This window comes from Paraconexibacter sp. AEG42_29 (assembly GCF_040581415.1).
GTDB lineage: Bacteria > Actinomycetota > Thermoleophilia > Solirubrobacterales > Solirubrobacteraceae > Paraconexibacter.
In genome coordinates, this window is sequence record NZ_CP114014.1 from 168530 (window position 1) to 392551 (window position 224022).

General features: G+C 72.0%; 217 protein-coding genes, 5 tRNA genes and 1 pseudogene (2 of these 223 only partly in view). 129 read left to right on the forward strand and 94 right to left on the reverse strand.

All coding sequences use genetic code 11. The features are described from left to right. Positions 1 to 553, forward strand: partial view of a hypothetical protein gene (locus DSM112329_RS00790; RefSeq protein WP_354699900.1) — the 3' portion only. Its footprint begins 275 nt before the window's first position; the window shows 553 of its 828 coding nt (coding positions 276-828); its start codon lies beyond the left edge, outside the window; it ends in the stop codon at positions 551 to 553. 69 nt (positions 554 to 622) lie between these two features. Here the strand turns inward: DSM112329_RS00790 and DSM112329_RS00795 are convergent, their stop codons facing one another. Beyond that, positions 623 to 1486 carry an NAD(P)H-binding protein gene (locus tag DSM112329_RS00795; protein ID WP_354699901.1) on the reverse strand — a complete coding sequence of 288 codons (864 nt, stop codon included), beginning with the start codon at positions 1484 to 1486 and terminating at the stop codon, positions 623 to 625. A gap of 110 nt (positions 1487 to 1596) precedes the next feature. Here DSM112329_RS00795 and DSM112329_RS00800 point away from each other — a divergent pair, with 110 nt between their 5' ends. Continuing rightward, on the forward strand, positions 1597 to 2019 hold the full coding sequence (locus DSM112329_RS00800) for an Rrf2 family transcriptional regulator (protein ID WP_354699902.1): 423 nt from the start codon (positions 1597 to 1599) through the stop codon (positions 2017 to 2019). Between the two features lie 189 nt (positions 2020 to 2208). Here the strand turns inward: DSM112329_RS00800 and DSM112329_RS00805 are convergent, their stop codons facing one another. Further along, positions 2209 to 3510, reverse strand: coding sequence for a Glu/Leu/Phe/Val dehydrogenase dimerization domain-containing protein (locus DSM112329_RS00805; protein ID WP_354699903.1), 1302 nt, complete (start codon positions 3508 to 3510; stop codon positions 2209 to 2211). Between the two features lie 107 nt (positions 3511 to 3617). Here DSM112329_RS00805 and DSM112329_RS00810 point away from each other — a divergent pair, with 107 nt between their 5' ends. Continuing rightward, positions 3618 to 4958, forward strand: coding sequence for a patatin-like phospholipase family protein (locus DSM112329_RS00810; protein WP_354699904.1), 1341 nt, complete (start codon positions 3618 to 3620; stop codon positions 4956 to 4958). A 4-nt stretch (positions 4959 to 4962) separates the two neighbouring features. On the opposite strand, the gene DSM112329_RS00815 is transcribed toward DSM112329_RS00810, so the two are convergent. From DSM112329_RS00815 to DSM112329_RS00825, 3 genes are all read right to left on the reverse strand, one after another. Continuing rightward, a complete protein-coding gene (locus tag DSM112329_RS00815) occupies positions 4963 to 5802 on the reverse strand; it encodes an adenylate/guanylate cyclase domain-containing protein (protein WP_354699905.1) in 840 nt (279 codons plus the stop codon). Positions 5803 to 5897: 95 nt separating this feature from the next. After that, a complete protein-coding gene (locus tag DSM112329_RS00820) occupies positions 5898 to 6899 on the reverse strand; it encodes an NADP-dependent oxidoreductase (RefSeq protein WP_354699906.1) in 1002 nt (333 codons plus the stop codon). A gap of 39 nt (positions 6900 to 6938) precedes the next feature. Next, complete coding sequence (locus tag DSM112329_RS00825) at positions 6939 to 8099, reverse strand: L,D-transpeptidase family protein (RefSeq protein WP_354699907.1); 1161 nt, start codon at positions 8097 to 8099, stop codon at positions 6939 to 6941. 67 nt (positions 8100 to 8166) lie between these two features. On the opposite strand from DSM112329_RS00825, the gene DSM112329_RS00830 reads away from it, so the two are divergent. The 9 genes from DSM112329_RS00830 to DSM112329_RS00870 all read left to right on the forward strand — a co-directional run bounded on the left by DSM112329_RS00830 (position 8167) and on the right by DSM112329_RS00870 (position 15392). After that, positions 8167 to 9135: a hypothetical protein gene (locus tag DSM112329_RS00830; protein ID WP_354699908.1), complete on the forward strand. Its 969-nt coding sequence runs from the start codon at positions 8167 to 8169 to the stop codon at positions 9133 to 9135. Between the two features lie 238 nt (positions 9136 to 9373). Further along, positions 9374 to 9808 carry a hypothetical protein gene (locus DSM112329_RS00835; RefSeq protein WP_354699909.1) on the forward strand — a complete coding sequence of 145 codons (435 nt, stop codon included), beginning with the start codon at positions 9374 to 9376 and terminating at the stop codon, positions 9806 to 9808. Then, complete coding sequence (locus DSM112329_RS00840; protein ID WP_354699910.1) at positions 9805 to 10911, forward strand: type IV secretory system conjugative DNA transfer family protein; 1107 nt, start codon at positions 9805 to 9807, stop codon at positions 10909 to 10911. Before DSM112329_RS00835 ends, DSM112329_RS00840 begins: the two co-directional genes overlap by 4 nt. A gap of 32 nt (positions 10912 to 10943) precedes the next feature. Then, positions 10944 to 11402 (forward strand): TraM recognition domain-containing protein, encoded by a 459-nt coding sequence (locus tag DSM112329_RS00845; protein ID WP_354702535.1) that lies wholly within the window; start codon positions 10944 to 10946, stop codon positions 11400 to 11402. A 414-nt stretch (positions 11403 to 11816) separates the two neighbouring features. Continuing rightward, positions 11817 to 11990, forward strand: a complete 174-nt coding sequence (locus DSM112329_RS00850) for a hypothetical protein (RefSeq protein WP_354699911.1) — start codon at positions 11817 to 11819, stop codon at positions 11988 to 11990. 110 nt (positions 11991 to 12100) lie between these two features. Further along, a complete protein-coding gene (locus tag DSM112329_RS00855; RefSeq protein ID WP_354699912.1) occupies positions 12101 to 13726 on the forward strand; it encodes a hypothetical protein in 1626 nt (541 codons plus the stop codon). A gap of 33 nt (positions 13727 to 13759) precedes the next feature. Then, positions 13760 to 14548: a hypothetical protein gene (locus tag DSM112329_RS00860; RefSeq protein WP_354699913.1), complete on the forward strand. Its 789-nt coding sequence runs from the start codon at positions 13760 to 13762 to the stop codon at positions 14546 to 14548. Then, positions 14545 to 15150 (forward strand): hypothetical protein, encoded by a 606-nt coding sequence (locus tag DSM112329_RS00865; RefSeq protein WP_354699914.1) that lies wholly within the window; start codon positions 14545 to 14547, stop codon positions 15148 to 15150. The genes DSM112329_RS00860 and DSM112329_RS00865 overlap by 4 nt, the downstream gene beginning before the upstream one ends. A gap of 74 nt (positions 15151 to 15224) precedes the next feature. Beyond that, positions 15225 to 15392 carry a hypothetical protein gene (locus DSM112329_RS00870; protein ID WP_354699915.1) on the forward strand — a complete coding sequence of 56 codons (168 nt, stop codon included), beginning with the start codon at positions 15225 to 15227 and terminating at the stop codon, positions 15390 to 15392. 95 nt (positions 15393 to 15487) lie between these two features. Here DSM112329_RS00870 and DSM112329_RS00875 read toward each other — a convergent pair whose 3' ends face one another. The 3 genes from DSM112329_RS00875 to mobF all read right to left on the reverse strand — a co-directional run bounded on the left by DSM112329_RS00875 (position 15488) and on the right by mobF (position 19311). Continuing rightward, positions 15488 to 16030, reverse strand: coding sequence for a hypothetical protein (locus tag DSM112329_RS00875; protein WP_354699916.1), 543 nt, complete (start codon positions 16028 to 16030; stop codon positions 15488 to 15490). A gap of 99 nt (positions 16031 to 16129) precedes the next feature. Beyond that, entirely contained in the window at positions 16130 to 16675 is a 546-nt protein-coding gene (locus DSM112329_RS00880; RefSeq protein WP_354699917.1) for a hypothetical protein, read from the reverse strand. Then, positions 16672 to 19311: a MobF family relaxase gene (mobF, locus tag DSM112329_RS00885; RefSeq protein WP_354699918.1), complete on the reverse strand. Its 2640-nt coding sequence runs from the start codon at positions 19309 to 19311 to the stop codon at positions 16672 to 16674. Before mobF ends, DSM112329_RS00880 begins: the two co-directional genes overlap by 4 nt. A gap of 431 nt (positions 19312 to 19742) precedes the next feature. Between mobF and DSM112329_RS00890 the strand changes: the two genes are divergently transcribed. From DSM112329_RS00890 to DSM112329_RS00900, 3 genes are all read left to right on the forward strand, one after another. Beyond that, positions 19743 to 21134: a hypothetical protein gene (locus tag DSM112329_RS00890; RefSeq protein ID WP_354699919.1), complete on the forward strand. Its 1392-nt coding sequence runs from the start codon at positions 19743 to 19745 to the stop codon at positions 21132 to 21134. Between the two features lie 85 nt (positions 21135 to 21219). Further along, positions 21220 to 21954 carry a transposase gene (locus DSM112329_RS00895; protein ID WP_354699920.1) on the forward strand — a complete coding sequence of 245 codons (735 nt, stop codon included), beginning with the start codon at positions 21220 to 21222 and terminating at the stop codon, positions 21952 to 21954. 9 nt (positions 21955 to 21963) lie between these two features. Next, positions 21964 to 23403 carry a hypothetical protein gene (locus DSM112329_RS00900; protein WP_354699921.1) on the forward strand — a complete coding sequence of 480 codons (1440 nt, stop codon included), beginning with the start codon at positions 21964 to 21966 and terminating at the stop codon, positions 23401 to 23403. 186 nt (positions 23404 to 23589) lie between these two features. On the opposite strand, the gene DSM112329_RS00905 is transcribed toward DSM112329_RS00900, so the two are convergent. Next, entirely contained in the window at positions 23590 to 24363 is a 774-nt protein-coding gene (locus DSM112329_RS00905; protein WP_354699922.1) for a hypothetical protein, read from the reverse strand. 206 nt (positions 24364 to 24569) lie between these two features. Here DSM112329_RS00905 and DSM112329_RS00910 point away from each other — a divergent pair, with 206 nt between their 5' ends. Together DSM112329_RS00910 and DSM112329_RS00915 are read left to right on the forward strand one after the other, a co-directional pair. Next, entirely contained in the window at positions 24570 to 25586 is a 1017-nt protein-coding gene (locus DSM112329_RS00910; protein WP_354699923.1) for a hypothetical protein, read from the forward strand. Then, positions 25586 to 27046: a hypothetical protein gene (locus tag DSM112329_RS00915; protein WP_354699924.1), complete on the forward strand. Its 1461-nt coding sequence runs from the start codon at positions 25586 to 25588 to the stop codon at positions 27044 to 27046. The genes DSM112329_RS00910 and DSM112329_RS00915 overlap by 1 nt, the downstream gene beginning before the upstream one ends. Before the next feature lie 518 nt (positions 27047 to 27564). On the opposite strand, the gene DSM112329_RS00920 is transcribed toward DSM112329_RS00915, so the two are convergent. The 3 genes from DSM112329_RS00920 to DSM112329_RS00930 all read right to left on the reverse strand — a co-directional run bounded on the left by DSM112329_RS00920 (position 27565) and on the right by DSM112329_RS00930 (position 29218). Next, positions 27565 to 27831 carry a hypothetical protein gene (locus DSM112329_RS00920; RefSeq protein ID WP_354699925.1) on the reverse strand — a complete coding sequence of 89 codons (267 nt, stop codon included), beginning with the start codon at positions 27829 to 27831 and terminating at the stop codon, positions 27565 to 27567. 92 nt (positions 27832 to 27923) lie between these two features. Then, on the reverse strand, positions 27924 to 28364 hold the full coding sequence (locus DSM112329_RS00925) for a hypothetical protein (protein WP_354699926.1): 441 nt from the start codon (positions 28362 to 28364) through the stop codon (positions 27924 to 27926). 194 nt (positions 28365 to 28558) lie between these two features. Continuing rightward, positions 28559 to 29218 (reverse strand): alpha-ketoglutarate-dependent dioxygenase AlkB, encoded by a 660-nt coding sequence (locus DSM112329_RS00930; RefSeq protein WP_354699927.1) that lies wholly within the window; start codon positions 29216 to 29218, stop codon positions 28559 to 28561. A gap of 93 nt (positions 29219 to 29311) precedes the next feature. On the opposite strand from DSM112329_RS00930, the gene DSM112329_RS00935 reads away from it, so the two are divergent. Next, positions 29312 to 29539 carry a hypothetical protein gene (locus DSM112329_RS00935; protein WP_354699928.1) on the forward strand — a complete coding sequence of 76 codons (228 nt, stop codon included), beginning with the start codon at positions 29312 to 29314 and terminating at the stop codon, positions 29537 to 29539. Positions 29540 to 29595: 56 nt separating this feature from the next. Here the strand turns inward: DSM112329_RS00935 and DSM112329_RS00940 are convergent, their stop codons facing one another. The 10 genes from DSM112329_RS00940 to DSM112329_RS00985 form a co-directional block, all read right to left on the reverse strand. Next, positions 29596 to 30234, reverse strand: a complete 639-nt coding sequence (locus DSM112329_RS00940) for a hypothetical protein (protein WP_354699929.1) — start codon at positions 30232 to 30234, stop codon at positions 29596 to 29598. Positions 30235 to 30291: 57 nt separating this feature from the next. Then, positions 30292 to 31518 (reverse strand): ThiF family adenylyltransferase, encoded by a 1227-nt coding sequence (locus DSM112329_RS00945; protein ID WP_354699930.1) that lies wholly within the window; start codon positions 31516 to 31518, stop codon positions 30292 to 30294. 349 nt (positions 31519 to 31867) lie between these two features. Next, complete coding sequence (locus DSM112329_RS00950; RefSeq protein ID WP_354699931.1) at positions 31868 to 33007, reverse strand: Mov34/MPN/PAD-1 family protein; 1140 nt, start codon at positions 33005 to 33007, stop codon at positions 31868 to 31870. Continuing rightward, positions 33004 to 33729 (reverse strand): hypothetical protein, encoded by a 726-nt coding sequence (locus tag DSM112329_RS00955; RefSeq protein ID WP_354699932.1) that lies wholly within the window; start codon positions 33727 to 33729, stop codon positions 33004 to 33006. The genes DSM112329_RS00950 and DSM112329_RS00955 overlap by 4 nt, the downstream gene beginning before the upstream one ends. 3 nt (positions 33730 to 33732) lie before the next feature. Continuing rightward, entirely contained in the window at positions 33733 to 34035 is a 303-nt protein-coding gene (locus DSM112329_RS00960) for a hypothetical protein (protein WP_354699933.1), read from the reverse strand. Between the two features lie 473 nt (positions 34036 to 34508). Then, positions 34509 to 35117 carry a hypothetical protein gene (locus DSM112329_RS00965; RefSeq protein ID WP_354699934.1) on the reverse strand — a complete coding sequence of 203 codons (609 nt, stop codon included), beginning with the start codon at positions 35115 to 35117 and terminating at the stop codon, positions 34509 to 34511. A 70-nt stretch (positions 35118 to 35187) separates the two neighbouring features. Next, the gene (locus DSM112329_RS00970; RefSeq protein ID WP_354699935.1) at positions 35188 to 35943 is read right to left on the reverse strand and encodes a hypothetical protein; all 756 of its coding nucleotides are present in this window, start codon (positions 35941 to 35943) and stop codon (positions 35188 to 35190) included. A 144-nt stretch (positions 35944 to 36087) separates the two neighbouring features. Then, positions 36088 to 37023, reverse strand: a complete 936-nt coding sequence (locus tag DSM112329_RS00975; RefSeq protein ID WP_354699936.1) for a hypothetical protein — start codon at positions 37021 to 37023, stop codon at positions 36088 to 36090. Then, positions 37024 to 37707: a hypothetical protein gene (locus tag DSM112329_RS00980; protein WP_354699937.1), complete on the reverse strand. Its 684-nt coding sequence runs from the start codon at positions 37705 to 37707 to the stop codon at positions 37024 to 37026. Continuing rightward, positions 37707 to 38270 carry a hypothetical protein gene (locus DSM112329_RS00985; RefSeq protein WP_354699938.1) on the reverse strand — a complete coding sequence of 188 codons (564 nt, stop codon included), beginning with the start codon at positions 38268 to 38270 and terminating at the stop codon, positions 37707 to 37709. Before DSM112329_RS00985 ends, DSM112329_RS00980 begins: the two co-directional genes overlap by 1 nt. A gap of 32 nt (positions 38271 to 38302) precedes the next feature. Between DSM112329_RS00985 and DSM112329_RS00990 the strand changes: the two genes are divergently transcribed. Both DSM112329_RS00990 and DSM112329_RS00995 read left to right on the forward strand, forming a co-directional pair. After that, the gene (locus DSM112329_RS00990) at positions 38303 to 38890 is read left to right on the forward strand and encodes a hypothetical protein (protein ID WP_354699939.1); all 588 of its coding nucleotides are present in this window, start codon (positions 38303 to 38305) and stop codon (positions 38888 to 38890) included. Further along, positions 38887 to 39531 carry a class I SAM-dependent methyltransferase gene (locus tag DSM112329_RS00995; RefSeq protein ID WP_354699940.1) on the forward strand — a complete coding sequence of 215 codons (645 nt, stop codon included), beginning with the start codon at positions 38887 to 38889 and terminating at the stop codon, positions 39529 to 39531. Before DSM112329_RS00990 ends, DSM112329_RS00995 begins: the two co-directional genes overlap by 4 nt. 277 nt (positions 39532 to 39808) lie before the next feature. Here the strand turns inward: DSM112329_RS00995 and DSM112329_RS01000 are convergent, their stop codons facing one another. Beyond that, positions 39809 to 40369 (reverse strand): hypothetical protein, encoded by a 561-nt coding sequence (locus DSM112329_RS01000; protein WP_354699941.1) that lies wholly within the window; start codon positions 40367 to 40369, stop codon positions 39809 to 39811. A 764-nt stretch (positions 40370 to 41133) separates the two neighbouring features. Between DSM112329_RS01000 and DSM112329_RS01005 the strand changes: the two genes are divergently transcribed. Further along, positions 41134 to 41487, forward strand: a complete 354-nt coding sequence (locus DSM112329_RS01005) for a hypothetical protein (protein WP_354699942.1) — start codon at positions 41134 to 41136, stop codon at positions 41485 to 41487. Between the two features lie 120 nt (positions 41488 to 41607). Beyond that, positions 41608 to 42006 carry a hypothetical protein gene (locus tag DSM112329_RS01010; protein ID WP_354699943.1) on the forward strand — a complete coding sequence of 133 codons (399 nt, stop codon included), beginning with the start codon at positions 41608 to 41610 and terminating at the stop codon, positions 42004 to 42006. Between the two features lie 286 nt (positions 42007 to 42292). Here the strand turns inward: DSM112329_RS01010 and DSM112329_RS01015 are convergent, their stop codons facing one another. Beyond that, positions 42293 to 43273: a transcriptional regulator gene (locus tag DSM112329_RS01015; RefSeq protein WP_354699944.1), complete on the reverse strand. Its 981-nt coding sequence runs from the start codon at positions 43271 to 43273 to the stop codon at positions 42293 to 42295. 62 nt (positions 43274 to 43335) lie between these two features. Here DSM112329_RS01015 and DSM112329_RS01020 point away from each other — a divergent pair, with 62 nt between their 5' ends. Continuing rightward, positions 43336 to 44451 (forward strand): NIPSNAP family protein, encoded by a 1116-nt coding sequence (locus tag DSM112329_RS01020; protein ID WP_354699945.1) that lies wholly within the window; start codon positions 43336 to 43338, stop codon positions 44449 to 44451. A gap of 48 nt (positions 44452 to 44499) precedes the next feature. Here the strand turns inward: DSM112329_RS01020 and DSM112329_RS01025 are convergent. Continuing rightward, a tRNA-Ala gene (locus DSM112329_RS01025) sits at positions 44500 to 44572 on the reverse strand. Continuing rightward, entirely contained in the window at positions 44563 to 45027 is a 465-nt protein-coding gene (locus DSM112329_RS01030) for a group I intron-associated PD-(D/E)XK endonuclease (RefSeq protein WP_354699946.1), read from the reverse strand. Before DSM112329_RS01030 ends, DSM112329_RS01025 begins: the two co-directional genes overlap by 10 nt. A 54-nt stretch (positions 45028 to 45081) precedes the next feature. On the opposite strand from DSM112329_RS01030, the gene DSM112329_RS01035 reads away from it, so the two are divergent. From DSM112329_RS01035 to DSM112329_RS01045, 3 genes are all read left to right on the forward strand, one after another. Beyond that, positions 45082 to 45912 (forward strand): crotonase/enoyl-CoA hydratase family protein, encoded by an 831-nt coding sequence (locus DSM112329_RS01035; RefSeq protein ID WP_354699947.1) that lies wholly within the window; start codon positions 45082 to 45084, stop codon positions 45910 to 45912. Between the two features lie 61 nt (positions 45913 to 45973). Further along, positions 45974 to 47017, forward strand: coding sequence for an LLM class flavin-dependent oxidoreductase (locus tag DSM112329_RS01040; protein WP_354699948.1), 1044 nt, complete (start codon positions 45974 to 45976; stop codon positions 47015 to 47017). A gap of 5 nt (positions 47018 to 47022) precedes the next feature. Continuing rightward, positions 47023 to 47430 carry a PPOX class F420-dependent oxidoreductase gene (locus DSM112329_RS01045; protein ID WP_354699949.1) on the forward strand — a complete coding sequence of 136 codons (408 nt, stop codon included), beginning with the start codon at positions 47023 to 47025 and terminating at the stop codon, positions 47428 to 47430. Positions 47431 to 47504: 74 nt separating this feature from the next. On the opposite strand, the gene DSM112329_RS01050 is transcribed toward DSM112329_RS01045, so the two are convergent. From DSM112329_RS01050 to lipA, 7 genes are all read right to left on the reverse strand, one after another. Then, entirely contained in the window at positions 47505 to 48623 is a 1119-nt protein-coding gene (locus tag DSM112329_RS01050; RefSeq protein WP_354699950.1) for an acyl-CoA dehydrogenase family protein, read from the reverse strand. Beyond that, the gene (locus DSM112329_RS01055; RefSeq protein WP_354699951.1) at positions 48620 to 49831 is read right to left on the reverse strand and encodes an acyl-CoA dehydrogenase family protein; all 1212 of its coding nucleotides are present in this window, start codon (positions 49829 to 49831) and stop codon (positions 48620 to 48622) included. The genes DSM112329_RS01050 and DSM112329_RS01055 overlap by 4 nt, the downstream gene beginning before the upstream one ends. Positions 49832 to 50035: 204 nt before the next feature. Further along, complete coding sequence (locus tag DSM112329_RS01060) at positions 50036 to 51430, reverse strand: CoA transferase (RefSeq protein WP_354702536.1); 1395 nt, start codon at positions 51428 to 51430, stop codon at positions 50036 to 50038. A 5-nt stretch (positions 51431 to 51435) separates the two neighbouring features. Continuing rightward, on the reverse strand, positions 51436 to 52431 hold the full coding sequence (locus DSM112329_RS01065; protein ID WP_354699952.1) for a serine hydrolase: 996 nt from the start codon (positions 52429 to 52431) through the stop codon (positions 51436 to 51438). A gap of 95 nt (positions 52432 to 52526) precedes the next feature. After that, a complete protein-coding gene (locus DSM112329_RS01070; protein ID WP_354699953.1) occupies positions 52527 to 52709 on the reverse strand; it encodes a hypothetical protein in 183 nt (60 codons plus the stop codon). 11 nt (positions 52710 to 52720) lie between these two features. Next, on the reverse strand, positions 52721 to 53485 hold the full coding sequence (locus DSM112329_RS01075) for a rhomboid family intramembrane serine protease (RefSeq protein WP_354699954.1): 765 nt from the start codon (positions 53483 to 53485) through the stop codon (positions 52721 to 52723). 46 nt (positions 53486 to 53531) lie between these two features. Next, entirely contained in the window at positions 53532 to 54509 is a 978-nt protein-coding gene (gene lipA / locus DSM112329_RS01080) for a lipoyl synthase (RefSeq protein WP_354699955.1), read from the reverse strand. A gap of 36 nt (positions 54510 to 54545) precedes the next feature. On the opposite strand from lipA, the gene DSM112329_RS01085 reads away from it, so the two are divergent. From DSM112329_RS01085 to DSM112329_RS01100, 4 genes are all read left to right on the forward strand, one after another. Further along, positions 54546 to 54914 (forward strand): hypothetical protein, encoded by a 369-nt coding sequence (locus DSM112329_RS01085; protein ID WP_354699956.1) that lies wholly within the window; start codon positions 54546 to 54548, stop codon positions 54912 to 54914. A gap of 140 nt (positions 54915 to 55054) precedes the next feature. Beyond that, positions 55055 to 58387, forward strand: a complete 3333-nt coding sequence (locus DSM112329_RS01090) for a transglutaminase family protein (protein WP_354699957.1) — start codon at positions 55055 to 55057, stop codon at positions 58385 to 58387. Between the two features lie 28 nt (positions 58388 to 58415). Beyond that, on the forward strand, positions 58416 to 60932 hold the full coding sequence (locus DSM112329_RS01095) for a circularly permuted type 2 ATP-grasp protein (protein WP_354699958.1): 2517 nt from the start codon (positions 58416 to 58418) through the stop codon (positions 60930 to 60932). Beyond that, entirely contained in the window at positions 60932 to 61831 is a 900-nt protein-coding gene (locus DSM112329_RS01100) for a transglutaminase family protein (protein WP_354699959.1), read from the forward strand. The genes DSM112329_RS01095 and DSM112329_RS01100 overlap by 1 nt, the downstream gene beginning before the upstream one ends. A gap of 3 nt (positions 61832 to 61834) precedes the next feature. Here the strand turns inward: DSM112329_RS01100 and lipB are convergent, their stop codons facing one another. Next, positions 61835 to 62533, reverse strand: coding sequence for a lipoyl(octanoyl) transferase LipB (gene lipB, locus DSM112329_RS01105; RefSeq protein ID WP_354699960.1), 699 nt, complete (start codon positions 62531 to 62533; stop codon positions 61835 to 61837). Positions 62534 to 62584: 51 nt separating this feature from the next. Here lipB and DSM112329_RS01110 point away from each other — a divergent pair, with 51 nt between their 5' ends. Together DSM112329_RS01110 and DSM112329_RS01115 are read left to right on the forward strand one after the other, a co-directional pair. Beyond that, entirely contained in the window at positions 62585 to 63241 is a 657-nt protein-coding gene (locus DSM112329_RS01110; RefSeq protein ID WP_354699961.1) for a hypothetical protein, read from the forward strand. Positions 63242 to 63322: 81 nt separating this feature from the next. Then, on the forward strand, positions 63323 to 64078 hold the full coding sequence (locus tag DSM112329_RS01115; protein ID WP_354699962.1) for a hypothetical protein: 756 nt from the start codon (positions 63323 to 63325) through the stop codon (positions 64076 to 64078). Positions 64079 to 64117: 39 nt separating this feature from the next. On the opposite strand, the gene DSM112329_RS01120 is transcribed toward DSM112329_RS01115, so the two are convergent. Together DSM112329_RS01120 and DSM112329_RS01125 are read right to left on the reverse strand one after the other, a co-directional pair. Beyond that, complete coding sequence (locus tag DSM112329_RS01120; RefSeq protein WP_354699963.1) at positions 64118 to 64804, reverse strand: 2-oxo acid dehydrogenase subunit E2; 687 nt, start codon at positions 64802 to 64804, stop codon at positions 64118 to 64120. Between the two features lie 32 nt (positions 64805 to 64836). Next, on the reverse strand, positions 64837 to 65094 hold the full coding sequence (locus DSM112329_RS01125) for a hypothetical protein (RefSeq protein ID WP_354699964.1): 258 nt from the start codon (positions 65092 to 65094) through the stop codon (positions 64837 to 64839). 89 nt (positions 65095 to 65183) lie between these two features. On the opposite strand from DSM112329_RS01125, the gene DSM112329_RS01130 reads away from it, so the two are divergent. Further along, a complete protein-coding gene (locus tag DSM112329_RS01130) occupies positions 65184 to 65585 on the forward strand; it encodes an SRPBCC family protein (RefSeq protein WP_354699965.1) in 402 nt (133 codons plus the stop codon). A gap of 24 nt (positions 65586 to 65609) precedes the next feature. Here the strand turns inward: DSM112329_RS01130 and DSM112329_RS01135 are convergent, their stop codons facing one another. The 4 genes from DSM112329_RS01135 to thiE form a co-directional block, all read right to left on the reverse strand. Beyond that, on the reverse strand, positions 65610 to 66179 hold the full coding sequence (locus DSM112329_RS01135) for a DsbA family protein (RefSeq protein WP_354699966.1): 570 nt from the start codon (positions 66177 to 66179) through the stop codon (positions 65610 to 65612). A 75-nt stretch (positions 66180 to 66254) separates the two neighbouring features. After that, complete coding sequence (gene lpdA, locus DSM112329_RS01140; protein WP_354699967.1) at positions 66255 to 67628, reverse strand: dihydrolipoyl dehydrogenase; 1374 nt, start codon at positions 67626 to 67628, stop codon at positions 66255 to 66257. A gap of 36 nt (positions 67629 to 67664) precedes the next feature. Then, positions 67665 to 68375 carry a hypothetical protein gene (locus DSM112329_RS01145; protein WP_354699968.1) on the reverse strand — a complete coding sequence of 237 codons (711 nt, stop codon included), beginning with the start codon at positions 68373 to 68375 and terminating at the stop codon, positions 67665 to 67667. Beyond that, positions 68362 to 69009 carry a thiamine phosphate synthase gene (thiE, locus tag DSM112329_RS01150; protein ID WP_354699969.1) on the reverse strand — a complete coding sequence of 216 codons (648 nt, stop codon included), beginning with the start codon at positions 69007 to 69009 and terminating at the stop codon, positions 68362 to 68364. The genes DSM112329_RS01145 and thiE overlap by 14 nt, the downstream gene beginning before the upstream one ends. Positions 69010 to 69109: 100 nt before the next feature. On the opposite strand from thiE, the gene thiO reads away from it, so the two are divergent. The 3 genes from thiO to DSM112329_RS01165 are packed head-to-tail and all read left to right on the forward strand — an operon-like array spanning position 69110 to position 71261. After that, complete coding sequence (thiO, locus tag DSM112329_RS01155; RefSeq protein ID WP_354699970.1) at positions 69110 to 70198, forward strand: glycine oxidase ThiO; 1089 nt, start codon at positions 69110 to 69112, stop codon at positions 70196 to 70198. Between the two features lie 33 nt (positions 70199 to 70231). After that, on the forward strand, positions 70232 to 70450 hold the full coding sequence (thiS, locus tag DSM112329_RS01160) for a sulfur carrier protein ThiS (RefSeq protein ID WP_354699971.1): 219 nt from the start codon (positions 70232 to 70234) through the stop codon (positions 70448 to 70450). A 10-nt stretch (positions 70451 to 70460) separates the two neighbouring features. Next, positions 70461 to 71261: a thiazole synthase gene (locus DSM112329_RS01165; protein ID WP_354699972.1), complete on the forward strand. Its 801-nt coding sequence runs from the start codon at positions 70461 to 70463 to the stop codon at positions 71259 to 71261. A 15-nt stretch (positions 71262 to 71276) separates the two neighbouring features. Here the strand turns inward: DSM112329_RS01165 and DSM112329_RS01170 are convergent, their stop codons facing one another. Continuing rightward, entirely contained in the window at positions 71277 to 71684 is a 408-nt protein-coding gene (locus tag DSM112329_RS01170) for a plastocyanin/azurin family copper-binding protein (RefSeq protein WP_354699973.1), read from the reverse strand. Between the two features lie 19 nt (positions 71685 to 71703). After that, positions 71704 to 72372: an endonuclease/exonuclease/phosphatase family protein gene (locus DSM112329_RS01175; RefSeq protein ID WP_354699974.1), complete on the reverse strand. Its 669-nt coding sequence runs from the start codon at positions 72370 to 72372 to the stop codon at positions 71704 to 71706. A gap of 65 nt (positions 72373 to 72437) precedes the next feature. Here DSM112329_RS01175 and argF point away from each other — a divergent pair, with 65 nt between their 5' ends. Further along, entirely contained in the window at positions 72438 to 73310 is an 873-nt protein-coding gene (gene argF / locus DSM112329_RS01180; protein WP_354699975.1) for an ornithine carbamoyltransferase, read from the forward strand. An 84-nt stretch (positions 73311 to 73394) separates the two neighbouring features. Here argF and DSM112329_RS01185 read toward each other — a convergent pair whose 3' ends face one another. Next, on the reverse strand, positions 73395 to 73673 hold the full coding sequence (locus tag DSM112329_RS01185) for an HU family DNA-binding protein (RefSeq protein ID WP_354699976.1): 279 nt from the start codon (positions 73671 to 73673) through the stop codon (positions 73395 to 73397). Positions 73674 to 73921: 248 nt separating this feature from the next. Between DSM112329_RS01185 and DSM112329_RS01190 the strand changes: the two genes are divergently transcribed. The 4 genes from DSM112329_RS01190 to DSM112329_RS01205 all read left to right on the forward strand — a co-directional run bounded on the left by DSM112329_RS01190 (position 73922) and on the right by DSM112329_RS01205 (position 78224). Then, positions 73922 to 74575 (forward strand): hypothetical protein, encoded by a 654-nt coding sequence (locus DSM112329_RS01190; RefSeq protein WP_354699977.1) that lies wholly within the window; start codon positions 73922 to 73924, stop codon positions 74573 to 74575. Between the two features lie 49 nt (positions 74576 to 74624). Beyond that, positions 74625 to 76100: a 23S rRNA (uracil(1939)-C(5))-methyltransferase RlmD gene (rlmD, locus tag DSM112329_RS01195; protein ID WP_354699978.1), complete on the forward strand. Its 1476-nt coding sequence runs from the start codon at positions 74625 to 74627 to the stop codon at positions 76098 to 76100. A gap of 68 nt (positions 76101 to 76168) precedes the next feature. Beyond that, positions 76169 to 77920: a hypothetical protein gene (locus DSM112329_RS01200; RefSeq protein ID WP_354699979.1), complete on the forward strand. Its 1752-nt coding sequence runs from the start codon at positions 76169 to 76171 to the stop codon at positions 77918 to 77920. A gap of 49 nt (positions 77921 to 77969) precedes the next feature. Then, positions 77970 to 78224, forward strand: coding sequence for a hypothetical protein (locus DSM112329_RS01205; RefSeq protein ID WP_354699980.1), 255 nt, complete (start codon positions 77970 to 77972; stop codon positions 78222 to 78224). A 96-nt stretch (positions 78225 to 78320) separates the two neighbouring features. On the opposite strand, the gene DSM112329_RS01210 is transcribed toward DSM112329_RS01205, so the two are convergent. Both DSM112329_RS01210 and msrA read right to left on the reverse strand, forming a co-directional pair. Beyond that, a complete protein-coding gene (locus DSM112329_RS01210; protein ID WP_354699981.1) occupies positions 78321 to 79352 on the reverse strand; it encodes a M48 family metallopeptidase in 1032 nt (343 codons plus the stop codon). A gap of 52 nt (positions 79353 to 79404) precedes the next feature. Further along, a complete protein-coding gene (gene msrA, locus DSM112329_RS01215; protein ID WP_354699982.1) occupies positions 79405 to 80067 on the reverse strand; it encodes a peptide-methionine (S)-S-oxide reductase MsrA in 663 nt (220 codons plus the stop codon). 79 nt (positions 80068 to 80146) lie between these two features. On the opposite strand from msrA, the gene DSM112329_RS01220 reads away from it, so the two are divergent. Beyond that, a complete protein-coding gene (locus DSM112329_RS01220) occupies positions 80147 to 81091 on the forward strand; it encodes an NAD(P)H-quinone oxidoreductase (RefSeq protein ID WP_354699983.1) in 945 nt (314 codons plus the stop codon). A gap of 9 nt (positions 81092 to 81100) precedes the next feature. Here the strand turns inward: DSM112329_RS01220 and DSM112329_RS01225 are convergent, their stop codons facing one another. The 3 genes from DSM112329_RS01225 to DSM112329_RS01235 form a co-directional block, all read right to left on the reverse strand. Then, positions 81101 to 81793, reverse strand: a complete 693-nt coding sequence (locus DSM112329_RS01225; RefSeq protein WP_354699984.1) for a hypothetical protein — start codon at positions 81791 to 81793, stop codon at positions 81101 to 81103. Further along, positions 81766 to 82371, reverse strand: coding sequence for a uracil-DNA glycosylase family protein (locus tag DSM112329_RS01230; protein ID WP_354699985.1), 606 nt, complete (start codon positions 82369 to 82371; stop codon positions 81766 to 81768). Before DSM112329_RS01230 ends, DSM112329_RS01225 begins: the two co-directional genes overlap by 28 nt. Before the next feature lie 128 nt (positions 82372 to 82499). Then, the gene (locus DSM112329_RS01235; RefSeq protein WP_354699986.1) at positions 82500 to 84422 is read right to left on the reverse strand and encodes a PHP domain-containing protein; all 1923 of its coding nucleotides are present in this window, start codon (positions 84420 to 84422) and stop codon (positions 82500 to 82502) included. Between the two features lie 238 nt (positions 84423 to 84660). Between DSM112329_RS01235 and DSM112329_RS01240 the strand changes: the two genes are divergently transcribed. Beyond that, the gene (locus DSM112329_RS01240; RefSeq protein WP_354699987.1) at positions 84661 to 86634 is read left to right on the forward strand and encodes an ATP-binding protein; all 1974 of its coding nucleotides are present in this window, start codon (positions 84661 to 84663) and stop codon (positions 86632 to 86634) included. 87 nt (positions 86635 to 86721) lie between these two features. Here the strand turns inward: DSM112329_RS01240 and DSM112329_RS01245 are convergent, their stop codons facing one another. From DSM112329_RS01245 to DSM112329_RS01270, 6 genes are all read right to left on the reverse strand, one after another. Continuing rightward, positions 86722 to 88068, reverse strand: a complete 1347-nt coding sequence (locus tag DSM112329_RS01245) for an inositol-3-phosphate synthase (RefSeq protein ID WP_354699988.1) — start codon at positions 88066 to 88068, stop codon at positions 86722 to 86724. A 90-nt stretch (positions 88069 to 88158) separates the two neighbouring features. Further along, positions 88159 to 88839: a CDP-alcohol phosphatidyltransferase family protein gene (locus tag DSM112329_RS01250; protein ID WP_354699989.1), complete on the reverse strand. Its 681-nt coding sequence runs from the start codon at positions 88837 to 88839 to the stop codon at positions 88159 to 88161. A gap of 94 nt (positions 88840 to 88933) precedes the next feature. Continuing rightward, a complete protein-coding gene (locus DSM112329_RS01255; RefSeq protein ID WP_354699990.1) occupies positions 88934 to 89725 on the reverse strand; it encodes a phosphatase PAP2 family protein in 792 nt (263 codons plus the stop codon). A gap of 64 nt (positions 89726 to 89789) precedes the next feature. Continuing rightward, positions 89790 to 91385 (reverse strand): hypothetical protein, encoded by a 1596-nt coding sequence (locus DSM112329_RS01260; RefSeq protein ID WP_354699991.1) that lies wholly within the window; start codon positions 91383 to 91385, stop codon positions 89790 to 89792. A gap of 222 nt (positions 91386 to 91607) precedes the next feature. Further along, entirely contained in the window at positions 91608 to 92909 is a 1302-nt protein-coding gene (locus DSM112329_RS01265; RefSeq protein WP_354699992.1) for a serine hydrolase domain-containing protein, read from the reverse strand. Positions 92910 to 92917: 8 nt separating this feature from the next. Beyond that, positions 92918 to 93730, reverse strand: coding sequence for an alpha/beta hydrolase (locus DSM112329_RS01270; protein WP_354699993.1), 813 nt, complete (start codon positions 93728 to 93730; stop codon positions 92918 to 92920). Positions 93731 to 93753: 23 nt separating this feature from the next. Here DSM112329_RS01270 and DSM112329_RS01275 point away from each other — a divergent pair, with 23 nt between their 5' ends. After that, positions 93754 to 94653 (forward strand): PfkB family carbohydrate kinase, encoded by a 900-nt coding sequence (locus DSM112329_RS01275; RefSeq protein WP_354699994.1) that lies wholly within the window; start codon positions 93754 to 93756, stop codon positions 94651 to 94653. A 93-nt stretch (positions 94654 to 94746) separates the two neighbouring features. After that, positions 94747 to 95226: a GNAT family N-acetyltransferase gene (locus tag DSM112329_RS01280; RefSeq protein WP_354699995.1), complete on the forward strand. Its 480-nt coding sequence runs from the start codon at positions 94747 to 94749 to the stop codon at positions 95224 to 95226. A gap of 10 nt (positions 95227 to 95236) precedes the next feature. Here the strand turns inward: DSM112329_RS01280 and DSM112329_RS01285 are convergent, their stop codons facing one another. Then, positions 95237 to 96790 (reverse strand): nitrate/nitrite transporter, encoded by a 1554-nt coding sequence (locus DSM112329_RS01285; protein WP_354699996.1) that lies wholly within the window; start codon positions 96788 to 96790, stop codon positions 95237 to 95239. A 287-nt stretch (positions 96791 to 97077) separates the two neighbouring features. Between DSM112329_RS01285 and dnaK the strand changes: the two genes are divergently transcribed. The 5 genes from dnaK (at position 97078) to DSM112329_RS01310 (ending at position 102233) form a co-directional block, all read left to right on the forward strand. Next, entirely contained in the window at positions 97078 to 98994 is a 1917-nt protein-coding gene (gene dnaK / locus DSM112329_RS01290; protein WP_354699997.1) for a molecular chaperone DnaK, read from the forward strand. A 4-nt stretch (positions 98995 to 98998) separates the two neighbouring features. After that, positions 98999 to 99682, forward strand: coding sequence for a nucleotide exchange factor GrpE (locus DSM112329_RS01295; protein ID WP_354699998.1), 684 nt, complete (start codon positions 98999 to 99001; stop codon positions 99680 to 99682). A 20-nt stretch (positions 99683 to 99702) separates the two neighbouring features. After that, complete coding sequence (gene dnaJ / locus DSM112329_RS01300) at positions 99703 to 100890, forward strand: molecular chaperone DnaJ (protein ID WP_354699999.1); 1188 nt, start codon at positions 99703 to 99705, stop codon at positions 100888 to 100890. After that, the gene (locus DSM112329_RS01305) at positions 100890 to 101381 is read left to right on the forward strand and encodes a helix-turn-helix transcriptional regulator (RefSeq protein WP_354700000.1); all 492 of its coding nucleotides are present in this window, start codon (positions 100890 to 100892) and stop codon (positions 101379 to 101381) included. Before dnaJ ends, DSM112329_RS01305 begins: the two co-directional genes overlap by 1 nt. 144 nt (positions 101382 to 101525) lie before the next feature. Continuing rightward, on the forward strand, positions 101526 to 102233 hold the full coding sequence (locus DSM112329_RS01310; protein ID WP_354700001.1) for a hypothetical protein: 708 nt from the start codon (positions 101526 to 101528) through the stop codon (positions 102231 to 102233). 16 nt (positions 102234 to 102249) lie between these two features. Here DSM112329_RS01310 and DSM112329_RS01315 read toward each other — a convergent pair whose 3' ends face one another. Continuing rightward, positions 102250 to 102459, reverse strand: a complete 210-nt coding sequence (locus DSM112329_RS01315) for a hypothetical protein (protein ID WP_354700002.1) — start codon at positions 102457 to 102459, stop codon at positions 102250 to 102252. A 92-nt stretch (positions 102460 to 102551) separates the two neighbouring features. Here DSM112329_RS01315 and clpB point away from each other — a divergent pair, with 92 nt between their 5' ends. Both clpB and DSM112329_RS01325 read left to right on the forward strand, forming a co-directional pair. Next, entirely contained in the window at positions 102552 to 105128 is a 2577-nt protein-coding gene (clpB, locus tag DSM112329_RS01320; RefSeq protein WP_354700003.1) for an ATP-dependent chaperone ClpB, read from the forward strand. A 75-nt stretch (positions 105129 to 105203) separates the two neighbouring features. After that, complete coding sequence (locus DSM112329_RS01325) at positions 105204 to 105920, forward strand: hypothetical protein (protein ID WP_354700004.1); 717 nt, start codon at positions 105204 to 105206, stop codon at positions 105918 to 105920. An 83-nt stretch (positions 105921 to 106003) separates the two neighbouring features. On the opposite strand, the gene DSM112329_RS01330 is transcribed toward DSM112329_RS01325, so the two are convergent. Continuing rightward, positions 106004 to 106693, reverse strand: coding sequence for a hypothetical protein (locus DSM112329_RS01330; protein WP_354700005.1), 690 nt, complete (start codon positions 106691 to 106693; stop codon positions 106004 to 106006). 55 nt (positions 106694 to 106748) lie between these two features. On the opposite strand from DSM112329_RS01330, the gene DSM112329_RS01335 reads away from it, so the two are divergent. From DSM112329_RS01335 to purB, 4 genes are all read left to right on the forward strand, one after another. After that, positions 106749 to 107030, forward strand: coding sequence for a GYD domain-containing protein (locus DSM112329_RS01335; protein ID WP_354700006.1), 282 nt, complete (start codon positions 106749 to 106751; stop codon positions 107028 to 107030). Positions 107031 to 107049: 19 nt separating this feature from the next. Next, positions 107050 to 108330 (forward strand): phosphoribosylamine--glycine ligase, encoded by a 1281-nt coding sequence (gene purD, locus DSM112329_RS01340; RefSeq protein WP_354700007.1) that lies wholly within the window; start codon positions 107050 to 107052, stop codon positions 108328 to 108330. An 80-nt stretch (positions 108331 to 108410) separates the two neighbouring features. Further along, complete coding sequence (gene purE, locus DSM112329_RS01345) at positions 108411 to 108794, forward strand: 5-(carboxyamino)imidazole ribonucleotide mutase (protein WP_354702537.1); 384 nt, start codon at positions 108411 to 108413, stop codon at positions 108792 to 108794. A gap of 43 nt (positions 108795 to 108837) precedes the next feature. Continuing rightward, positions 108838 to 110127 carry an adenylosuccinate lyase gene (purB, locus tag DSM112329_RS01350; protein ID WP_354700008.1) on the forward strand — a complete coding sequence of 430 codons (1290 nt, stop codon included), beginning with the start codon at positions 108838 to 108840 and terminating at the stop codon, positions 110125 to 110127. Between the two features lie 15 nt (positions 110128 to 110142). Here purB and DSM112329_RS01355 read toward each other — a convergent pair whose 3' ends face one another. After that, the gene (locus tag DSM112329_RS01355; protein WP_354700009.1) at positions 110143 to 110325 is read right to left on the reverse strand and encodes a hypothetical protein; all 183 of its coding nucleotides are present in this window, start codon (positions 110323 to 110325) and stop codon (positions 110143 to 110145) included. A 173-nt stretch (positions 110326 to 110498) separates the two neighbouring features. On the opposite strand from DSM112329_RS01355, the gene DSM112329_RS01360 reads away from it, so the two are divergent. The 12 genes from DSM112329_RS01360 (at position 110499) to DSM112329_RS01415 (ending at position 124558) form a co-directional block, all read left to right on the forward strand. Then, complete coding sequence (locus DSM112329_RS01360; RefSeq protein ID WP_354700010.1) at positions 110499 to 112016, forward strand: DHA2 family efflux MFS transporter permease subunit; 1518 nt, start codon at positions 110499 to 110501, stop codon at positions 112014 to 112016. Further along, the gene (locus DSM112329_RS01365; protein ID WP_354700011.1) at positions 112016 to 112495 is read left to right on the forward strand and encodes a MarR family transcriptional regulator; all 480 of its coding nucleotides are present in this window, start codon (positions 112016 to 112018) and stop codon (positions 112493 to 112495) included. The genes DSM112329_RS01360 and DSM112329_RS01365 overlap by 1 nt, the downstream gene beginning before the upstream one ends. A 56-nt stretch (positions 112496 to 112551) precedes the next feature. Then, positions 112552 to 113442: a phosphoribosylaminoimidazolesuccinocarboxamide synthase gene (locus DSM112329_RS01370; protein ID WP_354700012.1), complete on the forward strand. Its 891-nt coding sequence runs from the start codon at positions 112552 to 112554 to the stop codon at positions 113440 to 113442. Further along, positions 113439 to 113672 carry a phosphoribosylformylglycinamidine synthase subunit PurS gene (purS, locus tag DSM112329_RS01375; RefSeq protein ID WP_354700013.1) on the forward strand — a complete coding sequence of 78 codons (234 nt, stop codon included), beginning with the start codon at positions 113439 to 113441 and terminating at the stop codon, positions 113670 to 113672. Before DSM112329_RS01370 ends, purS begins: the two co-directional genes overlap by 4 nt. Next, on the forward strand, positions 113669 to 114343 hold the full coding sequence (gene purQ, locus DSM112329_RS01380) for a phosphoribosylformylglycinamidine synthase subunit PurQ (protein WP_354700014.1): 675 nt from the start codon (positions 113669 to 113671) through the stop codon (positions 114341 to 114343). The genes purS and purQ overlap by 4 nt, the downstream gene beginning before the upstream one ends. After that, the gene (gene purL / locus DSM112329_RS01385; protein ID WP_354700015.1) at positions 114336 to 116534 is read left to right on the forward strand and encodes a phosphoribosylformylglycinamidine synthase subunit PurL; all 2199 of its coding nucleotides are present in this window, start codon (positions 114336 to 114338) and stop codon (positions 116532 to 116534) included. The genes purQ and purL overlap by 8 nt, the downstream gene beginning before the upstream one ends. Positions 116535 to 116650: 116 nt before the next feature. Continuing rightward, positions 116651 to 118123: an amidophosphoribosyltransferase gene (gene purF, locus DSM112329_RS01390; RefSeq protein ID WP_354700016.1), complete on the forward strand. Its 1473-nt coding sequence runs from the start codon at positions 116651 to 116653 to the stop codon at positions 118121 to 118123. A gap of 92 nt (positions 118124 to 118215) precedes the next feature. Continuing rightward, positions 118216 to 120126 (forward strand): RecQ family ATP-dependent DNA helicase, encoded by a 1911-nt coding sequence (locus tag DSM112329_RS01395; RefSeq protein WP_354700017.1) that lies wholly within the window; start codon positions 118216 to 118218, stop codon positions 120124 to 120126. After that, complete coding sequence (gene purN / locus DSM112329_RS01400; RefSeq protein WP_354700018.1) at positions 120123 to 120764, forward strand: phosphoribosylglycinamide formyltransferase; 642 nt, start codon at positions 120123 to 120125, stop codon at positions 120762 to 120764. Before DSM112329_RS01395 ends, purN begins: the two co-directional genes overlap by 4 nt. A gap of 84 nt (positions 120765 to 120848) precedes the next feature. Next, positions 120849 to 122435: a bifunctional phosphoribosylaminoimidazolecarboxamide formyltransferase/IMP cyclohydrolase gene (gene purH, locus DSM112329_RS01405; RefSeq protein WP_354700019.1), complete on the forward strand. Its 1587-nt coding sequence runs from the start codon at positions 120849 to 120851 to the stop codon at positions 122433 to 122435. Between the two features lie 7 nt (positions 122436 to 122442). Next, complete coding sequence (locus tag DSM112329_RS01410) at positions 122443 to 122847, forward strand: Rid family hydrolase (protein WP_354700020.1); 405 nt, start codon at positions 122443 to 122445, stop codon at positions 122845 to 122847. A gap of 61 nt (positions 122848 to 122908) precedes the next feature. Next, a complete protein-coding gene (locus DSM112329_RS01415) occupies positions 122909 to 124558 on the forward strand; it encodes a DEAD/DEAH box helicase family protein (protein WP_354700021.1) in 1650 nt (549 codons plus the stop codon). A 3-nt stretch (positions 124559 to 124561) separates the two neighbouring features. Here DSM112329_RS01415 and DSM112329_RS01420 read toward each other — a convergent pair. Beyond that, a tRNA-Lys gene (locus tag DSM112329_RS01420) sits at positions 124562 to 124634 on the reverse strand. Between the two features lie 7 nt (positions 124635 to 124641). Then, entirely contained in the window at positions 124642 to 125583 is a 942-nt protein-coding gene (locus DSM112329_RS01425; RefSeq protein ID WP_354700022.1) for a hypothetical protein, read from the reverse strand. A gap of 57 nt (positions 125584 to 125640) precedes the next feature. On the opposite strand from DSM112329_RS01425, the gene DSM112329_RS01430 reads away from it, so the two are divergent. From DSM112329_RS01430 to DSM112329_RS01445, 4 genes are all read left to right on the forward strand, one after another. Then, entirely contained in the window at positions 125641 to 126309 is a 669-nt protein-coding gene (locus tag DSM112329_RS01430) for a Bax inhibitor-1 family protein (RefSeq protein WP_354700023.1), read from the forward strand. Between the two features lie 73 nt (positions 126310 to 126382). Then, a tRNA-Glu gene (locus tag DSM112329_RS01435) sits at positions 126383 to 126454 on the forward strand. A 262-nt stretch (positions 126455 to 126716) separates the two neighbouring features. Next, a complete protein-coding gene (locus DSM112329_RS01440; protein ID WP_354700024.1) occupies positions 126717 to 127892 on the forward strand; it encodes a GGDEF domain-containing protein in 1176 nt (391 codons plus the stop codon). Positions 127893 to 127936: 44 nt separating this feature from the next. Continuing rightward, positions 127937 to 128010, forward strand: a tRNA-Val gene (locus tag DSM112329_RS01445). Positions 128011 to 128069: 59 nt separating this feature from the next. Here the strand turns inward: DSM112329_RS01445 and DSM112329_RS01450 are convergent. From DSM112329_RS01450 to DSM112329_RS01500, 11 genes are all read right to left on the reverse strand, one after another. Next, positions 128070 to 128684 carry a site-specific integrase gene (locus tag DSM112329_RS01450; protein ID WP_354700025.1) on the reverse strand — a complete coding sequence of 205 codons (615 nt, stop codon included), beginning with the start codon at positions 128682 to 128684 and terminating at the stop codon, positions 128070 to 128072. Then, positions 128644 to 128790, reverse strand: coding sequence for a hypothetical protein (locus tag DSM112329_RS01455; RefSeq protein ID WP_354702544.1), 147 nt, complete (start codon positions 128788 to 128790; stop codon positions 128644 to 128646). Before DSM112329_RS01455 ends, DSM112329_RS01450 begins: the two co-directional genes overlap by 41 nt. Beyond that, on the reverse strand, positions 128787 to 129242 hold the full coding sequence (locus tag DSM112329_RS01460) for a hypothetical protein (protein WP_354700026.1): 456 nt from the start codon (positions 129240 to 129242) through the stop codon (positions 128787 to 128789). The genes DSM112329_RS01455 and DSM112329_RS01460 overlap by 4 nt, the downstream gene beginning before the upstream one ends. Positions 129243 to 129300: 58 nt before the next feature. Next, positions 129301 to 129669, reverse strand: a complete 369-nt coding sequence (locus tag DSM112329_RS01465) for a helix-turn-helix domain-containing protein (protein WP_354700027.1) — start codon at positions 129667 to 129669, stop codon at positions 129301 to 129303. Positions 129670 to 129989: 320 nt separating this feature from the next. Then, positions 129990 to 130388, reverse strand: a complete 399-nt coding sequence (locus DSM112329_RS01470) for a PIN domain-containing protein (RefSeq protein ID WP_354700028.1) — start codon at positions 130386 to 130388, stop codon at positions 129990 to 129992. Further along, positions 130388 to 130657, reverse strand: coding sequence for a hypothetical protein (locus DSM112329_RS01475; RefSeq protein ID WP_354700029.1), 270 nt, complete (start codon positions 130655 to 130657; stop codon positions 130388 to 130390). The genes DSM112329_RS01470 and DSM112329_RS01475 overlap by 1 nt, the downstream gene beginning before the upstream one ends. Before the next feature lie 62 nt (positions 130658 to 130719). After that, positions 130720 to 131553, reverse strand: coding sequence for an SDR family NAD(P)-dependent oxidoreductase (locus tag DSM112329_RS01480; RefSeq protein ID WP_354700030.1), 834 nt, complete (start codon positions 131551 to 131553; stop codon positions 130720 to 130722). After that, the gene (locus DSM112329_RS01485) at positions 131550 to 132626 is read right to left on the reverse strand and encodes a TIGR03857 family LLM class F420-dependent oxidoreductase (protein WP_354700031.1); all 1077 of its coding nucleotides are present in this window, start codon (positions 132624 to 132626) and stop codon (positions 131550 to 131552) included. Before DSM112329_RS01485 ends, DSM112329_RS01480 begins: the two co-directional genes overlap by 4 nt. A gap of 27 nt (positions 132627 to 132653) precedes the next feature. Further along, positions 132654 to 133103 carry a hypothetical protein gene (locus DSM112329_RS01490; protein WP_354700032.1) on the reverse strand — a complete coding sequence of 150 codons (450 nt, stop codon included), beginning with the start codon at positions 133101 to 133103 and terminating at the stop codon, positions 132654 to 132656. Continuing rightward, entirely contained in the window at positions 133100 to 134125 is a 1026-nt protein-coding gene (locus tag DSM112329_RS01495) for a phosphotransferase family protein (protein WP_354700033.1), read from the reverse strand. The genes DSM112329_RS01490 and DSM112329_RS01495 overlap by 4 nt, the downstream gene beginning before the upstream one ends. Next, positions 134122 to 135264: a TIGR03857 family LLM class F420-dependent oxidoreductase gene (locus DSM112329_RS01500; protein WP_354700034.1), complete on the reverse strand. Its 1143-nt coding sequence runs from the start codon at positions 135262 to 135264 to the stop codon at positions 134122 to 134124. The genes DSM112329_RS01495 and DSM112329_RS01500 overlap by 4 nt, the downstream gene beginning before the upstream one ends. A 49-nt stretch (positions 135265 to 135313) precedes the next feature. On the opposite strand from DSM112329_RS01500, the gene DSM112329_RS01505 reads away from it, so the two are divergent. Beyond that, on the forward strand, positions 135314 to 135961 hold the full coding sequence (locus DSM112329_RS01505; RefSeq protein ID WP_354700035.1) for a helix-turn-helix domain-containing protein: 648 nt from the start codon (positions 135314 to 135316) through the stop codon (positions 135959 to 135961). A 2-nt stretch (positions 135962 to 135963) separates the two neighbouring features. Next, entirely contained in the window at positions 135964 to 136176 is a 213-nt protein-coding gene (locus DSM112329_RS01510; protein ID WP_354700036.1) for a hypothetical protein, read from the forward strand. A gap of 317 nt (positions 136177 to 136493) precedes the next feature. Here DSM112329_RS01510 and DSM112329_RS01515 read toward each other — a convergent pair whose 3' ends face one another. The 4 genes and pseudogenes from DSM112329_RS01515 to DSM112329_RS01530 form a co-directional block, all read right to left on the reverse strand. After that, positions 136494 to 137579 carry a hypothetical protein gene (locus DSM112329_RS01515; RefSeq protein ID WP_354700037.1) on the reverse strand — a complete coding sequence of 362 codons (1086 nt, stop codon included), beginning with the start codon at positions 137577 to 137579 and terminating at the stop codon, positions 136494 to 136496. Between the two features lie 259 nt (positions 137580 to 137838). After that, on the reverse strand, positions 137839 to 138015 hold the full coding sequence (locus DSM112329_RS01520) for a hypothetical protein (protein WP_354700038.1): 177 nt from the start codon (positions 138013 to 138015) through the stop codon (positions 137839 to 137841). 311 nt (positions 138016 to 138326) lie between these two features. Further along, a pseudogene (locus DSM112329_RS01525) lies at positions 138327 to 138508 on the reverse strand (aminopeptidase); the annotation flags it as partial. 163 nt (positions 138509 to 138671) lie between these two features. Then, entirely contained in the window at positions 138672 to 140165 is a 1494-nt protein-coding gene (locus DSM112329_RS01530) for an NAD(P)/FAD-dependent oxidoreductase (RefSeq protein ID WP_354700039.1), read from the reverse strand. 117 nt (positions 140166 to 140282) lie between these two features. On the opposite strand from DSM112329_RS01530, the gene DSM112329_RS01535 reads away from it, so the two are divergent. After that, complete coding sequence (locus DSM112329_RS01535; RefSeq protein ID WP_354700040.1) at positions 140283 to 141542, forward strand: helix-turn-helix domain-containing protein; 1260 nt, start codon at positions 140283 to 140285, stop codon at positions 141540 to 141542. A gap of 187 nt (positions 141543 to 141729) precedes the next feature. Here the strand turns inward: DSM112329_RS01535 and DSM112329_RS01540 are convergent, their stop codons facing one another. Together DSM112329_RS01540 and DSM112329_RS01545 are read right to left on the reverse strand one after the other, a co-directional pair. Continuing rightward, positions 141730 to 143352, reverse strand: coding sequence for a GDSL-type esterase/lipase family protein (locus DSM112329_RS01540; protein WP_354700041.1), 1623 nt, complete (start codon positions 143350 to 143352; stop codon positions 141730 to 141732). After that, complete coding sequence (locus tag DSM112329_RS01545) at positions 143349 to 144971, reverse strand: long-chain fatty acid--CoA ligase (RefSeq protein WP_354700042.1); 1623 nt, start codon at positions 144969 to 144971, stop codon at positions 143349 to 143351. Before DSM112329_RS01545 ends, DSM112329_RS01540 begins: the two co-directional genes overlap by 4 nt. Positions 144972 to 145089: 118 nt before the next feature. On the opposite strand from DSM112329_RS01545, the gene DSM112329_RS01550 reads away from it, so the two are divergent. The 7 genes from DSM112329_RS01550 to DSM112329_RS01580 all read left to right on the forward strand — a co-directional run bounded on the left by DSM112329_RS01550 (position 145090) and on the right by DSM112329_RS01580 (position 153470). Next, a complete protein-coding gene (locus DSM112329_RS01550; RefSeq protein ID WP_354700043.1) occupies positions 145090 to 146328 on the forward strand; it encodes a helix-turn-helix domain-containing protein in 1239 nt (412 codons plus the stop codon). An 84-nt stretch (positions 146329 to 146412) separates the two neighbouring features. Next, positions 146413 to 146988: an AMP-binding protein gene (locus DSM112329_RS01555; protein ID WP_354700044.1), complete on the forward strand. Its 576-nt coding sequence runs from the start codon at positions 146413 to 146415 to the stop codon at positions 146986 to 146988. Then, positions 146982 to 148559: an ATP-binding cassette domain-containing protein gene (locus DSM112329_RS01560; RefSeq protein ID WP_354700045.1), complete on the forward strand. Its 1578-nt coding sequence runs from the start codon at positions 146982 to 146984 to the stop codon at positions 148557 to 148559. Before DSM112329_RS01555 ends, DSM112329_RS01560 begins: the two co-directional genes overlap by 7 nt. Continuing rightward, positions 148556 to 149452 carry a branched-chain amino acid ABC transporter permease gene (locus DSM112329_RS01565; protein ID WP_354700046.1) on the forward strand — a complete coding sequence of 299 codons (897 nt, stop codon included), beginning with the start codon at positions 148556 to 148558 and terminating at the stop codon, positions 149450 to 149452. The genes DSM112329_RS01560 and DSM112329_RS01565 overlap by 4 nt, the downstream gene beginning before the upstream one ends. Then, positions 149445 to 150515, forward strand: coding sequence for a branched-chain amino acid ABC transporter permease (locus tag DSM112329_RS01570; RefSeq protein ID WP_354700047.1), 1071 nt, complete (start codon positions 149445 to 149447; stop codon positions 150513 to 150515). Before DSM112329_RS01565 ends, DSM112329_RS01570 begins: the two co-directional genes overlap by 8 nt. Beyond that, the gene (locus DSM112329_RS01575; protein WP_354700048.1) at positions 150512 to 151804 is read left to right on the forward strand and encodes an ABC transporter substrate-binding protein; all 1293 of its coding nucleotides are present in this window, start codon (positions 150512 to 150514) and stop codon (positions 151802 to 151804) included. Before DSM112329_RS01570 ends, DSM112329_RS01575 begins: the two co-directional genes overlap by 4 nt. Positions 151805 to 151928: 124 nt before the next feature. After that, positions 151929 to 153470, forward strand: coding sequence for a lipase family protein (locus tag DSM112329_RS01580; RefSeq protein WP_354700049.1), 1542 nt, complete (start codon positions 151929 to 151931; stop codon positions 153468 to 153470). Positions 153471 to 153757: 287 nt separating this feature from the next. On the opposite strand, the gene DSM112329_RS01585 is transcribed toward DSM112329_RS01580, so the two are convergent. The 5 genes from DSM112329_RS01585 to DSM112329_RS01605 are packed head-to-tail and all read right to left on the reverse strand — an operon-like array spanning position 153758 to position 156006. Continuing rightward, positions 153758 to 153991 carry a hypothetical protein gene (locus tag DSM112329_RS01585; protein ID WP_354700050.1) on the reverse strand — a complete coding sequence of 78 codons (234 nt, stop codon included), beginning with the start codon at positions 153989 to 153991 and terminating at the stop codon, positions 153758 to 153760. After that, positions 153988 to 154593 (reverse strand): hypothetical protein, encoded by a 606-nt coding sequence (locus DSM112329_RS01590; RefSeq protein WP_354700051.1) that lies wholly within the window; start codon positions 154591 to 154593, stop codon positions 153988 to 153990. The genes DSM112329_RS01585 and DSM112329_RS01590 overlap by 4 nt, the downstream gene beginning before the upstream one ends. Continuing rightward, the gene (locus DSM112329_RS01595; protein ID WP_354700052.1) at positions 154593 to 155180 is read right to left on the reverse strand and encodes a hypothetical protein; all 588 of its coding nucleotides are present in this window, start codon (positions 155178 to 155180) and stop codon (positions 154593 to 154595) included. The genes DSM112329_RS01590 and DSM112329_RS01595 overlap by 1 nt, the downstream gene beginning before the upstream one ends. Continuing rightward, the gene (locus DSM112329_RS01600; protein ID WP_354700053.1) at positions 155177 to 155500 is read right to left on the reverse strand and encodes a hypothetical protein; all 324 of its coding nucleotides are present in this window, start codon (positions 155498 to 155500) and stop codon (positions 155177 to 155179) included. The genes DSM112329_RS01595 and DSM112329_RS01600 overlap by 4 nt, the downstream gene beginning before the upstream one ends. 47 nt (positions 155501 to 155547) lie before the next feature. After that, the gene (locus DSM112329_RS01605; protein ID WP_354700054.1) at positions 155548 to 156006 is read right to left on the reverse strand and encodes an Asp23/Gls24 family envelope stress response protein; all 459 of its coding nucleotides are present in this window, start codon (positions 156004 to 156006) and stop codon (positions 155548 to 155550) included. Between the two features lie 165 nt (positions 156007 to 156171). On the opposite strand from DSM112329_RS01605, the gene DSM112329_RS01610 reads away from it, so the two are divergent. From DSM112329_RS01610 to DSM112329_RS01635, 6 genes are all read left to right on the forward strand, one after another. After that, positions 156172 to 156729, forward strand: a complete 558-nt coding sequence (locus DSM112329_RS01610; protein WP_354700055.1) for a sigma-70 family RNA polymerase sigma factor — start codon at positions 156172 to 156174, stop codon at positions 156727 to 156729. After that, a complete protein-coding gene (locus DSM112329_RS01615; protein ID WP_354700056.1) occupies positions 156726 to 156968 on the forward strand; it encodes a hypothetical protein in 243 nt (80 codons plus the stop codon). The genes DSM112329_RS01610 and DSM112329_RS01615 overlap by 4 nt, the downstream gene beginning before the upstream one ends. Next, on the forward strand, positions 156965 to 157774 hold the full coding sequence (locus DSM112329_RS01620; RefSeq protein WP_354700057.1) for a mechanosensitive ion channel domain-containing protein: 810 nt from the start codon (positions 156965 to 156967) through the stop codon (positions 157772 to 157774). Before DSM112329_RS01615 ends, DSM112329_RS01620 begins: the two co-directional genes overlap by 4 nt. Positions 157775 to 157840: 66 nt before the next feature. Beyond that, the gene (locus DSM112329_RS01625) at positions 157841 to 158185 is read left to right on the forward strand and encodes an MmcQ/YjbR family DNA-binding protein (RefSeq protein ID WP_354700058.1); all 345 of its coding nucleotides are present in this window, start codon (positions 157841 to 157843) and stop codon (positions 158183 to 158185) included. A 36-nt stretch (positions 158186 to 158221) separates the two neighbouring features. Continuing rightward, the gene (locus DSM112329_RS01630; RefSeq protein WP_354700059.1) at positions 158222 to 159085 is read left to right on the forward strand and encodes a crotonase/enoyl-CoA hydratase family protein; all 864 of its coding nucleotides are present in this window, start codon (positions 158222 to 158224) and stop codon (positions 159083 to 159085) included. 111 nt (positions 159086 to 159196) lie between these two features. Beyond that, complete coding sequence (locus DSM112329_RS01635; protein ID WP_354700060.1) at positions 159197 to 161419, forward strand: hypothetical protein; 2223 nt, start codon at positions 159197 to 159199, stop codon at positions 161417 to 161419. Between the two features lie 191 nt (positions 161420 to 161610). On the opposite strand, the gene DSM112329_RS01640 is transcribed toward DSM112329_RS01635, so the two are convergent. Continuing rightward, entirely contained in the window at positions 161611 to 163473 is a 1863-nt protein-coding gene (locus DSM112329_RS01640) for a hypothetical protein (RefSeq protein ID WP_354700061.1), read from the reverse strand. A 58-nt stretch (positions 163474 to 163531) separates the two neighbouring features. On the opposite strand from DSM112329_RS01640, the gene DSM112329_RS01645 reads away from it, so the two are divergent. The 3 genes from DSM112329_RS01645 (at position 163532) to DSM112329_RS01655 (ending at position 167073) form a co-directional block, all read left to right on the forward strand. Beyond that, on the forward strand, positions 163532 to 164632 hold the full coding sequence (locus DSM112329_RS01645; protein ID WP_354700062.1) for a hypothetical protein: 1101 nt from the start codon (positions 163532 to 163534) through the stop codon (positions 164630 to 164632). Positions 164633 to 164716: 84 nt separating this feature from the next. After that, on the forward strand, positions 164717 to 165937 hold the full coding sequence (locus DSM112329_RS01650) for an acyltransferase (protein WP_354700063.1): 1221 nt from the start codon (positions 164717 to 164719) through the stop codon (positions 165935 to 165937). A gap of 218 nt (positions 165938 to 166155) precedes the next feature. Beyond that, positions 166156 to 167073 (forward strand): glycosyltransferase, encoded by a 918-nt coding sequence (locus tag DSM112329_RS01655; RefSeq protein WP_354700064.1) that lies wholly within the window; start codon positions 166156 to 166158, stop codon positions 167071 to 167073. A gap of 211 nt (positions 167074 to 167284) precedes the next feature. Here the strand turns inward: DSM112329_RS01655 and DSM112329_RS01660 are convergent, their stop codons facing one another. After that, on the reverse strand, positions 167285 to 168160 hold the full coding sequence (locus tag DSM112329_RS01660) for a glycosyltransferase family 2 protein (protein WP_354700065.1): 876 nt from the start codon (positions 168158 to 168160) through the stop codon (positions 167285 to 167287). Positions 168161 to 168185: 25 nt separating this feature from the next. On the opposite strand from DSM112329_RS01660, the gene DSM112329_RS01665 reads away from it, so the two are divergent. After that, positions 168186 to 168809: an RDD family protein gene (locus tag DSM112329_RS01665; RefSeq protein WP_354700066.1), complete on the forward strand. Its 624-nt coding sequence runs from the start codon at positions 168186 to 168188 to the stop codon at positions 168807 to 168809. A 1-nt stretch (position 168810) separates the two neighbouring features. Here DSM112329_RS01665 and DSM112329_RS01670 read toward each other — a convergent pair whose 3' ends face one another. Next, entirely contained in the window at positions 168811 to 170142 is a 1332-nt protein-coding gene (locus DSM112329_RS01670) for a cytochrome P450 (protein ID WP_354700067.1), read from the reverse strand. Between the two features lie 151 nt (positions 170143 to 170293). On the opposite strand from DSM112329_RS01670, the gene DSM112329_RS01675 reads away from it, so the two are divergent. Next, a tRNA-Asp gene (locus tag DSM112329_RS01675) sits at positions 170294 to 170367 on the forward strand. Between the two features lie 242 nt (positions 170368 to 170609). Here DSM112329_RS01675 and DSM112329_RS01680 read toward each other — a convergent pair. Together DSM112329_RS01680 and DSM112329_RS01685 are read right to left on the reverse strand one after the other, a co-directional pair. Then, the gene (locus DSM112329_RS01680; protein WP_354700068.1) at positions 170610 to 170894 is read right to left on the reverse strand and encodes a helix-turn-helix domain-containing protein; all 285 of its coding nucleotides are present in this window, start codon (positions 170892 to 170894) and stop codon (positions 170610 to 170612) included. 126 nt (positions 170895 to 171020) lie between these two features. Then, a complete protein-coding gene (locus DSM112329_RS01685) occupies positions 171021 to 171899 on the reverse strand; it encodes a ParB/RepB/Spo0J family partition protein (RefSeq protein WP_354700069.1) in 879 nt (292 codons plus the stop codon). Positions 171900 to 172441: 542 nt separating this feature from the next. On the opposite strand from DSM112329_RS01685, the gene DSM112329_RS01690 reads away from it, so the two are divergent. The 5 genes from DSM112329_RS01690 (at position 172442) to DSM112329_RS01710 (ending at position 177185) form a co-directional block, all read left to right on the forward strand. Further along, complete coding sequence (locus DSM112329_RS01690) at positions 172442 to 172804, forward strand: DUF1778 domain-containing protein (protein ID WP_354700070.1); 363 nt, start codon at positions 172442 to 172444, stop codon at positions 172802 to 172804. Further along, on the forward strand, positions 172801 to 173301 hold the full coding sequence (locus DSM112329_RS01695; protein WP_354700071.1) for a GNAT family N-acetyltransferase: 501 nt from the start codon (positions 172801 to 172803) through the stop codon (positions 173299 to 173301). The genes DSM112329_RS01690 and DSM112329_RS01695 overlap by 4 nt, the downstream gene beginning before the upstream one ends. 510 nt (positions 173302 to 173811) lie before the next feature. Next, positions 173812 to 174435 (forward strand): TetR/AcrR family transcriptional regulator, encoded by a 624-nt coding sequence (locus tag DSM112329_RS01700; RefSeq protein ID WP_354700072.1) that lies wholly within the window; start codon positions 173812 to 173814, stop codon positions 174433 to 174435. Positions 174436 to 174604: 169 nt separating this feature from the next. Beyond that, positions 174605 to 175975, forward strand: a complete 1371-nt coding sequence (locus DSM112329_RS01705) for an NAD(P)/FAD-dependent oxidoreductase (RefSeq protein WP_354700073.1) — start codon at positions 174605 to 174607, stop codon at positions 175973 to 175975. Between the two features lie 7 nt (positions 175976 to 175982). Then, positions 175983 to 177185, forward strand: coding sequence for an ATP-binding cassette domain-containing protein (locus DSM112329_RS01710; protein WP_354700074.1), 1203 nt, complete (start codon positions 175983 to 175985; stop codon positions 177183 to 177185). A gap of 2 nt (positions 177186 to 177187) precedes the next feature. Here DSM112329_RS01710 and DSM112329_RS01715 read toward each other — a convergent pair whose 3' ends face one another. Continuing rightward, complete coding sequence (locus DSM112329_RS01715) at positions 177188 to 177874, reverse strand: helix-turn-helix domain-containing protein (protein ID WP_354700075.1); 687 nt, start codon at positions 177872 to 177874, stop codon at positions 177188 to 177190. 136 nt (positions 177875 to 178010) lie between these two features. Between DSM112329_RS01715 and DSM112329_RS01720 the strand changes: the two genes are divergently transcribed. The 10 genes from DSM112329_RS01720 to DSM112329_RS01765 are packed head-to-tail and all read left to right on the forward strand — an operon-like array spanning position 178011 to position 188691. Continuing rightward, positions 178011 to 178814: an ABC transporter permease gene (locus tag DSM112329_RS01720; protein ID WP_354700076.1), complete on the forward strand. Its 804-nt coding sequence runs from the start codon at positions 178011 to 178013 to the stop codon at positions 178812 to 178814. Between the two features lie 2 nt (positions 178815 to 178816). Then, a complete protein-coding gene (locus tag DSM112329_RS01725; RefSeq protein WP_354700077.1) occupies positions 178817 to 179671 on the forward strand; it encodes an ABC transporter permease in 855 nt (284 codons plus the stop codon). A 9-nt stretch (positions 179672 to 179680) separates the two neighbouring features. Continuing rightward, entirely contained in the window at positions 179681 to 181003 is a 1323-nt protein-coding gene (locus tag DSM112329_RS01730) for an MlaD family protein (protein ID WP_354700078.1), read from the forward strand. Beyond that, the gene (locus tag DSM112329_RS01735; protein ID WP_354700079.1) at positions 181003 to 182433 is read left to right on the forward strand and encodes an MlaD family protein; all 1431 of its coding nucleotides are present in this window, start codon (positions 181003 to 181005) and stop codon (positions 182431 to 182433) included. The genes DSM112329_RS01730 and DSM112329_RS01735 overlap by 1 nt, the downstream gene beginning before the upstream one ends. After that, positions 182430 to 183767: an MlaD family protein gene (locus tag DSM112329_RS01740; RefSeq protein ID WP_354700080.1), complete on the forward strand. Its 1338-nt coding sequence runs from the start codon at positions 182430 to 182432 to the stop codon at positions 183765 to 183767. Before DSM112329_RS01735 ends, DSM112329_RS01740 begins: the two co-directional genes overlap by 4 nt. Positions 183768 to 183775: 8 nt before the next feature. Next, the gene (locus DSM112329_RS01745) at positions 183776 to 185119 is read left to right on the forward strand and encodes an MlaD family protein (protein ID WP_354700081.1); all 1344 of its coding nucleotides are present in this window, start codon (positions 183776 to 183778) and stop codon (positions 185117 to 185119) included. Then, entirely contained in the window at positions 185116 to 186435 is a 1320-nt protein-coding gene (locus DSM112329_RS01750) for an MlaD family protein (protein WP_354700082.1), read from the forward strand. The genes DSM112329_RS01745 and DSM112329_RS01750 overlap by 4 nt, the downstream gene beginning before the upstream one ends. Continuing rightward, on the forward strand, positions 186432 to 187811 hold the full coding sequence (locus DSM112329_RS01755; protein ID WP_354700083.1) for an MlaD family protein: 1380 nt from the start codon (positions 186432 to 186434) through the stop codon (positions 187809 to 187811). The genes DSM112329_RS01750 and DSM112329_RS01755 overlap by 4 nt, the downstream gene beginning before the upstream one ends. Then, on the forward strand, positions 187805 to 188416 hold the full coding sequence (locus tag DSM112329_RS01760; protein ID WP_354700084.1) for a cytochrome c oxidase subunit 3: 612 nt from the start codon (positions 187805 to 187807) through the stop codon (positions 188414 to 188416). The genes DSM112329_RS01755 and DSM112329_RS01760 overlap by 7 nt, the downstream gene beginning before the upstream one ends. Next, positions 188413 to 188691, forward strand: coding sequence for a cytochrome C oxidase subunit IV family protein (locus tag DSM112329_RS01765; RefSeq protein ID WP_354700085.1), 279 nt, complete (start codon positions 188413 to 188415; stop codon positions 188689 to 188691). Before DSM112329_RS01760 ends, DSM112329_RS01765 begins: the two co-directional genes overlap by 4 nt. Here DSM112329_RS01765 and DSM112329_RS01770 read toward each other — a convergent pair whose 3' ends face one another. Then, the gene (locus tag DSM112329_RS01770) at positions 188692 to 189435 is read right to left on the reverse strand and encodes a hypothetical protein (protein WP_354700086.1); all 744 of its coding nucleotides are present in this window, start codon (positions 189433 to 189435) and stop codon (positions 188692 to 188694) included. It lies immediately after the preceding gene. A gap of 136 nt (positions 189436 to 189571) precedes the next feature. Here DSM112329_RS01770 and DSM112329_RS01775 point away from each other — a divergent pair, with 136 nt between their 5' ends. Further along, the gene (locus DSM112329_RS01775) at positions 189572 to 190186 is read left to right on the forward strand and encodes a TetR/AcrR family transcriptional regulator (RefSeq protein WP_354700087.1); all 615 of its coding nucleotides are present in this window, start codon (positions 189572 to 189574) and stop codon (positions 190184 to 190186) included. Between the two features lie 160 nt (positions 190187 to 190346). Beyond that, positions 190347 to 190910 carry a TetR/AcrR family transcriptional regulator gene (locus DSM112329_RS01780; protein WP_354700088.1) on the forward strand — a complete coding sequence of 188 codons (564 nt, stop codon included), beginning with the start codon at positions 190347 to 190349 and terminating at the stop codon, positions 190908 to 190910. 194 nt (positions 190911 to 191104) lie between these two features. Here the strand turns inward: DSM112329_RS01780 and DSM112329_RS01785 are convergent, their stop codons facing one another. Next, on the reverse strand, positions 191105 to 191266 hold the full coding sequence (locus DSM112329_RS01785) for a hypothetical protein (RefSeq protein WP_354700089.1): 162 nt from the start codon (positions 191264 to 191266) through the stop codon (positions 191105 to 191107). 149 nt (positions 191267 to 191415) lie between these two features. On the opposite strand from DSM112329_RS01785, the gene DSM112329_RS01790 reads away from it, so the two are divergent. From DSM112329_RS01790 to DSM112329_RS01810, 5 genes are all read left to right on the forward strand, one after another. Beyond that, on the forward strand, positions 191416 to 193023 hold the full coding sequence (locus DSM112329_RS01790; protein ID WP_354700090.1) for a family 1 glycosylhydrolase: 1608 nt from the start codon (positions 191416 to 191418) through the stop codon (positions 193021 to 193023). Positions 193024 to 193127: 104 nt separating this feature from the next. Continuing rightward, a complete protein-coding gene (locus DSM112329_RS01795) occupies positions 193128 to 196241 on the forward strand; it encodes a DUF4132 domain-containing protein (RefSeq protein WP_354700091.1) in 3114 nt (1037 codons plus the stop codon). Between the two features lie 41 nt (positions 196242 to 196282). Next, positions 196283 to 196933 carry a class I SAM-dependent methyltransferase gene (locus DSM112329_RS01800; RefSeq protein ID WP_354700092.1) on the forward strand — a complete coding sequence of 217 codons (651 nt, stop codon included), beginning with the start codon at positions 196283 to 196285 and terminating at the stop codon, positions 196931 to 196933. A gap of 100 nt (positions 196934 to 197033) precedes the next feature. Next, positions 197034 to 198551 (forward strand): AMP-binding protein, encoded by a 1518-nt coding sequence (locus tag DSM112329_RS01805; RefSeq protein ID WP_354700093.1) that lies wholly within the window; start codon positions 197034 to 197036, stop codon positions 198549 to 198551. An 85-nt stretch (positions 198552 to 198636) separates the two neighbouring features. Continuing rightward, positions 198637 to 199662: an MBL fold metallo-hydrolase gene (locus DSM112329_RS01810; protein WP_354700094.1), complete on the forward strand. Its 1026-nt coding sequence runs from the start codon at positions 198637 to 198639 to the stop codon at positions 199660 to 199662. 99 nt (positions 199663 to 199761) lie between these two features. Here DSM112329_RS01810 and DSM112329_RS01815 read toward each other — a convergent pair whose 3' ends face one another. Beyond that, positions 199762 to 200964 carry a cytochrome P450 gene (locus tag DSM112329_RS01815; RefSeq protein ID WP_354700095.1) on the reverse strand — a complete coding sequence of 401 codons (1203 nt, stop codon included), beginning with the start codon at positions 200962 to 200964 and terminating at the stop codon, positions 199762 to 199764. 189 nt (positions 200965 to 201153) lie between these two features. Between DSM112329_RS01815 and DSM112329_RS01820 the strand changes: the two genes are divergently transcribed. Both DSM112329_RS01820 and DSM112329_RS01825 read left to right on the forward strand, forming a co-directional pair. After that, on the forward strand, positions 201154 to 202356 hold the full coding sequence (locus tag DSM112329_RS01820) for an ATP-binding cassette domain-containing protein (RefSeq protein ID WP_354700096.1): 1203 nt from the start codon (positions 201154 to 201156) through the stop codon (positions 202354 to 202356). Positions 202357 to 202378: 22 nt separating this feature from the next. Beyond that, complete coding sequence (locus tag DSM112329_RS01825; RefSeq protein WP_354700097.1) at positions 202379 to 203260, forward strand: helix-turn-helix transcriptional regulator; 882 nt, start codon at positions 202379 to 202381, stop codon at positions 203258 to 203260. Positions 203261 to 203285: 25 nt separating this feature from the next. Here the strand turns inward: DSM112329_RS01825 and DSM112329_RS01830 are convergent, their stop codons facing one another. After that, complete coding sequence (locus DSM112329_RS01830) at positions 203286 to 206327, reverse strand: BTAD domain-containing putative transcriptional regulator (RefSeq protein WP_354700098.1); 3042 nt, start codon at positions 206325 to 206327, stop codon at positions 203286 to 203288. A gap of 72 nt (positions 206328 to 206399) precedes the next feature. Between DSM112329_RS01830 and DSM112329_RS01835 the strand changes: the two genes are divergently transcribed. From DSM112329_RS01835 to DSM112329_RS01875, 9 genes are all read left to right on the forward strand, one after another. Further along, complete coding sequence (locus tag DSM112329_RS01835; RefSeq protein ID WP_354700099.1) at positions 206400 to 207671, forward strand: cytochrome P450; 1272 nt, start codon at positions 206400 to 206402, stop codon at positions 207669 to 207671. Between the two features lie 114 nt (positions 207672 to 207785). Further along, on the forward strand, positions 207786 to 208646 hold the full coding sequence (locus DSM112329_RS01840) for an ABC transporter permease (protein ID WP_354700100.1): 861 nt from the start codon (positions 207786 to 207788) through the stop codon (positions 208644 to 208646). 6 nt (positions 208647 to 208652) lie between these two features. Then, positions 208653 to 209498 carry an ABC transporter permease gene (locus DSM112329_RS01845; protein WP_354700101.1) on the forward strand — a complete coding sequence of 282 codons (846 nt, stop codon included), beginning with the start codon at positions 208653 to 208655 and terminating at the stop codon, positions 209496 to 209498. A 4-nt stretch (positions 209499 to 209502) separates the two neighbouring features. Beyond that, positions 209503 to 210924 carry a hypothetical protein gene (locus DSM112329_RS01850; protein ID WP_354700102.1) on the forward strand — a complete coding sequence of 474 codons (1422 nt, stop codon included), beginning with the start codon at positions 209503 to 209505 and terminating at the stop codon, positions 210922 to 210924. Continuing rightward, entirely contained in the window at positions 210921 to 212402 is a 1482-nt protein-coding gene (locus tag DSM112329_RS01855) for an MlaD family protein (RefSeq protein WP_354700103.1), read from the forward strand. The genes DSM112329_RS01850 and DSM112329_RS01855 overlap by 4 nt, the downstream gene beginning before the upstream one ends. Beyond that, positions 212399 to 213736: an MlaD family protein gene (locus DSM112329_RS01860; protein WP_354700104.1), complete on the forward strand. Its 1338-nt coding sequence runs from the start codon at positions 212399 to 212401 to the stop codon at positions 213734 to 213736. Before DSM112329_RS01855 ends, DSM112329_RS01860 begins: the two co-directional genes overlap by 4 nt. Continuing rightward, complete coding sequence (locus tag DSM112329_RS01865) at positions 213737 to 215110, forward strand: MlaD family protein (RefSeq protein WP_354700105.1); 1374 nt, start codon at positions 213737 to 213739, stop codon at positions 215108 to 215110. It begins immediately after the preceding gene. Beyond that, positions 215107 to 216417, forward strand: a complete 1311-nt coding sequence (locus DSM112329_RS01870; RefSeq protein ID WP_354700106.1) for an MlaD family protein — start codon at positions 215107 to 215109, stop codon at positions 216415 to 216417. The genes DSM112329_RS01865 and DSM112329_RS01870 overlap by 4 nt, the downstream gene beginning before the upstream one ends. Before the next feature lie 15 nt (positions 216418 to 216432). Continuing rightward, positions 216433 to 217800, forward strand: coding sequence for an MlaD family protein (locus DSM112329_RS01875; RefSeq protein WP_354700107.1), 1368 nt, complete (start codon positions 216433 to 216435; stop codon positions 217798 to 217800). A gap of 508 nt (positions 217801 to 218308) precedes the next feature. On the opposite strand, the gene DSM112329_RS01880 is transcribed toward DSM112329_RS01875, so the two are convergent. Further along, positions 218309 to 218881 carry a helix-turn-helix domain-containing protein gene (locus DSM112329_RS01880; RefSeq protein WP_354700108.1) on the reverse strand — a complete coding sequence of 191 codons (573 nt, stop codon included), beginning with the start codon at positions 218879 to 218881 and terminating at the stop codon, positions 218309 to 218311. 60 nt (positions 218882 to 218941) lie between these two features. Further along, the gene (locus DSM112329_RS01885; protein WP_354700109.1) at positions 218942 to 220174 is read right to left on the reverse strand and encodes an FAD/NAD(P)-binding oxidoreductase; all 1233 of its coding nucleotides are present in this window, start codon (positions 220172 to 220174) and stop codon (positions 218942 to 218944) included. Positions 220175 to 220362: 188 nt separating this feature from the next. On the opposite strand from DSM112329_RS01885, the gene DSM112329_RS01890 reads away from it, so the two are divergent. The 3 genes from DSM112329_RS01890 to DSM112329_RS01900 form a co-directional block, all read left to right on the forward strand. Continuing rightward, positions 220363 to 221886, forward strand: coding sequence for an AMP-binding protein (locus DSM112329_RS01890; RefSeq protein WP_354700110.1), 1524 nt, complete (start codon positions 220363 to 220365; stop codon positions 221884 to 221886). A 172-nt stretch (positions 221887 to 222058) separates the two neighbouring features. Further along, positions 222059 to 223312, forward strand: coding sequence for a cytochrome P450 (locus DSM112329_RS01895; protein ID WP_354700111.1), 1254 nt, complete (start codon positions 222059 to 222061; stop codon positions 223310 to 223312). 7 nt (positions 223313 to 223319) lie between these two features. Continuing rightward, positions 223320 to 224022 carry the 5' portion of an alpha/beta hydrolase gene (locus tag DSM112329_RS01900; RefSeq protein WP_354700112.1) on the forward strand. The gene runs 185 nt beyond the window's last position, so the window shows 703 of its 888 coding nt (coding positions 1-703); its start codon is at positions 223320 to 223322; the stop codon falls past the right edge of the window.

Here is a 224022-nt window from a genome sequence, read left to right on the forward strand (position 1 = left end):
GCCCGCCGGCACGCCCGAGCGGGTGAGGGCCCAGGCCGAGCCGCTGCCGCCCGTCAAGGCGCCCGCCGCGGATCCGGCTCCCGTCGCCGACACGAGCCAGAACACGGTCGCCTTCTCCCTCGACGACCTCGAGGCCGCGGCCGAGGGTGCGCCGACCCCCGCCCCCGATCCGGTCCCGCCCGCGGCGGCACCGGATCCCGTGCCGCCGGTGACCGCCTCGCAGCCGCCGGCCCCGGCCACCACGCCGGCCTCGCCACCGGCTCAGCCCCCGGCCGCCGCGTCCTCGCCGGCCCCCGCGGCGGCCGCGCCGCCCGCCGCCGCGACCCCGCCGCCGGCCGCTCCGACCGAGAAGCCGGTGCAGGAGCTCTCGTGGGACGCGCCGGAGCCCGCTCCCGATGTGGCACCCCGCGACGTCGCCGCCGACGTCGTCCCGGCCGATCCGGAGCCGCAGGAGCACGACGAGCTCGAGGAGACCCCCGAGTTCCTGCAGGAGACGCCCGAGCACGACCGGCTCTGGTTCGAGCAGCGCCCCCCGCGCGACTTCGACTTCTAGGGCCTGTCGGAGGAAGCCCGCCGGGCGATCCGGCCCGCTCGCATCGACGGCAGATCCTTCAACAGGCCCCTAAAGGCGTTCCGCGAGCACGTCGCGGACCGAGCGTGGCGCGCGACCGACGAGGTCCTCCACGGCGGTGCTGACCGCTCCGCTGTAGCCGAGGCGGGCGGCGGCGCCGAACGTCGCGTAGAGCCGCGCCGCCGACTCGGGCAGGCCCGCATGCTCGACCATCGCGGCGACCCACGCGTCGTCGTCGACGAGCGTCGCCGTGACCGGGCGCCCGCCGATCTCGGCGAAGATGGCCGCGCGCTCGGTGGCCGTGAGCGCTGCGGGGCCGGTGACGTCATAGGCCTTGTTCGCGTGGGCGTCCCCGGTCGCGAGCAGCACGGCGGCCGCGACCGCGGCGCAGTCCGCGCGCGCGACGTGGCTCGTGGCGCCGTCGCCTTCGTTGACCAGGTAGGTCCCGTTGGCGAGCGCCGCGCGGGCACCGTCGACCAGCATCTCGGTGTAGATCGAGTTGCGCAGGAACGTCCAGGCCACGCCGCTGGCGCGGAGGTGGTCCTCGGTCGCGCGGTGGTCGGCGGCGACCGCGGCCGGGTTCGAGTCGGACGGGTTCCCGACCGACGTGTACGCGATGGCGGTGACGCCGGCGGCGACCGCCGCGTCGATCGCGGCGCGGTGACCGGCCACCCGCGCGCCGACGGCGTCGGTGCTGATGAGGAGCAGGCGCTTACCACCTGCGAAGGCGTCGGCCAGGGTGGCGGGGTCGTCGAAGTCGCCCGCCCGGACCTCAGCGCCGCGGGCCGCGAGGTCCGCCAGCTTGTCCGGCGACCGCGTGACGAGGACGAGGTCGGCGCCGGGGTGGGCGGTCAGGACGGCCTCGGCGGTGAGGCGGCCGAGGGTGCCGGACGCGCCGGTGATGATCAGGCTCATGGTGGGGTGCTCCTTGGGGCGGGTGCGTAATCGCAACTGACGTGGATACGAGTTGCCGGAGAATGTAGCAAGCGCGATTGCGAATACGCGGTAGCCTTGACAGGGATCCGGTGCCGTCCAACGTCAACACCCAGTTCTCGCTCGCCGTCCACATGCTCACGCTGCTGGGCCGGCGGCCGGGCGTCATGCAGCCCTCCGGGGCGCTGGCGGGCAGCGCGGGGGCGAGCCCCGTCCACGTCCGCCGCGTCCTCGGCCGCCTGCGCCGTGCGGGGCTGGTGCGCTCGCGCAACGGCCCGGGCGGGGGCTGGCTCGTCGAAGGCGAGGTCTGCGCGATCACGCTCGACGTCGTCTGGGCCGCCATCCACGGCGACGGCCCCGTCCTCGGCCTGCACGAGGCGAGCCCGGACTGCGAGACGGGACAGCAGATCCAGGACGCGCTCGGGGCGCTGGACCGTCGCGCCGCCGCGGCGCTGGTCGCCGAGCTCGAGCGGACCACCGTCGGCGACCTGGTCGACGCGACCGTGCACGCCTGACCGGCACAAGGCGCTCAAGGCGCGCGGGCGGCGGCCGACCACCTGAGGGACGCCGCGCTCGCCCGGTTGTTGGGGAACCACCGACGCGGGTGCGCGCTCCCTCCGTCCCTAGATGGAGTGCTGGACTCAAGCGGTGTGGTCTCCCGAGGCGCCTCGGGGGACCACACCGTGTCCACTGCACAGCCTGGCTCAGATGTAGCCGCGCGTGCGAGCGGCGGCGACGACGCGCTCGATGCCGACCTCGAACGCCGCGGTCCGCAGCGGGACGGCGTCGCTGGAGGCCCGCGCTGCGACCTCCTGGTACGCGCGCGACATGATCGTGCCGAGGCGCTCGTTGACGTCGGCCTCCGACCAGCGGAAGTGCTGCAGGTTCTGGACCCACTCGAAGTAGCTCACGACGACCCCGCCTGCGTTCGCGAGGACGTCGGGCACCACGAAGACGCCCTTGTCGTGGAGGATCGCGTCGGCGGCCGGGGTCGTCGGGCCGTTCGCCCCCTCGATCAGCACGCGCGCCTGGATGGTGTCGGCGTTGCCGGCGTGGATCAGGCCGCCGAGCGCCGCGGGGATCAGCAGCTCGCACTCGAGGCCGAGCAGCTCGTCCGGGGTGATCGTGTCGACGCCGGGGAACTCGACGAGCTTGCCGCCCTCGGCCAGGTGCGCGTGGAGCGCGTGCGCGTCGATGCCGGCCTCCGACTGGACCGCGCCGAACGCGTCGCTGACGCCGACGATCCGGGCACCCATGTCCTGCACGATGCGAGCGGCCCAGGAGCCGACGTTGCCGAAGCCCTGCACCACGACCCGGGTGTCCTCGGGCGTGAGCTTCAGGGACTCGAGCGCCTCGCTGAAGCACATGATCACGCCGCGCCCGGTGGCCGCCTCGCGGCCGAGGGAGCCGCCCAGGGAGATCGGCTTGCCGGTCACGATCGCGGGCGTGTAGCCGTTGAGCTTGCCGTACTCGTCCATCATCCAGGCCATGGTCTGGGCGTTGGTGTTGACGTCCGGCGCGGGGATGTCGCGCGTGGGGCCGAGGACCTTGGAGATCTTGTCGATGAAGCTGCGCGTGATCTGCTGCAGCTCGTCCTGGGTGCACTCGCCGGCCGGGACGTTGACGCCGCCCTTGGCCCCGCCGAACGGGATGTCGACGATGGCCGTCTTCCACGTCATCAGTGCGGCGAGCGAGCGGACCTCGTCGAGGTCGACCTCGTGGTGGTAGCGGATCCCGCCCTTGTACGGGCCGCGGGCGCCGTTGTGCTGGACACGGTAGCCCGAGTAGACGTGGATCCGGCCGTCGGCGCGGCGGACCGGGATCTGGACCTGCACCTCGCGGTAGGCGGAGCCGACGACGGCACGGACGTCGTCCGCCAGCTCGAGGCGATCGGCGGCGACCTGGAAGTAGTGCTGCGCGATCTCGTAGGGCGAGAGCTCGCCGGCGTGGGCCGGGGCGCTCGGGGCCAGGTTCGCGGCTCGCGGCGACTGGTCGATGTCGGTCATCCCGCGATCCTTCCACTGTCCAGGGTCCCGGTGGACAAGATTTCGTGATGGCTGCTGGACCCGGGGTCGGTGCGCCGGAAGGTCGGGTGCGCGATCCTTTGCGGGTCATGGTGCACGAGGGCGCGACCAGCACGAACGGATCCGGCCGGCCCCGGATCGCCATCGTGCTCCCCGGGGGCGGCGCGCGCGGCGCCTACGAGGCCGGCGCCCTTTCGGTCCTGCTGCCCGCGCTCGAGGCGCGCGGGGAGAAGATCACGATCATGTGCGGGACGAGCGTCGGCGCGATCAACGCCGCGTTCCTCGGCTCGATGTCCGACAAGCCCGCGGCCGAACAGGCGCAGCTCGCCCTGGCCCGGTGGCGCGAGATGCGCAAGGGCGACGTCATCAAGCCGATCATCGGGCCGTCGCTGCCGCTCACCGGCCTGCGATTCCTGGGCGAGCTGCTCGAGGTGCCGGGCGTCCGGCTCGCGTCGATCATGGACCCGGCTCCGCTGGCCGGGTCGCTCGACCACTGGATCAACTGGGAGGCGCTGCAGCGCAACGTCAAGATGGGCGTCCTCGACGCGGTCTGCGTGATCGCGACCGCGCTGACCCGGGGCGGGCCGGTGGCGTTCGTCCACACCGACGGAAAGGTCCCGCCGAACAAGGCGTCGACGGACGTGCGCTACGTCCGCGTCGGCGCGCTGGCCGCCGAGCACGTCCGGGCGAGCGCCGCCATCCCGCTGCTGTTCCCGCCCGTCGAGGTGACGACGCCCACGAGCGCCGCCGACTACTACATCGACGGCGGGACGCGCCTGAACTCCCCGATCGCCCCGGCGCTCGCGCTCGGCGCGGACCGTGTGATCGTCATCGGCTTCGAGCCGTTCGCCGCCCCGCCCCCGCGTCCGGTGACGCCCGTCCAGCCGCGGCTCGCGGACGTCACCGCGAACATCCTCGACGGCCTGCTCGTCGACCAGGTCGCTGCCGACCTGCACCGCCTGGCGTCCGTCAACACCTTCTACGCCGAGAGCTCCGGCGGCGGCGGGTTCTCGCAGGCGGCCCGCAACTACCGCACCTCGCAGGGCAAGAAGCCGTACAAGAAGGTCTCCTACGCGCTGGTCGCGCCGGAGCGCAAGGGGGAGATCGGCGCGATCGCGGAGGAGGTGTTCCAGAAGCACTACTCGGGCTGGCGCGGGCTGCGCTCGCCCGACTACCCGGTCCTCTCCCGGCTGCTCGGCGGTGACCGCACCCGGGCCCGCGGCGAGCTGCTGTCGTTCCTGATGTTCGACGAGCACTTCGTCGCGCGGCTGCTGGAGGCGGGTGCCGCGGACGCGCAGCGCTGGCTGGACCGGCATCCGCGGTTCTGGTGCGCCGATGCCGCGCACGACTTCCAGGTCGATCCCGCGGGCGCCGACGTCCTGCGCGAGGAGCAGGTGCTGGACGAGTTCCGCGCCATGCGCCGTCGCTGAGCGGTCAGTCGGCGGACTGCACGCGGCAGACCCGGAGCTCCTTCGGCGTGCCGGCCGCCTTCAGGCGCTTGCGGCGGCCCATCCGGTAGAGGTAGGCGTGCCCGTCGGCCTCCAGGTGGTCGGCCACGGGGTCCGAGACCAGGACCTCGCCGCCCTTCGCGGCGTCGGCGACACGCGCGGCGACGTTGACGTCGACTCCCAGGTAGTCACCGCCGAGCTTGCGCGGGGTGCCGGAGTGGACGCCGGCGCGCAGCTGGGGGCGGTAGCCGTCCACCTCGACGTGGCCGATGTGCTCCTGCGCCTCGACCGCGGCCGCGACGGCGTCCTCGGGGGTCACGAACACGGCCATCAGGCCGTCCCCGAGGCGCTTGACCACGCGGCCGCCGTAGGTCGCGATGGCGTCCTCCTGCGCATCGCCGACCTTGCGCAGGAGGTTGACGGCGGAGCTGTCGCCGGCCTCCAGCGCCCACGTCGAGAACCCCACGAGGTCGGTGAAGAGCAAGGTGACCGGCTGGTCGCCGTGGCCGCGTCCGAGGCCCTCGGACAGCTTCTGCCAGACCTGGAGCGCGCCGAGGCCGAGCTCGCGGACGGCGCTCGGGCGCTCGGCCGACATCGCGACGAGCTCGCGGCCGATGAGGTCGTGCGGGAGCTGGTTCGCGGTCGACAACGCGTCGCCGTAACGGGAGTCGCCGGGCAGCGTCCGGCGCAGGCGCGAGGCGCCCTTCACGGCGACGGGCGAGCCGTCGACCGCCAGCAGGCGCTTCTTCAGCCCGCCGGTGCCGCCGGCCTCGGGCTGGGGGCCGGCGGGGAGCGCCGGGCGGGGGGCAGTCGGGTCGTCGGGCACGCCGGATCAGCGTACCGACCACCGCCGGGCGGGCACGCGCACCGCGTCATCCGTGGGTTGGCCACCGCCGGGGTTGCGGAACGCGGGGTCAGCGTTCAGAGGGCGAGGACGAGCTTGCCCGTGTTCTCGCCCCGGAACAGCCCGTTCAGCGCGTCCGGGAAGTTGTCGAGGCCCTCGGTGATGTCGACCGGGCCGTGCAGGCGGCCCTCGGCCATCCAGCCGGCCATCTCCTTTGCGGCCTCCTCGAAGCGCGCGACGTAGTCGAAGACGACCATGCCCGTCATCGACGCGCGGCTGACCAGGAGCGACAGGTAGTTCGACGGACCGACGACCTTGTCGGTCGCGTTGTACTGGGAGATCGCGCCGCAGATCACGACGCGCGCGTGCATCGCAAGTCCGGCGAGCGCGTCGTCCAGGATGTCCCCGCCGACGTTGTCGAAGTAGACGTCGATGCGGTCCGGGCAGTGCTTCCGCAGCCCGGCCCTGACGCTCTCGTTCTTGTAGTCGATGCACGCGTCGAAGCCGAGGTCCTCGACGACGTGGCGGCACTTGTCGGCGCCGCCCGCGATGCCGACGACGCGGCAGCCCTTGATCTTCGCGATCTGCCCGACCGCGCCCCCGACCGAGCCGGCCGCGCCGGAGACGACCACGGTCTGCCCGGCCTCGGGGCGGCCGACGTCCAGCAGCCCGAAGTAGGCCGTCATCCCGCTCATGCCGAGCATCCCGAGGTGCACGGGGAGCGGGGCGAGCTCGGGGTCGACCTTCACGACCCCGGCGCCGTCTGAGAGTGCGTGGGTCTGGACGCCGAACGCACCCGACACGTGGTCGCCGACGCCGAACTTCGGGTGGGCGGACGCGATGACCTCGCCCACTGCCCCGGCGCGCATGACCTCGCCGAGCCCGACCGGCGGGATGTAGGAGCGGGCGTCGTTCATCCACCCGCGCATGGCGGGGTCGAGGGAGAGGTGGCTGACCCGCACGAGGAACTGCCCGTCGGCGGGATCGCCGAGCTCCTCGGTGGTCCGGTCCCAGTCGGTCGGCTTCGGCAGGCCGACCGGGCGGGCGGCGAGGCGGAACTGGTGGCTCGTGACGCTCATGTCCCGAACCTATCCGGGTGGGCGGGCCCGGGACGCGCGTCAGATCACGACGACCGTCGTCCCGTTGGACGCGAACGCGTAGACGCCCGGGGCCTCGGGGGCCGGGACGCGGACGCAGCCGTGGGACGCCGGGAACGCCGGAACGTCCGCGTACTCGTGGAAGGCGATGCCGTTGTTGAAGTACGACGCGTACGGGAGGTAGACGCTGAACGGCACCGACCAGGACCGCAGCTCCTTGCGGAAGACCTTGTAGCTGCCGGTCGGCGTCGGGGTCGCCGGCCCGCCCGAGGAGACGTGGATCGCGCGGACGACCTTGCCGCTGCTGATCAGCAGCGCGACGCCCTTCGCCCGGTAGACCTCGATCCGGCGCGAGGGGCCGCGCCCGCCGGGCTTGGGCCGGCTCGCCTGCTGCAGCTTCTGCCGGGTGAGCGGCCCGGCGACGCCGTCCCGGTCCAGGCCCTGCCAGGCCTGGAACGCCATGACGGCCTGGGTCGTCCGGTAGCCGGCCTTGCCGTCGACGGCGTCCGCCGGCAGGTAGCCCAGGTCGGCGAGCCGCTGCTGGAGCTGCCGCGCGGTAGCAGCGGGTGCGGGCGCCGGCGCGGGCGCGGGCGTCGCGGGGCCGCTGCCGACGGTCGCCGGGGGCGTGGACGGCTTGGTGAAGTCCTTGCGGCCGAGCGTCCCCGCCGCGGTCTTCGTCTGCGTCTTCGGGCTCTGCAGGCTCAGCAGGTGACCGTCGCTCAGGACCTTCGCCGAGGTGATCTCCTTGAACTGGGTCAGCGTGTAGATGACCTGGCCCAGGCGCGCGTTGAGCGTGATCTCCTGCGCCGCGGTGCGGTCCGCGGCGGCCGGCGGCACGCCCTTCAGGAAGGCGGGCGACAGCTCGATCACCGCGGCCTTGCCGTCGATCGTCAGGCGGACGACCTTCACCCCGTCCGGGATCTGCGTGGCGATGTTGCGTGCCTTCTCCTGCGTGGTCGGGCCGCGCAGCAGGGCGTTCACGGTCGGCAGGGCGGTCGTGCTCAACGTCTGGATCGTGCGGTCGACGACGCTGAACTGCTCGCCGCCGGTGAACCAGAGCTTGATGGGCGTCGCCTTCGCGGTCGCAGCCGGGGCCGGGGTCGCACCGACCGCTGCGGCGGCTGCGGCCAGCGCGAGCACCAGCAGGACGACGAAAGGACGGGTCGCGCGGGACTTGAACATGGGCACCAGTATGAGGAAACGTGAGGAGCGGGCGTCGGTCACGCCCGCGGCGGGCATGGTACGGGCCATGGTTCGCAAACTGACTCTCATGGCCGGGCTGGCGACGCTCGCGCTGACGGCGGTGCCCACCGTCGCTGCCGCCAAGGCGCCCGGCGTGGCCACGGGCGCCGCGAGCAAGGTCACGTCGACCTCCGTGCGCCTCAGCGCGAAGGTGGCACCGCGCAGCCGCAGCACGACCTACAGCTTCCAGTACGGGACGACCCGCAAGTACGGGGGCGGCACGGCGACGTTCCCGGCCGGGTCGGGCTCCAAGACCGTCAGCGTGAGCGCGGACCTCGCCGGGCTGACCGGCAACACGCTCTACCACTACCGCGTCGTGGCGAGCAACCAGGACGGCGTGGTGTCGGGCAAGGACCGGCAGTTCCGGACGGCGAAGGTGCCGCTCTCGCTGAGCGTGGCCGCGACCCCGAACCCGGTCGGCTTCGGCGGGGCGACCACGATCACCGGCGTGCTGTCCGGGACCCACGGCCCCGGCAAGACGATCCAGCTGCAGCAGAAGGGCTTCCCGTTCACCGCCCCGGACTTCGCGAACGCACCCGTCAGCCCGGTCGTCACCGGCGCGGACGGCAGCTTCGCCCTGACGGTGGCCGGGCTCACGCAGAACGTGCAGTACCGCGTCTACACCACGACCGGCAAGCGCCTGGTCTCGGCGCCGGTGCTGGTCGGCGTCGCGCCGACGGTGCGGACCGCCGTCAGCACGACCCGCCCGCGGCGCGGCACGCTGGTGCGGTTCGCCGGGACCGTGACCCCGCGGTTCGTGCCGGCGCAGGTCGCGATCCAGCGCAAGGGATCGACGGGCGCATGGCTGACGGTCGGCGGCGTCTACACCCGCAGCTACGGGACGGCCAAGGCCCGCTACGCGAAGAGCGTCCGGATCCGCAACGCCGGGACGTACCGCGTCTTCGTCGGGCTGCCGAACTCGCAGTTCGCCGGGTCGACCGGCCCGGAGTTCCGGATCATCCCCCGGTCGCGTTAGCGCAGTCCGGTCGCGGCCCCGGGCGGGCCGCCGCCGGGCACCGCCGGCGGCGTGCAGGACGCCGGGTCGGCCCGCCGCCTGCTGCGCCGCTTCCGCGACCCGGGGACGGGCTACGTGACCCAGGTGCTGCCGTGACCGTCTCGGCGGCGTGGCGATCGCGGGGCTCCTGCTGTGCCAGGCAGGATGCGGCCACCCGGGGCCGCTCCCTGCGGCGCCGAGGGTCGTGCGGGAGCCGTCCGTGCCGCGAGTGCCCGTGCCGGCGCCGCGGGAGGCGCAGCAGGTCGCCATCACCTACGTGCTTGCCGCGCGCCTCAGCACGCCATGGACGATGCTCCGCGCTGCCGCCCGCCAGCGCGAGCTCGCGGCCCCGGCCCTCGCCCGGCGTCTGGCCGAGGTGGCGCCGACGGCCGCGGACGTGGAGCAGGCGCGCGTCACGGGGACCGGAACGCATGCGCGCCTGGTCTCCCGTGCCTCCCGCCGTCTCACGCGGCGCACCGCGCTCGTTGCCGTCGGCACCGAGGAGCACGCGGCCGGCGCGAACGCCCCTTCGGCGCAGGTGGTGATCAGTCGTGTCCGGCTCGTCCGCACGCGCCGCGGCTGGCGCGTGACGGCGTGCACCGTCGTTCCCACGGCTCGCACCGTTCAGCAAGCGCTCGAGGAGGGTCCGTCATGACCAAGGACGAGCAGGACCGCCTCGCCCTGCACCTGCTGCTGCTGACCGCCGTCGCCACGGGTGTCGGCGCGCTGCTCTACCTGCTGCTCGCCGCCGTGACGCTACTCGCCAGCGGCCAGCTGCCACCGCTCACCGAGGGCATCGTGGGGATGGCCCAGGTCCCGTGGCATGCCGGCGACCCCGCTGCCGCGTTCGACCCGACCACCGCACGCCTGCTGCCGGGAGCGGCGTGGTTCTGGCTGACGCTCGCGACCGTGATGCTGACGGGGCTGGGCGCAGCCGGCTGGCTGGCCCTCCGGGTGGACCGGGCCAGGGGTCGGCGGGTCATGGCGCTGCGCCCATACGATCCGCGCCGCCGGATCACGCCGCGGGCGTTCGCCCGCCCCCGCGACCTGCGGCACATGCCTGCCGGCGTGCCCGACTCGTGGAGCACGATCCGTCTGGACGGCCGCATGATCGGCACCGCCCCGCAGTCGCACATTCTGCTCATCGCACCGACCCGCTCGGGCAAGACCACGGGCCCGGTCACCGCGTGGACCCTCGAGCACCAGGGACCCGCTGTCGTCACATCGACCAAGATCGACATCGTCGCGCTCACCGCCGGCGCCCGACTGCGCCACGGACCGGTCTGGATCTACGGCCCCGGCGTACCTGACGACGCGCTGCCGCTGCCCGCGTGCGGCTGGACGCCGCTCGACGGGTGCGCCACCTGGGAGGGCGCGCAGATGATGGCCCGGTGGCTCGCCGCCAACACGACCGGTGGCAGCGACGTGCAGGAGTCCGACGGCGGCCGTTTCTACAACAAGGAGGCGGGCCGTGTCCTCGCCGCCCTCCTGCACGCCGCCAAGCTCGCCGGTCGCGACATGCTCACCGTCAACCGCTGGCTGCGCCGCGAGGACGCTGAGCCCCTCCGCCTGCTGCGCACCCACGGCGCCGATCTGGCCGCCGAGACCCTCGACGCCTTCCGCAAGACGGACACGAAGCCGCGGTCGCTGACGATCGCCACCTGCGGGCAGCTCATCGACGCCTACGAGTTCGCCTCCGTTCAGGCGAGCGATTACAGCGACTTCTCCCCGTCCCGTCTCCTAGACGGCGGGACCTGAAGCATGGCCCGCTGGAACCGACGCTGCGGATCATCCTCGACGAGGCCAGCCGCCTGGCCGCCACCGACGACCTCCCGTCGCTGCTGTCGATCAGCGCCGGCTGGGGCGTGAGGATCGCCACCGTCTGGCAGAACCTCGACCAGATCACCGCCCGCTACGGACATCGCGGGGCGGAGATCCTCGGCAACAGCCTCACCACCCTCGTCCTCGGCCCGATCCACGACCCCGGCACCCGTGAGCACCTCGTCGCCCTGCTGGACGCAGAGCGCGTCGACGAGATCACCTACGACGTCGACAGTCTCGGCGGTCGCCGCGCCCGATCAAGCGCCCATCGCGACAGGGACAAGGTGACTGCCCAGACGCTGCAGCAGCTCGCCCTCGGCGAGGGCCTGCTGATCGCAAGCCGCGAGCTCCCTGCCAGAGGAAGGGTCTTGCCGTACTGGCAGCGCCGAGATCTCAAGGCGCTCATCGAGCACGGCAAGAGTGCATGACCCGCTCGCCGCGCTGACACGCCAGCGCAGGCCCCGCCCGCAGCGACGCCTGATCATGGCGTGCATCACGATTCGTTCTGCCTAGATTGCAATCGTTATGTGAGTATGCAAAACTACGTTCCGCGGCCCTTCCCAGTCCCGCTAGGAGCTCGAACCGTGGACCTGCCAGACGCTGGACCTGACGTTCCCTTCACCGGCGTCGAATCGACCACTCGAACGCCGGCGTCGCGCGCGTGAAAACGCGCTCTTCAGGATGGCGGTGACGCTGGCTGTCGCCGGCGCAACCGACGCGACCGCGGGCCTTGTTGTCCACCGACTTCGCGGAAGAAGTTCCCCAGGTAGTCCGGCCCGGTTTCTGAGGCCAAGGAACCGGACTCCTGGGTCCACCGATCAGACACACAGGAGCGTATCGAGATGCTGGCCAGCAGGATGCAGGTGGAGGTGGCGTCCTCGGACGTCACGTTCGAGACCAATCCGGTCATCAAGATGTCGGTCACCGACGTGGACGTCTGGTGGCTCACTGACGAGCCCATGCCGGCGGACGACCAGGACTGCCCGTGGCAGGCCCCGGCGGAGCCGGCGACATGAGCCTCTTCGAGCGAGACGGGATCCGGCGCCACGGCGGTGCTCCCGATGAGGTGACCGCTAATCGCCTGGGAGGGATCGGTTCGGTCCCTCCGGCGTCCCCGCCTCCGCCGGTGGATTTGCCGCCGGCGGACGACGATGGAGCCAAGGAGCAAGCGGGCGGTGCTCCGCTGCACGACATCAAGCGTCACCCGGAGGATCCCCCGGGTGCCCTGAAGCGAACAGCTCGCGAAGTTTGCGATCCCGAGGCCATCCGCGAGTTCGCCGAGGGTTACGGAATCGCGATGCAGGCGGTCGACGACACGACCTTCAACCACGAGGTCCGGAAGACCTACGGCGGGGTTCGCGAAGTGCGAGAGGGCGCGATCATCGGCCCGGCCCAGGCCGCTGCCGCGGAGCAGTTGAAGATCGTCGAGACGACACCGGTCGAGGTGCAGCAGATCGTGGCTGACCGGCATGCGGACGGCGTCAAGGCCGACCGGCTTGAGACGTCGGCCGTCCCGAAGGCCGACGCGAAGCTTGTCGCGGCCAAGGCCGAGGTGCCGCTGGCCGAGACGAGGCTCGAAGCGGCGGATGTCAAGGTGGCCGACATCCGGCCGACCGGGGTTGAACAGGACACGCGACCCGGAAGCTTGATGCAGTGGGTCGCCCTGTCGTCGACGCTGATGGTGATCGTCGCCGTGCTGGACATGATCGTCACGACGTTCGTGCTCGAGCCGGCGATCGCCGATCTGGTCGTGACGAGCATCCAGTACGGCACCTACCTGATCTCAGCCGGCGTCAGCTCGTCGCTGATCATCGCCTCGGCGGCTGCCGGGTTCGCCCTGGCGGCCATGCGGCTACCGGGGCGGATCGTTGGCGGCCTGATGCTCGGGATCTTCAGCCTGATCATGATCAAGCTCGTCACTGGCCTTGACGCGCTACGGGAAGGCGACGAGGGCGGCACGGCCGCGCTCACGGCGGCGACGCTCGCGGCCTGCTTCGTGTCGCTGCTCGTCGGCTACGCCTCAGCGACGTACAAGGACTTCCGCATGCGCAGGGACCTCGTAGTCGAGGCGGGTACCGACCTCGGCGACGCACTGGCGCAGCGGACGTCAGCCACTGCGGAGCTCGAGGCCGCGAAGGCCAAGGTCGCGGATGCGGCCACCGAACTCGAGGCGCTGCATCAGCAGATCGAGATCCTGCGGGATTCCGCTTCGCGTGCTGACTCCGCGGCACTCGTCCGCGAGGCGAAGGGCGTTACTGCTGAGGTCGAGGCCTCCAAGATCGAGGCGATCGCGGTCACCGGCGTCAAGCAGGAGATCGCCGCGCACGAGAAGTGGGCCGTCGCGATCGCGACCTCGGCTCGCGCGAAGGCCCGCGCCGAGGAGCTGCCCGAGGGCGACGACATCCGCCCAGTGGACGTGCCGCACCCGGTCGCGGCGAACCCGGAATCCGATGGGCTGACGGGGATGCAGAAAGCGGCCATCGCCGTCCTTGGACTCGGGGCCGTCGGTGGCTTCGTCGTCTCCCTGCTCGCGGTGCCGATCGGTGCCGGGATCTCCGCCCTCCTGATGCTGCTCAGCTCGCGCCGCAAGCCCGGCGAGCAGAGCGGGACGGACGGAACCGGTTCGCCGGTCGAGCGCCGCCCGGTGATCGGGTCGCCGGCCCCGGAGGACAGCCCGCTCTACCGCTACCAGCCCGACCGCATGACCAACAAGTACGGCAACGGCGGCGCCGGTACGGGCGAGAGCCAGTAGTTCAACCCCTACGAGAGCAAGGGCATCAACACCATGAACATTTTCATCAAGGTCTGGGACCAGCCGTTCAAGTTCCCGGCGCTCATCATCCCCGCAGTCGTCGCGACGTTCCTCGCGACCGGCTGCGGCCAGCAGATGCAGGCGGTCTGCCCCGACGTGCCCGAGCGCGTCGTGCTCGTCCCCTCAACCAGCGCCTCTGACCTGGCGACCAGCCAGGACCTGGGCCCGGCGGTCGCGGCGCAGGCGGTCGCCCGGGCCGCGAACTCCTGCGGCCGGATCAGCGTCGGCCTACAGAACAATGCTGTGGAGTCGGACCTCGAGCTGCTGTCCCTCGAGCTCACGCCGAAGCGCACCATGGCGTTCAACGCCAAGCCCGTGATCAAGCCGCTGATCAAGGAGGCCGAGGCCTTCGTGCAGGACACGTTGCTCGGGCCGCTCGCCACGATCCCGCCGACGAACGGATCCCCGTTCATCAACGGGCTCATCAAGATGGCGACCGAGCTGAACGCGCACGGCGGCGTGCCCGCGACGATCATCCTGCTCGGCGACGGCATCGCGATCGAGCGCACGCCCAGCGGCGGCCTTGTGGACTTCCGCACCACCGATGTGCCCAAGGCGCTGCTGGACGAGTTCGTTCCGCTCCTGGCACCGCTGAAGGCCAGCTGCGTGATGCTCGTGTCGGCCGGTGCCGAGTCCGACCTCACGGACGAGACCCTGCGCAACGGACAGAAGCTGCTCGGCGACACGCTCAACGAGGCCGGTATCGGCTTCGTCGCCACGCGCTCACGTGACGTCCCGACGTCCTGTCCGGCGATCCCATGAACAGCCCGACGTCGCAGATCCTCTCAGCGGCCCTCACCGTGTTCGCCGCGAGCGGCGCCCTCGTCCTCGCCCGCGAGCCCGCCAAGCCACCCAGCGCCTCTCACCCAACGCCGACGTCATCGACATCGTTGTCCACGCCGCCTACACCGGCCGCCGCCAAGGTCGACCGTGTCTTTTCCATCTACCCGGGCGCCGAGCCCCAGGACAGGATGGCCAAGGCCGTCGCCTTCTGGAACGGCGTCGGGGCCAACGTCGAGGTCACGATCACGGCCGACAAGGACACGGCCGACATCGTGATGCTGCCCGACCGAGCACTCCCCGAGGGCACCGTGGGACGCACCGGCGTGAGATGCACGTCGACTCCATGTCGGCCGACGGAACGCGGGGTGATCACCATGTCGGCGCAGGCCGGGTATCCGCGGCAGCTCGCTCTGATCCACGAGATCGGACACGCCATGGGTCTGGCGCATTACCGCGGAAGCGGATGCGCCGTGATGGCACCGGACGCCCGTTCGTGCGATCGCAAAGTCCCGGACCGTGTTCCGGCCGGTGACCGCGACGCGCTCATCCAGGCCTGGGGCAATGCCCCGAACGCCGGGTAGCCCGCTGGCGCCCTGTCCTCCACGCGCTGGCCCTTTGGCCCGACCTACCCCATTCAACACGAGGTGATGAACCCATGATGTACCCACCCTGGAAGTACGCCCACTGCAAGAAGTGCGGGAAGAAGGTCCGGATGACCGCGTGCAAGGTCTGCAAGGGGCAGGGCAAGGTCGGCATGTCCCAGTGCCGCAACGCGTGCGGGCAGAAGGGCTACCTATGCCCGACCCACGGCAAGAACTACTGACCCGACGATTCGACGACGAACGGCGTGATCGAGCGCTACGACGACGCGAAGGTCTGAGCCATGCTCGCTGGGGAACGAACTCAGTGACGACTCGACTAGTCGTCGACTATTCCGTCGAAGACCAAGCGGCCGTCGTCGTCCATCCGGACGCCCATGTAGTCACCGACGCTGATGGGACCGATCAGGCCTGCCAAGCCGGGGAGCAAAGGCGTCCGCGACTCCGCGTTACACCTCCAGTTTTGGATGACCTCCAGATAGGTGAAGGGCATCCCGAAATAGGCGATGCCCTCTACGTCCCACGTCGTGTCGGCGTTCCTATCGTCTGCGCCCAAGTTCCAGGCATGGTTCTGAACGCCTAAGTGGTCGCCGGCGCGTACGGCAAACCCTTCAACGTAGTTCCAGGATCGCTGCATGGTGACCAACTGCGCGTTTAAAACGCAGGCGTACTCCGGGTCGGTCCGCTGGCCTGCGGTGCGACGATGCCGCTTGTCGGCTAGCGCCTTTGGCTCGTAGATACGTCCTTGTTGCAGAAGCGTGAGATGGTCGGCGTCTGCAGGATCATGCGCCGCCTGAAACCAGGCACGAATATCCTCGCCGGTCCGGCAAGCGCGAGCCTGCAAATCCAAGTCGGAGGTCATCTTTGAATCATTGCTCAGCTGAGGGCATGACAGCCGCGACTATTCTGACGCGGCGCTGCACTGCTCGGCACTGCTTGGCACAGTCGTAAACGTGAGGTGTCACCAGTCCGTCGGTCGCTCTGACTCCGTTACCAGGCTGCCGACATGGCCCTGTCGATCGTGCAGGAGGCGCATGAAGTCACGGAGGGCGGCGAGCCACTGGTGCTCAAGCCGCGGGTCCGCCTGGATGCCGGCGTCCAGCTCCGCGCGCCAGACAGCGAGGGCAAGCACCCCGTCGCGAGACGCCCGGTCGTGATGCCAGCCGGTCCCGAGCGCCTCGGCTAGGTCTGGATAGGCCACACGGAGCTGCCTCACCAGCTCCCACATTGCTCGCTTCCACGGCTCGCCGCGACCGAGCTCGAGCCAACGGGCACGCTCGTCGCCAGACACGCCGCGTTGCTCGTCAATGCTCGGCCGCGACGCTGCTGTCGGGACCCGGTCGACGGTCTCTTCGTCTGTCGGGACCGGCCGGTGGAGCTGATCGCCGAGCGCGCAGACGACGGCCTCTCCGGCGAGGGTGGTCGGCCGCAGTCCTCGCGCGGCGGCAATCGACTGCAGCGCGTCGAATGCGTCGTCGTCGAGCGTGATTGAGACGCGGTGGCTCATCGCTCGATCGGCAGGTCGAGCGGGAGAGTCCATGTAGGCGTCGCGAGGGGAGCCGGGTGCAACATCGGATCAAGGCTGGGTCGGGCCAGTGGCTCGCTGATGCTCGCGTGCTTGGCGTCGCTGCGGGTCATCCGCCCGGCCAGGCGCTGGATGCGTTCTACGTCGCTGCCGCTTTCCCCGAGCTCGTCGCGGGCGATGTGCCAGTCGATGCCGTGGCGGGCGCGGGATGCCTGGACGTAGGCGCTCTCGCGGCTGGTCTGCCAGCCGCCGGTGACCGCGACCGCGACGGCGCGGTCGACGGTGGCGCCTTGCTGGCGGACGACGTGCTGGGCGTATCCCAGCCGCAGGCCGGCGAGATCGTCGCCGTCAACGGTGACCTCGCGCTTGGAGCCGATCAGCGCCACAGCCACGCGACCGTGGCGAGGGTCGGCTTTCGTGACGATGCCGCGGGTACCGTTCTCGATGCGGGCGTCTCCCGGGACACGCTGGATCCGCCGCCAGGCGACGAGGTCGCCGGCGCGCAGCGGATAGAACGGCTCCTCGCCGTCCGGTTCCGCGGCTGGGAGCGGGATGGCGTCGCCGCCGAGCTCGCCGCGGGCGAGGCGCAGCTGCTGGACCCGGGCGTTCATGCGCTCGATCTCATGTGTCGATCCGTCGCTCATCAGCGCCACCTCGGTGCGGCCGTGCTCACCGGCGAGCTGGTCGTAGCGCTCCACGGCGCTGCGGAGCGCATCGTCGCGGTCGCGGGCGAGGTGCAGCTGATCGCGGGCGAGGTAGTGCGCCATCGCCGCTTCGGGACGCCCATTGCGCAGCGCACGCCACGCGCGCAGCTCCTCGGCGTCACGCGTGCGGCGAACCTCGCTCAGGGTGGCCTTGGGGGCGCGGGCGGTGAGCTGGTCGAACATGCCGCCCGGACCGATCGCCGGCAGCTGCTTGCCGTCGCCGATCGCGACCAGCTTCGCCCCGCTGCCAGCCGCGACTTTGAGCAGAGCGTGCAGGGTCGGCGTGTCGATCATGCCGGCCTCGTCGACGAACACGGTGGTGTCCGGTCCGAGCTGATCACCGGTCTGGCCGTGGCGGGCGAGCAGCGACGCGATGGTGAGCGTGCGGGAAGCGAGGGCGGGGGAGTCCTCGCCGAGGCGCTGTGCCGTGGCGCCGGCGGTCGCGACCCCGATCACGTGGCGTCCGGCTATCCGCTCTGCACGCGCGACGGCGTCGATCACCACGCCCTTGCCCGTCCCGGCCTGACCCTCCAGCGCGACGAGGCGCTCGGGCCCGGCGAGCAGCCGCACAGCATCCTGCTGCTCGACCGAGAGCGGCGTACCGAGTCGCTCCGCCACCTGGTCGACGGCAGCGCGAAGCGCCCGAGGGGGTGCCGGTCGCGATCCGCGACCGGGCTCGCGCATCTGCGCGGCGTGGCGGGTGATCGCCACCTCCATCGCGCGGAGCCGGCGGGTGGTGAACTTGCCGCCCTCCAGAGCCAGCAGCCTTCCTGCGTCCTCGAGCGCCGTGAGCTGTCCCAACGCCGTCTCCGGGGTCATGGCACCGGCGGCCTGTTCGAGTGCCGTGGCTCGGAGCTCGCGTGCGCCGAACGTGGCCCGCTGCCTCGTGAGGGTGTCCTCGACCCGGTCTCCCCAGCGGGGGTCGTGATCCGCGAACGATGCCCGGCGCGGGTTCGGGCTGATCGCCGCCTGATGATGCTCGCGGGCGGTCGTTGCCCATGCGTCGCGGAGGTCGCCGCGGGTGTGGGGAAGCTTGTCGTTGCGGCTGTCGAGCTTGATCAGCTGCAGCTCGTTCTCCGACGGCCGGCGCCCCTCCCGGGCCTCGAACTGGCGGACGATCCGCTCGATCTCACGGGCGCGGCCGCTGAACGCGTCGATCACCGGCGCGCTCACGCCGCTGACCTCGAAGTAGCGACCGTGTTTGCCAGTGCCTGCCGTCACCGCGTAGCCGGCGCGCTCGAGCCCCTCTGCGAGCGCGGCCCGATAGAAGGCGCCGCCCTCGCGCGCCGCGCGATACATCGCCCGGTCGCGGACCGCGGCGACGCGACCGTCCGCCTTGACCACGCTCGTGACGACGACGTGTGAGTGCAGCTGCGGATCCGGAACACGGCCCGTCAGGCCACGCGAGGTCGAGTGTCGGAACTCCGCCGCGAGCAGATCGTCCGCGACCGCTGGCACGTCGCGTTGTCCCTCGCGCCGCGTAGTCAGCGGCACCGTGTCCCGGATGTGCGTGACCGCCCGCCGGACCGCCTGCTCATGGATCCGCCAAAGCTCCTCACGCTGCGCCTCACCGGCCAGCGCCCAGACGACGCTCACGCTCTTCGGCGCTGACATCACGACGTCGACGCCGGCGTTGCGAAGCCCGGTTGGACCCGCCGGCCGCAGAAACGTCTCGGTACCCGGACGCCGGCCCTGCATCAGCGCGACAAGGTCCTCGCGCGTCACCGGCACACCGGGCTCGACACCGACCGCGCGCAGGCTCTCCGGAGAGGCCAGCCAGCGTCCCGGCGCCTCGGCCGGCTCGCCGTCTCGGCCGAGGTAGTAGTCGCCGCGCTCCGGCGCGACCGTCTTGCCGTCCAGGTAGTCGGCGTAGTCGCCGGCACCGTCGGCTTGGATCGAGCGGACGGTCATCATGGTCGCGGCCTTACGACGGCCGAGGTGGGGGAGGAGAGCATGCTCCGTATAGCGACGCGAGTCGCATGCTGTGCCACCACGCGACCGCGTTACGGGCCGTTACGGCGGCAGCTCCTGCATCTAGTCTGTGTCGTAATTTCGCGTTACGCGAACATGGCCTTCGTCTGCGGCGTCATCCTTTAGCTGCTGAGTCAAGTCGTGTGATGTAGCTGCTCGTCGCGTGTCGCGGGGCTGCTCAGGCCACTCTCGGATGGCAGAGGTCAGGAGTTCGAGTCTCCTTAGCTCCATCCCCGAAACCGCCTGCGTTCTGGGCGGTTTCGTCGTTTGGAGGGGTCTTGGTCACGTCCGTTCCTGCAGGACGACAACGATTGCAGCAACACCGCCTCCTGCGAGCGCTTCGGGCGGAGTTCGCCCCCAGGTAGGCTGCGCGCGTGAACGTCACCGGCTGTGTTTTGCGGGTTGCTGCCACGTGGGCGGCGGTCGCAACGTGTCCCGCCGTCGCCGCCGCAGCCTTCCCCGTGCCCACGAGCCTAGGCGCAGTGCAGGCGTTCGGCGGCAACACCAGCACTCCTCAAGTTGCGACGAATTCGAAGGGCGACACGTTGGTCGCCTGGCAAACGGGAGGCGGAGATCAGCGCGACCGGGTGTGGTCCGCTTACCGACCGGCTGGCCAGAAGTTCGGACCGGCGACCGAGCTTTCACCTGAAAGCGAAGCGGTTTCCGAGCCGCACGTTGCTATCGATGCCGACGGCAACGCCTTGGTCGCTTTCACGCGTGCGGCGCAGGCGGGTCAGATCGACACGGTTGCGGTCGCTGCTGTTTCTTCCGATGGAAAGCCCGCGCCAGCCATCGACCTCGCCATCGCCCTCCCGGATAAAACCTATCCAGGAGGAGGGCCGCCCCAGCCGGCCTTCGACGGCAACGGCGACGCGGCAGTGGCTTGGATCAGCCGAGACCTCACGTCGACGCGATCCGATCCCGACTTCGAGCGAGTCCAGATCGCCGTCCGCCCGCGTGGGGGCAACTTCGCACCCGCGCAGCAGTTCGCGGTGGCCGCGGGAGGCTCTAAGCAGGGTGTGAGCAACGTGCGAACCGCGGGCGGCAGGAATATCGTCGTCGCGTGGTCAAACGGCGCCAGAATCGAAACTGTGGTGCGCCCGCGTGGTACATCCTTCTCGCCCGTTCGATCGGTACGCGCTGCCGATCCTTACGGCCCTGAAGTCGCCCAGTCCGTTGACGGGTCTGCCGTCGTCGTCTGGCGCGATTCGTTGCCGTCCGTGCCCTCGCGCGGTCGCCGAACAAGGATCAGCGCGGCGACGATCGCGAGTTCCGGCGCGATTGCAGGACCAGTGCCCGTGTCGGGGACCGACACCTACCAAGACAGCCTCGGTGTCGCCGTAGGCCCTCGCGGTGCCTCCGTCGTCACTTGGACCGCGAACGTGGCCAAGTCGCGTGTCGCTCGAGGCGCATACGCGCGAGTCCCTCAACGGTTCGCCGCGCCCTTCAACGTATCGGCCGCGGGCCGGAATGCTGATACCCCGGCGACAGCCTTTGACAGTCTGGGACATCCGATAATCGTGTGGTACCGAGGTGGAACGTTCGGGCCCCGAAGGTCGCGGTCATCGATTCAGGCCCGCTATGGGTCACGTGCTGGGATTTTTGCCAAAGCGATTCAGGTGTCACCGGTTTCTCGAGACGCTCTGTACGCGGGTCTAGCCGTAGACGGTGCCAACCGCGCGACCGTGACCTGGATAGGCAGGGATCCGCGATTGGGAGAGACGGTTCAAGCGATAACCACCCTGACCTCAACGCTTCGCGGCTGAAGGTCGAGGGGTCCGCTCGCGGCGCAAGCTGCTCAGCGTTACATCTGCGCCACACCGTGGAAACTGCACGTTCATACCTGCCCCGGTGAGGTCGTCAACGCGAACGGCATCAGCGCGCGTAACAGGATCGGCGCGGTCGGCGGGTCAACCGCCTCGCGCATGGCGCGCCCGACCGCGCTCTGCGTGGCTCGGCCTGACGCCGATCTTGAGCCAGTCCGGCGAGTCTGCGCATCGCGGCGGGATCATGAAGACCGGCTCAACGCTCGCCCGTCGGCTGCTGGTCGAGTCCGCCTGGCACTACGCCCGAACACCCGGGGTCGGCGCCGCGCTCGTCGGCCGCCAGGACGGCCAGGGCCCCGGAGGTCGTGGCGATCGCGAACAGGTCGCAGCGTCGGCTGCACAAGGTCCACGCCGGACGCGCGCCCGCGGCAGCCCGGCAACGTCATCGTCGTCGCGATGGCCCGCGAGCTGTCCTGCTTCCTCTGGGCCGCCGCCACCGACTAACCGTCGGCGACAACGCAGCACCTGGCCGGTGGGCCGGGGTGTCGGGCCGCACGCGGCCGGCACACGCGACAGTGCTATGAGCAGCCGGTCCCGCCCGCAAGCGACGGGAGCGGCCACGCTCGTTCCTAGACAGCGAGAGCCGGCAGCACGAACCATCGCCCTGGGGTACCCAACCCCCGCATCATCAGACTGGCAACGCCGACAACGAGCCCGGCGTCCCGACCCACCCGAACACGGCCCACCGGGACGGCGATCAGCGCTGCCCACTTGGCAACCCACGCCCATATCAGCAGTGCGCTTGCTTCGCGGCAGCTAGCATCCGCCGATGATCAGACTGGGCGTCGGCACGCTCGTGGCATGTGTCCTTCCTCTCCTCTTGGGCTCTGCCTCCGCCGCGTGGGCGACCTCATCTAGGACCTTCACTGTCGGCGTGCAGAGCGCGAGCGACAGCTGTCCCAACGCGCAGCTCACGCAAGCACGCGATGGGAGCGTGTGGTTCAACGACGACCATCGCATTGGGCGCATTGCCCCGACCGGCCAGATTCGCTACTTCGGAATCGGGCCGCGATACGATGCGCCGTGCGCGCTGACCGCAGGTCAAGACGGTGCTATCTGGTTCGTGGCAGACGTCGTCGGCGAGTCGACCCCCGGCGTCGGCTCTGAGGTTGACGTCCAAGTGTTTGGGCGTATCGCTCCCGACGGAGCACTTCGATTCTTCGCCGTGCCGGAACTCAGCGGACGCTCGACGCAGACAGCGAAGCGGGCCGACCATCTGAGCGAAGGCCCGGACGGATCATTGTGGTTCCTGCGAACCGACGTTCCCCAGGCTGCGACCGACGCCGATCAGATTCAACGTTCCAGTTATGGCCGCATCACGCAAGCTGGGGTGGTCGAGATCCTCCCGCACCGGTTTAGGGAGCTGGAGACCTCCATAGGCTTCTTAGAACGGGGACCTACAGGGAAGCTTCTCTTGTGGAACGCCGACTTCGCGGACTCCAATGTGCTCGGCGTAACATCAGGTACCTCGGCGTTGGAACTGAACGCTTCAGGAGTCCTGGGCCAGCGATATGATTTTCCGCTGAGTCCATCAGGCGCTCCGGCATTTGTCGGCCCGTCGCTTGAAGAGAACTTTCGCGACCCTGACGGCAGTTGGTTTCGTTACGGCGTCGAACGGCGTCTGAACGCTAATTCGACGACGACGGACTTTCGTCTGGGTCGCCTGACCGCGACCGGGAAGATCACTCTTCGTGACTACCCCGCCGATGTTTACGCCGGCGGTCTCAAGTTCTCCGGATCGGGCAATCGATCGTACGTTCTGGGACTCGGACCCCGCGGAGGTGTCATCGGACGGTTGCCGTCGCCCGGTACCCTGCCTACAACCTGGTTGCGGTTCAGCCTCAGCTTGGCCGAATTCGATAACGACCCCGTCGTCGATCCTGCTGGCTACGTCTGGGCGCGTCGGTCTGATACCAGCAAGCTTCGAAGAATCGCCCTTGCACCAAATCTGAGCGCGCTCGCTTTCAGCCGACGGACACTGACCGGCAGCCTCAGCTCTCCCAGCAAGCTGACTGTCGAGATACGCCGCAGAGGAGCCCTGCTTCGGCGCTTCGTGTCGGCAACGCTAAAGGCCGGAACCTTCAAGGTTCCACTTGCGGGTCGCGGTGGCCGTCCACTTGCCGCCGGCCGCTACACCATCGCTGCGTCCGCAGCAGATGGTCTTAAGTTCCCGTCCGCCAAACGAACGTTAGCTATCCGGATCGGCTGACTTGACGGTGACGGCGTCGGCATGTGCGCGGGTCGACCTCCACAGGGCACCTTCGGCCGAATCCTGCCTACGCTCGACACCGCGAATCAACCGAAATAACGGCGCACTGTCGGGACGAGCGAACAGGTAGAGCCCGCCGCGTGGCACCGCAGAACGATGATCAGGAAGCGAGCCGGTGGCCACCTCTCAGCCCGGACCAGCCGACGCGCGCTCGGCGTTTCGGTTGAGGGTGATCCAGACCGCTATGACCATGACAGTCTGGACACGGGTAGAGAGGCGGGCGCGTTTTGCGCGGTCGTCGGCGCGCGCCTTTCCTCTCCTGAGCCCGGCGAGGTAAGCACCGGCCGCTCCGGTCGCCGCGACGCTCGCCAGTGGCGCAGCAACTCCCACTACGCCGACGACCATCGCCGACTTAAGGACTGCGGCTGTGGTGACTCCGGCGGCTCCTCCGGCGAGCCGTGCGGCGTCTCGCTCGTAGGCGTTGAAGTTCTCGTCGTCGAATGACGCCGCCGCTCTTTCACCGAGCGCGGCGCGTAGCTCGTCGATCGCGGCGGCCCTTCTGTCGCGGTCGCGGAGCGTGCGGAAGTAGGTCGCGAAGGCGTCCCAGTCATCGGCCCTCTTCGTGCGTTTTCTCGCGCGCGGATCCAGGTCCCCGGTGAGCTCAAGGACCACGTCGATCAGAGCTTCGGCGAGGTCCGCGTCGGAGTACGTGTCGAGGTCGGGTCCGAGTCCGAAGTCGCGGGCTACTTCAACGAAGCGACGGCGCATGTACTCCGGCAGGTCACCGTCGTCCGGCACCTTCAGCAGGTGGCGCAGGTACTGGCGGAGCAGTCCCGCTCGATCGCGCTCGTCGCCTGGCGCGTGTGGAACGACCTGCGCGAATCCTGGATCCACCGCTCTCAGAGCATCGACGAGTCCGTCCAGATCGTCGGCGGACATCCGCAGGAGTCGGGCGTACATCAGTCGCGGTCCTCCGCAGGATGCCGCAACGTCCTTCGGTTGGGGGTTCGCGGACCTCTGGCTCGAAAGTACACGATCGCAGTCTAACAAATTGGACGTGATCTACGATTCTTTTTTTACTCTTCGCTTGTGATTGCAGACTAGAATCTGTATCTTGGGGTGCGTCGAGAGTCGACCGACTCTCAAACCGACCAAAGGACTCACCAATGCCCCTTCCTCTGCTTGTTGCTCCCCTCGTCCTCGCCGGTGCCTCCGGGCTGATCGCCGGCATCGACGCCGGCGGGAAGCTCCGTGAGGCAGCCCGAATCGGCGAGGAAGCCGACGCGCGGTACGCCGAAGCCCGCGCGACGTTCGAGCAGGTCGTCGATGTCGCCAGCGACCGTCTGGCTGCCTACGGCGCCACCCGCCTGGACGTGTACGACACCGAGCTGCGGACGCTGCGCAACGCGCTGCGCCGGCTGGGACACGTGAAGGCCGCGAAGGCGAACGACATCGATCTGGACCTGCTCTCACAGCTCGAAGCGCTTGGCTTGCACGAGATCGACTTCACCGCCGTGGACGCTGTCCGTGCGAGCATCGCCGGCGCCGGAGCGGGCGCCGCGGCCTGCTTCGCGTCGATCGGGGCGGTCGGCGCTTTCGGCGCGACCGCGGCCGGTACGCCACTGGCCGCGCTGAGCGGCGCCGCGTTCAGCAACGGCCTCATGGCGTGGTTCGGTGGCGGCGCCCTGAGCGCCGGTGGTGCAGGCGTGGCCGGCGGGACCGCGGTGCTCGGCGGGATCGTCCTCGGCCCGGCGCTTGCGGTCGGCGGGTTCCTCCTGCACGCCAAGGCCGGCAAGGCGCTCGATCACGCCCGCGCGCACAGCGCCAAGGTCGACATCGCCTGCGCCGATCTCCTTGTCGCCGGCCGTGCCGCGCAGTTGATCGCCCGGCGCGCCCGGTCCTTCAACACGACCGCGCTCGAGCTCCGCGGGATGCTGATGCCCGGCGTGCGCCGAATTGTCGAGATCGCCCGCTCCGGCCGCCGCCTCGAGGACCTCACGCCGGCCGAGCTCCACGACCTGCATCTCACCGTCGAGATCGCCCGCACGCTGAAGGCCCTGATCGAGACGCCGCTGATCACCGAAGACGGGAGCCCCGCCCCGGAGAGCCCGAAGGCGCTCACCGCTGCCCGTTGCACCACCCTGTCGTTCCTGGACATCCGCGAGAACGCGGCGGCTGTCTGATGCCCCGCGCCTCGACGAACGACCAGGCCGATGTCGTGCCCGGCCTGAACACCGCCGTCGCTTCGGGTGCCGCCACCGCGGCGGGCGGCCGCGTCGTGACCGCCAGCAACCAGGTCGTCGCCGACACGGCCGACATCGTGCTGGAGATGAGTTCGCAAGGGGCCCGGACCCTGGCCTTCACGAAGGGGCTCGGGGCCGAGGGCCTACACGTGGCCCGGTTCAACCGCGCCGCCGCCCGGGCCGGCGATCCGATCCGCGCGGAGTGGACCACCTTGGCCGAATGCCACGCCCCCGCCGACATCCGCTTGGTGCGCGACGGCGTCCTCGTCAGGGATGTCCAAGTCAAGACCGACCAGGATGCAGGCCGCTGGGTCCGGGAGATGAAGCACGAGAAGTACGCCGGCATGCAGCGCGTCCCGTGCTCAGATCAGTACGACGAGATCGTCGACCGTGCGTCCCTGCGACCGATGGAACGCGGCCAGCTCGACGTCTACGAGAACCTCTCTGACCGCGTCTCCCACGACGGAATCGCCTCTGACCCTGTGAGCTGCAGCGAGGCAATCGAGGCCGCCCGCGACCCGCACTCCGTCGCTGCCAAGCTGCGCCGGACCGAGTATGGCCGCGAGGTCTGCCACACCGCCGCGTACGCCGCCGCCGGTGCCGCCGCGCTTGGCGCGGTCACCGCGGGCGCGCAGAGCTTCGCCGCTGTCAGGCGTGGCGACATCAGCCTCTCGGAGGCCTGCGCACGCACGGCCGCCCAGACTGCACGGGAGGCCGCAAAGGGCGGCGTCAAGGGAGGAATCGGCGCGACGATCCACATCGCCTGCCGCACTGCCGCCCGCGCCGCGGCTGAAGATGCTCCGCGACGCGCCGCTGCCCTGGCGAAGTTCGGTAAGCGGGGAGGTCCGGCCGCCTTGGCTGGGTGCGCCGTCGACATCGCCCTTGTCTGGCGCCGCTACCTGAACGGCGAGGTCACGAAGGATGAGTTCGAGGACGCTGCTGCCCGCGCTGCCGTCGGCGCCGCCGCCGGCTACTACGGAGCGATCGCAGGAGCGGCCGTCGGCCAGGCGCTGATTCCCGTTCCGGTCCTTGGTGCCTTCATCGGCTCTGTGGTCGCGACCGTCCTGGCCGACGGCGTCTACACCAAGATCGCCACGCTCCGCGCCGAAGGCGCCAGCCGCCGCAGCGAGCTCGAAGCTCTCGAGGAGCTGGCCGCCGACCTCCAGGCACAGTCCGCCGATCGCATCGCCGAGCTTGACGCGATCACTGCTGAACACGAAGCACACGAGCGATGGACCAACATGCTGCTCGAGGACCTCCGCGACGCGACTGAGACCGGCGACGATCAGCGCCGCCTCGATGTCGTTCGCGATTTCCAGCTGACCTACGGCGTCGCGCCCCTCAGCCAGGACGACGTGGTCATGGCCCTCAGCAGCCCCGAGGCACCACTGTGCATCTGAACCTTCCGGACGCCGAGACCCGCTCCGTGCGCTTCACTGCGCACGCCGTGGAGCGGTACGTCGAGCGGGTGCGCCTTGGAAGCCAGATCGACCGGGCCGCTCACGACCTGGTTGCGATGCTGCCCGTCATGACGCACAGCGCTCAACCTCCGATATGGCTCGAAGGCCGCACCCGACGAGACGCAGACGCCTACCTGTCCCTCGGCGAGTCTGTGTTTCCCCTCCGGAGCCGCCACGGCGGCGGCTGGGATGCCGTCACTTGTCTGGATCGTGTCTCCGTCAGCGACGCCACCCGAGAACGACGCCGGCGCAACCGTGCCCGCCGCTCAGGACGAGGAAGACGATGATGTTGCGAGACCGAAAAGGAGATCGCCGCACAGACTGAGCGTATGTGCCTGATAAGGTTTCTTATGACGTCCCAGTATTTAGAGCATCGGGCTGGGCGGAGTGCGCGGTGAGACGCAGCGAGAGTCCCACCACTTGGCAGTGGTCCGTCCCGCCTTCTGGCCAGCGCCCAATCAGGACGCCGACGGGCTCGGGCTGACGCTCGACGCGTTCGCCTCGGCCAGGACGAGGTCGAGCTCGGCGCTCGTGTAGCCGGCTTCTTCGCATGCGGCGAGCGCCGCCACGACCCGGAGTCGGTCAGCCTCGAGCAGCGGAGCTTCGCCGTCGGTCGGTCCTACGATCGCGCGGCCGGCGTTGATCAGGTCGCACGTGGCGTTGTATGCCTGGATCCGGCTTCGCAGTTCGTCGAGGACCTCGGCCATCTCAGAAGTGTCGCGCATGTTCCGGAGGTCGTTGAGCGCCGGCGGATCTTGACGCTCGCCAGGGTCAGTCCTCGCGCCGGCGCTCTGCCGGCACGAGGACCGCACCGAGTTCAGCGGTTCTCGAGCCCGGTCTTCAGCGTCTCTCGGAACCGGGCAGGCACCGCGTAAAGCCACTGATTGTTCGGGTCGTCCCAAACGAAGTCGAACAACTGGGCCGTCCCATCCTCGGCGTCGGCGCGCAGGAATCCGACCTCGCGGACCACCTTCTTGACCGAGCGACCGAGGTTCCGGTTCCAGCCGTCGACAACCTTTTTCTCGATGCCGATCTCCGTCGCGAGATCCTGGATGCTGATGTGCTCGCGCGCATCGTTGGCCTTCAACATCTCGGTGAGGTACTGAGCTCCGTTGTCTGAGACTTGCGCGGCCAGCGCGGTGAGCCAGACATCGACGTCTGTCTCAGTTCCGGCGGTCTCCCCGTCGGCGTACGTAACCGTGATGACGGGGCGATTCTCGTCGTCCCAGTCGACAGTGACCTTCCTCAGGTCGGGCATGACATCTCTCTTTCATTCGCAGGACGAAGCTCTCAGGACCTCACAGCTCAGCTCCGGAGAGCCAAGCCGCCGATCCGTTCTTCTTGATCCCGTTGGTGGAGATAAAGACTGTAACAGCAATACTTAGCAGAAGCTACTTAAATCTGAAAGTCTGTCACTTGATTCTCTCGGCGCACGGCATCAGACAGTCGGGTCTATGTCGATGCGCCCGGCAGCCGGGTGAAGGCTCGCAAGGTGATCGAGATGCGACGACCAACCTCGCCCTTAGTCGAGCGTGGCCGGGGAACCTCGTGCGTGTACGCGAGGTTGGTGTCGAACGGCACCACGACCACAGCGCCGTTGTGAAGCGGCACGTCAACCGCAGGCCCCTTCTCGCGGTAGGGGCGCAGGCGGAACGTCCGAAGGCCGCCGAGGCTGATCGTCACGATCGGCGCGCCGACGATGAGTCCGTCTCGGCTGTCACGGTGAGGACCGATGTAGTCACCTGCGCTGGAGGTCTCCCCATCGTCGATCTCGTCCCCCGGACTCGCATACCAGTTCACGAGCACGCCGTTGAGCCGGGGATCGATTACATCTCGACTCCACGAGACGAACGGCTGAAGCACGGGAGGCAGGTCGAGCGCAGCCGAGACCCGGCCGGAGAACGCGTAGTCCCGGACGTATGCCTGCTGCCATCTCGGCACCGGGATCCAGCGACCATGGATCTTGATGACAGGACGGGACGTTCGTAGTGCCCAGAGTCCGGCGAAGGCCGGACCGCCTAAAGGGATGCAGAGCGAAGGTGGCAGCTCCCCCTTCAGGATCGCGTGAGCATCGTCAAGTACGACGCATTGTTTCGGTTCGAGATCGATCACAGAGGTTCCTCGATAGGCACTCGGTTACAGGTCACTTAGCTAATCATCTATACGTTACTTTTACAATGTAGATATTTACGATATTGTTTCGGTATGTCCGAACAGGTGCCTTCTGCAGCAGGATGGACAGCGCCCTCTACCCTCGGAGCTCGACCGCTGGCCGCCTGGCTCGATGCCGATGAGGCGTGGTGCGATGCGTTGAAACTCAGGCGGCGCGCGGCCACCGCGCGTGAGCGCGGCGATGACACGGCTGCGGCGGAACACGACGCCATCGCGGATGCGCTGTTGACCGCCGCGGCGAGCGTCGTTGGTGGTTGGTGATCACGCGGCGATCCCTGCCTTCCCACTCGATGCACGGAGGTCTCGCGCGGCGGCGGTCATCGCGGCGGGCGTGGCCGTGAGCCCCAGAGTGCGATCAGCGCGTTGCGATCCATCGACGGGAGCGACTCAGGTCGTTTGCTCAGACAGCTCCTGTCTTGCTCCGCCATCACCGAGCAGGATGAGCCGAGATTGGCCGGTGAGTGCGTCAGGCCGAGCGTATGGCCGAGCTCATGAAGCAGAGCAAGCTCGCGGTTGTAGTCGGTTCTCGACGAGAGGTTGATGGTTCCGGCTGACGATGGTCGGCACGGCGTGCGACACGACACGCGCGCGATGCCGACGACGTTCCCGGGCAGGTCCCGGTCGGGTCCGATGCGCACCCGTGTCGCGCCGCGGCGAGTCTCGAGGGTAAGGCGCACCGCGGCGCCGGCGCGGTTCCAGAGCGCGATCGCTCGCCGGACCTGAGAGGTCGAGTTGCTGGGTCCGGGCTCGATGCTGAATGTCCTACTGGGCCCTCCGGCGGCGGCGCCTGCGGAGACCGGCCGGGGAGACCCGCCGCCTCCCACGACCACGACGATGAGCGCGGCGAGGGCGATGCCCACCAGCAGCAGACGGGTGTTCGCGGGACCGTTGATCTCAGACGATCGCCGAGGACGTCGGCGGGCGTCGACGGGCACGCTGAACAGTTCATCGTCCACTACCGGTGTCCGTCCGCGGGTGACTCGGCCGGGCTCAGGTGTGAACAGCACGGACACCTACACCTCGTCGAACAGGTCGGCGAGCCCGCCGGACATACGCAGTACCGCACCTTCGCCGGTGGTCGGCTGGAAGGCGTGGACCAGGTTCATCGACGTGAAGCCGGCCTTCGCGCAGGTCAGGTCCAGGATCCGCTGATCGGTTCGCGCGTCGAGGCGGATGGGCTTCAGCGGGGTGTGTCCCTCCACGGGTCGCCCCTTCGAGACCCAGGCCCCTCCGCACGGCTTGGCCCGGCAGCGGGGCCGCATGTCGTACGCCCATTCCGGGGACTCGACGGTCACCACGTCGCCGCAGCTCATGCAGTAGGCCTCGACGATGAGCGGTTCGCCGAGGTCGATCTCGGCGCCAGCGCCGAGGTGGCTCTGGACGGCCGCGATCAGCGCGCTGAGGGGATCACCGGCTCCGAGCTGAAGTTGGATGGGCTCGTCGGCCAGGCGAGCGTGGATCCCGGGGCACTTGAGCGCTCGTGTCAGGCGGTACTGGCGGTGGTCCCCCGTGCGGACGTTGAGCGTGGTGCGCTTGAAGCCGGTGGGGGTCTCGCCGTGGACGGCCTGGATCGCCGCCTCGGCCATCATCCCCCCCAGCGTCGCCGACGCCGGCTGGATGGCCGCGATGATTCCCTTCTTGGCCGCTTCCGCAGCGTACCGCTGGCATGAGAACGTCCCGGCCAGGTGGGGGTTGCTGCAGCGGTAGCAGGGTTCGTCTGTCGCGGCCTCTGCGGACACTCCCGGGAAGCAGGACATCGCGATGGCCGGCCCATCGAACCCGCCCTCGATCAACGTGATGCCGAGATAGCGGCAGACGTCGCTGAGGTAGGCGCGGGCCCGCGGGTTGTCGACGGCGGAGACAACAACGTCTACACCGGTGAACGCCCCGAATCCGAGCTGTTGGATCGGGACGAGCGCGTAGTGCATGATCGGGTTCTCGGCCAGCATCTGGGTGCGGACCTTGTGAGCCACCACCTTCGCCTTCATCAGCCCTAGGGTCGACGCCTCGTCGTCAGTCGGGAAGTAGATGCTGCGACCGCGATTGTGCGGCTCGAAGAAGTCGAAGTCGCACAGGCGGATCTCGCCGATGCCGGGCAGGACGAGGTTCGGGAGCAGCGACTGCGCTAACGCACCGGCTCCGACGAGGAGGATCGTCGCCCCCTGCATCTTTTCTGGGTCGTAGCCGGCCAGGATCTCACGGGAGAAGCGGCCGTTGTCAGACGTGGTCGTCGTGTTCATCTCGTCATCGCCTTTCAACTGCTGCACTGGTGTCCGGGTGTGGTCTTCTTCTTGCCGCATATCCAGCACGGCGCGTTGGGATTGCGTACACGTCCTTCGACGTCAGGAGGGGTGAGATCGATGCCGCCACGCTCTCGGGGTCCGCGAGGAGGTTCGGGGAATCCGGCGACGGGATCGAGCGCGTCGAACGTCTTCCGGCCGGTGACAGCGAACAGACCCGGGGCCTGAGGTCCTCCCGTCGCCGGCGGTGTCGGCGCGGCCGTCGGTCCGTCGTCTGCGCGGAGCCACGCGACGACGCCCCAGCACGCCACGAGGGCGATGAGGCCCACGGCGAGGCACGCTGCGAGCGTCATGGCGAGGACCTCGAGGACGGGGGAGCTGCCCTGACGGCGACAGCGACCGATGCCGAGGCGCCGGTGGCGCTGTGACGGAACTGGACCACCGTGGTGCCCGGCGACAGGCACGTCACGTCGACCGAGCGCGTCGCGACGTCGTAGCTGACCGTCGCGATCGCCGGGTTCAGCGCGCTGACGGCGAGTCCGTCACGAAACGCCTGCGGTACCTGGACGCCCAGCCGCACTCGGCCGCCTGCCTCGCAGCGGCGCGCGGTCACTAGGGCCGGCCTGGATCGAACCACGGTCTTGGTACGTGTGGCCGTCTTCCGTTCCGGCGCCGCCACCGTGGCCGGAGTCACTGCCGCGCCAGCCGTCTGCAGCGCTCGATCATCGACCACCCCCCGGACCCAGTTCGCTGCCAAGGCCTGCGAGAGCAGCAGGATGGCGACGCTCGCCCCGACGCCGACTCGGAGCTGCTTGAGCAGTTCCGGGGTGAAGTACTTGGTCTGCACGACCTCCTCCTCGAGCACCACCACCTCCCTCTCCGGGGTGTCGTACTGGACCGGTGTTGGGGCATGCGCCCGAGCGAGACGATCACGGTTGGGGCCGATGTAGACGCCGAGCGGGTCCTCGCGGTCATTGCGGTAGTAGGAGACCGCAGCGACGATGCCGACCTGGTGCGGCTGAAGCGTCGCCTGCTCGTCGAAATCGACGGAGCTGAATCGCGGCGCTCCGTGTGGGTGGGTGTGAAACCAGCCCACGTCTTCCCAGCCCGGCCACCGCTGAGCCGCCCGCCTGCGCAGGGCGAGACGCCCCGCAGAGGAGATCCGCACCGTGCCCGGGGTACCGACGTACTCGCCCGGCCGGGCCGGCTCGACCGCCAGCACCAGCGTGTAGTCACCGTGCTCATCTGTGCACGGGCGCCCGCACAGCATCCCGATCGTCTCATTCGGCATGGCCGCCTGCGATATGAGGCGCATCTGCTCTGCCGCATCACGGTGCACGTAGACGACGCCGTTGCTCCCCGCTCCCTCGTAACGGAAGAAATCGGGATTGCGATCGGGCCGACTTAGGACGACGTGTTTAGACGTCTCCCTCCCCAGTGGCTCGATGCCCAGCTCGAAGAGATCTTCGACAGTGTCCTCATGGCTCATCGCGGACCACGCCCATCCGTCGCGAACAGGTCGCCGAGGTCCGTCGCAGTCGGACGGTCGTCCGTCTCGAACAGGTCGTCGGCGGACTCGTCGACCGGCTGCTGACGCGTGACGTCGCCAAAGAGATCGACGTCCTCGATCTCGGTCGCCGTGCCCTCGACGATGCCGTACGCGACGTCCTCCGGGATCATGGGGTACTGGAGTCCATCGTTCAGCGGTCGTGTGCCGTACGTCTTGCGGTGGTAGGCGATGGCCGCCCCGTTCCAGCCGGCGTACCCGCCACCGCGCGCGACCTCGTGCCAGTTCAGGAGCCTGGCGTGATGGCGGATCACGTGCCCCATGAGCACGCTGTCGGGGGCATCCCAGATCTCGCCGATGCAGACGACCGTGCCCTGCCGAAAGTGCGGCGAGTACGGCGTCTGGGTCAGGACCCACGACGCCGGGGGTGTACGGGGATACCCCGCGACCTCCGCGTCGATGTGAATGACCGTCTCGTCGACGAACTTGCCCGGCCCCACCAACGTGGGGATCTTGAACGTCGCCCGATAGTGCGACGCTCGGTGGCCCTGAGCAGGATCGGTGATCTCGTTGCGCCGCGCCTGCAGGTCCGAGCTCGACGCGTACGCCTCGAGCTCGAGCAGCGGGCAGCGGTCCGCCATGGCCTTGTTGACGTCGAAGTCGAGCCTGCGACGTCCGGCCAGCAGCTTCTGATCGGTGAGCATGTTTCAACGGCCCCGGTACGACTGCTCCGCACCCTGACCGGGCCTCATGACGGCGATCGTGTCGCCAGCTTTGACGCCGGCATCCGACAGCGGTCGATCGGCATCCATCAGCGTCTCGGTCCGGCTGAGAACCAACTCGTACGGCCGTCCGTTGACCTCCGGCTTGAGCCACGCACCGTGGTCGTCGCCCTTGAGCAGCTGCGTCACGCACTGGCGGGCCGTCGCTTTCGGCGCGACCGCCATCTTGAAGGTCTCGTCGCTCTTGGTGGGGTGAAGGAAAGTCAGGTCCAGCTTCTGCATCTCCATGACGGCGGCTCCTCGCGGTGGTTGAATGCTTCCTTGTTAAGTTGTAGCAACTATCTACGGATAGTTCTATAGATTTCTGAAAATAGACCGTACGACGCGGGTGCTACCATGCTGGATCCCTTGTGTGGGAGCCGTCGAGGCGGACCCGCGATGCATGACCGCGGGCTAGGACTAGTCGCCGCGGGAGCTCTGCCCCGGACTGAGTCCGTGGGGTCGCCTGACTCCTGGCTTCATCACCCGGTCGACGTTCGGAGAGGCGCCGCGGGGCGCCGTCGCATCGCCTCCTGAACCGGCCAGGCGATGCGGGCGGGGCGTAGTCCTCTCCGCCGACGGCTCACGCAGCGCCGGCCCCTCCGGCGCGCGACGAACGATCTTAAAGCGGGCTTACCTCGCTGGGTGCGCGCCCGGTGCGCCCGAACCGAAGATGAGACCGACCGGCGCCGGCGTCCCGAAGACGCGTGCCGCCGGTCTGTTCAGCGGTACGACGAGCGCAGCATGTCTGGAACGTCCAAGACGACGGAGATGCTCGGCCCCTCGGTGCAGCGAACCGCGTGCACCGGGTCGTGCTCGGCATCCAGCAGCGTGATCGATCCCGGCGGCATGGTCAGGCGCTCGACCTTCGGCTGCTCTCCTATGGAGAGCTCGCGGTGTCCGGTGACGCTCACGATGAGGACCGTGGCGCCGATGGAGTCGCGGTGCTCGCCGAAGTGCCCACCCGTCTCGTAGCAATTGAGGGCGTACGCCGACCACTTCTCGCGGGCACGGGAGCTGTCGCGGAAGAGGATGTCGACGATCGGTCGGACGAAGTCTCGGCCGTCCTCCATGCAGGCCTCGTCCTGCACGATCGTGATCCCGTCCTTGTCGACGAGCTCGGTGAGCTCCAACGCCGCCTTGCTCGACGGCTTGTCTTCGCAGGCCGCTCGGATCCGCTGTGCCGCGGTCTCGTCGTATGTCAGATCGAGACGCTCGAAGAACGTCTGCGCGAATCCACGAGACTCCAACTCGGTGGTGATGCGCGCGAGTTCTGCGTCGACCGGACTCACAGGGGCAAAGGTAGCAAGCCGTCCTGCCTGGGTGATCACCGTCGCCTACGACGTCGCTTCGAGCCGGCGATCGGCCGAGCAGCAAGCTGAACGCGACCTCTTGCGCGGATCAGACATGTGTCTCGGACGCGAGCAGCTCTCGGAGCACGTCATCGATATCGCGGTCGTCCGGGGCGCCCTCGCGTGGCTTGGTGAAGGTGGCGAGCAGCGACGCGACACCGAGGGAGTACAGGCTGTATTTGCCCTCGCCGTCTATCGCGAGGGCCTTCGGGTCAACCTTATGTCGTGCCCAGAGCCCTTCGATGAGCGCCAGGAGCAGCGTCGCGACCGGTTTGAGATCCGTGAATGGCTCACGCGGTTCCCGCCCCATTTGGTCGAGTAAGTATCCATAGACAGCCTCCGACGACGCGTCGGCTAGCTTGTAGCTGGCGGCAGCCTCTTTCTTGTAATGCGCGCGCCCCCAGTTGACGAGAAAGCGCTCAACGGCTGGCCAGTGCTTGTTATCGACCAGCTCCTTGAAGTCCTGCTCCGCGACGCCCTTGACTGCAGCCAGTCGGTCGTCGTTCTCGTCGATGATCTTCTTGGTTTCCTTCATCAGGTCTGCCGCAGACCGTTCGATGCCGCCGGTGTCGAGCTTGAGCAGGTGACGGCTGAGCGCTTCCTGGTAGTCCTCGACACTCTCCCAGTGCGCGTAGAACGCTCCCGTCGAGTAACCGGCATCAGCGCAGACATCCTGCACGCGCAGCGCACGGATGGACCGCTCGGCGAGCGCCTTCTCGAGCCCCTCGGCTCCTGCCTCGAGCAGCCCCTTGCGGGACTCCTCTTTGCGCTCCTCGTTCGTCAGACGCTTTCGCTTTACGGCCATTCTGCAAAGGTAGCAACCGACGCAGATACGTACCTGCTCGTAGGCAGATAGCAGAACGTACGTACGTTACGTTCGGGCGTGTTCAGGACGCTGTGGTGGCCATCGCAGGTCGGTGGCAGCGACCGCCGCTCACTGTCGCGGCAGTCAGACGACTGCGGCGAGATCCGCCGCGCGTAATCGCGTCGTCTGGTCAAGCGGGACTCGCCGAAGGTACGCAGCGTTCATGGTCGCATCGTCCAGCCGTCGTGCAACCTCGCTGACCGTGGCGCTTCTGCTGTCGGCCAAGGCCGAGTCGATGAGCCGCCTGTGGCTCCGCACGAAGCCCGTGGAGTCGAAGGCGAAGCGCTCCATGAGCGTTCGCGCCAACGTCGCGGCGGCTTCGTCTGCCCTGTTATCGGCGACGTCGCGTAGCTGCCTCAGGCGGGCGACGAAGGTCTGCTGATCGAATCCGGCGGCCTGTCGGAAACGGCCGAAGTCGCTTCTACCGGCCACGAAGGTGTCGTAGACCATGTGCTGGCCTTCCATGACGACGGTCATGCATTCGTTGGCTGGGTGATCGAGGCTCGGTGGATCGAAGGCGTCATCGAGCGCAGCCACGAGCCTGGTCGGCCGAGCGAGCATGAACAGTCCCAGCGGAACGTTCAGGCGCCGGGTGAGGCCGCCGCATTGACGCTGGTAGCACCACCCCTGTTTGAGGTGGGTCGTATTGCTGGACACGTCCTGCCAGTCGTACCGGTCCGTTTCCGCCATCCACAGCATCGATAGGGATCCGTTGCCGACGAAGTACACATTGGCGACTTCATCGTCCTGAATGACCCGATCTATATCCGCTCGGGTGGGGTCGAGCAGAAGTAGAGGCCGGCCTCCGGCGAGATCGGTGCGGTTGGCGATCTCCTCGCCCTCGCCCCGGAAGGACGCCAGTTCCCGATGGGCCGCCGGTGAATCGGGAGGATTGTCCGTGAACGAGGAGGTGACGACCGCGGTGATGCCGTCAAACCACGAGGCACTCCATCGGCCCGCGGAGTGCAGACGATGCCAGCGACGCAGCGCCAGGTCGAACTGCTGCCGGTCGCTCGCCATCTATACCAGAGCCTCGAGGGTCCCCATCAGGCGGACCCGATGCGCTGGGCGGAGGTCCTGCCGTTCGTTGTAGCGGTCGATAACGCGGCTGAGGATCCGTCGATCGACGGTCGGCAGCGCCTCGAGCACCTCTTCGCTTCCCAGGAGACCGAACAACAGGTCGTACTCTCGACTGCCCGTCGGACGATCGAGAAGTGCGTGTGCCACGAAGACGCTGTGCCACGGATCGCTGGCGCGGGACTCGCGGATGATCCTCAGCTCGATGCTATTCGAGTTACGGCCCTGCGAACGGCGGAGATAGCCATCGTCCATGAAGACGATGCTTCCGGCGAGAGCGACGGGGTCCGGAGAGGCGGGCACCAGCTCCTCTCGATGCTCGAACCGCCGGAAGAGGGCAGCAAGCTCGTTCGTGACCACGGCCTCGGTCTTGGAGGCTGGGCCCGCCTTCCCGTTGGTCCATGGCAGAGCGATCGCCGGATGAAGACGGTCGTTAAGGAAATAACTGCCCACACGACGCCGGACCTCTCGACGAACCGCGGGGAGATCTTCGCGCGCGAAGAGTGTCGGCGCCCAACGTTCCTCCAGTAGGAGGAGAAGCCGATTCTGGGTGCCGATCGCCCCTTGGGAGAACCGGTAGGACAGGAAGATCAGGCCTGCTCGTCGCGTGACGTCCAGTGGTTGCATCAGTCGCTCGGGATACGCAGGGCGGGACGAACCCGGATGCTGCGGCCGCCCCGACTCGGCGAGAATCCGACCTTGTTGACGGCTCCCCCACTCGAGCTCATCAGGGGCACCAGGCCGTCCTCCTGGAGACCGCTCCCGAGGACCATCGTGGCGGTCCAGAGCTCGCCGTTGACCTGACTCAGTTCGAGGCTGTCCGGCAACGGGCCACCGCGGCGCCCTGCGGCCTCCATCATCGCTCGATAAGCCGCTTCGGTCGAGGCGACGAGGACGTCGATCCTCTCGCCCGCGACGCAGACAGTGAGGTGCGTCGGATCTGATTCCCGCGCGGCGATGATGTGGTCGTAGGTGCCGGAGAACGTGCCGTTGGGACTGCTGTCGATCACGACCGGGACCACGGTGGTCGCGCCCTCGCGGACATGGACGACTCGAAGCTTCTCGCTCGGTATGTCGAAGGCGGCAGCGAGAGCCTCACGCGCCGCGGCGAGCCAGGCTGTTTGCCCAGTGTCGAGGGCCTCCTCGGGGTCCGGGCTCGTCGGCATGTCGTACGCGTCCTTGTCGGTCATCAGTCTCGAGGATCGTATGCTCTGTGGTCGCGATGCAACGAGACAGCATGACTCCGGAACTCCCAGAAGCGGCGCGGGTCGCTGGGGATCTTCGAGAGCGCGGCTACGCGCTGACATCGGCGGCCATGCTCGGTCTGGACGCGGAGCGCTGGCTGGCGAGCGCCGCCCCGCTTGATCGTCAGCTTGTGACCAGCGAGCAGATGCAGCGCGGGCAGCACGAGCGCGTCGGCATGCTGATGTTCAGGGACGAGACGACGCTGACGAGCGGCCGGGCGCTCATGCGGCCCGTCTTCGATGCGCTCTTCCGGGCGGCAGTCGACGACGAGTTCGGCATGTACTGCGTCAACCACTACGAGACGGGCGATGCGTTTCGGCCCCATCAGGACTACTTCGACGGAACGGTGGTCATCGCCACCATCAGCGGGGAGCGCGAGTTCGACGTCTACCGTCGCGAGGATGAGGACGACGTGTTCTTGGAGGTGGAGGCGACCTGCACCCTGACGCCCGGCTCGATCTTGCTGCTCGACGGCTACAGCAACCGCGGTCATGCCGCGCGCTGCCTGCGAGGTCCGAGCGTCTCCGTGGTCGCGGACATCGCCTCGCGACCTGACTTCGGATGACCACGCCATCCATACGTCGCCCGGACTGGCTGCAGTCGCCGGCTGAGCGAGGCGTCGACGACCTGCGCATCGCCGGGCGCAGCGTCATGGAACGCTGGGAGCAGCCGTATATGGATGAGCTCGCCGCCATCGTCACGGCGAACGCCGGCGACATCTTGGAGGTGGGCTACGGCATGGGGATCTCCACGTCCGCGGTCCAAGCGGCCGAGCCGGCGAGCCACACCATCCTTGAGTGCCATCCGGACGTCGCAAGACGGTGCGTGGATGATCATGGCGATGCGATGAGAACGGGGCGGCTTCGGCTGCTCACCGGGTTCTGGCAGGACACCGCGCCTCTGCTGCGAGAGGGTCTCTTTGACGGGATTCTGTTCGATACCTACCCGCTCGACGAGGCCGAGTGGGACGGTCCGCATCTCCTCTTCTTCGAGGAGGCACGTCGTCTGCTCAAGCCCGGCGGTGTACTCACGTACTACTCGGACGAGCCGCACGAGATCGAGGGCGCCCACCGAGGCGCCCTGCTGGCCGCAGGCTTCCGCGACGAGGACATCGAGTGGGACGTCGTCAGGGTGGAGCCGCCACCTGCATGCGAGTACTGGGATCATCAGACGATCGTGGCTCCACGCGTGCGCAAGAGCAGGTGAGCACGCGCGACGAGGCCGGACAACTGCAGCTCGGACAGCTGCAGCGCGAGAGCTTGCCCGACGGCTCGTGATGTAGGAGACGACCGGCGACTAGGTCGCCTTGGTGAAGGCGGGATCCAGGTCGACCTTGGCATCGACCGTTTCGCAAGCGGGACGCCGCCCGGCGGATGGCTGACGTACTCGGTCATCTTGACCTACAAGGCGTCTGGGTCACCCGGCCGCTGAACGGGCTGCGGTTCACGATCTGGTCGTGCTCGCGCAGGTGAGTGCTAGCGGGCTAGAGCTCCAGCTGCCCCTCCCAAGTGCGGAACGGCAGAGAAACCGTTTGCGCGACATCGCCCCCGCACCAGTCCTTGATGAGGTCAGCGACTCGCGCGGAGCACAGATGCGCCTGAGTGCCTTCGAGGTCAACGGCGAGGACCGCCACGTTGGTCGTCGCCCGCGAGACGCGGCCTCGATGTCCACCTCCAGCTTCGGGACGCGCGAGATCGTCTCCCGCCGCGTTCACGAAGCTCGGACCAGAGCAGTCGTCGGATGACCGCCGTTGGTCGCCGATCGTGATGGCCCCTCCGACCGTGTTGACATTCCAGGCAAGCGCCAGACAGCCTGTCTCCAGACCCGCGACCTGACACGCGAGATCGACGCGCGTCGCGCGGCGAAGCTCGACCTCGCGACGGTCGCCGGCCGAGGAGCTCTTGAGCCTTGCCGCATCTGCGATCCGGCGTTGCTTCTTCGTGCCACCGAAGTTGCTGACGCCGCGAACGACGACGACTCCCGCCCTCGCCCTCGGAAACGCCTCGCGACCGGAGTCGTCGACCCCGACCCGAAAGCGCTCCATGCGCAGCAGAGCGTACGCCAGTCCCACCCCGCCCCGGCCAGGCGTGAGCAGCATCGGACTCGGGGACCCCGGCATAGGCATAGACGGTTCCTTCCTCTCAATTTGTCTACTTGGCGGTCGCGTGACCCTGGTGCGAAACACTAACCTATACACAATTACGTACATACTACTCTACAAGTTTGTGCGATTACTTAGATACCGTCGAGGTTGAGACGGACGTCGTTTATACGCCTCCTCCGCCAGCCCGTCGCGCCTGAAGCCGCCGCGAGGCTCGCATCAGCCCCCAATGCCCAGCGCTTGAAGCGCAGCGGACTGCGCGTCGCGCGGCGCCGCGCTCGTCGAGTCCGAGTCGAGGAGGCCATGGACCGCAAGGGTGGGGCTACCTCGCTCGGACTCGTCTCCATGAACAGTCCCTCGCCCAGTTCCAGCCTCCGCGCAGCCCGAGCGGCGTCGGTCGGACCTGGAGTTGCTCGCCACCCGCATAGTGCCTGCAAGGCGCGCTCCTCAGCGTCGCTCACGCCAGCCCGTAGATATTATAGATTCAGTTGCCGAATTGACATGCGTTATTATGTAACATAGTCTTGTATTTGCAAACGCCCCTTCTGACGGAGAGACCGTGCTTCCCGAACTCCCCACTTCGAAGACCCCTTCGAGGCCGGCCTGCGTTACGCGGATCTGGCCGCACCCACGCCCGATCAAGCAGCGGGGATATCCCGATCTGCGCTCGCCGGTCGGCGGTCAGGCTGCTCGGCACGCAGTGCCCGATGACGTCGACGGTCGTCGGCCCGGTGCTCGAAGCCCGCCTGCGGACGATCCTCGACGAACTCGGGCCCTACCCGCACGCGCGGGTCGAGCTCGCTCGTGTGTCCGAACGACCCACCCCTGCGACTCCGACTGCCCCCGACCCGGCGCGCCCCGCCGACGCGCCGCCCGACCAGCGCAAGAAGGGGCGCCTGCTGAAGGTCTCGTGTCCCGCCTGCGGGTACCCGGCCCGGGTGACCCGCGTGTGGTTGACGAAGGTGGGTCCGCCCATCTGCCCCTGCAACAGCCAGCCGATGGTGATCACTGACCAGAGCCCGGTCGCGAAGGCCTTCAAGGAGGAATCGGAGCCCACCTGACCCTTCTTCGCCGCTGCAAGGTGCGGCGTCTCATTGCCGGGCGCCGTCGGTAGTGCCGGCGGCGCGCCTACTCGAACGACCGCAGTCCCAGACCCTGACCCAAGAAGGAGAACCTCTTAGATGCGCTGGCTCACCATCCTCATCACCGCCATGCAGTTGGCGAACCCCAATATCGCGCCTCCCCCGAAGATGCCCCGGGTGTCCGTTCCGGTCACCAACATCGTCAAGCAGGTGCAGGACGTCCGTCGGGCCTATCCCAAGGCTCCACCGGCCTCGATCTACAACCAGATCAAGCTGCGCTGGAAGTACGAGAAGAGGGTGCTCAACCCGGCTCGCAAGCGGGCGCTGCAGCGCACCCTCTGGGCCGAGATCCGGCGGCAGGTGACCCAGACGACGCAACGCGTGACGCCTCAGCGCGTGAAGCCCCGCCGGGGTAGGATCGTGATCGCCGTCGTCGGGCGCGCCGCACGCGCCCTGCCGATATTTCGCGTCCTTCGATACCTCAGACGCGGCCGATAAGGAGAGACGCTCATGTGGAGATTCTTGATTCGCCTGACACATCGCGGCACCTCGCTGTTCCCAGGCCTGAGAAGGCGGAGGGACTCCAAGGACATCGGATCAGCAGACCGTCGCCGCGACGACGGCTGAGCAGCGCCGGGGCGTGGGGTCGAGCCGACGCGCGCAGCAGCGCGTCGGTGTCCTACAGCAGCGGTCAGAAGGAGCGGACGGTCATCCCCGCATGCGGCGTGTCGCCTGGTGTCGTCGGTCGAGGACGTCGGCGACATCGTCGCGCTGCTCAGGTCGATCAGCAAGCCTCCGCCGCTCGGGTCAGTCGTGCCGCCAGCGCGTGCAGCGCCGGACGTAGCTCCGGCGGACCGTGCACGGTCAGATTGCAGTCGAGCCCGGCCAGCACCCGTGCGGCCCAGTCGAGCTCCTCGACGTGAAGCCGCATGTGGGTCCGGTCCGGCCCGTCGGGCGTGAGGGTGGCGAGGGTCTGCGGGACGCGCGCCGCAGCGAGGGCGAACGGCGCCGCGAGCGTCACCTCGACGGTCCACCGCCAGGGGACCCGGGCGAGCGACTGCTGGACGTGGGCGGCGGCGTCGAAGCCCGGCGGCGCGGCGACCCCGGGTGACGTGATGGCGACGTCGCGCAGCCGGTCGACCCGGAACGTGCGCAGCTCGCCGCGACCGTGGTCGAAGGCCGGCAGGTACCAGCGGCCGGCGTGGGCGACGAGCCCGAACGGGCTCAGCTCCCGGACGCTGCGCTCCCCGTCGTGGCGGGTGTAGCGGCACGTCACGCGCCGCCCGCGTCCGGTCGCGTCCGCCAGTTCCAGCAGGGCGGCAGCGGGTGGGTCGGCCGCGCCGGTGGTGTCGCCGGTCCGGGCCGGACGCGTGGCCGCGACGGTGGCGGTGGCCTCGAGGGCCTCGACCTGCCGCCGCAGGCGCTCCGGCAGCACCCGGCGGATCTTCGCCAGCGCCCGTTCCCCTGCGGGCCGCTCCGTGTCGATCCCCTGCCGCCGGGCGCTCAGCAGGCCGAGGACGACGACCGTCGCCTCGTCCCCGTCGAGCATCAGCGGCGGCAGCCGGTAGCCGGGCTGCAGCCGGTACCCGCCGCCGACGCCCCGCTCGGCCGCGACGGGAATGCCCAGGTCCTGCAGTGCGGCGATGTAGCGACGCACGGTCCGCGGGTGCACGCCGAGACGCGCCGAGAGCTCGCCCCCGGTCACCAGCGGCGTTCCCTGCAGGGCGTCAAGGCACTCGAACAGCTGGCCGGCGGGCGTCGTCACCGGGCTATTCCATCACCTATTGAGGGCGAATATCGCCCTGAATGCCGGCTACGGTCGGCGGCATGAGCGACAAGCACGACTTCGACTTCCTCTTCGCCGGCCCGTGGTGGGTCGCGCATCGGCGCCTGAGCGCCGCCGGCCGCTGGGAGCGGTTCGGCGGGCGGTCGGAGGTGACGCCGCTTCTGGACGGCGGAGGCCACCTGGAGCGCCTGTGGATCCCGGAGTCGCCCGCGGCGGGCGGACCGGTCGAGGCCTTCACCACGCGGCTCTACGACCCGGTCGAGGATCTGTGGCGGATCTGGTGGTCGGCCTCGACCCGGCGCGGGCACCTGGACCCACCGATGGTCGGCCGCTTCGGGGCGGACGGTGTCGGCGTCTTCGACGGCGCGGATGCCCTCGCGGCGGACGGGACCGCGCGGCTGCGCTCCCGCTGGGACCCGCACGCGGACGGCGGACCCCGCTGGGAGCAGGCACGCTCGGGCGACGGCGGTGCGACCTGGCGCCCCGACTGGACGATGCAGCTCACTCCTGCTCCGGGCCCGGCGCTCGTCGAGCTGCGTCGCTACCGCACGGTCCCCGGCCGGCGGGACGAGCTGATCGACCTGTTCCACGACGAGCTGGTCGCCCCGCAGGAGGCGGCCGGGTTGCAGGTCCTGGGGACGTTCACCGACGACGACGAGCCGGATCAGTTCGTCTGGCTGCGCGGCTTCGCGTCCGCCGACGCGGACGCCCGCGCGGCCGCGCTCGCGGCCTTCTACGGTGGTCCGGTGTGGGCGGCGCACGGGGCGGCGGCGAACGCCACGATGCTCGACTCGGACGACGTCCTGCTGCTGCGCGCGGCCCGGGCGGACACCGGTCTGGACCAGCTGGGCCAGGCGCTCGCCGGCCGGCAGGGTCTGCTGGTCACCACCTGCCTGCTCGCCCGCGCTCTGGCCCAGGACGAGCTCGACGCCGTCGCCGACGGGGTGCGGGGCCCGCGCGCGGTCCTCGTCACGGCCGCGACCAGGAACGCCTTCCCGCGACTGCCGGTGCGGGAGGGGGAGCAGGCGCTCGTGGTGATCAAGTCGCGAGGGGCGGGGGGCGACGTGGGCGCGGCGCTGCCCGGGTCGATCGAGAGCCTGCTCGCCGCGCCGGCGCAGACGGCACGGCTCGCGTGTCCGGCGCGCGAGCGAGGGTGACCCCCGGCCGGAGGCGGACGATTGGGGCAAGGAAAAGAAGAAGAAGAATGGAGCCGGACGGATTCGAACCGACGGCATCCACATTGCAAATGTGGCGCTCTACCAACTGAGCTACGGCCCCGTGACGCGGAAGTCTAGACCGATCGTCGCAGCCGCCGTCGCGAGGTTGCGATGGTCGTCGACCCAACGAATGCGGCGGCGCTGGTTGTTCAGCGTCTCGGTGTAGCGAAAGTACAAGCTGCTTCTGCCCGTCCCAAGCATCGCCGCGGGGATGTAGACGCAGCGGTCCGTCGTTGCGTCCCAGACGACGAGCCAATCGATGTGCTCGGAGGTGTAGCGCGTGGTTGCTCGGACCTTGCCGTTGGTCAGGCTGTGGGTGAAGCACTTGGTCACGACGACTCGTCCGTCCGACCGCGTGTGCTTCACCTGTACGCGAAGCAGCCGGCCGCCGTCGTCGATCGCCAGGTCGTACGAGTGGTCCTCCCCGAACGGCAGGAGGATCCGGTACCCCTGGGCCACCAGGTCGGCCGCGACCTTCAGCTCCGCGAGGTCCCCTTTCTGCTTGAGCGTCGCCATGGGTGCTCCAGGAACCGGCGGCGGATGTGTGTCGCTGCGCATTAGGATCCGGGGATGAGCGAGACCCGCGTCACCGTCACCGTCGTCGATCATGTCGCCACCGTCACGATGGTCCGCGCCGACAAGCACAACGCCCTCGACGCGCACATGTTCCTGGGGCTCCGGGACGCGATCGCGCAGGTCGCCGCCGACCCGTCGGTCCGCGCCGTCGTGCTCCACGGCGAAGGCAAGAGCTTCTGCTCCGGGCTCGACGTGGCGTCCTTCATGGGCGGGGACTCGCCGGTGTCGACGGACCAGCTCGTCGACCGGCCGGACGGCGCGCTGACGAACCTCGCGCAGCAGGTCGCGATCGGCTGGCTCACCGACATCCCGGTCCCGGTCATCGCCGCGATCCACGGCAACTGCTTCGGTGGCGGGATGCAGATCGCCCTCGGCGCGGACATCCGCATCGCGGCGCCGGACGCGAAGCTCTCGATCCTCGAGATCCGCTGGGGCCTCGTCCCGGACATGGGCATCACGCAGACGCTCCCGCGGCTGATGCCGATCGACCGCGTGAAGGAGCTGACGTTCACCGGCCGTCAGCTGAGCGGCGAGGAGGCCGCGGCCGCCGGCCTCGTCACGCGAACGGCGGAGGACCCGCTGGCCGCCGCGCAGGAGCTCGCCGCGGACATCGCGTCGCGCTCGCCCTCGGCGATCCAGGCCGCCAAGCACCTGTACGAGCAGACCTGGGTGAGCGACGACGTTGCGGCCGCGTTGGTCCTCGAGACCGAGCTGCAGGTCGCGCTGCTCGGCTCGAAGAACCAGCTCGCGGCGGTCACGGCGTACTTCACCAAGCAGCCCGGCGACTTCGAAGACCCCGCTCGCCCGCAGCCCGCGACCGCCTGACGGACGTCGCGCGGCGAACAGCCGCAGGTAGGTGCACGTGCAACCTTCTACATTGGACACCATGACCGCGATCAGCGTCCTCGACCTCACGCCCGTGCCCGAGGGCAGCACCGAGAGCCAGGCGCTGCACAACACCATCGACCTGGCCCGTCACGTCGACGCGCTGGGCTACCGGCGGCACTGGCTCGCGGAGCACCACGGCATCCCGAGCGTCGCCAGCTCGTCGCCCGAGGTCCTGATCGGCCACGTCGCGATGGCCACCGAGCGGATCCGCGTGGGGTCCGGCGGCATCATGCTGCCGAACCACTCGTCGCTGCGGATCGCCGAGGAGTTCAAGGTCCTCGAGGCGCTGCACCCCGGCCGGATCGACCTCGGCATCGGCCGCGCGCCCGGCACCGATCAGCTCACCGCGCTCGCCATCCGGCGCTCGCGCGAGGCGCTGACCGCGGACGACTTCCCGAACCAGCTCGGCGAGCTCCTGGCCTGGGGCGGCCACGCCGAGTTCCCCGCCGGCCACCCCTACGCGCGCATCAAGGCGATCCCGACCGACGTCATGCTGCCGCCCGTCTTCCTGCTGGGCTCTAGCGACTACTCCGCCCAGTCGGCGGCGGTGAACGGCCTGGGGTTCGCCTTCGCCGCGCACATCAACCCCGGCGGCGCCATCGGTGCCCTGCGCATGTACCGCGAGCAGTTCGTGCCGGGCTACGTCGAGCGTCCGCACGCGATCCTCACGCTCGCGGTGATCGTGGGGGAGGACGACGAGCACGCCGCGCAGCTGGCCTCCTCCGGCCACCTGTCGATGGTCATGCTGCGCGCCGGCCGGCCCGGGCCGATCCCGTCCGTCGAGACCGCCATGCGGTTCCAGCCGACCGATCCGCAGCAGCGGATGATCCTCGAGCAGGTCAAGCGGTCGATGATCAGTGGGGGCCCCGAGACCGTGCGTGCCCGCGTCGAGGAGCTGATGGTCAGCAGCGGCGCAGACGAGCTCATGGTGACGACGCTGGTGCATGACCACGAGGAGCGCAAGGCGTCCTACACGCGCCTCGCGGCGGCGCTCGACATCGCGGTGCCGGAGCCGGCGGCTGCCGAGTCCGTCCCCGCCTGACGTCCGTGCCGCGCACGCCCGCCGACCTCACCGACGACGGCCGGGCGTTCCTCACGGACCGCCACCTGGCGACCCTGACGACGCTGCGCGCCGACGGCACGCCGCACGTCACCCCGGTCGGCTTCACCTGGGACGCGGACGCAGGCCTGGCGCGTGTCATCTGTGGCGGCGGCAGTCAGAAGGCGCTCAATGCGCGCCGCGCCGGTCGCGCCGCCCTGTGCCAGGTCGACGGGGGACGGTGGCTGACCCTCGAGGGCCCGGTGACCGTCAGCGACGACCCGGACGCCGTGGCCGACGGCGTCGCACGCTACGCCGCGCGGTACCGGGAGCCGCGCGTGAACCCGACGCGGGTGGTGCTGCAGATCGCGGTGACGCGCCTGCTGGGCTCACCGGCGTTCCTCGGCCCGCGCTGAAGCGGCCGAAGGGGAGTGGCAGCGCCAGGTGTCGAGAACCGACACCTGACGCTGCCAGGTCCTGCTGGCGTCCTTCAGGCCGCCGCGGCGGCGAGCAGCAGCTCGCTCGCGACCCGGTCGGCCGCGTCGTGCGTCCCGCCGAGCAGCCGTCGCGACAGCTGCGCGCGACGGAAGTACAGCGGTGCGTCGTGCTCCCACGTGGCGCCGATGCCGCCGTGGACGTTGATGTTCGACCGCGTGGCGAAGTCGAGCGCGTGGCCCGCCGCGTTCCGGAAGGCGGACGCGGCGAGCGCGAACTCCTCCGGCTTGTCCGCACCAGCCCAGCCGGCGTAGAACTGCAGCGAGCGCGCGTTCTCCATCTGGCGCAGGACCTCGGTCAGCTCGTGCTTCACGGACTGGTAGGACCCGATGGCGCGCCCGAAGGTGAAGCGCTCCTTCGCGTACTCGACGCTCATGGTCAGCGTCGTCTGGACGGTGCCCAGCGACTCCGACGCGATCAGCGCATGGGCCAGGTACCAGGCGGCGGTGAGGTCGCCCTCGCCGACGTCCAGGCGCCGGCCGGCGCTGCCGTCGAGCGTGACGTGGCCCAGCGAGCGGGTCGCGTCGAAGCGCGTGACCGCCTCGACCGACGCGGCCGAGGCCTCGACGACCGTGGCGGCAGGCGCGCCCGACTCGTCCACGCCGACGACGACGAGGAGGTCGGCGCCCGGCGCGTCCGGAACCCAGGCGACGGTGCCCGTCACGCTGCCGTCGGCCGCGATGACCGGCGCCGCGCCGCGGGCGAACCCGCCCACGGGGTCGACCGTCCACTCGGCGTGCGAGTCGCTCGACGGACGCGCAGGCACGTAGGCCGGCCGCAGCTCACCGCTTGCGACGGCGGCGAGCGACTCGTCGCCCGCCGCGTTCAGGATCGCCGTGGCGGGCAGCAGGCCCAGGAGCGGGGTCGGCGCCAGCACCTTGCCGCACTCCTCGAGCACGAGCATGGCGTCGAACGCGCCGAGGCCCGCACCACCATGGTCCTCGTCGATCAGCAGGCCGTTCCAGCCCGCGTCCTTCACGAGCGTCCAGAGGTCCGGCAGCTTCGACGGGTCCTCGAGCGCCTCACGGGCGGCCTCGACGGTCTTGACCCGCGCCAGGGCGCCGGTCGCGGCCTCGCGCAGGAACTCCTGCTCGTCGCTGAGTGCGAGGTTCATGCCACCGCCTCCTTTTCTTTGGCGCGCAGCTCGGAGAAGGGGATGCCCTTGTCCAGCCGCGGCTCCGGCGGCAGGCCCAGGACCCGCTCGCCGATCGTGTTGCGCAGGATCGCCTCGGTGCCGCCGGCGGACTTCAGCCCGGGCAGGAACGAGATCATGTGGAACCACTCGCTGGACTCGTCCAGCGCGTCGGGGCCCAGGACGTCGGCCAGCAGCTCGCCCGCGGCGATCGCCGCGTTGACGGTGGTCACCTTGGCCAGGCCGCTCTCGGGGCCGGGGATCTGGCCGCCGGCGAGGGCGGTCAGCGTCCGGTAGCCGGTGAAGCGGACGGCGAGCAGCTCGGTCGAGAGGTTCGCCAGGCGCTGGCGGATCTCCGGGTCGGCGCAGGCGGCCGTGTCGACCGACAGCGCCTTCGCGAAGCGGTCCGAGCGGTAGCCGAAGCCCTCCGAGCCGAGGCCGATCGTCAGGCGCTCGAACATCAGGACGGTCAGGGCCGTGCCCCAGCCGTTGCCGACGCCGCCGACGACCGCGTCGCCGGGGATGTTCAGATCGTCGAAGAAGACCTCGTTGAACTCGGCCTCGCCCGTGATCTGGCGCAGGCCGCGGATGGTGACGCCCTCGGCCTCCATCGGGACGATGAACATCGTCATGCCCTTGTGCTTCGGCACGTCCGCGTCGGTGCGGGCGAGGATCAGGCCGAACGTCGAGAACTGCGCGTTGGTCGTCCACACCTTCTGGCCGGTGAGCGACCACGAGCCGTCGTCGTTCAGCTTCGCGCGCGTCTGGACCGCAGCCAGGTCCGAGCCGGCGGCCGGCTCGCTGAAGAGCTGGCACCAGACCTCGTCGCCGTGCAGCATCGGGCCGAGGTGGCGCGACTGCTGCTCCTGCGTCCCGTGGGCGATCAGGCACGGCCCGAGCATCCCGATCCCGATGACGTCGAGGATCCCGGGGACGCCTGCCGCAGCGATCTCCTGGTTGACGATGACCTGCTCGATCGGGCCCTTGCCACCGCCGCCGAACTCGCTCGGCCACGTGACGCCGGCCAGGTTCGCCTCGGCGAGCTGGCGCTGCCACGCGCGGCGACTGTCGATGTAGGCGGTGTCCTGCGAGTCGCCGGATGACGGCGGTGCCTGGTCCTTGTGTTCCTGCAGCCAGCTCCGTACCTGCTGACGGAACGCGGCCTGCTCAGGAGTGTCGTTCAGATCCACCCTGTTCTCCTCGGTCTGACCGACGTCTGCGCCGGTCGGTGTGGGACGTCTCGCCGATGATAGAGACGCTGGCGTTCAAATGCTGAATCGACTTCACTTTCGGGCGTCTTCGCCCCCGCGCCGGGGTGCTCGATGTGTCACCACGTGCGCGGGCGGTACGTCCTGGCACACCGAGCGGGCCCTGCGGCCTCCGGCGACGCGTCGTCAGTGCCAGTAGGGCGCGTCCGAGCCCGGGACCACCGGACCGGCGGACCAGCCCAGCGGCTCGCCGTCCAGCGTCCCGGGCGGCCGGACGACCGTCACCACGCCCAGCGGCGACGCCGGCGCCGTGCTGAAGGAGGCGGCCGGCGGCAGCTCGGGCGCGGAGCGGGCGACGGCGTCCCCGTGCTGCAGCAGCCACATCGCGGTCCGGGCGAGCGCGACGCGAGCGTGGGACGCGCGCTGCTCGCGGGCCCGCAGCGTCAGCGCCCGCAGCGCGGCGGCGGCGATCAGGTAGCCGGTTCCGTGGTCGAGGGCCTGCGCCGGCAGGACGCCCGGGGTCACCCCACCGTCGGCGGACGCGACTGACGCGATCCCGGTGGCTGACTGCACGAGGCTGTCGAACCCGCGCCGCCCGCGCCACGGCCCGCTGTCGCCCCATGCGGAGAGGGACACCGTGCACAGGTGCGGGTGCTTCTCGGCGAGGACGTCGGGGCTCAGGCCGAACGGGTCCAGGGACCCGGGCCGGTAGCCGGTGATCAGCACGTCCGTGTCGTCGAGCAGCCGGTGCAGCCGCTCGCGGTCGGGCCGGCTGCGCAGCTGCAGGTGGGCACTGCGCTTGCCCGGCCCGGTGTCGAGCCACTGCAACGGCAGCTCGGCGTGCAGCGGCGCGTCGACCCGCAGGACCTGCGCCCCGAGCGCCGCGAGGACGCGCGTCCCGACCGGGCCGGCGATCACGCGGGTCAGGTCCAGGATCCGCAGGCCCGCCGCGGGCTGCGCGGCGGTCGCACCCGACGGCGGCGCGGACAACGGCGGCGTGACGCGGGGGACCCCGGGTTCGAAGTCCAGGAGCCCGCGGCCCTCGAGCGCTGCGCCCTGGTCGCCCGCCAGCCACGACGCCGGGTCCCGCAGCGCGGCCGCGCACCCGCCGGCAGCGACGACCGCGTCCTCGAGCGCCACGCCCGGACGGGCCGCCACCAGCGCGGGCACCCCGGCCGCCCCGTCCACCGGGTGGCCGAGGGCCCGCAGCACTGCTGCCCGGTGGTGCGGGTAGTTGCCGTGCAGCCGGATCCAGCCGTCCGCGGTCGGGAGGAACGCGGACAGCGGGTCCATCGCCGCCCCCGCAGATCCCCCGTCCACCCGAACGTGACGCTCGCTCGTGAAGGCGACGGCGACGTGCGCGGCATCCACCGCGACAACGGGCCGCGCGCCTCCGCGTGCCTCTGCCAGCTCGGCGGCGGCGAGCAGGGCGGCTCCGGCGCTCGCGACCGCGAGCTCGCCCGTGGCCAGCGGGCCGGCCAGTGGCGCGGCCAGGCCACCCGCCCCGGCACCGCCGGTCACCTCCAGCGTCCGTGGGTCGTCCGCCGGCCCCTGCAGCGCGGCCCAGGCCTCGTGGAGCATCGCGGTCACGGCGTGTCGTCCTTCGGTGCCGTGCGCATGAACCGGAAGCCGCGGTCCAGCAGCTTCCTCGCCTGCTGCCCGATGTCCGGCGAGTGCAGCAGGACGACACCCAGCCGGTGCCCGTCCTGCTCGACCGCGGCCACCAGGCACTTGCCCGCCGCGTCCGTGTAACCGGTCTTGATCCCGAGCGTGCCGGGGTAGCCCTGCTTCAGCAGCGGGTTGTGGTTGTAGAGGAACAGCTTGCCGCCCTTGATCGGGAACGGCAGGATCGCCTGCCGGGCGGCGACGATCTTCGCGAGCCGCGGCCGGTCCAGCAGCGCCCGCGCCAGCGCCGCCAGGTCGTAGGTGCAGGTGTGGTTGCCCTTGTCGGCCAGGCCGCTCGGCGACGCGAACCGGGTGCAGCGCAGGTTCATCGCGGCGGCCTTCTCGTTCATCCGCCGCACGAACGCCTTCGTCGTCCCGCTCACCCGCTGCGCGAGGGCCACCGCGGCGTCGTTGCCCGACGGCAGCATCAGGCCGTAGAGCATCGTCGAGACGCCGATCCGCTTGCCCAGCGGCAGGACGCCGACCCGCGAGCCGCCCGTGCGGACCGCCTGCTTCGTGATGCGGACCTTGCCGCCCGGCGGGACGCGCTCGTCGACCAGGAGCGCCGTCATGATCTTCGTGACGCTCGCCATCGGCAGCACCCGCGTCGGGTTGCGCCGCCACAGGACCTGGCCCGTGTCGAGGTCGAACATCAGCCCGGCCGTCGGCGGCTTGCCGAAGCGCACGCGGACCGGGTCCACGGTCTGCGCGAGGTTCACCGCCAGCGGGATCGGGCCGGGCCCGACCGGGACGAGCGGGCCGTTGGCGCCCTGCGGCGGCGTCCGCGGCGTGTCGCGCCCGTCGATCGTCACGATCCGCGGGACGCCCGCGGTCGCGGTCCCGCTGCCACCGCCGTCGTCGCCACCGCTGCGCTCGAGGGCCGCCGCGCCGCCGGTGCAGGCCACCGCGGCGACCATGACCGCCAGCCCGCGGCGGCGTCGGCGAGCGCGCGCGGCGGCGCGGGCACGTTCACGTTCGCGCCGGGCGACCGGACCCCGGGCGACGGGCCCGGTCACAGGTCGTCCGGCGGTTGACGGAGCGCCCCGAGCACGCCGAAGCCCACCATCCCGAGGATGAGGAGCGACACGACGGTCAGGATGTCGAGGCCGTGCTCGACGATCACGGCGATCGTGAGCCCCGCGAAGACGACGATGAACGCGAGGACGAGGACGAGGACGGGGCGCGGGTTATCCACGAGGCTGCCTTTCAGGAGGCGAGCCCGCGCGGCTGCGCGTACTCGTTGCGGCGGATGGCGAAGAGCTTGATGGCGAGCAGCCCGAAGACGAAGCCGCCGGCGTGGGCGACGTAGGCCACGCCGCCACCGCCGGCGGGGCTCGTCAGGTCGAGGGCCCCGAAGACGATCTGCTGCGCGAACCAGAGGCCGAGGAACAGGACGGCGGGGATCTCCACGATCGTGAACAGCAGGATCGCGAACACGACGGTGATGACCTTCGCCCGCGGGTACAGCAGCAGGTAGCCGCCGAGCACACCGGCGACCGCCCCCGATGCGCCCAGCGTGGGGACCACGGCGTCCGGGTCGACGAGGACCTGCAGCGCCATCGCCGCGACGCCGCCGAGGACGTAGAAGAGGACGAACCGCACGCGGCCCATCGCCTCCTCGACGTTCGCGCCGAAGATCCACAGGAACAGCATGTTGCCGGCGAGGTGGAGCAGTCCCGCGTGCGTGAACATCGCGGTCACGAGCGTCAGCGGCGTCGCGATCCGGTCGCCGACGACCGCGTCGCCGCACCCGATCTGCCCCGCCGAGAGCACGCAGTGCGACCCCGGGTGGGTGAGCTCGTACGGGACGACGCTGTAGTGCAGCAGCGAGAGCTGGTCGAGCGACCCGCCGAACAGGTCGATGCCGCTCTTGGGCTGAAGGATCAGGTAGGCGACCGCGTTCGCGAGGATCAGGAGGATCGTGACGATCGGCAGCTCCCGGGTCGGGAGGTTGTCCTTCAACGGAAACACGGCGTCCGCAGGCTATCCGGCGCTGCGGCGGGTCTGCGGCAGGCGCTTACACCGCCGCGGCCATCGGCCCGACGCCCGGCTCGTCCTGGGCCACGTGCTCGTCCGCGTGGTAGGAGGACCGGACCAGCGGCCCGGACGCGATGTGGTCAAACCCCAGCTTCATCCCCGCGACCTCGATCGCCTTGAACTCGTCCGGGTGCCAGTAGCGGACCACCGGCAGGTGCCGTTCGGTCGGCCGCAGGTACTGCCCGATCGTGATGATCTGCACGCCGCTGGCCCGCAGCGTGCCGAGCGCGTCGAGGACCTCGTCGTGGGTCTCGCCGAAGCCGACCATCAGGCCGGACTTCGTGGCAACGGCGTCCCCGCCCATCGCCTTCGCGTTCTGCAGGACGCGGTTGGAGCGCTCCCACGTCGAGCCGCGGCGGGCGATCGAGTACAGCCGGGGCACCACCTCGACGTTGTGGTTGAAGACGTCCGGCTGCGCGGCGATGACCTTCGCCAGCGGCATCTCCTGACCGCGGAAGTCCGGCGTGAGGACCTCGACCTTGGTGCGCGGCGCGGCGCGGCGGACGGCGCGGATCGTCTGCGCCCAGATGCCGGCGCCGTAGTCGGGCAGGTCGTCCCGGTCGACCGAGGTGATGACCGCGTGGCGCAGGCCCATGCGCGCGATCGAGCGGGCGACGCGCCCGGGCTCGAGCGGGTCGTTCCACGTCGGCTTGCCGGTCGTGACGTTGCAAAACCCGCAGCGGCGCGTGCACGTCTCGCCGAGGATCATGAACGTCGCGGTCCCGCGCTCCCAGCACTCGCCGATGTTCGGGCACGCGGCCTCGGCGCAGACGGTGTTCAGGTTCTCCGTCTTGATGATCTTCTTCAGCTCGCGGTAGCGGTCCGAGCCCGGCGCCGGGACCTTGAACCAGGCCGGCTTGCGCTCGCGGAGCGGCAGGACGTCGCTGCCCAGGACCGTGAGCACGTCCATGCCGCCCGGGTTGGACCGCGAACGGGTCTTGTGCGCGTCGCCGCTCATCCCCTTCAGGCTATCGCCCGGCTAGGCTCGCGGACCATGCCCACGGAACCCGCAAAGATCCTCAGCTCCCTCCGCCTCGGCGTCGGCGCCGGCGCCTGGCTCGCCCCCGGCCTGGCCGGCCGGCTCTTCGGCCTCAGCCCGGCCGACAACCCGCAGCTCTCGTACATGGCGCGGCTGTTCGGCATCCGCGACGTCGCGCTCGCCGTCGGGACCACCCAGACCACCGGCCCCTCGCGGCGCGTGTGGTGGCAGATCGGCATCGCCTGCGACCTCGCGGACGCGGTCGCCGCGTACCTCGGCGGGCGCAACGGATCGCTCTCGAAGGCGACGGTCGTCCTGGCCGGCGGCACCGCGGTCGCGGCGGCCGGGCTGGGCTTCGCGGCCATGCAGGCCGACGACGCCTGACCCGGCCTGATCCGTTCCGGCGTCGCGCGCCCGCGACGCCGGTTCGACGGCGGACCGTTCGACCGCGCGGACAGTGCGGGCGAGCCAGTTTGGGACCACACGGCGCTGGCGTCGCTTGCGGAGCGTGAAACGCTGGACGCTTGTCCACGCGCATCGCCCTCGAACACCGCACCGCCTACACGTTCGACCGACCCGTCGCGGCCGCGCCCCACATCGTGCGGCTCTGCCCGGCGACGCACGGGCGGACGCCGATCCTGGCCTACAGCCTGCAGATCGAGCCGGCGGAGCACTTCCTCACCTGGCTGCAGGACCCGGCGGGGAACCACTTGGCGCGGATCGTCTTCCCGGAGCCCATCGCGCGGCTCGAGGTGAAGGTCGACCTGCTGGCCGAGCTGCAGCCGATCAACCCGTTCGACTTCTTCGTCGAGGAGGGCGCTGAGTTCTGGCCGTTCGCCTACCCGCAGGAGCTGTGGGCCGAGCTGGCGCCGTTCTCCGTCACCGACGCGCCGGGCCCGCGCCTGGCGGCCTGGCTGGACGGCGTGGATCGCACCCCGGCGCGCGTCATCGACGTCCTCGTCGCGATCAACCAGCGGGTACGGGCGGCCGTCGACTACAGCGTCCGGATGGAGCCCGGCGTCCTGGACCCGGAGGAGACGCTCGAGCGCGGGGTGGGCTCGTGCCGCGACAGCGCCTGGCTGCTCGTGCGGATCCTGCGCGAGCTGGGCTTCGCCGCGCGTTTCGTCTCCGGGTACTCGATCCAGCTGCGGGCGCCGAGCGGCATCCCGCCCCGGGACAGCACCGACCTGCACGCCTGGGCGGAGGCCTACGTCCCGGGCGCCGGCTGGGTGGGGCTCGACGCGACGTCGGGGTACCTCGCCGCCGAGGGCCACATCCCGCTGGCCTGCACCGCCGACCCTGCCACGGCCGGGCCGATCAGCGGCGCGACGGAGCCGGTCGGGACGCACATGGACTTCTCGACGACCATCACCCGCGTCCGCGAGACGCCGACGGTCACCGAGCCCTACGACGACGAGACGTGGGCGGCGGTCGACGCCTTCGGCCACGCGGTGGACGGCCGGCTGCAGGCCGTCGACGCCCGCCTGACGATGGGCGGCGAGCCGACGTTCGTCGCCGCCGACGACCCGGACGCCGACGAGTGGAACGTGGCGGCGCTCGGGCCCACGAAGTACGTCCTCGGCGCGAAGCTCGCCCGCCGGCTCGCGGACCGCATGGCGCCCGGGGCGATGCTGCTCCACACCCAGGGCAAGTGGTACCCGGGCGAGCCGCTCCCGCGCTGGAAGATCGGCGTGCACTGGCGCACCGACGGGCTGCCGCTCTGGCGCGAGCCGCGCCTGCTCGCCGACCCGTCGACGCCGGGCACCGCCACCGCCGCGGACGCCGAGCGGCTGATGGACGCCATCGTCGCCGCCCTCGGCGTCCCCGCCGGCCTCGCGGTCCCGGTCTACGAGGACCCGGTCGCGCAGGCGCTCGCGGAGGCGATGCTCCCCGCCGGTGAGCCGCCGGAGCTCGAGACCCCCGTCCCCGACCCGGACGCGCCCGCCGACGCCGACGCGCGCACGGCCCTGATCGCCGCGCTCGACGCAGGCCGCGGCGAGCCGGCCGGCTGGGTGCTGCCGCTGCACCGCACCGCAGGGGACGAGACCTGGCGGACCGGCGTGTGGCACCTGCGCCGCGGCGCGCTGTTCCTGATGCCGGGCGACTCGCCGATCGGCCTGCGCCTGCCGCTGGCCTCGCTCAACTGGCGTGCCGCCGGGGTCGAGCCCGAGCTCTCGCGCTTCGCGCCCCACCCGGCACTGGCCCCCGCCGGGTCGCGTCCGCCCGGGATCGTCACGATGCCCGGCGCGATGCACCCGGCGGTCACGACCGGGCTGCAGAACGGCGCCGCCGGCCAGCGGCCGGCAGCGGTGACCACGGACACGGGCGACACCCCGCTCTACACCGCGGTCTGCGTCCAGGTCCGGGACGGCCACCCGCACGTCTTCCTCCCGCCGCTGCCGGACTTCGCCCACGCCGCCGAGCTGGTCGGCGTCGTCGAGGACGCCGCGTCGGCCACGGGGCTCCCGGTGGTCATCGAGGGCTACGCACCGTCCGGCGACGACCGTGGCCAGCGCTTCGACGTCACGCCGGACCCCGGTGTCCTGGAGATCAACATCCACCCGAGCGCGAACTGGCCGGAGCTCTGCGAGCGCAGCGCGATCCTCAGCGAGGAGGCCGCCGCGCTGGGCCTCGTCAGCGAGAAGTTCGCGCTCGACGGCATCCACGAGGGCAGCGGGGGCGGCAGCCACCTGACCCTGGGCGGCGCCACGCCGCCGGACAGCCTCTTCCTGCGGCGCCCGGACGTGCTGCGCAGCATGATCACGCTGTGGCAGCACCATCCGTCGCTGTCGTACCTGTTCAGCGGGCGCTTCGTCGGCCCGACCAGCCAGGCCCCCCGCGTGGACGAGGGCCGGCACGAGAACCTCTACGAGCTCGAGATCGCGTTCAACGAGCTCGACCGGCTGACCGCCCTCGAGCACGGCGGCACCCCGCCGCCGTGGCTCGTGGACCGGACGCTGCGCAACCTGATGGTCGACCTGACCGGCAACACGCACCGCGCGGAGTTCTGCATCGACAAGCTGTTCAACCCGCGCAGCGAGTCCGGTCGCCTCGGCGTCCTCGAGCTGCGCAGCTTCGAGATGCCGCCCCATCCGCAGCTGTCGCTCGTCCAGGCGCTGCTGGTCCGTGCGCTCGTCGCCCGCTGTGCCGCCGCGCCCTACCACGCACCGCTCGTGCGCTGGGGCACCGAGCTGCACGATCGCTTCCTGCTCCCCTGGTGGTGCGAGGCCGACATCCACGCCGTCACCGCCGACCTGCGCAGCCACGGGTTCGCCTTCGACGACCGCTGGCTCGGCCCGTTCCTCGCGTTCCGCTTCCCGCTGCTGGGCGAGGTCGCCTCCGACGAGCTGCGCCTCGAGCTGCGGATGGCGGTCGAGCCGTGGAACGTCCTCGGCGAGGAGGCGGGCACCGGCACCGCGCGATACGTGGACTCCTCGGTCGAGCGCCTCCAGGTCCGGGTCGACGGCTTCACGCCCGGGCGGCACGTGGTCGTCTGCAACGGGCACGAGGTCCCGGTCCAGCCGACGGGGACCCCGGGGACGGTCGTCGGCTCGGTGCGCTTCAGCGCCTGGCAGACGTGGTCCTCGATGCACCCCACGGTGGGCGTCCACGGTCCCCTGCGGCTGGACGTGGTCGACACCTGGAGCAGTGTCGCGACGGTCGGCGGCACCTACCACGTGAGCCACCCCGGTGGCCGGCACTACGACACCCGCCCGGCCACCGGCGAGGAGGCGCAGGCCCGTCGCGCGAGCCGCTTCGTCCCCGGCGCCTCGGGCCTGATCGGCTTCACGGCGGCGTCCGGCCGCCCGGGCGAATACGCTCGCACGCTGGATCTGCGCCGCGTCCGCTGGCACTGAGATCCGACAACCCCCTGTGGAACCGCCGGTGCTCACGCCCTCCGCTTCGTACCGTGCGCCCCCGGAGCGCTATGACGAGATGCTGGGCGGGGACGGGCGACCGCGTGCGCACTGGGAGCACCTGTCCGGGGCGATCAACGCGCTCGGGGTCGACGAGCTCCTGCGCCGGCGTGCCGAGGCCGAGCGCGTCATGGAGCAGGACGGCGCGGTCTACAACGCCTACGGGGCGTCGGCGCGGCCGGGCCAGCCGTGGCGCCTGGACGTCCTGCCCGCTGTCCTGTCGAGCCGCGAGTGGCAGGGCATCGAGTCCGCCGTCGCCGAGCGGGCCGAGCTGCTCGGCCTCGTGCTCGAGGACCTCTACGGCCCGCGTGACCTGCTGCGGCGCGGCCTGCTCCCGCCCGAGGTCGTCTTCGGCCACGACGGCTTCCTGCTCGCCTGCGACGGCATCCGGCTCCCCGGCGAGCGGCAGCTCTTCTGCGTCGGGACCGACCTCGGGCGGGACGGCAGCGGCCGCTGGGTGGTGATCGCCGACCGCGCGCAGTCGCCGTCGGGGTTCGGCTACGCGCTGCAGAACCGCACCGTCGTCTCGCGCGTCCTGCCGAGCCTGGTCCGGGACGCCGGCGTCCATCGCCTCGCGCCGTTCTTCCGGACGCTCCGCGGCGCGCTGCGGGACATCGCGCCGCCCGGGGTGGAGGACCCGCGCGTCGTCGTCCTCACGCCCGGACCGTGGAACGAGACGGCGTTCGAGCACGCGGTGCTCTCGTCCACGCTCGGCTATCCGCTGGTCGAGGGGTCCGACCTGATCGCGAAGGGCGACGGCCTCTGGATGCGGTCGCTCGGCGCGCTCGAGCCGGTGCACGTCGTCCTGCGCCGTGTCGACGGCGGCTGGTGCGACCCGCTCGAGCTGCGTCGCGACTCCCAGCTCGGCGTCCCCGGCCTGGTCGAGGCGACGCGCCGCGGGACGGTGTCCGTCGTCAACACGCTCGGGTCGAGCATCCTCGAGAACCCGGCGCTGATGCGGTTCCTGCCCGCGATCGGCCGCCATCTGCTGGGCCGCGAGCCCGAGCTGCCGTGCGTGGAGAGCTGGTGGTGCGGGCTGCCCGCCGAGCGCGCCCACGTCCTCGAGCGACTCGACCAGCTCGTGCTGCGCCCGATCACCGCCGCCGCGGGCAGCAAGTCGCTGTTCGGCGCCCAGCTGTCCCAGCTCGAGCTCGAGGACCTGCGGCGCCGCATCGAGCACCGCCCGTCGGCCTGGGTCGCGCAGGACCCGGTCACGCTGTCCAGCGTCCCGACCCTCACCGACGCCGGGCTGCTGCCGCGGCGCTGCGTGCTGCGGACGTTCGCCGTCGCCGCCGCCGGCTCGTACGCGGTCATGCCGGGCGGCCTGACCCGGGTCGCCCCGGACGCCAACGGCGGCGGGCGGATCTCCAACCAGGAGGGCGCGCTCAGCAAGGACACCTGGGTCCTGACCTCGGAGCCGGAACGGGAGGCGCTCAGCTTCTCCGGGCCGGCGCTCGCGAGCCTGGACCCGATGGGCGGCCTGTCGGCACGGGCGGCCGAGAACCTGTGGTGGCTCGGCCGCTACGCCGAGCGCGCGGAGGCCGTCACGCGGCTGCTGCGCGTCATGCACGACCAGCGCAGCGAGCTCCTGGGCAGCGGTGGCGACGCCGGCAAGCGGGCGCTGGCGACGCTCGGCACCGCCCTCGGCGCGGTCACCGGTGCGGCGTCGGCCGTCCCGCCCGACACGGGCGTCCTGCAGCGGACGCTGCTCGTCGACGACCACCTGCCGGGCAGCGTCGCCCACGCCGTCCGCGCGATGCTCGACGCGGCCTACGGGGTGCGCGACCAGCTGTCCTCGGACACCTGGCTCGTCGTCGGCTCGCTCGACCGCCAGCTGCTGCGGCTGCGGACCGGGGGCAACGGCGGCGGGGCGCTCTCGCTGTCGGACGCCGAGGCCCGCGAGACGCTGCAGCGCCTCATGCAGGGCCTGCTCGCGCTCGGCGGCCTGGGCGAGGAGAGCATGGTGCGCGACCTCGGGTGGCGCTTCCTGGACGGCGGGCGGCGGCTGGAGCGCTGCCTGCAGGTGATCGCGCTGCTGCGCGCGACGCTCGCCCGCACGGACGGCGCCGCGGCCGACCCGCTCGTGCTCGAGGCTGTCGTCGCCAGCACCGAGAGCATCATCATCTACCGCCGCCGCTACCGCGCCCACGCGCAGGTCCCGGACGCCCTCGAGCTGCTGCTCCTGGACCCGGGCAACCCGCGTTCGCTGGCCTTCGGCCTGGACCGCCTGACGCGCGACCTCGGCGCCCTGCCGGCCCGCTCGGACGGCCGCCTGCGCAAGGACCAGCAGCTCGTGCTGCGGGCCACGACGGCGCTCGCCCTGGCCGATCACGTCGCGCTGGCGGTCCCGGACGAGGACGGCGAGCGCAGCGGCCTCGCCGCGTTGCTCGACGAGCTGCACGACCTCCTCAGCCGTGCGGCGGACGCACTCGAGCGCGAACAGTTCGTGCACCGCCTGCCGCAGCAGAACCTGGAGGGCTCCTGATGCCCGTCCGCTACCGCGTGGTGCACCGCACCGAGTACCAGTACGCCGCCGAGGTGTCGGCGAGCTACAGCCAGCTGCGGATGCTGCCGCGGGACGCCCCGCGCCAGCGCTGCATCAGCGCGGGCGTCGTCGTCGATCCCCGCCCCGATCACCAGCGCGAGCACGTGGACTACTTCGGCAACCGCGTGGAGCACGTCGCGATCCAGCACCGGCACCGCCGGCTGCACCTGACGACCTCGAGCGTGGTGGAGGTCGACGAGGCCGCCGGCGCGCTGCCGCTGCTGGGCGACCGCTCGTGGGAGGAGGTGCGGGACTCGGTCGGGGTCGTCCCCGGGCCGGATGCCGTCGCCGCCGTCCACTTCGCGCTCGACTCGGCGCTCGTGCGGAGCGGCCCGGACTTCGCGGCCTACGCGCAGCCGTCGTTCACGCCGGGGCGGTCGATCGTCGAGGCCGTCTGCGAGCTCACCTCCCGGATCCACGCCGACTTCGAGTTCGCCCCGGGGGAGACGAAGACGGACACGACACCCGAGGAGGCGCTGAAGGAGCGTCACGGCGTCTGCCAGGACTTCGCGCACGTCGGCGTCGCGTGCCTGCGGTCGCTCGGCCTCCCGGCGCGCTACGTGAGCGGCTACATGGAGACCGACCCGCCGCCCGGGCGCGAGAAGCTCGTCGGCGCGGACGTCTCGCACGCCTGGTTCTCGGTCCTGATGCCGGGGGCCGGCTGGCTGGACGTGGACCCGACCAACGACCAGGTCGTCGGCGGCCGCTACATCGTCACCGCGTACGGGCGCGACTACCAGGACATCGCGCCGGTGAGCGGCGTGATCTACACCCGCGGGTACACGAAGAGCCTGCGGGTCACGGTCGACGTGACGGCGCTGCCGGCCGGCGCCGCGTAGCCGCTACAGCGCCGGGGCCGGCAGCACGGTCGCGGCGTCGGCGTCCACGGGCTCGAGGTCGTGCTCGGCGGCGAGTGCGACGGCCATCCGGTCGGCCAGACCCGCGAGCCGCGCCGGTGATGCGTCCCCGCCGATCTCCTTCAGGATCGACGTCGCCTGGGACTCGGGCAGCCCGCAGGGGACGACCCAGCCGAACGGCTGCAGGTCGCAGGTGACGTTGACCGAGAAGCCGTGGGTGGTCACGCCGCGCGAGACGTGGATGCCGATCGACGCGACCTTGCGGTCCGCCACCCAGATGCCCGTGTAGTCGCGGCCTTCGTCGTTCCGGGTCCGGGCGTCGACGCCCTCGGCGCGGATGCCGGCCAGGAGCGCCCGTTCCATGCGGCGGACGAACTCCTGCACCCCCTCCGCGCGCATGATCGTGTAGCCCACCAGCTGCCCCGGGCCGTGGTAGGTGACCTTCCCGCCGCGGTCCACGTCGACGACGTCGATGCCCTGGCCGGCGTACCACTCGCGGCCCATCGGCAGGTCGTGCGGCTCGGTGCGGCGGCCCTGGGTGTAGACCATCGGATGCTCGAGCAGCAGCAGGGTGTCCGGGATCGTGTCCTGCTGGCGCTCCGCGCAGAGCCGCAGCTGCAGGTCCAGCGCCCGGCGGTACTCCACGAGCCCGAGGCGGACGACGCGCAGCTCTCCGATGGCCATGCGCCCACTCTACGACCCGTCCGCCGTGCCGGGTCTACCCTGGTGGACGGGATGGACCGCGCGGCGAGCCACGAGCCTGATCCGGACGACGGCCTGCGCGACCGCGCCCGGCGTCTGCGGTGGCGGCTGAGCGGCGCCTGGCAGCTGCCGGCGTTCGCGGTCTGCACGGTGCTCGGCACGGTCACGCTGCACCAGCTGCCGATCGCCGGGGAGGGGACGGGCGTCGTGGCCGCGTTCCTGCTGGCCGGCATGGCGAACCTCGTCGTCCTCGCGGTGGCCGGGCCGGCCGGGGGCTGGCTGCTGCGGCGCCGCTCCACGTCGCTCCCGAAGGCGATCGCGGTCGACCGGGCGGCGAGCCTGTCGCTCGTCGGCATGCTCGGGCTGCTGCTCGCGCTCGGCGTGCTGCACCACGGCGCGGTCGTCGACGCCTCGGGCAACGACGAGCGCCAGCTGGCGGCCGCGCGCGCCTGGGTGCAGGCGAACGGCGAGCCCGAGTTCGTGCGCCACCTGGACCGCGCGAACGTCTGGAAGCCCGCGGACTTCCTCTACCGCACGTGCTTCGCCGGCGACGACCCGGCGAAGAACCTGTGCCTCTACGTCGACCTCTCGGGGGAGCGCGGCGACGGGGTCGTCGTCACGCGCGACAACGACCAGCAGCCGAACGCGGTGCTCGCGGGCGTCGACAACCCCGGTCGCCGGGGTCGCTGAACGGCCCGGCGAGAGCGTCAGCGCGCCCGGCCGCCGCGCTGCGGCTTCAGCTCGGCGCCGGGTGTGCCGATATTCGTCCAGATGCGTGGGACGCGTGGCCTCGTGGCCTCCTTGGGTGCCGGACTCAGCCTGATCCTGGCCGGCTCGGTCGCGCTCTCGCTGGTCAGCGCCCTCATCGCCTTCCAGGGCTGGCCGGGCGTCGAGGTCCGCCGAACGGCCGACGAGCAGGCCGTCGTCGCCTCGATCCGGTCCGACCGCGCCCCGGCCGAGGCGCCGCGGCGCATCGTCCTGGCCGCCGCGCCGCGTCCGACCACGACGACCAACTCGCCCGCGCCCGCCGCGAAGGCCCCGAAGCGCCGCGTCGCCGCCGCGCCCGCCCCCGTGGCGCGGCCCGCTGAGGTGACGCCGCCACCCGCCGCCGCGAAGCCCGACCCCGCGCCGGTCGTGCCGTCCGAGCCCGCCGCAGACCCTGCGCCCAAGCCGCCGGCCAAGCCGCTGATCGACAAGCCGCTTGCGCCGGTCGGGGACGCCGTGGAGGACCTCGGCACCGCCTTGGACGACACGCTGACGAACGTCGGCGACGCCGTCGGCAACCTCGTCAAGCCGGCCCTGCCGGTGGTCGGCCAGACCGTGCAGAACGCGACCGCGCTCCTCGGCGCCATCCTGAGCCAGCTCACCGGCGGCCTCGGCGGCGTGGTCTCGAGCGTCGGCAGCACGCCCGCCGTGACGGTCCCCGAGCTCCCGGCGACCACCACCGGCGGCACGGCGACGACGCCCGCGTCCACCGCGACGGACGCCACGGGCACCGTGACCACCCCGGTCGCGGTCCAGCCCTGACCGACCCGCTGACCTGACCGGCGCCCGCGGGCCGAGTGCCTACGGCTGCGCGAGCAGCTCGCCGACCCGCGCGAGGAAGCCTGCCGCGGCCGCCCCGTAGACGGCGCGGTGGTCGCAGACGAGGGTGAGCTCGACCGTCGGACGCACCACGGGCGCGCCGTCGACGGCGACCACGCGGTCCCGGACCTGACCGACGCCGAGGACGCCCGCCTGCGGCGGGACGATGACCGGCACGATCGCGTCCACGCCGAACGTCCCGACAGTCGAGACGGTGAACGTCGCGCCGCTGAGCTCCGGCTGGGTGATCTCCCCGGCCCGTGCGCGGGCCGCGAGCGCGGCGATCTCGCGTCCGGACTGTGCCGCGTCCTTGGTGTCGGCGTCGAAGATCGTCGGGGTGACGATCGCGTCGCCCGTGTCGACCATCACGCCGACGTTGACCCGGCTGTACTGCTCGAGCTGCGCGTCGCGGTAGGCCCCGTTCAGCGCCGGCTGCTCGCGGAGCGCCTGCGCGCACGCGCGGACCACGCGCGCGGTGAAGGTCGCGCCGCCGGCCGTCGAACCGTCGCGGTCCAGGACCACCTGCAGCCGGACGGTGAAGTCCGGGACGATCGCGCGGGACTCGGCGCTGCGCCGGGCGATCTGCGCCTGCGCGCGAGTCGGCTCGGCGCTCGTCGTGGTGCCCTTGGCGGTCGTCGCCGGCGGGGTCGTGGTGGTGGTCTCGGACACCCCCTGGAGCCTACTCCGGGCGGGGTGGGCGCTTACTCGTCGCGGGTGACGCGCCGCACGCGGGGGACCGGTGCGGGCTTCGGCGGGACCGGGGCGTCGGGGTCGGTCAGCTTCCAGGTGCTGCCGCGCCGGACCACGGGCCAGCCGGCCAGCTGCAGCGCGTAGAGCGCCTGGGCGGGCATCGTGACGCCGGCCGCGCGGAGTCCGCTGACGGACGCCGAGCCGGAGGTGTGCAGCAGGTCCAGGGCGATCTTCGCCTCGTTCGTGAGCTCGGATGCGCGGTCGTCCACCGACGAGCACCCTAGTGGAGCATCGGCTCCGGCGGTCTGTGTGGTCGCGTACGTTCATCCCTGCCGCGAGCGGGGGAGTACCCCGGGAGATGGTCAGCCGCACCGCCACCAGCACCGCCCCGCCTGCTGCCGCCTGGGCGCTGCTCGCGCGCCCTGACCAGTGGCAGCGCTGGGCACCCCACCTGCGCGGCGCGTGGGGCCTGGCCGGCGCCGACGGGACCGTCCGCGACGGCGCCCGCGGGGCGGCGCGGCTGCTCGGTGCCGTGCCGGTCCCGGTGACCATCACGGCGGTCGAGCCGGGACGCGCCTGGTCCTGGCGTGTTGCCGGTGTCGTCGACATGGACCACGTGGTCGACGCGGTGCCCGGCGGCTGCCGGGTGACGGTCACCATCGCGGCGCCCGGGCCGCTGGAGGCCGCGCTGCACGCGACCTACGGCCCGCTCGTGGAGGCGCTCATCGGCCGCCTCGCCCGCATCGCCGCGAAGCCGTAGCCCGTCAGGGACGAAGGGCCGCGGTCAGTCGGTCGCGTGCTCGGCCAGCAGCGCGGCCGCGTCCTCGAGCGCCGCGTCCCCGTGCAGCACACGTCCCGCGGCTGCCGCCGGGCTGCCGGCCGGCGGCGGCACCCAGATCGCGGGCGTGCGCTGCACGCCGCGCTCGGCGGCGGTCGCGATCGCGCGGTCGAGCGTGCGCCGCGGCCCGCGGGTCTGGACGGTCTTCAGGATCGCCGTGGGGTGCATCTCGCAGGCGCTGGCCGCGATCAGCACGTGGTCCTGCACCGACAGGTCCCGCCCGCCGGCGTAGGCCTGCCGCAGCGCGGCCTGGACGAAGGCGACGGCCCGCCCGATCGACTTGGCGTAGGTCGCCGTCAGCGTCACGAAGTCCGCGTCGAACGGCGGCGGCCAGCGGATCGGCTGGATGTGACGCGCGTCGGCCAGATCGGCCAGCCGCGTGCGCTCGGCGTCCGGCAGCGGCTCCGGCGACAGCTGCACCGGGATCCACTCCACCGGCACCGGCATCAGCGACAGGATCCGCTCGCAGGCCAGGTAGCACTCCGGGCTCGCGAAGTCGACGTAGAACGCCGGCATCGGCGTCCCGTCCGCGGTGCCGCTGCCGGCCCCGAGGACCGTCAGCGGCAGCTCGCCCGAAATCGGTTCCCGTCCTCAGCCGTGGATGAGCCAGCCGTCGGCCGCGCGTGCGGCCTCCATGACGGCTTCGCTCATGGTGGGGTGCCCGTGGACCATGCGGGCGACCTCGGGGTAGCCGCCCTCGAGGGCCTTGGCGTTGACGAGCTCCTGGATCAGCTCGGTCGCCTTCGCACCGACGACGTGGCCGCCGAGGATCTCGCCGTACTCCTTGTCGCCGATGATCTTCACGAGGCCGGTGCGGTCCCCGTAGACGGTGCCCGCGCCGACGGCGCCGTAGGGGACCTTGCCGACGACGACGTCGTGGCCGGCCTCCTTGGCCTGCGCCTCGGTCAGCCCGAACGACGCGACGTTCGGGGTGCAGAAGGTCGCGCGGGGGATGTCGACGTGGACGATCGCGTGGGTCTTGTTGCCGGCGATCGCCTCCACGGCGATGACGCCCTCGTCGGAGGCCTTGTGCGCCAGCGCGGGGCCGGGGACCAGGTCGCCGATCGCGTAGACCTTGTCCAGGTTCGTCTTCTGCGTGCCGTCGACCTCGATCAGCCCGTTCTCCAGCAGCTTCACGCCGGCGTCGTCCAGGCCCAGGCCCTCGACGTCCGGGCCGCGGCCGGCGGCGATGACGAGCCACTCGGCCTCGCCGGGTTCGCCGCCGAAGGTGAAGGTCACCTTGTCGTCGGTGGTCTCGACGTTCTCGACGAACGTCTTGGTGCGGACCTTGATGCCCTGCTTCTTGAAGCCGCGCTCGGCGATCTTGGAGATGTCGGCGTCCTCGGAGGGCAGCACGCGCTCGAGGCCCTCGAACAGCTGGACCTCGACCCCCAGGCGGGCGTACGCGGACGCGATCTCCGAACCGGACGCGCCGGCGCCGACGACGACCATCGTCTTGGGCAGCTCGTCCAGCGCCCACGCCTCCTCGGTCCCGATCACGCGGCCACCGAACTGCGTCCCCGGGATCGGCTTCTTCACGCTGCCGGTCGCGAGGATGACGCCCTTGTTCACCGTGATCTCGTTGCCGTCGACCACGACGTTGCCGTCCTTGGTCACCGCGCCGGTGCCCTCGATCACGTCGATCTCGTTCTTCTTCATCAGGCCCGACACGCCGCCGGTGAGGGTCCCGACGACCTTCTCGCGGCGCGCGCTCACGGCGCTGAAGTCCACGGTCGGCTCGCCGACGGTGATGCCGAAGTCGCCGGCCTCGCGGACCTCGGACAGGATGTCCGCCACACGCAGCACGGCCTTCGCGGGGATGCACGCCACGTTCAGGCAGCGGCCGCCGATGTCGCCCTTCTCGACGACCGCGGTCTTCATGCCCAGCTGCGCCGAGCGGATCGCCGCGACATACCCCCCCGGACCCGACCCGATAACCACGACGTCGTACGCGCTCTCAGCCATGCTTCGAGCCTATACAACGGTGCGCTGGAGGCGGCGTCAGCGCCCGGGGCGCTCGGGCATCTGCAGGCGCGAGAGCACCCGCACGAGCTTCCAGAACAGCCAGCCGCCGAGGCCGGCCACGGCCGTGCAGACGCCGACGGCCGCCAGGTTGGACGCGGTCGGCAGGAACAGCGCGAAGATCACGATGATCAGCGCGAGCAGCGCCTGGAATCCGAGCACGGCCCAGTACTTCTTCCTCCACATGCCCCAGGCGGCCACGAACATGATCGAGGCGAAGCTGATGACGCCGGTCGCGGGTGGGCGGCTGCCTTCCACCTCGAAGCCGAGGATGTAGGACAGCAGGTTGCCGCCGCCGAGCAGGATGGTGACGACGATCGCGATCAGCAGCGCCGGGGGGCGCTCGCCCGGGCCGAGGGGGACCAGGCCGGCGCGGACCGCCTCGTTGGCGGCCTCCCCGCGCAGGCGCTTGGGGCGGGCTGCCGGGTCGGGACCGCCGTCGGTCGCGGAACGGCCGGGTCGCGCCGCCGTGGTGGTAGCCGCGGCTGCGGGCTTGGCCGCGGCCGCCGCCGCCGGCGCGGCCACCGCGCTGAACGCGTCCAGCGGCCCGTCGGCGGCCTCCTCGGCTTCGGGCTTCTTCAGCGACGGCCGGGCCGCGGCGGACGCGTCCGGCTTCGGCTTCGGCGCCGATGCGGCCGGCTTCGCGGGGCGCGCCGGCTGCCGGGCGCGCTTGCGGCTACGCGATCCCAACGCGGGCCTCCTCGCCGAGTGCGGCGCGTAGCTCACGGACCGTTGCCGCGGGGTCGGCGGCCTCGGTGACGGCGCGGACGACGGCGACCCGTGTCGCGCCGGCCGCGCGCACGGCGGCGACCGTCGCGGAGTCCACCCCGCCGATGGCGAAGAACGGAAGCGTGGCGCGCGCCGCGGCGTCGGTGACCAGGTCGAGGCCCACGGCCGCGCGGCCCGGCTTGGTCGGCGTGGCGTGCACGGGCCCGACGCCGATGTAGTCCACGCGGCCGTCCGCGGCGTGGGCGGCGTCGATCTGGGCGGGGGAGTGGGTCGACAGCCCGACGATCCGGTCGGGCCCGACCAGCGCCCGCGCCGCGGCGATCGCGAGGTCGTCCTGGCCCACGTGCACGCCGTCCGCGCCGCACGCCCGGACCAGGTCGGGCCGGTCGTTGAGGACGAACAGCGCGCCGGCGGCGGCGCAGGCGTCGCGGACGATCGCGGCCTCGCGCAGCAGCTCGTCGTCGCCTTCCGGCGTCTTGATCCGCAGCTGCACGATGTCCACGCCGGCGGCGAGCGCGGCATGCAGGCGGTCCGGCGCGATGGCCGGGGTGACGAGGTACAGGCGGGCGGCCTGCAGGCGGGAGCGGCGATCCATCGCACCGGGAAGTCTGGCAGGGCGCCGGAGCGCGCGGGCTACGCTGAACCCTCTGAGCACCGCCAGCGCACATCCGGCCGGTCAGACGCCCGACGTCCTCGTGGTCGGCGGCGGCATCATCGGGCTCGCCATCGCGTGGCGCGCAGCCGGTCGTGGCCTCGCCGTCACCGTCTGTGAGCGCGGCGGGCTGCCGTCCTACCTCGCCGCCGCGCATGTCGCCGCCGGGATGCTCGCCCCGGTCGCCGAGGCCGACGCCCAGGAGCGTGCGCTGCTGGCGTTCGGCCTGGACAGCGCCGCGCGCTGGGGCACGTTCGCCGCCGAGCTCGAGGCCGACTCCGGGCTGGACGTCGGCTTCCGGGACTGCGGCACGCTCGTCGTCGCCCGCGACCGCGACGAGGCCGAGCACGTCGACCGCGAGATCCGCCTGCGCGAGCAGCTCGGCGTCCCGGTCGCCCGCCTGCTGCCCTCAGCTGCCCGCCGGCTGGAGCCCGCCCTCGCCCCGGCGATCCGGGCCGCGTTCCACGCCCCGGGCGACCACGCGGTCGACCCGCGCGCCGTCTGCGAGGCGCTCCTGGTCGCCTGCGAGCGACGGGGCGTCACGCTGCGGGCGGGCTGCGAGGTCAGGTCGGTCGGCCCGGCGGGCGCCACCCTCGCCACCGGCGAGCACCTGCCCGCCGGGCGCGTCGTCATCGCCGCCGGGGCGTGGGCCGCCCGGATCGGCGGGCTGCCGTGCCTGCGCGTGCGGCCGGTCAAGGGCCAGCTGCTGCGGCTGGCGGCCCGCGCCGGCGAAGGCCCGCTCCTGGATCACGTGGTGCGCTGGGACGGCGGCTACCTGGTCCCGCGGCAGGACGGCCGCATCGTGCTCGGCGCCACGATGGAGGACCGCGGCTACGACACGACCGTCACGGCGCTCGGCGTCTACGAGCTGCTGCGCGACGCCGGCGAGCTGGTGCCCGGGGTCCTGGAGCTCGACCTCGAGGCGGCGATCGCCGGCCTGCGCCCCGCGACCCCGGACAACGCGCCGCTGCTGGGCGCCTGGGAGGGCGTCGTTCTCGCCTGCGGCCACCACCGCAACGGCGTCCTGCTCACCCCGGTCACGGCCGACCGGATCGTCTCCCTGCTGGTCGGTGAGGCGCACGGCATCAACCCCGCCTTCGCGCCCGATCGCTTCGCCAGCGTGCACGTGTAGCCGCCGCGGCCGCGATACTCAGCCCAACGCGCCATGCCCAACCTCAGCCTGACCGTCAACGGCACCGACCGCTCCGACGTCCCGACCGGGACGACCGTCGACGGGCTGCTGGACATCCTCGACATGCCCCACCGGGACCGCGGTGTCGCTGTCGCCGTCGATGCGGAGGTCGTGCCGCGCACCGCGTGGGCGACGACCGTCCTCGCCGACGGCGATCAGGTGGAGGTCCTCGTCGCCGTCCAAGGAGGATGATCAGGTGGCCATGGAGCCCCTGACCCAGACCGCCGACGACGCGCTGCAGATCGGCGGCCGCACGCTGCACTCGCGGCTGCTGCTCGGGACCGGCGGCTTCTCGCGCCTGCAGACCCTCGAGGAGTCCGTCCGGGCGAGCGGCACCGAGCTCGTCACCGTCGCGCTGCGCCGGGTCGATGTCGAGGCGCGCGGCTCACTCGTCGCCACGCTCGACCGCTGCGGCGTCGAGGTCCTGCCGAACACGGCCGGCTGCTACACGGCGCGGGACGCCGTCCTCACCGCCAAGCTCGCCCGCGAGGCGTTCGGGACGGATCTGATCAAGCTCGAGGTCATCGGGGACGAGCGCACGCTGCTGCCCGACGCGCCGGAGCTGCTGCTGGCCGCCGAGCAGCTGGTCGCCGACGGCTTCACGGTGCTGCCGTACACCACCGACGACCCGGTCCTCGCGCGCCGCCTGGAGGACCTCGGCTGCGCCGCGGTGATGCCGCTCGGCTCCCCGATCGGGTCCGGGATGGGCATTCGCAACACGTACAACATCGCCCTGATCGTCGAGGCCGCGAAGGTGCCGGTCGTCCTGGACGCGGGCGTCGGCACCGCCAGCGACGCGGCGCTGGCGATGGAGCTCGGCTGCGACGCCGTCCTCTGCGCCAGCGCGATCAGCCGCGCGCAGGACCCCGTGGCGATGGCGCTCGCGATCCGCTCCGGGGTCGAGGGCGGCCGGCTGGCGCGGCTCGCGGGCCGCATCCCGCGCCGCCTGTACGCCGAGGCCTCCACCCCGGAGGCCGGGCTGCCGGACTTCGGCGGGGCCTGAGCCGCCGCCGAGCCGTTACTCGACGGTGATGGTGCCGTCCATCCCCGGGTGGATCGTGCAGGTGTACTCGATGGTGCCCGGCTCGGTCGGCGTGAACTCGTAGGTCCCGCCCTCGCCGAAGTTGTCGGACTCGAAGTCGGCGCCCTCCTGGGCGATGACGTTGTGCTCGATGCTCTCGTTGTTCGTCCAGACGATCTTCTGGTCGACCTTCACCGTCACCGCCACCGGGTCGAACTTGATGTCCTTCATGCCGACCTGGACCGTCCCGTCGGCGGACGGGGCGGCGGCCGGCGTGCTCGTGGACGCGGCGGCGGGGGTGGACGTGCTGCTGCCGCCGCCGCCGCCGTCGTCGTCCGAGCCGCAGCCCGCGACGGTCAGTGCGCCGAGGACGGCGAGGGTGGTCAGCAGGCGGGTGCTCTTCATGGTGGCGCGGGCTCCGGGCTTACGGGGTGGGCTTCAGGGTCACGGCGACGGGGACGTGATCCGACAGGGTGCCATGCTCGAGCACCTCGCGTGCCCCCACCGACCGCCAGCCGCGCGCCAGGATCGCGTCGACGCCGTGCCCACCCATGACCTGCAGGTCGCCCGCGTGGGGACGGTGGGTGTTCGTGTCGCCCCCCAGGATGACCGGCGTCGTGTCGCCCGCCCACTCGTCGAGGGCGACGGCGGAGACCGCGAGATCCGCCTGGGCGAACGCCTCCGAGTGCACCTGGGCGTGCAGGTTCCCGATCCACTCGCCGGTCGCCAGGCGGACGGCGTGCGCGACGCGGCGCTCGGGCCGATGACGCAGGACGACGACGCGGTGATCGACGATCGACGTCCCGCGGACGAGGATCGCGTTGCACCCCCCGCCGTTGGACTTGATGAGGTCCGGGACGCGCTGGGCGATCCACCTGCGGACGGGCAGGACCGCGTTGCGAGAGGTGAGCGCGCTACGGGCGCTGGCGCCGCACGCCTGGCCGAACGCCGCCGGCCACCACGGCGGGACCTCCTGCAGCAGCGCGACGTCCCACTCCCAGCCCTGGAGGGCGGCGCAGAAGTCGTCCTGCAGGTCGCGTCCGGCAGGGGGCAGCGCCCGGCCGTGGAAGAGGTTCCAGGTGATGATGCGCACGGCGGCACTCTCGCAAAACCCGTGAGCTACGTTTCCGCGTCCCCTGCCGTTCGACCGAGGTTTCCATGTCCCGCTCCTTCCTGACCGGTGCCGAGCTCACCAGCGACGAGCTCCACGCCCTCCTCGACCGCGCGATCGCGATGAAGGCGGACCCGCTCGGCGCGCGGCCGCTCACCGGCAAGACGATCGCGCTGCTGTTCGAGAAGCCGTCGACGCGGACGCGGCTCTCGTTCGAGGCCGGCGTGGTGGAGCTCGGCGGCCATCCGCTGATCCTGCGGCCGGGTGAGATGCAGCTCTCCCGTGGCGAGTCCGTCAAGGACACCGCGCGCATCCTGAGCCGGCACGTGCAGGGTGTCGGGGTGCGGACCGGGCCCGATTCGCTCGTCGAGGAGCTTGCCGCCGAGGGCACGATCCCGGTCATCAACATGCTCACGGACGGCCATCACCCGTGCCAGGCGCTGGCCGACCTCATGACCCTGAAGGAGCGCTTCGGCCGCCTGGAGGGCCTGAAGCTCGCCTACGTCGGCGACGGCAACAACGTCGCCCGGTCGCTGGCGATCGTGGGCGCGCTGGCGGGCGTGGAGATCGCGGTGGCGTCCCCCGAGGGCTACACGCTCGAGCCGGTCGCCGGCGCCCAGCTGACGGATGATCCGTACGAGGCGGTCGCCGGCGCACAGGCGGTCTACGCGGACGTCTGGGTGTCGATGGGCGACGAGGACACGGCCGATGCCCGCCGCGCCGCGCTCGACGCCTACCGCCTCGACGACGCGCTGCTGAACGCGGCCGGGCCGGGCGCGATCGCCCTGCACTGCCTCCCGGCCCACCCGGGCGAGGAGATCACGGCCGACGTCCTCTACGGCGAGCGGGGCCTGTCGATCTGGGACCAGGCGGAGAACCGCCGCCACGCGCAGAAGGCCCTGATGGAGCTGCTGGTCTGACCCAGCAACGACGAAGGCCGCCCAGACAGGACGGCCTCCATACGACGCTGCGAGGTGTCCGGGCACGGCGGCCCGGACGAACGACTACTTGCCGTTGACGGCGTCCTTCAGTGCCTTGGCAGCAGTGAACTTCGGCGCCTTGGAGGCAGCGATCTCGATCTTCGCGCCGGTGGCCGGGTTGACGCCCTGACGAGCGGCACGATCGGACACGGAGAACTTGCCGAGGCCGGCGATGGCGACTTCGCCGCCACGCGACAGCGTCTCGGTGAGGATCTCGGCCAGCGCGTCGACGGCAGCCTTGGCCTGGCCGGCCGGAAGGTCGGTCTTCTCGGCGAGGTTCTGGGCGAGCTCGGTCTTGTTCATGGCGGGTTTCCTCCTGCGTTGACGATGCGGACTGCGGCGGAGCCTACCCCGCCGCGCGGTTGGATGTCCTGCGAAAACCCCGATGGCATGCGGGTTCTGCAGCGGTCCGGGACCGAATCACACCGGCCGGACGACATCCTGCGGCGGGCACTGTAGAGCGTTCCCGCCGACGGGGGCCCGTTCCTGTCGCCGGGGGTATACCGTGCGCTGCACCGTCGTTCCCGCCCTCCCCCGGAGCCTGCTCACCAATGCCGCAGCCGAAGTCCCCGAAGTCCTCGTCGCCGGCCGGCAAGACGGCGGCCGCCAAGGCGAAGACCGGCAAGCCGAAGGCCGCGCCCAAGACGACGAAGCCGACCGGCAAAAAGCGCTCAGGTGCAGGGAAGTCCGTCGTGCCGGCCGCGACGGTCGAGGCCCAGGCTGCGCGCGACGAGGCGCTGCGCCTGCACCTCGCCGAGCTCCGCGAGCTGCTCGCCGGCGGCGTCATGCTGACGGCGCAGCGCGTGCAGGAGACGATGGACGACGCGGTCCGGCGCGGCAAGATGACGCGCCGCGACGCCGAGGAGGTGGCCCGTGGCCTCATGGACACCGGGCGCCGCCAGTCGTTCGACCTGCTCGCGGAGATCGAGCAGCTGCTCGAACGCAGCAAGAGCGACCTCGGTTCGGCGTCCAACCTCGTCCGCGAGGGAACAGACCGCGTGCTGCGCGAGGTGGACCGGGTCCGCCGGACGGCCGGGGTCGGGTCGCCCTTCCCGATCCTGGGCTACGACGCGCTGAGCGCAGCCCAGGTGGGCGGGCGGCTGGAGGGGCTGAGCCCCGCCGAGCTGCGCCGCGTCCGCGAGTACGAGGAGACCCACGCGGCGCGCAAGACGGTCCTCGCCAGGATCGAGAAGGCCCTGGCTTAGCGCCGCCGCAGGGCGGATCCGCCGCGCCCCTGCGATCCTGGAGGGACTCATGGAGTCCCCCGAGCCCGAGCCCACCGCCGCTGCAGAGATCTTCCCGACGGGCGGCGGACCGGCGCCCGTGCGTCCCGAGCGCCCGAAGCGTCCCGACAAGGGCCAGGAGCTCGAGCTGACGATCGACAACCTCGCGCACGGCGGCAACGGCGTCGCCCGGCACGAGGGCTTCGTCGTCTTCGTCGGCGGGACGGTGCCCGGGGACCGCGTCCGCGCCGTCCTGACCACGCGCAAGAAGGGCTACGGCGACGCGCGGCTGCTCGAGGTCCTGGAGCCGAGCCCCGACCGCATCGCGCCCGTCGCCGACCATCCGGGCGCGGCCTGGCAGGTCATGCCGTACGAGCTGCAGCTGCGGTTCAAGCAGGAGCAGGTCGAGGACGCGCTGCGCCGCATCGGCAAGCTCGACGGCTTCACGATGGAGCCGATCGTCCCGGCGGTCGCGCAATGGGGCTACCGCAACAAGCTCGAGTACTCGTTCGGCAACGGACCGGACGGTGAGCTGGTGTGCGGCTTCCACGCCCCCGGCTCGTGGGAGACGATCGTCGACGGCGAGTCCAAGCTCGGCTCGGAGGGCGCGAACAGCGCCCGCCGCATCGTCCTGGAGTGGTGCCGCGCCGAGGGCCTGCCCGCCTACGACCGCCGCTCGCGCACGGGCGTGCTGCGCAACCTCGTCATCCGCGACGCCGTCCGGACCGGCCAGCTGCAGGCGCGCCTGGTCACGTCCCCGGTCGAGCTCGACGAGCTCGCGGTCATGCGCCTGGCGGAGGCGCTCGGCGCCACGTCGCTGATCCACACGCAGTACGACGGGCTGGGGGAGACGACGACCGGCGGCGTGTCGACCCTGCTCGACGGCAAGGACCACATCACCGAGGAGCTGTGCGGCCTCAACTTCCGCATCAGCGCCGACGCGTTCTTCCAGACCAACACCGAGATGGCCGAGCGGCTCTACGGGGTCGCCGCCGAGTTCGCCGACCTCAAGGGCTGGGAGCGCGTCTACGACCTGTTCTGCGGCATCGGCACCATCGGCCTCTCGCTGTCCACCCGGGTCGGGGAGATCTGGGGCCTGGAGATCATCGAGGACGCGATCGCCGACGCGATCAAGAACGCGAAGGCCAACGGCGTGGACAACGCCAGGTTCTTCGCGGGCGACATCCGGCTCGCACTTCCGCAGATGGTCGAGCTCGCCGGCCGCCCCGACCTGCTCGTGGTCGACCCGCCGCGCGCCGGCCTCTCGCAGAAGGTCGTGCGCCGCATCGTCGAGGCGGCGCCGAAGCGGATCGTCTACGTCTCCTGCAACCCGACCACGCTCGCGCCGAACGCCGCGCAGCTGGTGGAGGCCGGGTACAAGCTGGGCCGTGTGCGCCCGGTGGACATGTTCCCGCAGACGCCGCACATCGAGGCCGTCGCGGTGTTCGACCGCGTCTCCGCCCCGCCGCCGTCGTCGTTGCCGCGCACCGCGCCCGCGGCCAAGTAGCCCGGCCGTCGTGCGCCCGGTCCACCGCATGGTGGACCGGATTCCGGGATTGCGGGTACGGTCGGCGGATGCAGCAGACACGGATCGTCGCGCTGACCGCCGTCGTCGCCGTGCTCGCAGCGGTTCCCGCCGCGGACGCAGCGACCAAGAAGCGTCGCCCGCTCCCGGCGACCACCAGCCATGCCACCATCGAGGGCGCCGACCCCGGCGCCGCCTACTCGACGCTGCGAGCCGGGCCCGGCTGGAAGCGCGTCGTGCGCAGCGACTTCGCGCCGGCCGCCCGTGGGCGCTCGCAGAAGCGCTCGTCGCTGCTGTACTTCGGGCAGCTGTCGGACTTCCAGCTCGCGGACGAGGAGAGCCCCGTCCGCGTCGAGGCGCTCGACCTGACGTCGACGCCGTTCACCTCGGCGTGGCGCCCGCAGGAGGCGCTCGGTCCGCAGACGATCGACCAGGGCATCCGCCAGGTCGGCCGCTTCACCCGCTCGCCGCTGCGCCAGCGCGGCGGGAGGTACGCGAAGCTCGCGCTCGTCGTCACCACCGGCGACAGCGCCGACAACCAGCAGGCGAACGAGGTCCGCTGGACCGTCAGCCTGCTGGAGGGCGGGCGCCTGGACCCGAACAGCGGCGTCGACCGGGCCGGCTGCGGGGCCCCCGGTGAGGCGGCGCGCTACACCGGCGTGCAGGACGACGACGACGTCCTCGACTCCGGGCGCTTCTACGACCCGGACCGGCCCTCCGGCGCGTACGCCGCCTGGCCGCGGTACCCCGGGCTGATGGACCGGGCGCAACAGCCGTTCGCCGCCGCCGGCCTCCCCGTCCCCAGCTACGTCGCGTTCGGCAACCACGACGGCCTGGTCCAGGGCAACGCGTGGGCCAACGCCGCGTTCCAGGGGCTCGCGGTCGGCTGCGTGAAGCCGCTGCAGGCGGGCGGCCTGGCGGCGAGCGCGCTCACCACGTCGCCGCAGAACAGCCTGCTCGTCCCGCCCGACCCGGGCCGCGGCCTCGTCGGCCGCAAGGGCTACATGGCCCTGCACGCGGGCGGCCGGCAGGCGGACGCCCACGGGTTCGCGCACGTCGACCCGGCCGAGGCGAAGGCGTCCGCCGGCGAGGCGTCGTACTACTCCTTCAGCCCGCGCAAGGGCGTGCGCCTGGTGTCGATCAACACGGTCGCCGAGGGCGAGGTCGTCGGCTCCGAGGGCAACCTCGACGACCCCCAGTTCCGGTGGATCGAGCGAACGCTGGAGGCGTCGGACAAGGCCGGGGAGCTCGTCATCCTGTTCGGCCACCATCCGCTCCGCTCCCTCTCCCAGCCTGACCCGGACGAGGGCGCGACCCCGTGCGACGTCCGCAAGACGGCCGGCCCGGGCTGCGACGGCGACCCGCGCGACTCGCGCCCGATCCGCCTGCGCGCCGACCTGCAGCGCCTGCTGGAGGACCACCGCAGCGTCGTGGCCTACGTCGCCGGCCACACGCACGAGCACAAGGTGACGCCGTTCCGCCGGACGGACGGCTCGGGCTTCTGGGGCATCGAGACGGCCAGCGAGGTCGACTGGCCCATCAACTCCCGGTTGCTCGAGCTGATGGACAACCGCGACGGGACGCTGTCGCTCTTCGGGACGGTCCTCGACCACGCGGCCCCGGTCGCCGCCCCGGCCCCCGGCACCGCGGCGGCGGGGATGACCGAGCTGCAGCTGGCGTCGATCGCGCGCGAGCTGTCGTACAACGACCCGCAGGCGGGCGGGAAGAACGCCACGGTCGGCGGGACGGGCAAGCCGCACGACCGCAACGTCGAGCTGCTGCTGCGCGACCCGCGGCCGTGACGCGCCTGCTCGTGCGTAGCGCGGCGGCCGGCGGGGCAGGCCCGTAGGCATGAGCAACGACGACGATCCCAGCAAGCTCGGCGAAGGCTCCCCGCGCGGGGGCGAGGGACTGGCCGACGACGCCGGTGTGTCCGATCCCCAGGACGGGCCCGCCCCCGACGCCGACGACAAGGTCGCCGGCCAGCCGCGCGGTGGTGAGGGCCTGGCCAACATCACGCCGGCGACGACCGCAGTCCCCGACCCGGACGAGACCGTCCAGGGCACGCCGCGCGGCGGCGAGGGCCTGGCTGACGACGCGGCCTGACCGACCGACCGGTGACAGCTTCGGCGGCGTACCGGCCTCGAAGCTGTCAGCCGTCCCGCCTCACTCCGACGCGCCGCGCCGTTTCCGGCCCGCGGCTCAGTCCGTGTCGTCCTGCCTACCGGCGTCGGCGCCGCGTCTCCGCAGCCATTCGGCGACCTTGTCGCCGGCGCCCTCGAGCGCAGCGCTCGCCTCGGCGTAGCTGTCCTGCAGCGTCGCGCCCGCGCCGGCGATCGCGTCCTTCGCCTTCGTCGCATAGTGGTCCGTCGCGCCGCCGGCCTCCGCGCGGGCGCTGACGGGCTCCTCGCGGCGCCGGTACTCGCCCGCCACGATGCGGTCGTACTCGCCGGAGTGGACCCAGGCCATCAGCTCGTGCACGCGCTTGACGGGCAGCGCGTGCGTCACCCCGAGGTCCAAGAACAGCCGCGTCAGCTTCTGCAGGCCGCTCGACGGCTCGGCGTACTCCTGCCCCTGGCGCATGAACGCGTCCAGGTCGAGCTTCTCGGCCTCGGCGCCCGCAGTGATGACCATCAGGGTCCGGCAGACGACGAGCGGATCGCGGACGACCAGCGCGGCCGCCCGGTCGCAGGTCAGCTCCGACGCACGGCTCCATTCCAGCAGGGCCGCACGGATCGGAGCGACCGGGAGCGGTATCGCCGTGCTGCCGATCCGCAGCAGGATCTGCAGCGCGGTCCGGTAGAGCTGATGGTCGGAGAGGATGTGTGCCGCCTCGTGGGCGAGCACCGCGCGCTGCTGCGAGGTGTCCAGCAGGCGCACGAGCTCGCTCTGCAGGACGACAATCGGCCGTGACGCGCCGATCGCCGCCGCGTTCGGCGACGGGTACTGGGTGAGGTACAGCGGCGGGACATCCGGCATGTCCAGCGTCGCGTAGGCGATGTTGTGCTGGCGCCAGAGGTCGGGGAGCTGCGCCTCCGAGAGCCGGACCGAGGACCCCAGGTAGGCGGCCCGCATCGCCCGCTCGTAGCCCAGCTCGATCAGCCTGCGCACGACCTTGTCGAGGTACGGGATCGAGCCCAGTGCCGCGGTCGCCGCCCGATCGGCCGGATGCTCGTAGGCCTTCGGCGAGATCCCCGTGAGGCGGTACCCCTCGGCCGGCAGCGTGGTGCTCATCGACCGAGGGTAACGCGCGTGCGGCGGCGCGGAGCCGCCTTCCAGCCGTCCGTCAGTCGGCGCTGACGCCGACGCCGATCGGGCAGCCCACACCCGTTCCGGCGAGGTTGCAGTACCCGCCCGGGTTCTTGTCGAGGTACTGCTGGTGCTCGTCCTCGGCGTAGTAGAACGGCCCGGCCGGCCCGACCTCCGTCGTGATCTCCCCGCGGCCGGAAGCGGTGAGCGCCGCCTGGTAGCGGACCTGGGACTCGGCCGCCGCACGGGCCTGCGCCTCGCTCGTCGTGAAGATCGCCGACCGGTAGGTGGTGCCGACGTCGTTGCCCTGCCGCATCCCCTGGGTCGGGTCGTGCTCCTCCCAGAAGTGCTTCAGCAGCTGCTCGTACGTGATGTACGACGGGTCGTAGGCGACCATGACGATCTCGGCGTGGCCGGTCAGGTTGGTGCACGTCTCGCGGTACGTCGGGTTCGGCGTGATGCCGCCCTGGAAGCCGACCGCCGTCGAGTAGACGCCAGGCAGCTGCCAGAACATCCGCTCCGCGCCCCAGTAGCAGCCGAGACCGAAGTAGGCGACCTCGATGCCGTCCGGGAACGGCGGCTTCAGCGGCGTGCCGAGGACCGTGTGCGCGGCGGCGACGGGCATCGGCGTGTCGCGGCCGGGGAGTGCGTCCTCCGGCTCGACCATCGCCGACTTGGACTTGAAGGAGAAGAGAGCCATGTCCCTAGGGTACCCGCGCCCCGTCAGCGCCCGACACGGCGCCGCGCCAGTTCCGCGGCCGTTCATAGACTCGGCCCCTATGAACGCCGCCACCATCAAGGACGACGCCGTCGCCGTCGCCGAGCACCCCGACCCCGTCCCGGGCCACGGCGAGGTCCTCGTCCGGGTCAGGGCGGCGGGCCTGAACGGCGCGGACATCCTGCAGCGCAAGGGCGCGTACCCCGCCCCGCCCGGCTCCCCGAAGGACATCCCGGGCCTCGAGCTCGCGGGCGAGGTCGCCGACCTCGGGCCGGGGGCCACCCGCTTCCAGGCCGGGGACCGCGTGATGGCGATCGTCGGCGGCGGGGGACAGGGCGAGCTGTGCGTCGTCCACGAGCGCCAGCTGATGCCGGTCCCGGACGTCCTCGACTGGCCGGCCGCGGGCGGAACCGCCGAGGTCTTCACGACCGCGTACGACGCGCTCTTCACCCAGTGCGGCCTGGCCGCCGGCGAGCGGCTGCTGGTCCACGGCGCCGCGGGCGGCGTCGGGACCGCGGCGGTGCAGCTCGGCCGCGCGACCGGCGCCCACGTGACGGCGACGGTTCGCCGCGAGGAGGCCCGCGACGCCGTGAAGGCCCTCGGTGCCGACGCCGTCATCGACCCCGCGGACTTCGTCGAGGCCGGGCCGTTCGACGTCGTCCTGGAGCTCGTCGGCGCGCCGAACATCCCCGGGAACCTGAAGGCGCTGAACACCGGCGGGCGCATCGTCGTCATCGGGGTCGGCGCGGGCCCCAAGGCCGAGGTCAACCTGCTGGCGCTGATGGGCAAGCGCGCGTCGCTGCGTGCGTCCACGCTGCGGGCCCGGCCGCTCGAGGAGAAGGCCGCGACGGCCCGCCTCATGGAGCGCCACGTCCTGCCGCTGCTGGCGGCGGGCACGATCCAGGTCCCGGTCGCGAAGACCTTCCCGCTGGCAAAGGTCCACGACGCCTACGAGGCGTTCGTCGCCGGCGGCAAGGTCGGCAAGATCGTCCTCCTGATGGACTGAGGAGTCCGGCTAAGCGGACTCGTCCCGGACCCCGGCCGCCAGGCGGTCGAGGTTCGGGAGCAGGAACGCCGCGAGCACCGGGGCGACCGGGTCGATCCGCAGCGCCGCGGCCAGCGCGACAGCTTCCAGGACGAGCATCGCCGTCCAGCCGACCCGCAGCTCGAGCATCGCCGTCCAGCACGCGACCGCCCCCAGCACCACGGCCAGCAGCGCGGGCAGCGCGAGCGCCTGGCCGCCGCCGAACGCCGCGAGCTCCAGCGTGAGCGGGTCCCCGGCGCTCGCCTTCCCAGTCAGGGATGAGGTGTCCCCGGCGACGCCCGCCAGCGCGAGCCCCGCCACCAGCAGGGCCACCGCCACCGCGACGGTCGGCTGCCGGAAGGACCGCGCGAAGAGCAGCCCTGCGGTCGCCCACAGCAGCGCCTCCGGGAGCGACGCGGCCGCCCGCGCGTTCGTCGCGTCGAACGCCAGCGCGACCATCCCGATCCCGACGGCGAGGAAGACCACGAGGAACGTCGGCAGCGGCGGGGCCGAGTTCGCGCTGACGGCGAGGACCGCGGCCGCCAGCAGCACGGCGGAGACCACCGACGCCACGCGCACCCCGGTCCCGCTCGAGGCCTCCGGCAGCGCGGGGGCGACCAGCGCCACGGCCATCGCGGCCGCGCCGAGCGCGCAGGTCAGTAGGGAGGAAGGTCCGCGTACCACGTGCCGAGCATCTTGAAGGCCGACCAGAAGGCGCGCTTGGCGCTCTCCTCGTCGAGCGCCTGGTCGATGTCGGGGACGAACAGCGCGTCCACCGACGGGGTGAGCTTCTGCACGACACCCGGGATCGCGTCCACCGGGCGCGACAGCGGCAGTTCGAGGTCGTTCAGCAGCGCGAGGGCGTCCTCGCCCATCACGACGACGATCTTGGGCTGCACGATCGCGTACTCCTGGGCGACGCGCGCCATGCAGCCGGGGTCGGCGAGCTCGGTGTCCGCGACGGGGCACTTCACGCAGAGCGTGCCGTACACCGCGAGCGGGTCGATCTGCAGCCGCTTCAGCGACTTCATCAGCGCCGTTCCCGACCGGCCGTAGAACGCGACTCCCTCCTCGATCTCCGACGGCGTCGGCGCGTGCTTCAGGAGGAAGATGTCGGCCTGCGGATGGCCCGAGCCGAGGACCGGCATGAGGTTCCCCCGCGGGCAGCGAGGACACGACTGCAGCTCCTGGGTGAGCGTGTTCAGCTCGCGGATGGCCCGCTCGAGGTACTTCTCGCGGATCTCGTCGTCGGTCATGGGCATCGGCGAACCAGGGATTCGACGAACGCCGCCGGTCACCCTCGTGGTGCAGGAGGTGTTGCCGGATGGGCGTGCCGTTGCACGCTATCCGACGATAGAGGACTTCTTTCCGAGCTATGAACCCCAGGCCGTCACCCCCGCGCCTGACCCTTCGCGCGGGCGACCCGGCGCGCCTTGCGGGCCTGCTTGGCGCCCGCCGGCGTCGCCTTGGTCTCCAGGAACTTCAACGCCTGGACGTACAGGAGCGACGAGGGCTTGGTCTGGATCTCGGCCATCGCCAGCGCCTGGATGAACTCCTCGGGGCCGTCGAAGTCGGGCATGCGGATCCGGACCGACCCGAGCCCCTGGGCCACGTGCGAGTCCGACCCGGCGCCCGCCACGATCCGGTACTTCGCCGCGAACCGCTCGGCCTCGTCGTTGAACGAGCCGATCGCCACCCGCGGGTTGTAGATCTCGATCGCGTCGATGTCCTCGACGATGTCCAGCAGGTGCTCGTAGTCGGGGACGGCGTGCATGCGGTCGAAGGGATGCGGGACGTAGACCAGGCCGCCCTGGCGCTTGATCTCCGCCACGGTCTCCTGGAGCGTCAGCCCGCGCGGGATCTTCTCCGTCAGGAAGAGGCCGATGACCTCACCCTGGGAGGCGGTCTTGACCTCCTCGCCGATGATGATCTTCACGCCGTACTCGGCGGCCTTGGCCTGGGCGTCGAACGCCCCGGAGACCTCGTTGTGGTCGGTGACGGCGATGGCCCCGAGCCCCTGCTCGGCCGCGGTGGCGAGCAGGACCTCCACGGGCGTCGCGCAGTCGCCCGAGTGGTCGGTGTGCATGTGCAGGTCGACGTCGATGGTCTTGCGCGTCGCCAGGCGCGCGCGGATGACGGGGTCACCGGCCGGGTCGTGGCGGCGGGCGACGGCCCGCGCGTAGACCGCTTCCAGGCGGTCCGCCATGTGGCCCCAGTCGAGGCCCGCGCGGACGTCGTCGCCGGCGGCCCGCAGCCGGGTCAGCAGCGCCGGGTCGGCGATCAGCCGGGACAGCTGGGCCGCGCACGTCTGCGGCTCGGCGGTCGCGAAGAGCAGGCCGTGCTCCCCCTCGCCGGTCACCTCCTCGTAGACCGCGAGGGACGAGCAGAGCGGGACGGCCCCCGCCGCGATGGCCCGCTGGACGCCCGCGGGGGACGGTGCGGCGCCGTCGGACGCGAAGACGCACACGTCGGCGGCGGCGAGGACGTCGGCCTCGCTGACGCCGTCGCGCCCGCCGCGCTCGACGAACCGGACCCGCGCGCGCAGGTCGGCGCGCAGCGGCGTCGAGGACGGCCCGCGCTCGCTGAGCACCGTGACCTCGAACGCGAGCGCGGCGTCGACGTGGCGCAGGGCACGCAGGAACAGCCGCAGTGCGCCCCGCTCCTCGCCGTCGATGAACGCGACGCGGACGGGCTCGCCCTCCGTGCGTGCGCGCGGCGCCTCCGCGGTGACGTCGGCGCCCGGCCGCAGCACCTCGTAGCTCCCGGGGAAGTGCCGCTTCAGCAGGTCGGCGGTCGCCTGGAAGCTGGCCAGCCGCGCGTCCAGGCGGCCGAACACGAGGTCGACGAGCTTGCGGGCGACCTGCGTGGCCACGATGCGCTCGGTCGGCTGGTGGAAGGTCCCGATGTTCAGCGCCCGCGAGTGGCGCAGCGCCGCCGAGGCGGTCGACGGCGCGAACGGCTCGTGCACGTGGCAGAGGTCCAGCGGCGCCGTCGTCATCAGCTCCTCGATCGTGCGCGTGACGTCGATCGGCAGCGGGCTGCGGCGCTGGGCGGACACCGGCGCCGGGACGACCTCGCCCACCGCGAGCACGCGCACGCCGTCCGTCGCCTCGGCCCAGAGGTCGCCGCCGCCGCGGATCGCCGCCCGCGACTCGCGGACCAGCCGCAGCGACGTCGACGGCGCGACGATCAGCACCTGGTGCCCGCGCGCGGCGAGCTCGGTCGCCGTCCGGCCGATGAGCGCGTTCAGCTCGTGTCCCGACTCCCATGCGTGCGGGGTGACCTGGGCGATGGACAGCGGTGGCACGGGCACGCCCTGGATCCTATGGGGTGGCGCGGGGCCGCCGAATGGAGCGCCTACGCGCCAACCGGGGGCGGTGGTGGCGCGACCCGTAAGTCGGCGGGGTCGAGGGCGTTGACCCCACATGGTCACCTCGCAGACACCCCGCCGTTCCGTCGTCGGCTCCCCCCGGTCCCGGCGGGGTGGACGGGGCCAGGCCTCCAGCCTCCGTACTCTTCAGCCTCCAATGCCCGGAACCCTCGGTCACCGGATGGCTTGGCGCGACGAGACGACGTTCGTCGGGCGCGACCGCGAACTGCGGCTGTTCGACCGTCTCCTCGACGACGGGGCCCGCTCGTCGGTCGTGTTCTGCCACGGCCCCGGCGGCGTGGGCAAGAGCACGCTGCTGCGCGAGGTCGCCCGTCGCGCCGTGCGCCGCGGTTACACGCCGGTCCTCGTCGAGGGTCGCGACCTGGCCCCGGTCCCCGGGCAGCTCGAGGCCGCGCTCGCCGGCGTCGCGGCCCACGAGCGCCCGCTGGTCATGTTCGACACCTACGAGCGCATGAGCGCCGCCGGGGGCTACCTGCGCTCGCGCGTGCTGCCGGCGCTGCCCGAGGGCGCGCTCGTCGTCGTCGCCGGCCGCCGCGCCCCGGAGCCCGGGTGGCTCGCCGACGGCTGGGAGCACATCACGACCGCGCTCGAGCTCGGGCCGCTCGGTGACGACGAGGCCGCCGCGCTGGTCGCCCAGCACGGCCTGGACGACGCGGCGACCGTCACCTCCCTGGTCCGCTGGGCGAACGGCTCCCCGCTCGCGCTGGCGCTCGGGGCCGAGGCCGCCGCCACCTCCGACGGCGACGCCGACGCCCCCCGGCTCACGGCGCTCGACGACGACCCGGACCTCGCCCAGGCGCTGCTGCAGCGGCTGGCGCGCGCCGAGCTCGACGGCGGTGACCTGGACGTCCTCGCGGTCGCGTCGATCGCCCGCGTCACCTACGCGTCGATGCTGCAGGACGTCCTCCCCGGCACCGACTCCGAGGAGGCCGAGGCGTGGCTGCGCGGCCTCAGCTTCGCCGAGCCGGTCGGCGCGGGCGTGACCCTGCACGACCTCGTCCGCCGTGCGCTCCGGGCGGAGCTGCGCCGCCGCGACCCCGACCGCGAGCGCGAGCTGCGCCGGCGCGTCGCCGACCACCTGTACGCCCGCGCCAGCGCCGGCGAAGGCCGCTTCATGGTCGACCTCGCCGACCTCGTCGACGACCCGATCATCCGCTGGGGCTTCGGGGCCAACACGTCCGCGGCCCACCGCGTCGACCACGTCCGCGCCGGGGACGTCGACACCGCGGAGGAGCTCTTCCTCGCCCGCAAGCAGGGCGCCCACGGCTGGTGGAGCGGGACGCGCCGCTTCTTCGAGGAGGCGCCGCAGCGGATCGTCGTCGCCCGTGACGACACCGACGCGCTGTGCGGCGTCTGCGTGGCCGTCACGCCGCACAACGCGCCCGCGTTCGCCGAGCAGGACCGGGTCCTCGGGCCGTGGCTCGCCCACGCGCGGGCGACCATCCCGGACGGCAACGTCCTCGTCTGGCGCGACGCGATCGACCTCACGACGCCCGCGGACGGTCACGAGGCCTCCCCGGTCGTGGCCATCCTCAACAAGGCCGCGATGCTGCGCTCGGGCCTGGTCAACCAGCGCTGGTCCTACCTGCCGATCGACCCGGACAACCCGATCGCCGCCGCGTTCGCCGCCGCGGTCGGTGCCCGCCACGAGCCGTCGCTCGACGTCGTCTTCTCGACCGGCCGCACCGTCCAGTGCCACATCCTCGATCACGGGGCCGGCGGTGTCCTGGGCATGACGCGGGACGCCGTGTACCGCGAGCTCGGCCTCGCCCCCCCGACGAGCGTGGGGACCGCGCCCCCGCCGCGGGCCGCCGACTTCGAGGACGTCCGCGAGGCGCTGCGGGTCCTGCACCAGCCGCTGGCCCTCGCCGCCTCGCCCCTGGCGTCGGGCACGGGCGCGGCCGACCGTGCCGCCTCGGTGCGAGAGCTCATCACGACCGCCGTGGCGTCGGTCTTCGGCGACTCGGTCGACGAGACGCTGCTGCGCCGCATCATCGAGCGCGGCTACCTGGATCCCCAGGGCGGCCACGAGCTCGCCGCGCTCGAGCTGAACGTCAGCCGCGCGACCTACTTCCGCCGCCTGCGCCGGGCCTGCGACCGCGTCGCCGAGTACGTCATCGCGTCCCGTGCCTGAGCACCCGAGGGGCGACCGTCCCCCGGAACGACGACGGCCCGCGCAGTGGCGGGCCGTCGGTCCTGCGAACTCCGTGAAGCGGTCGGGCTACGACTCGACGGTCTCCGTGGCCGGAGCGACCGGCGCGGCGACGGCGACGTCCGGGGCCTTCTTCGCCGGGACGCGCTTGACCGCAGCCTTCTTGGCCGGTGCCTTCTTGGCGGGCGCCTTCTTCGCGGCAGCCGCCTTGGCGGGCTTCGCCTCGGACGCCTTCAGCGCGCGGCCGGCGAGCTTCTTGCCGGCGTACTTGGCGATGAACTTCTCGGTGTCCAGGCGCGCGATCTCGTCCGGGCGCTGGGTCTGCGGCGACTTCATGAGGTACGACGACGGGCCGTCGACCTGGCCGCCGACGCCGTGGTTCAGCGCGAGCTTGCAGCAGCGGACCGCGTCGATGACGATGCCGGCCGAGTTCGGGGAGTCCCAGACCTCGAGCTTGAGCTCGCAGTTCAGCGGCACGCCGCCGAAGGCGTCGCCCTCGAGGCGGATGTGCGCCCACTTGCGGTCGGTCAGCCACGGCATGTAGTCGGACGGGCCGACGTGCACGTCGTCCGCGGCGAGCTCGACACCGGCGACCGAGGTCACGGCGTTCGTCTTGGAGATCTTCTTGGACTCCAGGCGCTCGCGCTCGAGCATGTTGAAGAAGTCCATGTTGCCGCCGACGTTCAGCTGCGAGGTGCGCTTCAGCGTCACGCCGCGCTCGTGGAACAGGCGGGCGAGCGTGCGGTGCACGATCGTCGCGCCGACCTGCGACTTGATGTCGTCGCCGATGATCGGCAGGCCGGCCTTCTTGAAGCGGTTGTCCCAGTAGGGCTCCCGCGCGATGAAGACGGGGATGCAGTTCACGAAGCCGCAGCCGGCCTCGAGGATCTGCTCCACGTACCACTTGGTGGCGAGCTCGGAGCCGACCGGGAGGTAGGAGACGACGACGTCGGTCTTCGTGTCCTTGAGGATCTGGACGATGTCCGCGGTCTCGCCCTTGGCCTTCTTGATGCGCGTGGCCGGGTACTTGCCGATGCCGTCGTGCGTCATGCCGCGGTGCACCATCACGCCGGTCTTCTTGGGGACCTTGTTCGTGAACTTGATGGTGTCGTTCGGGTCGGCCCAGATCGCGGCGCCGAGGTCCTTGCCGACCTTGGTCGCGTTGACGTCGAACGCCGCCGTGAACTCGATGTCCCGGGGCAGGTAGCCGCCGAGGTCGGTGTGCATGAGCCCACCGATCTCCTCGCCCGACTCCGCGCCCGCGTAGTGGTACACGCCCTGGACGAGGGAGTTCGCGCAGTTGCCGACGCCGATGATCGCGACGCGGACCTTGTCGTGCTGGTAACGACCGCCGCTGCTGCCGTTCGTCGCGGTGGTGCCGTTGGTGGCCGCCGCGCCGTTGCCGTTGATGCTCATGGTTCAGGTAATCCCTTCTCGGAAGTTCGAGACACTCCACCCCGTTCGGGGGGTGGGGTTACAGATTGGACACGACGGTTGGTCGTGCGATCACGCCGGGGGCGCGAGCGCGGCGTCGTCGTCGACGCTCGCGGGGTCCTCGGCGAGCATCACGCTGCGCACGTGCCAGATGCGCTGGAACGTGGTGATGATCGTGAGGACGGCGAGGACGTAGACGGACGCCTCGAGCAGTTCGAAGTCGCCGAGGCCCGCGCCCTTGGCGAACAGCAGGCCGATGCTCAGGATGACGACGCGGATCGCCCGCGACGCGATCCCGACCTTGCACTCCACGCCGAGCGCCTCGGCACGTGCACGGGTGTAGGAGACCATCAGGCTGAAGAGGACGGCCGCAACGGTGGCCGCGACGGCGAGGTCGTCGCCACGGGCGGCGAAGTACGCGCCGACCGCGATCAGGACGATGCCCTCCTCCATGCGGTCGAGCGTCGAGTCCAGGAACGCGCCGAACGGCGAGCCCTTGCCCGACATGCGCGAGTAGCGGCCGTCGAGCGTGTCCATGATCGACCCCGCGATGAACGCGAGGCCGGCGAGGAAGAAGTACCGCTCGAAGATCAGGACGGCGGCGAGGATGTTGCCCGCCAGGCCCGTCAGCGAGATCGCGTTCGGGGTCAGCCGCGACTCGATGAGGGCGTCGCGCATCATCTCGCGGCGGGCGCCGGAGCCGATCGGGGCGGACGGACGGTCGCGGCGTTGGCGTGAGGGCTGCGTGGACATCGCTGCGCGGGAGGGTACGGAGAATCGACGGCGGGCGGGCCCTCGTCGGGCGGACGCCGCGCGGGGGCGGGCGGGCTTCGGGTCCCGCGGCGGTCTACGCGGTGGCTTCGAGCCGCTCGGGCTGGCCGAACGACCACGCCGCCGGACGGGTCTTCGCGAGCCAGCGCGCGCCGGCCAGGCTGACCGCCGCGGTGAGCGCGCCGAGGACCGCGTCCATGATCCAGTGGTTGCCGGTGACGACCACGACCCACGTCATCAGGACGGGGTAGGCGATCCACAGGTACTTGACGACCCTGCGCTTGGCGATGCTGGCGAGCGAGCCGCCGATGATGATCGCGAAGCAGCAGTGCATCGACGGCACCGCGGCGTACGGGTTGAAGAGCGCGGTGACCTTCGTGTCCGAGTGGGAGATCCCGGTGAACTCGGAGACGGTGTCGCGGAAGCCGTACTCCGGGAAGAAGAAGCGCGGGGGCGCGGTCGGGTAGAGGATGTAGCCCGCGAGCGCGATGCCCATCGAGATCATCATCATGTTGCGCACGAAGTAGTAGCGCGCGTTGTGCACGAGGTAGAGGTAGAAGATCGCCCCGAGCACCACCGTGGTCTGCGCGTTCATGTAGATCAGGCTGGCGATGTCGGTGGTGACGTTCCAGCCGCCGGTCCACTCCTGGATGTCGCGCTCGGTGAAGAAGCCGAGGGTCTGCTCGAGGGAGATCAGCTGCCGCGCGTGCTCGAACGCGGTCGCGGCGCCCTGGCCGTCGTCCACGAATCCGCGCAGGAATCGGTACGCGTAATAGGCCGACCCGAACAGGAACAGCTGGCGCAGGACGTCGATGAACCCCTGGGGGAACAACCGGGCGTAGATGGGGTCCACAACACGAGCGCGCATCCGAGCGGGACATGCTACCGACCCGTGAACGCGATCTGCGACGGCTGCCGTGGATCGCTGCGCGTCAGCAGCGCTCGCCGGTGGCCTTGATGCGCAGCGGCGTGAACGCGATCCCGACGTCGACGTCACCGGCGCGCGTGGCGCGGACGGCGGTCCAGTCGCCGGGCGCCCGGCGCACGCAGGCGCCGCCCGCGGCCTTCCAGTACGGCGTCCACCGGATCCGCACGACCGTCGTCCCGGGCGCCGTCGCCCGCACCCGGAAGCCCTGCGTGGTGACGCGCGTCACCGTCCCGCCGCCGCGGTCGGCGAGCGGTGCGGCGCCGCGCACGCGGAAGACCCGCCAGTGGCGGTCGCGCCACACCGGCTGCAGGTACGGCTGACCGGCCCGGATCAGCGCGGCCTCGTCGTGCGCCGAGTGGTCGAGGTCCACGTCGGGTAGCGCGACGTACCGGACGGCGGCCTTCAGCAGCCAGCGGCGGTAGCGCTCGGGCGTCAGCTCGCCCCCGTAGAAGAGGCCGTTGACCTTGATGTCGAGCTGCCGCTGCCAGCCGCGCGCCAGCGGCACGTGGTTGCCGACCCAGCGCGACTCCCAGTGGTTCGCGGTGAACGGGACCTCGACCCGGAACGTCCGGGCGGCCGCGTCGGGATCGCTGCGCAGGAAGTCGACGACGCCGGTGTAGTAGCTCGCGTGCACCGACGGATCCCCGCTCCCGCGGACCCAGTCGCGGACCGGCGCGGTCCACTGCCAGTAGACGAGGGGGACGGCGAGGACGAGCAGCAGGCGCGGCTGGCGCTGCCACAGCAGGCAGGCCAGGACGGGACCGGCGAGCAGCGTGCCGAGCCGGGTGACGTTCCCGCCCATCGGCGTGTCCAGGACGAAGCTCGCGATCGTCGCGAGGCCGTAGAGGAGGATCGCGTAGCGCAGCACCCGCTCGTCGCGCGGCAGGAACACGACGATCAGCACGAGCCCGAGCAGCGCGGGCCAGAAGCTCGAGGGGACGAACGGCTCCACCCCGCCCTCCGGGAAGACGACCGTCAGCGCCAGCGCGGGGACGACCGCCGCGGCGCCGACCAGCATCGCGTCCCGACGACGGACGGCCATCGAGCGGCTGGGGTCCGGTCGCCGGCCGCCGCCGAGGAACCAGGCGGCGGCGCCGAGCCCGAGGAACAGGCCGGCGACCGGGCTGGCGAACGTCGACGCGGCGGCGGCGAGGCACGCCCAGCCGGGCCGGCGGTGCGTGGCGGCCAGGACGCAGGCCAGCGCGAACGCCACGCCGAGCGCGAACGTCAGCCGGCCGGTGAGGAGGTTCACCGCGGTGGCAGCCGCGAACCACAGCGACCCGATCCGTGCGCCGCGCGCGCCGAAGTGCTCGGCCGCGATCCGCTCGAACAGCCAGGCCGCGGCGACGGCCGCGAGCACGCCCACCACGCGCGGTCCCAGCAGCGCGGCGAGTGGCGGGAACAGCAGGCTGTAGCCCGGCATGTGGTGCCCGCCGTACCAGGCGTTGTCCCACGCGAGGAACCCGTGCTCCTCGAAGAGGCCGGAGCGGTAGGTCTGCGCCGCGAGGTCCGCGCTGGGTGGGTCGATGACCAGGTAGGCCAGCCCGAGCACCACGGCGATGACCCACGCCGGGATGTCGGAGAGGGCAGGACGGTCCACGACGGGCAACCTATCCGTGCGCCCTCGTGGACCGCCGTCCGGCCGCCCCCGAGCTCCGCCGAAGGACCTCGGCCTCCGTCCTCCCCCGGGCGGTGAATGTCGATTCACCGGGGTGGGAGCCGTGCGATCCACCGGTGAGAGCCGCCACCCCGCCGTGAATGCCGATTCACCGGGGTGGGAGCCGTGCGATTCACCAGTCGCGCCCGCGAGGGTCGTGCGGCGTCACGCCAACGGATCGAGCGACCGGACCCCGAGACGCAGCACGCGCCCGTCCGGCGTGGTCAGCGCCTCGCCCGCGTGCGGGCCGTCCAGCAGGCGGGCCAGTCCCGGCGCGAGCCGTCGCGCCCGCTGCGGCGCGCCGCCGGCCGGGGCCTGCAGCAGCAGGCCGTCCGGGTCGCGATCATCGGCCACCAGGGTCGCGGTCGCCACGCCGTCCGCGAACGCGCCCAGCGGGAGCGGCGCAGGGTGCGCCGGTCGCTCGGGGGTGGCAGCGGGCAGCCCGATCGCGCTCAGCAGCGTCCGCAGCGCCGGGTTCCCCGCCTCGCTCGTGACGCAGGCGACCGCGACGCGCCGGTCGGCCGGGTCGAGCACCATCAGGGTCCGCGTCCCGCCCCAGCTGCCGTGGTGCCCGAGGAGGACACGGCCCGCCGTGGTCCAGCGCTCGAGGCCCGCGGTCCAGCCCCAGCCGTCCGCGATCTCCGCACGGGGCTCGCGCAGCGCGGGTGTCGTGGCGAGCGCCTCGAGGAGGCCGCGGCCGAGCCACGCGATCGACGGCAGGTCCGCGGTCAGCCCGCCGGAGGCGCGGCGGGCGGGCGCGAAGGGGGCGACGTGCCGGACGAGCCGCCCGCGTGCGGTCAGCAGGTGGCCGGCGAGGTCGGCCTCCCCGAACCCGATGCCGCCGGCGTTCGGGAGCGCGGCGAGCGTCGCGGCGGCGGTGACCTCGGTCGGCTCACCCGTCGCCCGCCGCAGGACCCCGTCGAGCCACCAGAAGCCGACGTTCGAGTACCGGAACGGGGACCGCATCGGGCAGAGCCCGGCCGCGGCGATCCGCCCGGCCAGCGCGGCGGCGTCCGGCGGCGCACCGGTCAGCCAGTCGACGCCGGCGAGCTCGAGCGGCAGGCCCGCGGTGTGCGAGAGCAGGTCGGCGACGGTCGCGCCCGCGGTGTCCGCACCCTTCCCGCCCTCGCTCCCGCTCGCACCGCCCTCGCGCTCGCTCCCGCCGCCGCCGCCGTGCCCGGTCCCGCCGCCGCGCCCGGTCCCGCCGCCGCCCGCAGCGAGCGGATCGTCCAGCCGCAGGCCGCCGGCGGCCACGAGCCGGTGCACCGTCAGTGCCGTCACCGTCTTGGTGATCGACGCGACCCGCACGCGCAGCGCCGGGTCGACCGCCGCCCCTGCCCCCGCCCAGGCGACGAGGTCGGCGTCCCCGTCCAGGACGCAGACCGCGGCGGCAGGCAGGTCGCCGCGACCGTGGACGGCGTCGACCAGCGTCTGCAGCCCCGGGTCGTGACGGGCCGCCGGCGGCACGACGGGCGTCAGCCGGCGAGGAAGGCCGCGACCGTGTCGACCACGTCGGGCCGATCGAGCCACGGCCAGTGGCCGGCGTCGGGCAGGTGCACGACCTCCGCGCCCGGGATCGCCGCGCCGTAGTCGTCCGCGAAGCCCGGCGTGATGTACGGATCCCCGTCGCCCCACAGCACCAGCGTCGGGCAGGCGATCGTCCCGAGCCCCGCCCCCGCAGCGACCAGGGCCTCGGGGTCGCCGCTGCGATAGAGCCGCAGGATCGCGCGCTGCGTCCCGAGGTCGAACTGCTCGGCCACCGCGTCGATCCACGGCTGCGGCAGCTTGCCCTTCTTCACGTTCGACTCGCGGGTGATCACGCCGATGGTGAAGCGGTTGATGGCGCCCATCAGCAGCTCGCCGACGACCGGCCGCCGCCAGGCCCGGGCGACGCGGTGCCAGCGGTACCCGGGCAGCAGCGGGAGCGCGTTCATGATCACCAGGCGCTCCACGCGCGCCGGGTCCAGCTGCGCCAGGATCAGGCCGACGGCGCCCCAGTCGTGGACGACGAGCTTGAAGCGGTCGATCCCGCGATCGGCGAGGAACGTCTGCAGCCACGGGGCGTAGCGGTGCATCGTGTAGTCGCCGTCGCCGCGCTTGCCGGACCGGCCGAATCCCGGCAGGTCGGGGGCGATCCCGCCGATGCGCTCGAGGAACGGGACCCAGTCGTCGGCGCTCGTCGGCACGCCGTGGACGTAGAGGACAGGGACGTCCCCCTCCCCGGCGGCGTCGAGCCAGAAGACGGGTTCGCCGGCGAGCTCGCCGTGGTGCGGGGTCACGTCGGGCATCGAGGCAGGCAAGATACTCGGCAATGGCCATCCTGCTGCTCGGTGAAGCGCTCGTCGACCTCGTCTGCGAGGAGCCCGTCGCCTCGATCGCCCACGCGCCCGCCTTCGTCCCGCACGTCGGCGGCTCGCCCGCGAACGTCGCGATCACGGCGGCGCGGCTCGGTGCGCGCGTCGCGCTGGCCGGTGGGGTCGGGGCGGACGCGTGGGGCGCATGGCTGCTCGAGCGGATCGGCGCGGAGGGCGTCGACACGAGCCTGCTGGCGACGCTCCCGGGCCAGGCGACAGCTGTCGCCTTCGTCGCGGTCGATGCGGACGGCGAGCCCGACTTCCTGATCCATGCGGGGGCGGCCTCGGCGGCGATGGCCGCGCTCGCGGAGCGCCTGCCGGCCGCGGTCGGCGGGGCCGACGCGCTCGTCCTCACCACGGGCACGATGGTCGACGAGGAGGAGCGCGCGGTGACGCTCGCGGCCCGCGACGCCGCGCTCGCGGGCGGCGTCCCCGTCGTCTACGACCCGAACCTCAGGCCCGGACGCTGGGCCAACACCGCCCGCGCGGTCAGCGTCGCCCGCGGCTGCGTCGAGGACGCGTTCCTCGTGAAGTGCAGCCACAGCGAGGCCACCGCGCTGACCGGCGAGGAGGACCCGGCCGCCGCCGCGCAGGCGCTGCTGGCCGGCGGTGCGCAGCACGTGGTGGTGACGCTCGGACCCGCGGGCGCCCTGCTGCGCGGGCCGGGCCTGCGGCTGGACGTCCCCGGCGTGCCGGCCCGGACCCGCGATGCGACCGGCGCCGGCGATGCGGTCACCGGGGTCCTGCTCGGCCAGCTCGCCGCGAGCGACTTCTACCCGCCGACGCTGGCGGCGGCGCTGCCGGCGGCGGTGGCGGCGTCAGCCGCGGTGACGGAGGTCTGGGGCGCCCTGGCCTGACCCGGGTCCGGGCTCTCTCCATCGGCCCACCCGCGCCGAGACCCGTGTTTCATCACCCAGTCCGATGCCCGTCGGGTTCGGCATCATGGGGGCGTGGGCGAGGTCGTCATCATCACGAGCCTCGAGCTCACGGACGCAGCGCTGATCGTGGCCCCGTCCCGCCCCGCTCCGGATGGCCTGCGCGTCGACCGCAGCCCCGACGTCGCGCTGAGCCGCGAGCTCTACCGGACGATCGGCGCCGACTACCGTTGGACCGACCGCCTGCCCTGGGACGAGGACGCCTGGGTCGCGCACCACGCCCGTGTGGAGACCTATGTCGCCCGCCTCGGCGACGCCGTCGCCGGCTACTACGAGCTCGACGTCGCCGCCGGCAGCGCCGAGGTGAGCATCTTCGGGCTGCTGGCCCACGCCCGCGGGACGGGGCTCGGTGGCCACCTGCTGGCCGACGCCCTGCGCCGCGGGCTGACCCTGGCGCCGCGGGTCTGGCTGCACACCTGCACGGACGACGACCCGCGCGCCCTGCCGAACTACCGGGCGCGCGGGCTGCGGGTCTTCGACGTCCGTCCCGCCTGAGCCGCGGCGCTCAGATCGCCGCGTGCTCCATGCCTGGGGCGACCTCGATCTTCCGGTCGACCTGGTGCATGTAGCGGTACCAGGTCACCAGCGCCATGACGACGTACGCGCCGAGGAACACGTACAGCGCAGGCAGCGACCAGTCCGACTGGGCGGACGCGACGGCCAGCTTCTCGGCCGGGTCCTTCGCCGCCTTCACCGCGGCGGCGACGTCGAGCGACGACTGCCGGAACGCGACCTGGATCAGGAAGCCGCCGAACGCGCCGATCGCGCCGGCGATGCCGATCACCGCGGCAGCCTGGCGCTTGTAGTTGATCAGCAGCGCGCCGGCCTCCTGGCCGGTCCTCTTGGCCTCCTTGCGCCCGAGGCCCGCGAAGATCGCCGGGATCATCCGGTACGTCGAGCCGTTGCCCATGCCGGCGAACAGGAAGATCACCATGTAGGCGCCGAAGAAGATCCCGAAGCTGTGCTCGTTCACCCCGACGATCGCGAGGATCGTGAACAGGCCCATGCCGACGAAGCACGCGAGCGTGACGCGGGCGCCGCCGATGCGGTCCGACATCCAGCCGCCGAACGGCCGCGCGACGGACCCGATCAGCGCGCCGACGAAGCCCAGGCCGGCGAGGTAGGTCGCGATGAACGGATGCCCGGCGAGGAACTCCGGGAACGTGTTCTTGATCACGAGCGGCAGCGCGAACGAGTAGCCGATGAACGAGCCGAAGGTGCCGATGTAGAGCAGCGACATCACCCAGGTGTCGGTGTGCGAGAGGGCGCGGGTGTAGGACGACGTGTCGGCCTTCGCCTGCGTGAGGCTGTCCATGTAGCGCCACGCCCCGAACGCGGCGAACAGGATCAGCGGGATCCACATCAGCCCGGCGTAGGCGAGGTTGACCTCGTGCACCGGCAGCTTCACGGCCGCGCCGGAGACCCCGATGATCAGGACCAGCGGCACCAGCAGCTGCGCCGTCGCCACCCCGAGGTTGCCGCCCGCCGCGTTCAGGCCGAGCGCCAGGCCCTTCTTGCCCTCCGGGTAGAAGAACGAGATGTTCGCCATCGACGAGGAGAAGTTGCCGCCGCCGAACCCGGCCGTCGCGGCACAGGCGAGCAGCACCCAGAACTGCGTGTCGTGGGACTGGCCCGCGAGCCATCCGCTCGGGACGACCGTGGCCAGCAGCACGCAGGGGATCAGCAGCAGCGACGCGCTGATGCCGGTCCAGAGCCGGCCGCCGAAGCGGGGGACCGCGAACGTGTAGGGGATCCGCAGGAAGGAGCCGATCAGGTTCGGGACCGCGGTCAGCCAGAACAGCTCCGAGAGCGACAGCGTGATCCCGGCATTGGCCAGGTTCAGCACGATGATCGTCCAGAGGACCCAGACGCTGAACCCGATGTTCTCCGCGAAGATCGAGAAGATCAGGTTCTTGCGGGCGATCTTCTTGCCCGTGGCCTCCCAGAACGTCGGGTCCTCCGGGTCCCAGTGGTCGATCCAGCGCCCGCGGCTGCTCGATCCGGGTGCCGGGGCGCCGGCGACGGGAAGGTCTGTCTCGGGTCTGACGGTGGTGCTCATGCGGAGGTCTCCAGAGGGGCGGTCACGGGGCTCTCCACGAAGCTAGACCGCATGAAATGGGGCCTCTACGACATCCGGTCGAAGGTTCCCCGACCGCTTCCACCGGGCGGTCGAATCCGAACCGGTCGGTTCAACAACGACGGCCCGCGGCTGTCCGAACGGCGCCGCAGGGGGACGCCGCGCAAGATCTACTACACTGCCACTAAGATTTCGTAGCAGCGAACGAGACAGCCCCCGCGGCGCCCCTCGAACCTCACCGTCACACCGTCCCCAAGGAGCACCCTCCCATGGCCAAGACCATCGGCATCGACCTCGGAACCACCAACTCGTGCATGGCCGTCCTCGAAGGCGGCGAGCCGACCGTCATCGAGAACGCGGAGGGCGGCCGCACCACGCCGTCGGTCGTGGCCTTCGCGCAGAGCGGCGAGCGCCTCGTCGGCACCGTCGCCAAGCGCCAGGCGGTCACGAACCCGCAGAACACCATCTTCTCCGTCAAGCGCTTCGTCGGCCGCAAGGAGGCCGAGGTCCGCGAGGAGGAGTCGATGGTCCCCTACAAGGTCGTCGCCGGCCCGGGTGGGGACGCGCGCATCGAGGCCGACGGCAAGCAGTACTCGCCGCCGGAGATCAGCGCCATGATCCTCGCGAAGCTGAAGGCCGACGCCGAGGCGTACCTGGGCGAGACCGTCGACAGCGCGGTCATCACCGTCCCGGCGTACTTCAACGACGACCAGCGCCAGGCCACGAAGGACGCGGGCAAAATCGCCGGCCTCGAGGTCAAGCGCATCATCAACGAGCCGACCGCCGCGTCGCTCGCCTACGGCCTCGACAAGGAGGCCGACCAGACGATCCTCGTCTTCGACCTCGGCGGCGGCACCTTCGACGTGTCCGTCCTGGAGATCGGCGACGGCGTCTTCGAGGTCAAGTCGACCGCGGGCGACAACCACCTCGGCGGCGACAACTTCGACAAGAACATCGTCGACTGGCTCGCGGGCGAGTTCCGCAAGAGCCAGGGCATCGACCTCACGCAGGACCCGATGGCCCTGCAGCGCCTGTACGAGGCGGCCGAGAAGGCCAAGATCGAGCTGTCGAGCTCGCAGGAGTCGCAGATCAACCTGCCGTTCATCACGGCTGACGCGACGGGCCCGAAGCACCTCGACGTCCGCCTGACCCGCTCGAAGCTCAACGAGCTCGCGACCCCGCTGATCGATCGCATCGTCGCCCCGGTCCGCCAGGCTCTCGACGACGCCAAGGACAAGGGCGCGTCGAACATCGACCACGTCGTCCTCGTCGGCGGCATGACCCGCATGCCCGCCGTGCAGGAGAAGGTCAAGGAGCTCACCGGCAAGGAGCCGCACCGCGGCGTCAACCCGGACGAGGTCGTGGCCGTCGGCGCCGCCATTCAGGCCGGCGTCCTGTCCGGTGACGTCAAGGACGTCCTGCTGCTCGACGTGACCCCGCTGACGCTCGGCATCGAGACCAAGGGCGGCGTCATGACGAAGCTCATCGAGCGCAACACCACGATCCCGACGCGCAAGTCGGAGATCTTCTCCACGGCCGAGGACAACCAGCCCTCGGTCGAGATCCACGTCCTCCAGGGCGAGCGCGAGATGGCGACGTACAACAAGTCGCTCGGCAAGTTCCAGCTGACCGGCATCCCGCCGGCGCCGCGCGGCATCCCGCAGGTCGAGGTCGGCTTCGACATCGACGCCAACGGCATCCTGTCCGTGTCGGCGAAGGACCTCGGCACCGGCAAGGAGCAGAAGATCGAGATCAAGGCCGGCGGCGGCCTCTCCGACGAGGAGATCAAGGCGATGGTCTCCGACGCGGAGACGAACGCCGAGGCCGACAAGAAGGCGCGTGAGCTGGCCGAGGCCCGCAACAACGGCGAGTCGGCGGCGTACGCCAACGAGCGGCAGCTGAAGGAGCTCGGCGACGCGGTCGACGAGTCCTCCCGCACCGAGATCGAGGAGGCCATCAAGGCCGTCCGCGAGTCGCTCACGTCCGACGACGCGGCCGAGATCAACGCGAAGACCGAAGCGATGCAGAGCGCGTTCCACAAGGTCTCCGAGGCGATGTACGAGAAGGCCCAGGCCGCGCAGGCGTCCGGCGAGCCGTCGCCGTTCCCCGGCGGCGAGACCACCGGCGCGGACGCCGACGTCGAGGAGGACGTCGTCGACGCCGAGGTCGTGGACGAGGGCCGGTAGCCCGATGTCCGCCGCTGATCAGAACCCTGCCGGCGAGGCCGTCCCCGACGGCCCGCTGGTGGACCCGGAACCGGCGCCAGACGCAGCCGATCCCGCCGTCGACGGCGGTATCGACCCGCGCATCGCCGACGGTGAGGCCGCGGACGCTGCTGCCCCGGTCGCGGCCGAGGACGGCTCCACCGGCGCGCTGGCGTCCGACGACACCCCGGACGCGGAGGCAGCCGCCGCGGGCGGGGACGCCCCCGCCGACGCCCCGGCCCCCGAGCCCGACTACCAGGACCTGTACCTGCGGTCGGCGGCGGAGATGGACAACCTGCGCAAGCGGGCCCGTCGCGACGTCGGCGCCGCCGAGGCCCGCGGGGTCGCGAAGCTCGCGAAGGAGCTGCTGCCCGCGCTCGACAACCTCGACCGGGCGCTCGCGGCCGCGGAGGCGGCTGACGGCGACGCCGAGCACACGCTCACGCGCGGCATCCGGCTGGTCCAGAACGAGCTGACCGCCGCACTGACCCGCGTCGGCATCACCGTCGAGATCCCGCTCGGCGCGCCGTTCGACCCCCACCGGCACGAGGCGCTGACGCAGATGCCGAAGGAGAACACCCCGCCGGGTCTCGTCATCGACGTCTACCAGCCCGGCTACGTCTACGGCGACGCCGTTCTGCGCGCCGCGAAGGTGGTCGTGTCGGCGTAGGCCGGCGCGTCCAGGACAGCATGGCCCGCGAAGACCTGTACAAGGTGCTCGGCGTCGACAAGAAGGCGTCGCCCGAGGAAGTCAAGAAGGCGTACCGCAAGCTCGCCCGCCAGTACCACCCGGACCGCAACCCGGACAACAAGAGCGCCGAGGAGCGCTTCAAGGAGGTCCAGGGCGCGTACGACGTGCTCGGGGACGCCGAGAAGCGCAAGCAGTACGACCGCGGCGGCCTGTCCAGCCTGTTCGGTGGCGGCGCGCCGGGCGGTGCCCCGGGCGGCGGCTTCGCCGGGGGTGCGGGCCCGCAGGACTTCGGCGGGATCTCCGACATCCTCTCGAACCTCTTCGGCAACGCTCCGGGCGGTCCGCCCGGCGGCGGGAAGGGCGGCCAGCGGCGTCAGCGGCCGGAGAAGGGCCGCGACGTCGAGACGTCGGTCCAGGTCACGTTCCAGCAGGCGATGGAGGGCGTCCAGGTCTCGCTGACCGTCCCGACGGCCCAGACCTGCGGCACCTGCCGCGGGGCGGGGACGAAGCCCGGCACCTCCCCGATCATGTGCCCGCGCTGCCAGGGCCGCGGCGTGGAGGCGCAAGGCCAGGGCGTCTTCTCGATCTCGACGCCGTGCTCGCAGTGCGGTGGCGGCGGGACGATCATCGAGGACCCGTGCGCGACCTGCCGCGGCAGCGGCTCGATCCGGACGGTCAAGAAGTACCGCGTGAACATCCCGCCGGGGGTACGCGAGGGATCCAAGGTCCGCATCAACGGCAAGGGCGAGGCCGGCATCAACGGCGGCCCGCCCGGGGACCTGTTCGTCCTCACGCACGTGGAGAGCTCCTCGATCTTCGACCGCAAGGGCGACAACGTCGAGGTCGAGGTCCCCATCACCTTCCCCGAGGCCGCGCGCGGTGCCGAGGTCGAGGTCCCGACGCTGAACGGCCGCAAGAAGCTCCGTGTCCCGGCCGGGACCAGCTCAGGGACGGTCCAGCGGCTGCGCGGCGAGGGGCCGGCGAAGCTCGGCGGCGGCGGCCACGGCGACATCCACTACCGCTTCGTGATCGACGTCCCGTCGGACCTCTCCAAGGAGCAGTCCGACGCGGTCGACAAGCTCTCCAAGGCCACGAAGGGCGATCCGCGGTCGCGGCTGTTCGCAGCGACGACCGAGGGCGCCGGCCAGAGCAGCGGCAAGGGCAAGGGCGGCAAGAGCGAGGGCTGATGTCAGATCAGGACCCACCACGGCGGACGACGCGCACCACCACGCGGATCACGATCTCCGACGATCGCGGTGTCTTCATGATCTCGGTCGCGGCCGAGCTCGCGGAGATGCACCCGCAGACGCTGCGCATGTACGAGCAGCGGGGCCTGATCGAGCCGCAGCGCTCCGCCAAGGGCACACGGCTGTACTCGCAGTCGGACGTCGAGAAGCTCCGGCGGATCCAGGAGATGACCGGCGACCTGGGACTCAACCTCGCGGGTGTGGAGCGCGTCCTCGAGCTCGAGGAGCAGCTCGAGCGGGCCACGGCCCGCCTGCAGGCGCTCGAGCAGCGCTCGTCGGAGATGCGCGCCGAGATGGAGCAGGAGATCGAGGCCGTCCGGAGGTCGTTCCGGGCCGAGATCGTCCCGTACCGCCCGCAGCCGGACATCCTGCCGGCGCCGCGCCGTGAGCCGCCGAGCGGCGGGCGCCGCATCCGCATCGACCGCGACTGAGCACGCGCACCGAGCGCCGGCCCGGCGCTCATCTGAAACCTCTGCAGCGCGGCGTGCGCCGACTCTGGCCGCACGCTGACGCCGGCCGGATGTTCGTGCGCCGACTTGGGAGGAAGCAGCGGCCGGATTGGGTAGTGCGATGACATGAGCGACGCGTCCGCGACCCCGACCACCCCGCCCGCAGAACCGGCGCCGCCGGTCGTGACCTTCGAGGACGTCGGCAAGGCCGAGCCGGTCGCCGGTCCGCCGACCGAGCCGGCCGCCCCGTGGCCCCCCGCGCCGACCGGGCCGTCGAAGACCGAGCGCCTGCTGGACCGCACCGAGGTCCTGCTCGACAAGGGTGCGCGTCAGGCGGGGCGCGGCCTGCGGGTCATCGTCCGCGAGCTCTCTGAGCGGCGCGGCCTGCGCACCGTCCTGCTTGGCCTGCTCATCACCCTGCTCGGCCTGCACCTGGGCTCCGGGTCGGCGCTCTCGGTCCCGCTGATCGTCCTCGGCGTGGGCATGCTGATCGTCGGCGCGATGGGCCCGCGCTTGCGCGGCCACGTCGGCCTCGACTTCGGCCCCGAGGGCACCGCGATCACGATGCACACCCACATCGCGCCCCCCGGTCGCCGGCTGGCCGCCGAGCCCGGCGAGGCGTCCGTCATCCAGCTGCCGCCGCGCCCGCACATCTCGCTGGTCCCGACCACGCCGCGCAAGCAGGCGACCGATCCGGCGCAGAGTCCGCCCGAGGCGGTCGGCAGCGTCGAGCCGGCCGACGCCGACGTGGTCGAGTCGACCGGCGAGACCGTCGAGATCGACGTCGCGCAGCTGCGCAAGCTGCTGGCCGACGCGGACCGCGCCGCCGGCTGAGCCGCGGCGCGCCCGGTCAGACGTTCCCGCGCGTCGGGGTGTCCTCGCCCTGCTCGCGGACCAGGTCGGCGCGGGCCGGGTTGTCCTTCGGCAGGTCGTGCGCCGTGATGTCGTCGTGCACCTCCGGCGTGTCGCCGGCCGCGGACTCGTCGTCCGGGGTGGCAGGCCCGAGCGGCTCCTCGGCCTCGGAGTCGTGCGGCGGGGCGTGCTTGTCGTCGTTGCTCATGCTGCCGGTGTGCCCGGGGGCCCAGGTCGGCAACCGCCCGTGGCCTCAGTCGGCCTTGAAGGAAAATCTCAGTCGAGTACACTGAGATCACGATGAACGCCGATCGCTTCACCATCAAGACGCAAGAGGCTCTCCAGCAGGCGACCACGCTCGCCGAGGACCGCCGCAATCCGCAGGTCACGCCGGAACACCTGCTCGCCGTGCTGCTCGAGCAGGACGGCGGGATCGTCGCGCCGCTGCTGGCGAAACTCGGGGTCGACACGTCCGCCATCCGCGCGCAGCTGGCCGGCGCCCTGTCCGCGCTGCCGACCATGTCCGCCGGTGGGGGCGAGGTGAGCGGCGCCGCGTCGGAGCTGCTCCAGGTCGTCCGCGCGTCCGAGCACGAGATGCGCGAGCTCAAGGACGAGTTCATCTCCACCGAGCATCTGCTGCTGTCGCTGGCCGGCCACAACTCCAAGGCCGGCGACGCCCTGCGCGCCGCCGGGGTCACGAAGGCCGATCTGCTGACGGCGCTGACCGAGGTCCGCGGCTCCAGTCGCGTCACGGGCCAGAATCCCGAGGACACGCTGCAGGCGCTCGACAAGTTCGGCGTCGACCTCACCGCGGCCGCCGCGGACGGCAAGCTCGACCCGGTCATCGGCCGCGACGAGGAGATCCGCCGCGTCATCCAGGTGCTCTCGCGCCGGACCAAGAACAACCCGGTGCTGATCGGCGAGCCCGGCGTCGGCAAGACCGCCATAGCCGAAGGCCTCGCGCAGCGCATCGTCGACCGCGACGTGCCGAAGTCGCTCGAGGACCGGCGCGTGGTCGCGCTCGACGTGGGCGGGCTGGTCGCGGGTGCGAAGTACCGCGGCGAGTTCGAGGAGCGGCTGAAGGCCGTCCTGAAGGAGGTCAAGGAAGCCGCGGGTCAGGTCATCCTCTTCATCGACGAGCTGCACACGATCGTCGGTGCGGGCAGCGCGGAGGGCGCGGTCGACGCCGCGAACCTGCTGAAGCCGATGCTCGCGCGCGGCGAGCTGCGGGCCGTCGGCGCGACGACGCTGGACGAGTACCGCAAGTACGTCGCCAAGGACCCCGCCCTCGAGCGGCGCTTCCAGCCCGTCAACGTCGACGAGCCGACGGTCGAGGACACCATCGCGATCCTCCGCGGTCTCAAGGAGCGCTACGAGGACCATCACGGCGTCACGATCCAGGACGCCGCGCTGATCGCCGCCGCCACGCTCAGCCACCGCTACATCGCCGATCGCTTCCTGCCGGACAAGGCCATCGACCTGATCGACGAGGCGTCGGCCGGCCTGCGGATCGAGCAGGACTCCGTCCCCGTCGAGATCGACGAGGTCGACCGCCGCATCATGCAGCTGGAGATCGAGCGCACGTCGCTCGCGAAGGACTCCGACGACGCGTCGGTGCAGCGCCTGGCCACGCTCGACCGCGAGCTCGCGGAGCTGCGCGAGAAGGCCGACGCGATGCGCGCCGAGTGGCAGGGCGAGAAGGACGCCATCGACGCGGTCGCCGAGGTCAAGGCGCGGCTGCAGGCCGCGCACCAGGACATCGAGAAGGCACAGCGCGAAGCGGACCTGCAGCGCGCCGCCGAGCTGCGCTACGGCGTCATCCCGGAGCTCGAGGCCGAGCTCGCCAAGGTCGAGGAGCGCACCACGGGGGCGGGGACGGACGGCTTCCTGAGCGACGTCGTCGACGCTGAGGACATCGCGGCGATCGTCGCACGGTGGACCGGCATCCCGGTCAGCCGGATGCTGGAGGGCGAGGTCGAGAAGCTCGTCCACATGGAGGACCGGCTGCACCGGCGGGTCGTCGGCCAGGACGAGGCGGTCGCCGCGGTCAGCTCGGCGCTGCGCCGTGCGCGGGCCGGCCTCAGCGACCCCGACCGGCCGATCGGCAGCTTCCTCTTCCTGGGGCCGACGGGCGTCGGCAAGACGGAGCTCGCGCGGGCCCTCGCCGAGTTCATGTTCGACAGCCAGGACGCGATGGTCCGGATCGACATGTCCGAGTACATGGAGAAGCACTCCGTCGCGCGGCTGGTCGGGGCGCCCCCCGGCTACGTCGGCTATGAGGAGGGCGGGCAGCTCACCGAGGCGGTGCGCCGCAAGCCGTACGGCGTGATCCTGCTCGACGAGATCGAGAAGGCCCACCCGGACGTCTTCAACGCGCTGCTGCAGGTGATGGACGACGGCCGCCTCACCGACGGCCAGGGCCGCACCGTCGACTTCAAGAACGCCGTGCTGGTGATGACGTCGAACGTCGGCGCGGGGGCCCTCGGGGGCTTCCAGGCGGCGGTCGAGGCGACCTTCAAGCCCGAGTTCATCAACCGGCTGGACGACATCGTCGAGTTCCACGCCCTGGACCGCGAGCAGCTCTCCACGATCGTGGACCTGCAGGTCGAGCGGCTGGTCCGCCGGGTCCGCGAGCGGGACATCGAGGTCGTGCTGAGCGATGACGCGCGCGTCCTGCTCGGTGACCTCGGCTACGACCCGACGTACGGCGCGCGCCCGCTGAAGCGGACGATCCAGAAGCGCTTGGTCGACCCGCTGGCGCTGGCGATCCTGGACGGGACGTTCGGCCCCGGGGACACGGTGTCGGTCGAGGCCGGCGACGGGGAGCTCGTGCTCACCCGGGCCGATCGCGCAGAAGTTCTCTCGCCGCCCGCGTAAGTCCTGGGTGGGGAGCCGGTTGGAGAGACATCCAACCGCCGGCGCAGCGCCGGCTCCCCACCGAAAGGACTCACCGTGCCCCGCCTGAACCGCCGTCCGTCGCCCTCCATGGTCGTCGCGCTGCTCGCCCTGTTCGTCGCCCTGGGCGGCAGCTCGTACGCCGCCGCCCAGCTTGCGAAGAACAGCGTCGGCTCCGCCACCATCAAGAACGGCCAGGTGAAGAGCGTCGACCTCGCCTCCTCCTCGGTCACGTCGGCAAAGGTCAAGGATCGCTCGCTGCTCGCGAAGGACTTCAAGGCCGGGCAGCTGCCCGCCGGCAAGGCCGGGGCCGCCGGTGCCCCGGGGGCTCCGGGGCCGAAGGGCGACCAGGGCGCGCCTGGCGCTCCCGGCGCGAACGGCGCCGCGGGCGAGCGCGGCCCGAGCAACGCCTCGGCGCTGAAGAAGGCCACGCACAACGTCGGCGTCGTCCCGGCCAGCCAGACCGTCGGCTCGATCAGCCTGCCGGCCGGCTCGTACACCTTCGCCGCCAAGCTCGTGCTCGAGAACACGGGCGGCGCCTCGGTGCCGGCCTGCATGGTGTCCAGCGTCGTGAACAACGTGCTCGTCCCGTTCGACCAGACCGTGCTGCCGGTCGCGGCGAACGCGATCAGCCAGTTCACGATGGGCGGTGCCTTCACGCTGACCGACACGACGACGGTGTCCCTGCGCTGCGCGAAGTCCGCCGGCGCGGACACCTACACGGTCACGAACGCAAGCCTCGTCGCGACGCAGGTCGGCGCCCTCGTGGGGTAGGCGCCGCGCGCACGACGCGGGACAGTCACGGCACGGGCCTCACCAACGGGTGGGGCCCGTCGTCGTGCGCCGCCGCCGGACGATCAGGTCGGGCGGACGTTGACCACGACCGTGAAGAACAGGAACGGGCTCTTGCTCGTCCCGCGGCGATACGTCTTCGACGAGTCGAACTGCAGCTTCCATGCGCCGCGCCGGGGGGCGAACGGGAACAGCTTCCGCTTCGCGGTCCGGGCGATCGTGCCGCACCTTCCCTTCGCCGTCCCCAGGCGGACGGTCTGCTGGACCCTGCCGTTGTCCGGGCGGACGTAGTGCACGTAGACCGGCGTCGGGGGCTTCGCGGCGTCCGACAGGCCGAAGCCGAAGAACGAGAACCGCACCCGGAGCGACCGCGGGTCGCCCGAGGCCGGCGCGAAGTCCGCGAGCAGCCGGGACACGGTGAACGTCGTCTTCGCCGTGTTCGCGCCCTCCTGCAGGCCGAGGAGGAACGTCTGCTGCCGGTCCCGGGGCCGCAGGCGCGGCGACGCGAACGAGCCGCTGACGTTGCCGGCGGCGTCCGTCGAGCCCGTGCCGCCCGGGAGCGGCTGCCCGTCGAGCGTCACCTGGTACTGCGCGTTCGGCGTGAATCCGCTGCCGCTCAGACGGACGGTGTCCTTCCGCGTGCCCGCGTCCGCGTAGCACCCGCGGTCGACCGCGATCGAGGCTGCCGCGGCGACCGATGGAGCCGCGGCGAACAGGAGCAGCAGCGGCAGGAAGACGATCAGGCGGGACCTCATGGGCCAACGATGGTAGAACGCGGGGGTACACGCGGTCGACCCCACTGGAGAATCCATGCCCACGTACATCATGCTTTCGACCCTCACCCCCGAGGGCGTGCAGACGATCAAGAACAACCCGGCGCGCATTCGCGAGGTCAACAGCGAGATCGAGCAGCTCGGCGCCACGGTCAAGGCGCAGTGGGCGACGCTCGGCCGCTTCGACTTCATCAACGTCGTCGAGGCGCCGGACGAGGCGACGATGGCCCGCGTCTCCCTCGAGCTCGGCTCGCGCGGGACGGTGCGCTACGAGACGCTGTCGGCGATTCCCGTCGACGAGTTCATCGCCTCGCTCTGAGCGGGGGCAGCCGAACATCGTGAAGGTTCTCGTCGTCGGCGGCGGCGGGCGCGAGCACGCCATCGTGCGCGCGCTCGCCCGCTCCCCGCAGTCCCCCGAGCTGCTCTGCGCACCGGGCAACCCGGGGATCGCCGCCGAGGCGGAGCTGCTCCCGATCGCCGTCACCGACGTCGACGCCCTGGTGGCGGCGGCGCGCGGCGCGGCGGTCGACCTCGTGGTCGTAGGCCCCGAGGCGCCGCTCGTGGCCGGCCTCGTCGACGCGCTGCAGGCGGAGGGCATCGCCGCCTTCGGGCCGTCCGCGGCCGCCGCGCAGCTGGAGGCGTCGAAGGAGCACGCCAAGGAGGTGATGGGCGCCGCCGGTGTCCCGACCGGCGGCTGGTCGTCGGTCGACTCCGTCGACGCGGGGATGGCCGCGATCGCCTCGTACCCCGCGGTCCTGAAATACGACGGGCTGGCGGCGGGCAAGGGCGTCGTCATCGCCGAGGACGAGGCGACGGCACGGGCCACGCTCGAGGACTTCCTCGTCGGCCAGAAGTTCGGCACGGCCCGCGTGGTGATCGAGGAGTTCCTCGACGGCGAGGAGCTCTCGCTGCTCGCGCTCTGCGACGGGGTCCGCGCGATCCCGCTCGCCCCCGCGCAGGACTACAAGCGGATCTTCGACGGGGACGCGGGACCGAACACCGGCGGGATGGGCTCGTACTCGCCGGTCGTCGGGATCGACAACGCCGAGGCCACGCGGATCGCCGCGCTCGTCCACCAGCCGATCGTCGACGAGCTCGCCCGCCGCGGGACGCCGTTCCACGGCGTCCTCTACGCCGGCCTGATGCTGACCGCGGACGGCCCGAAGGTCATCGAGTACAACGCGCGCTTCGGCGACCCCGAGACGCAGGCCGTCCTGCCCCGGCTGCAGTCCGACCTGCTGGACCTGATGCTGCGCGCGTCCCGGCCCGGCGGGCTCGAGGGCGCCGAGCTCGAGTGGACGGACGCCTGGGCGGTCACGCTCGTCCTGGCCGGCGCGGGCTACCCCGAGCGCTCGGCGTCGGGTGACGTCATCGGCGGCCTCGACGCGGCGGCCCTGGCCGCGGTCCAGGTCACCCACGCGGGCACGGCGCTGGCGCCGTCCGGTGAGGTCGTCACCGCCGGTGGCCGGGTCCTGAACGTCACCGCCCTGGGGGACGGGCCGGCGGCCGCTCGCTCCGCCGCCTACTCTGCCGCGGAGCACATCACCTTCGACGGGCGCCAGCTGCGGACGGACATCGCCCAGCGGGCCGTCGACCGATACGAGGAACCCACCGCATGAGCGAACAGCAGTTGTCCGACCAGACCGAGGCCGCGCTGGCCGACGCGCCCGCAGCCGGGGGTCCGCTCGTCGGGATCATCATGGGCTCGGCGTCCGACATGCCGCTGATGGAGAAGGCGGGGACGGTGCTCCGAGAGGCCGAGGTCGAGTTCGAGATCGAGGTCATGTCCGCCCACCGCGACCCGGTCCGCGTCGCCGAGTACTGCACGGCCGCGCGCTCGCGCGGGCTGAAGGTCATCATCGCCGGCGCCGGGCTGGCCGCGGCGCTGCCCGGTGTCGCCGCTGCCCACACCGACCTGCCGGTGATCGGCGTGCCGCTGTCCTCGTCCCTCTCCGCCCTCGGCGGCCTGGACGCGGTCCTCGCGATCGTCCAGATGCCCCCGGGCGTCCCGGTGGCGACGGTCGGCTTGGACAACCCGAAGAACGCGGCGCACCTCGCCGTCCGCATCCTCGGCATCACCTGAGCCTGACGGCTTTCGCGGCCGGGCTCGTCATAGAGTCCCGGCCGTGATCACGCGCTACACCCGCCCCGAGCTCGGGGACCTCTGGACCGACCACGCCAAGCTCGAGGCCTGGCGCCGGGTCGAGGTCGCCGCGTGCGAGGAGATGGAGGGCCCGGACGCCGGCGACCTCGAGAAGATCCGCTCCGCGACGTTCACCGTGCAGGCCGTCCTCGAGCGCGAGCAGGTCACCGACCACGACGTCGCCGCCTTCGTCGACGTCCTCAGCGCGTCCGCCGGTGAGCAGGCCGGCCGCTGGATCCACTTCGGCCTCACGTCCTCCGACGTCCTCGACACCGCGCTGGCGCTGCAGCTGCAGGCGGCCGGCAAGGTCATTGTCCCGCAGGCCTGGGACTTCGCGATCGCGCTCGCCACGCAGGCGCGCGACCACGTCGACACGCTGTGCGTCGGCCGCACCCACGGCGTCCACGCCGAGCCGACGACGTTCGGCATCAAGCTCGCGGGCTACGCGATGGAGGCCGCGCGCAACGCCGAGCGCCTCGAGCGCGCCTTCGCCCAGGTCGCGACCGGCGCCCTGAGCGGCGCGGTCGGCACGTACGCCGCGACCTCACCGGAGTTCGAGCGCAAGGTCCTCGCGCGGCTGGACCTGCAGGGGGAGCCGGTGTCCACGCAGGTCGTCCCGCGCGACCGCCACGCCGAGCTGCTGCAGGCGATCGCGCTCGCCGGCGCGGGCCTGGAGCGCTTCGCCACCGAGATCCGCCACCTGCAGCGCACCGAGGTGCGCGAGGTCGAGGAGCCGTTCCGCTCCGGCCAGCAGAAGGGCTCGAGCGCGATGCCGCACAAGCGCAACCCGATCAACACCGAGCGCATCACCGGGCTGGCCCGTGTCCTGCGCGGCTACGCCCAGACCGGCCTCGAGAACGTCGCCCTCTGGCACGAGCGCGACATCTCGCATTCCGGCGCCGAGCGCGTGGTCCTGCCCGACGCGACGATCCTGCTGCACTACGCGACCCACGTCGCGCTGCGGATCGCGAAGGGGATGGTCGTCCACCCCGAGCGGATGGCCGAGAACCTCGAGCTCACGCACGGCGCGCTCTTCTCCCAGCGGCTGCTGCTGGCGCTGGTGCGGTCGGGCCTGTCCCGTGATGAGGCCTACCGGATCGCGCAGGAGCTGGCGCAGCGGGCGTGGGACGAGCGGATCGCGCTACGGACGCTGGTGGAAGCCGACGACCGCTGCGGCGCCCTCGACGTGGACGACGTCTTCGACGCCTCGCACTACGCGCGGCACGCCGCGGAGATCGTGGGCCGGCTGGACGACGTCATCCCGGCCGCCTGAAAGCGGCCCCGGGGGTCAAGCCCGCGCGCGGGCCTTCTTCATGACGGACTTCGGGACCACGTCGATCATCACGTAGGTCCGCGTGTCCTTGCGCTTCGCGTAGCCCATCGTCTCGAGGCGCTTCAGCGTCACGGGGCACTTCTTGCACCGCGGCTTGTCCTTGCAGCACTTCTTCTTCGCGGTGAGGGTGGCGGGCATGGGCGCAGGATCCGGGTAAGTCCGACCGTGGCGGTCGGAAAGGTTCGGGCAGCCTAACACCCCGGCCGCGAAAGCGTTTCACCGGGCGCGTATGAGCGCCTCCTCATATTGCTTGACACCAAAAGATTCACCACCTAATCTTTTGGTACTACAGCTTTTGGAGAACCACCCTGATGCCCGCCACACCTGCCGCACCCACACCCCAGAACACCGGCCGCTCCGGCCTTGATCCCGCCGTCCTGCGCATCGCGATCGTCATCGTCCTCGGCGCGATCATGTCGGTGCTCGACACGACGATCGTCAACGTCGCGCTCGACGACCTGGGCCGCGAGCTCGACAGCCCGCTGAACGACATCCAGTGGGTCGTCACCGGCTACCTGCTCGCGCTCGCCGCCGTCATCCCCGTCACCGGCTGGGCCGCGCGCCGCTACGGGGCCCGCCGGCTCTACCTCGCCTCGCTCGTCGTGTTCACGCTCGGCAGCGCCCTCTGCGCGCTGGCCTGGGACACGCCGTCGCTCGTCGCCTTCCGCGTCATCCAGGGCATCGGCGGCGGCATGACGCTGCCGATCGGCCAGATGATCCTGGCCCGCGCCGCCGGCCCGCAGCACATGGGCCGCGTCATGAGCCTGATCGGCGTCCCCGTCGTCCTGGCCCCGGTCCTCGGCCCGGCGTTCGGCGGCCTGCTGCTGCAGCACTTCGGCTGGGAGTGGATCTTCCTCATCAACGTCCCCGTCGGCGTCCTCGCCGTCGCACTCGGCCTGCGGCTGCTGCCGGCCGACAACCCGGCCGACGTGGACCCCACCGCCCGCCTGGACACGGTCGGCCTCGCGCTGCTGGCCCCCGGCCTGTCGATCCTCACCTACGGCCTGGCCGAGGCCGGCTCGGCGCCGAGCCTGGGCAGCGCCAGCGTCGTCGTCCCGGTCCTGCTGGGCCTGGCGCTCACCACGGCGTTCGTCCTGCGGGCCCTGCGCGTGAAGAACCCGCTGCTCGACGTGAAGCTGTTCGCCAACAAGGGCTTCGCCGCCGCGTCGGCGACGACGTTCGCCCTCGGTGCCGCGCTGTTCGGCGCGATGATCCTGATGCCGCTCTACTTCCAGAACGTGCGCGGGGAGGACGCGGTCCACACCGGGCTGCTGCTCGCGCCCCAGGGCATCGGCGCCGGCATCGCGATGTTCGTCTCGGGCCGGCTGACCGATCGCATCGGCGGCGGCAAGGTCGCGGTCATGGGCGTCCTCATCACGACGGTCGCCACGGTGCCATTCGTGATGATCGGCGCGTCGACCTCGTACCTCGTCATCAGCGCAGCGCTCGTCGTGCGCGGCTTCGGCATCGGCATGGCGTTCATGCCCGCGATGACCGCGGCCTTCGCGGTCCTCCGGCCCGACCAGCTGAGCGACGCGACGCCGCAGCTGAACGTCGTGCAGCGCGTCGGCGGCTCGATCGGCACCGCCGTCCTGACCGTGGTCCTGCAGCAGAACCTCGACGGGACGAGCACCGCCGCCGGTCGCGCCGACGCGTTCGGGGTGACGTACTGGTGGGTCCTGGCGATTACGCTGGTGTCCGTGATCCCCGCACTCGTCCTGGTCGTCGTCGAGCGGCGCGCGCGTCAGGCGGCGGCGCTCGCCGGCCTCGAGGCCGAGGTCCGGGCGTCCCCGCGGGAGGAGCTCGAGCTCGTGGAGGTCGCCGCCTGATGTCTGAGCTCGCGGATCGGGACGCCGTCCCGCCGGCCGAGGCCGCGCCCACGGGACTCGAGGGCCTCGGCGCCGCGTTCCGGGAGCTGCTGGCCGCCGAGCGGCGGCTGCGCGGCCGGGACAGCCAGCGCGACGCCGGCGTCCTGTCCATGGCGCACTTCCGTGCCCTCGGCGTCCTGGCCGAGCAGGGCGCACTGCCGGCGGGCCGCATCGCGACCGCCGCGCAGCTCACCCCGGCGAGCGTGACGCAGATGCTCGACCACCTCGAGCACGAGGGCCTCGTGGTCCGTGAGCGCTCGAGCTCGGACCGCCGCGTCGTGGTCGTGACGCTGACGCCCGACGGCGAGGCGCGCTTCGCCGCCAAACGCCAGCACTTCCGCACCAAGTGGGAGGCGATCTTCGGGGACCTCACCCCGGCCGAGCAGGCCGCAGGAACTGAGGTCCTCCGCCGCCTTGCCGGGATGCTGGACGACAACTGACGGCGCGTGCGGGACGGGCCGTGGCGTTCGCGGCGCGGCCGGTAGCATCCGGCGACGTGAGCAACGACGCCCCGGACCTGCCCCTGATCGCCCGCGGGAAGGTCCGCGAGCTGTACGACCTCGGCGACGCGCTGCTGATGGTCGCGTCCGACCGCATCTCCACCTACGACGCCGTCCACCCGACGCCGATCCCGGGCAAGGGCGCGGTCCTCACCGGCCTCAGCGCGTTCTGGTTCGAGCTGACGGCGGACCTCGTCCCGAACCACGTGATCTCGTACACCGAGCGCGTGCCGGAGAACCTGCGCGGCCGCGCGGTCGTCATCCGCAAGCTCGAGATGCTGCCCGTCGAGTGCATCGTCCGCGGCTACATCACCGGCTCGGGCTGGAAGGACTACCAGGCCACCGGCGTCGTCTCCGGCGTCCAGCTCCCGGACGGCCTGCAGGAGTCCGAGCAGCTCGCCGAGCCGATCTTCACGCCGTCGACGAAGGCGACCGAGGGCCACGACGAGGCGATCGACTTCGACGCCGCCGCGGCCGCCGTCGGCGACCGCGACCTGACCGAGCGCCTGCGCGACGCATCGATCCTGCTCTACACGACGGCCGCCGCGAAGGCCCGTGAGCGCGGGGTGATCCTGGCCGACACCAAGTTCGAGTTCGGCCTCGACGGGGACGGCCAGCTGATCGTCGGCGACGAGGTCCTGACGCCCGACTCCTCCCGCTACTGGCCCGTCGAGGGCTACGCCGTCGGCCAGGGGCAGCCGTCCTTCGACAAGCAGTACGTGCGCGACTGGGCGGCGGGCAGCGGCTGGGACAAGCTCCCGCCCGCGCCGGCGCTGCCCGACGACATCGTCGACGGCACCCGCGCGCGCTACATCGAGGCCTACGAGACCATCACCGGCCAGCCCTTCTCGGCCTGGCTCGAGCGAACCGGAGCACCCACGGCATGAGCACCAAGGCACGCGTCCTGATCCGCCCGAAGGCGGGCATCCTGGACCCGCAGGGCATCGCGGTGGAGCAGGCGCTGCCGGCGCTCGGCTTCGCGGGCGTCACCAACGTCCGCGTCGGCCGCCTGGTCGAGCTCGAGGTCGAGGACCCCGAGCAGCTCGACGCCATGTGCCAGAAGCTCCTCGCCAACCCGCTGATCGAGGACTACGAAGTCCTCGAGGTCGGCGCGTGAAGTTCGGTGTGGTGCAGTTCCCGGGCTCCTGCGACGAGCGCGACGCGATCGCCGCGTGCGAGACGGTCGACGGGGCGGAGGCGGTCCTCCTCTGGCACCGCGACGCCGACCTGCACGACGTCGACGCGATCGTCATCCCCGGCGGCTTCTCCTTCGGCGACTACCTGCGCTGCGGCGCGATCGCCCAGTTCAGCCCGGTCATGGCGTCGGTCATCACCTTCGCCAACAGCGGCGGGCCCGTCGTCGGCATCTGCAACGGCTTCCAGGTCCTCTGCGAGACCGGCCTGCTGCCCGGCACGCTGCTGCCCAACGAGAAGCGCCGCTTCCTCTGCCGCCAGCTCGACATCGAGGTCGCCGACACGAACACCCCGTTCACGCGCAACCTGACCCAGGGCGACGTCCTGTCGATCCCGTCCAAGCACCAGGGTGGCCGCTACTACGCCCCCGAGCCGCTGCTCGAGCAGCTGGAGGCGGACGGGCAGGTCGTCTTCCGCTACGCGAACGACTGCAACCCGAACGGCTCGCTCAGCGACATCGCCGGGGTCTGCAACGTCGCCCGCAACGTCGTCGGCCTGATGCCGCACCCGGAGCACGCCGTCGATCCCCGCACCGGGTCCGACGATGCGCTCGCCCTCTTCGCCTCGCTGGCCGGGGGCCGCGCGTATGTCTGATCCGACGCTGCCGACGGTCGAGGACGCGGTCAAGCTCGGGCTCACGCGCGACGAGTACGCGCTGGTCTGCGAGAAGCTCGGCCGCGAGCCGGTGCAGGTCGAGCTCGCGATGTTCTCGCTGATGTGGAGCGAGCACTGCGCCTACAAGCACTCCAAGAAGCTGCTGAAGACGCTGCCGACCGAGGGCAAGGCCGTCGTCATGGGCCCGGGGGAGAACGCCGGCGCGGTCGACGCCGGCAACGACCTCATCTGCGTCTTCAAGGTCGAGTCCCACAACCATCCGTCCGCCGTCGAGCCGTTCCAGGGCGCGGCCACCGGCGTCGGCGGCATCCTGCGCGACATCTTCGCGCTCGGCGCCCGGCCGATCGCGATCCTCGACTCGCTGCGCTTCGGCGAGCCGACGTCCGACCGCTCGCGCTACCTGCTCGACCGCGCGGTCGCCGGCATCGGCCACTACGGCAACTCGATGGGCGTCCCGACGATCGGCGGCGAGGTCTACTTCGAGCCCGCCTACGAGACCAACTGCCTCGTCAACGCGATGGCCATGGGCCTCGTGACGAAGGAGACGCTGATCCGCAGCGCCGCCACCGGCCTGGGCAACGTCATCGTGCTGTTCGGCGCGTCGACCGGCCGCGACGGCATCGGCGGCGCGTCCGTGCTGGCGTCCGCCGAGCTCGGCGAGGACGACGCGGACAAGCGCCCGACCGTCCAGGTCGGCGACCCGTTCGAGGAGGCCAAGCTCGTCGAGTGCTCGCTCGAGCTGCTGGAGCTGGGGCTGCTGGTGTCATTGCAGGACCTCGGTGCCGCGGGCCTCACGTCGTCCGCCTCCGAGATGGCGTCCAAGGGCGAGGTCGGCATCGACATCGACATCGCCAAGGTCCCGCTGCGCGAGGCCGACATGGAGCCGTTCGAGATCATGGTCTCCGAGTCGCAGGAGCGCATGCTCTGCGTCTGCACGCCGGAGAACGTCGACGCGGTGATCGCCGTGACCGACAAGTGGGAGGTCCACGGGACCGCCATCGGCACCGTGACCGACACCCGCGCGATGCGGATCTTCCGCGGCGAGGACCTCGTCGGCGAGATGCCGGTCGACGCGCTCGTCGACGACTGCCCGCTGTACGACCTGCACCCCGAGAAGCCGTCCGAGCCGCTGTACGCAGCCCCGGAGGCGACGCTCGACGCCGACGCCTCGCTGACCGACACGCTGCTGGCGCTCGTCGGCTCGCCGAACATCGCGTCCCGGCTGCCGCTGTTCCAGCAGTACGACTGGATCGTCCAATCGCGGACCGTCCGCCGCCCCGGGGACTGCGACGCCGCGGTCCTCGCGCTTCCCGCCGGCAACGGCCTGGCCGCGTCGATCGACTGCAACGGCCGCCGCGTGGCCGCCGACCCGTACACCGGGACGGTCGAGGCGGCGCTGGAGTGCGCGTCGAACCTCGCGTGCGCCGGCGCGCTCCCGCTGGGGACGACGAACAACCTGAACTTCGGCAACCCGGAGAAGCCCGAGATCGCCTGGCAGCTGACCGAGGCCGTCCGCGGCCTGGGCGACGCGTGCCGCGCCCTGGAGGCGCCGATCGTCGGCGGCAACGTGTCCCTGTACAACCAGGGTGCCGACGGCCCCATCTACCCGACGCCGGTCGTCGGCATGGTCGGCGAGCTGCCGGACGTGGACGCCGCCGGGCTGCTGGGCTTCCAGGAGGAGGGCGACGCGGTCGCGCTCGTCGGCTGGAAGGCCGCGCCGTCGCTGGCCGCGTCCGAGCTGGCGAAGCTGCGCGGCGAGGCGCTGCCGGACGGGCTGCCGGCGGTCGACATCGACCACGTGATGGCGACGCAGGCGGTGATCCGGGACGCGGTGCGCTCCGGTGCGCTGGCGTCCGCGCACGACATCGCCGAGGGCGGGTTCGCGGTCGCGGTGACTGAGGCCTGCCTCGCCGGCGGGCTGGGGGCGACGCTGAAGCTGGGCGACACCGACGACCCGTTCACGCGGCTGTTCGGCGAGGCGCCGGGTGGCTTCGTGGTGTCCGGTCCGGCGGACGCGCTCCAGGCCCTGGCGACGGACGGCGTGCCGGTGCACGTCCTGGGCGAGGTCGGCGGCGAGGTCCTGACGCTCGCGGTCGGCGACGACCTGGTGACGGTCCCGCTCGAGCAGCTGACGGCGGCCCACGCGGCGCTGGCCCCGCTCTTCCCGTAGCGTTCGCGCCATCCCGGAAACGCCTCTATGCAGGGGGTTTCCGAGGCGTCCAGAGGGCGTCCGATGCACTGGTAGCCTGTGAAGCGTCGTCACACCCGTGACGGCACCTCTGCGCTATGAGCCTCGATCCTCACGATCTGGACCCGCGCGATGGCCCCCGCGACGAATGCGGTGTGTTCGGGATCTACGGACCCGACCACGAGGTCTCGCGCCTGACCTACTTCGCGCTCTACGCGCTGCAGCACCGCGGGCAGGAGTCCGCCGGCATCGCTGCGGCGGACGACGGTGGCTACATCGTCACCCAGCGCGCGCTCGGCCTGGTCAACCAGGTCTTCAAGGAGCACGACCTGCGCGCCCTCGGCGGGGACCTGGCCGTCGGGCACGTCCGCTACTCGACCACCGGCTCGAACGAGTGGGAGAACTCGCAGCCGGTGCACCGGTCGGCGGGCAGCGGTGGCAACCGCCGCGAGCTCGCGCTGGCGCACAACGGCAACCTGATCAACGCGGTCGAGCTGCACTCGGAGCTGCGGCAGGCCGGTGTGTCTTTCAACTCGACGTCCGACTCGGAGATCATCGCGGCCGCGCTCGCGTCCCATCCCGGCGACTCGATCGAGGCCGCCGTCGAGCACGTGATGCCGCGGCTGAAGGGCGCGTTCTCGACGGTCGTCATGACGAACGACCGCGTCGTGGCCTTCCGCGACCCGAACGGCATCCGGCCGCTCGTCCTCGGCAAGCTCGGCGACCGGTACTGCGTCGCCTCCGAGTCGTGCGCGTTCGACATCATCGGCGCCACCCTGATCGGCGAGGTCGAGCCCGGCGAGATGGTCTCGATCTCCGCGGCCGGCCTGCAGCGCAAGATCATCGTCGCCTCACCGCGGCGCTCGTTCTGCGTCTTCGAGTACATCTACTTCGCGCGCCCCGACTCGCGCATGAACGGCGACGTGCTGCAGGCCGCCCGCGGCCGCATGGGGGAGATCCTGTTCCGCGAGGCGCCCGCCCCCGGCGCGGACCTCGTGATTGCCGTCCCGGACTCCGGCAACCCCGCTGCCCGCGGCTACGCGCGCGCCGCCGGCCTGCCGCAGGACGACGGCCTCATCAAGAACCGCTACGTCGGGCGCACCTTCATCCAGCCCGGGCAGGAGCTGCGCCGGCACGGCCTGCGGCTGAAGTTCAACCCGTTGCCCGAGATCGTCGGCGGCAAGTCGCTGGTCGTGGTGGACGACTCGATCGTCCGCGGCAACACGACGCGCCAGATCGTGCAGATGCTGCGCGACGCCGGCGCCCGCGAGGTCCACATGCGGATCTCCGCGCCGCCGCTGCGCAACCCCTGCCACTACGGGGTGGACATGTCCACGCGCGAGGAGATGATCGCCCACAACCGCACCCCCGAGGAGATCGCGACGATCCTCGGGACCGACTCGCTGGCGTACATCTCGATGGAGGGCGTGTACGAAGCGGTCCGGGGCGACAAGGCCAAGCACTGCGACGCCTGCTTCACCGGGAACTACCCGCTGGCCGGGACCGACTCGGCGAACGGCAAGTTCGCGCTCGAGGACGGTGTGGTCCCGCTGCCCCTCGTGAAGGCCTGACGCGCCCCGCGCGCGTTTCGTCGCGGGTCCGTCCCCGCTCTGCAACGCCGGGCCCGTGACCGCCGGGCGCGCCGGTAGCGTCGTCCGCCCCGATGGACCTGCACCGCGCCCTCGAGCAGCACTTCGGCTTCGACCGGTTCCGGCCGGGCCAGGAGCAGGCCGCCCGTGCCGCGCTCGCGGGCCGGGACACGCTCGTCGTCATGCCGACCGGCGCCGGCAAGTCGCTCTGCTACCAGCTCCCGGCGCTCATGCGGCCGGACCTGACCCTCGTGGTGTCCCCGCTCGTGTCCCTGATGGCCGACCAGGTCCAGGCGCTCGAACGCGTGGCGGGCGGACGGTCGCCGGTCGCTGCGCTGCTGAACGCCCAGCAGGACGCGCGGGCCAACGACGCGGCGCTGCGGGCCGCGGTCGCCGGCGAGCTGCGGATGCTCTACGTCGCCCCCGAACGGCTGGCCGCGCCGTCGGTCGTCCGCGCGCTCGCCCGCGCGAAGATCGGACTGTTCGTCGTCGACGAGGCGCACTGCGTCTCGCAGTGGGGGCACGACTTCCGGCCGGACTACTTCCGCCTCGCCGACGCGGCGCGGTGGCTGAAGGCCGACGCGATCATCGCGTCCACCGCGACGGCGACGCCGGCGGTCGCCGCGGACATCGTGGAGCGCCTGCAGCTGCGCGAGCCCGTGCGGGTCGCGACCGGCTTCGACCGCCCGAACCTGGCCTTCGGCGTCGTGCCGTGCGCGTCGAAGGCGGTGCGCCACCGGCGGCTCGTGGCAGCGCTGGACGAGCCCGGCGCCACGCCGGCGATCGTGTACGCCGGGACGAGGCTCGGCTGCGACACGATCGCCGACGACCTGACGCGCGCCCTCGGCCGGCCGGTGGACGCCTACCACGCGGGCCTGGCGCGGGACGACCGCGCCGCGGTCCAGCAGCGGTTCATGAGCGGCCGGACGGACGTCGTGGTCGCGACCAACGCGTTCGGCATGGGCGTCGACAAGGCGGACGTGCGGACCGTGGTCCACGCCACCGTCCCGCCGTCCCTCGAGGCCTACTACCAGGAGGCGGGGCGGGCGGGACGCGACGGGGCGCCGGCCCGCGCGCTGCTGCTCGCCGCACCGCAGGACCAGGGCCTGCACGTGTTCTTCGTCGAGCAGGCGCAGGTCCCGGACGCACTGCTGCAGGACCTCGCCGGCCGTGTCGTGGCCGCGGCCGTCGACGGCCGTTACGAGCTCCCGCTCGCGAGCCTGTCCGGCCGGGCCGACGCGGCGCGGCTGAAGGCGATCGTCGGCGCGCTCGCTCAGGTGGGGGTGCTGCAGCCCGTGCCGGCGCCGATCGACCGGGTCCGCGGCCGGCTGCTGGCCCCGTTGGACGCGGCTGCACTGGCGGCGGCCCGGGAGCTGATGGCGGCGGCCGAGGCCGCCCGCTGGGCCCAGTACCGCGCGATCTGGGCGTTCGCGGAGGGATCGCGGTGCCGGCGGCAGGCGCTCCTGGATCACTTCGGCGACGACCGCCCGCCGGCGGCCGCGGCGGGTGCGTGCTGCGACGTCTGTGACCGTGGCGTGGTCCCGGCGGCGGTGCGCGCGGCGGGCGATGCGCCACCGCCCGGTGCAGGGCGGGCGTCGCGCGGGCCCGGGCGATCGGGCACCGCGGCGCGCCCGCGGGCCGCACCGGCCGCCGGCCCGGAGCTCGATGCCGCGATCATGGGCGTCGTGACCACCGCCCAGCCCCCGGTCGGGCGTACCCGCGCCGTCGAGATCCTCCGCGGCGGCCGCTCGGCCGCGATCCGGCGCCACAGCTACGACGGCCTGCCGGCCTATGGCACGTACGGCCACCTCTCGGACGCGGATGTCCTCGGGCGGGTCGACGCGCTGCTCGCCGCCGGGGCCCTGGCGGCCGGCGGCGGCATGTACCCCAAGCTGCACGCCGAACCGCTCGCGCTTCGCGCTCGGGTTCGGCCGGGCGATCTCGCCCAGGGGGCTCGTTCGCCCGGGTCGGTGGCTCGCCCGTGAGTCCTTCCGGTCATCTGCGTGTCGGTGTCCTGGCCTCGGGGGCAGGCACCAACCTGCAGGCGCTGATCGACGGCGTGCACGGGACGGACGGCATCGAGCTGGTCTGCGTCGGGACGGACAAGCCGGACGCCCCGGCGCTGGAACGGGCGGCGGCCGCCGCGATCCCGACGCGGGTCTTCGTCCGCGACGACTTCCCAGCACGCGACGCCCGCGACGAGGCGATCTCCGCCTGGCTGCGGGAGTCCGGGGTGCAGCTCGTGGTCCTGGCGGGCTACATGCAGCTGCTGAGCACCGGCTTCACCGATGCGTGGGCCGGCCGGCTCGTCAACGTGCACCCGTCCCTGCTGCCGGCGTTCCCCGGCATCCGCGCCATCGAGCAGGCCCTCGACTACGGCGTGAAGGTCTTCGGCGTCACCGTCCACCTCGTGGACGACGGCGTCGACACCGGGCAGATCCTCGCGCAGCGCGCGATCGACCTGCCGTCGGCCCGGACGGTCGCCGAGGTCCACATTTTCCTGCGTCCGCTCGAGCACGCGCTGCTGTGCGATGTCGTGCGCAGGTACGCCCGGGGGACGGTCCGACCCGACCCGGACCATCCGCGCCGGATGCTCATCGGCGATCCGCCCCTCCCGAGCTAGCTGTCTCGGAAACCCGCTCGGTGCGGGTTCGCGGCCCCGCGGCAGGTCGGCCCCGGCGGCCCCTCCCGTATCCTCGCGCGCAGGATGACCGACCTGAGCCAGGCCACGTCCACCACCGCCGCGGGAGAGGTCCGGATCCGCCGGGCGCTGCTGTCGGTCTCGGACAAGCGGGGGATCGTCGACTTCGCCCGCGGCCTCGCCGACCTGGGCGTCGAGATCGTCTCGACGGGCGGCACGGCCAAGGAGCTCGCCACCGCGGGGCTGAGCGTCCGCGCGATCGACGACTTCACCGGCTTTCCGGAGATCATGGACGGCCGCGTCAAGACGCTGCACCCGAAGCTCTACGCGGGCCTGCTCGCGGTCCGGGACAACCCGGCGCACCTGGAGGCGACGGCCCAGAACGACATCGAGTTCGTCGACCTCGTGTGCGTGAACCTGTACCCGTTCGAGCGCACGGCCGCCCGCCGCGGGGTCGGGGACGCGGAGGTCATCGAGAACATCGACATCGGCGGCCCGACGATGATCCGCGCCGCCGCGAAGAACTTCGCCTACTCGGCGGTCGTCGTGAACCCGGAGTCCTACGACGCCGTGCTGCAGGAGCTCGGCGAGACGGGCGCGAAGCTGTCGCTCGAGACGCGCGAGGCGCTGGCCGCCGAGGCGTTCGCGCTCACCGCGCGGTACGACACCGCGATCTCACGCTGGTTCGGCGAGAAGAACGAGGACTTCCCGCCGCAGTACGTCCGCGCCTACGAGAAGGTGACCGACCTGACCTACGGCGAGAACCCGCACCAGCGGGCCGCGTACTACGCCCAGGTCGGCGCGCGGTCGCACCTGCTGTCGATGGTCTCGCAGCACCACGGCAAGCAGCTGTCGTTCAACAACCTCCTGGACCTCGAGGCGGCCCGCGCGATGGTCCGCGAGTTCGAGGTCCCCGCGACCGCGATCGTCAAGCACAACAACCCGTGCGGCGTAGCCCTCGGCGGCAACGCGCTCGATTCCTACAAGAACGCGTTCGCCTGCGACCCGCTGAGCGCCTACGGCGGCGTGATCGCGCTGAACCGCCGCGTCGACAAGCTGACCGCGGAGGCGCTGAACGGCCAGTTCATCGAGGTCCTGATCGCCCCGGGCTACGACGACGACGCTCTCGAGGTCCTCACGCAGAAGAAGAACATCCGCATCCTGGAGGACGGCGAAAAGCGCACGCCGGCGCTCGGCGAGGTCGAGGTCAAGCAGGTGATGGGCGGCCTGCTGATCCAGGACCGCGACACCGCGAAGGACGCGCGCGACGCGATGGAGGTCGTCACCGCCAAGCGCCCGACCGACAGCGAGTGGGAGGACCTCCTGTTCTGCTGGCGCGTCGCCAAGCAGGTCAAGTCCAACGCGATCGTGCTCGTATCCGGGCTGAAGACGATCGGCATCGGCGCCGGTCAGATGTCGCGCGTCGACTCGGTGCGGCTGTCGCTGGAGAAGTGCCGCGTCGACCCGGCCGGGTCGGTCCTCGCGTCCGACGCGTTCTTCCCGTTCGCCGACGGCCCCGAGCTCGCGCTGGAAGCGGGCATCACCGCGGTCATCCAGCCGGGTGGGTCGATCCGGGACGACGAGGTGGTGGCGGCCGCCGACGCGGCCGGGATCGCGATGGTCATGACGCGCCGCCGGCACTTCCGCCATTAACGGGGCCATGGTCGTCGAACGCCACGGATCGGTCGGGCCCTGGGAGGCCACGGTCGGCTACAGCCGCGTCGTCCGCGCGGGCGCCCACGTCTGGGTGGCGGGCTGCACCGCGGCCGGCGAGGACGGCGCGGTCCTCGGCGGGGACGATCCCGGTGCGCAGGCTGCGGCCGCGATCGCGGCGATCGAGCGGGCACTGCTGACGGTGGACGCCGCCCTGATGGACGTCGTCCGCACCCGCATCTTCCTGACCGACATCGCGCACTGGGAGGCTGTCGGCCGGGCCCACGGGGCGCGGTTCGCCGGCGTCCGGCCAGTGGCGACCATGGTGGCGGTGAGCGCCCTGATCGACCCGCGCCTCCTGGTCGAGATCGAAGCCGACGCGTACGTGGCGGACGGCACGAGCGCTCGATGAGCCCCTGTTCCCGGGCTGGACGGAGTCGTCCGGCTCGTCCCGCAGCATCCCCGCCTTCGCCATGACCCCGCCGTCCCGCCCCAAGACCCCGCCGCTGCGCCCCTGGCAGGTGCGCACCCTCGCCGCGCTCGAGCCGTGGCGCGGCGGGTCGTTCCTGATCTCCGCCGCCCCCGGGGCGGGCAAGACACGGCCTGCGCTCGAGCAGGCCAAGCGGATGCTGAAGGACGGCCGCGCGGACCGCATCGCCCTCGTCTGCCCGACCGCGCCGCTCACCCGGCAGTGGGCACAGGCGGCCGGCAAGCTGGGTCTGCACCTCGTCCCGGACGCCGAGTCGCCGCGGCCGCCGAAGGACTTCGCCGGCATCGCCGTCACCTACGCCCGCGTCGCCGCGTCGGGCGAGCGCTGGAGCGCGCTCGTCACCCCCAAGACGCTCGTCATCGCCGACGAGGCGCACCACCTCGGCGAGGACCTCGCCTGGGGTGACGGGTTCACGAAGGCGTTCCGGCGCACGGACAAGCTGCTGATGCTGTCCGGCACGCCGTTCCGCTCGGACGCCACCCCGATCCCGGGCATGCGATACGACCGGGAAGGCGTTGTCATCCCGGACATCTCCTACACATACGCCGAGGCGGTGCGCGACGCCGTCTGCCGTCCCGTCGCGTTCATCACCTACGACGGCACGCTCTCCTGGCAGTCGGGGGACGACGTCATCGAGTCCTCGTTCGACACGGTCCTCACGGCCCGTGAGGCCGGCCGCCGGTACCGAACGGCGATCTCGACGGAGCTCCCGGACGGCCTGCCGCGCATCCTGCGCGAGGCCCACGAACGGCTCGCCGAGGTCCGCGCGAGCGGGCACAAGGACGCGGGCGGCCTGGTCATCGCCGCCGACGGCCACCACGCGAAGGCGGTCGCGAAGCTGCTGCGCGAGGTGACCGGCAAGGCGCCGACCGTGGTCCTCCACACCGAGGCGCGCGCCGCGCAGAAGCTGGCGGCGTTCACCGACTCGCGCGACGAGTGGCTGGTCGCCGTGAACATGGTGTCCGAGGGCGTCGACATCCCGCGCCTGCGCGTCGGCGTCTACGCGACCGCCGCCAAGACGCCGCTCATCTTCCGCCAGATCGTCGGCCGCTTCGTCCGGACGATCCCGGGTCGCGGGGCCGACCTCTCGTGGGTGTACCTCCCGGCCGACCCGATCCTGCGTGACCACGCCGCCAACGTCGAGGGCGAGCTGCGCCACGTGCTGCGCCGTGGCCAGGACGAGGGCGTGCTCGACGAGCCGGTCGAGCGCGAGCGCAAGGATCGCGACCCGGACGAGGAGGGTCAGGCGTTCGTCCCGCTCAGCGCGGACGTCGTTCCGCAGATGACGCTCTTCGGCCCGCCCCCGGGCGAGCCGGGCGGTCCCCCGGCCGCCAAGCGCATCGTGCCGACGTTCCCGTCGGCGATCGCGGCGTCGGCCGGAGCGGACGCGGCCGGGGCGGACGAGGACGACGAGGACATCCCGGGGATGCCGGCCTACGAGCGCCGCGCGCTGCTGCGCGACAAGCGCCACCGCCTGGTCGGCGACCTGCGCCGGCGCGATGGCCTGACGCCGGCGGAGATCAACATCTGGCTCAACCGCGAGACCGGGGTCTCGCGGGTCGAGGACGCGACGCTCGCGCAGCTCGAGCAGTCGGTCGAGCTCCTGCTGGATCGCCTGACGACACGGCGCTGAAGGTGCCCCCGGCCGGACTCGAACCGGCGCGCCGCGAATTAAAAGTTCGCTGCTCTACCAACTGAGCTACGAGGGCTCCGACATCATGCCTGATCGCCCTTGGATCGGTGGTAGCCGGCGACGGCAGCGGTTCGGCGCCGGTGACAGTTCGCGCACCGCACCACGCAGCGGGCGATTTCGTCGCGCAGCCGCTGCTCGGAGCACCCACGACGGGCCAACTCGGTGACGTTCGCCGTCTTGCCGTCGACGTGATCGAAGTCGAGCACGCAGAGGTCGTGGTTGCCGCATTCGCGGCAGCCCGCCAGCTCGAGCGTCGAGTACGCGATGGCCAGGTTCCGAGCACGTGACCGCCCGGGCGGCGGCGGTGTCTCCCACCAGCGGGGGGCCGCCCGGCGGTGGCTCCCGCGAACCGCAGTGCGGCGGCGGTGGCAGTTGACGCAGACGATCTCGCAGCGAGCGATCTCGGCGTCGATCCGGTCCGGATGCGCGCCGCTCCCGAGGAGGCGCGAGACGTTTGCGAGCTTCGCCCCGAGGTGGTCGAACTCCATCACCACCGGATCCTGAAGACCGCAGTCGTGGCAGCGGGAGGTGCTGAGGATCGCCTCCACATGCTCGCGGGCGCGCTGCGACTGCCACGCGCGCGCCTCCCGTCCCTTTTCGCGTCGCCCGCGGTGGTACTCGCTGTAGCACGACCGGCACCATCCGGTCCGGCCCCGTCCGCTGCGGTTGAAGTCCTCGATTGCTCTGGTCGTCGCGCAGCGGGCGCAGTGTTTCCTCTCACCAGAAGGTCGTGCTTCTTCGACACCGGGGCCAGTGTCGGGGCTCCGGTCCGGCGTGACGGGGGCTACCTCTGCCGCGATCCCCCGGACCCACACAGAGACCGACGACTGGGCGACGGCGAGCTCGTCGGCTATCCGCCTGATCGACTGGCCCTCCCGTCGCAGGATGATCGCCGCCTCTCGTTCCGCGTCCTTCTTCCGCATCGCCGAACATATGCTCCCGGCCCGAGCGGACGGATGAACCACGCCTAAAAGGTGTGCGACGCGCGTGCGTCGAGAGTGCTGCGGGCTACCATGGGACGTATGTCGATCGACTACACCAACCGCGCTCGCGCCGGCGCGCCCCCAGTCCCCGCCGCGGTGGATGCGCGCGCGGTCTTCGGCCAGGTCATGGGCCTCGTCGCCTTCACCTGCCTCTTCGCCGCCCTCGGCGCCTACGTCGGCCGCGACTCGTCCGGTGGCGCGGGGCTCATCGCCTTCCTCGTCGCGTTCGGCTGCCTCCTCGGCCTGAACCGGGCGGTCGCCCGCAGCGAGCAGCTCGGCATCGGGCTGCTGTTCTTCATCGGGCTCCTGCTCGGGGTCGGCCTCGGACCGGTCCTTTCCAGCTACGCCAACACCGACCCGGGCGTCGTCTACCAGTCGGCGGCCGCCACGGCGGGCTTCGTCGGCATCCTCGGCGCCTTCGGCTACGCCACGAAGCGCGACCTCAGCAGCTGGGGCCGGTACCTGTTCTTCGCGCTGATCGGGCTGATCGCGATCGGGCTGGTCTCCCTGTTCGTCGCGATCCCGGGCGGCAACGTCCTCTACGCCACGCTCGGGCTGCTCGTGTTCGGCGGGCTGACGATCTTCGACTTCAACCGCCTCCGCCGCAGCGGCATGGATCAGGCGACGCTGATCGCGGCCGGCATCTTCCTCGACGTGCTGAACATCTTCCAGTTCATGCTGATGCTGTTCGGCGGCGGCCGTCGCTGAGGCTCCACCGGGGGCGAGGTCCCGAACCGGACGGCGGCGCTCCGGCGCCGCCTCTAGACTTCGCGTCCGCCGCGCCCCCATGGTGTAACGGTTAGCACGTCGGCTTTTCAAGCCGCAAGCGAGGGTTCAACTCCCTCTGGGGGTATCGGTCCGGCGTCCTTTACGAAACCCTGAGGTACGCCTCAGTCGGTCTTCAGGTTCCGGCCGCATCATTCACTTCAAGCACTGCGGACCCATCCCACCGCTGTGTACATAGGACGACTGCGCATGTCGTCCACCCTCCCGCCCACCTGTCGCCCGGCAAGGCCCTCCGCAAGGAGACCGAACCGGGCGACAGGCCTTTAACGGGGCTCGGACATCTGTCCGCGTTCGGGTGAACGCGGCGCGCGCGCGTCGATAGGCAACAGGTGGCCCACCCCGCCCCAGCCGGCGTGCTCGCGCGCCCGGTGCGCGTCCTGTCGCTCGTCGTGCTGGTCGCGGCCGCGTTGGTCCCGGGCGCCGCGGCGCTGGCGCAAGGCGCCGGCGGCTGGGCGCTCATGGGCGTCGTCCCGCTGCTCATCGCCCTCGTGGTCCTCGCTCGTGACCACGACGCGCGAGCCCGCGACGCCGCGCGCCGCATCGTCACGCTGGAGCGTGACCGTCACCGCCTGGGCCGCGACCGCGACCGGCTTGCCGCGTCCGTGCGGCAGGTGGGCCGGGCGTTCGGCTCGCTGGACCTGGGTGCCCTGGCGGCCAAGCTCGCCGAGACAGCGGCCGACGCGCTCGACGCCGACCGCTCCCTCGTGCTCGTCGCCGGCAAGGCGGCGGCGAGCGGGGCCGAGGACGCGGGCCTCGACACGCTGCTCCACGGCGCGGCGGCGCGCGCGGTGCGGCGCCGGATGCCGGTCATCCTCCCCGGCGCCGGCGGCGCCGTGGCCATCGCGCATCCCGTCGGTGATGCCGGCGACGTCCTTGCGGTCGCCCGGGCAAGCGGTTCGTTCACCGGCGAAGAGGAGTCGCTGCTGGCGTGGCTGGCCGGCCAGGCGGTGACGAGTGTCGCCACCGTCGCCGTCCATGAGCGCCTCCGCCAGCAGGCGCACGTCGATGAGCTGACCGGGCTCGGCAACAAGCGGGCCTTTCACGAGACGCTCGCCCGTGAGCTCGCCCTCACGCGTCGGACGGGCGTCCCGGTCGGCCTGATCGTGATCGACCTCGACGATTTCAAGGCGGTCAACGACACCCACGGGCATCCGGTGGGCGACCAGGTCCTCGTGGAGGTCGCCGTGTCGCTGCGGGATGCGGTCCGCTCGACCGACACCGTCGTTCGCTGGGGCGGAGAGGAGTTCGCCGTGGTGCTGCCGCACACCGACCTTCGCGGCGCCGCAGTCGTTGCCGAGACCGTGCGCGCCGCGGTCGGCGGGACCCGCGTCCCGCTGCGCGACGGCGGCGAGCTGCGCGTCACCGCGAGCGTCGGGGTGGCGGCGGCGCCCGACTGCGCCGGGGACCCCGACGGCCTCTACGCGATCGCCGACCAGGCGCTCTACGTCGCCAAGCAGCGCGGCAAGGACCGCTCCTGCGTGGCGGGCCTCGATGTCCCGCGGTGAGCGCGCGCCAAGCCCCCACGCCAGCGCGTAGTCTTCGCGCACGCGGGCGGTTAGCTCAGTTGGTCAGAGCACCTGCCTTACAAGCAGGGGGTCCCCGGTTCGAGCCCGGGACCGCCCATCGCAGAAAAGTCCTGCAAATTGGGCATATAGACTTGGAGTCCAGACAGCGACTGGAGTTCAAATGCGCCCAGCACGGAACTCAGATGGAACATCGCTCCCACGGGCTGCACGGATGGCGTCTTCCGCCGGGAGCCGCGGCGCGTCCTCGAACTCGTCGATGACGTGGCCGTAGGTGCCGAGCGTGAGGGCGGCCCCGTGTCCAAGTTGCCGGGCGACGTAGATGACGCTGCGGCCCTCGTGGAGGAGCAGGCTCGCGAAGCTGTGGCGGGCGGTGTACGGCGTGGCGTCGGGCCGCCCGGCCGCAGCGGCAGCCCGTGAGAAGGCCCGCCGCGACCAGGACTTGTAGGCCTCCTGAGTCCAGACCTCTCCGTGCTCCGACGGGAAGATCAGGTCGCCGGGCTCCGTCTCGTCGCTCGCGAGCTTCCACTGGCTCAGGTCGGACGCGAGCGGCTTGAGCAAGCGCACCGTTCGGCGCTGGCTCGCCTTCGCCGCGTTGACGACCATCGTCTTCGTGGCGAGGTTCGCCCACGTGAGCGCGAGCGCCTCGCCCGGTCTGAGGCCGGCGTAGGCGAGAGCCGACACCAGCGTCGCATCCCGCAGGGGCGACTCGCTGATACTGGCGGTGGCGCCCTTACGCGCGTGACGCTTTCGCCGGCTCGGTCCTCGGGACACCGTTCAGCAGGAACCCGCGCATCGCCTCGACGGTCTCGGGCGCGAGTGGCCTGACCTCCTGCTTGGGGGCGGGCTTGGGCTTTCGCACGAGCCGCTGCGGGTTCATCGCGATCCGCTGGGACTCGACCGCGCGCTGGAGGATGTTGCCGAGCAGCGTGTGCGACTTTCGAACCGCCTCACGACCGGCGCCCGCTGCCAGCCGCTGGGTCTGCCAGGTCGCGATGCGGTCCGCGTGAGCTCCCGCAGCGGGATTGTGCCGAGGAACGGACCGATGTGCGCGTCGTAGGCGTCCGCGTACAGCCGCCGGGTTGCGGGCGCGAGGTGCGCTGCGTGGGCCGGTGCCCAGGTGGACGACACGTACTCGTCGAGGCTCTCTTCGCCGGCGTCCAGTAGCGCGAGCGAAACGGGGCCAAGTCGCTTGCGCCGGTCGACCTCGGCGTCGTACGCCTCCGCGTCGCGCTTGCGCGTGAACGACGTCGACCGCTGCCGATCGCCCTCGCGCCAGCGCCCCCGGTAGCGCTTGGTCCCAGTGGGCGTGATCTCGACGTGGACGCTCATGGCGCCGATGGACGCTAGGCCCGGCCGCTATGGAACACAAGAGGCAGGGGGTCTTTCGTCACGATCGGTCCATCAGCGCGCGCGTCATCGTCCCGCGACGCGGCGCCGGTGTCGGGCCGCGTTGCCGTCGCGTCCCGCCCGAGCGCCGGCCGCGATCGATCCAGTCGCGCACGTCGTCGACGGTCATGACCCAGCGCCCAGCCCGCCGTGACGCGACCAGTTCGCCGCTCGCGATCGCGCGGCGGATGGTCCGCTCGCTCGTGCCGAGCTCCGCAGCAAGGCTCGCGGTCGTGTGACACGTGCGGGCCGGCGCGGCCGTGCGGAGCAGCGCGGCGAGCTGCGAGCACGCACGTGGGTCATCCTGCAGTTGAGCGAGGATTGCTCGGATGACGTCCTCCGACGGCGGTGACGGCTGACATGAGCTCATATCAGGAACGCGGCGTCGCGCCCAATCCGTGCGCACTGGGTGGCTTGGCGCTAGGGGTGCCGCTAGGTCCGAGGTGTTCCCCATGGAACGTTCTTGGCACTTCGCCACTCGCGACAATCGGATGCGAGTTGTGCACGGCGACGCGCCCTAACTGTCGCCTTGGGCGACGGCTACGGCCCGGCGGTCGCCGGTGGCATTGCGCGTCAAGTTTGCCTCCCGTCTGCCTGTTTCCTATCCACTGCGATGAGCCTCATCGCTACGGCGCATACGAGGAAGCGCGCTCAGTCAAGTTGCGCGATCCTCGTCGAGGCTCCCATGGCCTACGCGATTGAGGGGGCCTCGACGGCGAGCCCGTGGTGCACGCAGCCCGCCTGAAGCTGCCGGTCGTAGGTGAGGACGGCGTCGACATCACCGCGGCGAGCAAGGACGACCGCGGCGTCGAGGTGGATCGCGTCGAGCGAACGGACCTTTACGGGCTCGATCCGCGACGCGCGCTCGACGGCCGCCATGTCCAGGTCCAGCAGGCGGACCGTGCCAAGCACCTCCTCGGCCGCGTCAGCGAGCCCCGCTTTGACGCCCAGGCGCCGCAGCTCGACGACGAGCAGGGCGCTCGACCAACGGACCTCGTAGAGCCCGATGACGTCGAGGATCGCGCCGGCGTCGGGTTCGTCGAGCAACACGCGGCCGACGGCGGACGTGTCGACGTAGAGCCCGGCCATCAGTAGGGACGTTCGCGATCCTCTGCGAGCAGCCGATCGGTTGTGCCTGCGGGATGAGCCTTCGCGGTCTCAAGATGACGGCGTAAGACCGCGACGAGATCGTCGGTCGTCGCGCGGTCGGGCTCGGCCGCGCGATGCACGAGGATCGCGTCGCGCGCAAGATCCTCGCGCTCGAGCTCTACGCGCACGACCTCGCCATCATCAAGATGAAGTGTTGCCCGGGTCCGCATGAGGTGATCCAGTGTGGCAGCGCCGTGCCGCGTCGCCAAGCGGTGACCGTTCCACGAGCGGGCTGGTCCGCCGCTCGCGGTCGGCCAGCGTCTGACAAGTCCTACGAAGGGATGTTCTTGTGTTGGTTGAGATCGTCTCTCCCCATCGACATGAACGCGAGGATGGCTCGCCCGACGAGCTTCGGTGGCATCACGGTGAGCAGGCCGGCAAGCACGCGGTTAAGTGGCGAGGTGTGCTGCACCAGGCGCCCGTGGGCGGCCCCATCAATGGCGATGGAGGCCACTCGCTGCGGGCTCTGGATCATGCTGTTGGGCATGCGCCCGACGATCTGCCGATTGGTGGGCGTGTCCAGGAACGCGGTGTCGGTGGTGAACGGGACGGTCGCGCTGAACGTCACGCCGTGGGCGCCGTACTCGGCGTCCAGGGTGCGCGTGAGGTTGACGACGAGTGCCTTGGCTCCGGCGTAAACGGTGATGCCAGGGAAGCACGGCCAATACGCACCGAGCGATGAAATCGTGAGCATGGTGCCGCGGCCGGCCTCAAGCATGCCGGGCAGGCACAGGTGCATGAGTTCGGCGGGGTTGACGGCGAGGAGGTTGATGATGCTGATCTGTTCTTCCGCTGTGAAGTCGAGGTAGCGGCCTTCGAGGGTTGCGCCGGCGTTGTTCACGAGGTAGCTGACCTGCAGGCCGGCGTCGGCGATCCGACGATGCAGGTCGGCGCCGGCGCCCGCTCTCCCGAGATCACTTTGGAAGATGTCGACGCGGACGCTGTGGTTGCGCCGGAGCTCGTCGGCCAGCTGCTCCATCAGCGCCGTGCGCCGGGCGGCCAGCGCGAGGTCGTGGCCGGCGGCGGCCAGCTGCCTGGCCAGCTCGACGCCGATTCCCGACGACGCTCCGGTGACCAGCGCGACCTCCCGGCGGGTGACGGTCATGCCGCGGCTCCGGTGGTCCGCGCCCGCCAGGCGTGGGCGAGCCCGGCGTTCTGCGCGGGGTGGCTGCCGTAGAGGGCGAGCTCGTCGGCGCCGGCGCTGCGGAAATCGGCAAGCGTGGCGACGCAGGCGCCGACCGTGCCGATGGCGCAGGTCGCCTTCATCCAGTCGTCCGGGATGACGCTCGCGGGTCCGAGCAGGTCGCGGCGATGGAAGGCCATGTCGGCCGACCCGACACCCGCAAGCTGCTCGTGGTTCTGCAGTCGCTGCTGGAAGCCGTCCCCGTCCCAGCCGTTGAACTTCAGCAGCGCGTTGCTGAACTGCGGCATCTGGAAGTAGGTGACCGCTCGCGCGTGGCAGAGCAGCCGGGTCTCGTAGTCGTCGAGGTCGACCGCCGAGACGATCGGGTGGCAGATGCGCACCTCAGCGGGGTCGCGGCCGATCCGCTCGCACTCCTCGTCGATCCAGGCCCGGACGTTTGCGACCGCTTCGGGCAGCAGGAACGGGGTGAGGATGACCCCGTCACAGCAGCGGGCCGCGGCGCGCGAGGCGACCGGTCCGCCGAGCATGCAGCTCCAGATCTGCGGGGCGGGTCCGGTGTAGCGGTCGCGCAGCTGAATCGCGTCGTAGCGCCCCGCGGGGCCGTCGTAGTCGACAACCTCTCCGCGCCAGAGGCGGCGAATGATCCCAACGAAGTCCTCCAGTGCCGGGTAGCTGACGGTGTCCAGGCCCATGAACTGCGGGACGGTCCGCCCGAGGCCGAGGACGAACCGCGGCCCGTAGGCCGCGTGCAGCGTCGCGCCGAGCGCTGCGGTCAGGCGCGGATCCCTGGACGGGATCGCGAGCGCTCCCGTCCCGATGTCGAGCCGCGAGGTGCGGGCCGCCCAGCCCCCGAGGACCGCGCCGGCCTCCTTCAGGTCGAAGCGCTCGGACAGGAACGCCCGACGGAAGCCGAGGCTCTCGGCGAGCACCGCGTCGTCGAGCCCCTGCGACACCGAGCGGCCCTCGCGCGGATCGTCCGGCGGCTCGCTGAGCATCCGTCCGCAGATCAGGTAGGTGCTCAGGTCCTCTAGCACCGGAGGAAGCGTCGCGAGGCTCATCGATCAGTCGCGGACGAGCTTGACGTCGCCACGGATCTCGCGCTCGTGCGCAATGCGCACGTCGAGGACCGCGTCGAGCATGCTCCGCGTGTCGGCGTCAGCGCCCAGCGCGACCGGGATCGCCTCCGAGAGCATCGCCGAGCACACGTCATAGCGTTCCGGGATCTGGGCGGGCGCAAGGTCGCCGGCCGGGACCAGGCCCGCGTACCTGGAGCGCAGGGCGCCGTCGGCGTCACCACCGCACATGACGAGATGCGTGACGAGCTCCTCGATGCCGTGGATCTCCTCGAGCATCCAGGCCTGCTCGTGCTCGGCGCGGCGCTCGCAGATCCCCAGGATGCCGTCGACGAGCGCGAGCGTCTCGCGCTGCTCGCCGGCAGGCAGGTCGGGGACCGTGGCGAGCGATCCGCGGGAAAGCGACAGCAGCAACGGTGTCGAGGGACGGCGGATCATGTGGTCGGCACTCCTGCCGCGGCCTTCGCCGCGTCGAGTTGACGGGTCACACCGACCCAGCCCTCGGCCATCGCGGTCACCACATAGGCCAGATTGGCGGTCTTGAGCGAGCGATTGGTCCCTGCGACGAGATCCGTGACCTGGCCGACGAACTGCGCGACCATCGGCCCGAACGGCAGGATCGAGAAGTACGAGACCGTCAGCGGGTTGAGCTGCGCCTCGCTGAGCCCGGACGCTTCACGGTAGGCGGCGCAGAGCGCGGTGAGGTCACCGGCGATCGGATCGGGCGGGCTGATCGCCGACAGCGCAGCGAAGTACCCGAGGTCCTCGCGCGGGTCGCCGATCCGGGTGAACTCCCAGTCGATGGCGGACACGGAGTCGCCCTCGACGATGATGTTCGGCGTCTCGAGGTCCCCGTGCAGCAGGCAGAGCGGCACCTCCGGCGGCCGGTTGACGTCCAGCCACTCCGCGACGTACCGCATCAGCGGCGCCGGCTCGACCTGCCCGTCGGCCAGCGCGCGCCACTGGGCGACGCAGCTGTCGATGTGGTCCGCCCAGCTCGGCACCTCGCCGAGCACCGCCGTGACGTCGGCGACGTCGGTGGCGTGGATCCGTGCGGCGAGCTCGGCGATCGACCGTACGTGCCCCGGCCACTCACGCTCGTCGGTCGCGCTCAGGACGGCGTGCAGCGGCGTGCCGTCGACGTAGTCGATGATCATGCCGACCGCGCCGAGCCGGGAGCCGTCGGGATCGAACGCGTGGACCGCCGGCGCGCCGCCGGCGCCTCCGAGCGCCGCGAGGACGCCGTACTCGCGCGCCCGGTCGGTGCTGACGATCGCCTCGCCCTCCGGCGGGTCGGCCCGCCAGACGAACGTCCGGGGCTCCCCGTCCACCTCGGCCGTGATCCGGCGCATGACGCGGCTGTACCCGCCGGTGACGCGCTCGGTGCCCGTGACGGTGACGTCCGCCCCGAGGGACTGCGCGAGCAGCGCGGCGATCGTGTCGTGGTGCTCGCCGCTCATGCCAGGACCTTCGATGCGGTGTGCACGCGCCACGCCGCGGCCAGGCGGGCGTTCTGCCCGGGGGTGCTGCCGTAGGTCGTGATCTCGTCGACGCCGGCGGCGCGGAACTCGGCGAGCTTGCGCACGCAGGTCTCGATGCTGCCGATCGCGCACGAGTCCTCGATCCACTCCTGCGGGATCATCTTCGCCGGCTCGAGCAGGTCGACGCGGTGGTACTTCAGGTCGGCGACGCCGTCGCCCACGGCCGCGAACATCCGATGCTCCCGCAGGCGCTGCAGGACCTCCGGGTCCCAGCCGTTGAGCTTCGGATAGGCCTGTCCCCATGCCGGCGGCTGCAGGTACGTCACCACGCGGGCGTTCGCCAGCTGGAAGGTCTCCTCCTCCGCGAGCTCGGGCGCGGTGATCACCTCGGCGAGGATCCGCACCGAGCCGGGGTCGCGGTCAGCACGCTCCAGTGCGTCGCGCACGTAGCCGATCGCCTTGGCGGCCCCGGTCGGCGTGAGCCCCGCCGGGAGCAGGACGCCGTCGATCGCGGGGGTACGCGCGACCATCTCCGCGCCCTTCGGGAGCGCGAAGATCCCCGCAAGGATGTCCGGCGGCGGACCCTCGTAGCAGTCGCGCAGGCCCATCGGCCCGAAGTCGCCGGCCGGCCCGTCGTAGGAGAACTGCTCCCCGGCCCACAACCGCTTGACGATCGTGCAGACGTCAGCGAAGCCGTCCATCGAGAGAGACCCGCCGTGCCCGTAGGCCGGCGCACCGCGACCGAGACCGAGCGTGAACCTCGGCCCGAACGCGGCCTGCATCGTCGCGCCGAGCGACGCCAGCAGCATCGGATGGCGCGAGCCCGCCGCGATGATGCCCGACGCCACGCCCAGCCGCGAGGTGCGCGCGGCGATGCCGCCGAGCAGCGTCCCCGGCTCCTTGAGCTCAGGACGCTCGGCCAAGAACACGCGCCGAAAGCCGATCGCCTCCGCGTCGACCCCATCCTGGATCCCCTGCGCCGGCGTCCGCACCGACGTCTCGAACCGCACGTCGTCCGGCAGGTGGCTCTTGAGGCGGCCCGAGACGACGAACGCGCTGAGGTCCTCGAGCGGTTCGGGCACCCCAGCTTCCGTGTGAACGGCCGTTTGCTCATCCATGATGCGAAGGTAACAGATTGCGTATCGCGTACCAGTAATCTTTTCGGCGATGGCCAAACGACACGAAGCCGCGGCGGTCCTCACCGAGGGCGGGTCCACGTCGGCCCCCGGCCGCGCTGGCAGCCGACGGCGCGCGAACCTGCCCGAGGTCATCCTGGACGCCGCACTGCGGTGCTTTGAGCGATGGGGCATTCAGCGCACTCGCGTTGAGGACATCGCGCGCGAGGCCGACATGCCACGCCCCCACATCTACCGTCACTTCGCCAGCAAGGACGCCATCGTCCATGCCGTCATCCTCCGCGCGATCGACCGCCACCACGCACGGCTGGCCGAGCGCTATCCCGTCGAAGGCCCCGCGGGCGCCCTGATCCTCAACACGCTGCTGGCGGGCGTCCGGGACGCCGCCACCGAGGTCCAAGCCCTCACGCAGCAGGACTCCGCCCGCATCACCGCCGAAAGCCTCGCCGCGTCCGCCGAGATCACCGCGGCGCTGCGCGCCCATTGGGAGCCGATCCTCAAGCACGCCGAGGCGCGGGGCGAACTCCGCGCGCACATCGACATCGCGGCCGCCACCCGCTGGCTTGTGTTCATCCAGCTCAGCTATCTCACCCTCGGCAACCAGGTCCCCCCACTCGAAGAGAGCCTCTCCGCGTTCGTGCTGCCCGCGCTGGTCACCCCCAGCGGACCGCCAGAATAATGATGGCCAAGTTTCTCCGAAAGGCGTTGCGTGTTGTCGCGGATATGCCAGCGGACCGGCCGCCACGCCAGGCCTTCCTCATCGACGGTTGGACCGACAAACAGGCCGAGGCCATCGAGCAGACGGGAGCGGACTACCCAGTCGATCTCGTAGTCGAGCTTGCCTTCCACGATCACCTCGCTCGCCGCCGCGAGTCATTCGCGTTGGTCGCGTAGCACGCGCCACGGGCGCCAGCCAAGCGTCCGGTAGGGGTTCCGCACTGAGCAGGTGACGAGCCCGGGCGGCGTTATGCGCCGACCGGGCCGACGGCTTGCAGCGCTGTGCCGTCCTTGCTGAGCGCACCCGGCAGCGACGGCCTTTCGGACCGGCTGGTGGGGCCATTGGCTCCACGTTTAGACGCTCGCTCAGCGCTGCTCAATTAGCGCCTCAGCAGTGCCCGGTTGGGCGCGAGAGCCCCTGTCTCGGCGGGGTCTCGCGGGTTCCGGGAGGGTTCGTTCGGCCGCTCGTGGTCAACGGGTCGGCCCGACGATGCTCAGAAGGACGTGCGCAGGATCTGCGTGCCCGGCAGGTAGAACGCCGAACCCTTGTACGACACGCGCAAGCGGTACGGCTTCTTGCCGTTGCCGACCACGCGGATGCGCTTTGTGATGGTCCCCGCCGAGGAGATCTTCGCCGTCCCGAGCGACCGGAACGTCCCGCCTGCCTTCCCGCGCGCGATCCCGATGGAGACCGTGCCGGGGGTGCCCGGGAACGTGACCTTGACGCTGAGCGTGTAGTCGGGGCCCGTGAAGTCGGAGAAGTTCGCGACGGGGCTGGTCGTCAGCCCGAACGGCGCTTTCGCCACGACGGTGATCGCAGGCGTCCACGGCGACGCGGCGTCACCGCGGTAGGGCTGGAGGAGGCTGAAGGACCCCGACGGGTCGATGGCGCGGGCGACGACGGTGTAGCGACCGGGCTTGGTGGTGTCCAGCTGCGTCGTGGTGGTCGCCTCGCCGACGTCCTCTAGGGACGCGAGGCGAAACCGGAACGGTGCGACGAGGTCGCCGTCCGGGCCGACGACGCCGTTCAGTGCGTAGTGGATCTCGTTCAGGTTCGCGCCCGGGTTGTTCGTGACGGTCAGCGGGAACCCCTTGACGGACGGGTAGCTGAGCACGAAGGGCCTGGTGGGCGGGGCGATCCCCACACGAGCGGCTACGGTCAGCCCGTAGGTCGTGGTGGTCGTCGGGGTCGCGCAGCTCGTGTCCTCAGGCGCGTACTCCTTGACGACCGCCTGGTAGGTCTGGTTGCCGTGGTACTGCAGGTTCTGGTCGAACGCCACCCCGCTCTGGAGGATGCAGGACTCCGTGAAGGACGTCCCTCGGGAGGCGGACTTCCCGGTCGCGTCGACGAGGTCGAACGTGAACCGGCCGTTGCTGCCCGGAGGCGGGTAGGACAGCCGGACCACGGCCCGAACGTTGCGGACCGTGACCGCCTGGCCGGCGGTCATCGGCAGGGGCTGGCCGTCGTCGCCGATCACGGAGACCGTCGGAACGGCAAGAGCCCAGGTAGGCGCGGCAGCGCCGGCGAGCAGCAGGCCGGCCAGGAGAATGGTGCTGCGCAGGCAGCTCGTGGTCTTCATGAGTTGGGCTCCATCGCGTGACGTTCAGTTGGGTTCCGGAGTATCGCGCAGACGTTGCGACGCCTGCGGGCAGTCGGTCGAATCCAGACACACTTTGTCCGAATGCGCACGGCACCCATCGCTCGTCGAAAGGACACGGTGACCGCCGCGATCCGGCCCGTCTCGGTGGCATCGGCATGCCCGCGAGCGGTGTTGGGCCGTGGCCGCTGGATTTTCCGTAGCGGCGTTCGGCCGAGGGTTCCGGTCTGGGGCTCCCGGATCAGTTGTCGATGATGCGCAACGACCAACCGGTGCCGTCCACGTAGCCGGCCACGACCATTCCACCTTCAACGGTGACGAACGCTTCACAGCCGCCCGTGTCGCTCGCGGTCGCCGGAAATGGTGGCCAGCGCCGGCCGAGCCACTCGCTGAGATCCACACTGATCACGTCGAGCAACCATCGCAACGCGGCGGCGCTCGCAAGGGGGGTCGCTCGGGTGCGCACCCGCGGCGAGAAGGTCGTACTGACGAACGCCGGATGAAGCGCGGCCCTCCTCCGGCTGATTCCTCCGGCTGATGGGCAGCCTGTAAGCGAAACGCAACGACGCTTCCGGCTAGCGCAGAGACCGTGACCCCCGCGGGCAGATGCTGCTGAAGTCCAGCCGCCAAGCGCGGGGCAAGCGACGGCATGCTGCGAAGGTCGCATGCTCCGATCCGGACTGGGCGAGATCACCGGTTCGGTTGGGGTTCCCCGAGTCCGCCGGCGACTTACGTGAAGCGGCCGTCCTCCAGGACCGCGACCCCGTCCGCGGTTAGGCGCCCGCCGGGGCCCCTGCGCAGGTCGCAGATCATGTCCCAGTGGACCGCGGACTCGTTCTTTCCACCCGTCTCCGGGTACGAGCGCCCCAGCGCCACGTGTACCGTGAACCTATCTTCTCATCAAGGACGATCGGCTCCACCCTGACAGGTGGCCTCGGCGGGGAGGATGACGAAGCCCTCCGCACGGAGATCCTGCAGCAGCTGGTCCAGCGTCGCCGGGAGCGCCTCCTTCACGACGGTCAGTCTCGCACGCCCCGATCCGGGTGCTCAGCGGCTGCGCGTCGCATCGACAGATCAGACCACGGCCGCCTCGGCCGGCGCCGGGGCGCCGAAGTGGAGCGCGGGGTCCTGGACCGCTCCGTCGCGGAGCCGGGCAACGTCGTCCTCGTAGGCCTGTTTGACCGTCCAGGGACCGATGGTGCCGGCCTTCGGGAAGCTGTCGATCCGGCGCTGCACGTAGCCCGAGCTGAGGTCCAGCAGCGGCAGCTTCGCCTGCTCGCCGTCGAGGACCGGGACGACGGTCGTGCGGCCGGTCCGGTCCATGTGGTCCAGCAGGCGGCAGAAGTGCTCGCAGACGAGGTCGACCTTCAGCGTCCACGATGCGTTCGTGTAGCCGATCGCGAACGCGAAGTTCGGGACCCCGCTGAGCATCATGCTCTTGAACACGGTGGTGTCGCCGAGGCGGACGGGCTCGGCGTCGACCGACAGCTCGATGCCGCCGAGCGCGAGGATGTTCAGCCCGGTCGCCGTGACGACGATGTCCGCCTCGAGCAGCTCGCCGGACCCCAGGACGATGCCGTGCTCGGTGAAGTGGTCGATGGTGTTCGTGACGATCGACGCGTCACCGCGGCGGATGGACTTGAAGAAGTCGCCGTCGGGGACCATGCAGAGGCGCTGGTCCCACGGGTCGTACCTCGGGTTGAAGTGGGTGGCGACGTCGTAGCCCTTCGGCAGCCGGCGCTTGGCGTCGGCCATGATCAGCCTGCGGACGGCCTTCGGGTAGCGCTTGGCGATCTTGTAGATGCCGCGCTGGATGCCGACGTTCTTGCGCCGGGTCAGCCGGTGCCCCCGCTCGGGACCGAGGACGCGGTTGAAGACCTTGGCCGTGGGGTCCTCGGACGGGATCGCCAGCACGTAACTCGGTGAGCGCTGCAGCATGGTGACGTGTCCCGCGGTGCCGGCCATGGACGGCAGGAGGGTCACCGCGGTCGCGCCGCTGCCGATGATGACCACCCGCTTGCCTGCGTAGTCGAGGTCCTCCGGCCATTGCTGGGGATGGACGACGGTCCCGCCGAAGTCCCCGATCCCCCGGAACTCGGGCGTGTAGCCGCCGGCGTAGTCGTAGTAGCCGGTGCCGGAGAAGAGGAAGCGCGAGGTCAGCTCCACCACCTCGCCGCCGGGCCGCTCCGCCGTCACCGTCCAGGTGCCGGTGTCGCTCGAGAAGTCGGCGCTGAGGACGCGGTGGCCGAAGCGGATGTGGGGTGCCAGGCCGGCGTCGGCGACGGCGCCATCGAGGTACTCCAGGATGACGTCAGCTTCGGCGATCGCCTTCTTGTGCGTCCAGGGGCGGAAGCCGAACCCGAAGGTCGGCATGTCGGAGTCCGAGCGGATGCCGGGGTAGCGGAAGAGGCTCCAGGTGCCGCCGATCTCGTGGCGGCCGTCGAGGATCGCGAACGTCGTGCCGGGCCGCTTCGCGCTGAGGTGATGGGCGGCACCGATGCCGGAGATGCCGGCGCCCACGATGAGGACGTCGACGTCGGTGGTCACGGCGGGGCTGGCAGGCGACATGGCGGGGTTCTCCTCCGAGGTGGACTCGTTCCATGGTCGCGCCTCGCTGTCAGCGGAGGCATGTGCGCTACGCCCTGTGTTCTTGCCACGGCTGTGCGCGCCGCCTATGGTGAGTGGGTGACCGGTCCGCGGAAGCCGCTGGGAGCTCCGGCCGCCGATCTCGTGCGCGCCGCGGCGACGCTGGCCCTGGCCGATCCCGGGCCGCTGCTGGCTGCGGTCGACGAAGCAGTGCTGGCGGGCAGCCCGGCCCTGGCCGCGTACGCCGACCTCGCGCAGCAGACCCAGCTGGCGAATCACACCAACGTCCTGCGGTGGCTGACCAGCACCGCGCACCGCCCCGGCGAGCCCGTCCCCCGCGAGGTGGCGCCGGAGGCGCTCGACATCGCCCGGGACGTGGTGCGGCGTGGCCTGGACCGCGACGTGATGTGGACCGCGTACCGCCGCGGCGAGAACGCGGCGTGGCGCATGTGGATGCGCGCGCTGACGGAGCTCGCCGCGACCCGGACCGGGTGGACGGCAGCGCTGCCGGACGCCCTGGACGCGACGGCGTCGACGCTCAACCGGTTCGTCGACGACATCCTGAGCACCCTCGACGAGCGCATCTGGAGCGAGCGCGACCAGCTCGTCAGCGGCAACCTCGCGCGGCGGCTGGAGACCGTGCAGCTCATCCTGAGCGACGCGCCGATCACGCAGCAGCGCGCGGCCGAGCGGCTGGGGTACGAGCTTGGCGGGGACCACGTCGCGCTCGTGCTCACGACCGACACCCCGACACCGGAGCAAGGCCTGCTCGAGACGCTCGCCGCGCGCCTCGCGCACGCGGGCGGGATGCGCCCGCCGTTCACCGTCCCGGCCGGCGGGGCGGGGCTGTGGGCGTGGGCGGCGGCCCCGGCGAGCCCGGATCTCGACGCCATGCGCGCGGTGCTCCGCGGGGCCCCGGCCGGCGTCGCGGTCGCGGTCGGCCGGCCGGCCGGTGGCGTCGCCGGCTTCCGCCGCAGCCACCAGCAGGCCGCCGACGTCCAGCGCGTCGTGGCCGGTGCACAGGCTCCCGATCCGGTCCAGGCCGCTGCCCGGCTCATCACCTACGACGAGGTGCAGGTCGTCGCGCTCGCCGGCACCGACGTCGCGCGCGCTGGGGAGTTCGCACGCACGGCGCTCGGTGGGCTGCTGGACGGCCGGCCCGAGCTGCGCGAGGCGCTCCGGGTGCATCTGCTCGAGCACCGCAGCGCCACTCGCGCGGCGGCCCGGCTGTTCACGCATCGCAACACCATGCTCAACCGGGTCGCGCGGGCCGAGGCGCTCCTGCCGCGGCCCCTGGAGGATCAGCCGCTCGCGGTCCTGCTGGCGCTGGAGCTCGACCACTGGCTCGACCTCGGGTGACGCACGATCACGGCCAGCAGCGCACGCTGGGCGACGGTCCTCACGGCGTGAGCGCGCAACGCCATCGTCATGTCGCGCCTAGGGCCGAGCGGCGGACCGTCATGAGCGACTTCCTGACACGGATCTGCGAATCCGCGAACGAAGCGTTCAGCACGTGCGGGCTCCCGGCGGCGTGGGACGCTCGCGCTCAGGCCGCGCGCCGCCGCACGACCCGGATGACCGTCCGGCTCGGCCGCGTGCCGGCCTTCGTCACGACCAGCGTCCGGGTGCCCGCGCGCCGGGGCCGGATGCGCAGGACGGCGACCCCGCGCGCGTCGGTCCGTCCGCGTGCCGCGCCGAGCCGCACGGCCGCCGCGCGCACCGGCCGCCCGGTGCTCCGGACGCGCACGCGCAGCGCCGTGGTCCGACCAACCACGAGCGTGCGCGCCGCCGACACGTTCAGGCGCGGGGCCGGGCTCGGCTTCGGGCAGTCCGGCGCGCCGAGCCGGTCGAGCGGCACGGCGTTGCCCAGCGCCGCGTACCCGGCCAGGCTGAAGTGCAGGTGGTCCCCGCCGTCGTAGGCGGGCGCGATGCGGGCCGGGTCCGCGGGGTCGCGGACGGCGGCGTCGAAGTCGATGTAGCCGTCGGCGCCGCCGGCCGTGCGGATCCAGGTGTTGACGGTCTCGCGCGCGGCCTGGGCCGTCGCGTCGCTGTAGCTCGCCTGAGCACCGGCGGTCGGGGTCAGCGTCCCCATCAGCACGCGCAGGCCGGCCGCGCGCATCCGCGCGATGCCCTGGCGATAGCCGGCGATGATGTCGCTCGCCGGGGCGCCCGGCTTCTGGCCGATGTCGTTCACGCCCTCGAGCCAGATGACCGTGCTCACGCCGGCCTGCCGGAGGACATCGGCGTCCAGGCGCGTGAGGGCGGCCTCCCCGAACGACTTCCCGGCGATGCCGCCGCCGCTGTCGCGCAGGACGCGGTTGCCGCTGATCCCCACGTTGGCCACCGCGAGCGGGGTGCCGGCCGCGCGCAGCCGGCCCGCCAGGACATCGGGCCAGCGGCCGTTCGCGTCGATGCCCACCGTCGTCTCGGGGAACCCGAGCCCGGGCAGGCCCCGGAACCCGTCGGTGATGGAGTCGCCGAGCGCGACGACCGCGCCGAACGGGCGGTCGACGCGGACGTCCAGGCCCGTGACCAGCGGGCGGGAGCTCGTGTGCAGCAGGAACGCACCGCCGGCCCTATCGGCGGCGTGGTCCCCTGCGCCGGCCGGCGTGAAGTAGGAGGTCTGGCGGGCGGACGCGTGGTGGGTCGGCTTCCCGATCGCGGCGGCGACGAAGGTGCTGACCGCGAGGGTCTCGCCGCCCGCGTAGCTGAAGGCGACGGGGTCGCTGACGACGTCCTCGCCTGGCGCTGCGGTGACCGAGGCGCGGCCGCCGAACGTGACCTCGACCGGCACGGCGGCGACGCCCGCGCCGGCGGCCTGCCGTGCGATCGTCGTGTGCGCGAACGGCACGGCGACCAGGCCGTAGCGGTTGGAGAGGCGCACGCGGACGGTGCTGCCGCCGATCGAGGGCGTGAGCATCGCCCGCACGGTCGCGTGCTCGAGGGGCGCTTTGAGGTTGCCGAGCGTGAGGTCGCCGCCCGCCCCGATCAGGTCGGTCAGCCCGGTGCTGTTCGCGGCGTCGGTCGGCACGCCGGCCCACGCGGCGACCCAGTGGGCGCCGCAGACCGCGGGCACCGACGCGGCGGCCGCCGGCGCCACGCCGCCCAGGGCCCCGGCGAGGATGCCGGCGAGCACGGCCAGGCAGGCCCGCGCCGCAGGCCGCCTCACGCCGGGCCCACGGTGACGCGCCGCCCGAGCGAGCCGTCGGCCAGGCGTGCGCGTAGGACCTTCTTGTCGTACTTGCCCGTCCCGGTCTTCGGCACCGCGTCGATGAAGGCGACCTCGTCGGGCAGCCACCACTTCGCGACGCGCCCCGCGAGGTGCGCCTGCAGGTCGTCGGCCGTGCACGTGGAGCCCGGCGCGAGGACGACGCAGGCCAGCGGTCGCTCTGTCCAGCGCTCGTCGGGCTTGGCGATCACCGCAGCCTCGACGACGTCCGGGTGCGCGACGAGCTCGTTCTCCAGCGCGACGGACGAGATCCACTCCCCGCCGGACTTGATGACGTCCTTCGCGCGATCGCTGATGCGGACGTAGCCGCGCGGGTCCACCGCCGCGATGTCGCCGGTGCGCAGCCAGCCGCCGTCGAACGACCCCGGCGCGGGATCCCGGTAGTAGCCCGCCGCGATCCACGGGCCCCGGATCTGGACCTCGCCCGTCGCCTCCCCGTCGTGCGGGAGGACGGCGCCGTCGTCCGCGACGACCCGCACCTCGACGAGCGGCGCGACCCGCCCGGCGGTGTCGCGGTAGCTCCACTCCGAGTCGTCGCGCGGCGGGCGCGCCACCGACGCGAGCGGCCCGGTCTCCGTCATCCCCCAGCTCTGGAAGACGCGGACGCCGTGGCGCTCCTGGAACGCCTGCATGAGTGCCAGCGGGACAGCTGCGCCCCCGCAGAGCATCGTGCGCAGTCGCGACAGGTCGCCGCCGTGCGCGTCGAGGTGGCGGAGCAGGTCCATCCACACCGTGGGCACGCCAGCGGCGATCGTGACGCGTTCCTCCTCGAGCATCGCCGCCAGCGCGGCCGGCTGCGTGTGCGGACCGGGGAGGACCAGCTCCGCACCGGTCATCGCCGCCGCGTACGGCAGTCCCCAGGCGTTGGCGTGGAACATCGGCACGAGCGGCAGGATGCGGTCGCGCGAGGAGACGCCGAGCGTGTCCGCGGCGCACGCGGCGAGCGCGTGCAGCGTCTGCGAGCGGTGCGTGTAGACGACGCCCTTGGGGCGGCCCGTGGTGCCGCTCGTGTAGCAGAGGCCGGCGGCCGAGCGGTCGTCCAGATCCGGGTAGGCGAAGCGCGGCTCGTGGGCGGCGAGCAGCTCCTCGTAGCCGATCGCACCGGGGATGCCCGTGCCGGCGGCGTCGCCGCCGATGACGACGACGCTGCGCAGCGTCGGGAGCCGGTCCATGAGCGGCGCGATCCGGTCGGCGAGGATCGCGTCGACGAACAGCACGCGGTCCTCCGCGTGGCCGAAGATGTACTCGAGGTCCTCGTCGAACAGCCGGATGTTGACCATGTGCAGCACCGCGCCCGAGCAGGGGACCGCGTGGTAGAGCTCAAGGTGCTCCTGCGTGTTGAACGCGAACGTCGCGACGCGGTCGCCGGGCTGCACGCCGAGGGTGCGCAGCGCGCCGGCGAGCCGGTCGATGCGTGCGCCGAGGTCGGCGCCGCTGATGCGCGTCCGGCCGTCCTCGCGCTGCGTCACCACCTCGGCGTCGCCGTACATCCCCCGCATCCGCTCCATCACGTGGCGGAGCGTCAGCGGGAAGTCGTCCTGGACCCAGACATCGTGCACGGCGTTCTCCTCGGCAGTGGCCTGCTTGACCTGCGGTGGCCGACGCTAGGCGAACACTCGGGCCCCGTCACTCGGCATTTCCTCCGAAATCTGCGGGCCGTCCCTGTAGTTTCCCTCCATGACCGCCTCGACCGTCACCCAGGGAGTCGCTGAGCTGGCGGCCAGGATGCGGACCGACCACGAGCAGATCGCCCGGAGCGCCGTCGCGCTCTACAAGACGGAGATCGTCGACTACGCCGCGGCGACCTCGGAGTTCCTCGAGGACGAGGTCCTCGCCGTGACGCTGCGCGGTTTCGGCGACGTCCTCGACAACCTCGCGGCCGACGTCGTCGAGCCCAGCGTCGAGCAGATCGCCGGGATGGAGGCGATGCTCATGCGCCGCCCCCACCAGGGCGTCGCGCTCGCGTCGATGCAGCAGGCCTTCCAGGTCTTCAGCGGCTACTCGTACGGGCTGCTCCCGTCGTACATCGACGACGAGGACCCGGTCCAGCTGCGGGCGGCGCTGCGGGCGGGTGAGGTGATCTTCCGCTACACGCACGAGGTCATCCAGGTCGTCACGCAGACCTACCTCGACGAGCTGCAGGACGTGCGCGGGGACCGCGAGATCGTGAGCCGCAACCTGCTGGACGCCGTCCTCGCAGGGCGGGCCACGTCACCGTCTGCCATCCGCGACGCGCGCCTGGTCGGCATCGACCTCGGTGAGCAGACCGTCGTGCTCGTCGCGCGCGCCCCGACCGACGGGGACGAGGGCCGCCCCCGGACCCTGCGCACCGCGGCGAAGACGCTCCGCCAGCACTTCCTCTCGCGCGTCGGGCCGGTGCTCGTCGGCGTCCGCGAGAAGAAGGTCGTGTGCCTGTGCCCGGTCAAGGGGGCCGACGACGTGCGGCGCGTCGTCGACGCGGCGCACGCTGCGGCGGCCGAGCTCGACGCGCTCGGGATGTGCATCGGCGTGGCCGGCTGGCGACAGCGCGCCGGGGACGTGCCGAGTGCGTACGCCGAGGCGTGCGAGGCGGCCGACCAGGCGATCCGGCTGGGCGTGCACGACCGGGCCATGCTGTTCGACGACGTGCTGCTCGACCGGGTGCTCCGCACGAGTGACGTGGCCGAGCGCATCGTGACCACGGCCCTCGATCCGCTGCGCGCCTACGACGCGGAGCGGAAGGCCGATCTGGTGGCGACGCTGCAGGCGTACGTCGACACGAACTTCGGCGTGGCGGCCACCGCGCGAGCGATGACGGTGCACAACAACACGGTCCTCTACCGCCTCGAGCGCATCCGGCTCCTGACCGGTCGCGACCCCCGCTCGCCGCGCGACATCGTCTTCCTCGCGCTCGCCCTGCGGCTGCAGGGCGCCTGACAGAACCACCAGAGACCCGCCGCTGAGTTCGGAGGAAATACCGAGTGACTCGCGCTGTGGCCCTCCGTACGGTCGCACCGGGTCATGCAGCTCACGAGTCTCCTCAAGCCTGATCAGGCGTTCGTCGTACGCCTCGGTCAGACCACCTTCAGCTACGCCGAGCTCGACGGTGCGTCCGCCCGGGTGGCGTCGCTGCTGCGCGGCCGCGGCGTCTCGCCGGGCGATCACGTCGCCGTCATGCTCGGCCGGGTCGCGGAGCTCCCGAGCGCCTACTACGGCGTCCTGCGGACGGGCGCCGTGGTGGTGCCGATCGACGTCGGCAGCAGCGCCGGGCAGGTCGAGGTGTACCTGACGTCCTCCGGCGCGCGGCTCGTGCTCGCCTGGCACGAGTGCCTCGACGCCGCCGAAGCCGGCGCCCGCGACGCCGGCGTGGACTACATCGTCGTCCACCCCATCGGGTTCCACGCGCTGCTCGAGGAGATGAAGCCGGTCGTCGACGCGGACATCACCCGTGAGCCCGACGACATCGCCGTGCTGCTGTACGCGCCGACGACGACCGGCACGGTCCACGCCATCGAGGTCACCCACGCGGAGCTCCGCGCACAGGCCGGGGAGAACGGGGAGATCGTCATCCCGCTAATGGAGGAGCAGCGATGCTGAAGGTCGATGACCTGCAAGTGGTCTACGGCGGGGTGCGCGCGCTGCGCGGCATCTCGCTCGAGGTCGGGGAGGGGGAGGTCGTCGCCGTCCTCGGCAACAACGGCGCGGGGAAGTCGACGCTGCTGCGGACAATCTCGCGGACCCTGTCGCTGCACCACGGCACCGTCGTCTCGGGCTCGGTCGAGCTCGGCGGCAAGGCGATCACCGGGGACGCGGCCGACGTGGTGCGGCGCGGCCTGGTCCAGGTGCCGGAGGGACGGCGGATCTTCGGCGACCTCACGGTCGACGAGAACCTGCGCGCCGGTGGCCTGTCCGCGAGCCGCAGCCGCCGCGCCGCCGCGGCTGCCCGCGTCTACGCGACCTTCCCGCGGCTGGACGAGCGGCGCGACCAGCGCGGCGGCCTGCTGTCCGGGGGCGAGCAGCAGATGCTCGCGATCGGACGCGCGCTGATGTCCAACCCGAAGGTCCTGCTGCTCGACGAGCCGTCGCTCGGCCTCGCGCCGCAGATGGTCGACTTCGTCGGGGCGCTCGTGCGCGACATCAACGCCACCGGGATCTCGGTCCTGCTCGTCGAGCAGAACGCCGCCATGGCCCTGGAGGTCGCGGACCGCGCCTACGTCCTGGAGGTCGGCGAGGTCGCGCTGGCGGGTGTCGCCGAGGAGCTGGCGGCGAGCGACGAGGTCCGCGACCGCTACCTCGGCGTTGCCCCGTCCCCGGACGTCGAGCCGGTGACCGCGCCGAGCGTGCCGCGCATCACGACGGGCGAGCGGACCCCGAAGCCGCTGCGCGCGGAAGGCGTCACCGTCCGCTTCGGCGGCCTGGTCGCGCTCGGCGAGGTCTCGCTCGACGTCGAACCCGGGACGACGCATGCGCTCATCGGCCCGAACGGCGCGGGGAAGTCGACGCTGATGAACGTGCTCACCGGCGTCTACCAGGCCGGCGAGGGCAGCGTGCGCTACGGGGACGACACCCTCACCGCGATGCGGCCGGCCGAGATCGCCGCGCTCGGCATCTCGCGGACGTTCCAGAACCTCGCGCTGTCCCACACGGCGACGGTGCGCGAGAACCTGCTGCTGGGCCGCCACCGTCACTGGAACGCGGGGTTCATCACGGCCGGCCTGCGCCTGCCGGGCGCCCGCCGCGCCCTGGCCGAGCAGACGCGGATCGTCGACGGGATCGCCGAGACCGTCGGCCTCGGCGGCAAGGAGCGCGAGCCGCTGAGCGGCCTGTCCTACGGCGACCTCAAGCGCGTCGAGCTCGCGCGCGCCTTGTGCGCCGAGCCGACGCTGCTGCTGCTCGACGAGCCGGTCGCCGGCATGAACCACGACGAGTCGCAGGAGATGGCCCGCGCCATCGCGCAGGTGCGCGAGACGCTCGGCATCACCGTCGTGCTCGTTGAGCACGACATGCCCTTCGTCATGGGCCTCGCCGACCGCGTCACCGTCCTGGACTTCGGGCGCGTGATCGCCGACGGCACACCGGCCGAGGTCCAGCAGGACCCGGAGGTGCTCCGTGCCTACCTCGGGTCCTCGGACACCGCCAACTCCGTGAAGGGAGACCTCAAGTCATGAGCCAGTTCTTCGAGCTGACGCTCAGCGGCCTGTCGCTCGGCTGCATCTACGCCCTGCTCGCGATGGGCTTCGTGATCGTGTTCAAGGCGACGAACGTCGTCAACTTCTCGCACGCGTCGATCGTGATGCTGGGCGCCTATCTCGTCGCGTCGTGGAACGACTCGCTCGGGTTCTTCGGCGCGATGGCCGCGTCGGCGGTGGTGTGCGCGATCGCCGCCGCCGCGCTCGACGTCATCTTCGTCGCGCCGCTGCGGCGCCGGGCCGGCGGCACCGACGCCGTCGCGATCCTGACGATCGCGCTGAACATCCTGCTCGGGACGCTGCTGGCGCGGACGGTCGGCACGGACATCCTGCCGTCGGGCGCCCCTTGGGGGGCGGAGACCACGTCGATCCTCGGCGCGCGCATCCCGCAGACGCGGATCGCCGCCGCGATCGTGGCGATGGCCGTGATGGGGGTCTTCTACGTCGCGTTCACCCGCTCGGACTGGGGCGTCTCGATGCGGGCCGCCGCCACCGACCCGGAGGCCGCGGCGCTGATGGGCATCCGCCTGTCGTACGTGGCCGCCGGCGCGTGGGCGGTGGCCGGTGTCCTGGCCGCCATCGGCGGGGCGTTCTTCATCTCGTTCCCCGCCTCCGGGGTCTCGAGCTCGACCGGCCTGCTCGCGCTCGCGGCGGTTCCCGTCGCCGTCGCCGGCGGGCTCGACTCGCCGTTCGGGGCCCTGATCGGCGGCCTGGTGATCGGCGTCGCGCAGACCCTGGCCTCCGGCTACCAGGACCACATCGCGTTCCTGGGTCGCGGCCTCGGCGAGGTCATTCCATACGCGGTCCTCTTCGTCGTCCTCCTGTGGCGTCCGAGTGGCCTGTTCGGTACGAAGGAGATGAGCCGTGTCTAGGTCACAGTCGCGCATCGTCGGCCTCGTGGTCGTCGCGATGCTGCTCGCGGTGCCGTACTTCCTCGAGGAGTTCTGGCTCCAGATGGGGCTCTTCGCGATGGCCGCGGCGATCGCGGCGATCGGCCTGACGCTGCTGTCGGGCGTCGCCGGCCAGCTGTCGCTGGCGCACGCGTTCTACATCGCCGTCGGCGCCTACGGCTACTGCTACCTGGCCGGCGACTCCGGGAGCGATCCCGGCCTCGACCTGCCGAGCGGGCTGAACCTGCCACCGGTCCTGGCGCTGATCGGGGCGGTGCTCCTGGCGGGTGTCGCCGGGGCGCTGTTCAGCCCGATCGCCGGCCGCCTGCGGGGGATCTACCTCGGGCTCGCATCGATCGGCCTGGTCTTCGTCGGCCAGCACATCCTGCGCGCCGCGAGCGGCGTCACGGGCGGGTTCAACGGACGCGACGCCGAGCCGTTCAGCGTGCTCGGGTTCACGTTCGACGCGACCCCGATGAACGTGCTCGGCGTGGAGTACCACCAGCTCGAGAAGCTGTGGTACCTCGGCCTGCTGTTCGTCGCCGCCGGCGCCTGGTACGCGCACTCGATCCTCGGCTCGCGGCCCGGCCGCGCGCTGGAGGCGATCCGCGACAGCGAGGTCGCCGCCGCCGTCATGGGCGTGAACGTCCCGGTCTACCGCGGCGCCGCGTTCGTGGTGTCGAGCATGTACGCCGGCCTGGGCGGGGTGTTCATCGCGCTCGCGTACCAGCGGATCGTGCCGGACACGTTCGGGTTCCTGTACTCGCTGGACTTCGTCGTGATGATCGTCCTCGGCGGGGTCGCGTCGGTCCGCGGGGCGATCGTCGGCGCCGCGGTCGTCATCTGCCTCCCGCAGCTGCTGGACCACTACGCCACCTCGCTGCCGCTCGTGGCGGCGGCGGGTGACGACGGCCTGCAGCCGACGGACGCCTCGCGCTTCCTCTACGGCGGCGCGGTCGTCGCCGTCCTCATCTTCAGCCCCGGCGGCCTGGCAGGTCTCGCCCGCCGCCTCAGTCCACGTCACACCAAGGAGAGCACTGCATGACCCTCAGCATCCGCAGCGGCGGCGTCCTGGCCGCAACGCTGGCGGCGACCCTCGCGGTCGGCGCCTGCGGCAAGTCCGACTCCGATTCGAGCTCCGGCTCGGGCGCCGGCACGACGTCCACCGCGGCCGGCAACACGGACCCCGCGTCGGTCAAGACCGGTCCGGGCGTCACCGCCAAGAAGATCACCCTCGGCGTGATGACCGACCTGTCCGGTGCGTTCGCGCCCCTGACCTCGGTCATCACCCACGGCAACGAGGAGTACTGGAAGGAGCGCAACGCCGCCGGCGGCGTGTGCGGTCGCACGGTCGACCTCCAGATCAAGGACCACGGCTACGACACGCAGAAGGCCGTCGTCCAGTACCGCGGCCTCGCACCGGACGTCGCCGCCCTGCAGCAGCTCGTCGGCTCGCCGATGACCGCCGCGATCCTGCCCCAGCTGAAGTCCGACCGCATGCTGTCGATCCCGGCCTCGTGGCCGTCGGAGCTCCTGGACGACGACATCATCATCCTCTCGGGCGCGACCTACGAGCTCGAGCAGATCAACGGGCTCGGGCACCTGATGGACGAGGGCGAGATCAAGTCCGGCGACAAGATCGGCGCCCTCTACTTCGAGGGCGACTACGGCGAGGCCGGCCTGAAGGGCGTGAAGTACTTCGCCGAGCAGAACGACATGACCGTGGTCGAGCAGAAGATCCAGCCGACCGACGAGGACATGACCGGGCAGGTCGCCGCGTTCAAGCGCGCGGGCGTCAAGGTGCTCGCCGTCACGACGGCGCCGACGCAGATGGCGTCGCTCGCGGGCATCGCCGCGGCGCAGGGCCTGGACGTGCCGTTCCTCGGGAACAACCCGACGTTCGACCCGGCGGTGCTGAAGTCGCCGGCCGCCAAGGCGATCATCGCCAACGGCTACTTCATGGGGCCGGTGCCGCCGATCTCCAGCAGCAACGCCAAGGTCCAGAAGTCGATCAAGTCGTACAAGAAAGCCTTCCCGAAGGACACGCCCAAGAACGCGGCGCTCGTCGGGTTCGCCGAGGGCAAGATCATGTACACGGTTCTCGACAAGGCCTGCGAGAACGGCGACCTGAGCCGCGACGGCATCGTCAAGGCCGCGCGTCAGCTGTCCGCCGTGTCGACGTCCGGCCTCGCCGCCGGCGACCTCGACTTCAGCCAGCTCGGCGAGCCGCCGACGCGCGGCGCCTTCATCGCCCGTGCAGCCAACATCGAGGGCGGCCTGAAGCAGGTCGGCGGCGTGCTCGAGTCCGACCTCGCCAAGGAGTACGAGGGCTGACCCCGCGGGTGGGCGACCGGCCGGGAGCACGGTGCTCCCGGCCGGTCCCTGCCCTACAGGCCCGTGACGGCCCCCCGGTCGCCGCCGTCCGCCACATCTCACCTACGTGAACCGAGGAGAAGTCATGCGATCGTCCGTCGTCACCCTGCTCGCCCTCGCCGTCGTCCTGGCCGCGGGCCTCCCGGCGGCCGCGCAGGCCGCGCCCCTGAAGGACGTCGACGATCCCTTCTACCGGTACGACAAGCCGCTCGGGGACGTCGCGCCCGGGACCGTCCTGCGCAGCCGCGCCATCACGCCCGCGCTCGCCGGGGTGACCCTGCCCATCAAGGCCACGCAGGTGCTCTACCGGACGACGAAGACGAACGGCGCCGCGATCGCGAGTGTCGCCACGATCCTGCGTCCGCTGGTCGCGCCCACCCGGCAGATCGTGTCCTACCAGACGGCCTACGACGACCTCGGATCGACGTGCGTGCCGTCGTACACGATCCAGGGCGGCAACCCGGGGGCGCTCGTGCCCAACCTCGAGATCGGCTTCATGCTGACCTACCTGGCGCAGGGCTTCACGGTGGTGACCGCCGACTACGAGGGGCTCACGCACGACTACACCGCCGGCCAGGGCGCCGGGTACGGGACGCTCGACGGCATCCGCGCGGCTCGGACCGAGCTCGGGTTCCGCGACGGCACGCCCGTCGGCATGGTGGGGTACTCGGGCGGCGCGATCGCGACGCAGTGGGCGAGCGAGCTGGCCGGGGAGTACGCGCCGGAGACGAACATCGTCGGGGCGGCCTCGGGCGGGATCCCGGTCAGCTTCCCGAACACGCTGCGGTACATCGACGGCTCCCCCGAATGGGCGAGCGTGCTGCCGTACCTGCTGAACGGGCTGTTCCGCGGCACGGGCATCGACGTCTCGCGGTACCTGTCGCAGAAGGGCCGGGAGGCCATGGCGTTCGTCGCCGACAAGTGCCTGGACACCGGCGCGTTCCCCGGGCTGCGGATCCGCGAGCTGCTCGCCGGCGACCGCGACTACCGCACGGTCCGCCCGTTCGTCCGGGCGATCAACTCGCAGATCATGGGCACGCTGGGGACCCCGAAGTCGCCGGTGTTCTTCGGGAACGGGAACGGCGACGGCATCGGCGACGGCATCATGATCTCCTCCGACGTCGAAGCGCTCGCGCACCAGTACTGCGGCAAGGGCGTCCCGGTGCACTACACGCGCTACCCGGGCCTGGACCACGGCGGGGTCATTGCCCTGTTCGAGGCCGAGGCCATCGCGTTCCTGCAGGCGCGCTTCACCGGGCTGCCCGCCGCGAACGACTGCGCGCGAATCCCGCCGGGCACGTCCCTGAAGCCGCTGCCGCTGCCGCCGCTGCCGGCGGTCGTCCTCGGCAGGGTGCGACGGACCGGGTCCGGCTACCGCATCGCCGCGCGTCTCGACCGCGAGGTCGCCGGGCTCGTGTCGGTCACCGTCTTGACGGTGAAGGACGGCAAGCGCCGGCGTGTCGCGGTCCGCAGCCTGGCCGGCGGGCTCGGGCCGGCGTCGCGCACGCTCGCGGTGCCGCTGCGCCGCGGGGTCGCCGGCCGGCGCTACGAGGTCGTCGTCAGGGCCCTCGCGGACGGCGAACCGGTCACGGCGACGGCGCGCCTGCAGGTCCCTCGGCGGCGCTGACGGGGGGACGTCAGCGCCGCCGGGGAACCTGCCCGGCGCGCGGCGGTCGCTCAGCGGGCGCCGGCCGGCGACCTCACGCGGCGCCGCCCTCGTGCTTGCGCTGCCAGCGCTTGTAGGCCTTCGGAGCGACGAACCGACCGATCGACCAGACGACACGGCCGAGGAGGGCGAAGCGCTTGCGGGGCATGGGTGAGTCCTTTCGTGGTGTGCTGCGTGTGGTGGGTTGACCGTCGTCCGGACACCCCGGTTTCGCGGATGCGCAGCTCGAGCGACCGGGCGCGGACGCGCTACTGCACGCGCCGGCCGCCGCGCGGTCCGCCCTGATCGCCGAACGGCATGTCGCGGTCCGGGCCCAGCCGGCTCTGCAGCTCGGCGAGGTCGATCTCGCCGAGGGCGATGGCGACCGCGACGGCGAACGCCCCGGCGCCGATGAGGCACAGGACGGCGTCGCCCAGTCCGAGGGTGATCCAGACGACGGCGAAGCCGAAGCCCAGGATGGCGGCGAACTGCTTGGTGCTCATCGCAGCTCCCTTCTGTGGTGGCGGTTGAAGCCGGCCAGCGTGACGGTGACCGGTCGGGGGGCAAGGTCGTGGGCGGCCAGCGCCGCGCGGACGCTGTCGCGGACGGCGATGAGGGTCTCGGGCCCGCTGGCGGCACGCCGGAGGCTGAGGGCGACGGTCAGCCTGTCGCCGTCGATGCGCCCGCGTGCGGCGTCGACGGCGTCGACGCTCGTCGCGGCAATCTCCCCGATGCGCTCGACCGCCCGCGGGGCGAGCGTCGTCTGCCCGCTGTCGGCCTCCTCGAGGAGCAGCGGGCTCCGGGCCAGGTACGGCCGCGGGAGCTCCTTCGTCGCGAGCCACCCCAGCAGCAGGAAGGCGACCAGTCCGGACGGGCCGGCGATCATCCGGGTCCGCGAGTCGGCGTCGCCCGGGGTGAGCGACGCGAGCTGGTCGAAGACCGTGCGGTAGCCGGAGAGCTGCTCGACGGTCCCCGGGTCGGCCTTCAGCGCGAGCGCCACGAGCATCCCGCCGTAGAACACGAGCGCCAGCCCGACGAGGGCGGTCAGCGTGCGCCCGACGAGGGCCAGGGCGGAGCTGCGCAGGCGGACGCGCTGGCGGGGCATCACTCCACGCCCTTCGTGACGCGCGTCCGGATCCGCGTGCGCAGGGGCCAGTCGCCGTCGATCGGGGCGAGCTCGCGGGTGACCGCCGCGCGGACGTCGTCCGGGGAGCGGCGCTTGGCGCGGTCGGCCCGGATGCGCAGCCGCGCGCCGGGCCGCCGGCGACGCGGACGCACGCGGGTGCGGGCCCCGCGGATCTCGCGGGCCTGCTCCACCAGCGCGGTCGTCAGCTGGGCGAGCGGGCGACGACGGGCGAGCAGGTCGCCGTCGGCGTGATGCTGCAACGTGACCAGGCGCTCACGCCGCGGGGTGAGCGTCCCGACCAGGATGAGGACCCCGGCCAGGACGGCGGCCGCCCCGCCGAGCGCGGAGTCGCGGGCGACCGGACCATTGGCCTCGACGGCTGCCAGCAGCTGCCGGACCTCGTCGCGGGCCTCCGGCGCGTGCACGAGGCGCAGCAGCCCGGGCAGGCTGAAGTCGCCGCTGCCGCCGCCGGCGCTCGCCAGCGCGACCGCGAGGCCGGCGAGCGAGAGGACGGTCAGCAGCAGGAACGCGAGCACGCGCACCAGTGCGCGCAGGAGCAGGATCATGCGGCGTCGTCCCCCACAGGATCCGTCGCCAGGCCGTCGACGTGCACGTGGACGCGGGCCACCTCGCCGAGGAGCCCGAGCTCGAAGACGGCGTCGACGATCCGGGTCTGCAGCCGCACGGCGAGCGCGTGCAGCGGCACGGGGAGCGCGACCAGGTGCACCTCGATCGCGTAGCCGCCGGCCGGGTCGGCCGTCACCAGCACGCCGCCGATCGCGGCGTCGTCGGTGACCGGGGTGACCCAGCGGCCGTCGCCGTCGCACAGCTCGGCGACGTCCGCATCCAGGATCGCGCAGTTGTGCGCGACCCTGGCCAGGCGCACCCGTACCGGCCGCCCCGTGCTGCGGGGGGTGGGGGACGGGCGCTGGGTCACTGGACGCGCGCCCCTTCGTCCTGCGAGTCGCCGGGGAACCACAGGTCGTCGACGGCGATGTTGACCTCGGTGACCTTCAGGCCCGTGATGCCCTCGATGCGCTTGACGACGTTCTCGCGCACGGCGGTCGCGACCTTCGGGATCGACTCGCCGTACTCGATGCGGATCGTCAGGTCGACCGCGGCCTCGCGCTCGCCGACCTCGACGTTCACGCCGCGGGCACGCTCGTCGCCGACCGGCAGGCGGCTGGTGACCGCGCCGATGGTGCGGGCGGCCGTCCCGCCGAGGTCGTGGACGCCATTGATCTCGCGCGCCGCGATGCCGGCGATCTTCGTCACGACGACGTCGGCGATGCTGGTGCGGCCGAGGTCGGCCTCGAGCGAGGCGCGGCGGGCGACCGCGCCGCCCGTGGCGGGCGTCTTCTCGGTGTCGGGTTCGGTGGCGGTCTGGGCCATGCGTGTGCTCCTTCGTGTGGGGTGGTCGTTCTGCAGGGGCAGACCGCCCCCGGCGCGCCGCGGTTTCACGAATCTCGCGAAACCGCAGCGGCTGCGGGTCGGTCTGTCCCGCATTTGGACAGCGATGCACCAGCCGCTTTCCCTGAGCTACGCTCCCGCGTCCGCATGGACGACGAGCAGCTCATCGCCCGTACCCGGCGCGGCGAGCTCGAGGCCTACTCACAGCTCGTGGCGCGCCACCGGCCGGAGGTCCACCGCATCGCCGCGCGGATCGTCGGGCCCGACGACGCGGACGACGTCACGCAGGACACGTTCTTGCGTGCCTTCAACGCGCTGGACCGCTTCCGCGGCGACGCGTCCTTCCGTACCTGGGTCCTGCGGATCGCGCACAACACCGCGATCAACACCCTCGCCAAGCGCCGCGCGATCCCGGTCGACGAGGTGCCGGAGCCGGCCGGCGACAGCGCCCCGAAGGTGCGCTCGCCGGCGGACCTGCTGGAGTCCGGCGAGCGGCAGGAGCGGCTGCTGCACAAGATCGGGCTGCTGCGCCACGACTACCAGGTGGTGGTCGTCCTGCGGGACGTCGAGGAGCTGGACTACAACGAGATCGCGGACATCCTCGACTGCCCGATCGGCACGGTGAAGACGCGCCTGCATCGCGCGCGCGCACTGCTGATCGACATGCTGCGAAACAACACCTACGACTGGGAGCTGCCCGCATGACCGAGCCCGAGCTGACGCCGCCCGAACAGCGGCTGCACGACCTGCTCGCCGACGTCCGCGACCGTGAACCGGACCCCGGCGGTCCGGGCCTGGAGGACCAGATCATGCGCACCGCGCGCTGGCAGTACGTCGCGCGCGGCACGCTGCGCGCGGTCGGCGACCTCTCCGCCGTCGTGGCGATGGGGCTGCGGCTGCTCGTCGGCCCCGACGGCGAGCCGCGCCGGGAGCCGCGGTCATGAGCGCCGTGTACCTGGCCAGCATCAGCGGCCGCGCCGGCGACCAGATCGGCGAGTTCCTGCCCCGGCTCGGCGCGGCGCTCGTCCTGCTCCTCGCGGGGCTGCTCATCGTCCGGCTGCTCACCCGCCTGCTGCAGGCGGCGCTGCTGAAGGCCGGCGTCGACAGCCTCGCCGAGCGCGCCCGCATCCACGACACGCTGGCCCGGATCGGTCTCGAGCGCTCCCTGACCCGGACCGTCGCCGCGCTCCTGCGGATCACCGGATCGGTCGCGGTCATCCTGATCGCCCTGTCGACCCTCGGGCTGCAGACCCTCGACCAGGCGCTGAACCGGGCCGTGCTGTTCCTGCCGAGCCTGGTCGCCGCGGTCGTCCTGCTCGCCCTGGGCGCCGGCCTGGGCGGGCTCGCGCGCGAGCGCGTGGACCGGCTGGCCTACCAGATGGACCTCCGCGGTCCACTCGGCGCTGCCGCCCACGCGAGCATCCTCGGCGTCGCCCTCATCCTCGCCCTCGGACAGCTCGGCGTCCCGACGACCATCCTCGTCGTCGTGGCCGGCGTCACGCTGGCAGGGGCCGCCCTCACGCTGGCCCTCGCGTTCGGCCTCGGCTCGCGCGACCTGGCCGCGGAGCTCGCCGCCGGCCGCTACGTCGGCGGGGGCGGGCTGCAGGTCGGCGACGAGATCACCGTCGACGCGCTGCGCGGGGAGATCGTCGCCCTGGACAGCACGTCGCTGATGCTCCGGACGGAGGACGGCCGCCGCTTCCGCGTCCCGAACTCGAGCGTCATGCGGGCACCGGTCGAACTGCACTGATCGGCGCGGAGCCGTCGGCGCGCTCGGCGGGGTGGCTCGGCGGGCGCCGCCTGGCAGACTTCCGGCATGGCCGACGTCGCACTGGTCCGTCGTCTCGCGCTCGCGCTGCCCTCGGTGACCGAGCGCTCCTCCTACGGGACCCCGGGGTTCCGCGTCCGGGACCGCCTGTTCGCCCGGATCCACGACGACGGCGAACAACTCGTGGCGTGGGTGGCGGACCTGGAGGAAAAGGAGCAGCTGCTGGAGGCGGCGCCCGGCGTGTACACGACGACGGCTCACTACGACGGACACGCGTCGGTGCTCGTGCGCCTCGACGCCGTCAGCGACGACGAGCTGTCGGAGGCGCTGGAGCAGGCCTGGCTCGCGCGGGCACCCAAGCGCCTGCGGGACGAGTTCCTGGCGGATCGCTGAGCCGCGCAGCGCAGGGGCCCCGGTAGCGTCCGGGTCATGTCCTGGACGACGATCCGCTACGCCGTCGACGACCACGTCGCGACGATCACCCTCGACCGGCCGGAGCGGTTGAACGCGTACACCGACCAGATGCGCGCTGAGCTGCTCGAGGCGCTGGACCGGGTGGACGCGGACGACGACGTGCGCGCCGTCATCGTGACGGGTGCCGGCCGCGGCTTCTGCGCCGGGGCGGACCTCAGCGGCGGCGGCTCGACGTTCGACCTCAGCGAGCGGGAGGCCGCGCGGCTCGCCGACGGGACCCCGCGCGACGGCGGCGGCCAGGTCTCGCTCCGCATCTTTGACTGCCTGAAGCCCGTCATCGGCGCGATCAACGGCCCGGCGGTGGGCGTCGGCGTGACGATGACGCTGCCGATGGACGTGCGTCTCGCGGCCGAGAGCGCGCGGTTCGGGTTCGTCTTCGCGCGCCGGGGGATCGCGCCCGAGGCCGCGTCGAGCTGGTTCCTCCCGCGCCTGGTGGGGATCTCCCAGGCGCTCGAATGGGTGACGACAGGACGGGTCTTCGGTGCCGAGGAGGCGCTGGCCGGCGGCCTGGTCCGGAGCATCCACCCCGACGACCAGCTGCTGGACGCGGCGCGTGCCCTCGCGCGCGAGATCGCCGACAACGCCGCGCCGGTGACCGTCGCGCTGAGCCGGCGGATGCTGTGGGACATGCTCGGTGCCGACCACCCCGTACGGGCGCACGAGATCGACTCGCGCGCAGTCTTCGCGCGCGGCCGGTCCGCCGATGCGCACGAGGGCGTCACCGCGTTCCTCGAGAAGCGGCCGGCCGTGTTCCCTGACCGCGTCAGCGCCGGGCTGCCCGAGGTCGGACTGCCGGTCGTGCGGGTCGACGAGGCCTGAGCGGCAGCTCAACCGTTGCGTCAGGCATGCACACCAGAGTGAGTAAGGGTAACCTTACTCAGCGACGTAGGGTACCCGGCTGGGTGCCGTCCACCTTCTCTGGGAGCATCGATGAATCACCTGAAAACCGTCTATCTGCGGCGTCGGTCCGCGGCGTTCGTCGCCGTCGGCGCGGCTGCCTGTCTGGCCGGCGCGGGCGCCGGTACCGCGCACGCCGCGACACCGCTGGCCTGCATCGGCACGGGCGGCGCGACGCCCGCCGTCGACAACATCGCCCCCGTTGGCATGGACGTGACGTTCGCCGGCGACCTGCCCGACGCGGCGGTCGGGCAGCGCTTCAGCATCCGCCCGACGGTCAACTACAACCTCTCGAACGCCTACCTCAAGCAGCTCGGCCTCGCGGGCGCGCTGGACGAGGGCGACAACAACCTCAACGCGGTCACCTTCTGGGTGAAGGTCCGCGGGACGAACACGGTCGAGCAGCAGCAGGTCCTGCGCGCCGTCGTCAACCCCACGTTCGGGCGCTACAACGGCACCACGCAGCTGGGCGACCGCACGAAGACCTCCACGCGGATCCACTGGAACGGCGCCACGCAGACGGCGACCGTCCGCTACTACGACCGCGACAGCGCCAGCACCACGCCGCAGCGCATCGAGCAGCAGATCGCCGGCACCGCGCAGCTCGACACCACCGGGGTCGCCTGGACGCCGTCCAGCTCGGCGCCGATCGAGTTCTCGGTCGCCCCGGCCGGGTCCTTCGGCGCGCTGCCCGTCGGCGCGCAGTGGCGCCGCGCCAGCAGCACCGCCGCGGCTCCGACGCTCGCCAACCCGGCGAACCTCACCGCCAGCCCGGCGACCAACGTCCCGGACGCCGATCCGCTGACGACGGCCTACCCCTACGGCAGCGTGTACGCCCGCCTCGCGGTCGGCAACGCCACCGACGCCGGCACCGCCGGTGCCGACTGGGACGACCTCTCGCACGTCTCGCTGGACTGCGTGACCGGCGACGTCGAGGTCACGAACAGCACCATCGCCTACTCGGACGTCGGCAAGCGGGCGCAGGACGTCGCGCCCGCCGGTGACAGCGGCCGCTACACCGTGCTGGCCTCCGTGGCCGTGCCGTTCGTGCGCGTGACCCCCGCCGCGGTCGCCAAGCCGATGACGTGCATCGACCACCTCGGTCGCTACATCTCGCGTGAGGTCAACCCCTACCAGATGGTCTTCCGCGCCCCGGACCCGGGGACGTTCAAGCCGGGATCGCCGTACACGCTGGGCGGGGTCAAGCTGGACGTGACGCTCGACCCGGCCGTCATCAAGGGCCTCTACGACAACCTCCTCAGCTATCAGGTCCTGCCGAGCGAGCAGCGCCTGGGCAAGTCGCTGAAGATGTGGATCGCCCTCGAGGGCCGCGGCACGACGGAAGGCGTGCAGATCGTGCGCGTCGACGGCAGCTGGACCGCGACGTTCCAGGATCCGGACGGCCAGCCGGGCAGCGGCGACGAGATCTTCCCCGAGACGCCGCTGACGTTCGACGTCCCCGCCTCGACCTGGACGCCGGCCGGCAACGGCCCGATCTCGGTCGGCCTCGCGCAGCCCGGGACGATCCCGGTCGTGTCCGGCCTGGTCGGCTTCGGACATGAGGGTGCGGCGGGCGCGGTCTACGACGCGTTCCCGTACGGCAGCCTCTACATCCGGGCCGAGACGGGTCGCTACGGCGAGACGCTCGACTGCAGCCGCGGCGCGGTGGACATCAGCAACCCGTCCGTCGCGTTCTCGAACCTCGGCCGCAAGACCCCGAGCCCGCAGATCCCCACCCCCGTGGCCGCGGGCGCCCCGCAGCCGACGACGACGGTCGCCGCCGGTTCGGGCGGCCGCTACACGATCACGCCGAAGCCGTTCGAGGCGATCACGGTCGTCCCGGCCGCCGCGGCGCCGCCGGTCATCCCCGCGCCGCCGGTCACCCCGGCGCCCGCGCCGACGCCGGCTCCGGTCCGCTCGACGATCACCAGCACCGCGCTGAAGGTCACGAAGGCCGGCAAGGTCGCCGTCTCGGTCGCCTGCCCCGCCGCAGCGAAGGTCGCCTGCACCGGCACCGCGCAGCTGCGCAGCGTCGCCCCGGTGGCGCTCCGCAAGGGGGCCAAGAAGGCCATCGTGACCGTGGCCGGCAAGGTCAGGTACAGCGTCGCCCCCGGCAAGGCGAAGGCGCTCTCCCTCGGCCTGAGCCAGGCGGGGAAGACGACGCTGAAGGGCCGCAGGTCGCTGAAGGTGAAGATCGTCCTCACCCCCGCCGGCGGCAAGCTGACCACCAAGACCGTCACGCTCGGCGCATCCTGAGCGACTGAGCGGGACGCAGGTCCGAGGGCCGCGGCGTTCGCCGCGGCCCTCGGTCGTTCTGCCGCCGGATCGGGCGGACCCGGCCGTGGTCGTGGGCCAGAGCCGGGGCCGGGGCCGTGGATCCAGCCGGTGCCGGCGTCGGTGGCCGAGTCGCCGCTCGTGAGGACGGCGCCCCGACGACGCCGCCCCGACTACCGGGTGAGGACCAGCTTGCGCGTGACCGGGGCGTTCTTCCCGGCCGGGCGCGCGACCACCTGCACGGCCAGCTTGCGGCGCGCGCGCAGGACCGTCGCGCCGTCGCGGCCGACGACGAGCTTGTAGAGCTTCGTGTAGCCCGGGTCGATGCGGTAGCTCACGGCGCGCGTCACCGTCACCTGCTTGCGGGTGCGGCCGACGCGCAGGATCGCCGTCGAGCGGACCGTGACCGTGCCCCGGCAGATCCCGACGGTCCCCGCGCACTGCAGCGACACAGGCACCTTGCCCTGCGCTGAGCGCAGTCCGACCGAGAGCACGCGGAGCTTGGTCGGCACGACCGCCGGCCTCGGCCCGGGGGTCACCACCGGCGGGGCCGGGACGGTCGGCGGGGCGGGCGTCCCGCCACCGGGCGCGACCGGATCGGGGACGGCGACCGGCGGCGCGGGCGGCGTCGCCGGGGTGACCCGCGTCGCCGCGAACGCGTCGGGGGCGAAGGCGCGGATCGCGTAGCGGCCCTGGTCGCCGCCCGGGCGGTCGCCGGCCTCGGCGTATGCGACGCCCGCGGTGCCGGCGTCGACGCGGCCGCTGACGCAGTCGAGCGACACGTGCTGTGTGCTGCCGTCGGCGGTCGTGAACGACAGCCGGCCGTAGAGGCCGCCGTAGGGCGTCACGGTCCCGCTCGTGCCGGCCACCGACGTGAGGTCGCCGATGCTGCTGCGGGCGGCCGCGGTGAACTGCGCGGGGGCGTCGCCGGTCGCGGTCCACTCGAGCGCGGGCAGCGGCACGGTGACGCTCACGGCGTCGGTCGCGTCGCCGCCGCTGACCGTGATCGGCCCGCTGGCCGGGACCGTGACCACGATGCCGGCGGGCACGGGGACGGTCGCCAGCCGCCGGGCGGGCGCGGTGCCCGTCCCGTCGACGGCGACGACGAACGAGCCGCCGAGGGTGTTGGCGCCCGGGCGCAGTCGACCCGCGGTCCGGAGCTCCTGCAGGTACGCCTGCGGGAGGCGGTAGCGCAGCTGCGGCGTCAGCGAGAAGAGCTGGCCCGACGCGGCGCTGCCGACGCTCGCGGGCGCCAGGACCTGGACGTCGGTGGCGGCCACGCCGCCGGCCGGGACGCCGCTGATGCACTCGGTGGCGGGGACCGTCGTGGTCGCGTAGGGCGCGGCCGGGGCCTCCTCGTAGCCCGCGCCGGCGCCGACGAACCCGCCGGGCAGGCAGTCGAACCCGAGCCGGAGCAGCTCACCGAAGCGGGCCTCGATGAAGACGCTGCCCGTGGGACGGCGCATGCTGCTGTTGGGGCCGACCGGGATCGATGGCAGCGACCCCGCGGGCGCTTGGCCAATGCGGATGTCGCCGCCCTTGGCGGTCCACGTGGTCGGCGACAGCGGGGCGACCGCGTACGTGATCGGCGACGCGCTGACGAACGTCCCGTCCTCGAGCGCCGTGATCGTGGTCGTCGCCGTGCCGTCCAGACGCTGCCACGCCGTCCCCTCGACCGTGTTGGTGGCCCGGATGGCGACCCAGACGCTGACGTCGATGTCGTTGTCGCCGGCCTTCAGGATCCCGAAGCGGTAGCCGTACTCGGCCAGCCAACCGGGGAGCGCGACGTCGAACGCCTGCGCGGTCGCGGTGACCGTGTCGCCGGCGCGGGCGCCCGCGGTGCTCAGCTGGCCCTGGAGCGTGATGTCCAGGTCGCGCCAGTACTGGTCGTAGCTGTACTCGCACGCGTTCCGCGTGATCACGGAGGCCGCGGCGGCGGGTCCGGCCGGCAGCGCGCCGACGAGCAGGACCGAGCCGAGGGAGCCGCCGACCAGCAAACGGCGACGGCGGGAGGCGGGGTTGGAGGGGGTCACCATCGGCACCCTATCGGAACGTAAGGTAACCCTTACACCAACCGCTAGTGTGCGCGGACACATGTATCGGGTCTCGTCTCTGGTCCTCGCGGTCGCCGCGCTCGCGCTCGGCGGTGCCGTCGCCGCGACCCCCGCGTCCGCCGGGTCGCTCAGCACGGCCAACACCTGCCGGTGGAGCATCGACGACTACTACCGGGACCTTCCGATCGAGCTGGCCGGCAGCGCGGCGCCGGCGCCGGTCGCGCCCGGTCGGCAAGCGACGCTCAGCAGTGCGACCGTACGCTCGCGGCTGCCCGACTGGGTCCCGGAGTACGGCTTCAACCTGGGGCTCCTGCACGAGGGCCGCAACGACATCGCGGCCACCGTGTGGGTCGCCACTGCCGGGACGGGGACCGCGGCCGCGCGCGTGTCCACCGCCACGGTGACGGCGGCGACGACGATCACGCTCGATGCGCAGGGAAACCCGAAGGGCACCCCGCTCGACGTGGCGGTCCCGCTCCCGGACAGCCTGTGGACAGCGCCGGGCGGCGGCACCCTCGCCTTCGCGCAGGCGGGCCCTGGCACGCTGCCGCGCCTACCGCTCGGGCCGGGTGGCAGGCTGCAGCAGCCGGGCGGGAGCGTGGTCATCCAGGCGGCGCTGGACAAGGACGTGAAGATCACGCTCGACTGCCACCCTGGCGTGTCCCGGCAGCGGGGGACCACGTTCGACACCGTCGCGGCCGGCGCCTTCGAGTCGCTCGTGGTCCAGGAGCCGGTGGTCGGTCAGCCGGCGCCGCTCCCGGTGCCGCCCGGTCCCACGAGCGCGCCCGCCGGCGCGACGGTGCCGGCGGCGAGCGTCCTGTCGACCGCTCTGCGGGTCCGCGGGCGAACCGATGTCCCGGTCGCGGTCGCGTGCGGGCCCGGGACCGGTGCGTGCTTCGGGACCGTCGAGCTCCGCACGGTGGCGCCGCAGCGCATCGGCCGGCGCGTGGCCACCCGGGTCGTCGGCCGAGCGACCTTCGCGCTGCCGGCGGGACGCCGGCGGAGCCTGGAGCTGGCGCTCACCGACGAGGCCCGCATCCTGCTGCGGCGCAGGCCGTCGGTGGCGGTCCGGGTGCGCCTGGTCCGCCGGGACGCGCCGCTGCTGGTGTGGGCCTCGCGGCAGCTCGTGCTGCGGCGCTGATCCGGCCCCGGCGGCACGAGCTGCGAAGTGCCACGAACCGGCAGTTTGCACCCGGCCCGCCCGTGTCCCTACGCTCCCGGGCCGATGAGCACGCCGCCGACAGGGGGAAAGCAGCAGCGCCTGGCCGAGCTCGAGGCGGGCGACGCGCTGCGCGCCTGGGCGCTGATGAGCGTCGTCGTCTTCCACATCGTGGGCGGGGTCCTGCTCCTGACAACCAAGACCTACGACTTCGAGGGCGGCTACGGCAAGGTCGCAGGGTCGCTGATGCTCGGGATGCAGACCACGGTCTTCATCTTCTTCGCGCTGTCCGCCTACCTGCTCTCGCGGCCGTTCATCCGTGCCGCGCTGTCCGGTGGCCGCTTCCCGTCCGTCCGCCGCTACGCGCGTCACCGGGTGGGACGCATCGTGCCGGCGTTCTGGGTGGCGGTGGCGATCGTCGTGCTCGCCTACGGAATGCAGGGCTCCGGCGTGAAGGAGCTGCTGGCGCTGCTGTTCTTCGCGCAGGTCTACCACCACGGTCAGGTCGACGTCCTGATCGACCACGCCTGGTCGCTCGACGTCGAGATGCTGTTCTACGTGCTGCTGCCGATCGTCGCCGCAGGGGCGGCGTACGCCATCCGCCGCTGGCGGCACGGCGGATACATCGCCGCCGCGGGCATCCTGGCGCTGGTGGTCTTCGGCATCGTGTTCCAGGAGGCCGGCCTGGACCCGGTGACGCCGATCACCCAGTCGCCGCTCGGCGGGCTGCGATCGTTCCTCCCGGGCATCGTCCTGGCGGTCCTGGTGGTGCGGTGGCCGGACTCGGACGGCTGGCGGCGCCTGCCCGCGTGGACCTCGTGGGCGCTGCTGGCCCTCGGCCTGCTGCTCTGCTGGGGCGCGCCGCACTGGGCGCCGGAGGGCGACAGCACGCGGGTGTTCATCGGCACCGCGTCGGGCGGATGCATCCTGGCCGCCGTCGTGATCCGGCAGTACCAGGGCGGGCGGGTCTGGCTGCTGTTCCGCGGGCCCGTCGTGGCCTGGATCGGCGAGCGGTCGTACTCGATCTTCCTCGTGCACGGCGTCGTCTACTGGGCGCTGCACGACATCGCGGACGGCCAGCCGATCTGGCGGCGGCTGGCGATCACGCTGATCGTCGCGCTCCCGGCGATCATGGTCGCCGCGCAGCTGCTGCACGTGCTGGTCGAGCGCCCGGCGATGAACTACTCGCGCCGGCCGCGGCCGGGTGACCGCGTGCCGGTGGCGGCGCCGGGTCCGGCGGCGGCCGCGGGGTCGCCCCCGGCGGCGGTCCCGAGCCCGGGACCCTGACCACGCTCGGGGACGGGACGGGACGGGTCGGGTCGGGTCGGGTCGGGACGGGTCGGGCGGGTCGGGTGCGGGCGGGACGGGACGGGCGGGGCCGGGGTCGGGTGGCAGTGCGCGGTCCCGGGAAGCGCGATGTGGCACTGCCACCCTGTCGCGCAGACGGGACCCATCCCCCGCGCGGGCGGCGCGGTCGTGTCCGGCGTCGGTAGGGTCGCGCCCGCATGCGCGTCGGTGTCCTCGTCCCCGTCCACGGCTTCGCGCCGTACCTGCCGGAGACCCTCGACGCGATCCTGGGTCAGCGGTCGAGCGCCGCACTCGAGGTGGTGGTCGTCGACGACGGGTCGTCGTTGCCGATCGTCCTGCACCCCGATCACGCGGACCGGGTGCGGCTCGTCCGGCGGGACGCCGCGGGAGGGCCGGCGGCGGCACGGGCAGCTGGGCTGGCGGCGCTCGACGACGGGGTGGCGGCGGTCGCCCTCTGCGACGCCGACGACACGTGGCTCCCAGGGTCGGTCGCACGCGCGGTCGACGCGCTGGACGCCGAGCCGGCGGCGGGCTGGGCGTTCGGCGGCGCGGTCGTCGTCGGTCCGGGCGGCCGTCCGACGGGCGAGGCCTGGGCCACGCTGAGCCCCGGCCGGCACGCGGCCGGCACGTTCGCCGCCCGGCTCTACACGGCGAACCCGATCCCGACCTCGAGCGTCGTCCTGCGGCGCAGCGCTCTCGATGCGGCCGGCGGGTTCGCGGGGCCGGTGCGGGTCGCCGAGGACTGGGAGCTGTGGCTGCGGCTCTGCGCGGCGGGGCAGGACGCGGTCTGCGTCGGCGCGCCCGCGGTCCGCTACCGGCGCCACCCGGGCGGCCTGACGGCGGACGTCGCCCGCCTGGCGGCCGCGCAGCTGATCGTGCACGAGCTGCACGCGGACGTCGTCGGCCTGCAGGTCGCGGCGGGGATCGTGGCCGACGACCACGCCGCGCTGGCCGCGGGCCTCGCGCGGGCCGGTGATCACGCGGGGGCGTCGGCGGCCTGGGCGCAGGTGGCGGCGGCACGCCCCCTGCAGCGCGGTGAGCGGCTGCGGCGGGCGGCGCTCCGCGTCCCGCTGGTCCGCGGCCGGCTGGGCCGGACGGACCCCTACCGCGGCTGAGGGCGGGCCGCCAGACCAGGCGCCACCGGATCGGGTACCGCTCAAGCACGTCTGACGACCAATTTTGGCTGCGGGGATGACCATAATTGGTCGTCAGACGGGCGAGGCGGTTGGGACGCGCGGACCGCCACCGTCTGACGTCCAATTTTGGCTGCGGGAACGACCAAAACTGGACGTCAGACGGGGGGCGCGCCCGGCGGCCCGACCGTGGTCAGCGCCGCCCGCGACCGGGCCGGGGCCGGTTCGGCACCCGGCGGCCGAGCTCGAACGCCCACACCGCCGGCCCGTCGAGCAGGCCAAGGACTGCGGCGTCCCGGTCGCGCCTCGCGGCTGCGGCCAGGCCGGCGGCCGCGCGCCGCGCACCCCACCAGACCAGCCCCGGCCAGCGCCGCGGGGGCAGCGACCCGGGATGCTCGCGGTCCAGCCAGGCGGCTCCGGACCCGTGCCGGAACCGTTGCGCGAGCATGCGCGGGATGGTGGTCCGGCTCGTGTGGACCACCGCAGCGGCGGGCCGGTGGTCGAGCGTCCAGCCCAGGTCGCGGATCCGCCATGAGAGATCGGCGTCCCCACCGGAGCGCACGAGCGGCCGGAAGCCCCCGGCCGCGTCGAACGCCTCGCGGCGGACCGCGGCGTGCGCGGTCTTCGCGAAGCCCCAGCGGCCACGGTCGAACGTCGCGTCCTGCGCCATCGTCGCCTGCAGCTCGGCGAAGCGCGCCGCCGCCGGCCCGCGCGCCCCGACCGGGTCGTCGAGGACGCCGCCCGCGATCACTCCGACGGCCGCGTCCGGGACGGGGTCCGCCAGGAGGCGGTCCAGGAGGTCGGCGGGCGGCCGTACGTCGGCGTCCAGGAACACGAGCCACTGCGCGCTCCCGCGCGCCGCGCCGGCGTTCCGGGCGAAGTAGGACGTGGCCACGGCAGCGGCCACGAGGACGTCGGGCTCGTCGACACCGACGCCGCGGTTGTCGACCACCGTCAGCGTGTCGCCCGGCCCCAGCTCGATGGCCCGCATGCGGGCGAGAACCGCGCGCAGCCCGTCCGCCGAAGCCGCCACGGGAACCACGATGTCCGCAGTCGCTCGGCGCTCCACCGGGCGCACGATACTGTCGGCGGCGATGCCAGAACCGACCCGCGTCGTCGGCCGCCGGGTGGCGGCCTTCCTCCTCGACGGGCTGCTCCTGTGGGTGGTCTCGATCACGCTGTTCGTCGTGACGGCCGACAAGGTGCCGAGCGAGACCATCTCGACCAGCTCCAGCACCCTGAACCTCGAGGTGAACGACGAGCGCTGGCTGCTGGAGGGGTCGAGCGCGACGCTGTTCGGCATCCTCGTCGGCGTCGCCTGGCTCCTGTACCTCGGCGTGCTGCCCGGCCTGACCGGCTGGACGCCCGGGAAGCTCCTCGCCGGCGTGCGGGTGGTCGGCAAGGACGGCGGACGGATCGGCGCCGCGCGCGGCGTCGTGCGCAGCCTGACCTGGGTCGTCGACGGCTTCCCGTACTTCCTCCCGGGGCTGACGGGCTTCATCGTCGCCCAGAGCACGCAGCGTCACCAGCGCGTGGGCGACCAGATCGCGTCCTCGTTCGTGGTCCGCGCCGGCATGGCGCCGGAGGCCGAGGAACGGCACCTCCCAGCGTCCGCCTCGCCGGCGTCAGCCACAGCCGGCTGGTACGCCGACCCGCGCGGCGAGCAGCGACTGCGCTACTGGGACGGGGACAACTGGACGGCCCATACGGCCGAGTGACTCACGCCGCGCGCACGGTCATCGGCATGCCGTGCTTGGGCGAGATCGTCGGCATCTGACGGATCGCCAGGACGTAGCCCGGGTCGAGGTCTAGCCGCCACCGCTCGAGGATCCGCCGGCCGATGACGTCCACCTCGGCCTGGGCGAACCGCATCCCGATGCACGTGCGCGAGCCGCCGCCGAACGGGACGTAGGCGCCCTTCTGCAAAGCCTCCTTGGCCGCCGGCGTGAAGCGCGCGGGGTCGAACCGCCAGGCGTCCGGCCAGACGTCGGGCAGGTGGTGGCTCGCCCACGAGCAGTAGTTGACGGCGGCGCCGGCCGGGACGCGCTGCCCGCAGACCTCGAACTCGCCGAGCGCGCGGCGCGGCGCGATCCACGCCGGCGGGTACATCCGCAGCGTCTCGTCGATCAGCTGGCCCATCGGGGCCGCCGCGTGCTCGGGGTTGTGCGACAGCTCGTAGAAGAGGAACGAGATCGTCGACGTGGTCGTGTCGTGGCCCGCGAACAGGAGGGTCATGACCTCGTCGCGGATGTGGGCCTCGCTCAGCGACGCGCCCGCCTCGTCCTCCGCGTCGAGCAGCAGGCTCAGGATGTCGGTCCCGCGCTCACCGCTCGCGCGCCGACGGCGGATCTCGCCGTAGATCAGCACGTCCAGCCGGGCGCGGGCGGCCTTCATCCGCGCCCACGGCGTCCGGGGACCGCGGAGCGCCTGCAGCAGGTAATCGGCCGCGTAGAAGCCGAGCGCCTGCTCGAAGTCGACCGCGGCCTGCGGCGCCGTCTCGTTGCGCAGGCCGAACAGCGCCCGCATCGCGATCCGCAGCGCCAGCTCCCGCGTCCACTCGTAGAGGTCGATCTTCTGGCCGTCGCGCCACGGGACGAGCGCGCGGTCGACCTCCTCGTCGATCGTCGCGATCGACGCGGCGATCTGCTGGCGGTGGAACGCGGGCAGCATGATCCGGCGCGACCGGCGGTGGAACTCGCGGTCGATCGTCAGCAGGCCGTCACCGAGCAGGGGGAAGAGGTCCGAGTAGTAGCCCTCGCGGTAGGAGAAGTTGGCCGCGTTCGACACCAGCACGTGGTGGTTGGCCTCAGGCCCGAGCAGGAAGACCGAGTTGCCGTGAAGGATCCGGACGGTGAAGACCGGGCCGTGCTTCTCGTAGGCCTCCAGCAGCACCGGCAGCGGATCTTCGGCGAACCGGCGCGTGCGGGTCATGCTGAAGCGGGTCTCGCCGGGCGGGTACGGCACGGTCGCGCGGCGCTCGTACCGGATGTCGCGCGCGATCTTGCGCAGCGGGCTGGTCTTCAGGGGCGCGGGTCCGGTGAGCGACGACACGACGGCGAGGCTAGCGGGTGAACTGGCTGCGTAGCCAGTCACGCCGCGGAACAGCCCTCCCCGGGCTCCCGTCGAGCCGCTGCCACGGACTGGCGGCGGGGGACGGCAAAGCGCGACAGCGGCACCGTCGGGTATCTTGTCCTGGTTGCTTGGGGGCGTAGCTCAGTTGGTTAGAGCGCCGGCCTGTCACGCCGGAGGTCGCGGGTTCGAGTCCCGTCGCTCCCGCCTCAAGAAAGCCCTGCATATCGCGGGGCTTTCGTCTTTCCGAAGACGAACAAAGTACGGCTGCGTACCGAAAAGGTAACAGCAAAAGGTAACAACCGTCTGGTTTTTCGATCACGGATCGCCCGGTTCGTGCGGTTGCAGGCCGGAGGTCGCGAGCGGTCCGCTGAAGCCAGCGGACGCGCTCAGGTCATGCGATTGCGACCGCGTGTGCGTCCGCCTCAGGCCGCGTCCGTCGGCAGCACTCAGTCGATGTCAGGCCGGTCAAGCTCGCCGGCGATCCACGCCTCGATCTCCCAGCGCCGGAAGCGGATGACACGGCCTCTCCGGAGGGCAGGAATGGTTCCGCTGCGAGCCCACTCGTAGACCGTCGTCGTGGCGACGGTGAGCAGTTCGGCCACCTCGGCGGCGGTCATGATGTCGGTCCTGGTCAGGTTGCGGCCCGGGCGCGCGGTGACATCCGGACGGCGCCCGGCAGCCGGGCCGGGTTCTCTCGAGGCGGTGCGGATCTGTCTGGAGTCGAGCGCCATATCCCTACAGCGAGTCCAGGGTCGCCGGTCGCGCAACGAGCCAGGTGCACGGCCTCTCCGCTCGCGTTCCCCGGGGAACGGTCGGCCGCCGTGACCCGCACCGCTTCACGACGTACAGGTTGCGGATCACCACAGCTGCCCGGCCTGGCCAGCGTGCTCGGCGACGAACGCGTCGAGCTCGTCCGGGGTGGCAAAGGTCATCGTGGCCCGGTAACCGTTCCCCGCGCGACGGACGACCGTCTGACGAGCGAAGTGAGCGCTCAGCACAGCCGTCGCGCGAGCGGCGCGCTCATCGCCCGGGGTCGCTCCCGCCGGCCGAGAGGTCCGCGCGATCGCGACGGCGAGCCGGCGGACCGTCCACTCCCCGTCCGCCGCCTGGCGCGCGAGCTCCTCCCGGCGGACCGGATCCGCTTCGCTCAGCAGCTCACGGCCGTGACGCTTGCTGAGGCGTCGGCTGCGGAGGTGGTGCTGGATCGGTTCTGAGAGCTCCAGCAGGCGAAGCGCGTTGCTCACCGCGGGACGGCTGAGGCCGAGGCGACGGGCGAACTCGGCGATGGTGATGGCGTGCTCGCGGATCACGCGGGCGTAGGCCGTGGCCTCGTCGATCGGATCCAGGTCCTCGCGCTGCAGGTTCTCAGCGAGGGCGGCGAGGGCGACGTCGACCTGGTCGCGGACAAGGACCTGCAGCTCGGTGACGCCGGCGAGCTTCGCCGCGCGCCAGCGCCGTTCACCTGCGATGAGCTGATAGCGGCCGCCGCGCAGCGTGGTGACCAGCGGGGGCTGCAGGACGCCGAGCTCGCTGATCGACGCCGCCAGGGTCGCAAGGGCGTCCGGGTCGAACGTCCGGCGCGCCTGGCCGGGGTCCGGGTCGATCTGGTCGATGGCGACGGTTCGGAGTTGTCCGCCGGCAGCGAGCTGCGTGTACACGGCGCCAACAGGGACCCCGGGGCCGCCGGGCTGCGCGCCCAGCCGCGGGCGGGTGCCGGTGAGCTTGGGCTTGGTCATGCGCTGCCCTTTGCGACGTCGTGCATCATCGGGTCAGGCGTACTGCTGGCGACGGTGTCCGCCGTGGTCGCGGGGTGCATGGTGTGGTCCTCCGGCTCGTTGACAAGCGGCCCACTATGAGCAAGGCGACGCGAGCACGTCAGATGCGCGCGTAGCTGTCGCACGCGGCCGTCGGGTAGCAAGATGTGGAGGCAGAGACGGCGGGGCGACGGGGGCAAGAACCGCGGCGGACCTCTGGCGTCTAAGTCGTCGCCTCGTTCCTCGGCTCAGCCCGCCTCACAGCCGTCCGAGAACCTCGGTTGCCGCCAGGATCTGACCTTCTGTGTCCAGCAGCACGTCCTGCGACCGCTCTCGTCACGACGTCCGCTGCGCCGACTGGGCCAGCGTCACCAGCACTCCAGCTCACCCTGCTTGCGAGGCGCGACCAAAGCAGCGAGCGTCGTTCCAGGAACCGCGAACGAGCCCGTGAGGCCCGACGCCAAGCCCCCTGTGCTGACCTGCGGTCAGGAACGGCCAAAGCAAGAACAGGCTATATGCACAGGGTGCCGGTGACACGGATCCGTTCCGTCTCCCGGTGGTCGTTCGCCCCGCTCGATGCGCTTGGTGACACCGGACAAACACCGTACGATCTGAGTATGGCCACGAGAACCAAGCGCATCGAGATGCGTGCCGATCCCGAGAGCGAGGAGCGGATCGCTCGCGCCGCGAAGGCGCAGGATCTGTCGATCTCGGCTTTCGTGCTCGGCGCCGCCACGCAGGAAGCCGACCGGGTGCTGGGCCGGGCGGACCAGACGCTGATGCCTGGCGCGCAGTTCGACGCCCTCGTCGCCGCGCTCGACGACGCCGACGACGCACCGCGGCTTGCGCGTGCCGCCGGCGCTCGGCGCCGCTACCGTCGCGCGTGAAGCCCTGGTCGTCCGGTCCGCTTCAGGTCGGCCATGACCTCAGCGCCTTCAGGTCGGGCAACGATGCGCTCGACCGCTGGCTGCGCGACGGCGCTCACCGGGCCCACGCTGCCGGGACCGCGCACACGACCGTGTGGACACCGCCGAGCGCCGACGGCGTCGTGGCGTTCCACGCCATCGCGCCGACACAGTTCACACGAGCAGAACTCCCTTCACGCTCGTTGAGCGCCGGCTACAGCCAGATCCCGGGCTACCTGATCGCGCGGCTCGCGCTCGACCACACACTGCACGGGCAAGGCCTCGGATCGCAGCTCCTGCTCGACGCGCTCGAGCGCATCGTCGTCGCCGCCGGGGAGGCCGGCGGACGCCTCATCGCCGTCGACGCGATCGACGACGCCGCGCACCGCTTCTACCGCCACCACGACTTCCTCCCGATCCACGACTCCAGCCGCCTGGTCATGAAGGTCAGCACCGCGCGACAGGCGCTCGGTCTCTAAGGGCCACGCGCAGCTCGCGCGCGGATGCATCAGGCCGACAGCAGCGCTGTGTCCCGCTGTGTGATCGCTGTGGCCGGCACCTCGTGCATCTGGTCTGTTTTGGGATTTGTGCTGTGTCGCTGTCCGGTGGGAGCGGAGACCGGCCAGGTGAAGCTGACCGTGTTTCCCGTCTCGGGTGGCCCGGGGGATGCAGGTCCACCTGAGCGGTGCCGTCGGCCGGTCACGCAAGTGTCACGGTTCTCAGCAGGAGGCACGCGGCCGGATCGGCCTCGCATCGCGGTAGCTCAGCCGGCAGCGAGGGTCCTCGGACGGCCGATAGGCGGGCAGAGCCGAGGAACGAGGCGACGACTTAGAAACCACTCTTCCGCCGCACGTTCCGGACCCCGCCGCCCCGCCGTCTCCGCCCCCAGGCTTCGCGGTCCGCGGTCGATTGCGACAGCCAAGCCGTGGGGATCCCGATTCTGCGCGAGCGTGTGGCCATACGACTTGTATGGGACGTAGACTGGCAGAGTGGCACGGAACCCGCTGAGACTCGAGACACCCGAGCGCCATGCGCTCCTCACTGCGCACTTCGTCCGTGTCGTCGAGGAGCTGATCGAGGCCGGGGAGAGCTACTCGGACTTCAGCGTCGAGCGGCTCATCCGTGCGGGCGACGTCTCACGCGCGACGTTCTACTCGTACTTCGAGAGCAAGTCCGGACTGCTGCAGGCGATGGTCAAGGACATCACCAGCGAGATCTCGCAGGCCGGGTTCGCCTGGTGGGACGCTCCGTCGAGCATGACGCGGGACGACCTCCGCGAGGCGCTTCGGCCGTCGGTGCTCGCGTACCTCGAGCACAAGACGTTGCTGCGGGCCGTCGCCGAGGCGGCCGCGTACGACGAGGACATCCGTGCGACCTACGGAGCACTGATGACCGACACGATCGCGCGGCTCGGTGCGCACATCGCGGCGGGTCAGGCGGACGGAAGCGTCGCGGCCGAGCTGGATCAGGAACACACAGCGACCTGGGTCGTGTGGATGCTCGAGCGGGGCCTCTACCAGTCCGTCAGCCTCGCCGAGTCAGGCGCCGTCGACCGCTGGGTCGAGAGCCTTACGGACATCATCTGGCGCACCTTGTACGCCGGCTGCCGCTGAGCGGTCCCTCTCCGGCGGAGATCCGCCGAACGATCCGCCTTCCTACGGACGTCCAGAGACGGGCGGGTGCTCGTCGGCGGGCGCGTAGGCGCACCTCCACGCATTTCGGACACCAGCTCTCTTTGCCATACAACTTGTATGTCATGCCGACACTAGGTATGTTCGCGCCATGTCCACGAACGGTCGGATCTTCGTCGTCGGCGCCGGACCATCAGGACTCGCGGCCGCTTGGCGGCTGAAGCAGCGTGGGTACGACCCGGTCGTCCTGGAAGAGCGCGACCGTGTCGGCGGGCAGCTGCTGACCGTCAAGCAGGACGGCTTCCTGATGGAGGCCGGGACCACGATCTTGCCCGAGGCCTATGCGTCGGTCATGGCGCTGGTCCATGAGGCCGGTCTCACCGACCAGCTGCTGCAGGCGGACTCCACGCTTGGTTTCATGCGCGATGGCGAGATGCACCTGCTCCGCGCCAACCGGCTCGCGCTCGACGCCGTGCGGACGAAGCTGCTCTCGCCGCGGGCGAAGCTGAAGGCCGGTCGTCTGGCGCTCGACGCCTTCAAGCTGCGGAAGGTCCTCTCCTACGAGGACCTGTCGGTCGCGAGCGCCTACGACATGGAGACCCCGGAGGCGTACGCGACGCGCCGCGGTCTGGACGGCGAGCTCTACGACTACCTCATCGACCCCGTCGTTCGCGGCGGGGCAGGGGTGCCCGGCAGCATGATCTCTGCCGTCGAGTTCTTCTTCCTCTGGCAGAAGGTGCTGGGCTCGAAGCTCTACGCGTTCAAGGAGGGCTACTCGCAGTTCCCCGAGGCGCTCGCCGCCGGCCTGGACGACGTGCGCCTCGGCGTCGAGGTCAAGGAGATCATCGACACCGCTGACGGCGTGCAGGTCAGCTACACCGACGCGAGCGGCGACCACACCGAGACGGGCGCCGGGTGCGTGGTGAGCTCGATGGGCAACCGCGTCCCGGACCTCGTCCCCGGCCTCGCGCCGGAGCGCGCGCAGTTCCTCCGCGAGCTGAACTACACGAGCTGCATCTCGATCAACCTCGCGCTCAGCCGCAGGCCCGCCGCAAAGTCGTCGTTCGTGGTCGTCCCACGACCTGTCTCAGAGGGCCTCTTCGCCCTGATCCTCGAGCACAACAAGGTCGCCGGCCGCTGCCCGGACGACAAGGGCCTGTGCACGCTCTTCACCACGAACGAGTGGGCGGTCGAGAACATCGAGAACGACGACGAGACGGTGCTGGCCAACATCATCGGCGACGCCGAGAAGGCGATCCCGAACCTGCACGAGGACATCGAGTTCATGCGGGTCAACCGCTGGTACCCGGTGCTCGTGTACAGCCACCCGGGCCTGTACCGCAAGCTCGGCCGCTTCCACTCGACCCGCGACCGCAGCAGCCGCATCCATCTGGCCGGCTCCTACAACTCGTCCGGCAACGTCAACACCGCCACGGTCGCCGGCGAGCGCGCCGCGCGTGAGCTCCACGAGGCACTGACCCGCGCCTCTTCCGCGCCGCGCCCCGCGGCCGTCCCCGCCTAGAACCCCGATGACCGGCGAGGAGACCACCACCCGTATGGCGAGCGCACCGGCAATCCAGCGGCTTCGCCATGCCCTGGACGACGTCCTGGGCACGGGTGACCCAGCGGTGACCCGCCTGCGGCGTGCGCACGCGAGCATCGCCTTCATCGACGACGCAAGCGGCGAGCGCGTCGGCCTCGATCTCGATGGCACGACGGCCGTCACCGACGGCCGCGACGCCGACATCGTCATCACCCTCGACCCGGACGACCTGGCCCGCATGGCCCGCGGCGAGATCAACCTGCCGCTGGCGGTCTGCGCGGGCGAGGTCAAGACCAGCGGACCGGTACGCCAGTACCTGCGGGTCGACGTGATCCTGCGGACGCTGCTCGCCGACCGCGCGGCACAGCAGGGGGATGGGGACGGGATCGCGCGTCCCGCCGCCGCCTTCCCGGCCGGCGGCGCGGACCCGGACCTACTCGCGATCCAGACCCGCGCGATGCACAAGAGCTTCGGCCAGAACTCCGTCCTGCGCGGCATCGACATCGCGATCCCAGAAGGCGTCATCTCGATCATCCTCGGCCCGTCCGGCACCGGCAAGAGCGTCCTGCTCGAGCACGTCATCGGGCTCCAGCAGCCCGACGCCGGCGAGGTGCTCATCCGCGGCAGCTCGCTCGGGAGCATGCGCCGGGACGACCTGCTGCTACTCCGCCGCGGCATCGGCGTGATGTTCCAGGACGGCGCCCTCTACTCGTCGATGAACATCTACGACAACGTCGCGTTCCCACTGCGCCAGCACACCGACCTCACCGAGATCGAGATCAAGGAGGTCGTCGACGAGCACCTGGCCAGCGTCGGCCTCAGCGGCGCCGCCGGCAAGATGCCCGGTGAGCTCTCCGGCGGGATGAAGAAGCGCGCCGGCCTCGCGCGCGGCATGGTCCTGAGCCCCGGCATCCTGCTCGTGGACGAGCCCGACTCCGGTCTTGACCCGGTCCGCACCGCGCTCCTGGGGGAGCTGCTCGTCGAGCAGCACGCGCGCTACGGCGGGACGATGGTCGTCGTCACCCACAACGTGCCGCTCGCGCGCCTGATCGCCGACCACATCTCACTGGTGTGGCAGGGCACCGTGCTCGAGGACGGTCCGGCCGAGCGCGTCTTCGCGTCCGAGACGCCGTTCGTGCGGCAGTTCCTCGCAGGCAACACCGTCGGCCCACTCGGCATGGACGCCTGAGGTCAGTCCGTGCGCCGCGGCGGATGCATCCCGACCCCGTACAGGACGAACCGCGAGATCGCCTCGACGACCTCGTCCGGGACGGGATCGTGCGCCTCCGGGCGATCCTCGGGCAGCAGCGGCTGCATCAGCGTGAGGCCGATGATCGTCGCCAGCGCGAGCAGCGATGTCGTAGGGACGTCGTCCGCCGAGATGCTCGGCCTCCGCGCCGCCTCCTCGCGCCCGATGTGCGCGAGCTGGTCGAGCGTCGTGGCGAGCATGGGCCGCAGCTGCTCGAGCGTCGCCGCGTCGCCTTCGGCGGCTGCATTGACGAGTCCGAGCACCGCCGTGCGGTGGTGTTGCAGGTTGACCACGAGCAGCTCGATGAGCTCGCGGCTGAGCCGCTCGTCGCTCCACGGACGCTCCGCCTGGCGCCGCCAGGCGGCAGGGAAGTCGGACAGGAAACCCAGCAGCGGCGCGACGAGGATGTCCGAGAACAGCTCCTGCTTGGTCGGGAACTGCCGGTGCAACACCGACATCGTGACCTTCGCGCGGGCCGCGATCGCGCGCATGGTCGCGCCGTCGACGCCGTGCTGGGCGAACTCCTCGGCGGCCGCCGCGAGGATCGCCCCGCGGACCTGCTCGGTCGAGCGCCGCGGCGCTCGTTTCTTCGCCGTCCGCGCACCAGTTCTGGGTTGGTCGCTTGACATAGGGGACGTTGTCTCTTTAGGCTAATGTAAGGGAGGACCGGACAGTCTGTCCGGTCAGTGAGTTCGAGAGGGAGGGATGACCGGGATGGGTCTACCACAACCGCCTGCGCACCTCGTGCGCCGGCCGCCACGCAACGTGCGCGAAGTGCTCATCGAGAGCGGACTGTACGAGTTCGTCAGCTCCTCGGCCCAGGTCGGGTCCCTTGCCGTGCGCACGTTCCGCTACGCCCTCACGCCGCCGTTCCCGTGGATCGGCGATGCGATCATCGAGACCTCGAAGGTCCTGCGCCGCTGTGCCCTGCCGCTGACGATCTCGATGACGACGTGGGTCCTCGGGTTCGCGTTCTTCCTCCTCGGCGGGTTCCTCGAGCTGCTCGGCGCTGTCGACCGCATGCCCGGCGGACTGATCCTCGGATTCACCCGCGAGCCGGCGATCTGGGTCGCCGCGATGATCTTCGGCGGGGTCGCGGGCAGCGCCATCACTGCCGACCTCGCCGCGCGGAAGAACCGCGAGGAACTCGACGCCCTGACCGTGCTCGGCGTCGAGCAGACGCGGGCGCTCGTCGTCCCGCGGGTGGTGGCCGCCACGATCGCGTGCCCGCTGCTTGGTCTCCTGGCGATCCTGACCACCTGGGTGGTGACCTACCTCGGAGCGCCGCTCTTCATCGACGCGGCCCCCGGGGTGGTGCTCGACTCGATGGTCCACTCGACGCTGAGCGGCGACCTCTGGGCGGCTGTCACCAAGTTCGTCCTGATCGGCGCCTACACCGGCGTCATGTCCTGCCACAAGGGCCTGACCGCCAAGAGCGGCACCGAGGGCGTCGGCCGCGCCGTGAACCAGAACGTCGTCCTCGTCTTCCTCGGCATCTGGGTCATCAACTCGATCTTCAACGTCGCGTACCTGAGCTTCTTCCCGGCGCTCACCAACTTCAAGGGCTAGCCATGGCGATCGCATCCTCCCCCCATCGAGAGCCGGGCGCCCCGGCCGCGCCGGCGCCGGTGACGGCGCCGGTCCGCAAGCCATCGGCCGTCGTCGGCGTCCTGCGCGAGGGCGGCGAGCTGCTGCGGTTCAGCGGCCGCGTCCTGAAGGTGCTGCCGCGGAGCGTCGGCTACACGTCGGAGGTGATGCGCCAGGCGGCGATCATCATCCCGGCGACGTCGGTGCTGCTCGTCGTCATGCAGATGCTGATCGGCATCTCGACGGTCAACTTCATCTACTTCCTCCTGAAGGCGCTCGGCGCGACCGACTTCACCGGGATCGGGACGGCGCTGACCCTGCGCGTCGCCGCGGTCTGCATGTTCGGGTACGTCTTCGTCTCCAAGGTCTGCGGCGGCTTCGTCGCCGAGCTCGGCGCGATGAAGATCAACCAGGAGATCTCGGCGCTCGAGTCCGGCGGCGTCGATCCGCTGATGTACGTCGTCGGCACGCGCCTGATCGCGTCGCTGCTGTTCATCCCGATCGGCACCGCCCTGACCATCGTCGGGCTCTTCGCCGGCCAGTACCTGGAGGCGGTCATCGTCCTGCAGGGCCTCACCGGCGCCGGCCTCGAGCAGTTCCACTGGGGTACGCAGACGCTCAGCGACAGCCTCTACGTCCTGGTGGTGGCCGCGACGACCGTGCTCTTCACCGGACTGGCGTCGTGCTTCTACGGCCTGCGCACCAGCGGCGGTCCCGCGGCCGTCGGCGAGGCCGTCGCCCGATCGGTGATCGTCAACCTCGTCATCGTCGGGATCGTCGACATGTTCTGGGTGATGTTCTGGTACGGCAGCGGCAACTTCTTCCCGATCGGCGGCTGAGTGAGCGCGATGACCCTCCTCAGGCCCATCACCGCCGCGATCGCGCTCGCCGTGCTCTTCGCCGTCGTCCTCGTCGCCCGCGGCGGCGACGACAGCCACCGCGTCGTCGTGCGGATCGCCGACGCGACGAACGTCATCAACGGGCAGAAGATCCGCGAGGGCGGCGTCCAGGTCGGCCACGTGGCCGGTATCGAGTCGGTCGCGATCGGCCGGGGCCGCGGCGCCGAGCTCGAGCTCGACATCGACGACGCGGCCTGGCCGCTGCCCACCGACTCGCGCTTCCTCCTGCGGTGGGGCGGCACCGTGAAGTTCGGCGACCGCTACATCGCGCTCACCCGCGGCCGCGCGCAGACCGAGCTGTCCGACGGTGCGCAGCTGGCCGCCACGCAGTTCGCGGTGCCGGTCGAGTTCGACCAGCTCCTCGGCACCTTCGACAAGCCGACCCGCGCAAGCTTCACGCGGTTCCTCGACAACGCCGGCGCCACCCTGACGCAGGCACGGCCCGCGCTGCGCAGCAGCCTGAAGCGCAGCCCGGAGGCCCTGGACCAGGCCGACGCGCTGCTCACCGACATCGACGCCGGGCGCCTGCGGCTGAGCAGCATCCTGCGCTCCGGCAGCCGCGTCATCAACGCGGCGGACACCGCCGAGCCCGACATCGGTCAGCTCGTCACGGGCGCCGCGACCACGATGCGCGCGCTCGCCGACCGCGAGCAGCAGCTCGGCCAGACACTCGACGAGGCACCACGGACCTTCACGCACGCCCGCGACACCCTCGCCAAGGCGGACCCGACGCTGCGCCGCACGGGCACCGTCGTCGCCAAGCTCGCCCCGGGCGTGCAGGAGGTGCGCCGGCTGGCGCGCCCCCTCAACCGGTTGATCACGACCGTCACCACCGTCGCGCCGCAGGCCACCGGAACGCTTCGCACCGCGCGGCGCGCGACGCCAGACGTGAACCCGCTGCTGCAGAAGCTGACCGAGCGGGCGCCGCAGATCGAGTCGATCGCGAAGCGCACGTCAAAGGAGCTCGACTGCGTGCGGCCCTACACGCCCGAGATCATCTCGTTCTTCACGAACTGGGGGAGCTTCACGGGCGGCTACGACGGCAAGGACCGGTACGTCCGCGCGAACATCCAGCTGCTGCCGTTCGCCCCCGCGAACGTCATGGACTACGACACCGAGACCGCGGTGAAGCTGTTCCCCGGGATCCGCTACGGCATGCCGCGCCCACCCGGGGCCCTCGCCGGACAGCCCTGGTACCTGCCCGAGTGCAAGGCGGGCCTCGACGCGGTCGACCCGGCCAAGGACCCCGAAAGCCGAAAGGGAGGCCGCTGATGAGCGCTCCACGCCTCGCAACGCTGGCCGTCGTCGCCCTGATCGCGCTCGTGCTCGTGACCCGCGGGGGCGACGAGGACCGCTATACGCTCACCGCGAACCTCACCGACGCGGCGGGGCTGCGGAGCGGCGCCGACGTCGTCATCGGCGGGGTGCACGCCGGCAAGGTCAAGCTGTCGCTGGACAAGGAGACCGACCGCGTCCGCGTCGAGCTGAAGCTCGACGACGACCGCGGGCCCGTCGGCCGCGACGCGAGCTTCGCCATCGCCTCGGTCAACCTGCTCGGTCAGAAGCGCGTCGAGCTCGACCCGGGCGACCGCGACCGCCCCGCCCCCAGCGGCACGAGCATCCCGTCGCGCCGCGTGACCCGCTCGACCGATCTCGACCAGGTCCTCGACGTCCTGGACACCGGGACACGCGCCCGACTCGGCGTGCTCATCAACGAGGCCGGCACGGCCTTCACCGGCCGCAAGGGCGACTTCATCAAGCTGCTCGAGGAGTTCCCAACCGCGATGGTCGGCCTCCGGCAGGTCGTACAGCGCGCAACGGTCGACACGCAGACCGTCGGCGACCTCGTGCAGCGCAGCGACCGCTTCGTCGCCGAGCTCACCCAGCAACGCCGGCAGATCACCCGCGTCATCGACAGCGTCGGCCAGACCGCCAAGACGGTCGCCGCCCGCCGCGCCGCCCTGGCCAAGACCCTACGTGCTGCACCCGGCACGCTCGGCCAGCTCCAGGGGTTCCTCGCGGAGCTGCAGCAGACCACCGAGCCGCTCGGTCCCGCCGCCCGCGACATCAGCAGGTCCGCGCCGAGCCTGCGCGCGACCCTCGACGAGCTCGAGCCGTTCCGCAAGGCGGCCGACCCGACGCTCGCCGAGATCACCGACGTCTCGCCGACGCTCACGCGCCTGGCGACCGGCGCGACCCCCGTCCTGAAGCGGACGGTCCCGACGCTTAGGGCGCTCGCGCAGACGGCGAACGACCTGGCGCCCGTCTCGAAGATCCTCGACCAGAGCACCGAGAACCTCTTCGCCACCGTCGAGAACTGGTCCCGCGCGGTGCAGCTCCGTGACGGTCTCTCGCACGTCTTCCGGGCCGAGGCCTCGGTCAGCCCGAAGACGTTCGACTACGCCCTCAACCGGCTCGTCGGGAACCCGTCGCCACGCAAGCGCAAGAAGAGCTCGCCGAAGACGGCCGCCGTCAAGCAGCAGGCCTCGGCGCCGTCCGCAGCGGCGGCGCCCACACCTGCCGCGCCGGCACCGATGAAGACGCCGCAGCTGAAGCTGCCCGACATCTCCAAGACCGTGAACGACACCGTCGACGGGCTCCTCGGCGTGCTCAAGAACAAGCCGAAGCCACCCGCCGCCGAAACCGGCGCGCAACGTGGCTCGTCCGTCTCCGCCCTCCTCGACTACCTCCTGAAGCCATGAGCCGCAGCCCTGCCAATTCGCGCCTGCGGCGACCGCGCCGCGACACGCCGTCGGTCCGCCGCGTGCTCCTCTCCGGCCTGGCCACGCTGGCGGCCGCGGCGGCGCTCATCGCGCTGGGCATCAGCTCGTACAACGGCGTCCCCGGCCGGGACTACAAGACCGTCTACGTCGACGTCCCCAAGGTCGGGTACCTGAACGTGCACGACCCGGTCCGCATCGCGGGCGTCCGCGTCGGCCAGGTCAAGAGCACCGACGTGACCGCCGACGGTCAGGCCCAGGTCAAGGTCCAGCTCGAGCCCGACGTCGAGCTCCCCGCCGGGACGACCGCAGCGATCCGCGCCAACGGCCTGCTCGGCGCCCGCTACGTACAGCTGATCCCCGCCGCCACGAGCGGCGACGGCGCGACGATGGCGGACGGGTCCACCATCAGGACCCGCGAGGACGTCCTCAGCTTCGGCGTCCCCGAGACCCTGGAGACGCTCGACGCCGGCGCACGCGGCGGACTCGGCACGACCGTCGACACCCTCGGCCAGGGCATGCTCGGAAGCGGCGAGCAGCTCAGCCGCGGCCTGCACTCGGCGGCCCTGACCACCACGCCGTTCTTCGGCCTGCGCGACCGGCTCCTGGCTCCGGGCACGCAGCTGGCCGAGCTCGTCCCGTCGCTGAACCGGGGGATGACCCCGCTTGATGCCTCGCGCAGGGACATCGCCGCCACGCTGCCCCCGCTCGCCGACGCGGTCCAGCCGTTCATCGACCGTCGCGACGCCGTCCGGGAGACGCTCGAGAAGGCGCCCGGCGCGCTGACCGCGGCCGACTCGGGCCTGGCGCGGGGACGCCGTCTGCTGCGCTCCGCCGACGCCCTGGCCACCGCGGCCCACCGGACGCTGCCGACCGTGCCCGCCGGCCTGCGCCGTACGGCCGCGCTGCTCCGCGAGGCGCCCACGCCGCTGAACCGCACGCGCTCGCTGCTGAGCGAGGCCGACGAGACCGTCCCGGCCGTCCTCAAGCTCACCAAGGCGATCCCGCCGGTCCTCCCGAAGGCCGAGCACGCGCTGAAGACGGCCTCCCCGATCCTCGACGAGCTCGCCCCCTCCGGGTGTGACTTCATCAACCTCTGGACGACGTTCCGCAGCATGACCGGCTTCGGCATCAACGGCAGCGGACCCGGCGGCCCGACGATGATGTTCCGCGCCGCGGTCGTCCCGTCGCCCGAGGTCCTCAGCGGCACCGGCGGCATCACGCCGAAGCCCGGCACCCCGACGCGGAACGCCTACCCGGCGCCCTGCCGCTTCGGGCCGAGCGAATACCCGACCACGACCCTCGCAGGCAAGTAGAGGACCACATGGCGTCCACGAGAACCTCCCGTCCGCGACTCGGCGACAAGGACGCAGCCCTCGGCCTCGCCGCCTTCGGCGTCGTCCTGGTCCTGCTGACTGTGACCTTCACCGGCCAGATCCACTCGCTCTTCAGCGGCAAGCCCGACCGCGTGGTCCGGGCCGACTTCGCCGACTCCAAGCAGCTGCGCGACGGCGACGAGGTCCGCATCGACGGCGTCAAGGTCGGCGAGGTCGACGGCGTCGCGCGCAAGGAGGGAGCGCGCGTCACCACCGTCTCGATGCGGCTGGACGACGACGCCGGCCCGGTCTACAGCGACGCGCAGGCCGGGCTGCGCTTCGGCTCGCTCCTCGGCGGCCGCTTCTACGTCGACGTCGACCGCGGAACCGACGGCGCCGCCCCGCTCGGCGACGCGGCGATTCCGGAGGACCGCACGTTCTCCCAGGTCGAGCTCGACGATGTCGCGTCGGTGGTCCGCGGCGCTCCCGAGCGCGGCCTGAAGGCCCTACCCGGCGGCCTCGCCGACACGCTGAAGGACCCGTCGACCACGACGGACGCGCTGCAGACCCTGAGCGACACGGCACCGTCGATCGGGACCGCCCTCGGTGCGGTCCGCGGACAGGACCCGGAGAACGACATCCGCACCCTCCTCACCGAGACCTCGAACACGGTGAAGGCCCTGGACACGCCGACCAACCAGTTGCGGACGGTGATCTCCGGCGCGGCGTCGCTGATGCAGACCACGGCCGCACGGCAGGCCGACCTGCGCGCCGTCCTGACCCGCGCGCCCGCCGCGATGCGCCAGACCAACACCACGCTCACCGACCTGGACACCACCGTCACCAAGCTCGACCCGCTCGTCCGGACGCTCGACCGGTCGGCTGCCCAGGTCGCCCCGACCGTCTCAGGTCTGCGTCCGGTCGTCGCGGGCGCCGACACCACGCTCCAGCGCGCTCGGCCGCTGCTCGCCAGCCTCCGGCCCGCGGCGACCCGGCTCGCGGCCGCCGCCAGGAACGGGCTGCCGCTCATCACCGACCTGATCCCGAGCCTGGACCGGGTCGACAAGTCGCTGCTGCCGTTCCTGGCCACCCCGGACTCCGGGACCGGGCTGACCGTCTCCCAGGCCGTCGGCCCCGGAATCAACGGCCTGGCCAGCATCGGCGGCCAGGAGGACCAGAACGGCCACTTCGTCCGCTTCCCCGTCACCGCCGGCAGCGCCTCGTTCGCCCTGCCGTGCCAGACCTACATCAACAACCCCGACAAGGCCAAGTACGTCGAGTGCCAGAGCCTGCAGGACTCGCTCAAGACACTGCTGTCGTACAAGCCGCTTCCCGGAAAGGCCGGCCGATGACCGACATCGAAGATCGGTTCACCCGCCGGCGCGTCTCCCGCGAACGCCTCAAGCTCGAGGCCAAGCGCTCGGCCAAGCCGTCGCTCGTCGTGGTCGCCGGCATGCTCGTCGCCGTCGCTGCCACCGCGTTCATCGTCATGAACGTCAGCCGCATCTCCCTGACGAAGTCGTACACGGTGAAGTTCGCGGTCGACGACGCCACGGCCGTCGTCGGCGGCGGCGTCGACGAGGTCCGCTACCGCGGTATCCCCGCCGGCAAGATCCAGAGTGTCGAGATGGTCGACGGGCAGCCCGTCGTCACGGCGAAGATCCAGGCCAAGTACGGCAAGATCTACCGCGACGCGCGCGCCGAGCTCCGCCCCAACACGGCGCTGCTCGACATGTACCTGAACATCACCGACCGCGGGACCGCCGCCGCCGGTCAGGCGCAGAACGGGCCGCCGATCGCGGCCGGCAACACGCGGACCGGTGTGAAGGTCAGCGACGTGCTGCAGGTCTTCCACGGCGACACGCGCGTGCGCCTGCGGACCCTGCTCGACCAACTCGGCAACGGCCTCGACGGCCGCGGCCTACGGCTGCGCCAGGCCTTCGTCGAGCTCGTCCCGCTGCTGCAGTCTGCGGCCCAGCTGACGGACCAGATCTCGACCCGCGCTCCGCAGACCAAGCGGCTCGTGCACAACGTCGGCGTCCTCACCAAGGAGCTCGGCCTGCGCGACACCCAGCTGCGCACCCTGCTGGGCGAGGGCAGCGCGACGCTCCAGACCTTGCAGGCGAACCAGGGCGCCCTCGACGCGACGCTGCGGCAGCTGCCGGGCACTGTCAGCGCCGTGCAGACCAGCTTCGCCGCCGTACACGGCGTCATCGGCGACGTCGACCAGGCCGTCGACGACCTGCAGCCGGTCGCAAAGAAGCTCCCGGACTCGCTGGCGACCGTGCGGCGCCTGACGACGACGGCCGGCCCCGCCGTGCGCGCCCTCCGCACGCCCGTGCAGAAGCTCGTCCCGCTCAGCGACGCACTCGTGCCGCTCTCGCGTGACCTCGATACCGCCGTCAGCCGACTGCGTCCGCAGACCGGGACGATCAACCACGTGGTGAAGACCGCCGACGGCTGCCACACCGGTATCAACGGCTTCTTCCAGTGGGACGCCTCGATGGCCAAGTACGGCGACGTCCGAGGCCCATCGCCGCGCGGCAACGTCGTCGCCAGCGTGGGCAGCACCGGGATCCTCAACGACCCGTGGGAGTACAACCCCGACGCCTGTGTCCCGGGTAGGCCGATCGCCGGCCGGCCCGCTCGTCCGGAGGATGGAAAGTGAAGAACCCACCCGAGATCGTCCGCCGTCACCTCGTCACCGTCCTCGCGTTCGGGGCGGTCATGATCGGCTTCCTCCTGTTCCTGCTGAACATCAGCCACGGACTCCCCGGCCAGGGCGCGCCGTACACCGCCAAGGCGATCGTCCCGACGTCCGGCGCCCAGCTCGTCTCAGGTGCGCGCGTCACCCTCGGCGGCGTCGAGGTCGGGACCGTCAAGGACGTCGAGCGCCGCGGCGCCGGCGCCCTCGTGTCCTTCGGCCTCGACGACGACCACGCCTACCCACTCCCGGCCGACTCGAAGATCGCCCTCCGCCAGCGCACCGCGCTCGGCGAGAACTACCTCTCGATCGACTGGGGAACGTCGACCCGGACACTCCCCTCCGGCGGCGTCATCCCCATGAGCCAGGCGACGGAGGCCGTCGACGTGGACGACGTCCTGTCCGTGCTCAAGGGCAAGACCCGCACCCGCGTGCGCGGGCTGCTGCGCAACGCGGGCGGCGCCCTCGACGGCCAGGGGAAGAACCTGAGCCGGGTCGTCAGCGGCGCCGGCGGCACCCTCGAGCACGGCGGGAGCGTGGTGCGTCGGCTCGCCCTCGACCGCGTGCAGCTCGCGCAGATCACCACGCAGCTCGGGAGCCTCGCCGCGACGATCGGCGAGCGCGGCTCGGACATCGACCTCCTCGCCCGCGAGAGCCAGGTCGCGCTCCGCGCCGTGGCCAACAAGGACGACCGCCTGCGCGACCTGCTCGACGTCCTCCCGTCGACCCTCGACCAGGTCAGGACAAGCACCGGCACGCTGGGCACGCTCAGCGACCAGGCCGCCCCGGTCCTCGCGGACCTCGCCACCGCTGTCCGCCAGGTGCGGCCCGCCGCGCGACAGCTCCCGGCCGCCGCGACGTCCGGCCGCGCGCTCCTGGCCGAGCTCGGCCGCACCGCTCCGAAGCTCGAGGGCACGCTGGCGAAGGCCCGGGCGGTCTCCTCACCGGCCGCCGGCGCGCTGCCGCAGCTGCGCTCGCTGCTCTGCGACGTGAACCCGATGCTGGACTACGCCAAGCCCTACGTGGCCGACATCAACAACGCGGTCGTCGGGCTCAGCTCGTCGGCGAACGCCTACGACGCGATCGGCCACACGCTGCGCCTGACGCCCGTGCTCAGCGAGAACACCCTGGTCGGACTTCCGCCCGAGGTCAGCCGCGCCGCATACGACCTGATCCACTCGGGTCTGGTCACCAAGAGCGAGGCCGACCTGAACTGGAACCCGTACCCCAAGCCCGGCACCGCCGGTGACGGCGTGACGGCCGGCCAGCGCGTCCTCGGGCCGGATGACCTCGCCGACGGCAAGATCTACAAGTACCCGCGGATCCAGTCCGAATGCTGAAGACGGCGGCGGCCGCCGCGGCCCCGCCCGCCGTCGCCGAGAGCCCGGCGCAGGAGCGGCGCGTGCCCGGCGAGGCGGGCATCTGGGTGCTGATCCTGGGTGACATGACGATCTTCGCGGTGCTGTTCGTCACGTACCTGTACTACCGCGCGGATCAGGCCGACCTGTTCACGCGGTCGCAGGCGACGCTCGACCAGACGTACGGCGCGGTCAACACGCTGCTGCTGCTCGGCAGCTCACTGCTCGTGGTGCTGGCGGTCCGCGCGATCAGGCGCGGCATCCGCGGCGCCCCGATGCTGATCGCCGGGGCGATGGCCTGCGGCGTCGCGTTCTCCGTGCTCAAGTTCGTCGAGTACCACGCCAAGGTCAGCCACGATCTGACGGCCCAGACGAACGACTTCTACATGTTCTACTTCGTGCTCACGGGGCTGCACTGGTTTCACCTGATCCTCGGCCTGACCGCCCTCACGGCACTGCTCGTCCTGTCGCGGCGGCCGACGCTGACGCGACACCAGTTCGCGTTCGTCGAGGGCGGCGCGTGCTTCTGGCACATGGTCGACCTCCTCTGGATCGTCCTCTTCCCGCTGCTGTACCTCGTGCGATGAGCGCCGCCGGAGATCTGCTGCGGACGCGTGCCACGATCGTCTGGTTCGGCCTGATCGCGGCGACGCTGATCTCGTGGCGGCTCGGGACCGAGCACGGCGGCGGTGACCATCAGACCGCCAGCACGGTCATCCTCGTCGTCGCGCTCGCGAAGGTCCGGTTCGTCGGCCTTTATTTCATGGACCTCCGCACCGCCCCTGCCGCGCTCCGTGGGATGTTCGAGGCGTACTGCGCCGTCGTGCTGCTCGCGACTGCAGGGGTTTACCTACTGGCCTAGTCAGGCCGTGAGCGCCGGCGCGTCCCGCGGGTCCATGCTCCCGGCCCCGTCGGCGGCGATCACCTGCTGGTCCTGCTCGTCGCGGATCGCCCGCAGCAGCATCCAGGTGTTCACCACGAACTGGGCGATGAAGACGATCGCCGGGATCCACACCACGAACAGCCCCCGCCACGAGAACGGGCCTGTCCGGAAGAACGGCAGCAGCACGGACGGCGAGAAGATCAGCGGCGCCCAGAGGTTCACGTAGGCGAGCCAGCGCGGGAACAGCGGCCGCTCGCGCCGGTCGCACAGGATCGCGAACGCGAACGACCAGTTCTGCGTCAGGAACGGCGTCCACGGCATCACGAGGAAGATGAACGAGAAGTCGTTGAGCAGCTGCGTCATGGCCGGGTCGCGCTCCGGGCGGAACGCCGTCACCTCGAACAGCATCGCCGGGATCAGGAACGTCACGCACCCAAAGGCCCCGGCGGCGAGCTGCGCGTAGTCGACGGTCCGGTGCACTCCGGGAATCCGCCGCATCTGCGCGGACACCACCGCCGTGAACGCCGCGTAGAACAAGCCGCTGAGCAGCATCAGCAGTCCGCCGACCTGCACCGCGACCTGGTGCTCGCGGTAGTGGCGCGCGATCTTCTCCGCGGAGTCGTTCGGCGACAGCGGCGGGACGAACCCGGCGACCACGAACGCCGTGAAGAAGAGCGCGACGCAGACCACGCCGGACCAGGCGCAGACGCGCTGGAAGGTCATCTGCACAGGCGAGTAGAACGGCACGAGTGAGCTCCCGGTGGTCGGCGATCGGCTGCTGCGTCAGCGGCGGCCCGGGTCGACTATACGCCGATGATGGACATGATGTCCATCATCGGCGGACGGCTACGATCGCGCCATGCCCGGCGCGTCCCGGCCGACCCGGATCGGCCCTACTCCGCGCTCGGCCGTCCGTGCGGAGGTGCTGGCCGCCACGGTCCGGCTGCTCGACGCCGGCGAGCGCTTCACCCCGCTGACCGTCCAGCGGATCTGCGACGAGGCCCGGGTCGCCCGTTCGGCCTTCTACGTCAACTTCGGCGACAAGACCGAACTGCTCGCGCAGCTCGTGGCCGCCGTCACCGACGACGTCGCCCAGGTCGCCGACGTCTGGATCGCGACCCCCGAGACCCTCACCTTCGATGCCCTCGTCAGCGCGCTCGAGCAGGCCACCGGAGCGTTCGCCCGGCACGCCGCCGTGCTGAGCGCCTACGACGAGGTCGCCGCCTACGACGACCGCCTCGCGGGCCTGTGGAACGACCGCGTCCGACAGATCATCGATGCCTTCGCGACGCGGCTGGAGGACGCCAGGCTGACACGTGGTCTGCGGCCCGACCTCGACGTGCCGATCGCCGCTGAGTTCATCGTCCTCGGTGCCGAGCGGATGCTGCGAAGCCACAGCGCGACCCCCGGGTCCGGAGCTGAGCTCGCCGGCCGGCTCGGTGCGCTGCTCTGGCCGATGATCGCTGCTGACTGAACGTCGTGAACCGAAGTCCGCCCAAGGGGCCATACAATCTGTATGTTCCCGACACATGGTGTCTGTCACGGACCGCGGCGGCTGGCTAGGGGGGAACGCGCGCGCGGCCGCCTCCCGGCGGGCGCTCACGCATCGCAAGGTCTTCCGGACGGTCGACCGGTTGCTGAAGGACACGCCGTTCGCCGACCTCACGGTGGAACGGATCTGCCAGGAGACGGGGATCGCCCGATCGACCTTCTACAACCACTTCCCCGATCAAGCGACCCTGCTGATCGAGCTGGCCGAGGATGTCTTTGCCGCCTCGCACGACGTCGTGTCCCCATGGTGGGACGCCGACCACCAGCTCACCCGCGACGAGCTCGCCGCCGTGCTCACTGCGGTTGCCGCGCTGTACGAGCGACACCGGCCGCTCTTGGTCGCGCTCTCGGATGCGGGCGGGGTGGAGCCGACGGTGCGAGCCGGCTTTGCGCGCATGTTCGACGTGCACATCATGCGCTTCGCCGACTACCTGCGGCGTGGTCAGGAGCACGGTTTCGTCGCCTCGCGGATCCATCCGGAGCAGACCGCCGGCTGGATCATCTGGATGATCGAACGCGGTCTCTACCAGCTCTTCGGCGACGAGAAGTCAGGCGAGCGAGAGCGGCTGAGCGAGGCGCTGACGGACGTCGTCTGGGGCACGCTCCACTCAGGAACGAGAGCCGATCTGCCGCCCGACTCTCGCTGACTTTTCGCCGCGACGGTCGCCGGGCGTCCGGAAGGCGCGCGCGGATGGCGCATACGGACCCGCGTGCAGCGGCAAGTCCCTACGAGCAAGGCGGGCGGCGGACCTGTCGCGCGGGAAACGGCTCTACCGCGGCCGGGCTCTCATAGGCGTTCGTCCGACGCCCACCGGAGACCCGCGGATCGTTGCTGCACCCGTCAGGCCTGGTCAACCGCAGGCTCGCGCGGAACGGGGGTCGACGCGAAGGCGGCCGTGAAGCGATCGGCGACCTCGTGCGCCGGGCGCGCGTGCAGGTAGCGCTCGGTCGTCGTGATACGCGAGTGGCCCATCGCCGCCTTCACGGTCGCAAGGCGAGACACGGCCGCCGGTCGCCGCGCCTGCGTCAGGTTCCTCGGCCGGTCGGCCAGGACGAGCTGCAGCTGCGGAACTCACACAAGAACCGCCGTGCAGCGTTGGAGGTTCTGCGAAGTGACTGGCGCGATCGCCCGGCCTACGCTCGGTCAGGGTCATGGAGAGCACGACGTTCCGCATCAAGCTTGCTGTCGCTGTCGCTGCGCTGATCGGCGCCGTCGCACCCGCGGCTGCGCACGGCGCGGCCGCGGCACCGCTGAAGCAGCCACGCGTCTCGCCGGCGACCTTCGCCACCGGCGCCGGCACCACCGTCGCCTACACCGCGCGCCGGAAGGGCACGGTCACGATCGTCGTCCAGCGCCGCTCCGGCACGACGTGGAAGCACGTCGGCCGGCTGCGGCACCGCGCGCGTGCCGGGCGCAACCGGCTGGCGTTCCGCGGGAAGGTCGCCGGCCGCGCGCTCACCGCCGCGCGCTACCGCCTCGTGCTGCGGGCCACGACCGGCCAGGCGATCACCGTCCGGTTCCGGGTCACGGCCCCCGCGCCCGCGGGCCGGCCGAGCGGGTCGCGCTTCCTCTGGGGCGTGTCGTCCTCGGCGTTCCAGAGCGAGGGCCAGGCCTGCCCGAGCAACTGGCAGCGGTACACCGACAGCGGGGACGAGGAGCCGTACCTGACGTCGGTCGACTTCCGCGGCCGCTACAAGAAGGACATCGCGCTGGCCGCGAAGCTCGGGACGAACACGTTCCGCTTCGGGATCAACTGGGCGTGCGTCGAGCCGCAGCCGGGCGTCTTCGACGAGGCGCAGCTGGCCTACTACGACGACGTCGTCAAGACGATCGTCGACCACGGCATGCAGCCGGTGCCGACCTTCCACCACTTCGTGCTCCCCGCCTGGGTGATGGACCAGGGCGCCTGGACGAACGAGAAGACCGTCGGCGACTTCGTCGCGTACACCGCGAAGCTCATCCCCCGCTGGGCGGCCCGGACGAAGTACTGGCTGACCTTCAACGAGCCGGTCTGCGACCTGATCTTCGGCATCACCAAGGGCGAGTTCGCCGCGACCGACCTCGTCACTGTCGCCGACCGGATGGCGCGGGCGCACATGCGCACCTACGACCTCATCCACGCCGCGCGGCCGGACGCGATGGTCTCCAGCAACATCTGCGAGTCGAACCTCCCGACGGTCGGCAGCCTCACGCTCGACGCGCTCTTCACGGGCCGCTTCGCCGCCGCGGGCAAGATCGACATGGTCGCGATCGACGTCTACTACCGCCAGGACTCCACGAGCCTGCAGTTCCTCCTCAGCGGCGGCAAGCCGTGGACGGTGAGGCAGATCCCGTACGCCATGTACGAGCAGCTGAAGACGTACCACCAGCGCTTCCCGAAGCTGCCGCTGTTCGTCTCCGAGAGCGGGATGCCGACCGACAACGGGCTACCGCGACCGGACGGCCTCAGCCGCGGCGACCACCTGCGCGACAACGTCTACTGGATGCAGCGCGCGATGGCCGAGGGCATCCCGGTGATCGGCTACAGCTACTGGAGCCTCACGGACAACTACGAGTGGGGGTCCTACCGGCCGCGGTTCGGCCTCTACACGGTGGACGTGACGACCGACCCGACCCTCACACGCCGGCCGACGGACGCGGTCGCGGCGTACAAGTGCGTGATCGCCGCCGACGGCGTGCCCGACGACTACAGGCCCGTCCGCGACCCGGACGGCAACCCGACCGGGACGACGAACCCGCTGTGCACCGGTCGCCGCTGACCTGACCCACCGCCCGCGGCGTCGTCCGCATCCTTCCGGGCGCGGGGTGCTGAAGCGGGCACGTAGCATTGAGGCTCGGCCACGAGGAGAGACCGGGTGGGACGTTGCAGCCAAGATCACTGGTGTTCGACGAGGGCTCGTCGGACAAGTTCTGGTCGATCCGCGTCGACGGGCTGACCCACACCGTCCACTACGGACGGGTAGGGACGGCCGGGCAGGTCAAGACCAAGGAGTTCGCGACCGAGGAGGCGGCGACGGCGGCCGCGCAGAAGCTCCTCGAGGCCAAGCTGAACAAGGGCTACCGCGACACCGGCGCCGTCCCCGCCGTTCCGGCCCCGGTCACCCCCGCCGCCTCGGCGCCGGCCGCCCGGAAGACGCCGCCCGTCCCGCCGTCGGCCGCGGCCATCGCACCCGCGCCGACCGCACCCGCGCCGACCGCACCCGCGCCGACCGCACCACCGCCGACCGCATCACGGCCGACCGCGCCGATGCCGGCCGCCGCGGCCCCGCTGAGCGCTCACCCCGCCGGCGAGGGCCGCCCGCCCCTGGATCTGGCGCCGCACGAGTGGTCGCTCGCCACCTGGCGTCCGCTGCCCGCGGCGTCGACCGATCCGCCGCACCCCTTCGACCCGGCGGACCTGCTCGAGCGCGTCCAGGCGCAGAGCATCAAGACCGACTTCGGCGACTGGTACTGGCGCGCCTCGCCGATCCGCACGCCGATGACGCCGGAGGAGGGCGCCTACTGGCTGCGCCTGACCCAGCGGATGAGCTACGGGACGTCGGTGGCCGCGCGCCATACGGACGTCGTCGCGCGGGACGGCGACCTGTCGCCGGCGCAGGCGCTCAAGCTGGCCCGGGACGCGTGGCTGCCGGAGGGCGAGGCGATGGCGCCGCTCGTCGCGCTGCTCGGCGCCGACCAGGTCCTCGGGCTCATCATGAGCCGGCCGGGCGACCTAAGCCGGCATCACGGCTGGGTCCAGCTGTACTCCGGCGTGCGCGCCCACCTGCTCCCGCATCTGACCGAGGCCGATCGTGATCGGCTGCGGGAGTGGACGCGGGACATCCTCGAGAAAGAGCGCACGCACCCCGAGGGGATGTACACGAACGCGATCGCGCTCGGCACGGGCCTCGGCGGCCTCGAGGACCTGCTCGACCACGCGATCACCGGGTGGAGCGCGCACTGGGCCGAGACCTACCACGGGGTGCGCGCGCCGGCCTTCGGCGCGAGGTCCGCCGCGGACCTCGAGGAGCTCACCGAGCGCTGGAAGTTCCTCTACGTCTCCGAGCGGGACGTCGCGGGCTGGCTCGCCCACACCGAGCTGCGGCGCCTGGACCGACTCGTGCTCAGCGCCATGCGCCAGACGTCGCGCGATGCGGCCGGCATCACGGTCGGCGCGATGGCCGCGCGGCTGCACGCCCCCGAGGCGGCACCCGCCTTCCTCGAGCTGATGACCGGGTCGCGCGCCGCGTCGCTCGCGCGGGCCTGGCTCGACGAGCATCCGGCGGCCGTCGCCCGCGGCCTGACCCCGCTGGTGCTCGGCGGCGGGAGGGCCGGGGACGCCGCTGGTGACGAGCTGCGGCGCCTGGCCCGCGGGCCCGGCCGCTTCCTGCTGGAGGAGCTGGAGGCCGAGCTGGACGCCGCCGACGCCGCGCGCCTGCGCGAGCGCGTGCTGGACGCGGCACGTCCTGCGGCGCCCGAGCTCGCGCAGGCGCCGGCCTGGCTCGACGAGGCCGTGGCCGGCACCAAGGCCGCGCCGCTGCCCACCTGGCTCGACGTCGGGACGCTGCCATCGTTGCTGGTGGACGGCGGCAGCCTCGGCCCGCAGCACCTCCCTGCGGTCCTGCGCATCCTCCGCGACGCGGGCGCCGCGGCCGCCGGCCTGCGTGCCCGGCTGGACCCGGCCGCCGCCGAGGACTTCGCCTGGGCCCTCTACGGCGAGTGGATCGCCGCGGCCACACCGGCCAAGGACCGGTGGGCGCTGCAGGCGATCGGCTTCCTCGGGGGCGACGCGTCCGCGGTGCGGCTCGCGTCGCTGATCCGCGTCTGGCCCGGCGAGAGCCAGCACAAGCGCGCCGTCGCCGGCCTCGACGTGCTGCGGACCATCGGCAGCGACGTCGCGCTCATGCAGCTGAGCGGGATCGCGCGCAAGCTCAAGTTCAAGGGCCTGCAGGCGCGGGCGGTCGAGGCGATGACGGAGATCGCCGCCGACCTGGGCATCGGCACCGAGGAGCTCGAGGACCGGATCGTCCCCGACTGCGGGCTCGACGAGTCCGGCCGGCGGACCTTCGACTTCGGCCCGCGGCAGTTCGAGTTCGTGCTGGGCACCGGGATGAAGCCGATGGTTCGCGACGACGCGGGCAAGCTCCGGGCCGCGCTGCCGAAGCCGGGGGCCCGTGACGACACCGCGCTCGCCACCGCCGCCGTGGCCGACTGGAAGCTGCTGCGCCGGACCGTGGCCGACGTCGCCGCGGTGCAGGCCGTGCGGCTCGAACAGGCGATGGTCGCCGGCCGGCGCTGGAGCGCGGGGGACTTCGACGCGCTGCTGGCCCGCCACCCGCTGCAGCGCCACCTCATCCGGCCGCTGATCATGGGCGCCTTCGACGGTCCCGACCTCACCGCGACGTTCCGCCTCGCCGACGAGGGCGACCTGGCCGACGCCGGCGACGAGCCGGTCATCCTTCCGGACGATGCGCGCGTGGGCATCGTGCACCCGCTGCTGCTGGACGACGCGGCCCGCCAGGCGTGGGGACAGGTCCTGGCCGACTACATGCTGGTGCCGCCGTTCCCGCAGCTGGACCGCGTCGTGCGCGACGTCGAGCCGGAGGAGCTCACGGCACGCGACCTCGCCCGCTTCGCCGGGCTGGCCGTGGCGCCGACGACGATCGTCCGCGTGCTCGAGAAGGCCGGGTGGGCGCGCGGCGCCGTGGCGGACGGCGGCCTCTTCCACCTCCACACCAGGTTCTTCGCCGCCACCGACACGACGGTCGTCGTCGAGTACGAGGACGGCATCCACACCGGCTACATCCCCGACTCCGGCGAGCAGCGCCTCACGCACGTGTACGCGTTCGTGGATCGGCCGGCGACGTGGAACCCCGACTACGGGCTGCACGACTGGACGGCGGAGCCCGGCCCGGACCGATGGCACGACGTCCACCCGGTCGTCCGCAGCGAGGCCCTGGCCGATCTCCTCACCCTCACCGAGGTCGCGCGCGGCTAGGCCTCCTCCGTGCCGAACGGCCCGCGATGTAGCGTTCGGCAATGACCTCGATCGCCCAGCGCGCGATGAACAGTCCCGTGCTGCCGTTCATCTACGAGCGGCTGTGGCGGCCGATCGGCTTCACGATCGCCGCCGCCGGTCGCGGGACCGACGCCGAGCAGGCGCGGGTCGACGCGCTGCTCGCGCTGGCGCCGGACGCGCACGTCCTGGACGTCGCCTGCGGGCCGGGGAACACGACGCGCCGGCTGCTGGGCAGCCTTGGACCGGACGGGCGCATCGTCGGCCTGGACGCCGCGCCGACGATGGTCGAGCGGGCGCGGCGCGACACGCACGACCCGCGCGTGGAGTACGTCCACGGCGACGGGGCCGGGCTCCCGTTCGCGGAGGCCACGTTCGACGCGGTCACCTGCCTCGGCGCGCTGTACCTGGTGGAGGACCAGGAGGCGGTGCTCGATGACCTGGTCCGGGTGCTGCGCCCGGGCGGGCGGCTGCTGGTGCTGACCAGCTGCCACCGCGGGCCGCAGCTGACCTGGCCGGTCGTGAGCGCCCTGGCCCGTCCGGCGGGGCTGCGCGTCTCCGGCCCCGACGAGATCGTCGCGGCGTTCGCGTATCGCGGGCTCGTGGACGTCCGGCGGGAGGTGAGCGGCGTCATGCAGCTCGTCGTCGGCACCGCCCCGGAACGCCGCCGGTAGGAACGGACGTTCACCCGATAGAGCCGCCCGATAAGACGTCCACAAGGGCTCTATCGATGAACTGCGAACGATCGTTTGCGGCTGTGGTAGCGTCGCTCGTGTGAACCTCGCGGAACGCGTCGGGTACTGGTCACGCTGGCAGCCGGAGCGCATCGCGATCCGGACCGCGGACGAGGACGTCACCTGGGCACGGCTCGGCGAGGAGGTGGCCCGCGTCGCCGGCGGGCTCGCGGCCCGCGGCGTCGGGGTCGGCGACCGTGTCGGCATCCTGGGCGCGAACAGCCCCGCGTGGTGCGTGCTCGCGCTCGCCGCGCTGCACCGGGGCGCGATCGTCGTCCCGCTCAACATCCGGCTCGCCCCGCCGGAGCTGCGCGAGATCACGGCCCGCCTGGGCTGCACCACCGTCGCCTACGACACGGCGCTCGCCGACCTCCACGACGCGGCCCGCGCCGACGCCGGCGACGACGCCTGGCGCACCATCGCCCTCGACGACCAGGTCCCGGCCGACGTGCGCTTCGGCGAGCTGCTCGCGGCCGAGCCGCTGGCGTCGGTCGACCGCGAGGACGACGACGTCGCCGTCCTCGGCTGCACGTCGGGCACCACCGGCCTGCCCAAGGGCGTGATGCTCACCCACGGCAACATCGCCGCGCTGGCCCTGCAGACCATCTGCTCGGAGGGCTCGGTCCACGACCGCCGCACCCTGCTCTGCATCCCGCTCGCCTTCACCGGCGGCATCATCAACAACTTCCTCTCAAACGCCCTCGCCGGCGGGACGCTCGTCCTGGAGCCGGCCTTCGTCCCCGATCGCGTGATCGAGCTGCTGGCCGCCGAGCGCATCACCACGCTGTTCGCCGTCCCCGTGATGTGGCAGGCGATCGCCGGGACCGCCGCCTTCGCGGACGCCGACCTCGGCGCGCTCACCAGCGCGATCACGGGCGGCGCCCCCGTCCCGCGCAAGCTGCTGGACGCCTACCACGCCAAGGGCGTCGTCATCCGGCAGGCGTACGGCCTGACCGAGGCGACCGGCAGCGTCGCGATGCCCACCCCCGACGAGGCGCTCGCCAAGCCCGAGGCCGCCGGGCAGCCGAACGCCCACACCCACGTCCGCATCCTCGACGAGGCCGGCGCGGACATGCCCGCCGGCGAGGTGGGGGAGATCGCCGTGCGCGGGCCACAGGTCATGGCGGGCTACTGGAACGACCAGGAGGCGACGGAGAAGAGCTTCCGCGACGGCTGGCTGCTGACCGGCGACATGGCGTCGCTCGGCACGGACGGCCTGCTGCGCATCGCGGACCGCAAGAAGAGCATGTTCATCTCCGGCGGGCTGAACGTCTACCCGGCCGAGATCGAGCGGATCGTCGACAGCCTGCCCGACGTCGCCGAGTCCGTCGCCTTCGGCCTCGCCCACGAGCGCTGGGGCGAGGCCTGCGCGCTCGTGGTCCGGGGGACCGACGGCGCGGTGGACGAGGAGGCGCTCGTCGCGCACTGCCGCACGCAGCTGGCCGACTACAAGGTCCCGCGGACCATCTTCCAGATCACCGCCCCGCTCCCCCGCGGGATGTCCGGGAAGATCCTCCGCGACCAGGTCCCGGGCATGCTCGAGGACCAGCCCGCGTGAGCGCCGAACCGCTCGCGCTGCGCGCTCGGGTTCGGCCGGGCGATCTCGCCCAGAGGGCTCGATCGCCCAAGTCGGAGGTTGCCTTGTGAGCGGTGTCCGCGCGTCCGGCGCGGGCAGTCGCACCCCGCCCGGCGCGCCGGTGGCGCCGGGCATCCACCTGCTGCCGGTCCCGACCGGGCTGCCGGTCGGCGACGTCAACGTCTACCTGATCGACGGCGAACGGCCGACGCTCGTCGACTGCGGCCCGCGCGGCGCGGCGCCGCTGGCCGCGCTGCAGGCGGCGCTCGATGCGCACGGCGTGCGTCTCGCGGACCTCGGCCTGCTCGTCGTCACCCATCCCCACCCTGACCACTTCGGGCTCGCGGCCGAGTTCGTGCGGCAGTCGGGTGTCGCGGTCGCGTGCCTGGACGCCGGCGCGGCGGTCCTCGAGGACTGGGACGCCTGGACACTGCTCAACGACGACGCCGTCCACCACGGCCTGCTGCGCCACGGCGTGCCCCGCGAGCTGGCGCAGTCGCTGCGCGCCGACGGGCACTCCGGGCGCGCGTACGCGGAGTCCGTGCCCGTCGCGCGGACGCTGCGCGCGGGGGAGCTGCTCACGCTGGGCGACCGGACCTTCGAGGTGCTGCACCTGCCGGGGCACTCGCCCGCCGACACGGCGCTGCTGGACCGCACGGCCGGCGTCCTGCTCGCCGGGGACCACCTGCTCGCGGCCATCTCCTCCAACGCGATCGTCGCGCGTCCCTTCGGGGACGTCTGGGACGGGCGGCGGCCCGCCGCGCTCCTGGACTACCGCCGGTCGCTGCGCCGGACCCGTGCCCTCGAGGTGGACCTCGTGCTCGGCGGCCACGGCCCGCCGGTCACGGGCCACCGCGCGCTGATCGACGCCCGCCTCGCGGCGCACGACGCGCGCGCCGACCGCCTGCTGGCGCTCGCGGGCGCCGAGCCCGTCACCGCGCACGAGCTGGCCGTCCGCCTGTGGGGCCAGGTCGCCGTCGCGCAGGCCTTCGCGACGCTGTCCGAGGTCCTCGGACACCTGGACCTGCTGATCGAACGCGGCCGCCTGGTGGAGGACCGGACAGCCGCAGTGATCCGCTTCCGCGCGACCTGACCCGGCGGCGCGTCACGGGGCCGTTAACGCCGCACCTGGTCTGCTCGGCGCGTGGCCGTCAAGCACGCTCCCGGCCCGTCCGCCGCCCCCCGCCGCCGGCTACGCCGCGACCGGCCGGATCGGCACGGCACGCAGGCCGCGCGCCTCGCCGCCGAGCCAGACCAGCTCGCCCTCGCCGAGCTCGAACGGCCCGATCCGCTGCAGGAACTCCTCGAGCGCCACGCGCATCATCAGCTTGCCGAGGTGGACGCCGGCGCAGCGGTGGGGGCCCATCCCGAACGCCAGGTGCCGGTTCGGCCTGCGGTCCAGGTCGACGTCGTCGGGGCTCTCGAACACGGACTCGTCGCGGTTGCCGGACGCCCACATGAGCAGGACGCGGTCGCCGGCGTGCAGCGGGCAACCGCCCAGCTCGGTGTCCTTCGTGACGGTCCGGCCGAGGCCCTGCAGGGGGGAGACCCAGCGCAGCAGCTCGTCGAGCGCCGCGTTCGGGATCTCGTCCAGCTCGCGCAGGCGCGCCTGGTCCTCGGGGTGGGTCGCGAGGTACCAGATGGACCCGGCGATCGCGCTCGCCGTGGTGTCGATCGCGCCGAACAGCAGGACCGAGAGGTACTGGACGATCTCCTCGTCCTTCAGCGGCCGGCCCTCGAACTCGCCGTCGAGCAGCAGCTGCAGCAGGTCGTCCTGCGGGGCGGCGGCCCGCCGCGCATTGACGAGCTTCACGCAGGTCATGATCATCTCGCCGCCGGCCTCCATGATCCGCGGCGTGTCCTGTCCGCGCAGGCGCGTGACGTCGTCGGTCGCCAGGCGCATCAGCTCGTGGTCCTCCTCCGGGAAGCCGAGGAAGCCGAGCGTCGCCCGCGGCGGGAGGAAGATCGCGAGGTCCTGCGCCGCGTCGAACTGCGCGCGCCCGACGAGCGGGTCGATCAGGTCGGTGGCGAGCTGCCGGATCGCCGCCTCGCGTTCCATGACCGGCCCGATGGTCAGCGCCGGGTCCATCACCTTGCGGTACGCGCGCTGCGCCGGCGGGTCGATGTCGATCGGGATCATCCCCACCATCGGCAGGGCGGGGATGCCGGTGCCGTCCGTGGATGTGAAGGTCTCGGGGTCGCGCGCCGCCCGGTCGATGTCCGCGTACCGGGTGACCACGTGGAAGCCGCCGTGGCACTCGCTCCGTGCCACCGGCTCCTCCGTGCGGAGCGACGCCCACAACCCGAACGGATCCCGGGCGAACTCCGGAGCAAAGTGATCATACGTCTCGGCCAAGCCCATGACTGCCTCCTGATGACGGGAACGATCGTTCATCCAACCACCCTTGGACACCCGGTTCAAGCCTGATGAACACTGGGGATTCGTGGCGGACAGCGGATGATAGTCATCGTTCACTGATCCTGGTATGGTCGGCGCTGAGGAGCTCGGTGGAGAGAGGTCGCACGTGAGGAGATCCAAAGCGATGAGCGGTACGCAATGGACGTGACTGAGGAGGTGCGTCCGATGACGGACGCCGGCGATGTGCATCCTGACGTGCTCGTCAGGCGGCTGCGTGTCGCGCTGGAGGCGGTTCTCGGCGAGGACGACCGCGATGCCGTGCGGCGACTGAAGTACGCCCACACGAGCGTCTGCTTCAACGTGCAGGGCGCCGACGACGGCGTGACGCTGCTGCTCGACCGCACGCCGCCGGCAGTGGCACCGCACGGCGAGGCCGCCGAGGTGGTCATCGACTTCACGCCCGAGCAGGCGGCGCGCTTCGAGCAGGGGACGCTGCACATCACCGGCGCGCTCGAGGCGGGCGCACTGACCGCGCGCGGTCCGCTGCGGCGCTACCTGGAGGTCGATCCGATCCTGCGCGGTGCGCTGCGCGCACGCTCCGGGACGCGCGAGCGCGCCGGCACCGGTCGGGTCCCGAAGGTCGCCGCCTCGCAGGCGCTGTCCCCGGACCTGTTCGCGATCGAGACCCGCGACCTGCACAAGACCTTCGGCAAGCAGGGCATCCTGCGCGGCGTGGACCTGCAGGTCCCCGAGGGCGTCGTCTCGATCGTCATCGGCCCCTCGGGCACCGGCAAGAGCGTCCTGCTCAATCACGTCATCGGGCTGATGGAGCCCGACCGCGGCGACGTCCTCGTCCGGGGCCGCTCGCTCGGGCAGATGAGCCGGTCGGAGATCCTCGCGCTGCGGCTCGAGGTCGGCGTGATGTTCCAGGACGGCGCGCTCTTCAGCGCGATGAACGTCTACGACAACACGGCGTTCCCGCTGCGTCAGCACACCGACCTGTCGGAGGACGCGGTCCGCGAGATCGTGCTGCGCCACCTGGAGAGCGTCGGCCTCGGGAACTCGCTTCACCGCAAGCCGGCCGAGCTGTCGGGGGGCATGCGCAAGCGCGCCGGCCTCGCCCGCGCGCTCGTGCTCGACCCCGGGATCATCCTCTGCGACGAGCCCGACTCGGGCCTGGACCCGGTCCGCACCGCGCTCCTTGGCGAGCTGCTGATGGAGCAGCACGCGGAGATGGGTGGCACGATGCTCGTCATCACCCACAACATCCCCCTGGCCAAGCGGATCGGCGAGCACGTGTCAGTGCTCTGGAAGGGCCGCATCATCGAGTCCGGCAGCGCCGAGCAGGTCTTCAACTCCGAGAATCCGTTCGTCCGCCAGTTCCTGGCCAGCCAGACCGAAGGCCCGCTCGGGATGGACGAGTCGTAGTGGCTGTCCGGGAGGGCCGCTGATGCGGGTGCCGGAGGTGACCGACAGCACGCTCGGCCGCTACCACGAGCTGCTGCAGCGGCTGCCCGCGCTGCACGACAACCTGCGCGGGGTCGGGGACGTCGGCGAGCTGCTGACCCGCGGCGCGGCGCTGGCCTGCGAGGAGTGCGGATTCGCCCGCGGACTCGTCGTCGGCGTGCGCGACGACCGCCTGTCGGCCGATGCCACCGACGTCCTGCGCGACCCCGAGAGCGACCTCCTGCGTCGGCGCCTGACGTCCGACCCGCCGCTGCTGCGGCCCGGCAGCGTCGAGGCGGAGCTGGTGCGGCTCCCCGACGGCCCGACCCGCCCGACGGCGCAGCACCCGAGCGTGCTCGCCGAGGCACTCGAGCTGGAGGAGCCGGCGTTCGGCGTCCTGGCCCCCGAGGGCGCGACGGTCGGCCTGCTCGTGCTGGACCGTCCCCGGCACGAGGTCACCGAGGGCGACCGGCTGGTCGTCAACCTGCTCGGCCGGATGCTCGCCGTCGTCCTCGAGCACGTCGTGATGCGCGCGCGGATCGCCGAGCTGTCGCGGGAGCTGCGGTTCATGACGGTGTCGGCCCAGGCGCTCGCCACCGAGGCCTTCGACGGGTCGATCACGCTGCCGGTCCACGGGCGTCACCTGCCGTCGTTCCGTGGCATGGACCGCACGGCGCGGCCGGCGGCCCAGCGTGCCCGCGCGCTCCTGTCCGAACGCGAGGCGGACATCGCGTCGCTGCTGGCCCAGGGCCGGTCGAACCGCGAGATCGCCGAGCAGCTGTTCCTCTCCCCCGAGACGGTGAAGGACAACGTGGCGCGCATCGTGCGCAAGCTCGGCGCGAGCAACCGCGTCGAGGCGGCAGTCCGCTTCCTCGGCCTGGACTGAGCCCGCCCGGCGCGGCCGGCCCGTGTCAGCGGCGCAGCGCGACGACGAGCTGCCGCGTCGCGCGGGAGGGCTCGGTTCCGAGCGCGGCGAACGCCGACTGGCACTCGCGGTAGAGGGCGACGACGCGGGCCTCGTCACCCGTGAGCTGCGCGGCCCGCATCAGGATCCGCCAGCTGCGCTCGCGGTACGCGTCGGCCGCGACCACCGCGCCGGCCAGCGCCTCGGCGACCGCGGTCGCCCCGAGCGTGAGCGCGAGCTCCGCCGCGTCCTCCCGCGCGTCAGCCACCGCCGCACCGAGCTCGCGGTCGCGGACCTCGGCCCACGCGCCGCGCACGCCCGGGAGGAACGGCCCGCGCTCGGTCGGCAGCAGCGCCGCCCGGATCGCGTCCAGCCGTCCCTCGCCCTGAAGGCGCGCCGCCTCCTCGAGCGCGCGCCCGAGCGCGACCGAGTCGCTGTCCAGGCGGACACCGTCCGCAACGGCGATCGTCGTGTCCGACAGCTCGATCGCGTCGCCCAGTGCGTGCCGCAGCCGGTGCACGACCTGGCGCAGGTAGTTGCGTGAGGACTTGTCCACCCGGCCGTCGAACAGGACCTCGCACGCGTCGGTGCGCGTGACCTCGGTGGCCTGCGTCGCCGCCATCCAGCTGAGCAGCTCCACCGCCTTCGCGATGCCGACCGCCCGCTCGCCGCCGTCGAGCGTGACGCTCCGGCCGCCGAACTCGCCGACGTGGAGGCGGCGGACGGCGGCCTGCGTGTCCGCGTCCGGGCCGGTGCGGCCGGCCTGGGCCCGGACGGCGGCCGCGACCGCCATCCAGGGCGACTCCGCCCCGGCCACGGCGTCCAGCCGGCGCGTCAGGACCGCGGGGAAGGTGGCCAGCGCCTGGAGCAGCAGGTGGGTCGAGCCCTGGATGCCCGCGGCCTCCAGGGCGATGTCGGCGGCGGCGTCGGCGGCCGCCTCGTCGCCGCCGCGCCACTCGGCCTCCGCCAGCCAGACGGCGGCCTTCGCCAGCTCGAGCGCACGGCTGCCCGCCCGCATGGCGGCCACCGCGTCGCGGAGCCGCTCGCGGGCCTGCGCATCGTCGCCCGCGAGCAGGGCCGCGAGGCCGCGCCGGGCCGCGATCGCCTCGGCCATGAACGCAAAGCGGCCGACGCCCTCGTGCTCGAGCTCGTCGAGGATCGCGGTGGCCCGCGCCGGGTCGCGGTCGACCTCGAGGGCCAGGCGGACCGCGGCAAGCCCGTTCAGCCCGACGAGCCCGGGCGACCCCGAGCGCTCGGCGTCCTCCCGGCCGCGGGCGATGCACGCCCGCGCTGCGTCCAGCCGCCCCGCGTCGAGCAGCAGCTCGGCGCCGACGAAGATCTCCAGGACGGGCACGGGCGCGTCGGCCCGGGCGTCCTCGTAGAGGGCGAGCGACCGCTGCGTCTGGCCGGTCGCGCGCAGGCCCGCGAGCACCCATGGGCCTGCCACGAGGCCCGCCCAGCCCGCGATCGGGACCGCGGCCAGCTCACTCACGCGACCCAGCGAGTAATGCCCGATCAGGACGAACGCGTCGGTCATCCCGCCGCGGAGCGGTGGCGGGTCGGCGGCGAGTGGTCCGCCGTCGACATCGAAGACCACGCGGGCGGCGTAGCGGACGGCACGCGCTTCCGGGCCCGGCGGCGCGGAGGCGAGCAGCGCCCGCACGTCGTCCACGCGCGCCGCGTGCAGGTACGCCCAGCCGATGAGGGCGAGCGCCCGCGGGGAGCGTGCGACCAGCGCGTCGAGCTCGCCGCCGGCCGCCAGCCGGTCGGCGATCCGGACCGCCGCACCCAGGTCGTCCCCCGCCACGGCGAGCATCAGCTGGGCCGTGGTCAGCGGGCCGGCGCCGGACGGGGCGCCGGGTCCCAGCGCCGCCAGCCAGCCGGCCGCGACCGCCAGGTCCCCGCGTTCGACGACCGCCTCGATCGCCCGCTCCATGGCCGGGCGGGCCGCGACGGCGTCCCCGGCGGCGAGGAACTCCCCGACCGCCTCCTCGTCCAGCCCGTCGGCCTCCAGGGCGACGGCGTGCGCGGCCCGGACCGCCTGCAGGCGCGCGCCGCCGCTGCGCTCGAGCAGCGCGGTGAGGTACTCGCGGAACCGCGGGTGCAGGTGCAGCACGCTGCCCGCCTCATGCCACTCTGCGGGCAGCCGTGTCTGCATCAGGCTGCGCAGCAGGCCGCCGGCATCGGCGACCCCGAGCGCCGTGGCGCCCGCCGCGGTGACGTCGCGCAGCACGGACGTCGTGACCAGCAGCTCCCGTTGGCCCGCGCTGAGCTGGGCGAGGATGTGGGACGAGAGGTAGCCGAACAGCGGGTCGGCCTCGCCGCCGGTCCCGCGGACGTGCTCGTTCAGGCGCCAGGCCTCGAACAGGACCCCGGTGACCCACCCGCCGGTGGCCTCGACGGCCGCCCCTGCGTCCAGGTGCGCTCCGCCACGGCCCTGCAGCGCGCCGGTGGCCTCGTCGACCGTGAACGCGAGGTCGGCGTCCCCGACGACGCGGACCGCGGCCGCGTCGCCCAGCAGGTCGGACGGCGGCTCCCGCCGGCTGATGAGCACCAGGCGGGTGGTCGGCATCCGGTAGCGGGCGAGCGCGCCGACCACCTGCCAGGCGTCAGAGGTGAGCCGTTCGGCGCCGTCGATCACGACGATCAGCGGCCGGTCGCCGGCGGCCTCGGCCAGGAGGCACGCCGCCTCGGTGGCGGGCAGGCCGCCCGCGAGCGCGGCCGACGCGGCGTCGATGTCCGTCCCCAGCGCCCGGGCGACCGCCGCCTGCAGGTAGGTGACGAACCGCCCGACCGCGGCGTCCGACGGCTCGCAGGTGAGCCAGGCCACCGGGTCGTCCCACGCGGCGACGGCCTCGACGACCGCCGCGGTCTTGCCGGCGCCGGCCGTCGCGCAGACCGCGACCAGGCCCGTGTCGTCCAGCAGCGCCGCCAGCAGGGCGTGCAGCCGCGGCCGCAGGACGTGTTCCCCGGCGAGCGCAGGCGGAGCGATCCGGCGACCGACGATCGGTGCCGCCACGTGTCCGTCGCTCTCCTCCTGGGGCGCCATCGGTCGCGCCCAGCATACGCCGGGCACCGCCCTGTGGTCCCGCGTTAACGCTCGCTCCGCTGGGATCGTCCGATGCTTCCCGCAGACGCCTCGCCCACCGCCGGCAGCCCGCCCCCGGACGTCATGGCGGCCGCCGCCGGATTGATGTCCCCGGAGCACATCGCCGACCCGTACCCCACGTACGCGCGGCTGCGCGAGCTGGACCCCGTGCTGTTCCTCCCGCCGCTCAACGCCTGGCTGGTCACCCGCTTCGACGACGTCAAGGCCGTCTTCAAGGACGACCGTCTCGGCGTCGCGTTCGAGCAGTACCAGATCAACCGCCAGGGGCCGGGGGTCACGGGCGAGGACTACTTCCGTGTCGGATCGCACCTGCTCGTCTGCAACGACCCGCCGGTCCACACGCGGCTGCGCCGGGTCTTCCGCCAGCCGTTCACCCCGGCGCGCGTGCAGGACCTCGCCACGGTCGTCGAGCGGCTCTGCCTCGACCAGCTGGAGCTGCTGCGCCCCCAGGGCCGCGCCGACGTCAGCGCGGACTTCGCCGCGCTGATCCCGCTCGCCACGATCGGCGCGCTGCTCGACGTCCCGCTCGCCGACCAGCCGCAGATCGGCCGCTGGGTCTACGACTTCGCGCCCGTCCTCGAGGTGTCGCCGATGGACGCCGGCACGCTCGAGCGCGTGAACGCGGCCGCCGCCGGGCTGGAGGGCTACTTCAAGGAGCTCGTCGCCGAGCGGCGCGCGAAGCCCGGGGAGGACTTCATCAGCGCCGTCGTCCAGGCCAACGACGCCGACGAGTCGCCGATGTCCGAGGCGGAGCTGGTGAACAACATCAGCCTCCTGTACTTCGCGGGGCAGGACACGCAGAAGTACATGTTCACCAACATCGTCGCCGCGCTCGACGCGCAGCCGGACGCGTACGCGCGGCTGCTCGAGGACCCCTCGCGGGTGCCGGACGCGATGCGCGAGCTGTACCGCTTCGACTCGGCCGGCCAGTTCATGGGGCGCACCGCGATCGAGGACGTCGAGCTCGACGGGCGCACCATCAAGACGGGCCAGACCGTGATGGTCTGCATGGCCGCCGCTAACCGCGACCCGTCGAAGTTCCCCGAGCCGGACGTCCTGCGCTTCGACCGCGAGGCGCGGACCGACATGGACGCCCACATCACGTTCGGCGCGGGCCGCCATCGCTGCCTCGGGATGCACCTCGCGCAGCTGCAGCTGCCGATCATGCTGCGGACGTTCATCGACGTCCTGGGCCGGGTGACCGTCGACCGTGAGGCGGCCGTCCGGCACCCCAGCATCGCCACGCGCGGCTTCGACGAGCTCCCCGTGACGTGGTTCGCGTGACCCCCGCCCCGGGACGACCCCCGGTCGGGGGTCACTCACCCACCCGAGGGGGTAGCTGACGGTGTCGCGGATCGGCGAGGGTCGCACGATGGCCACGGGTGGAGGGGCGAGCGCATGAGCATCGCCGAAGAACGGCCGCGCGTGGAGGCGCCGGCGAAGAAGATCACGGCGGAGGAGATCCTCGCCATGACCGGCGGCTACTCGCGCCTGGAGAACGCCGCGGGCATGGGCAGCCTCTGCGTGACCGCGCTGTGGCTCGCCGCCCGGCCGCCGTTCTCGTGGTTCAAGGACTCGCTGATCGAGGGCTCGCAGATGCTGCGCCGCTGCGTGCTGCCGCTGGCGGTGTCGATTTCGGTCTTCATGATCGGCTTCGGGTTCTTCGTCCTCGGCGGGATCACCGAGGTGCTCGGCGCGTCCGACCGCGAGGGCGGCGCGGTGATCATCGGGATCCTGCGCGAGTTGGCGATCTGGACGACCGGCATGATCTTCGCCGGCGTCGCCGGCAGCGCCATCGCCGCCGACCTCGGCGCCCGCAAGGTCCGCGACGAGCTCGACGCGCTGTCCGTGCTCGGCGTCGACCAGGTCCGCACGCTCGTCGTCCCCAAGGTCATGGCCTGCCTCCTGATCTGCCCGATCCTCGGCATATTCGCGACGTTCGTCAGCCAGGTCATCAACTTCGGCCTCGCACCCGCCGAGTTCGGCTTCTCGGTCGGCGTGCTGTTCGCGTCGAGCACCGGCAGCCTGACCGCGCTCGACATCTACGGCGCGCTGATCCGCTACGTCCTCATCGGCCTGATGGTCGGGGTGGTCAGCTGTTACAAGGGCCTGACCTGCAAGGGCGGGACCGAGGGCGTCGGCCGAGCGGTCAACGAGACCGTCGTCCTCACCTTCTTCGGCGTCTGGATGCTGGACGCGTTCTTCAACCTCGCCTACCTCTCCCTGTTCCCCGAGGCGCAGGTCTCCTTCAAGGGGTGAGCTGACATGGCGACCGCATTCGACCCACGCAGTGCTGCCGGCGCGGACGGGCAGGAGATCGTCCCGCCCAAGCACGCGCCCCCCGCCGAGGGCTTCTTCAGCGAGATGGGCCAGCTCGTCGAGTTCACCTTCCAGACCTGGCGGGCGGTCCCGGGCTCGGTGCAGTACATGTCCGAGTCGCTGGCCCACGTCTCGAAGATGATCCTGCGGACGTCCCCGCTGCTGTTCGTCATGTACATGTTCATGGGGATCGTCACCATGAACACGGGGTACTTCCTGCTGTTCCCGCTCGGCGCGGCGGACTACCTCGGCGCCATCGGCGGCTTCGGCATCCACGTGTCCGCCGTGATCATGTTCGCCTACGTCTTCACGGCGAAGGTCTGCGGCGGCTTCGTCGCAGAGATCGGCGCCATGCGCATCAACCAGGAGATCGACGCCTACGAGTCCACGGGCGTGGACCCGCTGCGCTTCGTCGTCGGGACGCGCGTCATCGCGACGCTGCTCTACATCCCGATCGCCGCGGTGGTCGGCCTGCTCGGGTACACCGCCGGCTGCTTCCTCGACGCGATCGTGATCCTCAGCGCCACCGACTCCGCCGGCTACGCGCGCTTCCACTGGTCCAGCCAGGGCTTGAGGGACATGTACTTCGTGATCACGACGATCGCGCTCACCGGCGTGACGACGGCGATCACCGCCTGCTTCTACGGCATGCGCACCCGCGGCGGCCCGGCGGCCGTCGGGGCTGCGGTCGCGCAGGCGGTCAAGGTCAACCTCGTCCTCGCGAACCTCGTGTCGGCCTTCACGGTCATCACCTGGTACGCGGTCGACGCCGGCGTCCCGATCGGGGGCTGACCCGATGATCAACATCTCTCCCGTCGCCTTCCGCAACGGCGCCATCGCGCTGCTCGCGGTCTTCGTCCTGGCGATCATCGTCATCGGCAAGTCCGGCGGCGGCTCCGGCGGCCACGACATCTACGTCACGACGTCGAAGGCCACCGGCGCCCTCAACGGCCAGTACATCCGCGCGGCCGGGACGATCGTCGGCAAGGTCGCCGAGGTCAAGCCGATGGACGGCGGCCGGTCCGCCCGCCTCAAGCTGCACCTCGACGACGACGTCTGGCCGCTCCCCAAGGGCACGACGTTCACGATGCGCTGGGGCGGCACGATCTCGATCTTCAACCGCTACCTGCTGCTCGACCGCGGCAAGGACGGCGGTGCGGAGATGGTCGCCGACGGCGGCGACTTCCCCGCCGGCGGCTTCCGCGTGCCGGTCGAGTACGGCGACCTGCTGAAGGTGTTCGACAAGCAGCTGCGTGCCGACACCAAGACGTTCCTGGACACCTCCGGCGTGGCGCTCGACGCCGCGGGCAAGCCCCTCAACCGCGCGCTGGACGTGGCCCCGGGCGCGCTCGCCGAGGCGGACGCCGTCCTCAGCACCCTCGACGAGAGCCGCGGCGACGTCGAGGCCCTGGTCCAGTCGACCGGCCGCGTCGTCGACGCCATCGACCGCGCGGACCCGCGCATCGGGGCGCTCATCCAGGGCGCCGGCACGACGCTGAACGCGATCGCCTCCGACGTGTCCGGCCTGCAGGCCACGCTCGACCGCGCGCCCGGGACGCTGAAGAAGGCGACCTCGACGCTGAAGCGGGCCGACGGCACGCTGGCCGGCGCACAGCAGGTGACCGACCGGCTCGCCCCCGGCGTCCGGCAGCTGCGCCGCATCGCCAGCCCGCTCAACAGCCTGCTCGGCACGCTCGTCGACGTGGGCCCGACGGCCCGCGCGACGCTCGCGACCGCCGGCGCCGCCGCGCCCGACGTGACGAAGATGGTCGACAAGCTCGCCTCGCAGGCGCCGGCGCTGGAGTCGATCGGCAAGCAGGCCGACCTTGCGCTCAACTGCATCCGCCCGTACTCACCCGAGATCGCGTCGTTCGGCACGCTCTGGGGATCGGCGCTGTCGAACAACGACGGGCGCGACAACTACATCCGCGCGATACCGACGGTCTCCTTCCCGGCGCCGACGAACGCGCAGTACAACAACTCCGGCGAGGCGCTGAAGGCGTTCCCCGGCGCGACGTACGCGTTCCCGCGGCCGCCCGGAACCCAGGCCGGGACCCCCTGGTTCCTGCCCGAGTGCGGCGCCGGCCCGGACGCCCTGGATCCGACGAAGGACCCCGAGGCCCGCAAGTTCGACCCGATCTCGCAGTTCAGCGCGGGTGTCGGCGAGACCAATGTCGGCGAGAACAATCCCGGCGAGACGAACGGAGCCGGCGAATGACCGCGCGCAACCTGATCCCGGCGGCGCTCGGCGCCGTGCTGGTGATCGTCCTGGTCATGGTCTTCACCGGCGGCTCGGACGACGACCGCTACCGCTTCCAGGTGCAGCTCGACAACGCGCTGGGCCTGCGGGACGGCTCGCTGATCACGGTCGGCGGCGTCGAGGTCGGCACCGTCAAGGTCAAGCTGCAGGAGGACCAGGGCGACAAGGTCCTCGTCACCGGCCGCCTGGACGACGGGCAGGGCCCGATCGGCGCCGGCGCCAGCGCCTCCGTCACGTCGGTCAACCTGCTCGGGCAGAAGCGCCTGGAGCTCGACAAGGGGCGCCTCTCCTCCCCGCAGCCGAGCGGGACCCGCCTGGCGACCAGCAGCGTCACGCCGTCGACCGACCTCGACGAGGTCCTCGCGGTGCTCACGCCCGAGGTCCGCCAGCGCCTGAACATCCTCGTCGGCGAGGCCGGCGCCGCGGTGGTCGGCCGCAGCGGCGACATCGGCCAGCTGATCGACACGCTGCCCAGCACGATCGACAAGGCCAACAAGGTCGTCGAGCAGGTCGCGGGCGACAACAGCACGCTCACGAAGCTCGTCGCCAACAGCGACAAGGTGGTCCGCGACGTCACGGCCGAGCGCCAGGCGCTCGTCGAGCTCGTCGACAGCGCCGGCCAGGCGTCGGCATCCGCGGCGACGAAGCGCACCCAGCTGCGGGCGACGCTCGCCCAGGCGCCGGGGATGCTCGCGTCCCTGCGCGGGTTCCTGACCGAGCTCCAGCAGACGACCGTCCCGCTCGGCCCCGCGGCGCGCGACATCAAGGGCACCGCGCCCGAGCTGCTCGCGACGCTGCGCCAGGTCGCCCCGTTCCAGAAGGCAGCGGCCCCGACGCTCGACCAGGCCACCGAGGTGGCCCCGTCCCTGACCCGCCTGGCGACGGGCGCGACGCCCGTGCTCCGCCAGGCCACGCCGGTGGTCGGCCGGGCCGCGACGTTCGCGAACGACCTGGTGCCGATCACCAACACCCTCGACAAGAGCGTGGACAACCTCGTCGGCACGGTCGACAACTGGTCCCGCGCGGTGCAGTACCGCGACGGCCTCTCCCACATCTTCCGCGGGGAGGCGGCCGTGACGCCGCAGACGCTCGAGTCGATGCTGATCCGCTACCTGGGCAAGGACGCGGCGCTGCCCGCGTCGATCGCCCCGCCCACGAAGCGCAAGGGTGGCGCGAGCGCCCCGAGCGTCAAGCCGGTGGACAAGGCCAAGTCGTTGCTGCCCAAGGTCGAGGTCCCGCAGCTCCCGGCCGTGCAGAAGGTCCTCGACGGCGTGCTCGGCACGGTCGACAAGACCCTCAAGGGCGCAGGCGACACCGTCAAGGGCCTGACCGACGGCCTCAAGGGGCTCGGATCGAGCTCTGGCAACGGCAGGACAGAGCCGCCGCCGGCGTCGTCCTCCTCCCAGTCCCTCCTCGACTTCCTCCTCAAGCCATGAGCCGCACGACCCCGATGCGGCGCACGCGTCGCCGCCGCACCGACACGCCGACGAAGCGCTCGGTCGCCGTCAAGGGCTTCGCCACGATGGGCGTCATCTTCGCCTTCATCGCGCTCGCGGTGACGGCCAACAAGGGCGTGCCCGGCCGCGACTACACGAAGATGTTCGTCGCGGCGCCCGAGATCGGCAGCCTCCGCTACCACGACCGCGTCGCGATCGGCGGCGTCCGCGTCGGCCAGGTCGCGGCGGTCACGCCCGGCGACAAGGGCGGCCGCGTCGAGCTCCAGCTCGAGCCGGGCGTCACGCTCCCGTCCGACACGACCGTCCGCATCCGCGCGAACGGCCTGCTCGGCGCTCGCTACGTCCAGCTGATCCCGGGGTCGGCGGGCGACATGCTCGGCGACGGCGCCACCATCCGCGGCGACAAGAACTCGCTGACGGCCACCGTCCCGGACGCCCTCGACGTCTTCAACAAGGAGACCCGCGGCGCCCTCGGCACCGCCGTGACCGGTCTTGGCCGCGGCCTGCTGGGCAACGGCGAGCCGCTCAACGACGGCATCCGGGTCGCCTCGGATGCGACGGTCCCGTTCCGCGGGATCATGCAGAGCATCCTCGACCGCGAGGGTGCCGCCGGTCGCCTGGCACCGTCGCTGAACTCGATGATGGAGCCGCTGGCCGGGGTCAGCCCCCAGCTCGCCGCGATGCTGCGTCCCGGCGCGGACGCCCTGCGTCCGTTCGCCGACCGCCGCGAGGACCTGCGCACCACGCTCGACGTCGCGCCCGGGGCGATGCGTACCGCGACCGGCGGCCTGAACGCCGGCACCCGGCTGCTGGCGGCCGCGGGCAACCTGTCCCGCGCCGCGCACCGGACGCTCCCGTCCGCCCCGCGCGGCCTGCGCGAGGCGTCGGCGCTGCTGCGCAAGGCGCACGCGGAGGACGACGGCGGCACGCCGCTGGAGCGGGCGACGTCGCTGCTGCAGACGGCCGAGCCGACGGTGCCGAAGGTGCTGGACGTGACGCGCTCTCTGAAGCCCGTGCTGCCGCGCCTGAACGAGGCGATCGGCGAGCTCACGCCCATGGTCCGGTACCTCGGCCCGTACGGCTGCGACATCATCAACACCGGCGTCGTCCTGCGCAGCATGACCGGCTTCGTCGGGACCGGCACCGGCCCGAACGGCCCGTCCTCGCAGTTCCGCCTCCAGGCCCTCGCGGGCGTCGAGGCGATCGGGCTCAAGGACACGAAGAGCCTCAAGACGGCCTACCACCCGCCGTGCCAGTACCTGGGTCACGACTTCGTCGTGACCCCGCTCACCAACCTCGGGAAGGGCCGCTAGATGTCCCGCATCGACGAGCGCCTCGGGCGCCTCGGGCTCGAACGGCACAAGACGATGGGGATCATCGCCGTGGCCGGGGTCGCGCTGCTGCTGTACGGGACCTACGCGGGCATCATCCGCTCGGTCCTCGCCGGCAGCACGCCGGAGGTCTCGGCGGTCTTCCGGAACGTCGCGACGCTCCGCGAGGGCGACCTCGTCCGCGTGCGCGGCGTCAACGTCGGCAAGGTCGAGAAGCTCGAGTCCGTCGACGGCGGCCGCGCCACCAAGGTCACGATGTCGGTCGACGAGGATGCCGGCGAGATCCACGCCGACGCCCGGGCGAAGGTCGCCTGGCGCACGCTCCTGGGCGGCGCCTTCGCGGTCAACCTCGATCCAGGGCGCGAGGAGTCGGGCAAGCTGTCCGGCGACATCCCGCTGAAGCAGACCTCGAGCCAGGTCGAGCTCGACGACATCACGAGCGTCGTCGCCGGCGATGCCCGCCGCGGGCTCAAGCAGATCCCGCCGCAGCTCACCGACGCGATGCGCGACCCGCAGACGCTGAAGGACCTCGGCGAGACGCTCGACGAGCAGTCGCCGTCGATCGAGCAGGGCCTGAACGCGGCCCGCGGCACGGCCAAGGACCGCGACCTGCAGGCGCTCGTCACCGAGACCACGAAGACCGTCAAGGCGCTCGACGCGCCGGACGACGGGCTGAACCGCCTCGTCTCCGGCGCCGGCGGCACGCTGCAGGTCACGGCCGCCCGCGAGGCGGACCTGCGCGCGACGATCGGCACCGCGCCGGGCGTCCTGCGCAACACCGACATCACGCTCGCGCGGCTCGACACGACGCTCGGCGTCCTGGACCCGGTCGTCGACAAGCTCCGCGACCCCGCCGGCAAGGTCGCGCCTGCGCTGATCCGCCTGAGCCCGGTCGTCCGCGGCGGCGACCGCCTGCTCACGCGGGCCACACCGCTGCTGCGCGACCTGCGGCCCGCGGTGTCCTCGCTGGCGGCGGCCTCCCGCCGCGGTACGCCGCTGCTGGAGGAGCTGCAGCCGAGCATCACGCGCCTGGACAAGACGATCCTGCCGTACTTCAACGAGACCGATCCCGAGACGACGCATACGACGGCCGAGATGGTCGGCCCCGGCCTGGGCGGCCTGGCGAACGTCGCCGCGCCGTTCGACAGCAACGGGCACGTCCTGCGGTTCCCGTTCACGGGCGGCAGCTCGCCGCTGTACCTCCCGTGCCAGGTCTACGCCGGCAACCCGGACAAGACCAAGGCCATCGAGTGCCGCAACCTGTCCAAGGTCCTCAACGACTACCTGACCTTCAACCCGCTCGATCCCGCTCCGGGCTCGGCCCCCTCGGCGACGACGCGGAGGAAGAACCGATGACCGACGTCCGCGAACACCTCACCGACAAGCTCACCGCCGGGCGGGTCAAGCTCGAGGCCAAGCGCTCCGGGCCGCACCTGACGGTCCTGATCGCGGCCACGCTGCTCAGCCTGATCGGCGCCGTCTGGATCCTGTCCCACGTCGCGTCGACGCTCGTGAAGAGCTCGAACGAGGTCAGCTTCCGCGTCGAGTCGGCCCGTGCCGTCCGGCCCGGCCTGAACGAGATCCGCGTGAAGGGCGTCCCCGCCGGCCGCATCTCCGGCGTCAAGCTCGAGAACGGCCAGGCGATCATCAAGGCCAAGGTCGAGAAGAAGTACGGCAAGATCTTCCGCGACGCCCGCGTCGAGCTGCGGCCCAACAGCGCGCTCGAGGACCAGTTCATGGACATCGTCGACCGCGGCACGCCCGCTGCCGGCGTGGCGAAGGCCTCCGACCCGCTGCCGCCGTCGCAGACGACGATCCCGGTCGCCGTCGACGATGTGCTCAGCGTCTTCAATCAGCGCACCCGGTCCCGGCTGCGCGTCCTGCTGGCCGACCTCGGCCAGGGATTGGACGACAACGGCGCGCAGCTCGGCAACGCCTTCGCGGCCGCCACGCCGCTGATCTCCGCGGCCGGCCGGCTCACCAAGCAGCTCGCGGCCCGCAAGCCGCTGACCGAGCGGCTCATCCACAACGTCGGTGTCCTCACCTCCGAGCTCGGCAAGCGGGAGACCGCGATCCGCACGCTCGTGCGTGACGGCGGCGCGACCCTGTCGACCCTGCAGGCCGGCTCGGCCGACCTCGACGCGACGCTCCGCGCGCTGCCCGGGACGCTGGCCACCGCGGACTCGAGCTTCACCGCCACGCGCGGCGTCCTGGACGACGTCGACGGCGCCGTCCGTGCGCTCGATCCGGTCGCCGATCAGCTGGGCGGCGCGCTGGACGCGGTCGTCCGCCTGAGCGACGACGCCCGCCCCGCGGTGGCGGCGCTGCAGACGCCGGTGCAGCAGCTCGTTCCGCTGTCCCGGTCGCTGAAGCCGCTGAGCGCCTCGCTGTCGAGCGCGATCACGCGCCTGCGCCCGCAGATCCCGGTCGTGAACCGGACGACGAAGAACCTCGCGGTCTGCAAGAAGGGCATCCAGGGCTTCTTCCAGTGGGACGCGTCGATGACGAAGTACGGCGACAGCCGCGGCCAGGCACCGCGCGGCAACCTCGCGATCGGCTTGCAGACGCTCGGCCTGTCCAACCCGGAGGAGCGCGCCTACGCAGGCTGCACCCCCGGGATGCCCATCGGCGGACGCGCACCGCGTCCCGAAGACCAGCGCTGAGGCCGGAGAGACACCATGGTCGATAGACACGGAGCCCGCGGGCACTACCTCACCGTCGCGTTCTTCGCGGCGTTCACGATCTTCTGCCTGTTCGTGCTCTTCAAGCTGAGTGGCGCGCTGTCGCTGGGTGACACGTACAAGGTCAAGGCCGTCGTCCCGCAGGCCGGCTCGCTGACCCAGGGGACGAGCGTCACGATGGCGGGCGCGCGCGTCGGCACCGTCACCGCGGTCCACCGCCGCGGCGTCGGCGCGCTCGTCGACATCCGCATCGACAACGCGGACGTCAAGCCGCTGGCGAAGGACACGACCGCGCTGCTGTCGGTCCGCACGCCGCTCGGCGAGAACTACGTCGAGCTCGTCGCCGGCCGGTCGAACGACAAGCTCGCCTCGGGCGACGTCGTCTCGCCCGCACGCGGCGAGGAGTACGTCGACGTCGACCAGATCCTCTCCACGCTGCAGGGCAAGACCCGCGACCGCACCCGCCAGGTCGTTCAGGGCCTCGGCGACACGGTGCGCGACCGCGGGCCGCAGCTCGGCTCGTCCCTGCGCAGCGCGTCGAGCGTCCTCGAGGCCGGCTCCGGGCTGACCGCCCGGCTGAAGGACGACCGCGAGCAGATCGGGAAGCTCGTCGATCAGCTCGGCCGCGTGACCGCGTCCGTCGGCGAGCGTGGCGAGAGCCTGCGCGAGCTGGCCCGCCAGGGGCGCACGACCTTCACCGCGCTCGCGGACCGCGACGACGCCGTCCGCTCGCTGATCACGCAGCTGCCGCCCACCTTGCGGCAGGTGCAGCAGACGACAGGCACGCTGCAGCGCGTGTCCAACAACGCGACGCCGGTCGTCGCGAACCTCGCGACGGCCCTGCGCGAGGTGCGCCCCGCGGTGCGGTCGCTCGCGCCCGCTGCCAGCGAGGGCCAGCGGGTCGTCAGCCGGCTGAACTCGGCAGCGCCGCCGCTCGAGAAGACGCTGGCCGCGGTCCGCGACACCTCTCCGGACGTCAGCAAGGCCCTGCCGAGCCTACGCCGGGTCTTCTGCCAGGCGAACCCGATGCTGCGCTACCTCAAGCCGTACACGCCGGACCTGATGAACCTGGTCGGCGACCTCGGCCAGGCCGCGAACTCCTACGACGCGATCGGCCACACGATCCGGCTGATGCCGGTCGTCGGCGAGCAGGCGCTGCTGGGCGTCTCGGACAACGTCAGCGACGCGGCGTTCAAGCTGGCGCACACCGGTGTCCTCGAGAGCACCCAGGGCCTGAGCTTCGTGCCGTTCCCGAAGCCGGGCCTGGCGAACGAGGGCCTCAAGCCGACCGATCAGAAGATCAGCGGGCCGAAGCAGGTGCCGAGCACGGGCTACGTGTACCCGCGGATCATGCAGGATTGCTGAGGGCTTGTTTCGGGGGTGGCGGCGGCCGGTCATGGCCCTTCGCGGCTGGGGCGCCGGGGCGCTGGCGTAAGGGCCGGCCATCGCGCGGCGCCGGACGCCGCTTCGGACCACGACCGTCGGCCCACCACCCCCGGAATGGGTTGGTGGTTGCTAGTTGCGCCATACGGCGGGTCCAGACGGAGCGGCAACCACGACCACACAGGTCCTCGGCGTCACCGCCACCGACCCCCCCGGCCGCGGGTGAATGGTGGTCCACCGGGCCCCGAGCCGTGCGATCCGCCACTCGTCCCGCCCGCCGACGGTGAATGGTGATCCACCGGGCTCCGAGCCGTGCGATCCACCACCGACCCCGGGGCCTGCCACCGGGCCGACGCCCCGCACAAGGCCCGGACGACCGCGCAGCGCACTCTGCCGTCTTCAGCCTCCCGTTTCCAAAGTCACCACGACCACACGGGCCCTCGGCGTCAGCGCCACCGACCCGCGACCATTGAACGGAACGACAACGCCGCTAAGCGGAGGGGGTCGCTGCGGGCAGCGCCGCGGCGTCCAGGGCGGCGAGGGTCATCTCCGTCACCAGCGCGACGCGGTCGTCGATGCCCTTGAGGTTCGCGGGCCACTGCGCGAGCGACCCGATCAGGGTGACCGCGCAGTGCACGGCCGCGGCGATCTCGTCGTCGCTGCGCTCGGGGTAGACGTCCTCCAGGGCCGTGCGCCAGCGTTCGAAGTAGCTGCGCGTGCGGCGCAGGAAGCGGCGCCGGGAGGCCGGCGACAGGGCGCTGCTCTCCGTCTGCCAGATCGACGCCAGCTCGGACGCCCGCACGACGTACTCGGCGTGGCCGGCGACGATCGAACGCAGGCGGGCGCGACCGACGTCGCCGTCCGGGACGGTCGCGTCGAGCAGCCCGTCGAGCGCCTCGTCGAAGAGCGAGGTGAGGATCTCCTCCTTGCCCTTGAAGTGCCGGTAGATCGCGGGCCCGGTGACGCCCGCCCGGACACCGATCTCGTCGACGGACACGCCCGCGAAACCGCGCTCGTGAAAGAGCTTGGCGGCGGCTTCGAGGATCTTGCGGTCTCGCGACACGGACACAGGATAGACGTGGCTGGTGAACGACCGTTCCCGGGGGCGATGCAACGACCCCGGTCAGCGGGCGGCAGCCGCCTCCTCGCGCAGGCGTCGCTGGTACTGCAGCATCGCCCGCGGCCGGTTGAAGGTCACCGCGCCGACGAGTCGCTCGCCGCAAAACGCCTCGGCCACGAGCACGGGCCGCTCGGGCTCGTCGAGCACCACCACGAAGCGGTCCGCGGAGCCGACGAACCCGATCGACTGCAGCTTGACGTCGTACTGGTCCGACCAGAAGCTCGGCAGCGCCGCGTGCGCCTCGCGGTCCGCGGGCTCGCAGGCCAGGTTCCCGGCGGCGATCGTGCCCATCGCCTGGGCGTTGGACCAGTGCTCGATGCTCACCGGCCCGTCGGCGTCGGGATGAGGCCAGGCGCTCACGTCGCCGGCCGCCACGATGTCCTCGTGCCCGAGCGCGAAGCAGTGCTCGTCGACGACGACGGCGCCGCGGTCCAGCGCAAGGCCCGATCCGGACAGCCACTCGCTGTTGGGCAGCGAGCCGACGGCGACCAGGACGAGGTCGGCGGGCACGTGGGTGCCGTCGTCCAGGTCGAGACCGGTGACCGCGCCCTCACCGGTGAAGCGCGCCACCCCGACGCCCATCCGCAGGCGCACGCCGCGCGCCTCGTGGAGGGCGGCCGCCCGGGCGCCGAGCTCCGGCCCGAGGACGGGCAAGGGGTGCGGCGCGGTGTCGACCAGCGTGACCTCGGGGCGAGCGTCACCGTCACCACCGCGCAGCGTCGCCGCCGGCCCGCGAAGCGTCGCCGCCGGCCCGCGAAGGGTCGCCGCCACTTCGCAGCCGACAAACCCGGCCCCGACGATCGCGACGGACGCTGCGCCGTCGAGCGCCGTACGCAGCGCGCGGACGTCGTCCAGGGACCGCAGGCTCAGGACGCCCGTGAGCCCTTCGGCGGCGGGCAGCGTCCGTGCCCGGCGGCCGGTGGCGATCACGAGGCCGTCGTAACCGAGCGCCTCACCGCCCTCGAGCGTGAGGACGCGCGCGGCAGGGTCGAGGGCGACGGCCGGACGACCGAGCCGCCACTCGACGCCCTCGAGCCCGTCGCCGCGGAACCGGCAGTCGTCCTCGGGCGTGGCCCCGCTGAGCACGCCCTTCGACAACGGCGGGCGGTCGTACGGCCGGTGCGGCTCGTCCCCGACGACGGTCACGCGCACCGCGTCGCCGCACCCGGCGAGGGCGCTGGCCGCGCGGTGGGCAGCCAGCCCGCCGCCGACGATCACCACGTGACGCGTGCTCATCGTCCGGCTCCCCGCGTGAAGCGCTCCATGCTGGCAGCGTACTCCGTGAACGACCGTTCATGCAAGAAGTGAAACACGAGCGGTCGTCGATAGTTATGCTCGTGAACGGCCGTTGATGTTGCGGGGTGCGCGGCGGCCGCGTCACGTGGTGGCGGGCGCCGCCTTTTCAGAACAGGACAGGGAGAGACATGACGACGTTCGTGGTCGACGGGCCGGAGTACTGGGCGCGCCAGGCGCCTGACAAGACGGCGATCGTCCTGGGGGGCGAGGAGCTCACCTACGCGGAGCTCGACGCCTGGGCGGACGCGGTCGCGGCGGACCTCGCCGGCCGCGGTGTCGCGGCGGGCGACCGGGTCGGCCTGCTGGGGGCCAACACCCTCGCCTACTGCGTGACGGCGGTGGCGCTCTTCAAGCTCGCCGCGGTCGCCGTCCCGATGAGCACGCGCCTGACGGTCGGTGAGATCACGGCGCTGACCACGAGCGCCGAGCCGCGCGCGTTCGTGTGCGACGCGGACCTGCGCCCCCAAGTCGACCAGGCGGCGACGGACGGCCCGGGCTTCACGGTCATCCCCATGGAGGAGCTCGGAGCGCTGCGCGGCACGGCCGCCTCCGCGCGCCCGCCGCGGCCCGCGGTCGACGTCGACGATCCCGCCGCGCTCATCTACACCAGCGGGACGACCGGCACCCCCAAGGGCGTGATCTTCACGAACCGGACGATCATGGGCTTCATCAACGAGTGGGGTATCGCGGACCCGGGGTTCAACCACGACATGCGCCTGCTGATGGTCCTGCCGCTCGGCGGCGCCCCCGGGCTGCTGTGGGGGATCCTCCACAACGCGGTCCGCGGCTCGACGCTCGTGCTGGAGCCGACGTTCATCCCCGCGCGCGCCGTGGAGCTGCTCGAGTCCCAGCAGATCACCGCGATGGTCGGCGTCCCGCTGCTCTACGAGGCGATGACCGCGCAGCCCGGGTTCGCGGACGCCGACCTGAGCCGCTGGGACACCGCGCACGTCGGCGGCGCCCGCGTCTCCGAGAAGCTGCTGAAGGCGTACGCGGACAAGGGCGTCCTCCTGCGGCAGATCTACGGCATGACGGAGGCCGGCGGCATCGCGACCTCGACCGCCCGCCGGGACGCGCTCACCAAGCCCGACCGCTGCGGGAGCGGCGGCGTCCACACGAAGCTGCGGGTCGTCCGGCCGGACGGCAGCGACTGCGACCCCGGCGAGCCGGGGGAGATCCTCATCAAGGGCCCGTCGGTCACGCCCGGCTACTGGCGCGACCCGGAGGCGACCGCCGCCGCGCTGAAGGACGGGTGGATGCACTCGGGCGACCTCGGCGAACTGGACGCGGAGGGCAGCCTGAAGATGGTCGAACGCCTGAAGGACCTGATCATCTCGGGCGGCCTGAACATCGCACCGGCCGAGATCGAGAACGTCATCGACGAGCTGCCGGCCGTCGAGGAGGTCGCGGTGATCGCGGCCGACGACGCGAAGTTCGGCGAGACGCCGGCGGCGATCGTCCGGCTCAAGGACGACCTGAGCGCCGAGGAGATCGTCGCGCACTGCAACACCCGCCTGGCGGACTTCAAGGTCCCCCGGTACGTGATCGTCGCCGACGACGCGCTGCCGCGGATGGCCAGCGGCAAGGTCGCCAAGCGCCTGCTCCGCGAGCAGTACCCGGACATCGCGGAGGCGTACGCGAAGGTGCGCTGACTGCGCCGGTCGCCGGTCGGCCGACCGCGGAGAACGCCCGTTCCCGCGGTCGGCCGTCCCGACCAGGAAAATAGGTGCTGCAACCCGTTGACCATGCCGTGAACGCTCGTTAGCATGGGGGAGACCGAGTCGAGCGCCGAAGGTCCCTTGGGCGCAGGAGGGAGAACCCGCCGTGAGCACCACCGCCGCACCCGACGTCCCCGAGCAGCTGATCGTCGACTTCGACATCTACGACCCCACGCTCTCGATGCCGCAGGACACCGTGCAGGCCCGCATCGCGGAGCTGGCCGACAAGGGCCCGCTGGTCTGGTCGACCGCCCACGGCGGGCATTGGGTCGTCACCCACTACGACCAGGTGCACGAGGTCCTCCACAACCCGGTGGACTTCTCGAGCTACCCGAACGCGCTGATCACCGCCGCGCTCACCGGCCGCTTCCTGCCGCTCGAGGCCGACCCCCCGGAGCACACGGCCTACCGCAACGTGCTGCAGCCGCTCTTCAACCCGATCCGGATGAAGGCGCTCGAGGACGAGATCCGGCGCGAGGTCAACGAGCTGATCGACGAGTTCATCGAGGCCGGCGAGTGCGAGTTCGTCAGCGCCTTCGCGCACATCCTCCCGGCCCGGGTCTTCCTCGCGCTGGTCGGCCTGCCGATCGAGGACGCGCCGCAGCTGAACGGGTGGGTCGCGGCAGCGCTCATGGGCAAGCCGGGAGCCTCCGAGGAGGAGTCCAACGCGGTCCGCGGCCAGGCGGCGATGGAGGTCGGCGGCTACTTCGGCAAGCTGATCGCCGAACGCCGCGGCCAGGAGGTCACGGACGAGAGCGACGTGATCAGCGTCGTCGTCAACAGCAAGGCGGAGCTCGGCGGGGAGACGCGGGCCCTGACCGACGAGGAGCTCATCCAGATGTTCTTCCTCACGCTGATCGCCGGGCTGCACACAACGCAGGGCTCCCTGTGCTGGGGCGTCATGCACATGTCCAAGCGGCCCGAGCAGCGCCAGCGCATCGTCGACGACCCGTCGATGCTGCCGGCCGCCGTGGAGGAGATCCTGCGGATCGAGGCCGCGGTCCTCCCGGGCCGGCGCGCGACCAAGGACTACGAGCTCGGCGGCCTGAAGGTCCGCGAGGGCGACCAGCTGCTGCTCGCGCTCTGCGGCGCCAACCGCGACGCGTCGCACTTCGACGACCCGGCCCAGGTCTCGTTCGACCGCAAGACGAACCGCCACCTGTCATTCGGCGGCGGGCGGCATCGCTGCATCGGCGCGCACCTCGCGCGGCTCGAGCTGCGGGTCGCGTTCGAGGAGCTGCACCGGCGCCTGCCCGACTACGAGGTCGCCGGCGACCCGATGATCCACCCGACCCAGACCCGCGGCGTGATGGCGCTCCCGATCCGCTTCACCCCGGGGCCCCGCGAGGGCGCCGCGTAGGCACGCGATGGCGACGATCGACTCCCTCACCCCGCCGCCGCCGTGGACGGACACCGATTGGTCGGCGCACGTCCGCGAGGCTGTCATCGGCGGGCGTCGGCTGCGCTACCTGGACTACGGGGACGGACCGCCGCTGCTGCTGCTGCACGGCCTCGGCTGCTCGTGGCAGTGGTGGCTGGAGATGATCCCGTCGCTGGCCCGCGAGCACCGGGTGATCGCGGTCGACCTGCCCGGGTTCGGCCGCTCCGACGCGCTCGACCCGCCGGCGCTCATGAACTCCCACGCCGAGGCGATGTTCGCGCTCGCCGACGAGCTCGACCTCGGCCCGCTCGTCGTCGCGGGCCACTCGATGGGCGGGCTCATCACGCTCGCGATGGCCGTCGAGCGACCCGAGCGCGTGCGCGGCGTCGTCCTGATCAACGCCGGCGGCGTCCCCATGACCGGGCTGCGGCTGGCGATCGTCGTCGGGGTCCTGCGTGCGTCCCAGCGATTCCTCGCGTGGAACCCGGTCACCCGGCTGCTCGTCACCCGGACCGGCGCCCGCCGGCTGCTGCTGCGCGGCGCGCTCAAGGATCCCGGGTCGATGCGGCCGGAGCTGGCTGCGGAGGTCGTTCCGCTGATGGCGTCGCCCGGCTTCCTGGACGCGATCACCGCCGCCAGCGAGGCGGTCAGGGCGAGCCGGCCCGAGGACGTGACGTGCCCGGTGCTGC

Excerpts from the sequence above, each read along its gene's own strand:
- DSM112329_RS00795 (WP_354699901.1), bottom strand. The coding sequence starts at position 1,486 with ATGAGCCTGATCATCACCGGCGCGTCCGGCACCCTCGGCCGCCTCACC.
- DSM112329_RS00805 (WP_354699903.1), bottom strand. The coding sequence starts at position 3,510 with ATGACCGACATCGACCAGTCGCCGCGAGCCGCGAACCTGGCCCCGAGC.
- DSM112329_RS00810 (WP_354699904.1), top strand. The coding sequence starts at position 3,618 with ATGGTGCACGAGGGCGCGACCAGCACGAACGGATCCGGCCGGCCCCGG.
- DSM112329_RS00820 (WP_354699906.1), bottom strand. The coding sequence starts at position 6,899 with ATGAGCGTCACGAGCCACCAGTTCCGCCTCGCCGCCCGCCCGGTCGGC.
- DSM112329_RS00825 (WP_354699907.1), bottom strand. The coding sequence starts at position 8,099 with ATGTTCAAGTCCCGCGCGACCCGTCCTTTCGTCGTCCTGCTGGTGCTC.
- DSM112329_RS00830 (WP_354699908.1), top strand. The coding sequence starts at position 8,167 with ATGGTTCGCAAACTGACTCTCATGGCCGGGCTGGCGACGCTCGCGCTG.
- DSM112329_RS00840 (WP_354699910.1), top strand. The coding sequence starts at position 9,805 with ATGACCAAGGACGAGCAGGACCGCCTCGCCCTGCACCTGCTGCTGCTG.
- DSM112329_RS00850 (WP_354699911.1), top strand. The coding sequence starts at position 11,817 with ATGCTGGCCAGCAGGATGCAGGTGGAGGTGGCGTCCTCGGACGTCACG.
- DSM112329_RS00860 (WP_354699913.1), top strand. The coding sequence starts at position 13,760 with ATGAACATTTTCATCAAGGTCTGGGACCAGCCGTTCAAGTTCCCGGCG.
- DSM112329_RS00865 (WP_354699914.1), top strand. The coding sequence starts at position 14,545 with ATGAACAGCCCGACGTCGCAGATCCTCTCAGCGGCCCTCACCGTGTTC.
- DSM112329_RS00870 (WP_354699915.1), top strand. The coding sequence starts at position 15,225 with ATGATGTACCCACCCTGGAAGTACGCCCACTGCAAGAAGTGCGGGAAG.
- DSM112329_RS00875 (WP_354699916.1), bottom strand. The coding sequence starts at position 16,030 with ATGACCTCCGACTTGGATTTGCAGGCTCGCGCTTGCCGGACCGGCGAG.
- DSM112329_RS00880 (WP_354699917.1), bottom strand. The coding sequence starts at position 16,675 with ATGAGCCACCGCGTCTCAATCACGCTCGACGACGACGCATTCGACGCG.
- mobF (WP_354699918.1), bottom strand. The coding sequence starts at position 19,311 with ATGATGACCGTCCGCTCGATCCAAGCCGACGGTGCCGGCGACTACGCC.
- DSM112329_RS00900 (WP_354699921.1), top strand. The coding sequence starts at position 21,964 with ATGATCAGACTGGGCGTCGGCACGCTCGTGGCATGTGTCCTTCCTCTC.
- DSM112329_RS00905 (WP_354699922.1), bottom strand. The coding sequence starts at position 24,363 with ATGTACGCCCGACTCCTGCGGATGTCCGCCGACGATCTGGACGGACTC.
- DSM112329_RS00910 (WP_354699923.1), top strand. The coding sequence starts at position 24,570 with ATGCCCCTTCCTCTGCTTGTTGCTCCCCTCGTCCTCGCCGGTGCCTCC.
- DSM112329_RS00915 (WP_354699924.1), top strand. The coding sequence starts at position 25,586 with ATGCCCCGCGCCTCGACGAACGACCAGGCCGATGTCGTGCCCGGCCTG.
- DSM112329_RS00920 (WP_354699925.1), bottom strand. The coding sequence starts at position 27,831 with ATGCGCGACACTTCTGAGATGGCCGAGGTCCTCGACGAACTGCGAAGC.
- DSM112329_RS00925 (WP_354699926.1), bottom strand. The coding sequence starts at position 28,364 with ATGCCCGACCTGAGGAAGGTCACTGTCGACTGGGACGACGAGAATCGC.
- DSM112329_RS00935 (WP_354699928.1), top strand. The coding sequence starts at position 29,312 with ATGTCCGAACAGGTGCCTTCTGCAGCAGGATGGACAGCGCCCTCTACC.
- DSM112329_RS00945 (WP_354699930.1), bottom strand. The coding sequence starts at position 31,518 with ATGAACACGACGACCACGTCTGACAACGGCCGCTTCTCCCGTGAGATC.
- DSM112329_RS00950 (WP_354699931.1), bottom strand. The coding sequence starts at position 33,007 with ATGAGCCATGAGGACACTGTCGAAGATCTCTTCGAGCTGGGCATCGAG.
- DSM112329_RS00955 (WP_354699932.1), bottom strand. The coding sequence starts at position 33,729 with ATGCTCACCGATCAGAAGCTGCTGGCCGGACGTCGCAGGCTCGACTTC.
- DSM112329_RS00960 (WP_354699933.1), bottom strand. The coding sequence starts at position 34,035 with ATGGAGATGCAGAAGCTGGACCTGACTTTCCTTCACCCCACCAAGAGC.
- DSM112329_RS00970 (WP_354699935.1), bottom strand. The coding sequence starts at position 35,943 with ATGGCCGTAAAGCGAAAGCGTCTGACGAACGAGGAGCGCAAAGAGGAG.
- DSM112329_RS00975 (WP_354699936.1), bottom strand. The coding sequence starts at position 37,023 with ATGGCGAGCGACCGGCAGCAGTTCGACCTGGCGCTGCGTCGCTGGCAT.
- DSM112329_RS00980 (WP_354699937.1), bottom strand. The coding sequence starts at position 37,707 with ATGCAACCACTGGACGTCACGCGACGAGCAGGCCTGATCTTCCTGTCC.
- DSM112329_RS00985 (WP_354699938.1), bottom strand. The coding sequence starts at position 38,270 with ATGACCGACAAGGACGCGTACGACATGCCGACGAGCCCGGACCCCGAG.
- DSM112329_RS00990 (WP_354699939.1), top strand. The coding sequence starts at position 38,303 with ATGCAACGAGACAGCATGACTCCGGAACTCCCAGAAGCGGCGCGGGTC.
- DSM112329_RS00995 (WP_354699940.1), top strand. The coding sequence starts at position 38,887 with ATGACCACGCCATCCATACGTCGCCCGGACTGGCTGCAGTCGCCGGCT.
- DSM112329_RS01000 (WP_354699941.1), bottom strand. The coding sequence starts at position 40,369 with ATGGAGCGCTTTCGGGTCGGGGTCGACGACTCCGGTCGCGAGGCGTTT.
- DSM112329_RS01005 (WP_354699942.1), top strand. The coding sequence starts at position 41,134 with ATGACGTCGACGGTCGTCGGCCCGGTGCTCGAAGCCCGCCTGCGGACG.
- DSM112329_RS01010 (WP_354699943.1), top strand. The coding sequence starts at position 41,608 with ATGCGCTGGCTCACCATCCTCATCACCGCCATGCAGTTGGCGAACCCC.
- DSM112329_RS01020 (WP_354699945.1), top strand. The coding sequence starts at position 43,336 with ATGAGCGACAAGCACGACTTCGACTTCCTCTTCGCCGGCCCGTGGTGG.
- DSM112329_RS01030 (WP_354699946.1), bottom strand. The coding sequence starts at position 45,027 with ATGGCGACGCTCAAGCAGAAAGGGGACCTCGCGGAGCTGAAGGTCGCG.
- DSM112329_RS01035 (WP_354699947.1), top strand. The coding sequence starts at position 45,082 with ATGAGCGAGACCCGCGTCACCGTCACCGTCGTCGATCATGTCGCCACC.
- DSM112329_RS01040 (WP_354699948.1), top strand. The coding sequence starts at position 45,974 with ATGACCGCGATCAGCGTCCTCGACCTCACGCCCGTGCCCGAGGGCAGC.
- DSM112329_RS01050 (WP_354699950.1), bottom strand. The coding sequence starts at position 48,623 with ATGAACCTCGCACTCAGCGACGAGCAGGAGTTCCTGCGCGAGGCCGCG.
- DSM112329_RS01060 (WP_354702536.1), bottom strand. The coding sequence starts at position 51,430 with ATGCTCCACGAGGCCTGGGCCGCGCTGCAGGGGCCGGCGGACGACCCA.
- DSM112329_RS01065 (WP_354699952.1), bottom strand. The coding sequence starts at position 52,431 with ATGGTCGCCGCGGTGGCCTGCACCGGCGGCGCGGCGGCCCTCGAGCGC.
- lipA (WP_354699955.1), bottom strand. The coding sequence starts at position 54,509 with ATGAGCGGCGACGCGCACAAGACCCGTTCGCGGTCCAACCCGGGCGGC.
- DSM112329_RS01085 (WP_354699956.1), top strand. The coding sequence starts at position 54,546 with ATGCCCACGGAACCCGCAAAGATCCTCAGCTCCCTCCGCCTCGGCGTC.
- DSM112329_RS01100 (WP_354699959.1), top strand. The coding sequence starts at position 60,932 with ATGCCCGTCCGCTACCGCGTGGTGCACCGCACCGAGTACCAGTACGCC.
- lipB (WP_354699960.1), bottom strand. The coding sequence starts at position 62,533 with ATGGCCATCGGAGAGCTGCGCGTCGTCCGCCTCGGGCTCGTGGAGTAC.
- DSM112329_RS01110 (WP_354699961.1), top strand. The coding sequence starts at position 62,585 with ATGGACCGCGCGGCGAGCCACGAGCCTGATCCGGACGACGGCCTGCGC.
- DSM112329_RS01115 (WP_354699962.1), top strand. The coding sequence starts at position 63,323 with ATGCGTGGGACGCGTGGCCTCGTGGCCTCCTTGGGTGCCGGACTCAGC.
- DSM112329_RS01130 (WP_354699965.1), top strand. The coding sequence starts at position 65,184 with ATGGTCAGCCGCACCGCCACCAGCACCGCCCCGCCTGCTGCCGCCTGG.
- DSM112329_RS01135 (WP_354699966.1), bottom strand. The coding sequence starts at position 66,179 with ATGCCGGCGTTCTACGTCGACTTCGCGAGCCCGGAGTGCTACCTGGCC.
- lpdA (WP_354699967.1), bottom strand. The coding sequence starts at position 67,628 with ATGGCTGAGAGCGCGTACGACGTCGTGGTTATCGGGTCGGGTCCGGGG.
- thiE (WP_354699969.1), bottom strand. The coding sequence starts at position 69,009 with ATGGATCGCCGCTCCCGCCTGCAGGCCGCCCGCCTGTACCTCGTCACC.
- thiS (WP_354699971.1), top strand. The coding sequence starts at position 70,232 with ATGCCCAACCTCAGCCTGACCGTCAACGGCACCGACCGCTCCGACGTC.
- DSM112329_RS01165 (WP_354699972.1), top strand. The coding sequence starts at position 70,461 with ATGGAGCCCCTGACCCAGACCGCCGACGACGCGCTGCAGATCGGCGGC.
- DSM112329_RS01170 (WP_354699973.1), bottom strand. The coding sequence starts at position 71,684 with ATGAAGAGCACCCGCCTGCTGACCACCCTCGCCGTCCTCGGCGCACTG.
- argF (WP_354699975.1), top strand. The coding sequence starts at position 72,438 with ATGTCCCGCTCCTTCCTGACCGGTGCCGAGCTCACCAGCGACGAGCTC.
- DSM112329_RS01185 (WP_354699976.1), bottom strand. The coding sequence starts at position 73,673 with ATGAACAAGACCGAGCTCGCCCAGAACCTCGCCGAGAAGACCGACCTT.
- DSM112329_RS01190 (WP_354699977.1), top strand. The coding sequence starts at position 73,922 with ATGCCGCAGCCGAAGTCCCCGAAGTCCTCGTCGCCGGCCGGCAAGACG.
- rlmD (WP_354699978.1), top strand. The coding sequence starts at position 74,625 with ATGGAGTCCCCCGAGCCCGAGCCCACCGCCGCTGCAGAGATCTTCCCG.
- DSM112329_RS01200 (WP_354699979.1), top strand. The coding sequence starts at position 76,169 with ATGCAGCAGACACGGATCGTCGCGCTGACCGCCGTCGTCGCCGTGCTC.
- DSM112329_RS01205 (WP_354699980.1), top strand. The coding sequence starts at position 77,970 with ATGAGCAACGACGACGATCCCAGCAAGCTCGGCGAAGGCTCCCCGCGC.
- DSM112329_RS01210 (WP_354699981.1), bottom strand. The coding sequence starts at position 79,352 with ATGAGCACCACGCTGCCGGCCGAGGGGTACCGCCTCACGGGGATCTCG.
- msrA (WP_354699982.1), bottom strand. The coding sequence starts at position 80,067 with ATGGCTCTCTTCTCCTTCAAGTCCAAGTCGGCGATGGTCGAGCCGGAG.
- DSM112329_RS01220 (WP_354699983.1), top strand. The coding sequence starts at position 80,147 with ATGAACGCCGCCACCATCAAGGACGACGCCGTCGCCGTCGCCGAGCAC.
- DSM112329_RS01230 (WP_354699985.1), bottom strand. The coding sequence starts at position 82,371 with ATGCCCATGACCGACGACGAGATCCGCGAGAAGTACCTCGAGCGGGCC.
- DSM112329_RS01240 (WP_354699987.1), top strand. The coding sequence starts at position 84,661 with ATGGCTTGGCGCGACGAGACGACGTTCGTCGGGCGCGACCGCGAACTG.
- DSM112329_RS01245 (WP_354699988.1), bottom strand. The coding sequence starts at position 88,068 with ATGAGCATCAACGGCAACGGCGCGGCGGCCACCAACGGCACCACCGCG.
- DSM112329_RS01250 (WP_354699989.1), bottom strand. The coding sequence starts at position 88,839 with ATGTCCACGCAGCCCTCACGCCAACGCCGCGACCGTCCGTCCGCCCCG.
- DSM112329_RS01255 (WP_354699990.1), bottom strand. The coding sequence starts at position 89,725 with ATGCGCGCTCGTGTTGTGGACCCCATCTACGCCCGGTTGTTCCCCCAG.
- DSM112329_RS01270 (WP_354699993.1), bottom strand. The coding sequence starts at position 93,730 with ATGCCCGACGTGACCCCGCACCACGGCGAGCTCGCCGGCGAACCCGTC.
- DSM112329_RS01275 (WP_354699994.1), top strand. The coding sequence starts at position 93,754 with ATGGCCATCCTGCTGCTCGGTGAAGCGCTCGTCGACCTCGTCTGCGAG.
- DSM112329_RS01285 (WP_354699996.1), bottom strand. The coding sequence starts at position 96,790 with ATGAGCACCACCGTCAGACCCGAGACAGACCTTCCCGTCGCCGGCGCC.
- dnaK (WP_354699997.1), top strand. The coding sequence starts at position 97,078 with ATGGCCAAGACCATCGGCATCGACCTCGGAACCACCAACTCGTGCATG.
- DSM112329_RS01295 (WP_354699998.1), top strand. The coding sequence starts at position 98,999 with ATGTCCGCCGCTGATCAGAACCCTGCCGGCGAGGCCGTCCCCGACGGC.
- dnaJ (WP_354699999.1), top strand. The coding sequence starts at position 99,703 with ATGGCCCGCGAAGACCTGTACAAGGTGCTCGGCGTCGACAAGAAGGCG.
- DSM112329_RS01305 (WP_354700000.1), top strand. The coding sequence starts at position 100,890 with ATGTCAGATCAGGACCCACCACGGCGGACGACGCGCACCACCACGCGG.
- DSM112329_RS01310 (WP_354700001.1), top strand. The coding sequence starts at position 101,526 with ATGAGCGACGCGTCCGCGACCCCGACCACCCCGCCCGCAGAACCGGCG.
- DSM112329_RS01315 (WP_354700002.1), bottom strand. The coding sequence starts at position 102,459 with ATGAGCAACGACGACAAGCACGCCCCGCCGCACGACTCCGAGGCCGAG.
- clpB (WP_354700003.1), top strand. The coding sequence starts at position 102,552 with ATGAACGCCGATCGCTTCACCATCAAGACGCAAGAGGCTCTCCAGCAG.
- DSM112329_RS01330 (WP_354700005.1), bottom strand. The coding sequence starts at position 106,693 with ATGAGGTCCCGCCTGATCGTCTTCCTGCCGCTGCTGCTCCTGTTCGCC.
- DSM112329_RS01335 (WP_354700006.1), top strand. The coding sequence starts at position 106,749 with ATGCCCACGTACATCATGCTTTCGACCCTCACCCCCGAGGGCGTGCAG.
- purE (WP_354702537.1), top strand. The coding sequence starts at position 108,411 with ATGGGCTCGGCGTCCGACATGCCGCTGATGGAGAAGGCGGGGACGGTG.
- DSM112329_RS01355 (WP_354700009.1), bottom strand. The coding sequence starts at position 110,325 with ATGCCCGCCACCCTCACCGCGAAGAAGAAGTGCTGCAAGGACAAGCCG.
- DSM112329_RS01360 (WP_354700010.1), top strand. The coding sequence starts at position 110,499 with ATGCCCGCCACACCTGCCGCACCCACACCCCAGAACACCGGCCGCTCC.
- DSM112329_RS01365 (WP_354700011.1), top strand. The coding sequence starts at position 112,016 with ATGTCTGAGCTCGCGGATCGGGACGCCGTCCCGCCGGCCGAGGCCGCG.
- purS (WP_354700013.1), top strand. The coding sequence starts at position 113,439 with ATGAGCACCAAGGCACGCGTCCTGATCCGCCCGAAGGCGGGCATCCTG.
- purL (WP_354700015.1), top strand. The coding sequence starts at position 114,336 with ATGTCTGATCCGACGCTGCCGACGGTCGAGGACGCGGTCAAGCTCGGG.
- purF (WP_354700016.1), top strand. The coding sequence starts at position 116,651 with ATGAGCCTCGATCCTCACGATCTGGACCCGCGCGATGGCCCCCGCGAC.
- DSM112329_RS01395 (WP_354700017.1), top strand. The coding sequence starts at position 118,216 with ATGGACCTGCACCGCGCCCTCGAGCAGCACTTCGGCTTCGACCGGTTC.
- purH (WP_354700019.1), top strand. The coding sequence starts at position 120,849 with ATGACCGACCTGAGCCAGGCCACGTCCACCACCGCCGCGGGAGAGGTC.
- DSM112329_RS01410 (WP_354700020.1), top strand. The coding sequence starts at position 122,443 with ATGGTCGTCGAACGCCACGGATCGGTCGGGCCCTGGGAGGCCACGGTC.
- DSM112329_RS01415 (WP_354700021.1), top strand. The coding sequence starts at position 122,909 with ATGACCCCGCCGTCCCGCCCCAAGACCCCGCCGCTGCGCCCCTGGCAG.
- DSM112329_RS01430 (WP_354700023.1), top strand. The coding sequence starts at position 125,641 with ATGTCGATCGACTACACCAACCGCGCTCGCGCCGGCGCGCCCCCAGTC.
- DSM112329_RS01455 (WP_354702544.1), bottom strand. The coding sequence starts at position 128,790 with ATGAACCCGCAGCGGCTCGTGCGAAAGCCCAAGCCCGCCCCCAAGCAG.
- DSM112329_RS01460 (WP_354700026.1), bottom strand. The coding sequence starts at position 129,242 with ATGAGCGTCCACGTCGAGATCACGCCCACTGGGACCAAGCGCTACCGG.
- DSM112329_RS01465 (WP_354700027.1), bottom strand. The coding sequence starts at position 129,669 with ATGAGCTCATGTCAGCCGTCACCGCCGTCGGAGGACGTCATCCGAGCA.
- DSM112329_RS01470 (WP_354700028.1), bottom strand. The coding sequence starts at position 130,388 with ATGGCCGGGCTCTACGTCGACACGTCCGCCGTCGGCCGCGTGTTGCTC.
- DSM112329_RS01480 (WP_354700030.1), bottom strand. The coding sequence starts at position 131,553 with ATGACCGTCACCCGCCGGGAGGTCGCGCTGGTCACCGGAGCGTCGTCG.
- DSM112329_RS01490 (WP_354700032.1), bottom strand. The coding sequence starts at position 133,103 with ATGATCCGCCGTCCCTCGACACCGTTGCTGCTGTCGCTTTCCCGCGGA.
- DSM112329_RS01495 (WP_354700033.1), bottom strand. The coding sequence starts at position 134,125 with ATGAGCGGCGAGCACCACGACACGATCGCCGCGCTGCTCGCGCAGTCC.
- DSM112329_RS01500 (WP_354700034.1), bottom strand. The coding sequence starts at position 135,264 with ATGGATGAGCAAACGGCCGTTCACACGGAAGCTGGGGTGCCCGAACCG.
- DSM112329_RS01505 (WP_354700035.1), top strand. The coding sequence starts at position 135,314 with ATGGCCAAACGACACGAAGCCGCGGCGGTCCTCACCGAGGGCGGGTCC.
- DSM112329_RS01510 (WP_354700036.1), top strand. The coding sequence starts at position 135,964 with ATGGCCAAGTTTCTCCGAAAGGCGTTGCGTGTTGTCGCGGATATGCCA.
- DSM112329_RS01515 (WP_354700037.1), bottom strand. The coding sequence starts at position 137,579 with ATGAAGACCACGAGCTGCCTGCGCAGCACCATTCTCCTGGCCGGCCTG.
- DSM112329_RS01530 (WP_354700039.1), bottom strand. The coding sequence starts at position 140,165 with ATGTCGCCTGCCAGCCCCGCCGTGACCACCGACGTCGACGTCCTCATC.
- DSM112329_RS01550 (WP_354700043.1), top strand. The coding sequence starts at position 145,090 with ATGACCGCCTCGACCGTCACCCAGGGAGTCGCTGAGCTGGCGGCCAGG.
- DSM112329_RS01555 (WP_354700044.1), top strand. The coding sequence starts at position 146,413 with ATGCAGCTCACGAGTCTCCTCAAGCCTGATCAGGCGTTCGTCGTACGC.
- DSM112329_RS01560 (WP_354700045.1), top strand. The coding sequence starts at position 146,982 with ATGCTGAAGGTCGATGACCTGCAAGTGGTCTACGGCGGGGTGCGCGCG.
- DSM112329_RS01565 (WP_354700046.1), top strand. The coding sequence starts at position 148,556 with ATGAGCCAGTTCTTCGAGCTGACGCTCAGCGGCCTGTCGCTCGGCTGC.
- DSM112329_RS01575 (WP_354700048.1), top strand. The coding sequence starts at position 150,512 with ATGACCCTCAGCATCCGCAGCGGCGGCGTCCTGGCCGCAACGCTGGCG.
- DSM112329_RS01580 (WP_354700049.1), top strand. The coding sequence starts at position 151,929 with ATGCGATCGTCCGTCGTCACCCTGCTCGCCCTCGCCGTCGTCCTGGCC.
- DSM112329_RS01585 (WP_354700050.1), bottom strand. The coding sequence starts at position 153,991 with ATGAGCACCAAGCAGTTCGCCGCCATCCTGGGCTTCGGCTTCGCCGTC.
- DSM112329_RS01590 (WP_354700051.1), bottom strand. The coding sequence starts at position 154,593 with ATGCCCCGCCAGCGCGTCCGCCTGCGCAGCTCCGCCCTGGCCCTCGTC.
- DSM112329_RS01595 (WP_354700052.1), bottom strand. The coding sequence starts at position 155,180 with ATGATCCTGCTCCTGCGCGCACTGGTGCGCGTGCTCGCGTTCCTGCTG.
- DSM112329_RS01605 (WP_354700054.1), bottom strand. The coding sequence starts at position 156,006 with ATGGCCCAGACCGCCACCGAACCCGACACCGAGAAGACGCCCGCCACG.
- DSM112329_RS01610 (WP_354700055.1), top strand. The coding sequence starts at position 156,172 with ATGGACGACGAGCAGCTCATCGCCCGTACCCGGCGCGGCGAGCTCGAG.
- DSM112329_RS01615 (WP_354700056.1), top strand. The coding sequence starts at position 156,726 with ATGACCGAGCCCGAGCTGACGCCGCCCGAACAGCGGCTGCACGACCTG.
- DSM112329_RS01620 (WP_354700057.1), top strand. The coding sequence starts at position 156,965 with ATGAGCGCCGTGTACCTGGCCAGCATCAGCGGCCGCGCCGGCGACCAG.
- DSM112329_RS01625 (WP_354700058.1), top strand. The coding sequence starts at position 157,841 with ATGGCCGACGTCGCACTGGTCCGTCGTCTCGCGCTCGCGCTGCCCTCG.
- DSM112329_RS01630 (WP_354700059.1), top strand. The coding sequence starts at position 158,222 with ATGTCCTGGACGACGATCCGCTACGCCGTCGACGACCACGTCGCGACG.
- DSM112329_RS01635 (WP_354700060.1), top strand. The coding sequence starts at position 159,197 with ATGAATCACCTGAAAACCGTCTATCTGCGGCGTCGGTCCGCGGCGTTC.
- DSM112329_RS01640 (WP_354700061.1), bottom strand. The coding sequence starts at position 163,473 with ATGGTGACCCCCTCCAACCCCGCCTCCCGCCGTCGCCGTTTGCTGGTC.
- DSM112329_RS01645 (WP_354700062.1), top strand. The coding sequence starts at position 163,532 with ATGTATCGGGTCTCGTCTCTGGTCCTCGCGGTCGCCGCGCTCGCGCTC.
- DSM112329_RS01650 (WP_354700063.1), top strand. The coding sequence starts at position 164,717 with ATGAGCACGCCGCCGACAGGGGGAAAGCAGCAGCGCCTGGCCGAGCTC.
- DSM112329_RS01655 (WP_354700064.1), top strand. The coding sequence starts at position 166,156 with ATGCGCGTCGGTGTCCTCGTCCCCGTCCACGGCTTCGCGCCGTACCTG.
- DSM112329_RS01665 (WP_354700066.1), top strand. The coding sequence starts at position 168,186 with ATGCCAGAACCGACCCGCGTCGTCGGCCGCCGGGTGGCGGCCTTCCTC.
- DSM112329_RS01680 (WP_354700068.1), bottom strand. The coding sequence starts at position 170,894 with ATGGCGCTCGACTCCAGACAGATCCGCACCGCCTCGAGAGAACCCGGC.
- DSM112329_RS01685 (WP_354700069.1), bottom strand. The coding sequence starts at position 171,899 with ATGACCAAGCCCAAGCTCACCGGCACCCGCCCGCGGCTGGGCGCGCAG.
- DSM112329_RS01705 (WP_354700073.1), top strand. The coding sequence starts at position 174,605 with ATGTCCACGAACGGTCGGATCTTCGTCGTCGGCGCCGGACCATCAGGA.
- DSM112329_RS01710 (WP_354700074.1), top strand. The coding sequence starts at position 175,983 with ATGACCGGCGAGGAGACCACCACCCGTATGGCGAGCGCACCGGCAATC.
- DSM112329_RS01715 (WP_354700075.1), bottom strand. The coding sequence starts at position 177,874 with ATGTCAAGCGACCAACCCAGAACTGGTGCGCGGACGGCGAAGAAACGA.
- DSM112329_RS01725 (WP_354700077.1), top strand. The coding sequence starts at position 178,817 with ATGGCGATCGCATCCTCCCCCCATCGAGAGCCGGGCGCCCCGGCCGCG.
- DSM112329_RS01730 (WP_354700078.1), top strand. The coding sequence starts at position 179,681 with ATGACCCTCCTCAGGCCCATCACCGCCGCGATCGCGCTCGCCGTGCTC.
- DSM112329_RS01735 (WP_354700079.1), top strand. The coding sequence starts at position 181,003 with ATGAGCGCTCCACGCCTCGCAACGCTGGCCGTCGTCGCCCTGATCGCG.
- DSM112329_RS01740 (WP_354700080.1), top strand. The coding sequence starts at position 182,430 with ATGAGCCGCAGCCCTGCCAATTCGCGCCTGCGGCGACCGCGCCGCGAC.
- DSM112329_RS01745 (WP_354700081.1), top strand. The coding sequence starts at position 183,776 with ATGGCGTCCACGAGAACCTCCCGTCCGCGACTCGGCGACAAGGACGCA.
- DSM112329_RS01750 (WP_354700082.1), top strand. The coding sequence starts at position 185,116 with ATGACCGACATCGAAGATCGGTTCACCCGCCGGCGCGTCTCCCGCGAA.
- DSM112329_RS01760 (WP_354700084.1), top strand. The coding sequence starts at position 187,805 with ATGCTGAAGACGGCGGCGGCCGCCGCGGCCCCGCCCGCCGTCGCCGAG.
- DSM112329_RS01765 (WP_354700085.1), top strand. The coding sequence starts at position 188,413 with ATGAGCGCCGCCGGAGATCTGCTGCGGACGCGTGCCACGATCGTCTGG.
- DSM112329_RS01770 (WP_354700086.1), bottom strand. The coding sequence starts at position 189,435 with ATGACCTTCCAGCGCGTCTGCGCCTGGTCCGGCGTGGTCTGCGTCGCG.
- DSM112329_RS01775 (WP_354700087.1), top strand. The coding sequence starts at position 189,572 with ATGCCCGGCGCGTCCCGGCCGACCCGGATCGGCCCTACTCCGCGCTCG.
- DSM112329_RS01790 (WP_354700090.1), top strand. The coding sequence starts at position 191,416 with ATGGAGAGCACGACGTTCCGCATCAAGCTTGCTGTCGCTGTCGCTGCG.
- DSM112329_RS01800 (WP_354700092.1), top strand. The coding sequence starts at position 196,283 with ATGACCTCGATCGCCCAGCGCGCGATGAACAGTCCCGTGCTGCCGTTC.
- DSM112329_RS01815 (WP_354700095.1), bottom strand. The coding sequence starts at position 200,964 with ATGAACGATCGTTCCCGTCATCAGGAGGCAGTCATGGGCTTGGCCGAG.
- DSM112329_RS01820 (WP_354700096.1), top strand. The coding sequence starts at position 201,154 with ATGACGGACGCCGGCGATGTGCATCCTGACGTGCTCGTCAGGCGGCTG.
- DSM112329_RS01825 (WP_354700097.1), top strand. The coding sequence starts at position 202,379 with ATGCGGGTGCCGGAGGTGACCGACAGCACGCTCGGCCGCTACCACGAG.
- DSM112329_RS01830 (WP_354700098.1), bottom strand. The coding sequence starts at position 206,327 with ATGGCGCCCCAGGAGGAGAGCGACGGACACGTGGCGGCACCGATCGTC.
- DSM112329_RS01835 (WP_354700099.1), top strand. The coding sequence starts at position 206,400 with ATGCTTCCCGCAGACGCCTCGCCCACCGCCGGCAGCCCGCCCCCGGAC.
- DSM112329_RS01840 (WP_354700100.1), top strand. The coding sequence starts at position 207,786 with ATGAGCATCGCCGAAGAACGGCCGCGCGTGGAGGCGCCGGCGAAGAAG.
- DSM112329_RS01845 (WP_354700101.1), top strand. The coding sequence starts at position 208,653 with ATGGCGACCGCATTCGACCCACGCAGTGCTGCCGGCGCGGACGGGCAG.
- DSM112329_RS01850 (WP_354700102.1), top strand. The coding sequence starts at position 209,503 with ATGATCAACATCTCTCCCGTCGCCTTCCGCAACGGCGCCATCGCGCTG.
- DSM112329_RS01855 (WP_354700103.1), top strand. The coding sequence starts at position 210,921 with ATGACCGCGCGCAACCTGATCCCGGCGGCGCTCGGCGCCGTGCTGGTG.
- DSM112329_RS01860 (WP_354700104.1), top strand. The coding sequence starts at position 212,399 with ATGAGCCGCACGACCCCGATGCGGCGCACGCGTCGCCGCCGCACCGAC.
- DSM112329_RS01865 (WP_354700105.1), top strand. The coding sequence starts at position 213,737 with ATGTCCCGCATCGACGAGCGCCTCGGGCGCCTCGGGCTCGAACGGCAC.
- DSM112329_RS01870 (WP_354700106.1), top strand. The coding sequence starts at position 215,107 with ATGACCGACGTCCGCGAACACCTCACCGACAAGCTCACCGCCGGGCGG.
- DSM112329_RS01875 (WP_354700107.1), top strand. The coding sequence starts at position 216,433 with ATGGTCGATAGACACGGAGCCCGCGGGCACTACCTCACCGTCGCGTTC.
- DSM112329_RS01885 (WP_354700109.1), bottom strand. The coding sequence starts at position 220,174 with ATGAGCACGCGTCACGTGGTGATCGTCGGCGGCGGGCTGGCTGCCCAC.
- DSM112329_RS01890 (WP_354700110.1), top strand. The coding sequence starts at position 220,363 with ATGACGACGTTCGTGGTCGACGGGCCGGAGTACTGGGCGCGCCAGGCG.